This is a genomic window from Methylobacterium oryzae (assembly GCF_036441375.1).
Taxonomy (GTDB): Bacteria; Pseudomonadota; Alphaproteobacteria; order Rhizobiales; family Beijerinckiaceae; genus Methylobacterium; species Methylobacterium oryzae_A.
On sequence record NZ_MLCA01000001.1, the window covers coordinates 1,222,733 to 1,446,330 of the forward strand.

At 70.8% G+C, this 223,598-nt stretch carries 201 protein-coding genes, 2 tRNA genes and 1 pseudogene (1 of these 204 cut by a window edge); 94 read left to right on the forward strand and 110 right to left on the reverse strand.

Annotation, left to right across the window (positions count from 1 at the left end; all coding sequences use genetic code 11):
* Positions 1–48: 48 nt before the first annotated feature.
* The 3 genes from nagZ to argS all read right to left on the reverse strand — a co-directional run bounded on the left by nagZ (position 49) and on the right by argS (position 4,553).
* On the reverse strand, positions 49–1,053 hold the full coding sequence (nagZ, locus tag MOTC310_RS05880) for a beta-N-acetylhexosaminidase (RefSeq protein ID WP_331301113.1): 1,005 nt from the start codon (positions 1,051–1,053) through the stop codon (positions 49–51).
* 326 nt (positions 1,054–1,379) lie between these two features.
* Positions 1,380–2,753: an SPOR domain-containing protein gene (locus MOTC310_RS05885; RefSeq protein ID WP_331301114.1), complete on the reverse strand. Its 1,374-nt coding sequence runs from the start codon at positions 2,751–2,753 to the stop codon at positions 1,380–1,382.
* 48 nt (positions 2,754–2,801) lie between these two features.
* Entirely contained in the window at positions 2,802–4,553 is a 1,752-nt protein-coding gene (argS, locus tag MOTC310_RS05890; protein ID WP_331301115.1) for an arginine--tRNA ligase, read from the reverse strand.
* Positions 4,554–4,831: 278 nt separating this feature from the next.
* Here argS and MOTC310_RS05895 point away from each other — a divergent pair, with 278 nt between their 5' ends.
* Positions 4,832–5,272, forward strand: a complete 441-nt coding sequence (locus tag MOTC310_RS05895) for a hypothetical protein (protein ID WP_331301116.1) — start codon at positions 4,832–4,834, stop codon at positions 5,270–5,272.
* Positions 5,273–5,297: 25 nt separating this feature from the next.
* Here MOTC310_RS05895 and MOTC310_RS05900 read toward each other — a convergent pair whose 3' ends face one another.
* Positions 5,298–6,545, reverse strand: coding sequence for a deoxyguanosinetriphosphate triphosphohydrolase (locus tag MOTC310_RS05900; protein ID WP_331290538.1), 1,248 nt, complete (start codon positions 6,543–6,545; stop codon positions 5,298–5,300).
* Between the two features lie 154 nt (positions 6,546–6,699).
* Here MOTC310_RS05900 and MOTC310_RS05905 point away from each other — a divergent pair, with 154 nt between their 5' ends.
* From MOTC310_RS05905 to MOTC310_RS05930, 6 genes are all read left to right on the forward strand, one after another.
* Positions 6,700–7,026 carry a HesB/IscA family protein gene (locus MOTC310_RS05905; protein ID WP_020092036.1) on the forward strand — a complete coding sequence of 109 codons (327 nt, stop codon included), beginning with the start codon at positions 6,700–6,702 and terminating at the stop codon, positions 7,024–7,026.
* 145 nt (positions 7,027–7,171) lie between these two features.
* The gene (locus tag MOTC310_RS05910; RefSeq protein WP_331301117.1) at positions 7,172–9,088 is read left to right on the forward strand and encodes a hypothetical protein; all 1,917 of its coding nucleotides are present in this window, start codon (positions 7,172–7,174) and stop codon (positions 9,086–9,088) included.
* Positions 9,089–9,160: 72 nt separating this feature from the next.
* Entirely contained in the window at positions 9,161–9,676 is a 516-nt protein-coding gene (locus MOTC310_RS05915) for a DUF2165 family protein (RefSeq protein WP_331301118.1), read from the forward strand.
* 215 nt (positions 9,677–9,891) lie between these two features.
* Positions 9,892–10,965: a YeiH family protein gene (locus tag MOTC310_RS05920; protein WP_331301119.1), complete on the forward strand. Its 1,074-nt coding sequence runs from the start codon at positions 9,892–9,894 to the stop codon at positions 10,963–10,965.
* A 163-nt stretch (positions 10,966–11,128) separates the two neighbouring features.
* Positions 11,129–12,346: a molybdopterin-dependent oxidoreductase gene (locus tag MOTC310_RS05925; protein ID WP_331301120.1), complete on the forward strand. Its 1,218-nt coding sequence runs from the start codon at positions 11,129–11,131 to the stop codon at positions 12,344–12,346.
* 11 nt (positions 12,347–12,357) lie between these two features.
* The gene (locus MOTC310_RS05930; protein ID WP_331290544.1) at positions 12,358–12,696 is read left to right on the forward strand and encodes a c-type cytochrome; all 339 of its coding nucleotides are present in this window, start codon (positions 12,358–12,360) and stop codon (positions 12,694–12,696) included.
* 9 nt (positions 12,697–12,705) lie between these two features.
* On the opposite strand, the gene MOTC310_RS05935 is transcribed toward MOTC310_RS05930, so the two are convergent.
* Both MOTC310_RS05935 and MOTC310_RS05940 read right to left on the reverse strand, forming a co-directional pair.
* On the reverse strand, positions 12,706–13,593 hold the full coding sequence (locus MOTC310_RS05935) for a LysR family transcriptional regulator (RefSeq protein ID WP_331301121.1): 888 nt from the start codon (positions 13,591–13,593) through the stop codon (positions 12,706–12,708).
* Positions 13,594–13,663: 70 nt separating this feature from the next.
* The gene (locus tag MOTC310_RS05940) at positions 13,664–14,899 is read right to left on the reverse strand and encodes an MFS transporter (RefSeq protein WP_331301122.1); all 1,236 of its coding nucleotides are present in this window, start codon (positions 14,897–14,899) and stop codon (positions 13,664–13,666) included.
* Between the two features lie 178 nt (positions 14,900–15,077).
* Between MOTC310_RS05940 and MOTC310_RS05945 the strand changes: the two genes are divergently transcribed.
* The gene (locus tag MOTC310_RS05945; protein ID WP_331301123.1) at positions 15,078–15,860 is read left to right on the forward strand and encodes an AraC family transcriptional regulator; all 783 of its coding nucleotides are present in this window, start codon (positions 15,078–15,080) and stop codon (positions 15,858–15,860) included.
* A 391-nt stretch (positions 15,861–16,251) separates the two neighbouring features.
* On the opposite strand, the gene MOTC310_RS05950 is transcribed toward MOTC310_RS05945, so the two are convergent.
* From MOTC310_RS05950 to MOTC310_RS05960, 3 genes are read right to left on the reverse strand one after another with little or no spacing between them, the layout of a single operon-like run.
* On the reverse strand, positions 16,252–16,986 hold the full coding sequence (locus MOTC310_RS05950; RefSeq protein ID WP_331301124.1) for an ABC transporter ATP-binding protein: 735 nt from the start codon (positions 16,984–16,986) through the stop codon (positions 16,252–16,254).
* Complete coding sequence (locus MOTC310_RS05955; protein WP_331290549.1) at positions 16,967–17,704, reverse strand: ABC transporter permease; 738 nt, start codon at positions 17,702–17,704, stop codon at positions 16,967–16,969. The genes MOTC310_RS05950 and MOTC310_RS05955 overlap by 20 nt, the downstream gene beginning before the upstream one ends.
* A 51-nt stretch (positions 17,705–17,755) precedes the next feature.
* Positions 17,756–18,736 (reverse strand): ABC transporter substrate-binding protein, encoded by a 981-nt coding sequence (locus MOTC310_RS05960; RefSeq protein WP_331290550.1) that lies wholly within the window; start codon positions 18,734–18,736, stop codon positions 17,756–17,758.
* A gap of 185 nt (positions 18,737–18,921) precedes the next feature.
* On the opposite strand from MOTC310_RS05960, the gene MOTC310_RS05965 reads away from it, so the two are divergent.
* Positions 18,922–19,299 (forward strand): 4a-hydroxytetrahydrobiopterin dehydratase, encoded by a 378-nt coding sequence (locus tag MOTC310_RS05965; RefSeq protein WP_331301125.1) that lies wholly within the window; start codon positions 18,922–18,924, stop codon positions 19,297–19,299.
* A 16-nt stretch (positions 19,300–19,315) separates the two neighbouring features.
* Here the strand turns inward: MOTC310_RS05965 and MOTC310_RS05970 are convergent, their stop codons facing one another.
* The 4 genes from MOTC310_RS05970 to MOTC310_RS05985 form a co-directional block, all read right to left on the reverse strand.
* Entirely contained in the window at positions 19,316–19,537 is a 222-nt protein-coding gene (locus MOTC310_RS05970) for a hypothetical protein (RefSeq protein ID WP_331290552.1), read from the reverse strand.
* Between the two features lie 178 nt (positions 19,538–19,715).
* A complete protein-coding gene (locus MOTC310_RS05975; RefSeq protein ID WP_331301126.1) occupies positions 19,716–22,781 on the reverse strand; it encodes an efflux RND transporter permease subunit in 3,066 nt (1,021 codons plus the stop codon).
* A 22-nt stretch (positions 22,782–22,803) separates the two neighbouring features.
* Entirely contained in the window at positions 22,804–23,907 is a 1,104-nt protein-coding gene (locus MOTC310_RS05980) for an efflux RND transporter periplasmic adaptor subunit (protein WP_331301127.1), read from the reverse strand.
* Positions 23,904–25,007 (reverse strand): efflux RND transporter periplasmic adaptor subunit, encoded by a 1,104-nt coding sequence (locus tag MOTC310_RS05985; protein WP_419539861.1) that lies wholly within the window; start codon positions 25,005–25,007, stop codon positions 23,904–23,906. The genes MOTC310_RS05980 and MOTC310_RS05985 overlap by 4 nt, the downstream gene beginning before the upstream one ends.
* A gap of 97 nt (positions 25,008–25,104) precedes the next feature.
* On the opposite strand from MOTC310_RS05985, the gene MOTC310_RS05990 reads away from it, so the two are divergent.
* On the forward strand, positions 25,105–25,668 hold the full coding sequence (locus MOTC310_RS05990; protein WP_012319736.1) for a TetR/AcrR family transcriptional regulator: 564 nt from the start codon (positions 25,105–25,107) through the stop codon (positions 25,666–25,668).
* A 10-nt stretch (positions 25,669–25,678) separates the two neighbouring features.
* Here MOTC310_RS05990 and MOTC310_RS05995 read toward each other — a convergent pair whose 3' ends face one another.
* The 3 genes from MOTC310_RS05995 to MOTC310_RS06005 are packed head-to-tail and all read right to left on the reverse strand — an operon-like array spanning position 25,679 to position 29,072.
* Positions 25,679–26,743 (reverse strand): sensor histidine kinase, encoded by a 1,065-nt coding sequence (locus tag MOTC310_RS05995; RefSeq protein ID WP_331290558.1) that lies wholly within the window; start codon positions 26,741–26,743, stop codon positions 25,679–25,681.
* Complete coding sequence (locus MOTC310_RS06000) at positions 26,740–27,192, reverse strand: response regulator (protein ID WP_331301129.1); 453 nt, start codon at positions 27,190–27,192, stop codon at positions 26,740–26,742. The genes MOTC310_RS05995 and MOTC310_RS06000 overlap by 4 nt, the downstream gene beginning before the upstream one ends.
* On the reverse strand, positions 27,189–29,072 hold the full coding sequence (locus MOTC310_RS06005) for an MHYT domain-containing protein (RefSeq protein WP_331301130.1): 1,884 nt from the start codon (positions 29,070–29,072) through the stop codon (positions 27,189–27,191). The genes MOTC310_RS06000 and MOTC310_RS06005 overlap by 4 nt, the downstream gene beginning before the upstream one ends.
* 404 nt (positions 29,073–29,476) lie before the next feature.
* On the opposite strand from MOTC310_RS06005, the gene MOTC310_RS06010 reads away from it, so the two are divergent.
* Complete coding sequence (locus MOTC310_RS06010) at positions 29,477–30,169, forward strand: hypothetical protein (RefSeq protein ID WP_331301131.1); 693 nt, start codon at positions 29,477–29,479, stop codon at positions 30,167–30,169.
* A gap of 5 nt (positions 30,170–30,174) precedes the next feature.
* On the opposite strand, the gene MOTC310_RS06015 is transcribed toward MOTC310_RS06010, so the two are convergent.
* On the reverse strand, positions 30,175–30,453 hold the full coding sequence (locus MOTC310_RS06015) for a hypothetical protein (protein WP_331290562.1): 279 nt from the start codon (positions 30,451–30,453) through the stop codon (positions 30,175–30,177).
* Positions 30,454–30,924: 471 nt separating this feature from the next.
* On the opposite strand from MOTC310_RS06015, the gene frc reads away from it, so the two are divergent.
* Positions 30,925–32,202 (forward strand): formyl-CoA transferase, encoded by a 1,278-nt coding sequence (gene frc, locus MOTC310_RS06020; protein WP_331301132.1) that lies wholly within the window; start codon positions 30,925–30,927, stop codon positions 32,200–32,202.
* Positions 32,203–32,391: 189 nt separating this feature from the next.
* Positions 32,392–33,324 (forward strand): methionyl-tRNA formyltransferase, encoded by a 933-nt coding sequence (locus MOTC310_RS06025; protein WP_331301133.1) that lies wholly within the window; start codon positions 32,392–32,394, stop codon positions 33,322–33,324.
* Between the two features lie 11 nt (positions 33,325–33,335).
* On the opposite strand, the gene MOTC310_RS06030 is transcribed toward MOTC310_RS06025, so the two are convergent.
* Together MOTC310_RS06030 and oxlT are read right to left on the reverse strand one after the other, a co-directional pair.
* Complete coding sequence (locus MOTC310_RS06030) at positions 33,336–34,007, reverse strand: class II aldolase/adducin family protein (RefSeq protein ID WP_331301134.1); 672 nt, start codon at positions 34,005–34,007, stop codon at positions 33,336–33,338.
* 139 nt (positions 34,008–34,146) lie between these two features.
* Entirely contained in the window at positions 34,147–35,424 is a 1,278-nt protein-coding gene (oxlT, locus tag MOTC310_RS06035) for an oxalate/formate MFS antiporter (RefSeq protein ID WP_331301135.1), read from the reverse strand.
* A gap of 480 nt (positions 35,425–35,904) precedes the next feature.
* Here oxlT and MOTC310_RS06040 point away from each other — a divergent pair, with 480 nt between their 5' ends.
* From MOTC310_RS06040 to MOTC310_RS06055, 4 genes are all read left to right on the forward strand, one after another.
* Positions 35,905–36,597, forward strand: a complete 693-nt coding sequence (locus MOTC310_RS06040; RefSeq protein WP_331301136.1) for a GntR family transcriptional regulator — start codon at positions 35,905–35,907, stop codon at positions 36,595–36,597.
* Between the two features lie 397 nt (positions 36,598–36,994).
* A complete protein-coding gene (locus MOTC310_RS06045) occupies positions 36,995–37,144 on the forward strand; it encodes a hypothetical protein (protein ID WP_331290569.1) in 150 nt (49 codons plus the stop codon).
* A 108-nt stretch (positions 37,145–37,252) separates the two neighbouring features.
* Positions 37,253–38,326 carry an HD-GYP domain-containing protein gene (locus MOTC310_RS06050; protein WP_331290570.1) on the forward strand — a complete coding sequence of 358 codons (1,074 nt, stop codon included), beginning with the start codon at positions 37,253–37,255 and terminating at the stop codon, positions 38,324–38,326.
* Between the two features lie 126 nt (positions 38,327–38,452).
* On the forward strand, positions 38,453–38,947 hold the full coding sequence (locus MOTC310_RS06055) for a CAP domain-containing protein (protein WP_331301137.1): 495 nt from the start codon (positions 38,453–38,455) through the stop codon (positions 38,945–38,947).
* 12 nt (positions 38,948–38,959) lie between these two features.
* On the opposite strand, the gene recJ is transcribed toward MOTC310_RS06055, so the two are convergent.
* From recJ to MOTC310_RS06090, 7 genes are all read right to left on the reverse strand, one after another.
* Positions 38,960–40,786, reverse strand: coding sequence for a single-stranded-DNA-specific exonuclease RecJ (recJ, locus tag MOTC310_RS06060; protein WP_331301138.1), 1,827 nt, complete (start codon positions 40,784–40,786; stop codon positions 38,960–38,962).
* Between the two features lie 123 nt (positions 40,787–40,909).
* The gene (locus MOTC310_RS06065) at positions 40,910–42,307 is read right to left on the reverse strand and encodes an NAD(P)(+) transhydrogenase (Re/Si-specific) subunit beta (RefSeq protein WP_331301139.1); all 1,398 of its coding nucleotides are present in this window, start codon (positions 42,305–42,307) and stop codon (positions 40,910–40,912) included.
* A gap of 4 nt (positions 42,308–42,311) precedes the next feature.
* Positions 42,312–42,767, reverse strand: coding sequence for a proton-translocating transhydrogenase family protein (locus MOTC310_RS06070; protein ID WP_020092006.1), 456 nt, complete (start codon positions 42,765–42,767; stop codon positions 42,312–42,314).
* A gap of 24 nt (positions 42,768–42,791) precedes the next feature.
* Positions 42,792–44,021, reverse strand: a complete 1,230-nt coding sequence (locus tag MOTC310_RS06075; protein WP_331290574.1) for a Re/Si-specific NAD(P)(+) transhydrogenase subunit alpha — start codon at positions 44,019–44,021, stop codon at positions 42,792–42,794.
* Between the two features lie 207 nt (positions 44,022–44,228).
* Positions 44,229–44,522 (reverse strand): aa3-type cytochrome c oxidase subunit IV, encoded by a 294-nt coding sequence (locus MOTC310_RS06080; RefSeq protein ID WP_331290576.1) that lies wholly within the window; start codon positions 44,520–44,522, stop codon positions 44,229–44,231.
* Between the two features lie 122 nt (positions 44,523–44,644).
* On the reverse strand, positions 44,645–46,006 hold the full coding sequence (locus MOTC310_RS06085) for an ABC1 kinase family protein (protein ID WP_331301140.1): 1,362 nt from the start codon (positions 46,004–46,006) through the stop codon (positions 44,645–44,647).
* A gap of 109 nt (positions 46,007–46,115) precedes the next feature.
* Positions 46,116–47,987 (reverse strand): M3 family oligoendopeptidase, encoded by a 1,872-nt coding sequence (locus MOTC310_RS06090; protein ID WP_331301141.1) that lies wholly within the window; start codon positions 47,985–47,987, stop codon positions 46,116–46,118.
* A gap of 249 nt (positions 47,988–48,236) precedes the next feature.
* Between MOTC310_RS06090 and MOTC310_RS06095 the strand changes: the two genes are divergently transcribed.
* The 3 genes from MOTC310_RS06095 to MOTC310_RS06105 all read left to right on the forward strand — a co-directional run bounded on the left by MOTC310_RS06095 (position 48,237) and on the right by MOTC310_RS06105 (position 53,624).
* Entirely contained in the window at positions 48,237–49,721 is a 1,485-nt protein-coding gene (locus MOTC310_RS06095; RefSeq protein WP_091976530.1) for a sigma-54-dependent transcriptional regulator, read from the forward strand.
* A gap of 245 nt (positions 49,722–49,966) precedes the next feature.
* A complete protein-coding gene (locus MOTC310_RS06100; RefSeq protein ID WP_331301142.1) occupies positions 49,967–51,985 on the forward strand; it encodes a L,D-transpeptidase family protein in 2,019 nt (672 codons plus the stop codon).
* A gap of 142 nt (positions 51,986–52,127) precedes the next feature.
* On the forward strand, positions 52,128–53,624 hold the full coding sequence (locus MOTC310_RS06105; protein ID WP_331301143.1) for a peptidoglycan L,D-endopeptidase MepK: 1,497 nt from the start codon (positions 52,128–52,130) through the stop codon (positions 53,622–53,624).
* 81 nt (positions 53,625–53,705) lie between these two features.
* Here MOTC310_RS06105 and MOTC310_RS06110 read toward each other — a convergent pair whose 3' ends face one another.
* From MOTC310_RS06110 to MOTC310_RS06180, 15 genes are all read right to left on the reverse strand, one after another.
* A complete protein-coding gene (locus tag MOTC310_RS06110; protein ID WP_331301144.1) occupies positions 53,706–53,957 on the reverse strand; it encodes a hypothetical protein in 252 nt (83 codons plus the stop codon).
* Positions 53,958–54,151: 194 nt separating this feature from the next.
* On the reverse strand, positions 54,152–56,842 hold the full coding sequence (ppdK, locus tag MOTC310_RS06115) for a pyruvate, phosphate dikinase (protein WP_331301145.1): 2,691 nt from the start codon (positions 56,840–56,842) through the stop codon (positions 54,152–54,154).
* Between the two features lie 165 nt (positions 56,843–57,007).
* Complete coding sequence (locus MOTC310_RS06120) at positions 57,008–57,151, reverse strand: DUF3096 domain-containing protein (protein ID WP_012319762.1); 144 nt, start codon at positions 57,149–57,151, stop codon at positions 57,008–57,010.
* Between the two features lie 108 nt (positions 57,152–57,259).
* Positions 57,260–58,363 (reverse strand): photosynthetic reaction center cytochrome PufC, encoded by a 1,104-nt coding sequence (gene pufC, locus MOTC310_RS06125; protein ID WP_331301146.1) that lies wholly within the window; start codon positions 58,361–58,363, stop codon positions 57,260–57,262.
* A 10-nt stretch (positions 58,364–58,373) separates the two neighbouring features.
* Complete coding sequence (gene pufM, locus MOTC310_RS06130; protein WP_331290585.1) at positions 58,374–59,354, reverse strand: photosynthetic reaction center subunit M; 981 nt, start codon at positions 59,352–59,354, stop codon at positions 58,374–58,376.
* Between the two features lie 80 nt (positions 59,355–59,434).
* On the reverse strand, positions 59,435–60,259 hold the full coding sequence (pufL, locus tag MOTC310_RS06135) for a photosynthetic reaction center subunit L (protein WP_331290586.1): 825 nt from the start codon (positions 60,257–60,259) through the stop codon (positions 59,435–59,437).
* Positions 60,260–60,340: 81 nt separating this feature from the next.
* On the reverse strand, positions 60,341–60,532 hold the full coding sequence (gene pufA / locus MOTC310_RS06140; RefSeq protein ID WP_012319766.1) for a light-harvesting antenna LH1, alpha subunit: 192 nt from the start codon (positions 60,530–60,532) through the stop codon (positions 60,341–60,343).
* A gap of 10 nt (positions 60,533–60,542) precedes the next feature.
* Positions 60,543–60,779, reverse strand: a complete 237-nt coding sequence (pufB, locus tag MOTC310_RS06145) for a light-harvesting antenna LH1, beta subunit (protein WP_012319767.1) — start codon at positions 60,777–60,779, stop codon at positions 60,543–60,545.
* 127 nt (positions 60,780–60,906) lie between these two features.
* Complete coding sequence (locus tag MOTC310_RS06150) at positions 60,907–61,128, reverse strand: hypothetical protein (RefSeq protein ID WP_331290587.1); 222 nt, start codon at positions 61,126–61,128, stop codon at positions 60,907–60,909.
* 35 nt (positions 61,129–61,163) lie between these two features.
* Positions 61,164–62,630: a chlorophyllide a reductase subunit Z gene (gene bchZ, locus MOTC310_RS06155; protein WP_331301147.1), complete on the reverse strand. Its 1,467-nt coding sequence runs from the start codon at positions 62,628–62,630 to the stop codon at positions 61,164–61,166.
* Positions 62,630–64,159: a chlorophyllide a reductase subunit Y gene (bchY, locus tag MOTC310_RS06160; protein WP_331301148.1), complete on the reverse strand. Its 1,530-nt coding sequence runs from the start codon at positions 64,157–64,159 to the stop codon at positions 62,630–62,632. Before bchY ends, bchZ begins: the two co-directional genes overlap by 1 nt.
* 5 nt (positions 64,160–64,164) lie before the next feature.
* The gene (locus tag MOTC310_RS06165; protein ID WP_331301149.1) at positions 64,165–65,169 is read right to left on the reverse strand and encodes a chlorophyllide a reductase iron protein subunit X; all 1,005 of its coding nucleotides are present in this window, start codon (positions 65,167–65,169) and stop codon (positions 64,165–64,167) included.
* Positions 65,166–66,104 (reverse strand): chlorophyll synthesis pathway protein BchC, encoded by a 939-nt coding sequence (gene bchC / locus MOTC310_RS06170; protein WP_331301150.1) that lies wholly within the window; start codon positions 66,102–66,104, stop codon positions 65,166–65,168. The genes MOTC310_RS06165 and bchC overlap by 4 nt, the downstream gene beginning before the upstream one ends.
* A gap of 94 nt (positions 66,105–66,198) precedes the next feature.
* On the reverse strand, positions 66,199–67,326 hold the full coding sequence (locus tag MOTC310_RS06175; protein WP_331301151.1) for a methyltransferase: 1,128 nt from the start codon (positions 67,324–67,326) through the stop codon (positions 66,199–66,201).
* A gap of 29 nt (positions 67,327–67,355) precedes the next feature.
* Positions 67,356–68,225, reverse strand: coding sequence for a polyprenyl synthetase family protein (locus MOTC310_RS06180; protein ID WP_331301152.1), 870 nt, complete (start codon positions 68,223–68,225; stop codon positions 67,356–67,358).
* A gap of 82 nt (positions 68,226–68,307) precedes the next feature.
* Between MOTC310_RS06180 and crtD the strand changes: the two genes are divergently transcribed.
* Positions 68,308–69,867, forward strand: coding sequence for a 1-hydroxycarotenoid 3,4-desaturase CrtD (gene crtD, locus MOTC310_RS06185; protein ID WP_419539863.1), 1,560 nt, complete (start codon positions 68,308–68,310; stop codon positions 69,865–69,867).
* Positions 69,864–70,724, forward strand: a complete 861-nt coding sequence (locus MOTC310_RS06190; RefSeq protein ID WP_331301153.1) for a carotenoid 1,2-hydratase — start codon at positions 69,864–69,866, stop codon at positions 70,722–70,724. Before crtD ends, MOTC310_RS06190 begins: the two co-directional genes overlap by 4 nt.
* Here the strand turns inward: MOTC310_RS06190 and MOTC310_RS06195 are convergent.
* Positions 70,684–72,018, reverse strand: a complete 1,335-nt coding sequence (locus MOTC310_RS06195) for a glycosyltransferase family 87 protein (protein WP_331301154.1) — start codon at positions 72,016–72,018, stop codon at positions 70,684–70,686. The two genes, MOTC310_RS06190 and MOTC310_RS06195, sit on opposite strands and share 41 nt — an antisense overlap.
* Positions 72,019–72,166: 148 nt before the next feature.
* Between MOTC310_RS06195 and MOTC310_RS06200 the strand changes: the two genes are divergently transcribed.
* From MOTC310_RS06200 to MOTC310_RS06235, 8 genes are read left to right on the forward strand one after another with little or no spacing between them, the layout of a single operon-like run.
* The gene (locus tag MOTC310_RS06200) at positions 72,167–73,417 is read left to right on the forward strand and encodes a glycosyltransferase family protein (protein WP_331301155.1); all 1,251 of its coding nucleotides are present in this window, start codon (positions 72,167–72,169) and stop codon (positions 73,415–73,417) included.
* Positions 73,414–74,694 carry a glycosyltransferase family 4 protein gene (locus tag MOTC310_RS06205; RefSeq protein WP_331301156.1) on the forward strand — a complete coding sequence of 427 codons (1,281 nt, stop codon included), beginning with the start codon at positions 73,414–73,416 and terminating at the stop codon, positions 74,692–74,694. The genes MOTC310_RS06200 and MOTC310_RS06205 overlap by 4 nt, the downstream gene beginning before the upstream one ends.
* Positions 74,682–76,613 carry a glycosyltransferase gene (locus MOTC310_RS06210; protein ID WP_331301157.1) on the forward strand — a complete coding sequence of 644 codons (1,932 nt, stop codon included), beginning with the start codon at positions 74,682–74,684 and terminating at the stop codon, positions 76,611–76,613. The genes MOTC310_RS06205 and MOTC310_RS06210 overlap by 13 nt, the downstream gene beginning before the upstream one ends.
* Positions 76,610–78,451 carry an ABC transporter ATP-binding protein gene (locus MOTC310_RS06215; protein WP_331301158.1) on the forward strand — a complete coding sequence of 614 codons (1,842 nt, stop codon included), beginning with the start codon at positions 76,610–76,612 and terminating at the stop codon, positions 78,449–78,451. The genes MOTC310_RS06210 and MOTC310_RS06215 overlap by 4 nt, the downstream gene beginning before the upstream one ends.
* Positions 78,451–79,317 carry a hypothetical protein gene (locus tag MOTC310_RS06220; RefSeq protein ID WP_331290600.1) on the forward strand — a complete coding sequence of 289 codons (867 nt, stop codon included), beginning with the start codon at positions 78,451–78,453 and terminating at the stop codon, positions 79,315–79,317. The genes MOTC310_RS06215 and MOTC310_RS06220 overlap by 1 nt, the downstream gene beginning before the upstream one ends.
* Positions 79,314–81,281 (forward strand): ABC transporter substrate-binding protein, encoded by a 1,968-nt coding sequence (locus MOTC310_RS06225; protein ID WP_331301159.1) that lies wholly within the window; start codon positions 79,314–79,316, stop codon positions 81,279–81,281. Before MOTC310_RS06220 ends, MOTC310_RS06225 begins: the two co-directional genes overlap by 4 nt.
* The gene (locus tag MOTC310_RS06230; RefSeq protein WP_331301160.1) at positions 81,278–82,294 is read left to right on the forward strand and encodes an ABC transporter permease; all 1,017 of its coding nucleotides are present in this window, start codon (positions 81,278–81,280) and stop codon (positions 82,292–82,294) included. The genes MOTC310_RS06225 and MOTC310_RS06230 overlap by 4 nt, the downstream gene beginning before the upstream one ends.
* Positions 82,295–82,305: 11 nt before the next feature.
* Complete coding sequence (locus MOTC310_RS06235) at positions 82,306–83,454, forward strand: ABC transporter permease (protein WP_331301468.1); 1,149 nt, start codon at positions 82,306–82,308, stop codon at positions 83,452–83,454.
* 40 nt (positions 83,455–83,494) lie between these two features.
* Here the strand turns inward: MOTC310_RS06235 and MOTC310_RS06240 are convergent, their stop codons facing one another.
* Both MOTC310_RS06240 and MOTC310_RS06245 read right to left on the reverse strand, forming a co-directional pair.
* Positions 83,495–85,711 (reverse strand): sensor histidine kinase, encoded by a 2,217-nt coding sequence (locus MOTC310_RS06240; RefSeq protein WP_331290603.1) that lies wholly within the window; start codon positions 85,709–85,711, stop codon positions 83,495–83,497.
* A 55-nt stretch (positions 85,712–85,766) separates the two neighbouring features.
* Positions 85,767–86,108 (reverse strand): Rdx family protein, encoded by a 342-nt coding sequence (locus tag MOTC310_RS06245; RefSeq protein WP_331301161.1) that lies wholly within the window; start codon positions 86,106–86,108, stop codon positions 85,767–85,769.
* A gap of 255 nt (positions 86,109–86,363) precedes the next feature.
* On the opposite strand from MOTC310_RS06245, the gene MOTC310_RS06250 reads away from it, so the two are divergent.
* Positions 86,364–86,438: transfer RNA gene (locus MOTC310_RS06250), tRNA-Val, on the forward strand.
* 157 nt (positions 86,439–86,595) lie between these two features.
* On the forward strand, positions 86,596–88,128 hold the full coding sequence (locus MOTC310_RS06255) for an acyl-CoA carboxylase subunit beta (RefSeq protein ID WP_331290605.1): 1,533 nt from the start codon (positions 86,596–86,598) through the stop codon (positions 88,126–88,128).
* 36 nt (positions 88,129–88,164) lie between these two features.
* Here the strand turns inward: MOTC310_RS06255 and MOTC310_RS06260 are convergent, their stop codons facing one another.
* The 3 genes from MOTC310_RS06260 to MOTC310_RS06270 form a co-directional block, all read right to left on the reverse strand.
* A complete protein-coding gene (locus tag MOTC310_RS06260) occupies positions 88,165–88,626 on the reverse strand; it encodes an ABC transporter ATPase (RefSeq protein ID WP_331301162.1) in 462 nt (153 codons plus the stop codon).
* Positions 88,627–88,704: 78 nt separating this feature from the next.
* Positions 88,705–89,259 (reverse strand): TerB family tellurite resistance protein, encoded by a 555-nt coding sequence (locus MOTC310_RS06265; RefSeq protein WP_331301163.1) that lies wholly within the window; start codon positions 89,257–89,259, stop codon positions 88,705–88,707.
* A 179-nt stretch (positions 89,260–89,438) separates the two neighbouring features.
* On the reverse strand, positions 89,439–90,359 hold the full coding sequence (locus tag MOTC310_RS06270) for a metallophosphoesterase (protein WP_331301164.1): 921 nt from the start codon (positions 90,357–90,359) through the stop codon (positions 89,439–89,441).
* Positions 90,360–90,544: 185 nt separating this feature from the next.
* Between MOTC310_RS06270 and hemC the strand changes: the two genes are divergently transcribed.
* Together hemC and MOTC310_RS06280 are read left to right on the forward strand one after the other, a co-directional pair.
* A complete protein-coding gene (hemC, locus tag MOTC310_RS06275) occupies positions 90,545–91,468 on the forward strand; it encodes a hydroxymethylbilane synthase (RefSeq protein ID WP_331301165.1) in 924 nt (307 codons plus the stop codon).
* Positions 91,469–91,478: 10 nt separating this feature from the next.
* Positions 91,479–92,351, forward strand: a complete 873-nt coding sequence (locus tag MOTC310_RS06280) for a PhzF family phenazine biosynthesis protein (protein ID WP_331290610.1) — start codon at positions 91,479–91,481, stop codon at positions 92,349–92,351.
* A gap of 67 nt (positions 92,352–92,418) precedes the next feature.
* Here the strand turns inward: MOTC310_RS06280 and MOTC310_RS06285 are convergent, their stop codons facing one another.
* The 4 genes from MOTC310_RS06285 to MOTC310_RS06300 form a co-directional block, all read right to left on the reverse strand.
* Positions 92,419–92,547, reverse strand: a complete 129-nt coding sequence (locus tag MOTC310_RS06285) for a hypothetical protein (protein WP_331290612.1) — start codon at positions 92,545–92,547, stop codon at positions 92,419–92,421.
* Positions 92,548–92,569: 22 nt separating this feature from the next.
* On the reverse strand, positions 92,570–93,640 hold the full coding sequence (locus MOTC310_RS06290) for a phytoene/squalene synthase family protein (RefSeq protein WP_331290613.1): 1,071 nt from the start codon (positions 93,638–93,640) through the stop codon (positions 92,570–92,572).
* Positions 93,621–95,144, reverse strand: a complete 1,524-nt coding sequence (locus MOTC310_RS06295) for a phytoene desaturase (protein ID WP_331301166.1) — start codon at positions 95,142–95,144, stop codon at positions 93,621–93,623. Before MOTC310_RS06295 ends, MOTC310_RS06290 begins: the two co-directional genes overlap by 20 nt.
* Before the next feature lie 75 nt (positions 95,145–95,219).
* Entirely contained in the window at positions 95,220–96,797 is a 1,578-nt protein-coding gene (locus MOTC310_RS06300; RefSeq protein WP_331301167.1) for a hypothetical protein, read from the reverse strand.
* A gap of 278 nt (positions 96,798–97,075) precedes the next feature.
* On the opposite strand from MOTC310_RS06300, the gene fcl reads away from it, so the two are divergent.
* From fcl to MOTC310_RS06315, 3 genes are all read left to right on the forward strand, one after another.
* Positions 97,076–98,047, forward strand: a complete 972-nt coding sequence (gene fcl / locus MOTC310_RS06305; protein ID WP_331301469.1) for a GDP-L-fucose synthase — start codon at positions 97,076–97,078, stop codon at positions 98,045–98,047.
* A 77-nt stretch (positions 98,048–98,124) separates the two neighbouring features.
* A complete protein-coding gene (locus MOTC310_RS06310) occupies positions 98,125–99,147 on the forward strand; it encodes an SGNH/GDSL hydrolase family protein (protein WP_331301168.1) in 1,023 nt (340 codons plus the stop codon).
* Positions 99,148–99,150: 3 nt separating this feature from the next.
* Entirely contained in the window at positions 99,151–99,849 is a 699-nt protein-coding gene (locus MOTC310_RS06315) for a GDSL-type esterase/lipase family protein (RefSeq protein ID WP_331301169.1), read from the forward strand.
* Here the strand turns inward: MOTC310_RS06315 and ilvD (MOTC310_RS06320) are convergent, their stop codons facing one another.
* Positions 99,850–101,679, reverse strand: coding sequence for a dihydroxy-acid dehydratase (gene ilvD / locus MOTC310_RS06320; protein WP_331301170.1), 1,830 nt, complete (start codon positions 101,677–101,679; stop codon positions 99,850–99,852). It lies immediately after the preceding gene.
* Between the two features lie 127 nt (positions 101,680–101,806).
* On the opposite strand from ilvD (MOTC310_RS06320), the gene ade reads away from it, so the two are divergent.
* Both ade and MOTC310_RS06330 read left to right on the forward strand, forming a co-directional pair.
* A complete protein-coding gene (ade, locus tag MOTC310_RS06325; RefSeq protein ID WP_331301171.1) occupies positions 101,807–103,528 on the forward strand; it encodes an adenine deaminase in 1,722 nt (573 codons plus the stop codon).
* An 86-nt stretch (positions 103,529–103,614) separates the two neighbouring features.
* Entirely contained in the window at positions 103,615–104,040 is a 426-nt protein-coding gene (locus tag MOTC310_RS06330) for an organic hydroperoxide resistance protein (protein ID WP_331301172.1), read from the forward strand.
* A 156-nt stretch (positions 104,041–104,196) separates the two neighbouring features.
* Here the strand turns inward: MOTC310_RS06330 and MOTC310_RS06335 are convergent, their stop codons facing one another.
* The 6 genes from MOTC310_RS06335 to MOTC310_RS06360 all read right to left on the reverse strand — a co-directional run bounded on the left by MOTC310_RS06335 (position 104,197) and on the right by MOTC310_RS06360 (position 112,824).
* On the reverse strand, positions 104,197–105,030 hold the full coding sequence (locus MOTC310_RS06335) for an HTD2 family dehydratase (RefSeq protein WP_331301173.1): 834 nt from the start codon (positions 105,028–105,030) through the stop codon (positions 104,197–104,199).
* A 1-nt stretch (position 105,031) separates the two neighbouring features.
* Positions 105,032–106,180: an acyl-CoA dehydrogenase family protein gene (locus MOTC310_RS06340; protein WP_331301174.1), complete on the reverse strand. Its 1,149-nt coding sequence runs from the start codon at positions 106,178–106,180 to the stop codon at positions 105,032–105,034.
* 10 nt (positions 106,181–106,190) lie between these two features.
* Positions 106,191–106,940, reverse strand: coding sequence for an SDR family oxidoreductase (locus MOTC310_RS06345; RefSeq protein ID WP_331301175.1), 750 nt, complete (start codon positions 106,938–106,940; stop codon positions 106,191–106,193).
* A gap of 43 nt (positions 106,941–106,983) precedes the next feature.
* Positions 106,984–108,120 (reverse strand): CaiB/BaiF CoA transferase family protein, encoded by a 1,137-nt coding sequence (locus tag MOTC310_RS06350; RefSeq protein ID WP_331301176.1) that lies wholly within the window; start codon positions 108,118–108,120, stop codon positions 106,984–106,986.
* Positions 108,121–108,356: 236 nt separating this feature from the next.
* Positions 108,357–111,521, reverse strand: coding sequence for an efflux RND transporter permease subunit (locus MOTC310_RS06355; protein ID WP_331301177.1), 3,165 nt, complete (start codon positions 111,519–111,521; stop codon positions 108,357–108,359).
* A 49-nt stretch (positions 111,522–111,570) separates the two neighbouring features.
* The gene (locus MOTC310_RS06360; RefSeq protein ID WP_331301178.1) at positions 111,571–112,824 is read right to left on the reverse strand and encodes an efflux RND transporter periplasmic adaptor subunit; all 1,254 of its coding nucleotides are present in this window, start codon (positions 112,822–112,824) and stop codon (positions 111,571–111,573) included.
* A gap of 255 nt (positions 112,825–113,079) precedes the next feature.
* Here MOTC310_RS06360 and MOTC310_RS06365 point away from each other — a divergent pair, with 255 nt between their 5' ends.
* Positions 113,080–113,307, forward strand: a complete 228-nt coding sequence (locus MOTC310_RS06365) for an HOOK family protein (RefSeq protein WP_331301179.1) — start codon at positions 113,080–113,082, stop codon at positions 113,305–113,307.
* Positions 113,308–113,758: 451 nt separating this feature from the next.
* Positions 113,759–113,938 (forward strand): hypothetical protein, encoded by a 180-nt coding sequence (locus MOTC310_RS06370; RefSeq protein ID WP_331290628.1) that lies wholly within the window; start codon positions 113,759–113,761, stop codon positions 113,936–113,938.
* On the opposite strand, the gene MOTC310_RS06375 is transcribed toward MOTC310_RS06370, so the two are convergent.
* From MOTC310_RS06375 to MOTC310_RS06385, 3 genes are read right to left on the reverse strand one after another with little or no spacing between them, the layout of a single operon-like run.
* Complete coding sequence (locus MOTC310_RS06375) at positions 113,939–114,127, reverse strand: hypothetical protein (protein ID WP_331301180.1); 189 nt, start codon at positions 114,125–114,127, stop codon at positions 113,939–113,941. It abuts the gene before it with no gap.
* 19 nt (positions 114,128–114,146) lie between these two features.
* On the reverse strand, positions 114,147–114,761 hold the full coding sequence (locus tag MOTC310_RS06380) for a cysteine hydrolase family protein (protein ID WP_331301181.1): 615 nt from the start codon (positions 114,759–114,761) through the stop codon (positions 114,147–114,149).
* Positions 114,758–116,011, reverse strand: coding sequence for a GNAT family N-acetyltransferase (locus tag MOTC310_RS06385; RefSeq protein ID WP_331301182.1), 1,254 nt, complete (start codon positions 116,009–116,011; stop codon positions 114,758–114,760). Before MOTC310_RS06385 ends, MOTC310_RS06380 begins: the two co-directional genes overlap by 4 nt.
* Positions 116,012–116,108: 97 nt before the next feature.
* Here MOTC310_RS06385 and MOTC310_RS06390 point away from each other — a divergent pair, with 97 nt between their 5' ends.
* The 6 genes from MOTC310_RS06390 to ureG all read left to right on the forward strand — a co-directional run bounded on the left by MOTC310_RS06390 (position 116,109) and on the right by ureG (position 121,409).
* Complete coding sequence (locus tag MOTC310_RS06390) at positions 116,109–117,122, forward strand: LysR family transcriptional regulator (RefSeq protein WP_331290632.1); 1,014 nt, start codon at positions 116,109–116,111, stop codon at positions 117,120–117,122.
* Between the two features lie 126 nt (positions 117,123–117,248).
* On the forward strand, positions 117,249–117,869 hold the full coding sequence (locus tag MOTC310_RS06395) for an urease subunit gamma (RefSeq protein WP_331301183.1): 621 nt from the start codon (positions 117,249–117,251) through the stop codon (positions 117,867–117,869).
* Positions 117,870–117,871: 2 nt separating this feature from the next.
* Positions 117,872–119,599 carry an urease subunit alpha gene (gene ureC, locus MOTC310_RS06400; RefSeq protein WP_331301184.1) on the forward strand — a complete coding sequence of 576 codons (1,728 nt, stop codon included), beginning with the start codon at positions 117,872–117,874 and terminating at the stop codon, positions 119,597–119,599.
* 12 nt (positions 119,600–119,611) lie between these two features.
* A complete protein-coding gene (locus MOTC310_RS06405) occupies positions 119,612–120,106 on the forward strand; it encodes an urease accessory protein UreE (RefSeq protein ID WP_331301185.1) in 495 nt (164 codons plus the stop codon).
* The gene (locus MOTC310_RS06410; protein WP_331301186.1) at positions 120,072–120,782 is read left to right on the forward strand and encodes an urease accessory protein UreF; all 711 of its coding nucleotides are present in this window, start codon (positions 120,072–120,074) and stop codon (positions 120,780–120,782) included. Before MOTC310_RS06405 ends, MOTC310_RS06410 begins: the two co-directional genes overlap by 35 nt.
* Before the next feature lie 9 nt (positions 120,783–120,791).
* Positions 120,792–121,409 (forward strand): urease accessory protein UreG, encoded by a 618-nt coding sequence (ureG, locus tag MOTC310_RS06415; protein WP_273558523.1) that lies wholly within the window; start codon positions 120,792–120,794, stop codon positions 121,407–121,409.
* A 39-nt stretch (positions 121,410–121,448) separates the two neighbouring features.
* On the opposite strand, the gene MOTC310_RS06420 is transcribed toward ureG, so the two are convergent.
* The gene (locus MOTC310_RS06420) at positions 121,449–121,679 is read right to left on the reverse strand and encodes a hypothetical protein (protein WP_331301187.1); all 231 of its coding nucleotides are present in this window, start codon (positions 121,677–121,679) and stop codon (positions 121,449–121,451) included.
* Positions 121,680–121,879: 200 nt separating this feature from the next.
* Between MOTC310_RS06420 and MOTC310_RS06425 the strand changes: the two genes are divergently transcribed.
* Together MOTC310_RS06425 and MOTC310_RS06430 are read left to right on the forward strand one after the other, a co-directional pair.
* Entirely contained in the window at positions 121,880–122,083 is a 204-nt protein-coding gene (locus MOTC310_RS06425; protein WP_056528530.1) for a DUF3311 domain-containing protein, read from the forward strand.
* On the forward strand, positions 122,080–123,540 hold the full coding sequence (locus tag MOTC310_RS06430; protein ID WP_331301188.1) for a sodium:solute symporter family protein: 1,461 nt from the start codon (positions 122,080–122,082) through the stop codon (positions 123,538–123,540). Before MOTC310_RS06425 ends, MOTC310_RS06430 begins: the two co-directional genes overlap by 4 nt.
* Before the next feature lie 6 nt (positions 123,541–123,546).
* Here the strand turns inward: MOTC310_RS06430 and MOTC310_RS06435 are convergent, their stop codons facing one another.
* The 4 genes from MOTC310_RS06435 to MOTC310_RS06450 all read right to left on the reverse strand — a co-directional run bounded on the left by MOTC310_RS06435 (position 123,547) and on the right by MOTC310_RS06450 (position 127,051).
* Positions 123,547–124,320: an ABC transporter permease gene (locus MOTC310_RS06435; protein WP_331301189.1), complete on the reverse strand. Its 774-nt coding sequence runs from the start codon at positions 124,318–124,320 to the stop codon at positions 123,547–123,549.
* Positions 124,317–125,192 carry an ABC transporter permease gene (locus MOTC310_RS06440; protein ID WP_331301470.1) on the reverse strand — a complete coding sequence of 292 codons (876 nt, stop codon included), beginning with the start codon at positions 125,190–125,192 and terminating at the stop codon, positions 124,317–124,319. The genes MOTC310_RS06435 and MOTC310_RS06440 overlap by 4 nt, the downstream gene beginning before the upstream one ends.
* A 109-nt stretch (positions 125,193–125,301) precedes the next feature.
* Positions 125,302–126,360: an ABC transporter ATP-binding protein gene (locus MOTC310_RS06445; RefSeq protein WP_331301190.1), complete on the reverse strand. Its 1,059-nt coding sequence runs from the start codon at positions 126,358–126,360 to the stop codon at positions 125,302–125,304.
* 4 nt (positions 126,361–126,364) lie between these two features.
* Positions 126,365–127,051: a Crp/Fnr family transcriptional regulator gene (locus MOTC310_RS06450; RefSeq protein ID WP_331290648.1), complete on the reverse strand. Its 687-nt coding sequence runs from the start codon at positions 127,049–127,051 to the stop codon at positions 126,365–126,367.
* A gap of 244 nt (positions 127,052–127,295) precedes the next feature.
* Here MOTC310_RS06450 and MOTC310_RS06455 point away from each other — a divergent pair, with 244 nt between their 5' ends.
* Complete coding sequence (locus MOTC310_RS06455; protein ID WP_331301191.1) at positions 127,296–128,198, forward strand: UDP-3-O-acyl N-acetylglycosamine deacetylase; 903 nt, start codon at positions 127,296–127,298, stop codon at positions 128,196–128,198.
* Between the two features lie 27 nt (positions 128,199–128,225).
* Here MOTC310_RS06455 and MOTC310_RS06460 read toward each other — a convergent pair whose 3' ends face one another.
* The gene (locus MOTC310_RS06460) at positions 128,226–129,293 is read right to left on the reverse strand and encodes an HD-GYP domain-containing protein (protein ID WP_331290650.1); all 1,068 of its coding nucleotides are present in this window, start codon (positions 129,291–129,293) and stop codon (positions 128,226–128,228) included.
* Between the two features lie 264 nt (positions 129,294–129,557).
* Between MOTC310_RS06460 and MOTC310_RS06465 the strand changes: the two genes are divergently transcribed.
* Entirely contained in the window at positions 129,558–131,423 is a 1,866-nt protein-coding gene (locus MOTC310_RS06465; RefSeq protein ID WP_331301192.1) for an ABC-F family ATP-binding cassette domain-containing protein, read from the forward strand.
* A 69-nt stretch (positions 131,424–131,492) separates the two neighbouring features.
* Here MOTC310_RS06465 and MOTC310_RS06470 read toward each other — a convergent pair whose 3' ends face one another.
* Positions 131,493–132,797 carry an aspartate aminotransferase family protein gene (locus MOTC310_RS06470; protein WP_331301193.1) on the reverse strand — a complete coding sequence of 435 codons (1,305 nt, stop codon included), beginning with the start codon at positions 132,795–132,797 and terminating at the stop codon, positions 131,493–131,495.
* A gap of 92 nt (positions 132,798–132,889) precedes the next feature.
* On the opposite strand from MOTC310_RS06470, the gene MOTC310_RS06475 reads away from it, so the two are divergent.
* Positions 132,890–133,744 carry a LysR substrate-binding domain-containing protein gene (locus MOTC310_RS06475; protein WP_331301194.1) on the forward strand — a complete coding sequence of 285 codons (855 nt, stop codon included), beginning with the start codon at positions 132,890–132,892 and terminating at the stop codon, positions 133,742–133,744.
* Positions 133,745–133,812: 68 nt separating this feature from the next.
* On the opposite strand, the gene MOTC310_RS06480 is transcribed toward MOTC310_RS06475, so the two are convergent.
* The gene (locus MOTC310_RS06480; RefSeq protein ID WP_331301195.1) at positions 133,813–134,478 is read right to left on the reverse strand and encodes a hypothetical protein; all 666 of its coding nucleotides are present in this window, start codon (positions 134,476–134,478) and stop codon (positions 133,813–133,815) included.
* A 706-nt stretch (positions 134,479–135,184) separates the two neighbouring features.
* Between MOTC310_RS06480 and MOTC310_RS06485 the strand changes: the two genes are divergently transcribed.
* From MOTC310_RS06485 to MOTC310_RS06510, 6 genes are all read left to right on the forward strand, one after another.
* Positions 135,185–136,249 carry a WcbI family polysaccharide biosynthesis putative acetyltransferase gene (locus MOTC310_RS06485; RefSeq protein ID WP_331290658.1) on the forward strand — a complete coding sequence of 355 codons (1,065 nt, stop codon included), beginning with the start codon at positions 135,185–135,187 and terminating at the stop codon, positions 136,247–136,249.
* 80 nt (positions 136,250–136,329) lie between these two features.
* Complete coding sequence (locus MOTC310_RS06490) at positions 136,330–137,358, forward strand: alpha/beta fold hydrolase (RefSeq protein WP_331301196.1); 1,029 nt, start codon at positions 136,330–136,332, stop codon at positions 137,356–137,358.
* 117 nt (positions 137,359–137,475) lie between these two features.
* Positions 137,476–137,913 carry a GlcG/HbpS family heme-binding protein gene (locus MOTC310_RS06495; protein WP_331301197.1) on the forward strand — a complete coding sequence of 146 codons (438 nt, stop codon included), beginning with the start codon at positions 137,476–137,478 and terminating at the stop codon, positions 137,911–137,913.
* 2 nt (positions 137,914–137,915) lie between these two features.
* Positions 137,916–139,502, forward strand: a complete 1,587-nt coding sequence (locus tag MOTC310_RS06500; protein WP_331301198.1) for a peptide ABC transporter substrate-binding protein — start codon at positions 137,916–137,918, stop codon at positions 139,500–139,502.
* On the forward strand, positions 139,499–140,422 hold the full coding sequence (locus MOTC310_RS06505) for an ABC transporter permease (protein ID WP_331301199.1): 924 nt from the start codon (positions 139,499–139,501) through the stop codon (positions 140,420–140,422). Before MOTC310_RS06500 ends, MOTC310_RS06505 begins: the two co-directional genes overlap by 4 nt.
* A gap of 14 nt (positions 140,423–140,436) precedes the next feature.
* Positions 140,437–141,522 carry an ABC transporter permease gene (locus MOTC310_RS06510; RefSeq protein WP_331301471.1) on the forward strand — a complete coding sequence of 362 codons (1,086 nt, stop codon included), beginning with the start codon at positions 140,437–140,439 and terminating at the stop codon, positions 141,520–141,522.
* A gap of 24 nt (positions 141,523–141,546) precedes the next feature.
* Here MOTC310_RS06510 and MOTC310_RS06515 read toward each other — a convergent pair whose 3' ends face one another.
* The 6 genes and pseudogenes from MOTC310_RS06515 to MOTC310_RS06540 all read right to left on the reverse strand — a co-directional run bounded on the left by MOTC310_RS06515 (position 141,547) and on the right by MOTC310_RS06540 (position 148,743).
* Positions 141,547–142,503: a D-2-hydroxyacid dehydrogenase family protein gene (locus MOTC310_RS06515; protein ID WP_331301200.1), complete on the reverse strand. Its 957-nt coding sequence runs from the start codon at positions 142,501–142,503 to the stop codon at positions 141,547–141,549.
* A gap of 69 nt (positions 142,504–142,572) precedes the next feature.
* Positions 142,573–144,154: pseudogene (locus MOTC310_RS06520) on the reverse strand (dihydroxyacetone kinase subunit DhaK).
* Positions 144,155–144,383: 229 nt separating this feature from the next.
* Positions 144,384–145,229: a carbohydrate ABC transporter permease gene (locus tag MOTC310_RS06525; protein ID WP_234082978.1), complete on the reverse strand. Its 846-nt coding sequence runs from the start codon at positions 145,227–145,229 to the stop codon at positions 144,384–144,386.
* 89 nt (positions 145,230–145,318) lie between these two features.
* Positions 145,319–146,275, reverse strand: coding sequence for a carbohydrate ABC transporter permease (locus MOTC310_RS06530; protein WP_331301201.1), 957 nt, complete (start codon positions 146,273–146,275; stop codon positions 145,319–145,321).
* Between the two features lie 23 nt (positions 146,276–146,298).
* On the reverse strand, positions 146,299–147,609 hold the full coding sequence (locus MOTC310_RS06535; RefSeq protein WP_331301202.1) for an ABC transporter substrate-binding protein: 1,311 nt from the start codon (positions 147,607–147,609) through the stop codon (positions 146,299–146,301).
* A 72-nt stretch (positions 147,610–147,681) separates the two neighbouring features.
* Positions 147,682–148,743 (reverse strand): ABC transporter ATP-binding protein, encoded by a 1,062-nt coding sequence (locus MOTC310_RS06540; protein ID WP_331301203.1) that lies wholly within the window; start codon positions 148,741–148,743, stop codon positions 147,682–147,684.
* 277 nt (positions 148,744–149,020) lie between these two features.
* Between MOTC310_RS06540 and MOTC310_RS06545 the strand changes: the two genes are divergently transcribed.
* Genes MOTC310_RS06545 through MOTC310_RS06555 form a run of 3 tightly spaced genes read left to right on the forward strand, consistent with a single transcriptional unit; the run spans position 149,021 to position 151,932 of the window.
* Positions 149,021–150,214, forward strand: a complete 1,194-nt coding sequence (locus tag MOTC310_RS06545; RefSeq protein ID WP_331301204.1) for a fumarylacetoacetate hydrolase family protein — start codon at positions 149,021–149,023, stop codon at positions 150,212–150,214.
* A gap of 16 nt (positions 150,215–150,230) precedes the next feature.
* Positions 150,231–151,640: an FAD-binding oxidoreductase gene (locus tag MOTC310_RS06550; protein ID WP_331301205.1), complete on the forward strand. Its 1,410-nt coding sequence runs from the start codon at positions 150,231–150,233 to the stop codon at positions 151,638–151,640.
* 10 nt (positions 151,641–151,650) lie between these two features.
* Positions 151,651–151,932: a DUF167 family protein gene (locus MOTC310_RS06555; RefSeq protein WP_331290671.1), complete on the forward strand. Its 282-nt coding sequence runs from the start codon at positions 151,651–151,653 to the stop codon at positions 151,930–151,932.
* A gap of 121 nt (positions 151,933–152,053) precedes the next feature.
* Here the strand turns inward: MOTC310_RS06555 and kce are convergent, their stop codons facing one another.
* The 5 genes from kce to MOTC310_RS06580 all read right to left on the reverse strand — a co-directional run bounded on the left by kce (position 152,054) and on the right by MOTC310_RS06580 (position 158,818).
* Complete coding sequence (gene kce, locus MOTC310_RS06560) at positions 152,054–152,983, reverse strand: 3,5-dioxohexanoate:acetyl-CoA acetone transferase (protein WP_012319850.1); 930 nt, start codon at positions 152,981–152,983, stop codon at positions 152,054–152,056.
* Positions 152,984–152,985: 2 nt separating this feature from the next.
* Complete coding sequence (locus tag MOTC310_RS06565; RefSeq protein ID WP_331301206.1) at positions 152,986–153,909, reverse strand: 3-hydroxyacyl-CoA dehydrogenase; 924 nt, start codon at positions 153,907–153,909, stop codon at positions 152,986–152,988.
* A gap of 193 nt (positions 153,910–154,102) precedes the next feature.
* Complete coding sequence (locus tag MOTC310_RS06570; protein ID WP_331301207.1) at positions 154,103–156,661, reverse strand: branched-chain amino acid ABC transporter ATP-binding protein/permease; 2,559 nt, start codon at positions 156,659–156,661, stop codon at positions 154,103–154,105.
* A gap of 14 nt (positions 156,662–156,675) precedes the next feature.
* Complete coding sequence (locus MOTC310_RS06575; RefSeq protein ID WP_331301208.1) at positions 156,676–157,551, reverse strand: branched-chain amino acid ABC transporter permease; 876 nt, start codon at positions 157,549–157,551, stop codon at positions 156,676–156,678.
* Between the two features lie 7 nt (positions 157,552–157,558).
* Positions 157,559–158,818: an ABC transporter substrate-binding protein gene (locus MOTC310_RS06580; protein ID WP_331301209.1), complete on the reverse strand. Its 1,260-nt coding sequence runs from the start codon at positions 158,816–158,818 to the stop codon at positions 157,559–157,561.
* Between the two features lie 119 nt (positions 158,819–158,937).
* On the opposite strand from MOTC310_RS06580, the gene MOTC310_RS06585 reads away from it, so the two are divergent.
* The 5 genes from MOTC310_RS06585 (at position 158,938) to MOTC310_RS06605 (ending at position 166,324) form a co-directional block, all read left to right on the forward strand.
* Positions 158,938–159,651 (forward strand): GntR family transcriptional regulator, encoded by a 714-nt coding sequence (locus MOTC310_RS06585; RefSeq protein ID WP_331301210.1) that lies wholly within the window; start codon positions 158,938–158,940, stop codon positions 159,649–159,651.
* A gap of 2 nt (positions 159,652–159,653) precedes the next feature.
* Positions 159,654–160,421 (forward strand): SDR family oxidoreductase, encoded by a 768-nt coding sequence (locus MOTC310_RS06590; RefSeq protein ID WP_331301211.1) that lies wholly within the window; start codon positions 159,654–159,656, stop codon positions 160,419–160,421.
* A gap of 156 nt (positions 160,422–160,577) precedes the next feature.
* Positions 160,578–162,383: an IlvD/Edd family dehydratase gene (locus MOTC310_RS06595; protein WP_331301212.1), complete on the forward strand. Its 1,806-nt coding sequence runs from the start codon at positions 160,578–160,580 to the stop codon at positions 162,381–162,383.
* Between the two features lie 249 nt (positions 162,384–162,632).
* Positions 162,633–165,623, forward strand: a complete 2,991-nt coding sequence (locus MOTC310_RS06600; RefSeq protein ID WP_331301213.1) for an FAD-binding and (Fe-S)-binding domain-containing protein — start codon at positions 162,633–162,635, stop codon at positions 165,621–165,623.
* 20 nt (positions 165,624–165,643) lie between these two features.
* Positions 165,644–166,324, forward strand: coding sequence for a GntR family transcriptional regulator (locus MOTC310_RS06605; protein ID WP_331301214.1), 681 nt, complete (start codon positions 165,644–165,646; stop codon positions 166,322–166,324).
* A 60-nt stretch (positions 166,325–166,384) separates the two neighbouring features.
* Here MOTC310_RS06605 and MOTC310_RS06610 read toward each other — a convergent pair whose 3' ends face one another.
* Complete coding sequence (locus MOTC310_RS06610) at positions 166,385–167,314, reverse strand: class I SAM-dependent methyltransferase (protein WP_331301215.1); 930 nt, start codon at positions 167,312–167,314, stop codon at positions 166,385–166,387.
* Positions 167,315–167,464: 150 nt separating this feature from the next.
* On the reverse strand, positions 167,465–168,118 hold the full coding sequence (locus MOTC310_RS06615) for a GntR family transcriptional regulator (RefSeq protein ID WP_331290685.1): 654 nt from the start codon (positions 168,116–168,118) through the stop codon (positions 167,465–167,467).
* A gap of 194 nt (positions 168,119–168,312) precedes the next feature.
* Between MOTC310_RS06615 and dctP the strand changes: the two genes are divergently transcribed.
* The 4 genes from dctP to MOTC310_RS06635 all read left to right on the forward strand — a co-directional run bounded on the left by dctP (position 168,313) and on the right by MOTC310_RS06635 (position 172,028).
* On the forward strand, positions 168,313–169,335 hold the full coding sequence (gene dctP, locus MOTC310_RS06620) for a TRAP transporter substrate-binding protein DctP (RefSeq protein WP_331301216.1): 1,023 nt from the start codon (positions 168,313–168,315) through the stop codon (positions 169,333–169,335).
* Positions 169,332–170,024 carry a TRAP transporter small permease gene (locus MOTC310_RS06625; protein ID WP_331301217.1) on the forward strand — a complete coding sequence of 231 codons (693 nt, stop codon included), beginning with the start codon at positions 169,332–169,334 and terminating at the stop codon, positions 170,022–170,024. Before dctP ends, MOTC310_RS06625 begins: the two co-directional genes overlap by 4 nt.
* Complete coding sequence (locus MOTC310_RS06630; protein WP_331290688.1) at positions 170,021–171,373, forward strand: TRAP transporter large permease; 1,353 nt, start codon at positions 170,021–170,023, stop codon at positions 171,371–171,373. Before MOTC310_RS06625 ends, MOTC310_RS06630 begins: the two co-directional genes overlap by 4 nt.
* A gap of 187 nt (positions 171,374–171,560) precedes the next feature.
* Entirely contained in the window at positions 171,561–172,028 is a 468-nt protein-coding gene (locus tag MOTC310_RS06635; RefSeq protein ID WP_331301218.1) for a YbaK/EbsC family protein, read from the forward strand.
* Between the two features lie 263 nt (positions 172,029–172,291).
* Here the strand turns inward: MOTC310_RS06635 and MOTC310_RS06640 are convergent, their stop codons facing one another.
* The 4 genes from MOTC310_RS06640 to MOTC310_RS06655 form a co-directional block, all read right to left on the reverse strand.
* Positions 172,292–173,104 (reverse strand): enoyl-CoA hydratase/isomerase family protein, encoded by an 813-nt coding sequence (locus MOTC310_RS06640; RefSeq protein ID WP_331290690.1) that lies wholly within the window; start codon positions 173,102–173,104, stop codon positions 172,292–172,294.
* 23 nt (positions 173,105–173,127) lie between these two features.
* Positions 173,128–174,348 (reverse strand): CaiB/BaiF CoA transferase family protein, encoded by a 1,221-nt coding sequence (locus MOTC310_RS06645; RefSeq protein ID WP_331290691.1) that lies wholly within the window; start codon positions 174,346–174,348, stop codon positions 173,128–173,130.
* Between the two features lie 6 nt (positions 174,349–174,354).
* The gene (locus tag MOTC310_RS06650) at positions 174,355–175,647 is read right to left on the reverse strand and encodes an MFS transporter (protein ID WP_331301219.1); all 1,293 of its coding nucleotides are present in this window, start codon (positions 175,645–175,647) and stop codon (positions 174,355–174,357) included.
* A gap of 223 nt (positions 175,648–175,870) precedes the next feature.
* Positions 175,871–177,121, reverse strand: a complete 1,251-nt coding sequence (locus MOTC310_RS06655; protein WP_331290693.1) for a nitrate/nitrite transporter — start codon at positions 177,119–177,121, stop codon at positions 175,871–175,873.
* 499 nt (positions 177,122–177,620) lie between these two features.
* On the opposite strand from MOTC310_RS06655, the gene MOTC310_RS06660 reads away from it, so the two are divergent.
* Positions 177,621–178,568 (forward strand): L,D-transpeptidase, encoded by a 948-nt coding sequence (locus MOTC310_RS06660; RefSeq protein WP_331301220.1) that lies wholly within the window; start codon positions 177,621–177,623, stop codon positions 178,566–178,568.
* Positions 178,569–178,625: 57 nt separating this feature from the next.
* On the opposite strand, the gene glpX is transcribed toward MOTC310_RS06660, so the two are convergent.
* The 3 genes from glpX to MOTC310_RS06675 form a co-directional block, all read right to left on the reverse strand.
* Positions 178,626–179,609 (reverse strand): class II fructose-bisphosphatase, encoded by a 984-nt coding sequence (glpX, locus tag MOTC310_RS06665; protein ID WP_331290695.1) that lies wholly within the window; start codon positions 179,607–179,609, stop codon positions 178,626–178,628.
* A gap of 145 nt (positions 179,610–179,754) precedes the next feature.
* Positions 179,755–181,071 (reverse strand): homoserine dehydrogenase, encoded by a 1,317-nt coding sequence (locus MOTC310_RS06670; RefSeq protein ID WP_331301221.1) that lies wholly within the window; start codon positions 181,069–181,071, stop codon positions 179,755–179,757.
* Positions 181,072–181,180: 109 nt separating this feature from the next.
* Entirely contained in the window at positions 181,181–181,867 is a 687-nt protein-coding gene (locus MOTC310_RS06675) for a ceramidase domain-containing protein (RefSeq protein WP_331301222.1), read from the reverse strand.
* Between the two features lie 95 nt (positions 181,868–181,962).
* Here MOTC310_RS06675 and xth point away from each other — a divergent pair, with 95 nt between their 5' ends.
* Together xth and MOTC310_RS06685 are read left to right on the forward strand one after the other, a co-directional pair.
* Positions 181,963–182,757 carry an exodeoxyribonuclease III gene (gene xth, locus MOTC310_RS06680; RefSeq protein WP_331301223.1) on the forward strand — a complete coding sequence of 265 codons (795 nt, stop codon included), beginning with the start codon at positions 181,963–181,965 and terminating at the stop codon, positions 182,755–182,757.
* Positions 182,758–182,829: 72 nt separating this feature from the next.
* Entirely contained in the window at positions 182,830–183,453 is a 624-nt protein-coding gene (locus tag MOTC310_RS06685; protein WP_331301224.1) for a glutathione S-transferase family protein, read from the forward strand.
* A gap of 27 nt (positions 183,454–183,480) precedes the next feature.
* Here MOTC310_RS06685 and MOTC310_RS06690 read toward each other — a convergent pair whose 3' ends face one another.
* The 6 genes from MOTC310_RS06690 to MOTC310_RS06715 form a co-directional block, all read right to left on the reverse strand.
* Positions 183,481–184,383 (reverse strand): tetratricopeptide repeat protein, encoded by a 903-nt coding sequence (locus MOTC310_RS06690; protein WP_331301225.1) that lies wholly within the window; start codon positions 184,381–184,383, stop codon positions 183,481–183,483.
* Positions 184,370–186,100, reverse strand: coding sequence for a dihydroxy-acid dehydratase (gene ilvD, locus MOTC310_RS06695; protein WP_331301226.1), 1,731 nt, complete (start codon positions 186,098–186,100; stop codon positions 184,370–184,372). The genes MOTC310_RS06690 and ilvD (MOTC310_RS06695) overlap by 14 nt, the downstream gene beginning before the upstream one ends.
* A gap of 721 nt (positions 186,101–186,821) precedes the next feature.
* Positions 186,822–187,682: a transglutaminase-like domain-containing protein gene (locus tag MOTC310_RS06700; protein WP_331301227.1), complete on the reverse strand. Its 861-nt coding sequence runs from the start codon at positions 187,680–187,682 to the stop codon at positions 186,822–186,824.
* A 249-nt stretch (positions 187,683–187,931) separates the two neighbouring features.
* Entirely contained in the window at positions 187,932–188,537 is a 606-nt protein-coding gene (locus MOTC310_RS06705) for a LutC/YkgG family protein (RefSeq protein ID WP_331301228.1), read from the reverse strand.
* A complete protein-coding gene (locus tag MOTC310_RS06710) occupies positions 188,534–190,105 on the reverse strand; it encodes a lactate utilization protein B (RefSeq protein WP_331301229.1) in 1,572 nt (523 codons plus the stop codon). Before MOTC310_RS06710 ends, MOTC310_RS06705 begins: the two co-directional genes overlap by 4 nt.
* Positions 190,102–190,845, reverse strand: a complete 744-nt coding sequence (locus MOTC310_RS06715) for a (Fe-S)-binding protein (RefSeq protein ID WP_020091879.1) — start codon at positions 190,843–190,845, stop codon at positions 190,102–190,104. The genes MOTC310_RS06710 and MOTC310_RS06715 overlap by 4 nt, the downstream gene beginning before the upstream one ends.
* Positions 190,846–191,173: 328 nt before the next feature.
* Between MOTC310_RS06715 and MOTC310_RS06720 the strand changes: the two genes are divergently transcribed.
* Both MOTC310_RS06720 and MOTC310_RS06725 read left to right on the forward strand, forming a co-directional pair.
* Positions 191,174–191,566 carry a DUF2267 domain-containing protein gene (locus MOTC310_RS06720; protein WP_331290707.1) on the forward strand — a complete coding sequence of 131 codons (393 nt, stop codon included), beginning with the start codon at positions 191,174–191,176 and terminating at the stop codon, positions 191,564–191,566.
* A gap of 175 nt (positions 191,567–191,741) precedes the next feature.
* The gene (locus MOTC310_RS06725; protein ID WP_331290708.1) at positions 191,742–191,960 is read left to right on the forward strand and encodes a hypothetical protein; all 219 of its coding nucleotides are present in this window, start codon (positions 191,742–191,744) and stop codon (positions 191,958–191,960) included.
* A gap of 24 nt (positions 191,961–191,984) precedes the next feature.
* On the opposite strand, the gene MOTC310_RS06730 is transcribed toward MOTC310_RS06725, so the two are convergent.
* Together MOTC310_RS06730 and MOTC310_RS06735 are read right to left on the reverse strand one after the other, a co-directional pair.
* Entirely contained in the window at positions 191,985–192,869 is an 885-nt protein-coding gene (locus MOTC310_RS06730) for a hypothetical protein (protein WP_331301230.1), read from the reverse strand.
* An 84-nt stretch (positions 192,870–192,953) separates the two neighbouring features.
* A complete protein-coding gene (locus MOTC310_RS06735) occupies positions 192,954–195,023 on the reverse strand; it encodes a M3 family metallopeptidase (RefSeq protein WP_331301231.1) in 2,070 nt (689 codons plus the stop codon).
* Positions 195,024–195,206: 183 nt separating this feature from the next.
* Here MOTC310_RS06735 and MOTC310_RS06740 point away from each other — a divergent pair, with 183 nt between their 5' ends.
* The 3 genes from MOTC310_RS06740 to MOTC310_RS06750 all read left to right on the forward strand — a co-directional run bounded on the left by MOTC310_RS06740 (position 195,207) and on the right by MOTC310_RS06750 (position 198,011).
* Positions 195,207–196,166 carry an extensin-like domain-containing protein gene (locus MOTC310_RS06740; protein ID WP_331301232.1) on the forward strand — a complete coding sequence of 320 codons (960 nt, stop codon included), beginning with the start codon at positions 195,207–195,209 and terminating at the stop codon, positions 196,164–196,166.
* Between the two features lie 76 nt (positions 196,167–196,242).
* A complete protein-coding gene (locus MOTC310_RS06745; protein ID WP_331301233.1) occupies positions 196,243–197,355 on the forward strand; it encodes a L,D-transpeptidase in 1,113 nt (370 codons plus the stop codon).
* A gap of 266 nt (positions 197,356–197,621) precedes the next feature.
* Positions 197,622–198,011: a response regulator gene (locus MOTC310_RS06750; RefSeq protein WP_273558644.1), complete on the forward strand. Its 390-nt coding sequence runs from the start codon at positions 197,622–197,624 to the stop codon at positions 198,009–198,011.
* A 38-nt stretch (positions 198,012–198,049) separates the two neighbouring features.
* Here MOTC310_RS06750 and MOTC310_RS06755 read toward each other — a convergent pair whose 3' ends face one another.
* Together MOTC310_RS06755 and rsmI are read right to left on the reverse strand one after the other, a co-directional pair.
* Positions 198,050–198,439, reverse strand: coding sequence for a YraN family protein (locus tag MOTC310_RS06755; protein WP_331301234.1), 390 nt, complete (start codon positions 198,437–198,439; stop codon positions 198,050–198,052).
* Positions 198,436–199,407, reverse strand: a complete 972-nt coding sequence (rsmI, locus tag MOTC310_RS06760) for a 16S rRNA (cytidine(1402)-2'-O)-methyltransferase (RefSeq protein WP_331301235.1) — start codon at positions 199,405–199,407, stop codon at positions 198,436–198,438. Before rsmI ends, MOTC310_RS06755 begins: the two co-directional genes overlap by 4 nt.
* Before the next feature lie 134 nt (positions 199,408–199,541).
* Between rsmI and MOTC310_RS06765 the strand changes: the two genes are divergently transcribed.
* A complete protein-coding gene (locus tag MOTC310_RS06765) occupies positions 199,542–200,801 on the forward strand; it encodes a penicillin-binding protein activator (RefSeq protein WP_331301236.1) in 1,260 nt (419 codons plus the stop codon).
* Here the strand turns inward: MOTC310_RS06765 and hemW are convergent, their stop codons facing one another.
* Genes hemW through rph form a run of 3 tightly spaced genes read right to left on the reverse strand, consistent with a single transcriptional unit; the run spans position 200,802 to position 203,355 of the window.
* Positions 200,802–201,989, reverse strand: coding sequence for a radical SAM family heme chaperone HemW (gene hemW, locus MOTC310_RS06770; protein WP_331301237.1), 1,188 nt, complete (start codon positions 201,987–201,989; stop codon positions 200,802–200,804).
* Positions 201,990–202,015: 26 nt separating this feature from the next.
* The gene (gene rdgB, locus MOTC310_RS06775) at positions 202,016–202,645 is read right to left on the reverse strand and encodes an RdgB/HAM1 family non-canonical purine NTP pyrophosphatase (protein WP_331301238.1); all 630 of its coding nucleotides are present in this window, start codon (positions 202,643–202,645) and stop codon (positions 202,016–202,018) included.
* Complete coding sequence (gene rph, locus MOTC310_RS06780) at positions 202,642–203,355, reverse strand: ribonuclease PH (RefSeq protein ID WP_331301239.1); 714 nt, start codon at positions 203,353–203,355, stop codon at positions 202,642–202,644. The genes rdgB and rph overlap by 4 nt, the downstream gene beginning before the upstream one ends.
* 167 nt (positions 203,356–203,522) lie before the next feature.
* On the opposite strand from rph, the gene hrcA reads away from it, so the two are divergent.
* The gene (gene hrcA / locus MOTC310_RS06785) at positions 203,523–204,578 is read left to right on the forward strand and encodes a heat-inducible transcriptional repressor HrcA (RefSeq protein WP_331301472.1); all 1,056 of its coding nucleotides are present in this window, start codon (positions 203,523–203,525) and stop codon (positions 204,576–204,578) included.
* Positions 204,579–204,645: 67 nt separating this feature from the next.
* Here the strand turns inward: hrcA and MOTC310_RS06790 are convergent, their stop codons facing one another.
* A complete protein-coding gene (locus MOTC310_RS06790) occupies positions 204,646–205,230 on the reverse strand; it encodes a DUF1236 domain-containing protein (RefSeq protein WP_331301240.1) in 585 nt (194 codons plus the stop codon).
* Positions 205,231–205,484: 254 nt separating this feature from the next.
* Here MOTC310_RS06790 and MOTC310_RS06795 point away from each other — a divergent pair, with 254 nt between their 5' ends.
* From MOTC310_RS06795 to MOTC310_RS06805, 3 genes are all read left to right on the forward strand, one after another.
* Positions 205,485–206,849 carry an MFS family transporter gene (locus MOTC310_RS06795; RefSeq protein ID WP_331290719.1) on the forward strand — a complete coding sequence of 455 codons (1,365 nt, stop codon included), beginning with the start codon at positions 205,485–205,487 and terminating at the stop codon, positions 206,847–206,849.
* 86 nt (positions 206,850–206,935) lie between these two features.
* Complete coding sequence (locus MOTC310_RS06800; RefSeq protein WP_331301241.1) at positions 206,936–208,117, forward strand: alpha/beta hydrolase; 1,182 nt, start codon at positions 206,936–206,938, stop codon at positions 208,115–208,117.
* 55 nt (positions 208,118–208,172) lie between these two features.
* A complete protein-coding gene (locus MOTC310_RS06805) occupies positions 208,173–208,454 on the forward strand; it encodes a DUF2312 domain-containing protein (protein ID WP_020091862.1) in 282 nt (93 codons plus the stop codon).
* A gap of 52 nt (positions 208,455–208,506) precedes the next feature.
* Here the strand turns inward: MOTC310_RS06805 and MOTC310_RS06810 are convergent, their stop codons facing one another.
* Positions 208,507–209,484: a phosphoribosylaminoimidazolesuccinocarboxamide synthase gene (locus MOTC310_RS06810; protein WP_331301242.1), complete on the reverse strand. Its 978-nt coding sequence runs from the start codon at positions 209,482–209,484 to the stop codon at positions 208,507–208,509.
* Positions 209,485–209,708: 224 nt separating this feature from the next.
* Here MOTC310_RS06810 and MOTC310_RS06815 point away from each other — a divergent pair, with 224 nt between their 5' ends.
* On the forward strand, positions 209,709–210,461 hold the full coding sequence (locus MOTC310_RS06815) for a Crp/Fnr family transcriptional regulator (protein WP_331301243.1): 753 nt from the start codon (positions 209,709–209,711) through the stop codon (positions 210,459–210,461).
* A 132-nt stretch (positions 210,462–210,593) separates the two neighbouring features.
* On the opposite strand, the gene MOTC310_RS06820 is transcribed toward MOTC310_RS06815, so the two are convergent.
* From MOTC310_RS06820 to MOTC310_RS06830, 3 genes are all read right to left on the reverse strand, one after another.
* Positions 210,594–210,669, reverse strand: a tRNA-Phe gene (locus tag MOTC310_RS06820).
* A gap of 105 nt (positions 210,670–210,774) precedes the next feature.
* A complete protein-coding gene (locus tag MOTC310_RS06825) occupies positions 210,775–210,960 on the reverse strand; it encodes a DNA gyrase inhibitor YacG (protein WP_331290725.1) in 186 nt (61 codons plus the stop codon).
* On the reverse strand, positions 210,957–211,610 hold the full coding sequence (locus MOTC310_RS06830) for a Maf-like protein (RefSeq protein ID WP_331301244.1): 654 nt from the start codon (positions 211,608–211,610) through the stop codon (positions 210,957–210,959). The genes MOTC310_RS06825 and MOTC310_RS06830 overlap by 4 nt, the downstream gene beginning before the upstream one ends.
* 374 nt (positions 211,611–211,984) lie before the next feature.
* On the opposite strand from MOTC310_RS06830, the gene MOTC310_RS06835 reads away from it, so the two are divergent.
* From MOTC310_RS06835 to MOTC310_RS06880, 10 genes are all read left to right on the forward strand, one after another.
* A complete protein-coding gene (locus tag MOTC310_RS06835; protein ID WP_331290727.1) occupies positions 211,985–212,194 on the forward strand; it encodes a hypothetical protein in 210 nt (69 codons plus the stop codon).
* 233 nt (positions 212,195–212,427) lie between these two features.
* Positions 212,428–212,673 carry a hypothetical protein gene (locus MOTC310_RS06840; protein WP_331290728.1) on the forward strand — a complete coding sequence of 82 codons (246 nt, stop codon included), beginning with the start codon at positions 212,428–212,430 and terminating at the stop codon, positions 212,671–212,673.
* Between the two features lie 233 nt (positions 212,674–212,906).
* Entirely contained in the window at positions 212,907–214,115 is a 1,209-nt protein-coding gene (locus tag MOTC310_RS06845) for a polyhydroxyalkanoate depolymerase (protein WP_331301245.1), read from the forward strand.
* 130 nt (positions 214,116–214,245) lie between these two features.
* Positions 214,246–216,909 carry a TIGR02302 family protein gene (locus MOTC310_RS06850; protein ID WP_331301246.1) on the forward strand — a complete coding sequence of 888 codons (2,664 nt, stop codon included), beginning with the start codon at positions 214,246–214,248 and terminating at the stop codon, positions 216,907–216,909.
* A gap of 66 nt (positions 216,910–216,975) precedes the next feature.
* Complete coding sequence (locus tag MOTC310_RS06855) at positions 216,976–217,161, forward strand: twin transmembrane helix small protein (RefSeq protein ID WP_331290730.1); 186 nt, start codon at positions 216,976–216,978, stop codon at positions 217,159–217,161.
* Between the two features lie 138 nt (positions 217,162–217,299).
* Positions 217,300–217,929: an acyloxyacyl hydrolase gene (locus MOTC310_RS06860; protein ID WP_331301247.1), complete on the forward strand. Its 630-nt coding sequence runs from the start codon at positions 217,300–217,302 to the stop codon at positions 217,927–217,929.
* A gap of 13 nt (positions 217,930–217,942) precedes the next feature.
* On the forward strand, positions 217,943–218,515 hold the full coding sequence (locus MOTC310_RS06865; RefSeq protein ID WP_331301248.1) for a cob(I)yrinic acid a,c-diamide adenosyltransferase: 573 nt from the start codon (positions 217,943–217,945) through the stop codon (positions 218,513–218,515).
* Positions 218,516–218,683: 168 nt separating this feature from the next.
* A complete protein-coding gene (locus tag MOTC310_RS06870; RefSeq protein ID WP_331301473.1) occupies positions 218,684–219,433 on the forward strand; it encodes an electron transfer flavoprotein subunit beta/FixA family protein in 750 nt (249 codons plus the stop codon).
* A gap of 66 nt (positions 219,434–219,499) precedes the next feature.
* A complete protein-coding gene (locus MOTC310_RS06875; protein ID WP_331301249.1) occupies positions 219,500–220,453 on the forward strand; it encodes an electron transfer flavoprotein subunit alpha/FixB family protein in 954 nt (317 codons plus the stop codon).
* 183 nt (positions 220,454–220,636) lie between these two features.
* Positions 220,637–221,518: a 3-hydroxybutyryl-CoA dehydrogenase gene (locus tag MOTC310_RS06880; RefSeq protein ID WP_026604743.1), complete on the forward strand. Its 882-nt coding sequence runs from the start codon at positions 220,637–220,639 to the stop codon at positions 221,516–221,518.
* Between the two features lie 42 nt (positions 221,519–221,560).
* Here MOTC310_RS06880 and MOTC310_RS06885 read toward each other — a convergent pair whose 3' ends face one another.
* The 3 genes from MOTC310_RS06885 to MOTC310_RS06895 form a co-directional block, all read right to left on the reverse strand.
* Positions 221,561–221,866 carry a hypothetical protein gene (locus tag MOTC310_RS06885; RefSeq protein WP_331290734.1) on the reverse strand — a complete coding sequence of 102 codons (306 nt, stop codon included), beginning with the start codon at positions 221,864–221,866 and terminating at the stop codon, positions 221,561–221,563.
* Positions 221,867–221,981: 115 nt separating this feature from the next.
* Complete coding sequence (locus MOTC310_RS06890) at positions 221,982–222,995, reverse strand: NAD(P)H-quinone oxidoreductase (RefSeq protein WP_331290735.1); 1,014 nt, start codon at positions 222,993–222,995, stop codon at positions 221,982–221,984.
* A 144-nt stretch (positions 222,996–223,139) separates the two neighbouring features.
* A protein-coding gene (locus MOTC310_RS06895) for an ABC transporter substrate-binding protein (protein ID WP_331290736.1) crosses the window boundary here: on the reverse strand, positions 223,140–223,598 show its final stretch. The gene runs 783 nt beyond the window's last position; 459 of the gene's 1,242 nt are visible here — the last part of the coding sequence; its start codon lies beyond the right edge, outside the window; it ends in the stop codon at positions 223,140–223,142.

Genomic DNA, 223,598 nt, shown 5'->3' on the forward strand with positions numbered 1-223,598 from the left:
GCCACGGCCGGGGGAAGGCCGCGTTGGAAGGCCGCAAGGTGTTGCAGGTCAGGCGGCGGCGAGGGCCGCGGCGAAGCGGTCCCTGGCTTCCGCGACGTCGAGCCCGTCGCCAGCGGGGTCGAGCCGCGCCAGCGCGGCGGCGGCGCGGCGCGCGGCCGCGCCGGTGAGTTCGGGCGCCGCCGCGGCCACGGCCTGCATCTCGTCCATCGCGCCGTTGCAGTGGAGCCCGATATCGATCCCGGCCGCGAAGGCGCGCTCGGTCCGGTCGCGGAACGTGCCGGTGAGCGCGTGCATGGACAGGTCGTCCGTCATCAGCAGCCCGTCGAAGCCGATCGCGCCGCGGATGATGTCGCGGATGACGTTGGCGGACTGGGTGGCCGGCCGCTCGGGGTCGATCGCGGTGAAGACGACGTGCGCGCTCATCGCCATCGGCAGGTCGGCGAGTGCCCGGAAGGTCCGGAAATCCTGCCCCTCGAGATCCGCGCGGCTCGCGTCCACGACCGGCAGGCCGTGATGGCTGTCGCAGGTGGCGCGCCCGTGCCCGGGAATATGCTTCATCACCGGCAGGACGCCGCCGGCCATCAGCCCCTCGGCCACCGCGCGGCCGATCTCGGCGACCCGCTCCGGGCTGGTCCCGTAGGCCCGGTCGCCGATGATGTCGTGCGAGCCCGGCGCCGGCACGTCGAGGACGGGGGCGCAGTCGACGTTGATGCCGACCTCGGCGAGGTCGTGCGCCATCAGGCGCGCCCCGAGGCGGGCGACCGTCGCGGCGCTGCCGTTCAGGCGGCCGTAGCGGCCGCCGGCCGGGTAGGCCGGCCAGTGGGGCGGACCCATCCGCTGGACCCGGCCGCCCTCCTGATCGATCAGGATCGGCGCCCGGTCGGACCCGACGGAGTCCCGGAGCGCGCCGGTGAGGGCGCGGACCTCGTCGGGGGTCCCGATGTTGCGCTTGAACAGGATGAAGCCCCAGGGCTTCACGTCCCGGAAGAGAGCCCTCTCCTCCGCCGAGAGCGACTTACCGGAGCAGCCGAGGATCAGGGCGCGGGAGGTCATCAGGGACGGCTCGGAGACTGCTCGGTGGCGGCGCGACGACGGCGCGAGGACGGCGGGGGACCGCCGGGCGGTTCGTATCGATGGCGACAGAGTCGGGCGGGAACGGGGAGTCGGCAAGACCAAACCGCGGCCCGGGACCGGGGACGGCGCGATGGGGCCGCGCCTGTTGCCGCCGGGACTCGGTCGGAGGCCAGACGCGGAGGCCAGACGCGGAGGCCAGACGCGGAGGCCAGACGCGGAGGCCAGAAGCGGAGGCCAGAAGCGGAGGCCGGACGCGGAAGGCCGCGGACGGGGTGCTGTCCCGTGCGCGGCCTCCGGTCAGGGCCTCAGTTCTTGGCCACGAAGCACTGGCCGCCCTCGCCCTGCAGGGCGCTGCACAGGCTCGACGCCTGGGCCTTCTCGAGGGGTCCGACGCGGACGCGGTAGATCGTCTTGCCGTTGACCTCGGCCTGCCGGATCAGCTCGGGCTTTCCGGCGAGCTGCGCGTACTTGGCCTGCATCTGCCGGAACGCGGCCTTCGCCTCGGCGGCGGAGCTGCGCACCCCGAGCTGGACCGAGAAGCCGCCCACGGGACCGGACTTCACGGCGTCGTCGTCGGTCGTGGTGCTGGCGGTGGTGTCGGGCGCGGCCGCGCCGGCCGGGGCGACGGCGGCGATCCGCTGGGCGGCCTTCGGAGGCGGCTTCACGGCCACCGGCTTGGGCGCCGGCTGCTCGACCGCGGTCTCCGGCTGCGCGTCGACGGGTGTGGCCGTGGTCGCCGGCATGGCGGCGGCGGCCTGGCGGACGGGCTTGGACTTCGCGGGCGGCGACGCCGGCGGCTCGTCGCTGGGCAGGACCATGGTGGGGATCGGGGCCGGTCCGGCATCGGCGGCCTGCTGCTCGCGCGGCGGCGGCGCGGGCGGTGCCTCGGGCTTGACCGCGACGGTGCGGACGCGGCGGGGCTCCCCGAACGCCTCGAACGGGCCGTTGCCCGGCGTCGTGCCGCCCTGGGCACCGGTCGGCTGCGACGGGCCCTGAGCGGCCCGCGCGGCCTCGGCCACGTCGAGGGGCTGCTCCTCGCGGTTCACGATCTTGATCTGGCCGTCCTTCTTGCCCTTCGGGTCGTAGATCTGCCGGTTCTGATCCGGGATCTCGACGCCGTCGGCCACCTTCGGGGCGACCTTGAGGGGCGTGGAATCGGCCTGGACCACCGGCACGCCGCCGCCGTGGCCCGAATTGCTCAGGCCCTTGTAGGTGAGCGCGCCGGTGACGGCGATCGCCACCACGGCGACGCCGGCACCCACCGAGACGAGGCGCCGCCGCGGGTTGGCGCGGCGGAGCGCGCGGCTGTCCGCGAAGCTCTCCTCGTCGCCGGCCGGGGCCGCGCCGCTCTCCGGGGCGTAGCCGGCGCCCTCGCGGTGCGTGTCCTGCTCCACGGAGGCGAGATACTGGTCGAACGCGTCGGCCGGCGTGGCCTTGGCCGGCTCCGGGGCGAAGCTCGGCTCGACCCGGGCGTTCCAGCCGGCCTGCTGCGGGGCGGCCGGCGCCACGGCCCGCATCTCGTCCCGGGCGGCGAGGAGCGCCCGGAACGGATCGTCCTGCCCGACGATGCGGGCGAGCTCCGCCAGCGGATCGGCCTTGCTCGACGCCTGGCCCTTGTCCTGACGCAGATCGCGCGCGAGGGCGTCCAAATCGACCTGAGCGCGCGAAGCGTTCGTCATGGCAGCATCCTCACATCAACGCCGGTGACCGGCCCGATGCACTCGGGCCTATCGCATCTCGTCCGGCGCGGTCACACCGAGAATCGCAAGGCCGGCCGCCAGCGTGCTCCGCAGAGCTTCGACGAGCGCCAGCCGGGCCCACGTCGACTTTCGGTCGGTTGCATTAACAAACCGTAATTGCGGCAAGTCTTTGCCCTTGTTCCAGAAACTATGAAGCGCCGAGGCCAGTTCATAGAGGTGGAACGCGATTCTGTGCGGCTCGTGGGCCAGCGCGGCGGATTCGAGAACCCGTGGGTACTGGGCGATGAGACGCATCATCTCGATCTCGCCCGGATCGCTCAGCACGGCGAGGTCCGCCTCGCGCGCCAGCGCCGCGGCCGAGAGGTCGGCCTCCGGGAACGCCTCGCGCGCCTGCCGCTGCACCGAGCGGACGCGGGCATGCGCGTACTGGACGTAGAAGACGGGGTTGTCCTTCGACTGCTCCACCACCTTGGCGAGGTCGAAATCCAGGGTCGCATCGTTCTTCCGGTAGAGCATCATGAACCGGATCGCGTCGCGGCCGACCTCGTCGATCACGTCGCGCAGGGTCACGAACTCGCCGGCCCGCTTCGACATCTTGACGGGCTCGCCTGCGCGCAACAGCCGCACGAGCTGGCAGAGCTTGACGTCGAGCGTGGCCTTCCCGTCGCTCACCGCCTTCACGGCGGCCTGCATGCGCTTCACGTAGCCGCCGTGATCGGCGCCGAGGACGTCGATCAGCTCGGTCGCGCCCGCGAGGTACTTCGCCCGGTGGTAGGCGATGTCGGAGGCGAAATACGTGTACGAGCCGTCCGACTTGAGCAGCGGCCGGTCGCTGTCGTCGCCGAACTCCTTGGTGCGGAACAGCGTCTGCTCGCGGTCCTCCCAGTCCTCCGGCAGCTGGCCCTTGGGCGGCGGCAGGCGGCCCTCGTAGACGAGGCCCTTGGCGCGCAGCTCCGCCAGCAGCGTCTTCACGGCGCCGCTGTCCTGGAGCGTGCGCTCCGAGAAGAACACGTCGTGGCGGATGCCGATCGCCGCCAGGTCCGCCCGGATCATGGCCATCATCATGCCGAGCGCGGTCTCGCGCACCGTGGGCAGCCACGCCGACTCGGGCTGGTCGAGCAGCGCGCGGCCGTGGGTCTCGGCCAGCGCGGCGCCCACCGGCTTCAGGTAGTCGCCCGGATACAGGCCCTCCGCGATCGCGAAGGGCTCGCCGAGGGCCTCGCGGTAGCGCTGGAAGGCCGAGCGGGCCAGCACGTCGACCTGAACGCCGGCGTCGTTGATGTAGTATTCGCGCGTCACCTGCCGACCGGCCGCGACGAGCAGGTTGCACAGGGCGTCGCCGAAGACCGCGCCGCGGCCGTGGCCGACATGCATCGGCCCAGTCGGGTTCGCCGACACGTACTCCACGTTGATCGGCCCGCCGGGCAGCCGGGCGCGGCCGAACGCCTCCGGCGCGGTCAGCGCGTCGCGCAGGACCGCGTGGAAGATCGCGGGGTCGAGCCGCAGGTTGATGAAGCCGGGCCCGGCGACGCTCGCCTCGACGATCCGCGGATCCGCGCGGAGCTCCGCCGCCAGGGCCTCGCCGAGCGCCTTCGGGTTGGTCCGCGCCTCCTTGGCCAGGACCAGCGCGGCGTTCGTGGCGAGGTCGCCGTGCGACGCGTCGCGGGGCGGCTCGACCACGACGCGGCTCAGGTCGAGGCCCTCGGGCAGGTGGCCGGCGCGGGTCAGCGCCTCCACGGCCTCGCGCACGCGCGCCTCGAACAGGGCGAAGATGTTCATGGGTCTCGATCTCGCTCGCGCGGGGGTCTCGTCGCCCGGCCCGTCCGGCCTGCGCCCGCCGGGGCGGTCTAGCAAGGGGGCGGGAGGGTGTCACGGCGCCGACCGGCGCGCCGCCTGGCGGAATCCGCCCTCGCGGCACCGGTCCGGTAACCACGCGCGCGCAGCCGCCGGGTTATCCCGCGCGACGAGTACGGATCGCCCAGTGTCGGTCTTGTCTCGCCCGGGACGAAGCGGTGTCATCGCCGCCGATCGTGAGTGGGCCGATCGCGGAGTTACTGATGAAGACCTTGACGATTGCGGGCACGGCGCTCTGCGCCCTCATCCTGGCCGCGCCGAGTGCCGAGGCGGGCGGCTTCCGCGGCGGCGGATTCCACGGCGGCGGCTTCCACGGCGGCGGTTACCGCGGCGGTTTCCGGGGTGGCTACGGTTACCGCGGCGGCTTCTACGGGCGCGGCTACGGTTACGGATACCGCCGCGGCTACGGTCGGGCCCTCGGCTACGGGCTGGCCGGCGCGGGAATCGGCCTCGGGCTCGGGCTCGCTGCCGGGAGCGTCTACGGCGGTTACGGGTATGGCGGCTACGGCTACGGCTACCCGGCCGCCTACGGCGGCTACGGCTACGGCTATCCCGCCGGCTACGGTGGCTACGGGTACGGCGGGTACGGCGGCTACGGCTACGGCGGCTGCTACGGCAGCTTCACCTGCGGCTGCGGCTGCTGATCCGCGCCGGTCCCGCGCCGGGCCCTCAGGGCTCGGCGAGGGGCAGGCCCCGGCTCGGCAGCTCCCAGTGCAGGTCCGGCGTCGTCGCGTAGAGCTTGCGGTGCGCCAGGACCGCGTAGGTGTCGGTCATGCCGGCGATGTAGTCCGCGACCCGGCGGGCGATCCGGGCCTCGCCGGCATCGTCGAGGCCGGCGCTCCACTCCTCCGGCATCCGGGACGGGGCCGCGGTGAACGCCGCGAACAGGTCGTTGACGATGGCGTCGGCCTTCTTGCGCACGGCCACCACGCCCGGATGCCGGTACATCCGCTCCCACAGGAAGCGCATGATGTCGGCATCGGCCGCCGCGATCTCCGGCGAGAAGACGATGACCGGCCGATCCGCGTGCCGGATGTCCTCGACGCGGCGCGGATCCAGGGCGGCGATGCGGCGGCCGCCCTCGCGGATGACGTCCTCGACGAAGCGGGTGATCACCCGCCGGGCCAGCTCGTGGATCATCCGCGAGGGCTCCAGGCCGGGATGCAGCCGGTCGATCTCGTCGAGCAGCCCGGCCAGGAACGGGACCGCGCGCAGCTCCGGGATCTCGAACAGGCCGGCGCGCAGCCCGTCGTCGAGGTCGTGGGCCGCGTAGGCGATGTCGTCGGCGAGGGAGGCCGCCTGGGCCTCGGGCCCCGCCTGACTCCACAGGTCGAGCGGATTGAGCGCGTCGTATTCCAGGATCGCCGCCGGGATGCCGCGGGCCTCGTAGCGGGCCGTCGGCCGGCCGTCGGCGGTCAGCAGCGGGCCGTTGTGCTTGACGAGGCCCTCCAGCGTCTCCCAGGCGAGGTTCAGCCCGTCGAACCCGGCGTAGCGCCGCTCCAGCCGCGTCACGATCCGCAGCGCCTGGGCGTTGTGGTCGAACCCGCCGTAGCGCGCCATGCAGGCGTCGAGGGCGTCCTCGCCGGTATGGCCGAAGCAGGTGTGGCCGAGGTCGTGGCTGAGGGCCAGCGCCTCCGCCAGGTCCTCGTCGAGCCCGAGGGCGCGGGCCAGCGCCCTCCCGATCTGGCTCACCTCCAGGGTGTGGGTCAGTCGGGTGCGGTAGTGGTCGCCCTCGTGGTGCACGAAGACCTGCGTCTTGTGCTTCAGCCGCCGGAACGCGGTCGAGTGGATGATCCGGTCCCGGTCGCGCTGGAAATCGCTGCGGGTCGGCGAGCCCGATTCCGGGATCAGGCGGCCCCGGGTGCGGGCCGGGTCGGTGGCGTAGGCCGCGCGCCAGCGCTCACCGTTCGGTCGCACGGCATCCGCTCGCAAACTCACGCACCCTGCTCATGACGGCTCCCCGCCCGGCGCGTTGCGGCGCGGGCTTGCGGCTCATATCTTGTGGGTCAGGGCGCCCTCGGCAACGGGCCGGGGCGCGCCGTCCACCGAACGAATGCGTGGCCAGAGACCGATGGCTGAGATCACCCTGACCGCCCGCGCGGCGAAGCGCATCAACGAGATCATGGTGGCGGAGCCGGCCGGCTCGTCGCTGCGGATCAGCGTCAACGGCGGCGGCTGCTCGGGCTTCTCCTACGCGTTCGACATCACCCGCGCCCGGGAGGCGCAGGACGTCGCGATTGAGCGCGACGGCGCCACCGTGATCGTCGACCCGGTCTCCCTCGAGTACATGAGCGGCTCGACCATCGATTTCGTGAACGACCTGATCGGCCAGTCCTTCAAGATCGAGAACCCGCTCGCCACCGCCTCCTGCGGCTGCGGCACCTCCTTCTCGTTGTAGCGACCGGCTCGGCGCCGCCGCGCCGTTGCGTCCGTACGACACCGGTCCCGGCTCGGTCGCCCGGGCCGGCGTGCGCGATTGCCTCGCCCGGCAAAACGCGGCACGGCTAGGGCATCCCCGTGAGAGCCCTGGTCCGGACGCAGCCATGAACCACCCGAAGGCCCGTCTCCGCCTCCGGTCGGCCTGGGCGACGACCGCCCTCCTCGCGCTCCTCGGGCTCGCCCCGGCGCCGCTCGCCGCGCAGGAGGGGGCCGCCGCCGTCCAGGACGTGACGGTGAACGACGTGGTGATCCCGCTCGGCGGGACGCTGCTGAAGGCCCCGAAACTGACGGCGAGCGGCACGCGCCTCTCCAAGGAGGACCTCGCGGCGATCCTGCGGCCCGATTCCAGCGTGCCCTGGGAGCAGCGGCTCGCCCGGCTCGATGCCGGCAGCCTGACCGTCCCGGTCCTCACCTCCGAGAACGCGGGCCCCGGCGACAACCGGCAGACCGTCACCTACCGCGACGTGGTCGCCCGCGACATCCGCGCCGGCCGGGTCGGCGAGCTGACGGCGGCCGGCGCGACGGTCAGCTCCGTGGCGGGGCCGAATCGCGGGTCCGGGACCTACGGTCAGGTGCGCGCCACGGACCTGGATCTCGCGGCGCTCAGCCGGCTCTACACGGTTCCGGGTGACGGCAAGGGACCGGTCCAGCGCGTCTACGGGACCATCCAGGTCTCGGACGTCACCTACTCGGACGCGCGCGGCACCACGGTGAAGATCGCCCGCCTCGACGGCCGCGACCTCGGCGGCCGGCAGGTCCCGGACGGCTGGGCCGGCGCCTTCGCCATCGTGGCCAACGGCTTCGACGGGTCCGGCGACCGGCGCCCGCTCGCCGCGGCCGCCGCCGATCTCATCGACGCCACCTCGGTAGGCAGCCTGGAGATGCAGGGCCTGAGCGTCAGCGACACCGACCCGAAGGGACCGGTACTGTTCGAGATCGGCCGCGCCGCCTACACGTCGACCGGCGCCGAGGGCGGCACCACCCTGGACAACCTGTCGCTGACCCGCGGCCCGCTGCGGATCCGCGTCGGCCGCGTCGCCGCGCTGGGGACGTCCCTGGCGCCGACCGTCGCGACCCTTCAGGGCATCGCCGCAGAGCCGACGGGCGGGGCCGGCTTCTCCGACGTCGAGATGCGCCGCCTGACGCCGAAGCTCGGCACGCTCACCCTCACCGACCTGACGGTCGATCTGCCGCCCGAGGCCGAGCCCGAGCGGGTGCCGCCCCGCGACGTCCGTCCCCCGGCCCGCGGCGCCCTCCCCGAGCCGGGCCGGCCGGGCAAGGCGACCGAGCCGAAGGGGACCGAGAAGACCGCGGATCCCCTCGCGGTCACGGTCTCGCCGCGGCCGGCACCCCGCATCGCCCTGCGCGAGGCGGCGCTCGCCTTTGGGCCGCCGACCGAGGGCGTGCCCAGCGCGACCCGCATCAGCCTCACCGGCCTGAGCCTGCCCGCCGACCTGCTCGCCGGCGCGCCGATCGTCGGCCTGCTGCCGGCCTACGGCTACCGGGACCTCGACCTCAACCTCGTGGCCGACGCGAGCCTGGACGAGAAGGCCCGCGACCTCGCCCTGCGCGAGGTCACGGTGTCCGGCCGCGACATCGGCACCGTCCGCCTCTCCGGCACGCTGGGGGGCATCGGGCCCGAGCTGTTCTCCGGCACCCTGCCGGCGGCGACCATGGTGATGTTCTCGGGGAGCGCCAAGACCCTCGACCTGACGGTGGAGAATGCCGGCCTGTTCGAGCGCTTCCTGGCCGCGCAGTCGAAGGACCTCAGCCTCAAGCCGGACGAGTTGCGCAAGGAATACGTCACCGCCAGCCTGCTCGGCGTGCCGGTCATCCTCGGCAACAGCGCGGCCGCCAAGGGGATCGGCGCCGCCATGGGCCAGTTCGTGATGAAGCCCGGCAAGCTCGTGGTCCACGCGAAGTCCAGGGAGCCCGCGGGGATCGGCTTCATCGACCTCGGCGCGGCGCGGTCGCCGGCCGCGGTCCTCGACCGGCTCGAGGTCGAGGCGAAGGCGAACTAGGAGATCCGCGATCGGTTCGGGCCCCGTCCGGGGCCGGTCTCGACGCGGGAACCTGTGTCGGAGGGGCCGTCCATGCTCGCTATCCGCCTCTCGAAAGTCGCCCTCGTCGCCGCCCTGGCTCTGACCTGCACGCTGGTCGTGTACGGCAACATCGTCGAGCCGGCGGTGAACCTCGCCTTCGTGCAGCACGTCCTGTCGATGGACACGATCCTCCCAGATTCCGGGATCGCCAACCGGGCGATCACCGACCCGGCGCTCCAGCGCGCCGCCTTCACGCTGATTGTCGTCGCGGAGGCTGTGACGGCGCTCCTGCTCTGGACCGGGGCCGCGCTGATGATCGCGCGCGCGCGCGCCCCGCGCGGGGACTTCGCCCGGGCCAAGGCCTGGGCGATCGCCGGCCTGAGCGTCGGCTTCCTGGTCTGGCAGGGCGGCTTCCTGGGCGTCGGCGGCGAGTGGTTCGGCATGTGGATGTCGGCGACCTGGAACGGCCAGCAATCGGCCTTCCGCTTCGCCATGACGGTGCTCGGCGTCCTGATCTACGTCGCCCTGCCGGAGACTGAGGATCCGGACGGGATCCGCAGGGTCTGACTCCGCGCGGCCGACGCCGCGCCCGTCATGTCGGCTGGAACCGGCCGCGTCGCTTCCCGATCGCGCGGCCGCCGCCGTAGGCCGCGCTGCGGCCTGCCGTCCCGACCGGTCGCACCGTGACCGTTCTGAAAGTAAGATCGGTATCATCGAAAAGTTCTGTTGGATTGATTGCTGGCGCGGAGGGACGATGGGCCTCGACCCCGGAGCCCAGCGCCATGCCGATCCAGATCACGCCCGTTCCCATCGCCAGCCGCCTCCGCGGAATCGTGCCGGGGCTCGGCCTCTGCCTCTTGGTCACCCTCGTCGCCTACGGCCTGGAGGCCGCGGAGGTGGCGCTGCTCGGCCGCGCCTGGCTGGAGGCGCTCGTCCTCGCCATCGTGCTCGGCACGGCGCTGCGCACCGGCTGGAATCCCGGGCCGCGCTTCGCCGCCGGCATCGCCTTCGGCGCCAAGACGGTGCTCGAACTGGCCGTGGTCCTGCTCGGCGCTTCGCTCAGCCTGGCGACGCTGCTGTCGGGCGGTCCCGGTCTCCTCCTCGGCATCGCGGGCGTCGTGGCGGTCGCGATCGCCGCCAGCTACGGCATCGGCCGCGCCCTCGGCCTGCACCCGCGCCTGGCGATCCTCGTCGCCTGCGGGAACTCGATCTGCGGCAACTCGGCGATCGCCGCGACGGCGCCGGTCATCGGCGCGGACGGCGACGACGTCGCCGCGTCGATCGCGTTCACCGCCGTCCTCGGCGTCCTCGTCGTCCTCGGGCTCCCGCTCCTCGTGCCGCTGCTCGGCCTGTCGCCGACGCAGTACGGCGTCCTGGCGGGCCTCACCGTCTACGCCGTGCCGCAGGTGCTGGCCGCGACGGCGCCGGTGGAGGCCCTCAGCGTCCAAGTCGGCACGCTGGTCAAGCTCGTTCGCGTGCTGATGCTCGGCCCGGTCGTGCTGGCCCTCTCGGTCGGGGCGAGCCGGCTGCGACCGGAGATGGTCGGGCCCGTCGCCGCCGTCGGGCGCGCGGGCGCCGGTCGCGGCGCGCTCCGTCGGCTTGTGCCGTGGTTCATCCTGGCGTTCCTGGCCGTGGCCGGCCTGCGCTCGGTCGGGCTGATCCCGCGGACCGCCCTGCCGGCGATCGCCGCGACCGCCAACCTCCTCACCGTCGTCTCGATGGCCGCCCTCGGGCTCGGGGTCGACGTGCGCAGCGTGGTCGGGGCCGGGACGCGGGTGACGACGGCGGTGGTCGCCTCGCTCGCCGCCCTCACCGGCGTCAGCCTCGTCCTGATCCGACTGCTCGGCATCGCCTGATGCCCCGGTTCGGAGCACCCGCTCCCGCGTCGAGCGTGGGAACGATCAACCTGTCCGCGCCGCGCCGGACGATCTCCGGGAGCGGGCGGCCCGCGGCACGCGGATCCGCACATCGCGGAGCGGCGGGAGCCGACACATTCCGCACCAACGAGGAGACACAGCCGTGAGCCATACCTCCCTTCCTCGCCGCGCCGTGCTGGCCGGTCTCGGCCTCGGCGGCCTCGCCGCGGCCGCGCCGGCCTGGGCCGCCGGCACGGTCCGGCTTCCCCTGCCCGGCGGTCCCGGCCTGCGCGCCATCACGACGGACTTCCCCGGCAAGGGGCCGATGATCCTCCAGCGGACGCGGCCCCCGCTCCTCGAGACGCCCTTCGCGGTGTTCGACGCGGGCGTGTTCACCCCCAACGACCGCTTCTACGTGCGCTGGCACTGGGCCGAGATCCCGACCAGCGTCGACGCTGAGGCGTTCCGTCTGACCGTGCGCGGGCACGTCGAGACGGCGCTGTCCCTGTCCCTCGACGCTCTCGCCCGGATGCCGCGCTTCGAGATCGCGGCGGTCAACCAGTGCTCCGGCAACTCGCGGGGCCTGTTCGTGCCGCGGGTTCCCGGCGCGCAATGGGCCCACGGCGCGATGGGGAACGCGCTCTGGGCCGGCGTGCGTCTCAAGGATGTGCTCGACCGCGCCGGCGTGAGGGCCGGGGCCGTGCAGGTGCGCTTCGCCGGCCTCGACGAGCCGGTCGTGAGCGGCGCGCCGCACTTCCGGAAGTCCCTGGCCCTGGACCACGCCCGCGACGGCGAGGTGATGATCGCCTACGCGATGAACGGCGCGCAGCTTCCGCTGCTCAACGGCTTCCCGCTGCGCCTGATCGTTCCGGGCCGGTACTCGACCTACTGGGTCAAGATGCTGTCCGACATCGAGGTCCTGGACACGCCCGACGATCAGTACTGGATTAAGACCGCCTATCGCATCCCGGACGTGCCGGGCGCGGATGTCCGGCCCGGCCAGACCGGCTACGGGACGGTACCGATCGACCGGATGGTCCCGCGCGCCTTCGTGACGAACCTGCAGGACGGCGGCCGGGTGGCGGCCGGCGCGCCCTTGGCCGTGCGCGGCATCGCCTTCGGGGGCGATTGCGGGGTCAGGACCGTGGACGTCTCCGGCGATGGCGGCGCGTCGTGGATCCCGGCCCGGCTCGGGGCCGACGCGGGCGCCTACAGCTTCCGCCGCTTCGCGGTCACCCTGCCGGCCTCCGCGGCCGGCACCCGCGCCATCACGATCCGCTGCACGAACACGAACGGCCTCGCGCAGCCGCTGGACCCGATCTGGAACGGGGCCGGCTTCATGAAGAACGGCGTCGAGACCGTGACGGTCCAGGTCGCCTGAGGAGGAGCGCCATGTCCCTGACCCACATCGCCCGGTGCCTGTCCGCGCTCGCCCTGCTCCCTGCCCCAGCTCTCGCCGGTCCGCCGCCCGAGCCGATGCGCTTCACGTCGCAGCTGGTCGAACTGCCCGGCTCCGACCGGGTCTTCCCGCCCGGTCCGGGAGCCGAGGCGGTCAACAACACCTGCCTAGCCTGCCACTCGGCCGGGATGGTCCTGACCCAGCCCGCCCTGACGCGGGCGCAGTGGAGCGGGATCGTCGACAAGATGATCCACAGCTACAGGGCGCCGGTCGACCCGGCCGACCGGCAGGCGATCATCGACTACCTCGCCGCGCTCAGGCCGCAGCCCTGACGGCGCCGTTCACGGCGTACCCGCCCGGATCACACCGAGCAGGGCGTCGGCGGCGAGGCTCCGGTACCGTTCCCTGTGACGCAGCATCCGGAAGGTCCGCGTCGGCAGCGGGAACGGCGCCGCGACGACGGCACCGGCGGCGAGCGCGCCCGCCACGACGGCCTCCGACAGGACGCTCGCGCCGGCGCCGGCCTCGATCGCGGCGAGCACGGCCTCGTTCGAGGGAAGCTCGAGCGTCACCAGCAGATCCGCGAGCGAAACCCCCGCCGAAGCGAGCGCCGCCTCGAAGACGGCGCGCGTTCCGGACCCCGCCTCGCGCAGCACCCATGTCTGACCCGACAGATCAGCAGCCGTCAGCGCGGTTCGGGTCGCGAAGGGGTGGCCGGCCGGCACGACCAGAACGAGCCGATCCTGGGCGACCGTCGCACTCGTCAGTGCCGGATCCTCGACCTCGCCCTCGACGAAGCCGAGTTCCGCCGACCCATCCGCGACCGCCCGCGCCACCTCCGCGCTGTTGCCCACGGCGAGGCGTATCGTGATCTCCGGGTAGGCGGCCCGGAACGCGACGAGATGGCGGGGCAGCCAATGGCTGGCGATGGTCTGGCTCGCATGGAGGCGCAGGCTCCCCCGCCGCAAGCCGCTCAGGTCGGCCAACACCCGCTCGGCCGCCTCTGCGCGGGCGAGCACCGCGCGGGCCTCCTCCAGGAAGATGCGCCCGGCATCGGTCAGCTCGATGCCGCGGCCTACCCGGTGGAACAGCTTCACCGCGTGGCGCTCTTCCAGCCCGGACACCGCGGCGCTGACGGCGGACTGGACGATGTTCAGCGCCTCGGCCGCACGGGTCACGTGCTGGCGCTCGGCGACCGCCACGAAGATGCGCAACTGATCGAGGGTCATCGACGGGCTCGGCGACCTCCTCGCAGGCGTCGGGCGACCACCCTTCCGGTCCACCTCGTCCGGTGGACCGTCATCGGGCGCTTCCGCGAGGCCGATGCACGTCGCGGACCGTGGCGAGAACGAGCGCGCCCGCCGCCAGCGCCAGGGGTGCGAACGACACCCGGAGCACCGTGTCCCAGCCGTAGCTCGTCAGCAGGCCGCCGGACGAGAAGGAGCCCACGGCCACCATCCCGAACACGATGAAGTCGTTGATCGACTGCACCCGCGTCCGCTCCTCCGGCCGATGACAGTCCAGCACCATCGCGGAGGCGCCGACGAAGCCGAAATTCCAGCCGACGCCCAGGAGGATCAGGGACAGCCAGAAATGCGCGACATCCACGCCCGCGAGCCCGACGAGCGCGGCCACGCCCGTCAAGGTGAGACCGGTCGCCACCACGCGGGAGGCGCCGAAACGCGTGATCAGCCGCCCGGTGAAGAAGCTCGGGCCGTACATGGCGATGACGTGCCATTGCAGGCCGAGATTGGCATCCTCCTGCGCGTGGCCGCACAGGCGCATGGCCAGCGGGGCGGCCGTCATGACGAAGTTCATCAGCAGGTAGGACACGGCCCCGCAGATCACCGCGAGCACGAAGCGCGGCTGGGCCAGAATGACGGCCAGCGGTCTTCCACCGGAGACGGCCTCCGCAGCCGGTCGGGGCAGGCGGACGCCGAACAGGACGAGGGCAGCCGCAGCAGCGACGGCCGCCTGGGCCAGGAAGGTGGCCGCGAACAGGTAGGGCGGCCACAGGTTCATGGTGTGGGTGACGAGCTGCGGCCCGATCACGCCGCCGAAGACACCACCGGCCATCACCGCGGACAAGGCCCGCGGACGCCGTTCGGCCGGCACGCAATCCGCGGCGGCGAAACGGAACGAGAAGACCACGGCGGCATAGGCGCCGCCGAGGAACATCGCGGCGCAGAACAGCCAGAAGCTCGCCGCCGCGATGGCCCAGGCCGAGAGCAGGCCGACGAGCACACCGCACCCGGTTCCGAGCATGAAGACGGTGCGGCGCCCGTACCGTCTCGCGACGCTGCCGGTCGGGAGGGCGCAGGCAGCCATGCCCACAACGAAGATCGAGATCGGCAGCGTGGCCAGGACTTTGCTGGGCGCGAGCATATTGCCGACGACCGCGCCGGTCGCGAACACGACGGTCGAGTTCGCACCGGCGAGCGCCTGCGCCACGGCCAGTCTGATCACGTTGCCGGTCCCGGACCGGCTGGCCACCACGGGTCCGAGGTCGGTGGCCGAGTGGGACGTGCTGGACATCGGGACGCTCAGACCTCGACAGGCCGCCACCGGGATCGGGCCGGCAACGCGCCGTGCCCAGGACCTGCCGCGCGGGATCAGGTCCGATGAGCGGATCGCTATAACGCTGACCGGCTTGTCCGTATCTCGATGAGACGACAATGTGTGTCGAGCAGCGGACAACGTATCACGAGGAGCGATGTGGGAGCCCGTCGAGGCACCTCCCGGGTTGGCGCCGCCGCGGCCGATCACGGTGCGGGCGCAGCGCATACCGCCCCGGCGGTTCTTCGCCGAACACGCCCATGCCTGGCACCAGATCGTCTACGCGACCTCCGGCGTGCTGACGGTGGCGGTAGAGGGCCGCTCCTTCGTGATCTCTCCGGAACAGGCCGTGTGGCTGCCCACGGGCGTCCGGCACCGGGTCGGATCGCTCCTGGGTGCCGAGTTCCGCAGTCTGTGGATCTCCGACGACGCGGGCCGCGGGGTCGCGGAGCTTCCGACCGTGTTCGCCGTCCGGCCGCTCCTGCGGGCGCTGATCCTCGAGGCCGTGGCGATCGACGGGCAGGAAAGCCGCGACGGCTACGCCGACCGCGTCAGCGTCCTGATCATCGATCAGCTCCGTCGCGCACGGCCCCTCCCGGGCACGTTGCCCTGGCCGCGCGGAGGCCCGCTGGTCGGCCTCTGCGAAGCCCTCTACGCCGACCCGGCCGACCCGCGCGGGACGGATGACTGGGGTCGTGAACTCGGGATGTCGGCCCGAACTCTGGCGCGGCGTTTCGAGGGCGACGTGGGGATGAGCCTCCGCTCGTGGCGGCGACGGCTACGCCTCTTCAAGGCGGTCGAGCTGATGGGAGGCGGGATGACCGTGACGAAGACGGCGATGCAGCTGGGCTACGGCTCCACATCCGCGTTCGTGTTCGCGTTTCGCACCGGTATGGGCTGCAGCCCGCAGGCATACATGCGCGAGCAGGAGACGGAGTGATCCCTCCGTTGGGGTCCCGCCGTCCGATTGCGAAAGCGAGTCCCACATTCGCCGCCGCGGGTGCCTCGTAGCCGAGAGCGGCCGGGATCCGCGACGAGCCCGCATCCCGCGGGTCGGCCACGGCATGGCTCTCGGCCGCGCGTGAAGCGACCCAGAGGTCCGGAGTTCGGTGTCCATTTCGGCCAACCGCGCCCCCGTCGATGACACGACGCTTCCCGAGGTCGGGGTGGGAGCAGGATGACCCGCGCGCGGTGCTCGTGCGGGGCCGGCGGAGGCCCGGTATCGCGGAGGCGGGCGGGCATGATCCACCGCTTCTGAGTACTCGCCGGCCCGCGCTGATCGACGAGGTCGGAAAGGGGTGTCGAGGCGGGCGGTCGGTCGAACGCGCGCGTCAGTGCGCGATGATCTCAGGATGCCGGGCGGCGAGGCTCGCCCGGGTCGCCTCGGCCCACGCGCGGTCGCGGTCCCGGCGTGGCCGGTCGAGGCGCACGTCGGCGATCAGGCTCGCCGGGCGCCGCGAGACCAGTAGCAGACGGTCGGCGATCCCGATCGCCTCGGCGACGTTGTGCGTGACCATCAGGACGCTCATGCCGGCCCGGTCCACCGTGTCCACAACGAGGCCGCGCAGCTCGGCCGCGGCGGCGTCGTCGAGGGAGACGAACGGTTCGTCGAGGACGAGGACGCGCGGCCCGTCGGCGAGCGCGCGCGCGAGCGCCACGCGGCGCTGCATGCCCAGCGACAAGGCCTTCGGGTAGCGCGAGCGCCATGCCGAGAGGCCGAGGCGCGCGAACAGATCGTCCAGGTCGCGGCCGCGCCGCGCCCGGGGAAGGCCGAGGCGGACATTGTGCTCGACGCTGCGCCAGGGCAGCAGCCGCGGCTCCTGGAACACGATGCCCGCCTGGTCCGCGCCGGAGACGCGGCCCTCGAACGCGGTGTCGAGACCGAGCAGGATCCGCAGGGTGGTGGTCTTACCGGCGCCCGAGGGCCCGATCAGGCAGACGATCTCACCGGCGGCGATGCCGAAGGAGAGGTTCCGGACGGCCTCGACCGGCTCGGCCCCGGCGGGCCGATACCATTTCGACGCGATCGCGACCTGGAGGACGGGCTCAGCGCCAGCGACGGACATGGGCTTCGAGCCGCTGGAGCAGGAGGACGTCGATGCCGATCATCACGGCCATGAAGACGAGGCTGTAGCCGATGATGGCCGCCACGTCGGTGCTCTGAACGAAGTAGTAGTTGATCGCGAAGCCGACCCCGTCCGGGCGCCCGAGCAGCTCCACCACCAGCACGATCTTCCAGGCCAGCGAGAGGCCCGACCGCGCCGCCGTGACCATGTAGGGCTGGAGCTGCGGGATCAGGATGTCGCGCGCCCAGCTGCGGCGGTCGAGCCGGTAGGCGCGGGCCATCTCGTCGAGCCCGGGATCGAGGTTCCGCGCGCCTTCGCGCACGATCACCGCGACGTTCGGAAGCTTGTTGAGCACCACCGCCAGGATCGCGGCGGTCTCGGTGAGCCCCACCCAGACATAGGCCAGGACGGTGATCACCAGGGCCGGCGTGTTGAGGAGGACGAGCAGCGGCGTGTCGAGGGTGAGGTCGGCCGCCTTGGACCGTCCGAGCGCGACGCCGAGCAGGACGCCCAGGACCATCGCCACGGTGAAGGAGATCGCCACGCGCAGCAGCGTCATGCCCACATTGTGCGCGAGGTCGCCGCGCTGCGCTTCCTGAACGACGAAGCGCAGCACCGCCATGGGCGCCGGCAGCAGGCGTGATCCCGCCTCCAGCGCGGCGATCTGCCAGGCGGCGATGATCACGGCCAGGGACGCGATGCGGGTCAGCGCGCCCATGCGGACCCGGTGCTCGGGACGGCGGACACGCCTGCCCGCCGGGCGGGCGCCTCAACCATTGCGGCCGGTGTAGTAGAGGTCGGGCGGGAGAGCGTCGCCCTTGCCGACCAGACGCGACCCGCCGAGCCGCGCCATCACCGCGTAGAGCTTCTCGGCATCGGCGCGCTCCTCCGCGATGGAACGGCGCGGAATGCCGGCCAGGAAATCGTGCTTCAGGGCCTCGAAGGTCGCCTCGTCCTCCGCCGCCATCAGCGGGCGCACGATCTGCCACGTGCTCGGGTCCGAGGCGAGCATGTCCTTGGCGGCCCGCGAGGCGCGGGCGAAGGCCGCCACGGCCGCGGGCTTCTCCTTCACGGTGGCGTCCTGAAACAGGTAGCCGATCAGCGCCACGTCGCCGGGCACGCCGAGGGCGTGCATGATGTCCTCGGCGCCGACGAGCTGCCGATAGCCCTTGGCCTTGAGGCGCGCGCTGTAGGTCCAGTAGGTCAGCGCCGCGTCGAGGGCGCCCTGCTCCAGCTTCAGCGTGATGAGCGGCGGCGCGCCGTAGGCGATCTCGGCGGCCTGCTCGAGGTCGATGCCGGCCGCGTCCTTGGCCTGTGCGCGGAGGAGCAGCCAGTTCTTGTCCAGGGGGCCGCCGGCCACGCCGAGGCGCTTGCCCGCGAGATCCTTGAGGCTCTTCACCGGGCTGTCGCCCGGCACCATCACGCCGCCCTCGGTGGTCGAGTACGGGATGAAGCGCACCGCCTGACCGTCGTTTCCGAGGCGCGCGGCCCAGAGCAAATCGCCGATGATCGTGTCGACCTGGCCGCCGATGAAGCCGATCCGGGCCGCGTCGTTGCCGGCGAGCTTGACCGCGTCGAGCTCGAAACCGTTGGCGGTGTCGAGGCCGCGGGCCTTGATCACCGCCGCTTCCCAGGTGGACGTGCCGAAGGGCAGGCTCCCGAGGCGGATCGTCGGCACGTCGGCGCGCGCCGCTCGCAGCCCGAGGCCGCCGAGCAGGCCCCCGGCGAGCATCGCGCGCCGTGACAGCATCACGCCTTCTCCCATCGTATTGCGCAGTCTTCAGCGGCGGCAGACTGGAGTGCCGACCGAGCCGGACGCCATTGGCAAAAGGTCATAGGGCTCGCGCCCGTATCCGTCCACCGCGGCAAACACGCTTGCGCGCAACCGGCCGCGGCGGCACCCTCGGCCACGACGGTTTCATCGGAGGCGGGATCATGACCGAACGACGCGAAGGCGCACTGGACGCGGCGACCGTGGAGGCGCGGCTGAAGGCCGAGCTGCCCGCATGGCGCCTGGAAGACGGGTGGATCCGGCGCACGTACAAGACGTCCGGCTGGAAGAGCACCCTGATGGTGATCAACACCGTCGGGCACCTGGCCGAGGCGGCCTGGCACCATCCCGACATCACGGCGTCCTACGCCTGGGTCGAGGTCCGGCTGATGAATCACGCGGCCAAGGGCATCACCGACAAGGACTTCGCCCTCGCCCGGAAGATCGAGGAGGTGGTGTCCTGGCAGCCGGGCCTGGAGGGACAGGGGCTCGAAGGCACGCCGACCGATCCGCGCTTCGCCTACATCAAGTACGACAAGTAGCGGCACCCCGCGGACGTCACTGCGGCTCCTTCACCCGGCGGCACTCCGTCTTCAGGTAGGCGGTCTTGCCGATCTCCTCGCGCAGCTCGGTGCGGGCGATGATCTCCTGCCAGCCGGTGGCGCAGCCGAGCTCGTTGGCGACCCGGACCTTGCGCACTTCGAGCGCCTGGGCGTCCGTGCAGGAATCCTGGGCGATGCCGTTGGCGCAGACCAGGACGACGGCGATGAAGGCGTTCATGGGTGGGACGGTCCTCGTTTCCGTCGCACCCTACGCGCCGGACCGCGGCGGAGTTTCCGGCAATGGGGGCCCGTCCGCGTGAAAGATCGTCACGGTCGGCCCGGCCTGAGGGGGCGGAGGGCCGGGCCGACCGTTTCTCGCGGCGCCCGCGGGCGCCGCGATCGCGTGAACCGGCCGATCAGCCGGCTTGCGCCGCCGGCGTGCCGCGCGCGTCCGGGCGGATGCGGTAGCAGCCGATGTAGAGGGCCGGCAGGAACAGGAGCGTCAGGAAGGTCGCCGCCAGGATCCCGCCGATCATCGCGAAGGCCATCGGCCCCCAGAACACCTCGCGCGCGATGGGGATCAGACCCAGGCTCGCCGCCGCTGCGGTCAGGAGGATCGGCCGCATGCGGTGGTGCGTCGCCTCGAACACCGCCTCCCACGGCGCCATCCCCTCGGCCCGGAACTCCTCGATCTGGCTGACCAGGATCACCGCGTTGCGGATGATGATGCCGATGAGCGCCAGGATGCCCAGGATGGCGACGAAGCCCATCGGCTTGTCGAACAGGAGCAGCGCCGGCACGACGCCGATCAGGCCGAGCGGCGCGACCGTAAAGACGAGGAGCATGCGCCCGAAGCTCTGGAGCTGCATCATCAGCAGGAACGCCATGGCGAGCAGCATGACCGGGACCACGGCCGCGATCGGACCCTGGCCCTTGGCGGATTCCTCGACGGCGCCGCCGGTCTGGACGGTGTAGCCCTCCGGCAGCGCCTTGATGAAGGCGTCGAGTCCGGGCTGCAGGGCTGCCACGATCGTGGCCGGCTGGGTCGCGTCGTGGATGGTGGCGCGCACCGTCACGGTCGGCAGGCGGTCGCGGCGCCAGACGATCGGCTGCTCGAGATCGTAGCCGATCCGCGCGAAGGCCAGCACCGGCACCACGGTGCCGTTCGCAAGACCGACCTGCAGGGACTGCAGCGTGTCCAGAGAGGACCGCTCGGCCGCGCGGGCACGGCCGACGACGTTGACCAGGTAGATCGAGTCCCGGACCTGCGTGATCGCCTGCCCGCCCTCGATCCCGTTCAGGATGCCGGCGACGTCCTGGCTGGTGACGCCGAGCTGGCGCGCCTTGTCCTGGAGGATCTCGACCCGCAGGACCTTGCCGGGCTCGTTCCAGTCGAAGGTCGGCACGTCGAGGCGCTTGTCGGTGGCCACCACGTTGGCGAGGTCGAGCGACAGGCGGCGCACCGTCTCCATGTTCGGGCCGCTGAGGCGATACTGCACCGGCCGGCCCACGGGCGGCCCGAGGCTCAGGGGCTGCACCAGCACGTCGGTGCCGACGAAGTCGCGCAGGGCGATGGTTTGAAGGCGCGCCATCACGCGGTCGCGCACTTCCAGCGACTTCGTCACGATGACGATCTGACCGAAGAACGCGTTGGCGAGCTGCTGGTCGAGCGGGAGGTAGAAGCGCACCGCGCCCTCGCCGACGTAGGACGACCAGCTCGTCACGTCCGGATCGCCCTTCAGGTTCGCCTCGAATCGATCCATCTGCGCCCGGGTCTCGGCGATGGTGGCGTTCTGCGGCAGGGTCAGGTCGACCAGCACCTCGGACCGGTCCGAGGACGGGAAGAACTGCTGCTGCACGTGGCCCATACCGACGATGGCGGTGGCCATCAGCCCGAGGCAGACCACCACCGTCGTCCAGTGCCAGCGCATGGCGATCCGGAGCGCCCGGACGAACAGGCGCGTGAAGATGCCCTGCTTCTCCGTGTGGTGCTTCATGGTCTTCGGCAGGAGCGTGACGCCGACGAGCGGCGCGAACAGCACCGCCACAACCCAGGAGACCAGCAGCGCGGCCGCGATCACCACGAACAGCGAGTAGGTGTACTCGCCCGCGCCGGAGCCGTTGAAGCCGATCGGCAGGAAGCCCGCCACGGTGACGAGCGTCCCGGTGAGCATCGGGAAGGCCGTCGACGTGTACGCGAAGGTGGCGGCCTTCCGGAGCGTGTCGCCCCGCTCCAGGCGGGCCACCATCATCTCGACGGTGATCATGGCGTCATCGACCAGCAGGCCGAGTGCGATGATCAGCGCGCCGAGGGAGATGCGCTGCAGGGTGACGTCCATGATCTGCATGACGACGAAGACGATCGCCAGCACGAGGGGGATCGACACCGAGACGACGAGCCCGGCCCGGACGCCGAGGCTCACGAAGCTCACTGCGAGCACGATGATCACGGCCTCGACCAGCGCCTCGGTGAAGCCGCCGACCGCGTGCTCGACCTGCTTGGGCTGGTCCGACACGAGGTGGACACCGACGCCCACCGGCAGCGTCGCCTCGATCTGCCGCATCCGCTCCTTCAACGCCTCGCCGAAATGCAGCAGGTTGGCGCCGGGACGCATCGCGATGGCCAGCCCGATCGCGGGCTTGCCGTCCACGCGGAACAGCGGGGCGGGCGGATCCTCGTAGCCGCGGCTGATCTCGGCGATGTCGGCGAGGCGGAAGAAGCGGTCGTTCACCCGAAGGTTGAAGTCCTGGAGCGAGGCCTCCGAGGCGAAGGAGCCGCTGACCCGCAGCGAGATGCGCTCCGGTCCGGCCTGGACGACGCCGGAGGCCGAGACCGCGTTCTGCGCCTGCAGCGCCTTGATCAGGGCCTGGAAATCGATGCCGTAGCCGGCGAGCTTCCGCGTGGAGAAGTCGAGATAGATCGTCTCGTCCTGCGTGCCGATCAGCTGGGTCTTGCCGATATCGGGCACCCGCAGGACCTCGGTGCGGATGCCCTCGACGTAGTCGCGCAGCTGCCGGTGCGTCAGGCCGTCGGCCGTGAACGCGTAGATGTTGCCGTAGACGTCGCCGAACTCGTCGTTGAAGAACGGACCCTGCACGCCCTGCGGAAACTGGCCCTTGATGTCGCCGAGCCGCTTGCGGACCTGGTAGAAGGCCGGCTGGATCTCGTTCTTCTTGAGGGTGTCGCGGAACTGGACGAAGACCGTCGACGATCCGGGCGTCGTGTAGCTGCGGACGTAGTCGAGGCCGTTGAGCTGCTGAAGCTCCTTCTCGACCCGGTCGGTGACCTGATCGAGCGTGTCTTTGATGGTCGCCCCCGGCCACGTGGTCTGCACGACCATCGTCTTGATGGTGAAGGGCGGATCCTCCTCGCGGCCGAGGCGGGTATAGGCCATCAGCCCCGCGACCAGCGAGACCAGCATCAGGAACCAGACGAACGAGCGGTGCTCGAGCGCCCAGTCGGAAAGGTTGAAGTCCTTCACGCGAAAACCCCGTGCGGCCGGATCAGACGGCGCCGTCGGTCAGGCGCACGGCCTGGCCTTCCTTCAGGACATGGACGCCCGCGACCACGACGCGCTCGCCGGCCTTCAGTCCGTCGACGACCGCGACCCGGCCGTCCTCCGCGTTGTCCCGCGCCGCGGCCACGGTCACGTCGCGGCGCGACACCGACTTCCCGTCGGGCGACACGACCCAGACGGAGCGGCGACCTCCGTCCTCGAGCAGCGCCGACGCGGGCAGCCGCACGGTGGGCGGGACCTTGCGCATGAGCGACACGTTGATGGTCGCGCCGAGCCGGAAGGCCGGGCCGGGATCGTCTAGGGTGATCCGGATGCGCTTGGATCGGGTCCCGGACTCGGCGAGCGGCGCGATCTCGCGGACGCGCCCGCGCGCCGTCAGTTCCGGCGCGCTCTGGAGCGCGACAGTGAACACGCCGTCCGCGGGCAGAGCACCGGCATGGGCCTCGGGGATGTCGACCACTGCCTCGCGGACGTCCGGCCGCGCCACGGTCACGACGCCCTGGCCGGCGCTGAGCACCTGGCCGACCTCGGCGAGGCGCTGGGTCACGACGCCGTCGAACTCGGCCTTCAGCTCGGTGTAGCCCATCTGGTCGCGGGCCTTCTGGAGGCTCGCCATCGCCTGATCCACCCGGGCCCGCGCCGTCTCGCGCTTGGCGACCGCTTGGTCGAGCGTCGCCTGAGAGACGCTGTTGCCCGACATCAGGCGCCGGGTCCGCGATTCCGCGGCCTCGGCGTTCTCGGCCTGCGCCTTCGCGTCGGCGAGGTCGGCCTCGGCGCGGGTCAGGTCGAAGCGGGTCACGATGGTGTCGAGAGCCGCGAGGCGCTGACCCCGAGTGACGAGGTCACCGACCGTGACGTCCCGCGCCACCATGCGGCCGGGAATCTGGAAGCCGAGCTGCGCCTGGTAGCGCGGCTCGATCGTGCCGGCGAAGGGCCCGAACGTGATGGCGTCGCTCGGTACGACCACCTGCGTCAGCACCGGACGGACGTGAGCGGCTGCCGCGGCCTCGCCGCCCTCCTCGCCGTGCCCGTTGCATCCGGTCAGCGCCACCGTGACGAGTCCCAGGACGAGATACGCGCGCGCCGTCATGGGCGGTCTCCGATCTCGGCGGCCGCGACCGTCTGGCCGGGGCGGAGGAACTGGATGCCGGCGACGACCACGCGCTCGCCCGGCTCGACGCCGCGCTTCAGCGCGATGATGTCGGGGCCGAAGCGGTCGATCTCCACCGCGCGCACCGAGACAGTCCTGCGCTCCGGATCGTAGATCCATACGGAGGGCCGACCGTCGTAGCGGTATAGCGCCGACCAGGGCAGGATCACCGATTCGTGCGGCGCGAAGCGCCCGCGGCCGATCACGACGGCCCCGAGCCCCATGGCGGCGGGCGTCGCCTTGAGGCCGATCTTGACCCGCACCGTGCCGCTCGCGGCGTCCACGGTGGGCGAGATCTCCCGCACGGTCCCGATGGCGGTGACGGACGGGTCAGACTGGAGCGCCACCGCGATGGTGTCGCCGGCCGGCGGCTGCGCCAGCAGCGATTCGTAGACGTTGAAGACCGCGTCGCGGGGTCCGTCCTGCGCGACGACCAGCACGGTCTGGCCCGACTGGACCACTTGGCCGACCTCGAAGCTGCGGCTCGTCACCACGCCGGCCACACCCGCGCGCAGCTCCGTGTACGAGAACTGCTCCTGCGCGGTCCCCAGAGCGGCCTTGGCCGAGTCGACCGCCGCCTGGGTCGTGCGCAGCTCCTGCTCGGCGTTGTCGTAAGTCGAGCGGGTCGTGAAGCCACCGGCGAGGAGCTGCTTCTGACGCTCGTAGGACATCTTCGCCTGTGTCAGCAGAGCCTCGGCGGAAGCGAGGGCCGCCTTGGCGTTGTCGAGATTCGCCTGTTGCGTCAGGGGTTCGAGGACGGCGAGGACCTGATTGGCGGTGACGTGGTCGCCGATCTCGACACGCCGTTCGGCGACCTTGCCGTTCGTCCGGAACGAGACGTTCACCTGCGCCTGGGCCTGAATGTCGCCGGTCACGACCACATCGAGGGACAGCGGTGTCCGGCGTGCCTGCACCACCCGCACGCGTGCCACGGCGGAGTCGAGCGCCGTTTCCGGCGCGGCTCGGGCGCACCCGATCGACGCCAGCGCGGTTAACATCAGCAGAACGGATGTCGATGGAAGGAAGGCGATGCGGTTCATGCGATCGACTGCGTCGGCGCGATTCGTGCGAATTGCGTGGCGCGTTCCTACGCCATCCGTTACATACCGTCCAGACGGTTTTTAGTGCAGGTCCGTGATGCAGGTGAAGCGACAGCGACTGGCGGCGCGGCCCGAGATCATCCTGGAAGCGGCTGCGGCCGTTCTCCTGAAGGGGGGCGTCCGCGGGCTGACCATCGACGCGGTCGCGGTCGAGGCCGGGCTGAGCAAAGGCGGGGTTCTGCACCATTACGCGTCGAAGGACGCCCTGGTGGCGGCGCTGGTCGCCCGCAAGCTCGCGGACGTGCGCGCGGAGATCGACGCCTGCGCGCGGGAGATACCGGCCGGCCCGTCGCAGCTTCCCAGGGCGATGGTGGCCCATATCCGCGGGCATTATTGCGAGGACAACGAAGCCGCGCGCGCGCTCCTCCTGGCCTCGATGGAATCGCCGGAAGCGCAGAAGGACTTCCAGGCGTTCGTCGCGGATCAGCTGGACCAGCTCGGGCGGATCGAGGGCGCGCCCCCGGGTGAGGGGTCGGTCCTGTACTTCGCCATCCTGGGCCTGTTCATGAGCCGGGCGCTGGGCTTCCAGCAGCTCGACGAGGACACCCTGGCGCCGATGCTCGACGCCCTCGACCGCATCGCCGGGCGAGCCGGCGGCTAGATCCCGACGCTCAGGCCTGGAACGCGAGGACCGCCCGCGTGCCGGGGGAGCCGGGGGCGTACGACAGGGCCGAGCGCAGGTTCGACGCCATGGCGCGCACGATGCGCGACCCGAGCCCGGTGCCTCGGATCTCGCCCTCACCGGTCCAGCCGACGCCGTCGTCCTCGACGGCGAGCAGCACGGTGTCGGCGGCGTCCCGCTCGACCGCGACGCGAATCTCGCCCGACGTGCCGGCCGGATAGGCGTACTTGTAGGCGTTGGTCACGAGTTCGGTCACGACCACGCCGACCGACACGGCCTTGTCGGTCGAGAGCCGCACCGGCGCGGCCCGCAAGCGGATCGCGTGGTCCCGCCCGCTCGCCCGCATGGCGGCCTGCAACTCCTCGACGAGGCTCTGCAGGTAGGCGTCGAGCTCGACGGATTCGACATCGTCCGAGGTGTAGAGGCGGCGGTGGATGCCGGCGATCGCGGAGATTCGGGCCTGCATTTCGTCCAGCGCCGCCTTCGCGGCCGGATCCGTGACGGCGTTTCGCTGCATGTGCGCCAGGGCGGCGACGAGGGCCAGGGAGTTGGCCACGCGATGGTTGACCTCGCGCAGCAGCAGCTCGGCGCGGTCGCGCGCCTCGCGCATCTCGGCCTCGGCCCGCTCCTTGTCGCGCCGCAGACTCTCCTGGCGGAGCGCGGTGGCGACGGCCTCGCCGAGCAATTCGCGGAACTGGCCCTGGACGTCCTTCCAGACGTAGTCCACCGCCCCCGCCTTCAGGGCCGCCACGGCGACGCGACTGTCCTCGGAGCCGGTCACGTAGATGACCGGCGGCGCGTCGGGAAGCGCGCGGATTTCCGGCAGGAGGTCAAGGCCCGTCTGTCCGGGCATGTGGTGGTCGAGGGCGACGGCGTCGATCCCGCCCTGGGCGAGCCGCGCCAATCCCGTGGCGCCGTCGGGGCAGAGCTCGACCGTGTAGCCGCGGGCCTCCAGGGCGCGCCGGACCAACCGACCCAGGCCGGGATCGTCGTCGATGTAGAGGATGCGTGCCGCCGCGGCGGTGCCGTCCCCGCTGGCACACCCGGCACTCATGGGTTCTGCGGAACCTGCATGACCGAGAAGAACAGTCCGAGCTGGCGGATCGCGTTCGCGAAACCGTCGTAGCTCACCGGCTTGGTGATGTAGACGTTGGCCCCGAGATCGTAGCAGCGCTGGATCTCGCGGCTGTCGTCCGTCGTCGTCAGCACAACCACCGGGGAGCGCCGCGTGTGCGGATTCGCCTTGACCTTCTCGAGGATGTCGAGGCCGGTCATGTCGGGCAGGTTGAGATCCAGCAGGATCAGCAGGTGCCGCCGGGCGCTCGCTTCGCCGGAGCCATCCGCCCCGAACAGGTACTCCAGCGCCGAAGTGCCGTTCCGGAACGGCACGATCTCGTTGTTGACGCCGGCGCGGCGAATGTTGCGCTCGATCAGACGCGCGTGGCCCTCGTCATCCTCGATCATCACGATGCTGACGGGGTGCACGGTCGGCTCCACGCTCATTCGGCGGCGATGGGCGCCGGTTCAGGGTCTATCCGGTTTGCTGTAGCGGCCCCGCGCGGCAAGGTCACGTCGAACGTCGTGCCGACACCGAGTTCCGAGTGGATCTCGATTCGCCCGCCGAATGAACGGACTAGGGCCTTCACGTGGGCCAGGCCGATCCCCTCGCCCGGGCGGTCCTGGGCGCCGGATCGGCGGAAGAGCTCGAAGACGCGGGCATGGTCCCGCGCCGCGATCCCGCGGCCGTTATCGGCGACGGAGAAGCAGACGTCCCGGTCGCTCACGGCCTTCGCCGTGACGGTGATGCGTCCCGGCCGCTGCGGGTCGAGATACTTCACGGCGTTGTCCAGCAGGTTGCCGAAGACCTGCTCGACCGCGAGCCGGTCGGCGACGATCTCCGGCAGGTCGCGGGCGATCGTCACCCTGGCGCCGACCGCCTCCGCCTGATGCCTCTGGGCGTCCGCGACGCGTTGCAGGAGATCCGTCATATCCAGCGGCTCGTGGGAGAATTGCCGCCGCCCCTCCCGGGAGAGCTTCAGGATGGCGGCGATCAGGCCCTCCATCCGGTTCACCGCCGCTTTGATGAAGCCGAGCGCCTCGCCGAGATCCGCGTCGAGCCGCTCCGCCTCCGGATGCCCGCGGAGGGCCGCGGCGATCTCGGTCCGGGTCTCCTCCAGCTCGCTCGTGAAGCCCATCACGTTGACCAGCGGCGCGCGCAGATCGTGGCTGACGATGTAGGCGTAGCGCTGGATCTCCTCGTTGGATTCGCGCAGGTCGGCTTCGGCCTGCCGCTGCTCGGTGATGTCCGTGTGGACGCCGACCCACTCGCGGATCTCGCCCCGTGCGTCGAGCACCGGAATGGCGCGGATCGCGAAGTGCCGCCACGTCCCGTCGCGGGAGCGGACCCGGTGCTCGTGGATGTAGGTGCGCCGCGCCCGGACAGTCGCGTTCCAACTCTCGACGGAGGCCGCCATGTCGTCGGGATGCACCGCGTCGGCCCAGCCGTACCCCTGATACTCCTCGCGCGACTGACCGGTGATCGCGCTCCAGCCCGGCTGCTCGCCGATCATCCGGCCCTCGGCATCGTTGGTCCAGAGCACGCCGCGCACGGCCTGCACCGCGGCCCGGAACCGGGCCTCGCTCGCCTGGAGCTCGCGCTGCACGCGCTGCTGGTCCAGCGAGGAAGCGAGCATCGCCAGGAATAGGATGAGGAATGTCGCGCCGGCGATGTAGAGAGCGAGGTTCAGCTGGCCCGGCGCGCCGGTCGCCGGGTGGGCGCCGTGGGCTCCGGCCGCCTCCGCGGTGATCGTCGCCGCGGCCATGCCGGTGTAGTGCATCCCCGCCACCGCGAGGCCCATGACGCAGGCCGCGACGAGCTTCTGCCAGACTCCGTGCTGGCGGAACGAGAGCCACAGGGCGGCGGTCGCCGCGGTCACGGCGATCGCCACCGAGAGCGCGACCACGGCCGGGCTGTAGGCGAGGTCGCCCGGGATCCGGAGCGCCGCCATGCCGGTGTAGTGCATGCCCGCGACGCCCAGGCCCATCAGCGGGCCGGCCACGAGGAGGCCGCCGGACCCGTTGCCGACGCGCGCCACCCACAGGAAGGCGGCCCCAGTCACCGCGACCGCGATCGCGAAGGACAGGAGCGTCAGACCGATATCGTAGGCGGCCGGCAGGCCCATCTCGAAGGCCAGCATGCCGACGAAGTGCATCGACCAGATGCCGCCGCCCATGGCGAGGGCGGCGCCGGCGATCCAGGGCCAGCGCGGTCCCGCGACGGGCCCTCGGATCCGCGCCCCGAGGTCCAGCGCGGTGTAGGACGCGAAGACCGCGAGGCCGATCGACAGGGCGACGAGGGCCGGATTGTAGCCAGTATGGACCATCGACTGCGATCGACGCGAGAAGGGCGCTCATCGCGATGTATCGTGGGCGGATGTCGGGCGCTATCGCGATTCCGCGCCGGCCACGTCTCCGCAAGACCGGGGGCCGCCCGCGATGTCCGGGGCCGCCTGCCCGCGACAGGTACCGGCAAGCAGGATCGGCGATGAACCATCGCGGAAGCCACCCGGGTGATGACCGGGAACGGGATCGGCGCGAGCGGCCGGGTGAAGGCGAAGCTGGACCTCCGTTCGAAGCCCTCGGTGGACGAGCGACAAGCGCCGGCCGCTGCCGCCGTCGCGCGGCCGGGCCGCGACGAAAAAAATCGCGTGCGTCACACGGTGACGGTCTCTCCCGACGTCCGCGCGCGTTCTAGGTTCTGTCGATCGCTCAAAGCGAATGCAGGTTCATGAACGGACACGCCGCGGCACGACTTCCGGACGACCTGCGCGAAGCGCTGGCGCGGGCTCTGTTCGATTGTGAGCAGACCGAGCGGGAGGATCGCTCCGCCTGGACCGACTCGGACCTGGAGGCTCGCCACCCCGGTCTCCGCGCGCGCTACCTCCGATCCGCCGACGCCCTCGCGGCCGGTCCGCTGGCGGACATGCTGGCGTCCCGCCGCGCCGACGAGGAGGAACTGCGCGTGCTGCGTCGGCAGCGGATGTCGCCCGAGCGCGAGCGGGAGTTGCTGGAAGCCAACAACCGCCTCCTCGCCCGCGCCGAAGCTGCCGAGACGGCTCGAGACGCGGCGGAGCAGGCGCTCACCACGCTGCGCCGCGAGCGGGATGTGGCCCGGGAGGCCGAGGCGTTCTGGCAGCAATTCGCCTTCGACGCCGACGATCTCGCGACGCGCCGCCTCATCGAGCAGACCGATGCCCGCGCCGAGGCGGAGCGGCGGGCGATCGAGGAGCGGTGCCGACGGGAGCGTGCGGAGGCGGCGCTGCGCCTGTTCGCCGACCGCGCCGACGTCATGCCGAAGGAAGGCTGGGCGTCGGAACTCGCGAAGGCCAATCGCGACATCCCGCTCTGGTGGTTCCACGCGGCGCGCGTCGCCCTCGAGCCGCCGGATCTGTCCAGACCCACCGGCAGCGAGGAGGCCTGAAGGCCTCAGGCGGCCGCGGGCTGCTTCGCCGGCGGCTCCCGGAACAGCGCCGTGCAGCCGGAGCCGCGATGCATGCTGAGAATCGACGCGCGGTCGATTTCCGGATGCGTCTTCAGCACCTTCTGAACGCAGGCAAGCACGCGCTCATATTGCGCGGCGTCGTAGTTCGGTTCCAGCGGGCTGACAGCAATGTACGTCTCGACCACGAGCACGCGCTCGGCGCGGTCGTGGGCGACATCGACGGCGATCCAGGACGACTTGATCAGGCTGGTGCTGGCGAGCATGGGCGTTCCTCGTACAGCGTTACATCGTTCAACCCACGTCGGCAGGACCTTTTCCATCCCGCGGCGGAGGCAATTTTGGCGAAATCATGGACCGCCCGGCGCCGAATGCCAAGTGGGCGCCGACATCGTCCCCCATGCCCTCTGTGCGGCGTGTTGAGCGCGGGCGCGCACCGGCTTACGGTCGGGCCTCGGCCTCGCCGGGGACCTCCACAATAGGCACTCGCGTCCCGCAGATGGCATGTGGTATACAAATCGGCGGACTCGTCACCCCGAGTCCGCGTGACGGTGTCGCGATACGACGAGACCGCGCGCTGGGAGGGAGAACAGACATGATCCGTTCGAGGATGGAAGGCCCCTGCCCCGGCCTCGCGCCACGCGCGTCACGGGCCCGTGCAGGCATCGAACCGGTATCCCGCGCGGCCTGAGCCGCCCTCCGACATCCCCAAACCGACTCCAGCTCCGAGACCGATCATGACCAAGGCCCTCGAAGGCGTCCGCATCCTGGACTTCACCCACGTTCAATCCGGCCCGACCTGTACGCAGCTCTTGGCCTGGTTCGGCGCTGACGTCATCAAGGTCGAGCGGCCGGGCGTCGGCGACGCCACGCGCCAGCAGCTGCAGGACATACCGGACGTGGACAGCCTCTATTTCACGATGCTGAACCACAACAAGCGGTCGATCACGCTCGATTCGAAGAACCCGAAGGGCAAGGAGGTTCTCTGGCGCCTGATCAAGGAATGCGATGTTCTCGTCGAGAATTTCGCGCCCGGCGCCCTCGCCCGCATGGGTCTGACCTGGGAGAAGATCCACGAGGTCAACCCGCGCATGATCCTGGCCTCCGTGAAGGGCTTCGGCCCGGGCCGCTACGAGGATTGCAAGGTCTACGAGAACGTCGCGCAATGCGCCGGCGGATCGGCCTCGACCACGGGCTTCCGCGACGGCATCCCGATGGTGACGGGTGCGCAGATCGGCGATTCCGGCACGGGTCTGCACCTCGCCCTCGGCATCGTCACGGCGCTGTATCACCGGACCCAGAGCGGTCTCGGCCAGAAGGTCGACTGCGCCATGCAGGACGGCGTGCTGAACCTGTGCCGGGTGAAGCTGCGCGATCAGCAGCGGCTCGCGCACGGCCCGCTCAAGGAGTACAGCCAGTTCGGCGAGGGCATCCCGTTCGGCGAGGCGACCCCGCGCGCGGGCAACGATTCTGGTGGCGGACAGCCGGGCCGCATCCTGCGCTGCAAGGGCTGGGAGCAGGATCCGAACGCCTACATCTACGTCATCACCCAGGCCGTCGTCTGGGAGCCGATCTGCGACATCATCGGCGAGCCGGATTGGAAGACCGATCCGAACTACGCCACCCCGAAGGCCCGCCTGCCGCACCTCAACGAGATCTTCACGCGGATCGAGGCCTGGACGATGAAGGTGTCCAAGTTCGAGGTGATGGACACGCTGAACAAGTACGACATCCCCTGCGGCCCGATCCTGTCGATGAAGGAGATCGCCGAGGACGAGTCGCTGCGGAAGACCGGCACCATCGTTGAGGTCGATCACCCGACGCGGGGCAAGTACCTGACCGTGGGTAACCCCATCAAGCTGTCGGCGAGCCCGAGCGAGGTGAAGCGCTCCCCGCTGCTCGGCGAGCACACCGAGGAGATCCTGCGCTCCGTGCTCGGCTACTCCGAGGCCGAGGTCGGTGAGATCTCCGAGTCCGGCGCCATCGGCGCGGTTCAGAAGATCGCCGCGGAGTGATCGGTATTCGGCGACCCGCGGCCGAGGCTCCGGATCGCCGATGTTACAATCCGGGGGCGTGCGTGCCGCGCGGCCCCGGATTACGGGTGACGCCGTTCGACAGCCAGGGCACGGTCGCGCCGCCGAGCCCGCGTTCGGTCCGTTTCCCCCCGGTCCCGCTCAGGGCCCGGACGACACCCAGGAGCCTGCATGCGCATCGCCTTCATCGGTCAACAGGATTTCGGGAAAGCGGTCCTGGAGGCGTTCCTCAAACGAGGCGATGAGGTTGCGGCGGTGTTCTGCGCACCCGAGAAGCCCGGTGCCAAGCCGGATGTCCTGAAGACGGCCGCCGTCGAGAAGGGTCTGACGGTCTTCCAGTTCCCCAGCCTGAAGAGTCCCGAGGCCGAGGCCGCGATGCGCGGCCTGAACGCCGATATCGGCATCATGGCCTACGTGCTCCAGTTCGCGCCGCAGAGCTTCGTCAACATTCCGAAGCACGGCACCATCCAGTATCATCCGAGCCTGCTGCCGCGTTACCGCGGCCCGTCGTCGATCAACTGGCCGATCGCGCGAGGCGAGTTGCAGACCGGACTGACGATTTTCCGGCCCACAGACGGGCTCGATGAGGGGCCGGTGATCCTGCAGAAGACCTGCCCCATCGGTGCCGACGCGACGCTCGGCGAGGTGTACTTCGACAGCCTGTTCCCGATGGGCGTCGACGCGATGCTTGAGGCGGCCGATCTCGTCGTCGCCGGGCAGCATGTCGAGATCGATCAGGACGAGGACGCCGCCAGCTACGAGGGCTGGTTCCGCGGCGCGGAGGCCGAGATCCACTGGTCGGCCCACGCCGAGCAGATCTACAACCTGATCCGCGCCGCCAACCCGGCGCCCGGCGCGTGGACGACGCTCGACGGCAAGAAGCTTCAGATCTTCGATTGCAGCCTGCATCGGATCCGCAAGATCGCCGACGTCGTCGGCAAGCCGGGCGAGGTGATCGGGGTCGACGACGAGGGCTTCAGCGTCTGCGCGCAGGGCGGTCGGATCGAGATCCGCAAGGTCAAGGCGGAGGGCGGCAAGAAGGTCGCGGCCGCCGAGTTCGCCCGGGAGGCCGGTCTGACCGTCGGGCAGGTTCTCGGGCGCTAGCCGACCGTTCCCTAGGCCGTCTCCGGCGCGGTCGGTTGCACCGCGTTCAGACCGTAGCCGCGGAAGCGCTCGACCGTGGTGCCGATCTCGTCGTCGGACAGGATGATCGGCGTCCCGATCTGCCGTGCGACGGCGTATTGCTGACAGAGCGTCTCCAGTTCGATGGCGAGCCACAGGGCCTTCTCCAGGCTCGCGCCGGCCGCGATCATCCCGTGGTTGGCGAGGAGGCAGACGTTGCGGTCGATCAGGGCCGCGAGGGCGAGGTCCGAGAGTTCCGCGGTGCCGTAGGGCGCGTAGGGCGCGCAGCGCACCGACGACCCGCCGAACGCCGCGATCATGTAGTGGACCGCCGGGATGGCCTGCCCGCAGATCGCGAAGGCGGTGCAGTAGACCGGATGCGCGTGGACCACCGCGCCGAATTCCGGGCGCGACGCCAGGATGTCCCGGTGGAATCGCCATTCCGATGAGGGCTTCTGATCCGGTGGGTGCGTGCCGTCGAGCCCCATCCGGACCACGTCGTCCGGTCCGGTCCGGTCGGTCGGCAGGCCGGAGGGGGTGATCAGCAGCCCGTCGCGGAAGCGCACCGAGACGTTGCCCGACGTGCCGCGGTTGAGCCCCTGGGCGTCGAGGGCCCGCGCCGCCGCCACGACGCTCTCCCGCGCGATCCGCTCATCCCTGTCCATGTCCGATCTCCGGAAAGCCCGGTTCCCGGTATGCAGGAAGCCCGGCGCCGTAAAGACGGCGCCGGGCCCATTCGCGTCGGTTCGACCTCGCCGACTCGGCGCGCCAGCGCCGAGCAGTCGAGTCCTGTGACCGCGCCCGCTACTGTGCCAGCACCGGCGCGAGGCTCGCCTCGGGCTTCTTGGTGTAGGCGGCGCGCATCGGCTTGAGGACGAACAGCGCCAGCAGGGCCGCGATGATGTTGAGGGCCGCCGCCGCCAGGAACACCGCGTGCCAGCTCCCGGTCATGGTCGTGAGCACGCTGGTGTAGGGGACGATCAGCGCCGCCGTACCCTTGGCCGTGTAGAGCAGGCCGGCATTGGTCGCGGCGTATTTCGAGCCGAACGTGTCGCCGCAGGTCGCCGGGAACAGCGAGTAGATCTCGCCCCAGGCGAAGAACACGAGGCCGGTCAGCAGCACGAAGGCGATCGGGTTATGGCCGAACTGGCTCAGCGCGTAGATGCCCAGGCCTTCGATCGCGAAGGACAGGAACATCGTGTTCTCGCGGCCGATATGGTCGGAGACCCAGCCGAAGAACGGACGCGTCACGCCGTTGAGCACCCGGTCGAGCGTGGCCGCGAAGGTCAGCGCCGGCAGCGTGATCCCGAGGAGCGAGACCGGGACGTCAGCGATCTTGAAGTCCTTCGCGATCGGACCGAGCTGCGCGGTGGCCATCAGGCCGCCGGCGGCCATCATGACGAACATCGCGTACATGACCCAGAAGATCGGCGTGCGGACCATCTCGGAGGGCTTGTAGTCGCGCTTCGACTGGCTGACCCGGGCGATCACCGGAACCTGGCCCTTGGCCGGCGCGCGCAGGAACAGGGCGATCAGCATGACGATCACGCCCTGCCCGATGCCGAAGTAGAAGAAGGCCGCTTCGTAACCCTGCGACTTGATCATCGCCTGGATCGGCACGACCGTGAGGGCCGAGCCTGCGCCGAAGCCCATGGCGGTGATGCCGGCGGCGAGGCCGCGGCGATCGGGGAACCACTTCAGCGAGTTGCCGACGCAGGTTCCGTAAACCGCGCCCGCGCCGGTGCCGCCGATCGCGGCCGCGATGTAGAGCACCGTGAGCGAATCCGCGTAGGAATTGATCACCCAGGCGACGGCGCAGAGCAGCCCGCCGAACAGCGTGACGATGCGCGGGCCGTACTTATCGACGAACCAGCCCTCGATCGGGACCAGCCACGTCTCGGTGACGACGAACAGCGTGAACGCCACCTGGATCGCCGCGCGATCCCAGCCGTGCCGCTCCTGCATCGGGTTCACGAAGAAGGTCCAGCCGTACTGCATGTTGGCAATCATGCACATGCAGACGACGCCGAAGGCGAGTTGCAGCCAGCGGCCGCGCCCCACCGGTTTGACGATCTCGGACATACCGTTCCCTCCTTGGCAGTATTATTGTTGGCGTCCGCGCCCTGACCCGATTTATGCCCTGCCGCGGCGCAGCTTGGCAGAACAAGTTGACCGGGATTCTTCGAAAAATTCTTGGCCCGCAGGCAAATAAAGTCTCAACTACTCCGGCATCCGCGTCGGAATCAGACTCGCATCTCTGATGGTCGACGGTATGCCAGCAGGATGGTGCTGATATCGCCCTGAGCTGTCAATCGAACCTGCAGAAAAATACAGGTTTCCGGGATTGGATTAAATCCGATCGGTGGAACGTGCGCCTGAGGCGGCCAGACGGCTGTCGCTCCGGCACGCCTTCCGAGGGGCGGAAAGCCGGCACAGGTCACAGGTCTGTGGGACCGCTCCGCGATCGACTAGGATCTCGCCAAGGTTTGGGGTAGGTCGTTTCAGAGCGCACGACAGAGAATGCGTGCGAGACATCATGCGTGTGAGCTGACTGGACGAGGGATGTCGAATTCCGAACCGCTGAGCGTGAAGCCCATTGTCGCCAGCTCCAGTCTCCGGACATTGGCCTACGAGGCGCTCAAGACGGCCATCACGAACATGGACATCTACGGGCGTCCGGACGAGGTGCGGCTCGACGAGCGGAAGCTGTCGCAGGATCTCGGTGTCAGCCGCACGCCGGTGCGCGAGGCCCTGACGGTCCTGGAGCAGGAAGGCTTCGTCCGCTCGGAGGCGCGGCGCGGCGTCTTCGTGATCAAGAAGAACAAGCGCGAGATCGTCAGCATGATCCATGCGTGGACGGCGCTGGAGAGCATGGCGGCCCGCCTGGCCTGCGCGCGCGCCACCGACGCGCAGTTGCGCTCGCTGCGGGAATCCTTCCCGGAATTCTTCGAAGGGCAGCCGTCAGAGCACATCGACGAGTACTCGGACGCGAATATCCGATTCCATCAGCGCATCATCGCGCTGGGTCACTGCGAAGCAATTGCCGATCTGACCAGCAATCTGCTGATGCACGTACGCGGCATCCGCAGCACGGCGCTCCGGCAGGGCGACCGGGCGGAGCGCTCGATCCGGGAGCACGTCGCCATCATTTCGGCGCTGGAGGCCCGCGACGCCGACTTGGCCGAACGCCTCGTGCGCGAGCACGGATTGGGGCTTGCCCGGCACGTCGATACGTACGGCGATTACCTGGACTGATCGGCGCCCGAGATCCGGCCCTACGTTAGGTGGAGCCCGGATGACGTCCACGCACCTCGTGCAGAACTTGAGCGTCCTCGACGGGCGCGATCGACGTTCCGGGACGCAGCACCGCCGGCGCGATGCTGGCGCGCGACGGCACGCGTCTCAAATTTAATAGCCCGCAATCGTTGCCGCATTGCAAAAATTTTACGGCTCCTCGACAGGACTAATCCTCCGGGAGCTACCCGTCCGTGTGCATGCAACCGCCTGATTGTTGGCCAAACACGATCGATCTCCGCATTCTATGCATGCACGGCATGAACGGTATTCGTTATCTGGCATACCAAGTTGCGGAGCGGCATGTCATCTACCGCATCGCAACATGCAGCGGTGACAGACCGCACCGGAGAATCCGATGATCGCCAGCTTCCTCGCCATCTTTGTCGCCTTCGCTGCCTGCCAGGCGCTGCTGACCGTGAAGTACGCGGATTTCCTGTCCGCCGCCGAGGGTGGCCGCAAGATCGTCGAGCCGACCGCCGACGTCGCGACCGCGAAGCTCGCCTGAGGACAGGTCGGGTCCGCAGCCCCCCAGACTGCGTAGGGTTAACGCTTTCCTCAAATTTTACGCGTAAGGTGAACCGATCGTTGACCGTGCGGCCGAGGAGCAACCGCGTTGGCCCTCGACGCCGCATCGCGTTTCTCGGACGGCCCCTACGTCCTGCTGATCTCGGATCGCCCGTCCGAACGGTCTGCCCTTGAGCGTGCCATCGCGCTCGTGATGAACTGCCGGGCGATCCCGCCCGGTGTGCCGCTGCCGTCGGGGCGGCCGCATCTCGTCATCCTGGACCTGCCGCCGGCGCACATTGCCAAGCTGCAGTCCACCCTCGCCCAGCACGGGCCGCCGGTCCCGCGTCTCGTCCTCGCGCGCGGCGAACCGATGCCGGCCGCCCGCTATCTGCGCCAAGTCCCGGCCGCATCGCCCCGGCAGCTCGTCCTGGCGAATGTCTTCGCCATGATCGAGGAGGCGACGCGCTCGGCCGCGTTACGGCAGCGCCGACTTCTGGAGCGTGTCTCGGGCGCCACCGCCATCGTCGCAGAGATCTTCGACAGCGCCGCCCTCGGTGCCCGGTTGCAGCGTGCCGACGCGGATCGTGGAACGGAGTTGGTCCTGGCGGCCGTCTCCGAGGTCGGGATCGCGGACTGGCTCGCCGCGGTGTGGCGCCACGAGATCGGCGTCTATCAGCACACCCTCGGCGTCGCGGGCCATGCCGCGACCTTCGGCTCGCAGATCGGGCTGAATCAGGCCGACCTCAAATTGCTGGTCCGTGCGGCACTGCTGCACGATATCGGCAAGGCCCGGATCCCGGTCGAGATCCTCAACAAGCCGGCACCGCTCAATGCCGAGGAGTTGCGGCTGATGCAGCGCCATCCCGATATCGGCGCCGATCTGCTTCGGGCGCACGGCGATTTCGAGGACACGGTGATCGACGTCGTCCGCCATCACCACGAGCGCCTGGACGGGAGGGGATATCCCGACCGGCTGTCCGGTCCGGCGATCTCGGATCTCGTGCGGATCGTGGCGATCTGCGACGTGTTCTCCGCCCTGACCGAGCGGCGCACCTATCGGCAGCCCGCCACCCCCGCGGAGGCGCTGTCGATCATGGCCGACAGCACCGGACACCTGGACCCGGATCTCCTGCGCGCCTTCGCGCCCTCCATGCTCAAGGGCAGCGCTCTCGCGGCCTGATCCCGGCCGGGCGTGACGTCGGCGCCACGCTGCTCGGCGGGATCGTCCAGACCCACCGCGTGCCGCGCTTTCGCCGCAACCGCGCCGGAGGGAGGCGGTCCCGTCTCACGCAACGCCGTCCGGACCGTGTCGAAGCCCAGTCTCGCCCTCGCTGCCGCCCTCCTGCTGGTCCTAACCGGATGCGGGGGTCTCTCGGTCGTGCCCGACACCGCCGTCGAGAACGCTACGCACACCGCCGTGCTCGACGAGGTCGCGGCCGCCGCGGCGATCTCGGCCTACCGGGTCCAGCACGGCCTGAGCCCGGTCGTGGTCGACCCTACTCTCGTGAAGGCGGCGGCCTTCCAGGCCGGCAACAACGCCCGCCACGGCCAGCTCAGCCACGAGATCGGCGGCAGCTTCACCTCCCGCATGGCGTCGGCCGGTCTCGCGAAATCCTGGGCGGCCGAGAATCTCAGCGCCGGGTCCGAGACCCTGGAGCAGGTGCTCGCCCGCTGGAAGGCGAGCCCCGAGCACAACAAGAACATGCTGCTGCCGCAGATCCGCAGGATCGGGATCGCCCGGGTCGACGCGCCCACCACGCGGTACAAGCGCTTCTGGGCGCTCGTGATGGCCGGCGGCTGACGTCCGGGCGCCTCAGGATTCGGATGGCGCGAGATCGACGATCCGGAGTTGGGCGCGCTCGGCGCCGCGCCAGCGGTCGCAGGACAGCGTTCCGGCCACGTGCATCTCCCGGCCGATCCCGTTCAGCAGGGCCAGGCCGAGCGGCCGTTCGGCCGCGCGGAAGCAGATCCCGCCCACCACCTGCCCGTCGCGGCTGCGCAGTCGCGCCCTGACATGGTTTGAACCGACCACGCCCGCATCGACGAGGCGATGCCGGCCCAGCGCGAAGATGGGCTCGGGGGCGCCCTGCCCGAACGGTCCGGCTCGCTGCAGCAACCGCACCGTCTCCGCGGTGGCGCCGCCGGCGCTGAGGCCACCGTCGATCAGCAAGGCGTCGGCCGCCCGGGCCACCGCGACGCTCGCGCCGAGCAGCATCGCGAGATGCGCCTCGAAGCGCGAAATGTCGTCCGTCCGCACGGTCACGCCGGCCGCCATGGCATGGCCGCCGCCCTTGCTGGCGAGCCGGGCCTCGACACAGGCGCGAACCGCGAGCCCCAGATCCGCTCCCGGGATGGAGCGTCCCGAGCCCGTGGCGGTCCCGTCCGAACGGATCGCGAAGGCGAAGGCCGGGCGGTTGAAGCGCTCCTTGAGGCGCGACGCGATCAGGCCGACGATGCCGGGGTGCCACTCCGCGCTCGCGGTCACCAGCACGGTGCGGGCCGGATCCTCCGTCACGGCACGGTCCATCTCGGCCTCGGCCTCCAGGACGGCCTGCGCCTCGATCGCCTGACGCTCGCGGTTGAGACGATCGAGGTCGGCGGCGATCCGGGCCGCCTCGCCCGGGTCCGCCGTGGTCAGCAGCCGGGCGCCCAGACCCGAATCGCCGATGCGCCCGCCGGCATTGATGCGGGGTCCGAGGACGAAGCCGAGATGCCACGCTTCCGGCGGCTCGGCGAGAGAAGCCGCGTCCAGCAGGGCGGCGAGTCCGGTGCGGCCGCGATGCCGCATCACCGTGAGACCCTGGGTCACGAAGGCCCGGTTGAGTCCCGTGAGGGGCACGACGTCGGCGACGGTCGCCAGGGCGACCAGGTCGAGGGAGTCGGTCAGCTGCGGTTCGGGGCGCTGGGCCCCGAAGAAGCCCTCCTGGCGCAGGGCGCGGTTCAGCGCGACCAGGGTCAGGAACACGATTCCGGCGGCGCAGAGATGGCCGAGGCCCGAGAGGTCGTCGAGGCGATTCGGGTTGACGACGGCGCGGGCCGGCGGGAGCACCTCGGAGGCCGCGTGGTGATCGAGCACGATCACATCGAGGCCGGATTTCTCCGCCTCCTCCAGGGGCGCGTGGCCGCTCGTCCCGCAATCGACGCAGACCAGGAGCGTCGCGCCTTCCGCGGCCAGCGCGGTGATGGCGGCGACGTTGGGGCCGTAGCCCTCGGTGATCCGATCAGGGATGTGGATCGGTGCGCGCAGACCGAGCTTGCGGAGGTAGCCGGCGAGCAGGGCCGCGCTCGCGGCGCCGTCGACATCGTAGTCGCCGAAGACCGCCACGGTCTCCCCGCGTTTCACGGCCCGGACGAGGCGGCGAACGGCCGCCTCCATGTCGAGCAGCGTGTCCGGATCCGGCATGAGGTCTCGCAGCCGCGGCGCGAGGTGGCGGGGCACCGCCTCCGGCACGATCCCTCGCCCCGCCAGCACGCGGGCAAGCAATTCCGGCAGGCCGTGGGCCTGGACCATCTTGGCGATATGATTTTGGACCGCCGCGCCCCCGCAGCGCTCCTGCCAGCGCCGACCGGTCACGGAGGCGGCAACGCCCAGGAAAGGCGGCGGATCGGTGAGGAGCGGAGCGGATGACACGGGCGGCATCCTACACCGGCCGCCGCGGGGAATCTTTCGCCGTTCCGCAACAGCGTCGGCGAACGCGCTTCGCCGCGACGAAAAAGGGCGGGCATCGCTGCCCGCCCCACGAGACTGCCAGAGCGCTGGACCTCAGAGCGATTTGAGGATGTTGTCGACGACCTTCTTGGCGTCGCCGAACAGCATCATGGTATTGTCGCGGAAGAACACCTCGTTCTCGACGCCCGCGTAGCCGGAGCCCATGCCGCGCTTGATGAACAGCACGGTCTTGGCCTTCTCGACGTCGAGGATCGGCATGCCGTAGATCGGCGAGGCTTTGTCGGTCTTGGCGGCCGGGTTGGTGACGTCGTTGGCACCGATCACGAAGGCGACGTCGGCCTGCGGGAACTCGCCGTTGATGTCCTCCAGCTCGAACACCTCGTCGTAGGGCACGTTTGCCTCGGCCAGCAGCACGTTCATGTGGCCCGGCATGCGACCCGCCACCGGGTGGATGGCGTACTTCACGTCGACGCCCTCCTTCTTCAGCATGTCGGCCATCTCGCGCAGCGAGTGCTGCGCCTGGGCGACCGCCATGCCGTAGCCGGGGACGATGATGACCCGCTCGGCGTTCTTCATGATGTAGGCCGCGTCGTCGGCCGAGCCCTGCTTCACCGGCCGGGTCTCGACCTGGCCGGTGCCGGCCACGGCGGTGTCGCCGCCGAAGCCGCCGAGGATGACCGAGATGAACGACCGGTTCATCGCGTGGCACATGATGTAGGACAGGATCGCGCCCGACGAGCCGACCAGCGAGCCGGTGATGATCAGCGCGAGATTGCCGAGCGTGAAGCCGATGCCGGCCGCCGCCCAGCCCGAGTAGGAATTGAGCATCGACACGACCACCGGCATGTCGGCGCCGCCGATCGGGATGATGATCAGGCCGCCCAGAACCAGCGAGGCGATGACGATGAGCCAGAACAGGGCCTTGGACTCGGTGCCGATGAACAGCGCGATCAGCAGGACCAGGCCGGCGGCCAGCAGCGCGTTGATGAGGTGCCGCTGCGGCAGCATGATCGGCTTGCCGGACATCCGGCCGTCGAGCTTGGCGAAAGCAATCACCGAGCCCGTGAAGGTGATGGCACCGATGGCGACGCCGAGACCCATCTCGAACAGCGACTGCTTGTGGAAGTGGCCGTTCTCGATGATGCCGAAGGCCTGCGGCGCGTAGAGCGCGCCGGCCGCCACGAAGACGGCCGCGAGGCCGACCAGCGAGTGGAAGGCTGCCACGAGCTGCGGCATCGCGGTCATCGGCACGCGCTTGGCGATCACCGCGCCGGCACCGCCGCCGATGCCGAGGCCGAGCAGAACCAGGATCCACGCGCCCGCTCCGGCCGGCGGGTGGCCGACCAGCGTGGTCAGGATCGCGAGACCCATGCCGATCATGCCGTACAGATTGCCCTGCCGGGAGGTCGTGGGGTGCGAGAGCCCCCGCAGCGCCATGATGAACAGGACGCCGGCGACGATATAGAGAAGGGAGGAGACGTTCTCTGACACCGGCTCAGCCCTTCTTCTTGTACATGCCGAGCATGCGCTGCGTGACGAGGAAGCCGCCGAAGATGTTTACGCTGGCGAGCACGATGCCGATGAAGCCGAAGAACCGGGCCAGTCCGGTGCCCTTCTCGATCAGCGGAACGCCGACCGCCAGGATCGCGCCGACGATGATCACCGACGAGATCGCGTTGGTGACCGACATGAGGGGCGTGTGCAGCGCCGGGGTGACCGACCAGACGACGTAGTAGCCGACGAAGATCGCCAGCACGAAGATCGCGAGCCGGAACACGGTGGGATCCACGGCGCCGCCGGTGGCGGCACTGAGGCCGTGGCCCATGCCGTCGGCGATGACCTGCGCCTGGTCGGCGGCGTTGCGCGCCACAGCGGCCGCCGCGCGCGCGGCGTCGGCCAGCACGCGGGCCTGATCGGCCGCCTGATCGGGAGGGACGATGACGTTTGCCATTCTGCTACTCCTCTCGGCCGGGCTTTACTGTGCGCCCGCCGGAGTGGCCGTGCCGGACGCCTTGTTGGCCTCCGACTTGGCCAGCCCCACGGAGGCGGCTTCCGAGGCTGCGCCATCGGTCTTGGGCTGGAAGGATGCGTGCACGACCGAGCCGTCACGGGTGAGGTTCGTGGCCTTCACCAGCTCGTCGTCCCAGTTGATGGCCAGCGCCTTCGACTCCTTGTCGATCAGGGTCTCGACGAAGGCGTAGAGGTTGCGCGCGTAGAGGCTCGACGACGTGGCGGCGAGCCGCCCCGGCACGTTGACGTGCCCGACGATCTTCACGCCGCGATCGTTCGTGACCACCTCTCCGACCTTGGCGCCGGCGACGTTGCCGCCGCGCTCCACAGCGAGGTCGACCAGCACCGAGCCCGGCTTCATCGACGCTACCATCTCCTCGGAGACGAGCTTCGGCGCCGGCCGGCCGGGGATCAGCGCGGTGGTGATGACGATGTCCTGCTTGGCGATGTGGCCCTTGACCAGCTCCGCCTGCTTCTTCTGGTACTCGGCCGACATCTCCTTGGCGTAGCCGCCGGCGGTCTCGGCCTGCTTGAACTCGTCGTCCTCGACGGCGACGAACTTGGCGCCGAGCGATTCGACCTGTTCCTTGGTGGCGGGTCGGACGTCGGTGGCCGTGACGACCGCGCCGAGGCGGCGGGCGGTCGCGATGGCCTGGAGGCCGGCGACGCCGACGCCCATGACGAAGACACGGGCGGCCGGCACCGTGCCGGCCGCCGTCATCATCATCGGCATCGCCCGGCCGTACTCGGCGGCGCCGTCGACGACCGCGCGGTAGCCGGCGAGGTTCGCCTGAGAGGACAGGACGTCCATGACCTGCGCGCGGGTGATGCGGGGCATCAGCTCCATGGCGAAGCCGTCGACTCCGGCCTCGGCCATCGCCTTGAGGGCCGCCTCGTTGCCGTAGGGATCCATGATCGCGATCACGGTGGCGCCGCGCTTCAGCTGCGGCAGCTCCTCGGCGCTCGGTCGGCGGACCTTGAGCACGAGATCGGCGTCACCGGCGGCGTCGGCCGCGCTCCCCGCGATGGTGGCACCGGCCGCCTCGTACTCGCTGTCGAGGATGCCGGCTTTCTTGCCCGCACCCGACTGCACCACGACGTCGGCACCGAGAGACATGAACTTCTTGACGGTCTCAGGAACCGCGGCGACGCGCGGCTCCGCGGAGTCCGTCTCGGACAGCACAGCAATGCGCATGCGAGGGTTCCCCTGGAAAAGCTCGGCCTTCGAATGCGCGAACCGGCGACGCTTTTCGAGAGGCGGATCTACGATACCGCGTTGGAAGCGGCCGGAATGTAACTTGTGCTCAATTTAATTGCCAACAATACGTCAGCGGCCCGCTCGGCGACGGCGAGCGGGCTCATCATCCGAGGCGGCCATCGAACCGGCCGCTCGGGCCTCGCCTCAGGCGAAGAACAGGTAGAGGACGAGGAGGATGCCGACGACCAGCGGGGCCTTCCACCCGACGGCCGGTGCCAGGGCGCCCACTGCGCCGGCTGCACCGGACACGATCACGCCGACGATGGCCAGAAGCCAGGCCTCGCGGATCCCGCCGATGGCGAGGGCCAGGACCCAGCAGATCACGACGCCGGTGGCGATTTCGACGAACCGGACGAATCCGCGATAGGTCTGCTCGTGAGTCCTCGCGTCCATCGCCGGGCTGTAGGTGTGCCCGGCCACCGTGTCACTCTCGGCCATCGTGCGCTCGTTTCCCTAAGACGCGACTTCTTGCGGTCGCGGTCGGATGTAGCTCAAGCGTTTACCTGCCGCAATCGGACGCACGCAAGTTGATCGCTCTCTCGGTGGATCTTCGCGTCGAGTCAGGCCGGTTTCGGCAGGCCGGCCTCGGCGAGCGCCCGCCCCTGCCGCGCCGAGAGCTCGTCGAGTGAGAAATGCTCGATCTCGGCCTCAAACAACCGGTGGTAGTTCAGCTCCGATCTGAGGTGGAGGAATACCGCGCCGAGGCCGACGGCAGCGCGGTCCATGAAAACGAATTCCTGCGGGACGGTCACAGGCCCCCGCTCCTTCAGGGCCTGATGGACCTGGAAGGCCTGCCGTCGACCGTACTCTCCCGGCTTCACGCCGTCCGCGACGGTGCGGGTTCGATCCTCCAGAAGCGGCCCGTAGATGAAGCGGGCCCAGATGTTCAGGATCTCGATCTTCTCCTTGTCGAGGTCCTTGAAGCCCCACACTTCGTAGGCGTGGACGATGCGGGCATCGTCGTTCTCCAAGAGGCCGCGGTAGAGGTCCACGACGCCGCCGACGAATCGCGGGTGGAAGATGCGGACGCAGCCGTAGTCGAGCAGGTTGATTCCCGCGGCCTCGCCGGCATCCGAGAACACGGTGTAGTTGCCAAGATGCGGGTCGCCGTGGATCACGGCCGCCCGGCTGAACGGGTGCCACCACGCCTTGAACATCGCCTGAGCGATCCGGTTGCGCACCTCGACGGGCTCTTCGGCGAAGCCCAGGATCTTGTCCCCGTCGAGCCAGCCCAGCGTCAGGAGGCGCTTGGTGGAAAGCTCCGGGTAGACGCGCGGCACGCGCACCGCCGCGATGTCCTTCAGCACGGCGCCGTAGAGCGCCGCGTGCTTGGCCTCGCGCTCGTAGTCGAGTTCCTCGCGCACCCGCGCGCCGATCTCCTTCGCGATCTCGCGCGTGTCGAGCCACGAGTTCATCCGGCGGTGGAGCGCGAACGCGACCTCCAGCTGCTTCAGGTCGGCCTCGACGGCCGATTGCATGTCCGGGTACTGCAGCTTGCAGGCGAGGCGTTCACCGTCCTGGGTGGTGGCTCGATGGACCTGACCCAGCGAGGCGGCCGCCGCGGGCTTGAGGTCGAAGCTGCCGAAGCGCTCCTGCCAGCTCGCGCCGAGCTCCGATTGCATCCGGCGCCGGACGAAGGCCGCGCCCATCGGTGGGGCGTCGGCCTGGAGCTTCTGCAATTCGGCCGCGTATTCCGGCGGGAGAAGGTCGGGAACGGTGGCCAGCAACTGGGCCACCTTCATGATCGGGCCCTTGAGGCCACCCAGCGCCTGCGCCAGCGCGGCGGCGTTGGTGGTGCCCTCCTTCCCGAACAGCCGTGCCATGGCCATCCGGGCGGCGACGCCGCCGACATTGGCGCCCACGCTGGCGTAGCGCCCGGCGCGGGCGGAGAAGCGGTTGGCTTCGCGGTCGGTCTCGGCCATCTCTCGATCTGCTTGCCTGCTGTTGATCCGCAGATAAGCCGCCCCCGGCCGCGAACCAGGGGCGTGGGTCCCTGCGCCGCGGGGGCCGGCCCGGTCCGCGGCGCTCCTCTCAGGCCCGGCCTTCCATACTCTCCAGTTCGGCGATCATGCTCTCGATCATGCCGAGCCCGATCTGCCAGAAGCCCGGATCCTTGGCGTCGAGGCCGAAGGGCGCGAGCAGCTCGCCGTAGGGCTTGGACCCGCCGGCCGACAGCAGCGCGAAGTAGCGGTCCACGAAGCCCTCCTCCGCCTGGGCATAGACGCCGTAGAGCGAGTTCACGAGGCAATCGCCGAACGCGTAGGCGTAGACGTAGAAGGGCGAGTGGATGAAGTGGGGGATGTAGGCCCAGAACGGCTCGTAGCCGGAATCCAGCGTGATGGCCGGACCGAGCGACTCCGCCTGGACGGACAGCCACAGGGCGTTGATCTGGTCGGTGGTCAGCTCACCCTTGGCGCGGGCGAGATGGACCTTCCGCTCGAACGAGTAGAAAGCGATCTGGCGCACCACCGTGTTGATCATGTCCTCGACCTTGGCGGCGAGCATGGCCCGACGTTGGGTCGTGTCGGTGGTGGCGGCCAGCAGCCGACGGAAGGTCAGCATCTCGCCGAACACGCTCGCCGTCTCGGCGAGGGTCAGGGGCGTCGGCGCCATCAGGGCGCCGTTCGGCCCGGCCAGCACCTGGTGGACGCCGTGGCCGAGTTCGTGCGCCAGCGTCATCACGTCCCGCGGCTTGCCCTGGTAGTTGACCAGCACGTAGGGGTGGACCGAGGGCACGGTCGGATGCGCGAAGGCGCCCGGTGCCTTGCCGGGGCGGGTCGGCGCGTCGATCCAGCGCTCGTCGAAGAAGCGCCGCGCGATCCCCGCCATCTTCGGCGAGAACGCGTCGTAGGCCGAGAGCACCGTGTCGCGGGCCTCCGTCCAGGGGATCGTGCGCTGCTCCACGCGGGGCAGCGGGGCGTTGCGGTCCCAGTAGGGCAGCGCCTCCTGCCCGAACCACTTCGCCTTGAGCGTGTAGTAGCGGTGGGACAGGCGCGGATAGGCCGCCCGCACCGCGTCGACGAGGGCTTCCACCACCTCGGGCTCGACCCGGTTCGACAGGTGCCGCGCGTCGGCAACGTCCTTGAACCCGCGCCAGCGGTCGGAGATCTCCTTGTCCTTGGCCAGCGTGTTGGTGATGAGCGTGAACACGCGCGATTGCCCGCGCAGCACTGCGCTGATCGCGCCGGCCGCCTCCTTGCGGACGGCCCCGTCCGGATCCTGAAGCTTGTTCAGGGTCGGCTCCAGCGGCATCTCCTCGCCCTGCACGGTGAAGCGCAGCGAGGCGATCGTCTCGTTGAACAGCCGATCCCAGGCGGCGTTCGACGTGACCGACTTCTCGAGGAACAGCTTCTCGATCCGGTCGTCGAGCTGGTGCGGCTTCTCCCGCCGCAGGTCCTCGATCCACGGCGCGTAGTGCGCGAGCGGCCCTTCGGCCATCGCGGTGTTCATCGCGGCGTCGTCGACGCGGTTCAGCTCCAGAGCGAAGAACAGGAGATCCGCCGAGGCGCCGGTCAGGCGCTCCCGGGTGTCGCCGTAGAACTTGGCCCGCGCCTCGTCGGTCGTGTCGCCGGAATAGACGAGGCCCGCGAACGACATGAGCTTGCCCAGCAGGTCCTCGATGCCCTCGTAGGCCCGCACCGCCTCGGCCAGCCGCGCGGACGCGTCCGGGCCCGCGGCGAGCTCGGCGATCCGGCCGGCATAGGCCTCGGAGAAGCGGCGGCACTCCTCCTCGGCGCGGGTCATGTCGGCGGAGAAGTTCGGATCATCGAGGCCGGAATAGAGGTCCGTGAGGTCCCATTCCGGTAGATGGCCGAGGTCGGCAGCCTTCGCGGCGGCGCGCGCGGCACTCACGCCCTCCGGCAGGCGGACAGTCACCGGCGAGGCGGTGTGGCTCGGCGTCATGTCGTGCAATCCTCTCCAAGGGCTCCGGCCCCGTACCCTGATATCGAGCGTGCCGCCACGCGTTCAACGCGGACGGTTGGTCGGACCGGTGCGCGATCGGTGACGACGCGGTGCGAACGTCGTTAAGCGCCACTTTACGACTGTGGGTCACGCTACGGCTCGAAACGAAACAGTCGCCGAATCGGAGGCCGCGACCGGGTGGACCCCGCGTCGGGCGTCCGGCCTTCGTGCGCCGTTCAGGGAGCCGCTATGTCCGCCACCGTGCTCATCGTGGATGACGATCCGGTCCAGCGGCGCCTGGCCGAGGCGGCCGTGCGCCGTTTCGGCTTCGAGGCGCGGATCGCCGAGACGGGCGCGGACGCGCTGACCCTGCTGAGATCCGAGGGGGCCGACGTCGTGCTCCTGGACCTCGTCATGCCGGGGCTCGACGGGCTCGGCGTCCTGGCCGAGATGCGCAAGAGCGGCCTCGCCACACCGGTCATCGTCCAGACCTCCAACGGGTCCATCGACACGGTGGTCAACGCGATGCGGGCCGGCGCCGTCGACTTCGTGGTCAAGCCGGCGGGCGCGGAGCGGCTGCAGGTCTCGATCAAGAACGCCCTCCGGGTCGATACGCTGGAGGAGGAGGTGCGCCGCATGCGCCGCCGGGCTTCCGGCGCCCTGACCTTCAAGGACCTGACCTCCAAGAGCCCCGACATGGAGCGGGTGATCCGCCTCGCCGAGCGGGCCGCCAAGTCGAACATCCCGGTCCTGATCGAGGGCGAGTCCGGCGTCGGCAAGGAGGTCCTGGCCCGGGCGATCCAGGGGTCCGGCGACCGCCGCGGCAAGCCGTTCGTGACGGTCAATTGCGGCGCGATCCCGGAGAACTTGGTGGAATCCACCCTGTTCGGCCACGAGAAGGGAGCCTTCACGGGCGCCACCGAGAAGCATGCCGGCAAGTTCGTCGAGGCTTCGGGCGGTACGCTGTTCCTCGACGAGATCGGCGAACTCCCCCTGGACGCTCAGGTGAAGCTGCTCCGCGCCCTCCAGGAGGGCGAGGTCGATCCGGTCGGCGGCAAGCGCTCGGTGCGGGTCGACATCCGGCTCGTCTCGGCCACCAACCGGTCGCTGCTCGACCTCGTGAAGCAGGGCAAGTTCCGCGAGGATCTCTACTACCGCCTGAACGTCTTCCCGATGACGCTGCCGCCGCTGCGGGCCCGCCGCGAGGACATTCCGGATCTCGTCCGCTCGTTCTGCGCGCGGTTCTCGGCCGAGGAAGGCAAGCGCGTTCGGGCGATCAGCCCGGAGGCGATGGCCCTGCTCACGCGCTATCCGTGGCCGGGCAACGTCAGGCAGCTGGAGAACGCCCTGTTCCGCGCCGTCGTCCTGGCGGACGGCGACGAGCTGACCGTCTCCGAGTTCCCGCAGATCGCCGCTCAGGTCGAGGGTTTCGACGTGCGGATCCCGGCGGCGCCGGTCCAGCCGCAGATGCCCGCCTACGCGCCCGAGCCGGTACGGGAGATCGTGCGCGTCGAGGTGCGCGACCCGCACGCCATGTCGCTCGTCGCCGAGGAAACCGGGGAGATGAAGCCGATGGATATGCTGGAGGCGGAAATCATCCGTTTCGCGCTCCAGTTCTACCGGCAGCGGATGTCGGAGGTCTCGCGCCGCCTCGGCATCGGCCGCTCCACCCTCTATCGCAAGCTCAAGGATCTGGGGCTGGAGGACGACGCTAAAACCGAGGACGCGGCCTGATCGTGCGCCACGTGCGCTAGCGCACCGAGCGCATTCGTTTCGGCCACACAGGAGAAAATTTCGGCCCTGCTGGTCGCTGATGGCAGATGATTTAGCCAATCATAATCTCAGCAGCATTAGAAATGACACATTCACCTGCAGGACCAACCTTCTATTCGCGACAACTGCGGTTGCTGAAAGCCACGCTTGCGCGGATAATCACAATCTGAGCGTGCGGTCCCGCCGCCGCACCCCGGGAGATCACGATGCGCGTCCCGCGCTCCAGCCTCATCGCGCTGGCCGCCCTCCTCGGCGGCACACTGGCCCCGGCCGGCTCCCTCCGTGCCGAGACGGTCTCGCTGGACCAGCCGGCCGCCGTTATTCCCGCATCGCCGCCCGCCGCGCCGCCTGCCCCACCGGCGCAGGCAGGTCCGTCGGCTCCGGCCACACCCGCCCTTCCCGATTACAAGCCGGAGGCGCCGGCGGCCGAGCCGGCACCGGCCCCCGCGGCCGCTGCCCCGGTCGCCCCGACGGATCCGCTCGGCGCAGCGGTCTTCGCCCGGTTCTCCGATGCCGCGCCCCTCCTGCTGCGCCTGACCGGCAAGGATCGCGACGCGATCCGGAGCTTCTACGAGGCCCGCACTTTCCGGCCGCTGTGGATTTCCGGCGGCGCGTGGACCGACGCCGCGAAGGCGGTCTCGGCACGGCTGTCGGCCGCCGCCGAGGACGGTCTCGACCCGCGCGCCTACACGGTGCCGGCGCTCGCCGATAAGCCGGACGAGAAGGCGGTCGCCGATGCCGATCTGCGCCTGTCCGCTGCGGCGGTGCTCTACGCCCGAGACGCTCGCGGCGGCCGGATCAATCTCGCCTCGATCTCGCGGCTGATCACCCCGCATCTCGATCTTCCGGCCGGGAACGACGTGCTGGCGAAGCTCGACGAGGCCGGCGCGAAGGCCGGCGAGGCGCTTCAGGCCTACAATCCGGCGACGCCGGGCTATCTCGCGCTGAAGAATCGGCTCGCCGCCCTGCGCGGTACCGCGCCGACGGCCGTGAAGCCGCTGCGCCTCCCGGCCGGACCGGCCCTTCGCGTCGGTATGCGCGACGCCCGCGTCCCGCTGCTGCGGGCGCATTTCAACCTCGAGAGCCGTCCGGCCGCCACGATGGACAAAGGCGCCGGTGAGCCGGAGGAGTACGATTCGGTCGTCGCGGACGCGGTGGCGAAGTTCCAGCGCGGCCGCGGGCTGCCGGGCAACGGCGTCCTGAACGTCCAGACGGTGCTGGCCCTGGCGGATGCCGGCCGCGCGGCGCGCCCGACCGGCGGGGAGGCCGAACTCATCGTCAACATGGAGCGGTGGCGCTGGCTGCCGGGCGACCTGGGCTCGGATTACATCCTGGTCAACGTGCCGGAATACCGCCTCCGCGCCTATCGGGGCGGCGTCATGCGCGACGAGGCGCGGGTCATCGTCGGCAAGCCGGAATCGCGCACGCCCCTGTTCTCGGGCTCGATGGAATACGCGGTCGTCAACCCGTCCTGGTACGTCCCGCCCTCGATCCTGAAGACGATGGCGCCGAAGCTCGCCGGCTACGGCGGCAAGACCTGGGGCGGCTACGAGGTGGTCCGCCGCGGCGGCCACATCTCGCTGCGTCAGCCCCCGGGGGAGCGCAACGCCCTCGGCTTCATCAAGTTCATGTTCCCGAACCAGCACGCGGTCTACCTGCACGACACGCCGAACCGCTCGCTGTTCTCCGCCTCGAAGCGCGATTTCAGCCACGGCTGCGTGCGCGTCGACGATCCGTTCCGCCTCGCCGACGTGGTGCTGCCGAACTGGTCCGAGGATCGGCTGAAGAAGTTGATCGGCAAGGGCGAGCGCACGATTCGGCTGCCGGAGAAGCTGCCGGTCCACCTCGCCTACTTCACGGCCTTCGTGGACGATGGCGGCACCTACCGCACCCTGCCGGACCTCTACGGCTACGACGCGCCGATGCGCGCGGCCCTCGGGCTGCCCGGCGGCGGCGGGCCGGCGATTGTGAGGCTTCCCGACGAGGCGCCGCGGCGCAAGGCCGAGCGCGCGCCGAAGCCGCCCGCGACTCGGACGGCCCATCGCCGCGCGCCCGAACGTCCGGTCGCGGATGCCGACGCGTGGCCGACCGGGCGCTACGATCAGGCGGACGCGCCGCGCCGTCCCCTGCGCCGCGCCGCCCGGGCCGACAGCGCGCCGGAATACGGCGAGCCGGGTCTCTGGACGCCCGCACCGCAGCAACCGGCGCCGCGCGGGTGGTGGTAGTCCACCCGCGCAACTCTCAACTTTCGCGTGCGCGGCCGCACAGCCGGGCACGATTTCGCCACGGTCGAGCCTTAGCCGTTTCGGTCGCGAACCCGGTTCAACAGGCGTCGGGTCAGGCTGTCGGGAGAGGATCAGGACCGTCGTGCCCAGTCTCCCGCGCGCCCTTCGCCGTCTGACCCTCGCCCTGTCCGGCCTCGCGCTCGGACTGCTCGCCGGGACGGCCGAGACCGAGGACGCGGTCGCCAACGGCGACACCCGCTCGCTGACGATCTACCACACGCACACGCAGGAGAGCGCGACCATCACGTTCAAGCGCGATGGCCGCTACGACCGCGCGGCCCTCGAGCAGCTGAACTGGCTCCTGCGCGACTGGCGCGTGAACGAGCCCACCAAGATGGACCCGCGCCTGTTCGACACGGTCTGGGAGGCCTACCGGCAGGTCGGTGCGAGCCAGCCGATCCACGTCGTCTCCGCCTACCGCTCGCCGGGCACCAACGCGATGCTGCGCCGCCGCTCCAAGATGGTGGCCGAGTACAGCCAGCACATGCTCGGCAAGGCGATGGATTTCTTCCTGCCGGACGTCTCGATCGACCGCATCCGCGAGGTCGGCCTCCAGATGCAGCGCGGCGGCGTCGGCTGGTACCCGCATGCCGGCACGCCGTTCGTTCACCTCGACGTCGGCTCGGTGCGGATGTGGCCGCGCATGACGCACGATCAGCTCGCCCGCCTCTTTCCCGACGGCAAGACCGTGCTGCTGCCGAGCGACAACCGGCCCTTCCCCCGCTACGAGGAGGCCAAGGCCGAGATCCTGGCCCGCGGCGGAACCGTGGCGGGTATCACCACTCAGATGGCCAGCGGCGAAGAGGAGGACGGGCCCGGACTGTTCGGCTTCCTGGCGAGCCTGTTCGGCGGCGGCCGGTCCGCACCCGAGCCCGCGCCGGTCCAGACCCCCGTCGAGACGGCGAAGAAGGCGCGGCGTGCGCCCGTCGTCGCTGTGGCGAGCGCCGACCCGCAGGATCCGGTGGGTGCGCGCGCGGCCCTCGCCTACGCGGCGCCCGCTGCCGACGACGCCCTGCGCGGCTCGCAGGCGGATCGGGCGCAGGCGAAGGGCGCCGAGGCCAAGCCCGCCGATGCCAAGTCGCTCCTGACCGCGGGTCAGCCGGCCGCCGACGAGGCGGTGGCCGCCGTCGCGGCGCCGCTCCCGCCGCGGCGCCCGTCGGATATGGCGGCCGTCGTTGCGAGCCTGAACATGCCCCTGCCGCCGCCGCGCCCGGTGCAGTTCGCGGCGCTTCAGCGGGGAATGGCCAATCTCGCGTCCGCGGGCGAGATCCGGGCCCTCGACAAGCCCGCGGCGCCGAGCCCGGTTCGCGCCCGCTCCCTCGTGGCTCCGGACGCGGATGCCAAGGCGCAGTTGCAGGCACTGTTCGATTCCGCGTCGGCCGGTCCGGTCGCGGCCCCGGCGAGCCGAACTGTTCCCGTGCGCGTGGCCACCACGCGTCTGCGCGGTGCCGCGCCCGACGCGGTGGTCGGCGCCGCGCCCGACCGGGTCACCACGCGGTTCACTGCCCGCAGCCCCGGCGACGACCTGACGACCCGCTTCACCGGCTCGGCCGCGCGCGCCCTGGCCGGGGCGCGGTGAGCGGCGCGGGGCGGTCAGCCCGCCATCGTCCTGTACGCGAGGCGGAGCCAGTCGAGCGGAGCGATCGGCGCCGGATCCGGCTCAGCGCAGAGGTTTGGACAGATTGACCGCGAGCGCGCCGACGAGCGTGGTGGCGTAGCTGTCGTCCTGCGTCGCCGAGATGCGTTCCGCCTCGTTGCCGCTGTTGGCCGCGACGGACATCATCAGCATCGCTGCCGTGACGAGACCCCCGAGACCGGCGACGAGGGCGAGATAGGCGCGGACGGCGGCGCGCGGGACGGCCTCGGCGGCTTCGGTCTCGGCGAGGCACAGCGGCGATGGGCTGTGTGACATGGTGGCGGCCGATTCTGACGGGCGATGCAGTACCTGACGCGAGTTGATTAGGCCCACGCGGAACGTACCCGTTCAATCGAAGAACGCCTCACGGCGCGCCGAGTTCGACCGAAAGGCGCGTTTTTCCACTGATCCTCGTACGGATGGTTGATATCCGAATGGGGGACGCCGTTCGGCGCCCCCCCCATCCGACCTTAGCCTTCCTTGCCGGCGACCTTGCCCAGTGCCGCCTGGGCCGCGGCGAGCCGGGCGATCGGCACCCGGTAGGGCGAGCACGACACGTAATCCAGGCCGACCTCCTGGCAGAAGCCCACCGAGGCGGGATCGCCGCCGTGCTCGCCGCAGATGCCGAGCTTGATGTTCGGCCGCGTCTTGCGGCCGCGCTCGACGCCGATGCGCACCAACTCGCCGACGCCGTCCTGGTCGATCGTGATGAACGGATCGGCCGGCAGGATGCCCTTCTGGGTGTAGGGACCCAGGAAGGTGGCGGCATCGTCGCGGGAGATCCCGAGCGCCGTCTGCGTCAGGTCATTCGTGCCGAAGGAGAAGAACTCCGCGGTCTCGGCGATCTCGCCCGCCTTGAGGGCGGCCCGCGGGAGCTCGATCATCGTGCCGACCTGGTAGTCGAGGGTCGCGCCCTTCTCCTCGGCCACGGCCTTTGCCATGGCATCGATGCTGGCCTTCACGATGTCGAACTCGGCGCGGGTGAAGACCAGCGGCACCATCACCTCGGGCGTCACCGCCTTGCCGGTATCCGCGGCCGCCTGGACGGCGGCCTCGAAGATCGCCCGGGCCTGCATCTCGGCGATCTCCGGAAAGGCGATCGCGAGCCGACAGCCGCGGAAGCCGAGCATCGGGTTGTGCTCGGACAACTCCCGCATCCGGTGCCGGATCTTCTCCTCGGCGACGCCCGTCGCCTTCACGACCTCGGCGACCTCGGCGTCGGTGTGCGGCAGGAACTCGTGGAGCGGCGGGTCGAGCAGGCGGATCGTGACCGGCAGGCCCGACATGATCGTGAACAGCTCGAGGAAGTCCTGACGCTGGTACGGCAGGATCTTCGCCAGGGCCGCGCGGCGGCCCTCGGCGTCGTCCGCCAGGATCATCTCGCGGACCGCGATGATGCGGTCACCCTCGAAGAACATGTGCTCGGTGCGGCAGAGGCCGATGCCCTCGGCGCCGAAGTTGCGCGCCGTGCGGGCGTCGGTCGGCGTGTCGGCGTTCGCACGCACCTTCATGCCGCGGATCGCGTCGGCCCATTCCATCAGCGTGGCGAAGTCGCCCGACAGCTCGGGCTCCAGCATCTTCACCTCGCCCTGGATCACCTGCCCGGTGGACCCGTCGATGGTGATTTTGTCGCCCGCCTTCAGCGTGACGCCGCCGACCGTCAGGGTCTGCGCCTTGTAGTCGATGCGGATGGATCCGACGCCGGAGACGCAGGGCTTACCCATGCCACGGGCGACCACCGCCGCGTGGCTGGTCATGCCGCCGCGGGTGGTGAGGATGCCCTCGGCGGCGTGCATGCCGTGGATGTCCTCGGGCGAGGTCTCGATCCGCACCAGGATGCACTTGCGCTCCGCCTTGCGGTGCGCCTCCGCGTCCTCGGAGTTGAACACGATCTCGCCGGTCGCCGCGCCGGGCGAGGCCGGCAGGCCCGAGGCGATGACCTTGCGGTCGGCCTTCGGGTCGATGGTCGGGTGCAGGAGCTGGTCGAGGGCGCCGGGCTCGACCCGGCCGATCGCCTCCTCGCGGGAGATCAGCCCCTCGCCCGCCAGATCCACGGCGATGCGCAGGGCGGCCTTCGCCGTGCGCTTGCCGTTGCGGGTCTGGAGCATCCAGAGCTTCCCCTTCTCGATGGTGAACTCCATGTCCTGCATGTCGCGGTAATGCGATTCCAGGATCCCGTAGATCCGGGTCAGCTCCGCGAAGCTCTCGGGCATGGCCTTCTCCATGGAAGGCTTGTCGCTCTCGGCCTCTTTCCTCGCCTTCTCGGTGATGTTCTGCGGCGTGCGGATGCCCGCCACCACGTCCTCACCCTGCGCGTTGATCAGGAACTCGCCGTAGAGCGCCTTCTCGCCGGTGGACGGGTTGCGGGTGAACGCCACGCCGGTGGCCGACGTGTCGCCCATGTTGCCGAATACCATGGCCTGCACGTTGACGGCCGTGCCCCAGCTCTCCGGGATGTTGTTCAGCTCCCGGTACTTCTTGGCACGCGGAATCATCCACGAGTTGAAGACGGCGCCGATCGCGCCCCAGAGCTGGTCGTCGGCGCCCTGCGGGAAGTCGGAGCCGTGCTCGTCGCGCACGATCTTCTTGTAGGTCTGGATCAGCGTCTTCCAGTCGCCGGCGCCGAGCTCGGTATCGAGGTCGAAGCCCTTGCTCTCCTTGTACTGCTCCAGCGCCTCCTCGAAGGCGTGGTGCTCAACGCCGAGGACGACGTTCGAGTACATGGTGATGAAGCGACGGTAGGAATCGTAGGCGAAACGCTCGTCGTCGGCCTCCTTGGCGAGCGCCAGGACGGTCTCGTCGTTGAGTCCGAGATTGAGCACAGTGTCCATCATGCCGGGCATCGAGGCGCGGGCGCCCGAGCGGACCGAGACGAGGAGCGGATTCGTCGCGTCGCCGAACTTGCGGCCGGTGAGCTTGCCGACCTGCGCGAGCGCCGCGCCGACCTGATCCTTCAGCTCCGGCGGGTAGGACTTGCCGTGATCGTAGAAGTAGGTGCAGACCTCGGTGGTGATGGTGAAGCCCGGCGGGACCGGCAGACCGAGGTTCGACATCTCGGCCAGATTGGCGCCCTTCCCGCCGAGCAGGTCGCGCATCTGCGACTTGCCCTCCGCCTTGCCGTCGCCGAAGGCATAGACCCACTTCGCGCTGCCGGTCGCCATGTCGATCCCGTCCGTCTCTGGTGCCCGGCGCCGGCCGAGCTGATGGGCGGGGTTGGACCATCCCGCACCGCAACGCAAGATGAACGCGCGATGGCCCTGTGCGTGCGTCGCTGACGGGTTGGGCGGTCTGTCAGGTCCGCCCCGCCGCGCTGCGGGTGCTGACCCTCAATGCAGGATTCCGAGCCCGATCACGCCGACGACGATCAGGTAGATCGCGACGATGTAGTTGAGCAGCCGCGGCATCACCAGGATCAGGATCCCGGCGAGGATCGCGATCAGCGGCTGGAGGTTGGAGATGGTGATGGTCACGGGCGCCTCCTGAGGCCGAGCTTGGCCGCCGGTACCGACGTCCCTACCCCGCGGAGGTTCCCCGTAGCTTGAGCGGAGCGGCCGGCGTTCCGGCCGCCCCAGAGCCGATCAGGGCTTCGGCGTCGGCTTCTCGGTGCCGGGGATCGGGTCCTTGGCCTCGCCGGTCGGCAGGCTCACCGAGATCGTCGGGTGCGAAAGCTCCGGATAGGGCTCGATCACGTTGGCGCCGTTCAGCGGTTTGTTGGCGCCGTTGTGACAGGTGGCGCAGTTGATCTTCGGCGCGTCGCCGAGGATCCCGAGGCGGTTCCGCGGGAAGGTCGAGGTCAGCGGCGTCAGATAATCCTGGTTCAGGTCGCGCACCATGCGGATGCCGTACCAGGCATGGACCCGGTTGGGCGTGCTGGTGTCCCACTGCGCCACCGAGCGCGTGTTGTGGCAGAAGGTGCAGTTCACGCCGAGAGACTGCGACATGCTGATCATGATCGCGAAGGTCTTCTCGGCGTCCTGGATCGGCTTGCCCTTGGTCTCCGGTAGCGCCGTGGTGGCGTTGACCCGTATGGCGTCCTCCGACGTCTCCTTGTGCTGGTAGAAGGCCTGATAGACGTCGTAGGGCAGCGAGGTGTTGCCGACCTCCGGCGAGGCCAGGTTCTGGCTGTTGTTGCGCGGCCTGAACCGTCCCGCGCCCTGGATCGGATGATCGAACCAGATATTGGCCGGCACCGGATTGCCTCGGTGGCAGGTGTAGCAGGTCACGCCGGCCTGATGGACGTGGTTCTCTTTCCAAGACGCGTTGATGTACTGCGTCATCTGGATCATGCGCCGTGCGACGCGCTTCTGGTAGAGCTCGTCGGAGGCCATGTTCTCGGTGCTGTGGCAGTAGGTGCAGCCCTGCTGCGGCGCGACCCACTCGGTGATCGAGACCATCAGCCGGTTGAACTGCTCGGCCGAGAGGTCGCCCAGGACCTGCACGTTCTGGTAGACCGCCGAGGCCTTGTCGCCGCCGGCATCGGCCGGGTCGGCCGGCGCCGGCGCCCGGTTGGCTTCCGACAGCGCCTCGTTTCCGGCCCGGGTGCGGATCAGGTCCATCCCGGTCCCCCGGAAGCCGGTCTGCTTGTTGGCCATCGGCGGGTGGGTCCACCCCGCGCCGCCGAACATCGCAATGGTGAGGAACAGGGCGAGCGCCCCGCCGACAACCGCCAGAATCGTCTTCATGACGGCCTCCTCACGGCCTCGGGCCGGGTGCGAGATGGGCGGGATCCACGATCGGGCCGTAGACCTGCGGATACGAGGGCGCCACGTGGTGCTTGACCGCCCAGAGATACCAGTTGTCCACGACGGTGCCGGTGAGCAGGATGCCGATGCCGCCCGTCAGCGTGGTCAGGACCGCGAACCACCACGCCCAGCGATGGACCGATTCCATCGTGGCGTTGAAGCCCATGGTCCAGCGCCAGAACAGGGCGGCGCGCTCGGTGGCCGTGCCGCGGTCGACGATCTGGTCGATCTCGCGCTCCGCGCCGTAGCGCGAGCAGGCCAGGATCGTCCCCCCGTGCATCGCGAACAGCAGCGTCGACCCGTAGAGGAACGTGATCGAGAGCATGTGGAACGGGTTGTAGAAGAGGTTGCCGTAGCGGAGCGAGAAGGCCGCGGTCCAATCGAGGTGCGGGAAGATGCCGAACGGCACGGCTTCCGACCACGAACCCATCAGGAGCGGCCGGATAAAGCCGAGGACGAGGTAGAGCCAGATGGCCGACGCGAAGGCCCACGGCACGTGGGTGCCCAACCCGAGCGCCCGCGCCCGCCGGTAGAGGTGGACCCACCAGAGCAGGATCGAGGCCGTCAGGAAGAAGCCGGCGATGAGCCACCAGCCGCCCTCGTTGAGGGGCGGGAGCACCTTGAGCCCGTATTTCGGCAGGGGCGGCTCCAGGGCGAGCCACGGCAGTTGCCGGACGAACTGGACCGGATCCCAGTTCACCGACGCCCACATGTTGAGCCCGATGATCTCGAAGGCGATCAGGCCGCAGGTGATCGACAGCGCCGCGATGTAGCCGATGTAGATCGGCCCGACCTGGCTGTTGCCGATGAGCCCGAACAGGTAGCTGTTGAACGGCTTGCCGACCCGGTCGTCGACCGCCACCGGCACACCGTGCTCCGGTACCAGCGGGCGCACCTGAACCTGCGTGAAGATGTTCTGGTAATAGGCCATGGCCTGCCCTCCCCCGGAGTGCCGCGCGCCGAGCGGCGGCGACCCGCGTTAGTCCCCTCGTTCCGATCCCGTGCGATCCGTCATCGCCACACCGGCAGGTTGAGCCACCAGCCCCACCATTGCGGCCAGCCCTGCGTCCAGAACGGTCCGCTGATGACGATGCAGACCGCGCTCCAGAACCCCGCCGAGAGGGCCAGGAACAGGCCGAGGCGGTGAACGCCGAGCGTGCCGATCGAGTAGCCGATCGTGTCGCGGAAGAAGGTGTCCTCGTGCTCGGGCGTCTTGACGGTCTCGCCCTTCTTCGGGTTGGTCGCCGACAGGATCAGGCCGCCGTGCATCGCCAGGGCCAAAGTCGTCGTGAAGAAGAACGTCACGGCCAGCATGTGGGCCGGGTTATAATGGAAGTGGAGGTACTGGTAACCGGTATTGGACACCCAATCGAGGTGACTGAGAATGCCGTAGGGAAAGCCGTAACCCCAGGCGCCCATCAGCAGCGGCCGGATCACCACGAGGGTGAAGTAGGCGAAGATCGCCATCCCGAAGGCCACGGGCACGTGGTAGCCGATGCCGAGCTTGCGGCAGATCTCGACCTCGCGCAGCGCCCAGCACACGAACGAGCCCAGCGCGCACATGGTGATGATCTGCCAGAGACCGCCCTCCTTGAGCGGCGCCAGCCGCAGGCCGTAGCTGATGTCGGGCGGCGCGATGTTGATCTGCCAGATGTTCCAGGTCGGCCCGATCGCCGCCCCGTAGATGACGAGCGCGGTGCCCAGCACCGTGAAGAACATCCCGACCACGCCGAAGAAGCCGACGAAGAACGGCCCGACCCAGAAGTCGAACAGGTCGCCGCCGAGCAGGGTGCCGCCGCGGACCCTGTATTTGCGCTCGAAGCTCAGCATCGCCATGGCGGCTGCTCCTCAGTCAGGCCGGAGAAGAGGAAGAACGGGGTGACCGCGGCCCTCGCGCGCCGCGGTCCGGACCGGCGGTCAGGCCGGCATCTGCGGCAGCGCGAGCGTGATGGTGTTCTCGGCGGCCTTGTTGTTTCTCGGACCGTCGAGCCAGTTGAACCGGTCGGTCGAGAGCAGGATGAAGTGGATCAGCAGCGCCAGGATGAAGAGGAAGGTGAACAGGGCCACCAGCGTGCGCCGCGGATCGAAGAGCAACCAAACCTTGTGCATCCGATCCTCCTCAGCCGATCATCGTGACGAGGGCGTGGGCCGCATCGCGGACGCCCTCGAGGGAGGCGTAGCCCTGCGGTCCGGGCAGCCACGGGCGCCACAACCAGACGAGGATGTGCGCGACCACGGCAATCGCCGTGAAAATGAGGAAGCTCGTCAGGAAGATCGCGTGGAACTCCTTGGCTTCCGGTTCCGTCAGCCCGGACAGGCTGCTCGGTCTTTCTGTTGTGACGGGTCCACTCGCCATCGTTCAGACCTCCGTGTGTTGGCCGCGCCTCTCGCGAAGCGCGACGGGTTCAGCCGCGATGCCTTGCGACGCTCGCGGCCCGACTTCCCCCGCGTGACCGGACGGAAGCGTCTCGCTCAGGGGCGTGTCAGCCCATGAAGGCGAAGGGGATCGCCTGAACCGCCATGGCGCGGGCCTCGCCGAAGACCGAGCGGCGCGCCGGCAGCAGGCCCGGCCGGGCCGTCTCGCGGCTCGGCCGGAACCGGTTCAGCGCCGCGGCGGCGAGGAAGAACGGGTAGGTCGCCGCCAGGATCAGCCGGAACTGATACGCTTCCTGGTGCTGGCGGCCGGTCGGGACCATCGTGCGCATCGTCAGGTCTCCTCTGGGTGAAACGGAAAGGGAGCTCACGCGGGGACTCCCCCCGCGAGGGCGGCCCGGGCGCGCGCCACGTGGGCGGGCGCCACGGCGGCGGCCTCATGGTCCCGGGCAGCCCGCTCGGCGGCGTCGCGCAGGCGCTTGGCGGCGGAGATGCGGGCCAGAACCGGCTGGGCCTCGACGAGGGCGTCGAGGGCCTCCCGGGCGGCCTCGTCCCACGGCAGCTCGGCGTGGCGCCGGGCCGGGGTCGCCTCGACCTTGTCCATGTCGCGGGCGAGCGGCAGGATGTGGAAGAGGGTGTCGAACAGGGCGTTGCAGACCTCCTGAACCAGGTAGGTCGCCCCCGCGTAGCCCATGAACGGCGTGCCGGTGTGCCGTCGGATGATCGCCCCGGGGAACGAGGCCGGCACGTAGGTCGCCCGGGCGCCGGACTCGGCGAGATACATCCGCTCGTTGAACGACCCGAACAGCACCAGCGGCGGCTTGGCCGCGACGGCGGCGCGGACCGCCGCGTTGTCGGGCTTGACCCCGGCCGAGCGCCCGAAAGCGAAGTGGCAGGGCAGGCCCATCTCGTCTTCGAGGAAGTGGCGCACGCCGCGCGCGTAGGTCTCGGTGGCGACGATGCCGAAGCTCGCGGTGCCGAAGAAGTCCTGGGTCACGGAGCGCCAGAGATCCCAGACCGGCTTGATGGTCGTGTGCCGCTCCCGCTCGATGAACGGCTCGGGATCGAGGCCCAGGATCGCGCCGAGCGAGCGCAGGAACTTGGTCGTCGACAGGATGCCGATCGGGGCCTGCAGGTAGGGCCGCTCGAGATCCTCGCAGAGCAGGCGGCCGAACTCCCGGTAGAGGCAGATATTGGCGTCGGCGTTGACGAGCTTGGGCACGTCGGCGAGGTGGGCGCCCAGCGGGAAGGTGAGGTTCACCTCGGCGCCGATCCCCTCGACCAGCCGGCGGATCTCCGCGAGGTCGGAGGGCATGTTGAAGGTGCCGTAGGCCGGGCCGATCAGGTTCACCCGGGGCTTCTCGCCGGGCTTCTTCTCCGGCCGGGTCGGGATGCCCTTCTTGGCGAATTTCCTGGCGCCGTATTCCTGCCAGAGCCAGCGCATCGCCCGGTCGGCGGCCTGCCACTGGTCCTCGTCGATGGTGCGCGGCAGGAAGCGCTGAAGGCCCGTGCCCTCGGGCGTCACGCCGCCGCCGATCATCTCGGCGATGGAGCCGGTGACCACGACGCTGGGCTGGCCCGGATCCAAGGTCGCGTGGGCGCGCTTCATCGCGCCCTCGGTGCCGTGGCGGCCGAGTTCCTCCTCGGCGAGCCCGGTCACCACGATCGGCAGCTCGTGCGGCGGCAGCGCGTCGGTGTAGTGCAGCACCGAGGTCACCGGCAGGTTCTCGCAGCCGACGGGGCCGTCGATGACGACCTGCAGGCCCTTGATCGCCGTGAAGACGTAGACCGCGCCCCAGTATCCGCCGGCCCTGTCGTGATCGAGGATCAGCATCAGGCCATCTCCCCGATCGGCTTCTTCGGACCCTCGATCTTCGGGCCCTGGCGGCGCTGGGGCACCTCCTGCCAGACGCCCGCGGCGTGGCCGGTACCGACCCCCTCGAAGAAGTCCCGCATGGCGTCGAATCGCGCCTTGTTGCCCAGCGCCGCGTTGATCACCGTGGCGAGCGACCCGGCACCGGCCGCGCCCATGAGCGGGCGCGCCGAGATCAGGTTGGTGAAGTAGAGCGCCGGGGTGCCGCGCTCCTTGGCCCGCTGCACCACGGGCGTCGTCCCGATGGCGAGGTCCGGCTTCAGTGCCTCGAAGGCGAACAGGTCGTCCTCGAGCGAGGCCCGGTAGCGCACTTCCGTGCCGCGGGATTCGAGCCAGTCGCGGTCGGCCTCCGACCAGGGCGTGCGCGGGCAAGCAGTGCCGACATACGGGACCTCGGCGCCGCTCTCCACGAGGAGGCGCGCCACGAGCAGCTCCGACCCCTCGTAGCCCGAGAGCGTGATCCGGCCCTTGATCGGGCGCGCGCCGAGCGCCCCGCGGATGCCGGGCAGGATCCGGTTCTTGGCCGCCTCGACGGTGGCGCGCGCCACGCCGCAGGCCTCGCCGATCCGGTCGAGCCAGTCGGCGGTCCCGTCGACGCCCACCGGGGCCGAGCCGACGATCGGCCGGCCGGCCGCCTCGAACTCGCGGATCGAGGCCGTGTAGAACGGGTGGATCGCCGCCACCGCGGCGCAGTCGAGGGCGGCGTAGAGCTCGCGCCATTCCCGCGTCGGCACGACCGGGCCCGCCGCGAGGCCGAGGGGCTCCAGGAGCGCGCCGATCACCACCGGGTCCGCCGGAAACACCTCGCCGAGGAGCGCGACGCTCGGGCGCTCCGAGCGGCCGCCGCGGGGCGCCGCCACCGGGCCCTGCTCGGCCTCGGCGCGGGCGACCTTCAGCATGGCGCTGGCCAGGACGTCCTTGGCCTCGGCGTGGGTCGGGACGCCGAAGCCCGGCACGTCGATGCCGATCACTCGGACGCCGTCGATCTCCTTGGGCAGCAGGCGCAGCGGCACGCCGGACGCCGTCGGGACGCAGAGGTTGATGACGACGACGGCGTCGTAGTCCTCCGGCTTCGCAGTGGCGTGGACCGCCTCGCGGATGTCCTCGAATAGCTTGCCGGTGACGAGCGTCTCGGAGTTGAACGGCACGTAACCGACGCTGCGCCGCGCGCCGTAGAAATGCGACGTGAAGGTCAGGCCGTAGACGCAGCAGGCCGATCCGGACAGGATCGTCGCCGTCCGCCGCATGCGCAGGCCGACGCGGAGCGAGCCGAAGGCCGGGCACATGCTCTGCGGCTGGTCGTGCGGCCCCTGCGGATAGTCGCTGCGGAGCTGCGCCAGGGTCTCCGACATGCCGGCGGCTTCCGCCGCCGCGACCATCGCGTCCTTGCCGGCGTGGCAGCCCAGGCCGTCGCTCTGCGCGGCGGCGAGGTCGACGTTGGCCGGAGCCTTGCGGGCCCGCAGATCGGCGATGTCGAGGGAGACGGCCATGCGCGTCAGACCTCGTCGTAGACGACTTCGAGGGACGGCTTCGTCACGTGGGCGACGCCGCACATGTCCTCGTGGGTCGCGGGGACCAGGACCACGTCGCGGCCGGTGGTCTCGCTGGAGAACAGGCCGAGGAGGCCGTCCTGCGACAGCGGCGTCGGGCGGTGCGGCGCGGCCTCGGCGACGTTGGCGGCGAGCTCCGCGAACAGCCCGCCCCAGCGCCCGTCCGGCTTGCCGATGATCTCGTAATTGGCGCTCTTGCGCCGGATGTCCTCGTCGGCCGGGATCGAGGCCAGAACCGGGATGCCGGCGGCCTCCGCGAAGGCCTGGGCCTCGCCGGTGCCGTCATCCTTGTTGATCACGAGGCCACCGACGCCGACATTGCCGCCGAGCTTGCGGAAATACTCCACCGCCGAGCAGACGTTGTTGGCGACGTAGAGCGACTGGAGGTCGTTCGAGCCGACGACGATGACCTTCTGGCACATGTCCCGGGCGATCGGCAGGCCGAAGCCGCCGCAGACCACGTCGCCGAGGAAGTCGAGGAGGACGAAGTCGAAGCCCCACTCGTGGAAGCCGAGCTTCTCCAGCAGCTCGAAGCCGTGGATGATGCCCCGGCCGCCGCAGCCGCGCCCGACCTCGGGGCCGCCGAGTTCCATGGCGTAGACGCCGTCGCGCTTGAAGCAGACGTCGCCGATCGCGACCGCCTCGCCGGCGAGCTTCTTCTTGGTCGAGGTCTCGATGATGGTCGGGCAGGCCTTGCCGCCGAAGAGGAGCGAGGTCGTGTCGCTCTTCGGGTCGCAGCCGATCAGCAGGACCTTCTTGCCCTGCTGGGCCATCATGTAGCTGAGATTGGCGAGGGTGAACGACTTGCCGATGCCGCCCTTCCCGTAGATCGCGATGATCTGCGTCTCTTTCTTCGCCGGCGCGGTGGCGACCGCGTCGGGCTCGATCGCGGCTTCGGCGCGGAGCTGGGTCGCTTGGGACAGGGCGGCCTTGTTGAGCTGAACGTTCACGCGGCGTCCCTCCAGTCGAGGATCATCTTCAGGCAGCCCGGATCCGCGAAGGCGGTGCGGTAGGCGTCCTGGGCCTGTGCCGCCGGGGCACGGTGGGTAATCAGCCCGTCGAGGGAGAGCCGGCCGCTCTCGATCAGCCGCGTCACCGCCGCCGTGTCCTCGGGCCGGAACTCGGCGGAGATCCGGATCCGGGCCTCGCGCATGAAGGCGGGCGGGAAGGCGAAGCTGAGGGGCGCCTCGTAGAACCCGGCGAGGACGATCTCGCCCCCGGGTGCCAGGCGGGCGATCAGGGCGTCGAGGCCGGCGGCATTCCCGCTGACATCCGTGATCGTCGCGTAGTCCCGGCGCGGATCCTCCTCGGGCGCGACGACCGTGTAGCCGTGCTCGCCCGCGGCGCGGACCGGATCCGTCTCCCAGACGGTCGGCGCGGCGCCCGCCGCCACGGTCAGGCGGGCGAGCAGCCGGCCGAGCACGCCGTGCCCGACGATGAGCGGCGTGGCGCCGGGCGTGGGCCGACCGAGGGCGCGATGGGCCGTCGCGGCCAGGGCCAGGAGACAGGCCTGCTCGCCCAGTGCCGCATCCGCCGGAACGAGGCGAGCGGCCGGCGCGACCAGATGGGACGCCGCGCCTCCGAACAGGCCGCGGACCGAGCCGAAACAGCGGGCGCCCGGGACGTAGACGGTCTGGCCGACCCGGACCGTGGCGGCGGCATCCGCCTCCACGACGGTCCCGACGGATTCGTAGCCCGGCACCAGTGGGTAGCCCATGCCCGGGAAGGGCGGCATCCGCCCCGACCAGAGCAGGCGCTCGGTGCCGGTGCTGATCCCGCTCCAAGACACCGCCACGACCGCGTCCGCGTCGCCGGGCGGCGTCAGGGCCAGGCGCTGAACCGAGAGGTGCTCCGGGTTTTCCAGAATGACGGCTAGAGCGTCCATGGCTGGAAGTCTCCACCCTCTGCCTCGCGACTCTCTCTGGTGCGAAGCCGCTATGTGTCATCCTAGATAGACACAACGCAGCGTCAAGCCACACTTACTTTGCTGAGCCTGTTTTTTGAGCTTCCAGCACCCGTGCGAGCAGCGGGCGCCGTGTCGGGTGCTCCCGGATGGCGATGAAACCTGCTGCCGCGAGCATGGCCCGCAGTTCCTCGGCGCGGCGCGGCCGGCCGGATCCCATCGCCAGGAGGTAGAAGCCGAAATAGGCGTCCCCGACCGGCTCCGCGCCGGGCGTTCCGGCCATGGGCTCGGCGATCAGCAGCGTGCCGCCCGGTGGCAGCGTCGCGTGGGCCGCCCTGAGAAGCGCCTGGGCCGGCGCGTCATCGTGGTCGTGGACGATCCGCACCAGGGAGATGGTGTCGGCGCCCGCGGGAAGGCCGCCGTGGAAGTCGCCGCCGCGGCAGGTGATCCGCTCGCCGAGGCCGGATCGTCCGAGGCGCCCGGCGGCGCGCTCGGCCACGGCGGGTAGGTCGAACAGGGTCAGGCGGGGCGCCGCGTGCCGCGCCGCCACCGCCTGCAAAAAGGCGCCCTCGCCGCCGCCGACATCCATGAGATGCCGGACGCGCGACAGGTCGCAGGCGTCGAGCACGTCCTCGGCGATCAGCGCCTGCGAGGCACCCATCAGGCCGCTGTAGGGAGCCACCGTGCGCGCGTCGCCCGTCGCCCCGGCCGCGTAGGGCCAGTAGCCCGCGAGGCGGGTCGGCTGGGCCTGTCCGCGCAGCAGGGCGACCGGATCCGCGAGGTCGGCGTAGAGCAGCGCGTGATGCTCGATCATGGCGGCGATGCCGGGATTGCCGACGAGCGCGGCGCCCAGGTCGGCGAGCCCGAACCGGTCACCCGACAGGGCGCGCAGCAGCCCGAGAGACTCGGCAGCGCGCAGCAGACGTCGAGCCGCGTCCGGCGGAAGGTCGAGCCGCCGTGCCAGCGCGTCGACCGCCAGGGGTCCCTCGGCCAGGATCACGAAGAGATCGAGGCGGATGCAGGCGGTCAGGACCTGCGCGTAGACGAAGCCGGCGCAGAGGTCGAACAGCGCGCGCGTGTTGCGCTGGGCGACGCGGCGGGTCAGCGGGAAACCCGCAGCCCAGCGCTGGAAGCGGGGGCTCGCGACGAGGCGGTTGCGCCACGCGAGCCACCTGTCCGCCCAGGTGGCTGGGACCGGCGGCACCGCGCCGGCTCCGCGGAGCGATCCGGCGCTCAGGCCACCACCGCCCGCAGGCTCGCGGGCAGGAACAGCCGCGCCTGCGCCTCGATCTCGGCGGTGAGCGCGACCGCGCCCGGGCAGGCCGGAACCGCCGCGATCGCCTCGCGGGTCAGCCGCGAGAGACGCTCCATCGCCCCGCCCGTCCCCAGGAGCGCGGCGGCGTTGGGGCGTCCCAGCGTGGCGTCGCGGCCGGCGGGTTTGCCGATCTCCTCCTGTCGGCAGGCAACGTCGCGCAGGTCGTCGGCCACCTGATAAGCCTCGCCCAGGCACTCGCCGAGGCGGCGCCAGGCCTCCGGCTCGGCGCCCGCGGCGGCGGCACCGGCGACGGTGGCGGCGGCGAACAGGGCGCCCGTCTTCGCCTGCTGATAGTCGCTGAGGCTGATATGAACCTCCGATTCCCAGGCCTGCCCCGCCGCGATGCCGGACGGGGACCCGGCGGCGCGGCCGAGGAGCCCGACGAGGCGGCCGAGACGCGCCGGGTGATGCCCGGCGGACCGCGCGAGGGTCTCGAAAGCGAGGACGATCAGGGCGTCGCCGGTCAGGACGGCGATCGGCTCACCGAATGCGACGTGGACGGAGGGTTTCTGCCGCCGCATCGGCGCGTCGTCGAAGCACGGCAGGTCGTCGTGGACCAGCGAGGCGCAGTGCAGGAGCTCGATGGCGGCGGCGGCCGCGACGGATCCCGCCGGGTCGTCGTCCCCGCAGGCCCGGGCCACCGAGAGGCAGAGGCGGGGCCGGATCCGGTGGCCGCCGGGAAACACCGCGTAGCGGAGGGCCTCCGCCAGAAGGGGCGGCGCGCCCGGCGCCTCCGCGTGCGCGACGGCGCGATCCAGCGCCATCTCGATCCGCCGACCGGACTCCATCGCGTTGCCTCCCGTGTTGTATGCGGTTGTCAGCAACAAGTGTCATTTCTTATTGACACTTTGCGGAGGGGAGATCAATCCCGTGTTGGGGGAGTTCGGAGCGGCCGTGGCGCAGGAGCGCGTCGTCGTGATCGGAGCCGGGATCGGTGGCCTCGCCGCCGCCCTGCGGCTCGCCCATGCCGGCCTCGACACCACCGTCCTCGAGCGAGCGCCGCATCCCGGTGGGAAGATGCGCGCTGTTCCGGTCGGCGACCGCGCCGTCGAGGCCGGACCGACGGTCTTCACGATGCGCTGGGTCTTCGAGGAGCTGTTCGCCGAGTGCGGCGCCGAGCTCGGCGACCGGGTCGCCCTGGCACCGGCGCGGCTCCTCGCCCGCCACGCCTGGAGCCGGGACGAGCGTCTCGACCTTTTCGCCGATATCGACGCCTCGGCGGACGCGATCGCGGCCTTCGCGGGACCGCGCGAGGCGGACGGCTACCGCCGCTTCTGCGCCCGGTCGGCCGAGGTGTACCGCACCCTAGAAGGACCCTTCATCCGCGAGGGCCGGACGGGTCCCGCCGGCCTCGCGCAGCGGGTCGGGCTTTCGGGCCTCGGCGACCTGTGGCGGATCCAGCCCTTCACGACGCTGTGGTCGGCGCTGGGCGCGTATTTCCGCGACCCGCGGCTGCTCCAGCTGTTCGGCCGCTACGCCACCTATTGCGGCGCCTCGCCCTTCACCGCGCCGGCGACGCTGATGCTCGTCGCCCACGTGGAGCAGGCCGGCGTCTGGACCGTCGCCGGCGGGCTCAGCGGTCTCGCGCGGGCGGTGGCCGACCTGGCCGCCGAGCGGGGCGCGACCTTCCGGTACGACGCCGAGGTCGCGCGGATCCTCGTCGAAGGCGGACGCGTCGTCGGCGTGCGCCTCGCCGATGGCACGAGCGTGCCCGCCGACCGCGTCGTCTGCAACGCGGATTGCGCCGCCCTGGGCGCGGGTCTGCTCGGGCCAGAGGCCGGCGCCGCCGGCGAGCGGCTCGCGCCCGGCGAGCGCTCGCTCTCCGCCGTCACGGTCTGCGCGGAGGCGGTACCCGCGGGTTTCCCGCTGGCGCACCACACGGTCTTCTTCTCGCGGGATTACCGCGCCGAGTTCGACGCGCTCCTGCGCGCCCGTCGCCTGCCCGACGACCCGACGGTCTACGTCTGTGCCCAGGACCGGGACGCGGCGGGTGCCGCGCCGCGGGGGCCGGAACGTCTGCTCCTGCTCGTCAACGCTCCGGCCGATGGCCGGGACCGACCGCTCACCCCGCCGGAGACCGAGAGATGCGAGAGGAACTTGATCCGTCGGCTGGAGGCCTGCGGGCTCACCCTGGACTTCGCGTCGTCGGCGGTGACGACGACGCCGCGGGATTTCGACGGACTCTTCCCCGGGACGGGCGGGGCCCTCTACGGGCGGGCGGCGCAGGGCTGGGCGACGACCTTCAAGCGCGCGGGCGCGCGGACGGCGCTGCCGGGTCTCTACCTGGCGGGAGGCTCGATCCATCCCGGCCCGGGCGTGCCGATGGCGGCGCAGTCGGGACGGCTGGCAGCGGCAGCGATCCTGGACGACCGCGCTTCGACGGCGCGGTCGCGCGGGGCGGCTACGCGTGGTGGTACGTCGATGCGGTGAGCGACGACGGCCGCCAGGGCCTCACGATCATCGCCTTCATCGGCAGCGTTTTCTCGCCCTACTACGCCTGGAGCGCCGAGAAGGACCCCTTCGCCCACTGCGCCATGAACGTGGTGCTCTACGGCGACCGCGGCCGCTTCGCCATGACCGAGCGCCGCGCCGCCAGCCTGTCGCGGAGCGCCGACCACATCGCCGTGGGGCCCAGCGCCATGCACTGGGACGGCACGGCGCTGACGGTGCGGATCGACGAGCGCGGCGCCCCCCTGCCCCGCCGGATCCGCGGCACGGTGCGCCTCGAGCCGCGCGGGTTCACGGCGGGTCCGTTCCATCTCGACCGGGCCGGCCGCCATCGCTGGTGGCCGATGTCGCCGTCCTCGCGGGTCGAGGTGGACTTCGACCAGCCGGACCTCCGCTGGCGCGGCAGCGGCTACTTCGACACCAACGACGGCGACGAACCTCTGGAGGCCGCCTTCTCGCGCTGGACGTGGTGCCGGGCCGATCTGCCGGACGGCGCGGCGATCCTGTACGACGTCCATCACCGCGACGGCGGCGGCCAGAACCTGTCGCTCCGGTTCTCCGCCGACGGCAGCCGCCGCGAGATCCGGCCGCCGCCCGGCGCGGCGCTTCCGGCGACGCGCTTCTGGCGGATGCCGCGCGAGACACGCAGCGACGGCGGCCGGTCGCGGGTGCTGGCGACCTACGAGGACACGCCGTTCTACGCCCGCTCGCTGCTCGCCTCCACGCTGGGCGGCGAGCCGGTGCGGGCCATGCACGAGAGCCTGTCGCTCGACCGGTTCCGCAACCCGATGGTGCGGCTCATGCTGCCCTTCCGGATCCCGCGGCCGCTGGCCCAATGAGGACGGGCGTGTTGAGGGAGCCCGTCTCGGATCGGTGCCCGTCTGAGGCGACGCGCCACGGCCGGACGCGCCAGGCGATGCAGGCGAAGGTCGCGAGGCTCAGCACGAGGCCGAGGGGGAAGCCGGTCAGCCCCGCCGCCTCCCGGACGACCGCGAAGAGCGGCACGCTGCAGAGCAGGGCCCGCTCGTGCGGCCGCAAGCCGCCCGCCCGGTGCGCGGCGAGCGCCAGCAGGAGCGCCGCCGGTACGAGCGGCGCCAGATCGTAGACCGGGAGGTACGGCGACAGGAGCGGCGCTGAGACGAGGAGCGCGGCCGCGCGGAGCGCCGGGTCGGTGGGCCGGCACCAGGCGCGGCAGGCGAGGCCGAGCGCCAGCGTGGCAACGAGTCCCTGCGCCGTCCAGGCGGCGGCCATCGGGCCGCCGAGCAGGCGCACCGCGCCGAACGCGCTGGCGTTGAGGTCGAGGCCCGCCGCCGCGTTCCGGAGGATGATCCGGTTCGTGTCCCCGAGCGTGCCGAAGAAGCCGGTCCAGGGCGCCGACCCGAACAGCGCGAGCGACGCGAGACAGAGGGCCAGCACCGTCGACGCACAGGCGGCCAGGCATTCGCGCCGTCCCGTCACCAGGAGGAGCAGAGGGGCCAGGGCCGCGAAGTGCGGCTTGTAGGCGAGCAGGCCGAAACAGAGCCCGGCCAGCCACGGACGGCGATCGACGAGCACCGCGCCGAGGGTCAGCAGCGACGCGGTGAACAGGCCGTTCTGGCCGTAGGCGAGGTTGCAGAGCACCAGCGGGTGCGCGAGCGCGACGAAAGCCACATCCGCCCGGCCGGCCGCCAGCCGCATCGCGAGCCCGACCAGGGCGAGGGAGAGCGCGGTCCAGAGCAGGAAGGCCGGCTGCAAGTCCAGCAGCGCCGTGGCGGCTGCCGGCAGTAGGATCACCGGCGGATAGTGCCAAGCGAATCGGCACTCCTGCCCGCAGGCCGCCTTCAGGTTCGCCAAGTGCGCCGGTAGGTTGTAGGGCTCCGCTCCGCGCCCCTCCAGCGCCGAACGGCCCGCCACCCAGATCTGGACGAAGTCGTTCCCGAGGGGGTCGCCGTACCAGTTACGCCGCGGCTCCGGGCCGGTCCCGTAGACCAGAAGAACCATCGCCAGCCCGAACGGGACCAGCGCCCGGGCGGCCCGCTTGGCGAACGCGAACAGGCGGGCATCGCTGCTCAGGAGATTCGTGAGATCTGCCCAGGGCGCGGCGGCGCGTGCTGTCGGTGAGCCGGGCGCGCGGGTCGCGAGGGGCGCAGGCATGACGAGAGATTTCCGCGTCCGGATTCCGCGACAGCCTAGGCGCGCGCGGTTCCGGGCCCGTTAACAGCGGTGTTTGCGACCCGGCCCCGCTTGTGCAAGAGGGCGGCGGCTGCGATCCTCGCGCCGTCAAACCGGGGCGATCACATCGATGCGACTGGACGAGGCGTCATCGGCCCCGCGCGTCCTGATCTACAGCCACGATACCTTCGGGCTCGGGCATCTGCGCCGCTCGCGGGCGATCGCCAACGCGATCGTGGCGTGCAACAGGGGCGCCCGGGCGATGATCGTCTCGGGCTCGCCGGTGGTCGACCGCTTCGCCTTCGCGCCGGGCGTCCGGACGGTCCGGCTGCCGCCGGTGACCAAGTTCGCCGACGGCGGCTATGCGAGCCTGGACGGCGCGACTCCGCTGGCGCGCACCGTCGAGCAGCGCTCGGCGATCATCGCCCAGGCGTGCATCGCCTTTCGCCCCGACCTGCTCATCGTCGACAAGGAGCCGGCCGGGTTCCACGGCGAGCTGCTGCCGGTTCTGGAGCACGCCGCCGAACGCGACATCCGCCTCGTCCTCGGCCTGCGCGACGTCCTCGACGACGCCGACCGCCTCGTTCCCGAATGGGAACGCAAGGGCGCGGCCGAGACGATGGCGCGGTTCTACGACGAGATCTGGGTCTACGGGCTGAGCCGCATCCACGAGCCCCTCGCGGCGCTGCCGATGGAGCCCGAGATGGCCGCCCGCATCGACGCGCGCCTGATCTACACCGGCTATCTCCGCCGGGACCTCCCGCGGCCCCGCGCCGGCCGCGAGGAGCCGGCCATCGCCGGCGGCCCCTTCATCCTGGTGACGCCGGGCGGCGGCGGCGACGGGGCCGCCCTGATCGACTGGGTCATCGCCGCCTACGAGACCGATCCGGCGATCCCCCTGCCGGCGCTCATCGCCTTCGGTCCCTTCCTCGATGCCGGGACCCGCGACGGGTTCGCGGCGCGCATCCGCCGACTCGCCGACCGAATCGCGGCCATCACCTTCGACAGCGAGATCGAGTTCCTGATGCACAAGGCCGCCGGCGTCGTCGCCATGGGGGGCTACAACACCTTCTGCGAGATCCTGTCCTTCGACCGCCGGGCGATCCTCGTGCCGCGGACCGAGCCGCGGCGGGAGCAGGCGATCCGGGCGCTCGCGGCCGAGCGGCTCGGCCTCGCGCGGGTGTTGATGGAGGCGGAGGGCCGGGCGCCCGAGCGGATGGCGGCGGCGCTCCGCGGCCTGCCGGAGCAGGACCCGCCGTCGCGGGTGCTGGTTCCGGGCCTGCTCGACGGGCTCGACGCGGTGGCGCGCCGCGTCCGGGCGCTGACCGTCCGCGGCGGCGCGGACGTCGCGGCACGCCCGTACCTGCAGGCCTATTCGTGAGCGCCAAGCGGGTCGCCGTGGTGCTGAAGGGCTACCCGCGGCTCTCCGAGACCTTCATCGCGCAGGAATTGCTGGCGCTGGAACGGCGGGGCCTCGCCCTGGAGATCTGGTCGCTGCGGCGCCCGACCGACCGGGCGCGCCATCCGATGCACGCGCAGATCCGCGCGGACGCCGCCTACCTGCCCGAATACCTGCGCGACGCGCCGCTGCGCGTGCTCCGCGGCATCGGCGCGGCGCTCCGGCGGCCGAACCTGCCCGCGCTCCTGGCGCTGTTCGCCCGCGACCTCCGGCGCGACCCGACGGCGTCGCGGCTGCGGCGCCTCGGGCAGGCGCTGGTCCTTGCCCGGGAATTGCCGTCCGAGGTCGTCCATCTCCACGTGCATTTCCTGCACACGCCCGCCAGCGTCGCCCGCTACGCCGCGCTCCTGACCGGGCGCCGGTGGAGCTTCTCGGCGCACGCCAAGGACATCTGGACCACGCCCGACTGGGAGCTGACCGAGAAGCTGCGGGACGCCGAGTGGGGCGTGACCTGCACCCGCGACGGGCTCGCCCGCCTGAACGCCCTCGCCCCGGGCCGGACGCTGCTCGCCTATCACGGGCTCGACCGCGCGCGCTTTCCCGCTCCGCCGCCGCCGCGCGAGCCGCGCGACGGGACGGATCCGGGCCGCCCCCTCCGGCTCCTCTGCGTCGGCCGGCTCGTCGCCAAGAAGGGGCACGACGACCTGATCGACGCCCTCGCCGCCCTGCCCCCGGACCTGCATTGGCAGCTCGACCTGATCGGCGGCGGCGAGCTGCGCGCCGCCCTGGAGGCCCGGGCCGCTGCCAGCGGCCTCGCGGCGCGGGTCCGTTTCCGCGGCGCCCTCGCGCAGCCCGCGGTGGTCGAGGCCATGCGCGCGGCCGACCTCTTCGTCCTGCCGACGAAGCCCGCCCCCGGCGGCGACCGCGACGGGCTTCCGAACGTGCTGATGGAGGCCGCGAGTCAGGCACTCCCGATCCTGGCGACGGCGTTCGCCGGCACCCCGGAATTCATCACCGACGGTGTCCACGGCGTCCTGGTCCCGCCCGGCGAGTCGGCGGCGCTGGCCGCGGCTCTCACCCGTCTCGCGGGCGATCCGAGCTGCCGTCAGCGGCTCGGCGCGGCGGCTCTGGCCCGGCTCGTGCAGGACTTCTCCGAGGAAGCGGCGATCACGCTGATCGCCGGCCGGCTGCGCGCCTCCGCGGGTCTTCCGCAGGGCGCGGCCGCCCACGAACCGGGGCTGTCCGCGTGCGCGTCCTGATCGCGGTCACACATCTGCTCGGCGCGGGACATCTCACGCGTGCGGCCGCCATTGCCCGCGCCTTCGCGGCGGCGGGCCACGAGACGGTGCTGGTTTCGGGCGGCGTCCCGGCGCCGATGGTCCGCCAGGACGGCCTGCGCCTCGCGCAGCTGCCGCCGCTGCGGATCGCCGGTACGGATTTCTCGACGCTGCTGGATCCCGATGGCCGCCCGGCCGGACCGGCGCTGCTCGAAAGCCGCAGCGCGCGCATGGTCGAGGCTGTCACGGCCCTCGAGCCGGACGCCGTCGTCACCGAGCTGTTCCCGTTCGGTCGGCGCGCCCTGGCACCTGAGTTCCTCGCCCTGGTGGGCGCGGCCCGCGCACGGCGGCCGCGGCCGCTCGTCCTCGCCTCGGTCCGCGACGTCCTCGTGGCCTCGACGAAGCCGGAGCGCATCGCCGAGGCGCACGCGCGGGTCGCGGACCTCTACGACGCCGTGCTGGTGCACGGCGATCCGGCCGTCATCCCCCTCGACGCCTCGTGGCCCCTCGACGCGGCGACCGCCGCGAAGGTCCGCTACACCGGCTACGTGGACGAGGGCAGCGCGCCCGCGCCGGCTTCGCACCGCGCCGGCGTGGTGGTCGCCGCCGGCTCCGGGCCGGCGGGGCTGGTCCTGCTGCGCCAGCGGCCGGATCTCGGCTGGCGGATCCTGGCCGGCCACGGCGTGCCCGAGGCCGCGCTGTCCGAGATCGGTGTCGGTCTGGCCCCCGGCATCCTCGGTCGCGCCCGGCCCGACTATCGCGCCCTGCTGGCCGGCGCCGCCCTCTCGGTCAGCCAGTGCGGCTACAACACGGCCGTCGATCTCCTCGCCACCGGGACGCGCGCCGTGCTGGTGCCCTTCGAGGCCGGCGGCGAGACCGAGCAGCGCCTGCGCGCCGAGCGCTTGGCCGCCCGCGGCCTCGCCCGCGTGCTGCCGGAAGCGGCGCTGACCCCTGAGACCCTGGTGTGGGCTATCGAGGCCCAGTGCGCCCTCCCGGCGCCCGGCATCCACAGGATCGATCTCGACGGTGCCGCGCGCACGGTCGCGCTGGTCGAGGCTCTGCACGAGGGCGAGCGAGGGCGGCGCGCCGCGGTCCCGCCGCCAAATCCGGGCCTCGACGCGGTTCACCGCGCCCTCGATTCCGTCGCGTCGCGCGGCCTGCGCGTTCCGCTGTTCTGGCGCGACGACGACGCGGTCGCGGGCGATCCGGACCTCGACCGCCTCATCGGTCTCGCCGAGCACCACGGCGTCCCGCTGCTCCTCGCCGCGATCCCGGCCGGCATCGACGCCTCGCTGCCGCGGCGGCTCGAAGCGGCTGCCGGTGTATTCGTCGCCGTCCACGGCCTCGCCCACCACAACCACGCCCCGCCGGGCGAGAAGCGGGCCGAGTTCGGCGCGCACCGCCCTCTCGACACCCTGGTCGCCGACGCCGCTGCCGGCCTCCGGATCGCCCGGCAGCGTCTGCCGGAAGGCTCGCTGCTGCCTGTCTTCGTTCCGCCGTGGAACCGCGTCGCGCCGGAACTCGCCGCCGCCCTGTCGGATCTCGGCTATCGCGGCCTCTCGGCCGTGCCCGGCCCGTCGATCCCGGTTTTGCGCCGGCTCGATGCCACCCTCGATCCGATCGATTGGCGGGGCAGCCGGTCCCTGCGCGATCCGGAAGCCCTGCTGCGCGGCCTCGCCGCCGACATCGCGGGCGCGCCGGAGCGGCCGCTCGGCCTGCTGACGCACCACCGCGTCCACGACGGGGCCGTCTGGGACTTCGTCGGCGCGCTGGTGGCCAACCTCCTGCGGCATCCGGCGATACAGGTCCTGGATCTTCGGGAGCACTTCGGCGCGCCCGCGATGGACATGGCGCCGACGGCATCTAAGTCTCAGGTCTCACAGATCGCGAGGACGGGTTGAGCCCGCTATTGTCCATTCGCGACCTCGCGGTCGCGTTCCGCACCGAGAGCGGTCCGTTCGAGGCGCTGCACGGCCTGTCCCTCGACGTTCACCGCGGCCGAACCCTCGCCCTCGTCGGCGAGTCCGGTTCGGGCAAGTCGGTGACCGCCCAGGCAATCCTGCGGATCCTGCCCCCCGCCGCCGCCATCAGCCGCGGCCAGATCCTGTTCCGGGAGGGCGAAGTCGAGGTCGACATCGCGCGGCTGGCCGTCGAGGGCGAGGCGATGCGGGCGATCCGCGGCCAGCGCATCGCCATGATCTTCCAGGAGCCGATGACCTGCCTGTCGCCCCTCCACACGGTGGGCGACCAGATCGGAGAGGCGCTTCGGATCCATACCGGGGCGGACCGCAAGGAGGCGAATGACCGGACCGAGGCGGCGCTGGCGCGGGTCGGCTTCCCCGACCCGCACCGCGCCCTGCGGACCTACCCGTTCGAGCTGTCCGGAGGCCTGCGCCAGCGCGCCATGATCGCCATGGCGCTGATCTTGAAACCGGCACTTCTGGTCGCCGACGAGCCGACCACCGCCCTCGACGTCACGACGCAGGCCCAGATCCTCGCCCTGCTGGCCCGGCTCCAGGAGGAGACCGGGATGGCGATCCTGCTGATCACGCACGATCTGGGCGTGGTCGCCAACATCGCCCACGACGTCGCCGTGCTCTACCGCGGCCGCCTCGTCGAGGCGGGGCCGCGCGACACGGTGATGCGCGCCCCGGGCCATGCCTATCTCCGCGCACTCCTCCACGCGGTGCCGCGCTTCGACATGGCGCCCGGCGAGCGGCTGACGCCGATCCGCCCGGCCAAGGCCGAGATCCCGCCCGGCCAGCGTCCCGCGCCGTTGGCGGGGCCGCTCCTGCAGGTGGAGGGGGTGAGCAAGAGCTTCACCCTGCGCGCCGGTCGGATGTGGCAGAAGCCGCGGATCGTCCGCGCCGTGTCCGACGTCTCCCTGAGCCTCGCGGCGGGACAGACGCTGGGTCTCGTCGGCGAGTCCGGGTCGGGCAAGACCACCGTCTCGAAGATGATCATGCGGGCGCTCAAGCCGGATTCCGGGCGGATCCTGTTCGACGACGGCAGCGGGCCGCGGGACGTCCACACCCTGGGCGGCGACGCCCTCTTCGCCTATCGCCGCACGGTCCAGTTCGTGTTCCAGGATCCCTACGCGTCCCTCGATCCGCGCATGACGGTTCGGCAGATCCTGTCGGAGCCGATGGAGATCCACGGTGTTCCCGCGGCCGAGCGCCGGGAGCGCTGCCGCGCCCTGATGGCGATGGTCGGCCTGGAGCCCAGCGGTCTCGGCCGTTACCCGCACGCCTTCTCGGGCGGCCAGCGGCAGCGCATCGGTATCGCCCGGGCCCTCGCCCCGAGGCCGCGGCTGCTGGTGCTCGACGAGCCCGTCTCGGCCCTCGACGTCTCGGTCCAGGCGCAGATCCTGAACCTGCTCAAGGATCTGCAGGCCGCCCTGGGCCTCTCCTACCTCATCGTTTCCCACAATCTGGCAGTGATCGACTACATGGCGGACACGATCAGCGTGATGTGCCGGGGCCGCATCGTAGAGGAGGCGCCGCGCGCGGCCCTGTTCCGTCGCCCGGTCCATCCCTACACGCGGGCGCTCCTCGCCGCCGTGCCGGATCCCAGCCTCGACCATCCCCTGGATTTCGCCGCGGTGGCAGGGGACCGGAACGACCCGACGCGCTGGGAGGAGCCCTTCCGCTTGGCTCCCGACGAGGCGGGCGCGATGCGCGCGGTCGAGACCGGGCACCGGGTGCGCTTCGGCGCCACTTACCGGGCGGAGGCCGCGTGATGCAGGCCCGGCCGCCCGTGATGCTGGAGCGCCTGCGCCGCAAGGTGCTGTCGCCGCTCTTCGACCGCCTGGGTTACGACCTCGTCCCGGCCGCGCCCGACTGGAGCCACAGGCCGACCTCGCCGCGCGAAGTGGCGACCCTGCTCGAATCCGCCGCCGCCATCCTGGAACGCGATCTCGCCGCCGCCGGTCTCGACCCCGACGGCGACGTGCTCGAGCAGGTCCGCGAATTCTGGGCGCTGATTCCCACCGCACCCGTCCGGCAGCGGCGCGGCGGCAGCGGCTTCAACGGCGCGTTGCAGCTCTACGTCGCGATGCGGGCGCTGAGGCCCGACTTCGTGATCGAGTCGGGCGTGTTCCGCGGGCTCACGACCTGGGTGATCCGGCAGGCCCGCCCGCAGGCGCAGATCTTCTGCCACGATCCGGACCTGTCGGGCCTCCAGTACCGCGACCGGCAGGCGCGCTACAGCACCGCCGACTGGTCAGGGGCCGACTGGTCCATGCTCGATCCGGCGCGGACCGTGGCGTTCTTCGACGACCACGTCGCCCAGGGCCGGCGGGTCGTGGAGGCGCGGGCCCGCGGGCTGACCCGGCTGCTCTTCGACGACGACGCGGCCGGGCACCGGATCCACGCCCATGGCGGACCCGCGCACCCGACCATCGCGATGATCACCGGCCCCGAGCGCAGCCCGGAACCGATCCGGTGGACCCGCAACGGCCGCCACTTCGAGCAGCCGGCCGACGACGCCCTGATGCGGCAGGCCGCCGGGCTCATCGCGCGGTCCCACGCGTTCGACGACCTGCACCGGGCGACCGGATACTCGCCGGCGCGGCTCACCTCCGTGACATTGCGGGGCGGTTCATGAGCGCCTGGGACACCGGCGACGACGGTCCGACCACGCCCCGGCCGAGGGTCGGACGAGACGGCGTCGTCTCCCGCCGCGCCCTCCTCGCCGGGCTCGGCGCCTCCCTGATCTGGTCGCGCGCGCCGTCGCAGGCCCTCGCCGAAACGCCGCCGACAGACGCGCCCGGACCGCCGACCGTTCCGTACCTCGCCGATCTCGCCGCCCAAGGACGGCGCCTCGGCAGCGCTGGCGGCACGATCCGGACCCTGATCGCCAAGGCGCGGGACGTCCGCTACCTGTCGGTCTACGGCTACACCCGCCTCGTCGGCTACGACGCCGACCTTAACCTGCGGCCCGACGTGCTGGAGCGCGTGGACGTCGAGGGCGGGCGCTTCACCTTCACGCTCCGCCAGGGCCACCGCTGGTCGGACGGGCACCCGTTCACCGCGGAGGATTTCCGCTACTACTGGGAGGATGTCGCCAACGAGAAGGCGCTGAGCCCAGACGGGCCGCCGGCCTTCTTCCGGGTCGACGGCAAGCTGCCGAAGGTGGAATTCCTGGATCCGGTCACCGTCCGTTACAGCTGGGACCGGCCGAACCCGATGTTCCTGCCGGCCCTGGCCGCGCCGCGCGACCCGCTGATCTACCGCCCATCGCACTATCTGAAGCCGTATCACGCCCGCTACATCGGGAAGGACGCGGCCGACGCGAAGGCCAAGGCCCTCAAGCTCCGCAGCTGGGCGGCCCTGCACAACCGTCTCGACGACAATTACGAGCTCAACAACCCGGATTGTCCGACCCTGCAGGGCTGGGTGCCGCGGACCCGCTCGCCGGCGACCCGGTTCCGATTCGAGCGCAACCGCAGCTATCACCGGGTCGACACGGCCGGCACGCAGCTGCCCTACGTCGACGCCATCGTGATGGACGTGGCCTCGCAGGGCCTCCTGGTCGCCAAGACCAACGCCGGCGAGGCGGACCTGATGTTCCGCGGCCTGATGATGCCCGACATCCCGAGCCTCAAGGAGGGTGAGGCCGCGCATCGCTACCGGACCAACCTGTGGCCCGTGGCCCGCGGCTCCGAGATCGCGCTCTACCCCAATCTCACCACGACGGATCCGGCGTGGCGGCAGCTCAACCGCGACGCGCGCTACCGGCACGCCCTGTCCCTCGCCATCGATCGGCGGACCCTGAACAACACGCTCCTGTTCGGCCTGGGCACGGAGGGTAACGACACGATCGTCTCGGAGAGCGCGCTGTTCGAGCCGGAGATGCGGACCCTGAACGCCGCCTACGACCCGGCCCAGGCCTCCAGGCTGCTGGACGAGGTCGGACTCACGGCCCGCGACGGGTCCGGCACCCGGCTGCTGCCCGGCGGCCGCGCGCTGGAGTTGGTGGTGGAGAGCGACGGCGAGGCCGAGATGGTCCTCGACGCGCTGCTGCTCATCACGGAGTTCTGGCGCGAGGTCGGGATCCGCCTGATCACCAAGCCGCAGGAGCGCACCAACCTGCACCGCCGGTCCATCGCGGGCGTGACGGTCATGGTCGCCGCACAGGGCCTCGACCTCGCCGTCCCGACCGCCATCATGCCGCCGACGGAGCTGAGCCCGGCCCAGCCCGAGCACTATTCCTGGCCGCTGTGGAGCATGAACGTCGAGAGCCGCGGCAAGAGCGGCGAGCCCTGCGACATCCCGGAAGTCCAGCGCCTCCTCGACCTCGACCGGCAGTGGCGCGACACCGGCGATGCCGGCAGGCAGGCCGCGATCTGGCGCGAGATGCTGATGAACCACGCGCGCAACACCTGGGTGATCGGCACGGTGGCGGGCGCGCTCCAGCCGGTGGTCGGCGCGGATCGCCTGGTCAATCTGCCGAAGCGTGCCCTGTACTCCTGGGAGCCAACCGCGATGATCGGCGTGCAGCGCCTCGACGAGCTGTTCTGGGACAAGGGTGCCGATGTCGGCACCGACAAGCGCGCGGAGGCCCGGTGATCGCCCAGATCCTCCGCCGCGTCGTCACCATGGCGGTGACGCTGCTGGTCATCTCGGCGCTCGTCTTCGTGATCATCAAGCTGCCGCCGGGCGACTACCTCACCAACCGGATCATGGAGCTGCGGGCCCCCGGCGACGCGAGTTCCGTGGCGAAGGCCGAGCTGCTCATCCAGCAATACGGGCTCGACCGGCCGATCTGGCAGCAATACCTGATGTGGATCGGCGTCTTGCCCGGGACGGTCGGGTTCTCCGGCCTGCTCCAGGGCGATTGGGGCTGGTCGTTCGAGTACGACAAGCCGGTGGCGGACGTCGTCGGCGACGCCCTGTGGCTCACCTTGCTGATCAACCTGACGGCGGTCGTGTTCGTCCATCTCGTCGCGATTCCGGCGGCGATCTACTCCGCGACGCACCGGAACACGTTCGGCGACGCCGTCGTCACCCTGCTGGGCTATGTCGGTCTCGCGGTGCCGGGCTTCCTGCTGGCCCTGATCCTGCTGTTCTATGCCAACCGGTGGTTCGGGCTGTCGATCGGCGGCCTCTACGATTCGGCCCTGACCAACCAGCCCTGGACATGGGAGAAGGTCCGCTCGCTCCTGGCGCACCTGATCGTGCCGACTCTGGTGATCGGGCTCGGCGGGACCGCCGCCATGATCCGGCGCATGCGCGCCAACCTGCTGGACGAGCTGGCCAAGCCCTACACCGTCACCGCCCGCGCCAAGGGCCTGCCGCCCCTGCAGGCGCTGCTGAAATACCCGTTCCGGATGTCGCTGAACCCGTTCGTGGCGGATATCGGCAACCTGCTGCCGCACCTCGTCTCGGGGTCGGTACTGGTCTCCCTGGTGCTCAGCCTGCCGACCGTCGGGCCGCTGCTCCTCGAAGCGCTGCGCAGCCAGGATCAGTTCATGGCCGGTTTCATCCTGATGTTCGTCGCGGCCTTGACCCTCGTCGGCATGCTGATCTCGGACCTGATCCTGGTCTGGCTCGATCCGCGCATCCGCATGGGCCTGCGATGACCCAGCCCGCGATGAACGACTCGTTCCCCGCATCCGGACATTTCGTCGATCCGGCGCCCTTCGAGCCGGAGGCCCGACCCGAGAGCCCGGTCGCCACGGCTTCCGCGTGGCGGCTGATCCTGCGCAAGTTCCTGCGCCACCGCCTGGCCGTGGCCTCGGCCCTGATCCTGCTCGCGCTCTACGCGACGGTGCCGTTCGTCGAGCAGCTCGCGCCCTACGGGCAGGCGCGCCGGAACGGCGATTTCCTCTACGCGCCGCCGCAGGGCGTCCACCTGTTCCACGAGGGCCGCTTCGTCGGGCCGTTCGTCTATCCCTACCGCGCCCATCTCGACCTCGACACGTTCCGCCGGGACTACAAGGTGGACGCGTCGGCCCCGCAGCCGCTGCGCTTCCTCTGCCGGGGCGACGGCTACGACTGGCTGGGGCTGATCCACACCGACCTGCACATCCTCTGCCCGCCGGAGAACGGCACGCTGTTCCTCCTCGGAACCGACAAGCTCGGACGCGACCTCTTCTCGCGCATGATCTACGGCGCGCGGATCTCCCTCACCATCGGCCTCGTCGGCGTGGCCATCTCGTTCGCGCTCGGGCTCTTCTTCGGCGGCATCGCGGGCTATTTCGGCGGCATCGTCGATGCCGGCGTGCAGCGCCTCATCGAGGTGGTCCGCTCGCTACCGGAGCTGCCGCTCTGGCTGGCCCTGTCGGCGGCGCTGCCGCCGAACTGGAGCCCGCTGCTGATCTTCTTCGGCATCACGGTGATCCTCGGGCTGCTCGACTGGCCGGGACTCGCGCGGGCGGTGCGCGGCAAGCTCCTGGCGCTGCGCGAGGAGGATTTCGTCCAGGCCGCCGAGCTGATGGGCGCCTCGCCCACCCGGGTGATCGGCCGCCACCTGATCCCGAACTTCATGAGCCACCTGATCGCCTCGGCGACCCTGTCGATCCCGACCATGATCCTCGGCGAGACCGCCCTGTCCTTCCTCGGCCTCGGCCTGCGACCGCCGGTGACCAGCTGGGGCGTGCTGCTCAACGAGGCGCAGAATCTCGCGGCGGTGCAGCTCTACCCTTGGCTGCTCCTCCCCGTCCTGCCCGTGCTGGTGACCGTGCTCGCCTTCAACTTCATGGGCGACGGTCTGCGCGACGCGGCCGATCCGTACCACTGATTGAGTTCGCCGCGCCGGGCAGGTCGCGCGACGGGCCGGCCTAGCCCGCGAGCGGCAGCGGCGCGATCCGCGTCGGGGCGGCGACGCCCTTGCGCTCGAGGAGGCCCGGCGGCGGGACCGGGGCATCGATGGTGCACACGACGCCGGTCGGCTCGTAGCTCAGCACGACCTCGCCGGCGAGCTCCCGGGCGAGGCTGCGCTCGATCAGGCGCGAGCCGAACCCAGTCCGCGTCGGCTTCTTCACCGGCGGGCCGCCGCGCTCGGACCAGCGGAGCGAGAGCAGCATCTCCTCCGCGCGCCGCACGGTCCACGAGATCTCGACCACGCCGCCCTCGGTCGAGAGCGCCCCGTACTTCACGGCGTTGGTGCCGAGCTCGTGCAGGGCCATGGCGATGGACAGCGCGAGCCGCGGCGGCAGGCGCAGGGCCGGTCCCGTAACCCGGAACCGCGAGGCCCGGCCGTCGCCGGCTTCCAGCGGCCGGATCGCGTCCGCCACGACGGCGGAGAGTTCGGCGCCCTCCCAGCTCTCCCGGGTGAGGACGTCGTGCACCCGCGCCAGGGCCAGGAGGCGCGCCTCGAAGGCGGCGCGCGCCGCGTCGGCCTCGGCGCCCTCCAACCCGCGCAGGGACTGGGCCGCGATCGACTGGACCGTCGCCAGGGTGTTCTTCACCCGGTGATTCAGTTCGTGGATCAGGAGCAGCAGGTGCTCCTCGGCGTTCTTCGTGTCGGTGATGTCGATGTTGCAGCCGGTGTAGCCCAGGAAGTTCTGGGCGTCGTCGAGCCGCGGCACGCCCTCGCACTGGAGCCAGCGCACCGCGCCCGTCCGGTCGATCACCCGCGCCTCGGTGCGGAACGGGATCCGGGCCTCGAACGCCTCGGTGAAGGCGGTCCGGAAGTTCCCCAGATCGTCGGGATGCACGATCTGGTGCCAGCCGTCGTCGTTGAACCGCGCGGCCGGCAGCCCGAACAGGTGCTCGAAATGGAGGTTGGCGAAGCTGACCGCGCCGGTCTCGTCGGTCATCCAGATCAGGGCCGGCGCCGAATCGGCCATGTGCCGGAAGCGCGCCTCGCTCTCGCTCAGGGCGCTCAGGCCGCGCTTGGTCTCGGCCAGAGCCCGGTCGCGCTCCTCCTCACGGGTGCGCAGCCGCAGCGAGGCCTCCGACAGCACGACGCCCAGCCGTTGGATCTCGTGCACCGGCGAGGAGACCCGCGGGATCGCCTCACCCCGGGCCAGGGCCGGCCCGGACGCGGCCAGCAACCGGAGGGGGCGCGAGACCCGCGACCAGAGGTTCACCGCCAACAGCGACGAGGTGGCGAGCACCAGCAGCCCGAAGCCGGCGAAGGCCCAGATCCAGCGCCGCACCCGCGCGTCGACCAGGGCCTGGGGGATGCTGGTCGCGACCATCCAGCCCGTGAGGCGCGAGCGCGCCTCGATCACCACCACCGGTTTGTGCTGGCGGTCCTGACCCTCCCAGACGCCGGGTGTCGCCGACTGCACCTGGCGGAGGCTGGCGAGGCGCTGCTTGCCGACCACCGCCTCGGGGTCCGGCAGCCGCGCCAGGACGATGCCGGACCGGTCGCTGATCCCGGTCGTCCAGCCGGGGACGACCTCCCGGGACAGGATACCCTGGAGGCGGGACAGGGGTACGGTGAAGCTCAGGATGTAGCCGACCTCGCCGTCGACCATCACCGGCACGCCGACCGCGTAGGTGGCCTCGCCGGGCATCGGGCCTGGCACGTAGCCGCTCACCATCGCGCGCTGGGTGCCGCGGGCCAGATCCTGATCGAAGGGCAGCGTCACGATCGGCATCGGCGCGCCGCGCGGCACGCCGGTATTCACCACCTCCTGGCCGTTGGGCCGGCGCAGGAGCACGTCCAGATCGATCGATTCGCGGACGAGGCGCGCCTGGGCGTCGAACGCCTCGAACTCGCCCTGCCGGATCCGCGGCGAGGTCGCCAGCGTCTGCAGCACCGACACGAGGCCGGCGGTGTCGCGGTCAAGGGAGAGCCCGATGCCGCGCACGTTCTCGCGGGCGTCCTGCTCGAACCGCGCCCGCTCGGCCGACGCGTAGCGCATCAGCAGGATGCTGGTGAACAGCAGGCCTGGACCGATCAGCGCGATCACCAGCGCGATCAGGTAGACCTGGGTCGAGAAGCCGTTGCGCCCGAAACGGTGGAGCCGCCGCGACAGCCAGGACCGGCGCGCGGGAATCACCGCGGGGACGCCCGCGCCCTCGGCTTGATGGTCCGGACTCAAGCGGGGTCCGTCCCCGGCCCGCGGCGCCCCGCGGGCTCGTCGCCGTTCCCTCGCCTCATGACCGGTCGATATGACCGAGATCGCGCGTCGGGTCGAGGTGGTCGCGCACCCGCTGCTTCAGCGCCTTCACGTCCGGGAAGCCGCCGTCGCGCACCCGCTCCCACAGGAGCGCCGCGCCCAGCTCGATCCGGAAGGTGCCGCCGGAAGCCGGCACCAGGGCGACCTCGCCGAGATCGTCCCGGAAGGTGGAGAGGAGCTCCTGCGCCATCCAGGCCGCGCGCAGCAGCCAGTTGCACTGCGTGCAGTAGGTGATCGCGACGCGCGGCCGCCCCGGCCCCGCCGCGCCCTCCGCCGTCACGTCGCTGCTGGGCTTCGCGCCCGCTGGCCCCTCGTGCATGCAAGCACAGCGCACCGGGCCGGCGGCCTTGTCAACCTCACGCGCGCACACGATGGCGGGCGCGGCGCCGGCGGCGGCGGCCCAGCGCTTCGGAGCAGGGCGGCGACCGGTCCGGATGGCCATCCGCTCGCCGTCAAACATCAGCGGTCGCGCTTGACGACGCGGCCCACCGCGCTCTAGAAGGCCCGCCACCGGGTCGCGGCGCCCTCGAGGGCGAGCGACGAGATCGCGTGCGCTCAGGCAGCACGTCGGTACGGACGGTTAGCACAGCGGTAGTGCGTTCCCTTCACACGGGAAAGGTCGCAGGTTCGATCCCTGCACCGTCCACCATTTTCCTCCATCCCCCGAAGGTCCGATCCCGCGGCTCCCCGCGTCGGTTTGCCACCCGAAAAGCGCGTGCTAAGGGCGCTCGATCGGTGAACGCATAAGCTTGGACCCGGCCCGATCCGGGTCGCAGGTCACGGGCACGGGAAGGGCGGGAACAGCCATGAAGGATATCCTCGACAAGCTCGAAGAGCGGCGGGCGCAGGCCCGGCTCGGCGGGGGTGAGAAGCGCGTCGAGGCGCAGCACAAGCGCGGCAAGCTGACGGCACGCGAGCGGATCGAACTCCTTCTCGACCACGGGTCGTTCGAGGAGTTCGACATGTTCGTGCAGCATCGCTCCACCGATTTCGGCATGGAGAAGCAGAAGATCCCGGGCGACGGCGTCGTCACCGGCTGGGGCACGATCAACGGCCGCACGGTCTTCCTCTTCTCGAAGGACTTCACGGTGTTCGGCGGCTCCCTCTCGGAGGCGCACGCCCAGAAGATCGTGAAAGTGCAGGACATGGCGCTGAAGATGCGCGCCCCGATCATCGGCATCTTCGATGCCGGCGGCGCCCGCATTCAGGAGGGCGTCGCGGCGCTCGGCGGCTACGGCGAGGTGTTCCGCCGCAACGTCATGGCCTCGGGCGTCATCCCGCAGATCTCGGTGATCATGGGCCCCTGCGCGGGCGGCGACGTCTACTCGCCGGCCATGACCGATTTCATCTTCATGGTCCGCGACACGAGCTACATGTTCGTGACCGGTCCCGATGTGGTGAAGACCGTCACCAACGAGGTCGTGACCGCCGAGGAACTCGGCGGCGCCAAGGTCCACACGACCAAGTCGTCCATCGCGGACGGGTCCTTCGAGAACGACGTCGAGGCGATCCTGCAGATCCGCCGCCTCCTCGACTTCCTGCCGGCCAACAACATCGACGGCGTGCCGGAGCTGGAGAGCTTCGACGACGTCAACCGCATCGACGCGTCGCTCGACACGCTGATTCCGGACAACCCGAACAAGCCCTACGACATGGGCGAGCTGATCCGCCGCGTCGTCGACGAGGGGGACTTCTTCGAGATCCAGTCCGCCTACGCGCGCAACATCATCACCGGCTTCGGCCGGATCGAGGGCCGCACCGTCGGCTTCGTGGCCAACCAGCCGCTGGTGCTCGCGGGCGTGCTCGATTCGGACGCCTCGCGGAAGGCCGCGCGCTTCGTGCGCTACTGCGACGCCTTCGGCATCCCGATCGTCACCTTCGTGGACGTGCCGGGCTTCCTGCCGGGCACGGCGCAGGAATACGGCGGCCTGATCAAGCACGGCGCCAAGCTGCTCTTCGCCTACTCGCAGGCGACGGTGCCGCTGGTGACGATCATCACCCGCAAGGCCTTCGGCGGCGCCTACGACGTCATGGCGTCGAAGCATGTCGGGGCGGACCTGAACTACGCGTGGCCGACGGCGCAGATCGCCGTGATGGGAGCCAAAGGCGCGGTGGAGATCATCTTCCGCAGCGAGCTGGGCGATCCCGAGAAGATCGCGGCGCGCACGGGCGAGTACGAAGACCGGTTCCTCTCGCCGTTCGTGGCGGCCGAGCGCGGCTACATCGACGAGGTGATCATGCCGCACTCGACCCGCCGCCGGATCGCCAAGGCTCTCGGCATGCTCCGCACCAAGAAGATGGAGCAGCCCTGGAAGAAGCACGACAACATCCCGCTCTGAGGCGGATTCGCAGGTCGGCGGCTGTCGTCGCCGACCTCAGCCGCGGTTGCTGTTCTCGATCACCGCGCACAGCGTCAGGGGGCCCTTGTCGGGCGAGACCATCGCCGAGCAGGTGATCCGGGCACCGCCGAGGTCGATGTTGCTGTGCCGGAGCTTCGTGGCCGTCGCCTGAGCGCGATGCGCGGCCTCGGTGATCACCGCGGCGTCGATGCCGGTCACCGCGTGCCCGGCGTGTCCGAACAGGTCGTAGTAGCGGTCCGGCGGGTTCGCGCCGCGGAACTGCGCGCCCACGGAGGAGAGGTCCGGCCCGCCGCAGGCCAGCGTCAGGGTCATGTCCGCACCGGCCGTGAAGCTGGCGTAATCGCTCCGGCGCTCGGCCGTCTTGGCCGCCGTCTCGGCCGTGACCTTGTCGACCAGCGCGTCGCAGGATTGTGCCCGGGCACTTCCGGCGCCGGCCGAGAGGGCGGTGAGGACGAGGAGGGGCAGGAGTGCGCGCATCGTCGCGAGTTAGCGCGGCGACTCCCTAAAGGCGAGCGGCGCGGCGTTCCGGCGCGCCCGGATCTACCCCGATCCAAATCAGGCGGTTTCGCCCCGCTCCCGCGCCGGGGCGCGTCCCTCGCCGGCGAGGAGCTGCCGCTTCAGGCGGGCGATGCCCTCGCGCTGCAACTCGCTGGGCGGCGAGTGCGCGCCGGCCACCTGGGTCAGCATCACGATCAGCTCCCCCCGCTCGGCGGGTGTCAGGGCGTCCCGCAGCAACGGCGCCAAGGCGTCGGCGACCTGGGAGAACGGGAGCCGCGCCTGCGTGTAGCCCCAGGCCCGCTCGAAGGTGGCCGAGATCCGATCGACCTCCAGGGGCTTCTCCATGTAGTCGAGGATCTGCGACTTCTCGCTGGCGGTCAGGGGGCTGCCCGTCCGGACCAGCTGGATCATCAGGATGACCGCTGCCAGCCGTGGGTCGCGCACCCGCTGCAGCGGCGTCCCCACGAGGCTCTCGAAGGTCGAGACGGCGCGGCGCTGAAGCCCCTTCGTGTCCCGGTTGACCGCCTGCAGGCCCTTCACGGTCCCGTGCGTCCGCAAGATCCAGAACAGTCCCGCGACGATGATCCCGATGAGACCGAGCAGGATCGGCATGGGCGTCCCCCTATCGAATCGACGCGGGACGGTCCCACGCACATCTCGGTGTGTCAAACCGGGGCCACTTCCTCCCGATTACCCGAGGAACGTGCAGGATCGGCAGCGGGTAATGGTTTTTTATTGCGCGCGACTGGTCAGTACTTCGTCGATGCCGCGCTGTCAGGCGCGCGCGACGTTCAGCTCGCGGTCGTGGATGTGGCTGGCTGTCCGAGTTCGAGGAGGACGATCTCCGGGGGGACGCCCACCCGCACGGGGATGCGGCTCATCCCGAAGCCGCCCGAGACGATCATGTGGCGGCCGTCCTGGATGACGTGGCCGTACGAGTAATCGTGTCCCCGCACCTTGCGGATGGCGGGCGCGTGGCCGAACAGCCGGACCTGGCCGCCATGGGTGTGACCGGCGAGGGTCAGCGAGACGCGGTCGGGCACGGAGACGAAGATGTCCGGCTCGTGCGCCATCAGGATCACGGGTGCCGTATCCGTGACCGCCTGCAGCGTCCGCGGCAGGTCGGCGAGGCTGAACGTGCTCCACGTGTTGAGGAACGGCTGCTGGTCGCCGAGGCCGGCGAGCCAGAACGGCCGTCCGTCCTTCACGAGGCGCACGGCTCGATTCTCCAGGACCGGGATGCCCTGCGCCTCCAGCAGGCGCCGGACCGCCGGGACACCGCGGCCGGCCCGCTGGACGGCGTGATCGTCCCACCAATCGTGGTTGCCGAGGATCGCGTGCCTGCCGAGCGGCGCTCGAAGCTCGGTCATCATCCGGGCGAACTGGTCCAGCGGCAGCTTGCGCCACGCGATGCGCCCGGCCGGGTAGTCGCCGAGCAGCAGGACGAGGTCGGGCTCCAAGGCATTGGTGGCCGCGACGATCTCCGCCACCCGGTCGAACGGCATGTACGGCTCGCAGATGTGGAAATCCGCCAGCACCGCCACCCGCAGACGCAGCGCCGGATCCCAGTTCGGCAAAGCCGGCGCGTAGGACGTGACCACCAGCCGGTGCAGCGGCTCGACGTCGAAGGCGTAGACGCCCGTCGCGGCGGTCAGGCCGGCACCCACGCCGAGCCCGGTCAGAATTTGCCGTCGGCTCGGCATGATCAGCATCGCGACACGACCTGTTGGCTCCGGAACACGCCGGTGTCCCGCTAGGGGCGCAGTCCGGCGAAACCGGGGCGGGACCGAATTCACGCCCGCGCGACACTGGCCCGAAACCGGTTGACGGAATGTGGCCTGCCGCCGCGCTCGGTCTATAAGGCGTTGTCCCGTCCAGCGAAGTGATCCGGAACCAGATGTTGAACCGCCCCCTGCGCATCGGCACCCGCGGCTCTCCGATGGCGCTCGCGCAGACCGGGATGGTGCGTGACCGGATCGTCGCGGCCAATCCGGGCCTGGAGACCGAGCTGGTCGTCGTCACCACCGTGGCCGACAAGATCCTGGACCGGCCTCTCTCCGAGATCGGCGGCAAAGGGCTGTTCACCAAGGAACTGGAGCAGGCCCTGTTCGCCGGCGAGGTCGACGTGGCCGTCCATTCCATGAAGGACGTGGAGACCTGGCTGCCCGACGGGCTCACCATCGCCTGCATCCTCGAGCGCGACGATCCGCGGGACGCGTTCCTGTCGCCACACGCGGACGGGCTGGCGGGTCTGCCGGCGGGGGCGCGGGTCGGGACCTCGTCGCTCCGCCGCGGCGCGCAGGTCCTGATGCGCCGGCCCGATCTCCGGGTGGTCCCGCTGCGGGGGAACGCCAATACCCGGATGCGCAAGCTCGAGGCCGGCGAGTGCGACGCGACGCTCCTCGCCCTCGCGGGCCTGCAGCGTCTCGGCCTGGAGAGCATGGCGCGCAGCGTGCTCTCGGTCGATGAGATGCTGCCGGCCGTGGCGCAGGGCGCGCTCGGCATCGAGTGCCGCTCGGACGACGCGGTGATCCGCGACCTCCTGGCGCCCATCGCCTGCGCGCGGACCACCGTCGCGGTCTCGGCCGAGCGGTCGCTCCTCGCGGAACTCGACGGGTCCTGCCGCACGCCCATCGCCGCCCTGGCGCAGATCGAGGGGGATCGGTTGCGGATCGACGGGCTGCTGTTCCTGCCCGACGGCAGCCGCCACTGGGCCGCGTCCCGGCAGGGGCCCGCCGCGGAGGCGGAGCGGATCGGCCGCGACGCTGGCGCGGCGCTCAAGGCGGCGGCCGGCGACACCTACACCCGCCACCTCCAGTGAGGCCCGTCCGATGCCGTCCGTGACCCTGGTCGACGTCTTCACGCACGCGGGCGCGGGCGGCAATCCCTGCCCCGTCGTCTCCGACGCGCGGGACCTCGACGCGGAGGCCATGCGGGACGTCGCGCGGCGCTACGGCCACGAATCGGGCTTCGCGCTGCCGAGCGAGGACCCGGCCCACGACCTGCGCCTGCGCTTCTTCGTGCCGAACCACGAGATGGAGATGTGCGCCCACGCCACGCTCGGCGTCCTGTGGGTGCTGGCCCGCGAGGGACGGCTCCCGGATGCCCCGGTCCGGGTCGCGACCGGCAGCGGCTCCGTGACGGGGTTCGTGAGCCGGCGCGGCGCGGATGCGTGGGGCGTGGCGATCACGCAACCGGTCGGCCGTGTGCGGTCCCTGGCGGACGCGCAGAGCGTCGACATCCGCGCCGCGCTGGGGCTCGGACGCGACGCGCTCGCCGCGCGGCCGATCCACAACGCCGTGACGTCGCGGATCAAGACCCTCGTGCCGATGCGTGATGCGGCCGCGCTCAACGCGCTCGCGCCGGCGGGTGGCGCCGTCGAGGCCGCCTGCACGCGGGTCGGCTCGACCGGGCTCTACCCCTACGCCGTCCTCGACGGGCCGGCCCGGCTGTTCGAGGCGCGCCAGTTTCCCCGCGCCTCCGGCTATCCCGAGGATGCCGCCACGGGGATCGCCGCGGCGGCCCTGGCCTTCGGGCTGCTGCAGGACGGGCTCATCGAGCCGGACGACCGTCCGATCCGGATCCTGCAGGGTCGGGCCATGGGCCGCCTGTCCGAGATCCGGGTGCGGCTCGGCTTCGCGGGCGGGCGCCCGGTCGGGTGCCTGCTGGAGGGCGACGTCGCGCCGGCTACGCCCGCGCACTAGGGCACAGGCCTTCCCCGCCTGTCTCGCCTCGATCGGAGAGGCGACGTCGGACGCGATCCGCGTCGGTTCAATCCGCCTCGCCGTCCCGGGCGCGGCGGATGCTGCGTCGGACCGCGATGGGCTGCCGGACCCCGACCCCCGGGGCCAGGGCGAAGACGAGGCCGATATCGAGGGCGGCGAACAGCCCGTGGCTCACCGATGCGCCTCCGCCCGACCGATCAGGACGGCGCGGAGCGGCCGAACGCCTCGCGTTCGCGCATCCGCTCGATCAGGTCGAGAACGTGCACGACGCGACCGCTCACGTCCCACCAGGGTCGCAGAGCCGGGCGCTGGCGCATCGGCGCGTGGGGCTCGCCCGCCACGGCCTCGATCAGGAACGCTGTCTCGGGGAGCGGCGCCGCGCCCAGGCCGGTCGCGTCGGCGGGCGCGCGGATCGCGCGGGCGATCAGGGCGAGCTTCCGCGCTGTCGTGACCCGGGCGCGGCTGTTGACGGAATCGTAGCCGCCCGCGGCCACCACCCGGCCGATCTCGGCATAGATCAGCCCCGCCGCCCGGATCGAGGCTCGGCAGCGGCGGGGCAGGACCGCGATGCCGGCCTCCGCGCGGGCGTAGAGGCGGTCCGCCTCGGCGAGCAGACGGGCCACCACGCCGGCCAGCGCCGGGCCCGGCCGGGGCTCGGCGAGGAACGCGTCCGGATCGAGCCCCGCCTCCCGCATCCAGTCCAGCGGCAGGTAGAGGCGGCCCATCCGCGCGTCCTCGCCGACGTCGCGCGCGATGTTGGTGAGCTGCATCGCGGCGCCGAGATCGCAGGCGCGAGCCAGCGCGTCGGGGTCGCGGGTGCCCATGATCAGGGCCATCATCGCCCCGACCGACCCCGCCACTCGGGCGGCGTAGGCGTGGAGCGCCCCGAGATCGGCGTAGCGCCGGCCCTCGGCATCCCACGCGAAGCCCTCGATCAGCGCGCGCGGCAACGCCTCCGGTATCGCGTGGGCCGCGACGATCTCGGCGAAAGCCCGGTCCGCTGGGGCGTCGGCGGGAAAGCCGGCATAGGCTTGGCCAATTCGGGCCTCGAGACGCCTCACCGCGCTGCGCCGGTCGGCGGGGTCCGCCGCATCGTCGACGAGGTCGTCCGACAGCCGGCAGAAGGCGTAGAGGCCGTAGGCCGCCTCGCGCATATCGCCCGGCAGCAGCTGGCCGGCCGCGAAGAAGCTCTTCGAGCCGGCCCGGATCGCCACCCGGCAAGCGGTCCGGTCGGCCGCGGCGGCGAATTCAGGCGGTAACGCGGGCATCGGGGACCACGCTGTCGAGGATGCGGGCGGAGGAGAGCACGCCCGGGAGGCCTGCGCCCGGATGCGTGCCGGCCCCGACGAGGTAGAGATTGCGAATCGCGCTCGACCGGTTGTGCGGGCGGAACCAGGCCGATTGCGTCAGCACCGGCTCCAGGCCGAACCCGGATCCCCGGTAGCTCAGGAAATCGTCCTGGAAGTCCAGCGGCGTCGTCACCTTCGAGGTCACGACGGCCTCGGACAGGCCGGGCATCACGCTCGCCTCCAGCATGGCGGCGATCCGGCGCCGGTACGGCTCGGCGAGGGCCCGCCAATCCTGGCCTCCGGCGAGGTTGGGCACCGGGGCCAGCACGTAGAAGGCGTCGCATCCCGGCGGGGCGAGGCTCGGATCGGTGGCGGTCGGCCGATGCAGGTACAGGCTCGCATCCTCGGCCAGCACCTTGCGATCGAAGATGTCGGCGAGCAGGCCACGGTATCGCGGCCCGAGCAGGATCGTGTGGTGATCTACCGCCGGGTAGCGCCGCTTGGTGCCGAAGTACCAGACGAACAGGCCCATCGACGAGCGGGCGCGCCGGAACCGTCCCGGGCTCCAGCGCTGCGCCTCCGGCAGCAGACGCGCGTGGGTCACGGCCGAATCGGCGTTGGACACCACGAGGTCGGCCGCGATCGTCTCGCCGCTCGTCAGGTCAACCCCGGTGGCCGCCCCCTCCTCCACGCGGATACGCGCGACCTCCGCGCCGAGGCGCAGGCGGCCGCCCTGGGACCGGATCAACCGCACCAGCCCGTCGACCAGCTCACCCGTTCCGCCCATCGCGAAGTGGACGCCCCAGCGCCGCTCGAGGTCGGCGATCAGGCAGTAGATGGCGCTGGCCCGGAACGGGTTTCCGCCGATCAGCAGCGGATGGAAGCTGAAGACCGTGCGCAGCCGCTCGTCGCGGATGAACCGCGCCACCACGTCGTGCACCGAGCGGTGTCCCGAGAGGCGCAGAAGGTCGGGCGCGATTCGCAGCATCGCACCGACACTGCCGAAGGGCACGTGACCGAGTTGCTCGAATCCGATCCGGCACACGGCGCGGCTGTGCGCCATGAAGCGCTCGTAGCCCGCGACCTCGTCCGGCGCGAAGCGCGCCACCTCGGCGCGCATGCGGTCGAGGTCGCCGCTGTAGGCGAAGGACGTGCCGTCGGCGAAGCGGATCCGGTAGAACGGATCCATCGGCACCAGCGTCACGTCGTCAGAGAGCCTGCGACCGGCCAGCTGCCAGAGCTCCTCGAAGAGCTGAGGGGCGGTCACGATCGTCGGACCGGCATCGAAGGTGAAGCCGTCCTGCCGGTGGACCCGGGCCCGACCCCCCGGCTGCGCGAGGCGTTCGACGACGGTCACGCGGTAGCCGCGCGCGCCCAGCCGAACTGCCGCGGCGAGCCCGCCGAAGCCCGAGCCGACCACGAGGGCGTGCGGGCGCCGATCGATCTCCTGCGCAACCTGGTGGTCGACCGCGAGTGTCAGCATTGCTTGACACTATCGCGGTCCTTTCCCGGCACGCAAGATCGAAATCGCGCGCGCCCGGAGACGGTCCTTCGCCGTTCAGAACTCGCCCGCCAGACCGGCGCGGACGCCGACCGCGTTATCGCCGCCATAGGCGACGCCGGCGGTCACCGCGATCGGGACGCAGCAGGTCGGCAACCGGTGCGCCACGGCGAGGCCGCCGGCCCACTCGCCCCGGTAAGTCGCCCCGTTGGTTGCCCAGGTCGTCTTGCCGGGCGCCGACGGCATCGGCGCGGTCGCCATCGCGATGGCCATGGCGACGCCCTGCCGGGCCTCCTTGCGGGTCTGGATCGCGTAGCGCTGGACCGAGTCGGTCTTGGCTTCCAAATTGTTGACCTGCGCCTGCACCGAATCGATCCGGTTGCCGAGGCCGGCGATCGTCGAAGGTCCGTAGGCCGAGGCCGCGAGGTTGCCGCTCGCGTCCGTGGTCACGAAGGCGGTCGCTCCGCTCTGGGCGGCGGCGCTCGCCTGGGAGGCGATGCCGGCCAAACTGTAGGTGTTGGCGGAATTGCCGATCGCCACTTGGTTGGCCTGGGTCGTCTTCACGTTGGCGCCGATGGCGATCGCGTTGGCCTGGTTCGCGGCCGCCCCGTTGCCGAGCGCGACGCTGTTGTTGCCGGCCGCCGAGGCGGCCGCGCCGACGGCGGTCGAGCCGGTTCCGGTCGCGCCGGCGACGAAGCCCAGCGCAGTGCTCCCGGCTCCGGAGGCCGCGGAGGCCGTGCCGATCGCCGTGCCGCCGAGGCCCTGGGCGCTCGCCGCGTAGCCGAGGGCGACGCTGCCGGTGTTGGCAGCGCTGGCGCCCGTGCCGAGCGCCGTCGAGGCCGTCCCGGCCGCGCTCGAACCGTAGCCCACCGCCAGCGCGTCGCTGCCGACGGCGATCGGCGCGGCCTGGTTGCTGGTGTTGTTGGCGGCGACACCGGTGACGGCGGTGAGCTGCGACAGCCTCAGCTCGTTGACGACCGTCTGGCCCTGGGATTGGGTGAGGTTGCCGGTCAGGATGTAGATGCCCTGATTGGATCCGCCTCCGGCCCCGCCACCACCGGTACCGGTGCCGCCGCAGGTGCCGCAGCCGCCAGTTCCGGTGCCGCCCGCGGTCCCGAGCGTCAGGCCGGTGCCGAGCAACCCGTCTCCCGGACCGGTCGTGCCGACGAGCACGCCTGTCCCGAGCACGCCTCCGCCCGTGGTCCCAACGTTCAGGCCGGTTCCGAGGACACCCGTCCCGGGGGCGGTGGTCCCGACGGTGACACCGGTGCCGAGAACGCTGCCGCCGGCCGTGGTCCCGACATTGAGGCCGGTCCCGAGGATGCCGGTACCGGGATCGGTGGTGCCGACTGTGACGCCCGTGCCGAGCAGCCCGCCACTCGTCGTCCCGACATTGAGGCCCGTCCCGAGGAGGCCGCCGCCAGGGCTGCTCGTGCCCACAGTCGCCCCGGTGCCGAGGATACCATTCGTGGTTGTATCGAGCGCCCCGCGGAGAAGCTGTGCCTCGGCCGGCGACGCTAGGGCCGTGCAGAGCAGCAGGGCCGCCGCGACCGGGAACGCGCGCGCGGCGCCCGGACGAGGAGCGGCGAGCATCGCAGTCCGCGGCACGGCCGGGACGACGGTCAAGGGACGCATCTGGAACTCCATCGCTGCGCGGCCGGGGGCGGTTCCGAACCGGCCCTGCAACCCACCGGCCGGTGATTAGGAACGGAATGCAGCTTCTAGTAGAATTCTTAACGCTAACTTTCGGTTGTATTTTGAGCGGCGATTTCCCGCACAGTGACGCGCTCGGCGGGGGCCTGTGCGGGCGCGGCCGGCCGCCTCAGAAAACGCGTGTTTGCGCGGCGATATCGCGCCGCAAAGGGGCTATAGGGGCTTGGAAATCCGAGCTTTCGGCAGGGAACGGACGCGTGATGGACGGTCGAGGTCAGACCATTTTCGTGGCGGGCCATCGCGGCATGGTGGGCTCGGCGATCGTGCGTCGCCTGCGTGAGCTCGGTCACGAGCGGATCCTCACGGCCGACCGCCGGACCCTCGACCTCCTGGATCAGGCCGCGGTCCGGCGCTTCTTCGCCGAGAACCGCATCGACCAGGTCTACCTCGCCGCCGCGCGCGTCGGCGGAATCCACGCCAACAACACCTACCCGGCCGAGTTCATCCACGAGAACCTGCTGATCCAGTCGAACCTGATCGACGCCGCGCACACGCACGGCGTCGACCGGCTGCTGTTCCTGGGCTCGTCCTGCATCTACCCGAAGCTCGCGCCCCAGCCGATGCGCGAGGACGCCCTGCTGACCGGGCTGCTCGAGCCGACCAACGAGCCCTACGCGATCGCCAAGATCGCGGGGATCAAGATGTGCGAGAGCTACAACCGGCAGTACGGGCGCCGCTATCGCAGCGTGATGCCGACGAACCTCTACGGCCCGAACGACAACTTCCATCCCGAGAACGCCCACGTGCTGCCGGCGCTGATGCGCCGCTTCCACGAGGCGAAGCGGGAGGGTCTGGCGAAGGTCACGGTCTGGGGCACCGGCCGGGCGATGCGCGAGTTCCTGCACGTCGACGACATGGCGCGGGCCAGCGTCTACGTGATGGAGATGGACGACGCGGTCTACGCGGCCAACACGCGCCCCGACCTGTCGCACATCAATGTCGGCACCGGCGAGGATTGCACCATCCGTCAGCTCGCTGAGGCGCTCGCGCGGGTGATCGGTTACGCGGGCGAGCTCGACTTCGACGCCACCAAGCCCGACGGCACGCCGCGCAAGCTGATGGACGTGTCGCGGCTGAGAGCCATGGGATGGCGGCCCGAGATCGCGCTCGAGGACGGACTGCGCCAGACCTACGGCTGGTTCCTGGAGAACCACGCCACGCTGCGGAGCTGAACGGGCCCGCCGTCGCGCCGCCCGGCTCACCGACCATCGCACAGCCACCTGGCATCCGCCCGGCGAGGAGACGGACCATGGCCCACCGGCCGCCCGACGACAGCGCCGATGCGCGACGGCGCAAGTTCCTGCAGAGCTTCCAGAACTTCGACGCGAACAGCCGGTTTCCCGCGCCCTACGCGCATTTCGCCGGCAAGCCGCTGACGGAGGCGTCTGGCCAGGGCTGGCGCTACGACGCCCTCGGGTACCGCAACGACGCGCACGCGGACGCGCGGCCGCCCTCCGAGACGCTGCGGGTCTTCGTCGTCGGCGACAGCACCCTGATCGACGGTCAGGTCTTCGCCGACACCGTGCCCGGCCGGCTGGAGACGGGGCTGAAGAAGGCGCACGGGCCGGGCGCGCGCGTGTACAATTTCGGCGCGGTCTCGGCCTGCCTGAACCAGATGATCGCCCTGATCACGACGCGGCTGATGGACCTGCAGCCCGACGTCATCCTGGTCGTCGGCGGCGCGACCGACATTTTTCAGCCCTGGAGCTTCGATCCGCGGGCCGGCGTCCCGTACAATCACTTCGCCAACGAGAGCCTCTACGACTACTTCTTCGATCCGCGGAAATCCGCCGGGGACGCGGAGGCCCTGTCGTATGACGGCCTGCAGGCGATGATCTTCAACCGCCTCGAGAACCTGCGCGCGCTGACGCACTGGCAGTCCGACATCTGGGAGTGGGAGGTGGTGCGGCAGTTCGAACTGGCGCTGAAGCGCCTCGCGCGGCTCGCGCCCGGGATCGGCGCGCCGGTGCGGTTTCTCCTGCAGCCGACGGTCGTCCGCAAGGCGACCCTCGCGGGCGCGGAGGCCGGCGTCGCGTCCGGCGCGTTCCTCGCCTATCTCGACCGCCAGTACGAGCGGTTCGAGAGCGTTCTCGGGCGGCTGGACGCGGCGGGGTCCGCCTTCGCGGTGCGGGACCTGAGCCGCCTGTTCGAGGCCGAGACCCGCGCCCTGTTCACCGACATCGTCCACGTGACTTCGGAAGGGCGCCAGATGGTGGCGGACCGCCTCCAGTCAGAGGTCCTCGCGACGATCGGGGCGGCGACGCCCGCCTGAGCCATGGCCGAACCGATCGTCTTCATCGGTGATTCGATCACGGAGCTCTGGGGCTTTCACCGGGCCGGCACTTTCGAGGCGTACGATCTCGTCCCCCGCGGCGGCTCCGGCCAGACGGCGCGCTGGATCACGATGCGGTTCACCCGCGACATCGCGGAGACGGGCGCGCGGGGCGTGCATCTCCTGTGCGGCGTCAACGATATCGGCCGGAACGAGGGTGTCTTCGTCCCGGTCGAGGAGATCTGCCGGACGCTCGCCGGCATGCTCGACGCGGCGCGCGGCCTGGGTGTGAAGGCCTGGATCGGCTCGCTCACGCCGGTGGACGGAATCCCGTGGAACCCGGAGGTGCGGGACGCGCCCGCGATGATCGCCGCGGTCAACGCGTGGCTCAGGGACCACGCGCACGAGCACGGCGCGACGTTCATCGACTATCACGCCGTGCTGGCGACGGAGACCGGAGGCCTCCGGCCGGAATACGGGACGGACGGGCTGCACCTGAGCCCGGCCGGCTACGCGGCGATCGAGCCGCTGATGCTCCGGGCTCTGGGACGCATCCCGGAAGGCCCATCCGCCCCTTCCCTGTCTGTGAAGGGTGCGCCCGCGAACACGACCCGGTCCGTCCGCGCGCGCCTCATCGGCGTCGCGGCGGCGGCGGCGGCCCTGCTGGCCGCCATCGCCGCCCTGGTCCTCGAGCTCCGCTGATCAGACCCGGCGCACCGCGCCGTGCGCCGCGCTCGTCGTGAGCATCGCGTAGGCGCGCAGGGCCGCGCTGACCTTCCGCTTGCGCGGCTTCGCCGGCTGCCAGCCCGCCGCCTCCTGGGCGCAGCGCCGCCGATCCAGTTCCGCTTGGTCGACGTCGAGGTGGATGCGCCGATTCGGGATGTCGATGGCGATCCGGTCGCCGTCGCGCACGAGGCCGATGAGGCCGCCCTCGGCCGCCTCCGGCGAGACGTGCCCGATCGACAGGCCCGAGGAACCGCCGGAGAACCGCCCGTCGGTGACGAGGGCGCAGGCCTTCCCGAGCCCCTTCGATTTCAGGTAGCTCGTCGGGTAGAGCATCTCCTGCATGCCGGGGCCGCCGCGCGGACCCTCGTAGCGGATCAGCACCACCTCGCCGGCCGTGACCTTGCCGTTGAGGATGCCGTCGACCGCCGCATCCTGGCTCTCGAACACGCGGGCGGTGCCGGTGAAGGTCAGGATCGAGGCGTCGACGCCCGCGGTCTTCACGATGCAGCCCTGCTCGGCGAGGTTCCCGAACAGGACAGCGAGCCCGCCATCCTGCGAGTAGGCGTGCGCCGCGTCGCGGATGACGCCGCCCTCCCGGTCGAGGTCGAGCGCGTCGAAGCGCGATTCCTGGCTGAACGCCACCTGGGTCGGCACGCCGCCCGGGGCCGCGCGGTAGAAGGTCTGGACCGAGGCGGCCGGTTCGCCGCGCACGTCCCAGCGGGCGAGCGCCCCGCCGAGCGTTCCGGCCGAGACGTTGCCGACGCCGGTGTCGATCAGGCCGGCCCGGTCGAGCTCGCCCAGGATCCCCATGATGCCGCCCGCCCGGTGGACGTCCTCCATATGGACGTTGGCCACCGCCGGGGCGACCTTGCACAGCACCGGCACCCGCCGGGACAACCGGTCGATATCGGCCATGGTGAAGGGCACCTCGCCCTCGTGGGCGGCGGCGAGCAGGTGCAGCACCGTGTTGGTCGAGCCCCCCATGGCGATGTCGAGGGTCATGGCGTTCTCGAACGCCCGGAAGCTCGCGACCGCGCGCGGCAGCACGCTGGCGTCGTCCTGCTCGTAGTGGCGGCGGGCCAGATCGACGATCAGGTGGCCGGCCTCGACGAAGAGGCGCTTGCGGTCGGCGTGGGTGGCGAGCACCGAGCCATTGCCCGGCAGGGCGAGGCCGAGGGCTTCGGTGAGGCAGTTCATGGAATTCGCCGTGAACATGCCCGAGCAGGAGCCGCAGGTCGGGCAGGCCGAGCGCTCGATGACGGCGACGTCCTCGTCGGAGATCCGGTCGTCGGCGGCCGCGATCATCGCGTCGACGAGGTCGACCTTCTTGGCGATGCCGGGCAGCTGGACCTTGCCGGCCTCCATCGGGCCACCCGAGACGAACACGGTCGGGATGTTGAGGCGCAAGCTGGCCATCAGCATGCCGGGGGTGATCTTGTCGCAATTGGAGATGCAGACCATCGCGTCGGCGCAGTGCGCGTTGACCATGTACTCGACGGAATCGGCGATCAGCTCCCGCGACGGCAGCGAGTAGAGCATCCCGTCGTGGCCCATGGCGATGCCGTCATCGACCGCGATGGTGTTGAACTCCTTGGCGACGCCGCCGGCCGCCTCGATCTCCCGCGCGACGAGCTGGCCGAGATCCTTGAGGTGGACGTGGCCCGGCACGAACTGCGTGAAGGAGTTCACCACCGCGATGATCGGCTTGCCGAAATCCGAATCCTTCATGCCGGTGGCGCGCCACAGGCCGCGGGCGCCGGCCATGTTGCGGCCGTGGGTGGTGGTGCGTGAGCGATAGGCAGGCATCGAGAGCTTCGACTGGTTCAAAGGTGACGGGCTTCTGCGCCCGCTCAGGCCCCGCTGCAAGCGTCGCCGAACGACCCGCACCCGTGGCATGCTCCTGGCGGATGGCAGCACGGTGAGGAGTAGAGCAATGACAGAGGTGGAGTTCCTCCGGCAGGCCATCGCGCAGGGTCAGGGCTCGGCCGAGGCCGACCTCGTCCTGAAGGGCGGCCGCTTCCTCGATCTCGTCACCGGCGATCTCGTGGCCTCCGACATCGCGATCTGCGGCGACCGGATCGTCGGGACCTTCGGCCAGTACCGCGGCGTCCGCGAGATCGACGTGACCGGCAAGGTGGTGGTGCCGGGCTTCATCGACACGCATTTCCACGTCGAATCCTCGCTGATGCCGCCGCAGGAATTCGAGCGCTGCGTCCTGCCGCACGGCGTCACCACCGGGATCTGCGATCCGCACGAGATGGCCAACGTGCTCGGCACCGACGCCTTCACGTGGTTCCTGGGCGCCTCCGAAACCCTGGCCATGGACCTTCGGGTGCAGCTCTCCTCCTGCGTGCCCGCCACCGACCACCTGGAGACCTCGGGCGCCCGGATTGCGGCGCAGGATCTCCTGCCCTACGCGGCCCACCCGAAGGTGATCGGCCTCGCCGAGTTCATGAACTTCCCCGGCGTGCTGGCGGCGGATCCGAGCGTGCTGGACAAGCTCGCGGCCTTCCGGGGACGGCACATCGACGGCCACGCGCCGCTCCTGCGCGGTCTCGGGCTCAACGGCTACATCGCGGCCGGCATCCGCACCGAGCACGAGGCGACCTCGCCCGAGGAGGCGCTCGAGAAGCTCTCCAAGGGCATGACCGTGCTGATCCGCGAGGGCTCGGTCTGCAAGGACCTGCACGCCCTCGCGCCGATCCTGACCGAGCGGACGGCGCCGTTCCTGGCCTTCTGCACCGACGACCGGAACCCCCTCGACATCGCCGAGGAGGGCCACCTCGACTTCGTGATCCGCACGGCCATCGCCCTCGGCGTGACGCCCCTGGCCGCCTACCGGGCGGCGTCCTGGTCGGCGGCCCGGGCCTTCGGGCTGCACGATCGCGGCCTGGTGGCGCCCGGGCAGCGCGCCGATCTGGTGGTGCTCGACGACCTCGCCGGCTGCGCGGTCGCGCAGGTGTTCAGCGCCGGGCGCCCGGTTGATGCGGCACTGTTCGACGCGCGGCCCACCATCGAGCCCATCGGCCGCGGCAGCGTGCGGGCACGGCGCGTCACGGCAGCGGATTTCGCTGCCCCGGGCTCCGGTCCGTCGACGCCGGTGATCGGCGTCGTGCCGGGCAAGATCATCACCCTGCGCCACGACCTCACCCTGCCCTATTCCGGCGGCGAGCGCCGGATCGACCTCGACCAGGACGTCATCAAGGTCGCCGTGGTCGAGCGCCACGGCCGGACATTGCCGGGCGCGCGCGGCATCGGCGTCGCGTTCGTGAAGGGGTTCGGCCTGACGCGCGGCGCCATCGCCTCGTCGGTCGGGCACGACAGCCACAACATCACGGTCGTCGGGGCGGACGATTCCGACATGGCGGCGGCGGTGAACCGCCTGGGCGAGATCGAGGGCGGCTTCGTGGTGGTCGAGGGCGGCCGAGTCCTCGCCGAGATCGCGCTGCCGGTGGCCGGCCTGATGAGCCTGATGCCGTTCGACGCCATCCGCCAGTCGCTCGTAACCCTGCGCGAGGCGGCGCGAAGCCTGGACGTCGTTCTCCCGGAGCCCTTCCTGCAGGTGGCCTTCCTGCCGCTGCCAGTCATCCCCCACCTGAAGATCACCGACCGGGGGCTCGTGGATGTCGACCGCTTCGCGCTGATCGACCCTTGAAATTAGATTGTGCGCAATCTAAATGGGCTGTGCGGAAGCGCGTCGGCGCCTACATGCCGACGGCATTCCTCGAACCGGAGTTCCCCATGCCCGTAGACGTGAAGTACCGCACCTCCGCCACTGCCACCGGCGGCCGCGACGGCGCCGCCCGGACGGCCGACGGCAGCTTCGAGGTCAAGCTCTCGACCCCGAAGGAGCTCGGCGGGGCGGGCGGCCCGGGCGCGAATCCGGAGCAGCTCTTCGCGTCCGGCTACTCGGCCTGCTTCCTCGGCGCCATGAAGGCGGTCGCGCCGTCGCTGCAGCTGAAGGTTCCGGCCGACACCACCGTCACCGCCGACGTCGGCATCGGCCCGCGCTCCGAGGGCGGGTTCGGCATCACCGCCGACCTGACGATCAGCCTGCCGGGCCTCGACCGCGCCGACGCGCAGAAGCTCGTCGACGCCGCGCATCAGGTCTGCCCGTACTCCAACGCGACCCGCGGCAACGTCAATGTCGGTCTGAAGCTGGCCTGATCCGGCCCCGGACGGGCTGCGCAGGCGCGCAGCCCGCCTCCGCCGGGCCTGCGGCCGCGTCCGCGGGTCGACGCGAGGCCGTCCGTCGCCGCGAGGCGCGGTGACGGCGCTGGTCCTCCCGCGGATGTCAGACGCGGGCGAACCCCATGCGGACCCTCACGCGTCGGCCCTCGCCCGCATGCAGACATGGCCCGCCGCGTCGAGGGTCACACCCTCGAACGCCGCCCCGCTGACCCGCCCGCAGACCCGGAAGATCTGGTTGGCCGTCATCGGCGAGACCCCGCGATACGCGAACCGCCGCGGCACGTGTCCCAGCAGCGTCGCGGCGAGGTTCATCAGCAGCGTGGCCTGCACCGGGCCGTGGACGACGAGGTCGGCGTAGCCCTCGACCCGCGTCGCGTAGGGCTGATCGTAGTGGAAACGGTGGCCGTTGAAGGTCATCGCCGAGTAGCGGAACAGCAGTGTCGGCGTCGCCGGCACGTCCCAGACCGTCGCGTAGGCGGCGGGATCGACGCGCTCGGGCGCCGCGTTCGTTCCGGTCTGGGCACCGGCGGCCTCGCGATAGACGATGTCCTGCCGCTCGCGGATCGCGACGCCCCGCCCGGTCGCGACCGCGTGCTCGACGGTGACGAAGCACAGGCTCCCGCTCCGCCCCTCCTTGAAGGCGACGTCGCGGACCGTCTCGGTGCGCGTCACCGCGTCTCCCGCGCGCAGGTCCGAGAGCGTCTCGATCTCTCCGCCCGCCCACATCCGCCGGGGCAGCGGCACCGGGGGCAGGAAGCCGCCCTTGGCGGCGTGGCCGTCGGGACCGAGGGCATCGGCCGCGGGTGTCTCCGGCGCGAGGCACCAGTGCAGGGCCGGCGGCGCGATCCCGTCGACCACCGGTGCCAGATGCGGCGCGAAGGTCGCGCGGAACTCGGCGAGGAGGCGCGGCGTGACGAGGTCGGACGCGTCCCGCGCGCGGCCGATCCAGGCGGCGAGATCGGCCATGTCAGTACGAGCGCGGCAGGCCGAGCACGTGCTCGGACAGGTAGGCGAGGATCAGGTTCGTGGAGATCGGCGCGACCTGATAGAGGCGCGTCTCGCGGAACTTGCGCTCCACGTCGTACTCCTCGGCGAAACCGAAGCCGCCATGGGTCTGGATGCAGGCGTTGGCCGCCTCGAACGAGGCGTCGGCGGCGAGCATCTTGGCCATGTTGGCCTCGGCCCCGGGATTGGCGCCGCCCTCGTAGAGGGTCAGCGCCTCGCGGACCATCAGCTCGGCCGCGCGCATGTTGGCGTAGGCTTTGGCGATGGGGAACTGTACGCCCTGGTTGGCGCCGATCGGCCGGCCGAAGACGGAGCGCTCGACGGCATAGGCCTTGGCCCTGTCGATGAACCACTTGGCGTCGCCGACGCACTCGGCGGCGATCAGGATCCGCTCGGCGTTCATGCCGGACAGGATGTAGCGGAAGCCCTTGCCCTCCTCGCCGATGAGATTCTGTGCCGGCACCCGGAGATTGTCGAAGAACACCTCCGTGGTGGCGTGGTTCATCATCGTGCGGATCGGTCGGATCGTCAGGCCGTTGCCGTTCGCCGCGCGCATGTCGACGAGGAGCACCGACAAACCGTCCGTGCGCTTCGTGCCCTCGGCCTTCGGCGTTGTCCGGGCGAGGAGCAGCATCAGGTCCGAATGCTCGGCGCGGCTGGTCCAGATCTTCTGGCCGTTGACGACGTAGTGGTCGCCCTCCAGGCGCGCCGTCGTCTTCAGGCTGCCCGTGTCGGTGCCGGAGGTCGGCTCGGTCACGCCGAAGGCCTGGAGCCGCAGGCGGCCCTCCGCGATCGCCGGCAGGTACTCGGCCTTCTGGGCCGCGGAGCCGTGCCGGAGCAGCGTGCCCATCGTGTACATCTGTGCGTGGCAGGCGCCACCGTTGCAGCCCGCCCGCTGCACCTCCTCGAGGATCGCGGCCGCGGCCGAGAGCGGGAGGCCGGAGCCGCCGTATTCCTCGGGGATCAGCACCGACAGGTAGCCGCTCTCGGTCAGCGCGTTCACGAACGCCGTCGGGTAGGCCATCTCCCGGTCGAGGGCCCGCCAGTACGGTCCCGGGAAGCCGGCGCAGAGCTTGGCGACCGCCTCGCGGATCTCGGTATAGGCTTCCATCGGGGGCTCCTCAGGCCGTGCGGCCGCCGTCGACGGGGAGATCGACGCCGGTGATGAACGCCGCCTCGTCGGAGGCGAGGAACAGGGCGGCGGCGGCGATGTCGCTCGCCTCCGACAGGCGCCCGAGCGGGATCGTGGCGATGAAGCGGTCGCGGTTCTCGGGCGTGTCGAGGACGCCCATGAAGTGCTCCAGGAGCCCGGTGGCGCCCATGACCGGGCAGAGGGCGTTCACCCGGATCTTCCAGGGCGCCAGCTCCAGGGCGAGGGATTTCGAGGCGAGGCTCGCGGCGCCCTTGGAGGCGTTGTACCACGTCAGCCCCGGGCGCGGCCGCAACGCCGCCGTCGAGCTGACGTTCAGGATCGCGCCGCCGCCCGCGTCGCGCATCAGCGGGGCGATTTCCCGGACGTAGTGGAAGATCGATTTCACGTTGACCCGGAAGACCCGGTCGAAATCCTCCTCCGTCACCTCCATCAGGGGCTTGTTGCGGTGGGTGGTGCCGGCGTTGTTGACGAGGATATCGGGCACCCCGAAGCGCTGCCGCGTCTCGGCGACGCTCGTGGCGACGTCGGCGGCCAGCCCGACATCGGCGGCGATCGCGATGGCGTCGCCGCCCAGAGCCGCCGCGACACGCTCGGCCGCCGCGCCGTCGATGTCGACGCAGGCCACCTTGGCGCCCTCGGCGGCGAAGCGCTGGGCGATCCCGGCTCCGAAGCCGCTGCCGGCCCCCGTCACGAGCGCGATCTTGCCGTCCAGTCTCATCGTCTCCTCCCGCCCTTGATCATGTGCCTTCGTATCCCGGCGGTCAGCCCGGGCGCGCGAATTCCGCCCGGATCCGCGCGCCGTGCTCGTCGATGGCCGGTACGGGCCCGAGGGCGCGGACCTCGCCGTCGATCAGCACCGGCGGCGCCACGATGCGGGCGGGGCCGGCCGGCGTCCGGACCTCGGCGCGGACCAGGGCCGGATGCGCTGCGAGGTCCGCCAGAGTGTTGACGAAACCGTAGGCGGTGCCCGCCGCCTTCAGCCGGGCCGCGGCCGCGTCGCGGGTCAGCCGCACCAGCGCGGCACCGATGCGCAGATCGACCGCGGCGCGGTTGGCCACCCGGGCGTTGTTGGACCCGAAGCCCTCGGCCCGCGCGAGATCCGGCTCTTCCAGGACACCCGCGCAGAAGCTGGCCCATTCGCGCTCGTTCTGGATCGAGATCAGCACGAGGCTGCCATCGGCCGTGGGGAAGGCCCCGTAGGGGCAGATCGACGGGTGCGCGAGGCCGAGACGCTGCGGGGCCTTGCCGGTCCCCTCGAAGTAGAGCAGCGGCACGTTCATCCAGTCGGCGGCGCCACTGAACAGGCTGACCTCCAGGGCGCAGCCCTGCCCGGTGATCCCGCGGGCGATCAGCGCCTCGAGCACCGCGGCATGGGCGTCCATCCCGCAGGCGACGTCGCAGACGGAGACGCCGACGCGCCCGGGCCCGGCCGGGTGTCCGGTGATCCCGGCGAGCCCGCTCTCGGCCTGGACCAGCAGGTCGTAGGCCTTCATGTCGCTGTAGGCGTTGCCGGCGCCGTAGCCCGAGATGTCGACCGTGATCAGCCGCGGATAGCGCGCGCGCAGCTCCGCCGACCCGAACCCGGCCCGGGCGGCCGCGCCGGGAGCGAGGTTCTGCACGAACACGTCGGCCTGGGCGAGGATCGCGTGGAGGAGGCGGGCATCGGCCGGATCCTTGATGTCGGCGACGAGGCTCTCCTTGCCGCGGTTGAGCCAGACGAAGTAGCTCGCCAGCCCGTTGACCACCGCGTCGTAGCCGCGGGCGAAATCCCCCTCTGGCCGCTCGATCTTGATGACCCGGGCCCCGGCATCGGCCAGCCGCGAGGTGCAGTACGGCGCGGCGACGGCCTGCTCCAGGGCGAGCACGGTCAGCCCTCGCAGCGGCAGGTTCTGGCTCATCCGCATCCTTCGGCTTCCCGCGGTCTCAGAGGGCCGGTGCCGCATGAACTGGAACGGCGAGAAGCCCCGCCAAGCGGGCCGCGGTGACAGGGCTGCCCGGCCATTGGCTTCGGGACGCCTCTTCCGCGACGCTCAGCGTCTCTGCGCGCGGAGCGAAGCGATCCAGATGCGCCACGCTCGCCGACGGCGCGCTGCCCTGGATCGCTTCGCTCCGCTCGCGAAGACGGCGGTCGGCCTCACTCCGCCGCGCGCAACGCCGGCGGGCCGCGGACCTCCTCCACCGGCTCGGGGTCATCGAGCGCCGCGTCCACCGCCCGCGGCTTGTCGCGGAACGAGAAGCGGTGCGCCAGCCGGTCGAGGTAGATGTAGATCACCGGCGTGGTGAACAGCGTCAGCACCTGGCTGACCGCGAGGCCGCCCACCATGGCGTAGCCCAGCGGCTGCCGGATCTCCGAGCCGGTCCCGGTGGCAACCATCAGCGGGATGCCGCCGAGCAGGGCCGCCATCGTGGTCATGAGGATCGGCCGGAAGCGCAGCAGCGCGGCCTTCCGGATCGCGACCTCGGGCGAGAGGCCCTCCTCCCGCTCGGCGACGATGGCGAAGTCGACCAGCATGATGCCGTTCTTCTTCACGATGCCGATGAGGAGGATGATGCCGATCAGCGCGATCAGGCTGAAGTCGAACCCCGCCCACATCAGCACCGCCAGGGCGCCGACGCCGGCCGAGGGCAGCGTCGACAGGATGGTGATCGGGTGGATGAAGCTCTCGTAGAGGATGCCGAGGATCAGGTAGACCACGAACAGGGCCGCCAGGATCAGCAGCGGCACCGTCGAGAGCGATTGCTGGAAGGCCTGGGCGGTGCCCTGGAAGCCGCTCACCACGGTCGGCGGGACCTGCAGCTCCCGCATCGCCCGGCCGATCGCCTCCGTGGCCTGCCCGAGGGCGACGTCGGGGGCGAGGTTGAAGCTGATCGTCACCGCCGGGAACTGCCCCTGGTGGTTCACGGCCAGCGGCGCCACCGGAACCGTCGTCCAGCGGGCGAAGGCCGCGAGCGGCACCTGCCCGCCGCCGATCGGCGCCTTGATGTAGATCCTGTCGAGGCTCTCGACGCTGCCCTGCAGCGCCGGCAGAACCTCCAGGACGACGTGGTAGCTGTTGAGCTGCGTGAAGTACTGCGCGATCTGGCGCTGGCCGAACGCGTCGTAGAGCGTGTCGTCGATGAGCTGGGGCGTGATGCCGTAGCGCGAGGCGGCGTCGCGGTCGATCGACAGCGTCAGCGTCGTGCCGCGGGTCTGCTGGTCGGTGGCGACGTCGCGCAGCTCCGGCAGCGTCTTCATCTTGTCGAGGATGCGCGGCGCCCAGGTGTTCAGCTCGGCGAGGTCCGGGTCCTGGAGGGTGTACTCGAACTGCGTCCGCGAGGTGCGGCCGCCGGTGCGCACGTCCTGGGTCGCCTGGATGAAGGTCCGGATGCCCTCGACGCGCTCCAGCTTGGGGCGCAGCCGGCCGATCACCTGGAAGGCGTTGACGTCGCGCTCGTCGCGGGGCTTGAGCGTGATGTACATGCGTCCGGAATTGAGCGCCTGGCCGTTGCCGCCGAGCGACATGCCGACGGTGGCGACCGCGGGATCGGCCTGGACGATCGCGCCGACCTTCTCCTGCAGCGCCTTCATCGCCGAGAAGGAGATGTCCTGCGACGCCTCGGTGACCCCGATCATGAAACCGGTGTCCTGCTGCGGGAAGAAGCCCTTCGGGATGGCGACGAACAGGTAGCCAGTCAGCGCCAGCGTGGCGAAGAAGACCAGCAGCGTGACGCGGCGGAAGCGCAGCGCGACGTCGAGGGCGTCGGCGTAGACCGCGAGCAGCCAGTCGAAGGCGGCCTCGCTCATGCGGTAGAGGCGGCCGTGGCGCTCGGCGTCGTGGGACTTCAGCAGCCGCGAGGCCATCATCGGGGTCAGCGTCAGCGAGACGAAGGCCGAGACCGCGATGGTCATCGACAGCACCACGGCGAATTCCCGGAACAGCCGGCCGATGATGCCGCCCATCAGCAGGAGCGGGATCAGCACGGCGATCAGCGAGACCGAGATCGACACGATGGTGAAGCCGATCTCGCCGGCGCCCTTGAACGCGGCCTCCATGGGCCGCATTCCCTCCTCGACGTAGCGGCTGATGTTCTCGAGCACGACGATGGCGTCGTCGACCACGAAGCCCACCGAGATGGTCAGGGCCATCAGCGAGAGGTTGTCGAGGGTGTAGCCCGCCATCCACATCAGCGCGCAGGCGCCGAGCAGCGCGAGCGGTACGGTCACGCTCGGGATCACGGTCGCCCAGAAGCTGCGCAGGAAGACGAAGATCACCCCGACGACCAGGGCGATCGTCAGCAGCAGGGTGAACTGCACGTCCTCGACCGAGGCGCGGATGGTCTGGGTGCGGTCGCTCAGGATGCCGACCTTGATGGCGGCCGGCAGCGTGGCGGTCAGGCGCGGCAGCTGGGCCTTGATGCTGTCCACCGTGTCGATCACGTTGGCGCCGGGCTGCTTGAACACGACCAGGAAGATGCCGCGCTTGCCGTTGGTCCAGCCGGCCTGCTTGGTGTCCTCCGGACCGGCGACGGCCTGGCCGATGTCGCGCACCCGCAGCGGCGCGCCGTCACGATAGGCGATGATGACGTCGTTCCAGTTCTGCGCCGCGGTGAGCTGGTCGTTGGCGTAGATCGTGTAGCTGTGGCTGCCGCCGTCGATGCTGCCCTTCGGATTGTTGACGGTGGTGAGGGTGAGCTGCGCGCGCACGTCTTCCAGCGACAATCCCTTGGCCACGAGCTTGGCCGGATCGATCTGGATTCGCACCGCGGGCTTCTGCTGGCCGCCGATGAAGACCTGGGCGACGCCGGAGATCTGGCTGATCCGCTGGGCGAGCTGCACGTCGACCGCGTCGTCGACGTCGATCAGCGGCATGCTGTCGGACGTGGCCGAGAGCAGCAGGATCGGCGAGTCGGCCGGGTTGACCTTGCGATAGGTCGGCGGGGTCGGGAGATTCTTCGGAAGCTGGCCGCTGGCGGCGTTGATCGCTGCCTGGATGTCGCTCGCCGCGCCGTCGATGTTGCGGTTGAGGTCGAACTGGACCGTGACCGTCGAGATCCCGAGGGAGCTCGTCGAGGTCATCTGCGACACGCCGGGAATCTGCGAGAACTGCCGCTCCAGGGGCTGCGCCACCGACGAGGCCATCGTCTCCGGGCTGGCCCCGGGGAGCTGCGCGGTCACCTGGATGGTCGGGAAATCCACCTGCGGCAGCGGCGCGACGCCGAGCAGCGGGTAGGCCACGATCCCGAGGAACAGGATGCCGACCATGATCAGCGTGGTCGCCACCGGAAACCGGATGAACGGCGCCGAGATGCCGCCCTTCATGGCCGGTCCCCGCGCGGGGACGCGCCCGCCGTGAGGCGTGTCGCGCGCGTCACTGGACCGCCTCCGCCTGCGCGGTGTGGGCCGCGTGCGGATCGGCCACGAGGCTGCCGTCCTGCACCTTGTACTGCCCGGCGACGATTACCCGCTCGCCGGGCCGGAGGTCGCCGCTGAGGATCCGGGTCCGTCCCAGATCCGAGCGTCCCGCCTTCAGCGCGCGCTGACGCGCCCGGTTGGCATCGTCCACCACGAAGGCGAACAGCCCGTCCGGCCCGTGCTGGATCGCGTCGTCCGGCACCGTCGTGGCGACCGCCACCGTCCCGACCCGCATCTTGGTGGAGACCGACAGGCCCGGCCACAGCGCGTGATTCCTGTTCTCGAAGACCGCCTTGAGGCGGATCGTGCCCGTCGCCGTGTCGACCTGGTTGTTGAACAGGGCGAGCTTGCCGTCCGCGAGCTTGGTCAGCCCGTCCGACGTCCAGGCCTCCACCGGCACGTCGCCGGCCTTGAGGGCCGCGGTGATCGCGGGCAGCTGGTCCTCCGGCGCCGTGAACACCACGAAGATCGGCTCGACCTGCGTGATCGTCACGATCGGGGTCTGCCCGGCCGCGTTGACGATGTTGCCGATATCGACCTGCCGGAAGCCCGTGACGCCGTCGATGGGCGCCCGGATCGTGGCGTAGCCGAGCTGCGTCGTGGCGTTGTCGATGGCGGCCTGATCGGACGCCACCTGCGCGGTGAGCTGGGCGACCAGGGCCGTCTGGGTCTCGGTCTGCTGCCGGGAGGCGTAGGCGCCGAGCCCGGTGTAGCGGACGAGGTCCGCCTTCGCGTTGCCGAGATTGGCCGTATCCTGCTCCTTCTTGGCCTTCGCCTGATCGAGCGCCGCCTGGTAGGGCCGCGGGTCGATCTGCACGAGCACGTCGCCCTTGTGGACGGTCTGGCCCTCGCGGAACGCGACGTGGTGGATCTCGCCGTCGACGCGCGTGCGCACCTGGACGGTGTTGTACGCCTGGACGGTGCCGAGGCCGTTCGACACGAGGGCGAACGGCCCCTGCTCGACGGTTCCCAGGGTGACCGGCACGGGAAGGGGTGCCGCCGCCTTGGACTTCACGACAGGTTGGTTCAGGCGCGTGTAGCCGTAGGCGCCGCCGCCCGCGACGGCGAGCAGCAGCAGGATCAGGCCGGCCGCGCCGGAGCGTCTGGGTGCCGGCCCGGCGGCGTGTCGACGCTCGTCACCCTCGCTCCGGAACGCGACGGTCTCGTCCGATCGCGCCGCGTCGCGGTCGTGCACATCCCCACTCAGCATGCGCCGGTATCCGCCCGTTGATCCCGCCGCTTCGCGGTCCAGGATAATTTTGCATTCAATAGCATACAATGCGTCCGCCGGACATCGCGGCGATCCACGGATCGCGGCAATGTTCCGCAGGTCGAAAGCGTGCTACCGCCGCGAATAGAGGGTCGCGTCGCGCCGCCGGACGCCCCGTTCGGACAATCCGTGCCCGGTGCGGCCTCGCGAGGTGTCCGCCGATGCCGCGCCGAGGATGTGAGACCGGGACGCCGCATGGCCGCGACTCTGGAACTGGATGGCCTGAACGAACTGCGCGACGCGCTGATCGAGGAGCGGCAGATCATCGTCGCGTCGGTGCGCAAGCTGCGCGACGCGCGGCGACAGAAGGGCACCTTCGTGCTGGGCGACGGCGCGGAAGCCGGGCCGCGGCTCGTCGCCGTGCAGGAGCAGATCGAGGTGGTCGAATCCATCATCGTCGCGCTGACGCAATCCCCGGCCTGACGCGACCGGGCTCGGATCTCGGAAGAGCCGACCCGGCGCCCGCGCACAGGCCGCTGCCGATCGGGATTGGCACAGTTCGGTGTCCGAGATGTTTCTGAGGCTTTCGCCAACCCGGCCCGCGGGGTCGACAGTTTCCGCGGGGCAGGTGTCGGGAAATGGCTCGATCATATCGGTCTAAACTGCGATATTTACTGCCATGATGTTATGGTGATTTGATCTAGCGCAGAGACCGATTGTAGTTCACGGTGCGCGAAGCGTCGCCGCAGCGCCGCGCGTGCAGCGTTTCCGGCGCGAGGCGCCTCGCGCCGGCTCACGGAACAGTTTGCCGGCATTGGATTGAGCTGCGCGTGACGATCGCGCCGGCTTGTACAAGATCTGCCCATCTTTCGGGCTGGACGATCGCGCCGCTGACCTGTTAGCGCACCGCAACTCAAGGCGCGGAACTTCGAACATGGACGCCTTCGATCACGCCGAACTGGCGCGCAACGCCGACGAAACCATCGATACGCCTCACGAGAGCGAGCGTCTCGCGCTCTGGCGTGCCCTCGACGCCGACAGGAGCGCGCGGGACGAGCGGACCGCGCGTCTGCGCGCCATGCGCCTCATCGGTGGCGAGGACGGGACCGACTGATCACTCGGTCTTCGTACCACCGTCCGTCAGCCGGCCCGCGAGCACGAACCCGACCGCCATCGCCATGGCCTCGGCCTGCGCGATCAGCGTCGGTTCGCCGGCGTCGCGCGCCGCCTGCAGAAGCTGGATCGCGTGCTGGCCGAGGCGCAGGTCCACATCCTCGTCACCGGCCGGGACCACGCCCGACATTCCCGGATTCTGGCCTCGGTCAGTCATTGGCGTGCGTGGGTCTCGAAGCGGTGGGCAGGGGCTTGAACGGCGCGGAGGCCGCGACCCAGGATTGCGTGTCCGTGACGTCGCCGAACACGCGCATCACCGCGCTCACCGACCGGTGGATCTCGTCGGCAGAGATGCCGTCGAGGTCGTGGCTCGCGGAGGCGTCGGACAGGAAGGTGACCTCCTGGCCCCGGTGGAACCCGTCGACCGCCGTCGCGAGGCAGGACGACTCGCCGGCGAAGCCCGCGATGACGAGCGGCGGCGACCCGCGCTCCATCGCGTCCGCGAAGGCGGGGCTGGCGTAGCAGGAGGGGCGATCCCGATCGAAGATCATGTCGCAGCCGTGCGGCTCGAAACCCTCGATCCAGCGAACGAAGCGGCTGCCCGCCTGGAACAGCGGGGCGCCGACCCAGCGGACATAGATGACCTGCATGCCGCTCGCGCGGGCATGCGCGAGCGCGCGGCGGCAGTTCAGGAGCGCGGGTGCGATCTTCGGGAGGGCGAGCGGACGCCCGGCGATCTCGTATTCCTGCTGCATGTCCACCAGCACCAGCACCGGGACGCTGCGCGGCCGGCGATAGAGCGCCGGGTTGATCGGCCGGTTCATCGCGCCGCGACCTTCCGGTCGACGGAGGGCCGTGTGACGGCGCGGCTGCGCGAATGGTCGAGGGCACCGGCCCGGTGCCAGCGGCCCTCCGGCCGGATGATGACGTAGGGGTCCGCGCCGAGGCCGATCGCCTGCGGGTGCGGCTCCGCCTCGAGCAGCATCTCGACATAGTCGAAATCCGAGAAGACTAGCTCCTGCGCGCCCTCGAAGACCCGGAAGCCGAAGCGGCTCCAGAAACCGACCAGGCGCTTCTGGGCGTGCCCGTAGAGTCTTCGGTAGCCCTTCACCCGGGCCAGCTCGATCCCGGCGCGGACCAGCGCGAAGGACAGGCGCGTGTTGCGGAACTCGGCCCGGACGGCCAGGCGCTCGATCTTGGCGAAATCCGCGAAGAACCGGATGCGCAGGCAGCCCGCCGGCTCGTCCCCGACGTAGCCGATCAGGTGCGTCGCCGAGAGATCGTTGCCGTCGAACTCCTCCTCGTACGGGCAGGCCTGCTCCGCCATGTACACGGCGGCGCGCAGGGCGATCACGCGGGCCAGATCCTCCATGTTGCGCGCGACCGCGACGCTGACACCGGTCCCGCCCGGCCGGTGGCTGTCGTACGGCGGCGCCGGCTCCGCCTTCGGCCCGCGCGCGAAGTGGTACAGGGTCCCGCGGGCCGAGGTCTGCGCCGTGAAGCCCAGCGCCGTCAGGAGATCGGCCCCCTCCGGGGTCGCCGCGCGGGCGTAGAAATCGACGCCCCGGTAGGTCGGGCTTGACAGTCGATCGAAGACGAGGCCGACGCCGCCGGAGAGCCGCCGCCGCGCGTGGACGGCCCAGACGTAGATTCCGGCCGGGCGCTCGTGCTGGCCCGCCAGCATCGCGGCGGGCGGATCGGACGCGTCGAGCGTCCCGTTCTTGAGAGCGGTCACGCCGGCGGCGTTCAGCGTCAGGCAGGCGACGAAGCCTTCACCCTGCGGATCGGCGGCATTGAACTTGTGTCTCTGAGCAATAGCCAGGACGCTGTCAGGATTGATCGACATCACCCGCTGGACGGTGTGCAGGGGCGCGAGGTCGGGCAGGTCGGCGCGCGCGGCCGCGATCAGCCGTGCCAGATCGTCCGGTGTCGGCGTGAAGATCACGAGATGACGGGCAATCCGGCCGACCTGAAGCGCGTTCAGCGCGTGCCGCGGCTCCGGAGAGACTAGCGCTGTACCGAATTGATCCGGGTCCTTCGCGACGAACTCCGCGCGAGCAACGTGCACCGTCATCGGATGACCTGTCATTCGGGTACGGATTGACGGTCCAGCACTTCGCATCTAGCGCTCTGGCTGTATGTGCAAACTTTGGAACAGGGGTGTTCCGTCCATGGAACAGGCGGAGGCGAGCCGGGATCCGATGCCCGACTGGCAGAGCATCCGGGTCTTCCTGGCGCTCCAGCGGTCCGGCAGCTTCCGCTCGGCGGCGGCGAAGCTCGGCCTCTCGGTGAACTCGGTACGGCGCCGGATCGACGATCTCGAAACGCTGATCGGCGCGCCGCTGATGACCCGCCACGTCGACGGTATCCGCCTCACCGCCGAGGGCCACGCGATCCTCGCGGCCGCGGGCCGGATGGAGGCCGCGGCCTTCAGCCTGGTGCGCACCGGCGAGGGAGCCCCCTTCGCCGAGACCGGCGAGGTGCGGATCGCCGTCACGGAGGGGCTGGGGGCCTTCTGGCTCGCGCCGCGGCTCGTCGAGTTCCAGCGCGCCAACCCGCGCCTGACCGTCGACCTGCGCTGCGCGATGGAATCCGCCGACGTCCTGCGGCTCGAGGCCGACGTGGCCATCCAACTGACGCGACCGACCAGCCCGGACCTGCGCATCGTCAAGCTCGGCCGGATCCACATGATGCCGTACGCCGCGCGGAGCTACGAGGAGACCTACGGCCTTCCCCTCCGCCCCGAGGATCTCGAGCGCCACCGGATCGTGGTCCAGGACGGCGGCCAGACCGTCGCCCTGGAGGACTACGTGCGGACGGTTCCCGGCTTCCCCGCGAAGGTCCCCGTCACCCTGAAGGTGAATGTCAGCAGCGCGTATTACTGGGCCATCGCCAAGGGGGCCGGGATCGGCCTTCTGCCGACCTACGCCAGCGCGATCGGCGCGCAGGTGATTCCGGTGGACAATCTCGGCCGCTTCAGCGTCGACATCTGGCTGACCTACCACCCGGATGCCGAGCGGATCACCCGGGTGCGGCGGACGATCGACTGGCTGCGGGCCTCCTTCGACCCGAAGCGCTATCCCTGGTTCCGGGACGAGTTCATCCACCCCCGCGACTTGCCGGGCGCCGTGAAGGGCGCGCCCCTGCCCGACCTGTTCGCGGGCTTCGTCGCCATGACGCCGTGAGGTCGCCGCAGCTCCGCTCGTGCGCCGCGACGACCGGTGGTCCGGGTCCTGCGACGGCCGCCGCACGCCCTTGACCGGGCCGCGCGCATGATCCTTGCTCCGGCCGCCGCGACGACGAGGTTGCCCGTGCTGCTGACGCCCCGAGAGAAGGACAAGTTGCTCATCGCCATGGCGGCGCAGGTGGCGCGGAACCGCCTCGCCCGCGGCGTGAAGCTCAACCATCCGGAATCGGTGGCGCTGATCACCGATTTCGTGGTCGAGGGCGCGCGGGACGGCCGCACCGTGGCCGATCTCATGCAGGCCGGCGCCGCCGTGCTGGCCGCCGACCAGGTCATGGAGGGCGTCGCCGAGATGATCCACGACATTCAGGTGGAGGCGACCTTCCCGGACGGCACGAAGCTCGTCACCGTGCACCACCCGATCCGCGGCGCGGCCTCGGCCGATATCCCCGGCACGGTGACGACCTTGCCGGGCGAGATCGTGTTCAACCCCGGCGCCGAGCGGACCGTGATCGAGGTCGCCAATGTCGGGGACCGTCCGATCCAGGTCGGCTCGCACTACCATTTCTTCGAGGTCAATCCGGGCCTCGTGTTCCCGCGCGAGCAGGCCCGCGGCAAGCGCCTCGACATCGCGCCGGGCACCGCCGTGCGCTTCGAGCCGGGATCGACGCGGGAAGTCGCGCTGGTGCCGCTGTCAGGCGGGCGCACCGTCTACGGGTTCCGCGGCGACGTGATGGGCAAGCTCTGACCATGGCCAACACGCCCAAGCCCGCCAGCCTGCCGCGGTCGGCCTACGCCGACATGTTCGGCCCCACCGTCGGCGACCGCATCCGCCTCGCCGATACCGGCCTGGCGATCACGGTCGAGCGCGACTTCACCACCTACGGCGAGGAGGTGAAATTCGGCGGCGGCAAGGTCATCCGCGACGGAATGGGCCAGAGCCAGGCCACGAACGCCGACGGCGCCGTCGACACGGTGATCACCAACGCCGTGGTTCTCGACCATTGGGGCGTCGTGAAATGCGATGTCGGGATCGTGCGGGGCCGGATCTTCCGGCTCGGCAAGGCCGGCAACCCGGACGTGCAGCCCGGGGTCGACATCGTGGTCGGGCCTGGGACTGAGGTGATCGCCGGCGAGGGCAAGATCCTGACGGCGGGCGGCTTCGACAGCCACATCCACTTCATCTGCCCGCAGCAGATCGAGGAGGCGCTCTGCTCGGGCATCACCACGATGCTCGGCGGCGGCACCGGACCGGCGCACGGCACCTTCGCCACCACCTGCACGCCGGGCCCCTGGCACATCGCCCGGATGATCGAGGCGGCGGATTCCTTCCCGATGAACCTCGCCTTCGCCGGCAAGGGCAACGCGTCCCGGCCGGAGAGCCTCGTCGAGATGGTGCGCGCGGGCGCCTGCGCGCTCAAGCTGCACGAGGATTGGGGCACCACGCCCGCGGCGATCGACACCTGCCTGTCGGTGGCGGACGCCCACGACATCCAGGTCATGATCCACACCGACACGCTCAACGAATCGGGCTTCGTCGAGGACACGATCGCGGCCTTCAAGGGCCGGACCATCCACGCCTTCCACACCGAGGGCGCGGGCGGCGGCCACGCACCGGACATCATCAAGGTGGCCGGGTTGCCGAACGTGCTCCCGTCCTCGACCAACCCGACGCGGCCCTACACGTGGAACACGATCGACGAGCACCTCGACATGCTCATGGTCTGCCACCACCTCGACCCGTCGATCCCCGAGGATCTCGCCTTCGCGGAGAGCCGGATCCGGCGCGAGACGATCGCGGCCGAGGACATCCTGCACGATATCGGCGCGCTCTCGATGATGTCGTCCGACAGCCAGGCCATGGGCCGCGTCGGCGAGGTCATCATCCGGACGTGGCAGACCGCCGACAAGATGAAGCGCCAGCGCGGCGCGCTGGCGGGCGACACCTCCGGCACCGACAACCTGCGGGCGCGTCGCTACGTCGCCAAGTACACGATCAACCCGGCCATCGCGCACGGCATCTCCCGGCACATCGGCTCGGTGGAGCCCGGCAAGCTCGCCGACCTCGTGCTATGGAATCCGGCCTTCTTCGGCGTGAAGCCCGACCTCGTGCTGAAGGGCGGCAGCATCGCGGCCGCGCCCATGGGCGACCCCAACGCCTCGATCCCGACGCCGCAGCCGGTGCATTACCGGCCGATGTTCGGCGCCTACGGCCGGGCGCCCTTCGCCACCGCCCTCACCTTCGTCTCCAGGGCGGCGGTCGAGGACGGACTGCGGGAGCGGCTGGGGGTCCAGAAGGAGCTGGTCGCGGTGGAGAACGTCCGCGGCGGCATCTCGAAGAAGAGCATGATCCTCAACGACGCCACCCCGGTCATCGAGGTCGATCCGGAGACCTACGACGTGCGCGCCGACGGCGAGCTGCTGGTCTGCGAGCCGGCCGAGGTCCTGCCGATGGCGCAGCGCTACTTCCTGTTCTGAGCGCGGCTATCCATGATCCGCGCCACCCGCATCCTCCGCCGCGACGCCCTGTCGGGCGGCGAGATCGTCGACCGCGTCGTCCTCGATCACGGCGACCGCCACCGCCGCCGCGTCGCGATGCGCGGCGCCGGGGGGCTGGGCTTCCTGCTGGACCTCCCGGAGCCGGCCGTGCTGGAGGACGGCGACGCCCTGGTCCTGCAGGACGGTCGCCTCGTCTGGGTCGAGGCGGCGCCGGAGCGCCTGCTCGAGATCCGGGCCTCCAGCGATCACGCCCTCAAGCGCCTGATCTGGCACATCGGCAACCGGCACATCCCCGCCGAGATCGGCCCGGACGCGGTCTGGATCGCGCACGACCACGTTCTCGCCGAGATGGTCCGGGGCCTCGGCGGCACGGCCGAGCCGGTGGAGCGCCCGTTCCGGCCGGAGGGCGGCGCCTATTCCGGCGGCCACGGGCACGACCACGACCACGCGCATGACGGCCACCATCACCACCATGCCGCAGATTGAGGCCCTGGAGGCGCTCCGCCTGATGGCGTGGCTGTCGCCCGGCTATCCGGTCGGTGCCTACGCCTACTCGCACGGGCTGGAATGGGCGGTCGAGGCGGGCGACGTCCGCGACGAGGCCAGCCTGACGGCGTGGCTCCGGGACGTCTGCGAGCGCGGCGCCCTGCGCAACGACCTGATCCTGGCCGCGCACGCCCACGCGGCGGCGCTGTCATCGGACGGCGCCGCGCTGATCGCCGTCAACGACCTCGCGCTGGCCCTGGCGCCGTCGCGCGAGCTGCACCTGGAGACGAGCCAGCAGGGCCGGAGCTTCCTCGACGCGACGCGGGGCGCCTGGCCGTGCGACGCCCTCGCCGCCCTGGCCGAGCCCCTGACGGGTCCGGTCGCTTACCCGGTCGCGGTCGGCCTCGCGGCGGGCGCGCACCGCATGGCGGTCGGGCCGGTGCTCGCCGCCTACGGCCTCGCCTTCCTCCAGAATCTCGTCTCCGCGGCGCTCCGGGCGGCGCCCGTGGGTCAGGCCGCCGGCACGCGGGTCGTCGCCGCCCTCGCGCCGCGCATCGCCGGGCTCGCCGACTCCGCCGCCGAGGCGGGTCTCGATTCCCTCGGGACCGCCACCCTCCGCCTGGATCTCGGCTCCTTCCGCCACGAGACCCAGTATTCCCGCATCTTCCGATCCTGAGCCCGCAGCATGACCTCCACGAACGGCCCCCTCCGCGTCGGCATCGGCGGACCTGTCGGCTCCGGCAAGACCGCCCTGATGGAGCAGCTGTGCAAGCGATTCCGCGATCGCTACGAGATCTGCGCCATCACCAATGACATCTACACGAAGGAGGACGCGCGGATCCTCACGGTCGCGGGCGCCCTTCCGGAGGAGCGCATCCTCGGCGTCGAGACCGGCGGTTGCCCGCACACCGCGATCCGCGAGGATGCCTCGATCAATCTCGCCGCCGTCGCCGAGATGAACCGGCGTTTCCCGAAGCTCGACCTCGTTCTGATCGAATCCGGCGGTGACAACCTCGCGGCGACGTTCTCGCCGGAACTCGCCGACATCACGCTCTACGTCATCGATGTGGCCGGGGGCGAGAAGATCCCGCGCAAGGGCGGTCCGGGCATCACCCGATCCGACCTGCTGATCGTCAACAAGACCGACCTCGCGCCGCTCGTCGGCGCGGACCTGTCGGTGATGGAATCCGATACGCAGCGGATGCGCGGCACCCGCCCCTACGTCTTCGCGTCGCTGCGCGAAGGGGCGGGCGCGGACGCGGTGGCGCGCTTCGTCGAGGAAGCGGGCGGCCTGGGCCGCTGAGCCGACGAGCCGGTCCGCTCCACCGGCGCGTGGACGAGACTAGCGCCCGGCCTCGGCCGAGCGCGCGCGGATCGACGACGCGCTCGGGCCGCCCATGAGCGCGTCGAGGCGACTCATCCGGGCGTCGAAACCGGTCATGACGGTCCGGCGTGCCTTGATCGCGGCATTGGGCTGCGCTTTGGCGGACGTGTGACGCGCGCGGGCCTCGGCTCCGACCGCCGGAAGGGCGAGGAGCGCGGCCAGCGCCGCGATGGTCAGAGTGCGGATCATGTCGTGAAATCCCTCGGGCGTCCGCCGTGTCGGACAGCGCGACGGTTCACGAAACTATGCGCGCCCGAGGTGCGGCCGCGTGCGCGAGCGCACAGCACGAAGAAGTGATGTCGATCCGCGTCGGCGCGCCCTCGCGGCGTTGACAGCGGCCGATCAGTGATTCAACCCGCGTTATCGGGGCCTTCTGAACGGTATCGCGCATGCGAAATCTGCGGTGGCTGGCCGCCCTGCCCTTCCTCGGCATCCTGGTCGGACCCTTCTTCCTGAACCGGGTCGAGCCCTTCGTGTTCGGCCTGCCGCTGCTCCTCGCCTGGCTGGTGTTCTGCGTGATCGGAACCTCGGCCGTGATGGGGGTGATCTACCTGACCGACCCACAGAACCGCGCGCCGGAGGATCCGCGATGAGCATCGCGCTCGTCATCGTGGCGGCCGGCTTCGCGCTGGCGATCGGGCTCGGCCTCTACGCGCGGGTCGGCCGCGAGATGGGGCTGGAGCAGTGGACCGTCGGCGGCCGCGGCTTCGGCACCGCCCTGGTCTTCCTGCTGATGGCCGGAGAGATCTACACGACCTTCACGTTCCTCGGCGGCTCCGGCATCGCCTACGGCAAGGGCGGACCGGCCTACTACATCCTCTGCTACCTGACGCTCGCCTACGTCACCTCGTACTGGCTGCTGCCGCCGGTCTGGCGCTACGCCAAGCAGAACAACCTCTACACGCAGCCCGATTTCTTCGCGCGCAAGTACGGCAGCCGCGCGCTGGGCATGCTGGTGGCGCTCGTGGGGATCGTCGCACTCGTTCCCTACCTCGTGCTGCAGTTCAAGGGGCTCGGGATCATCGTCTCGACGGCGTCCTACGGGGCGATCTCGTCGACCGCCGCGGTCTGGATCGGCGCGGCCGCGCTCACCGCCTACGTGGTGGTGTCGGGCGTGCACGGCTCCGCCTGGACGGCGGTGATCAAGGACACGAGCATCCTGTTCGTGGTGGTCTTCCTCGGGATCTACCTGCCGGTCCACTATTACGGCGGCTACGAGGGCCTGTTCACGGCGATCGAGGCCGCGAAGCCCGGCTTCCTGGCCCTGCCCGACCGCGGCCAGAGCCCGACCTGGTTCACCACCACGGTCCTGCTCACAGCGCTCGGCGGCTACATGTGGCCCCACACCTTCGCGTCGCTCTACACGGCGCGCGAGCCGGGCGCCTTCCGCCGCAACGCCGTGATCCTGCCGATCTACCAGCTGATCAACCTGTTCGTGTTCGTGATCGGCTTCACCGCCGTGATGCAGGTGCCGGGCCTGACGGGGCCCGACGTCGACCTGTCGCTGTTCAAGCTGTCCCTCGCGACCTTCCCGCCTTGGGTCATCGGGCTGATCGGCGCCACGGGTGTGCTCACCGCCCTCGTCCCGGGCTCCATGATCCTGATCGCCGGGGTCACGCTGGTGGCCAACAACCTCGTTCGCCCCTTGCGCCCGGGCATGGACGATGCCGCCACCGCGCGGCTGTGCAAGATCCTCGTTCCGGTTCTGGCGCTGGTCTGCGTCGGCTTCACCCTGTCGGGCGGCGACACGATCGTGCAGCTCCTGCTCATGGGCTACAACTTCGTGACCCAGCTCTTTCCCTGCTTCATCACCAGCCTGATGCGCCGCAATCCCCTCGACCGCCGCGCCGCGATCGCCGGCATCGTCGCGGGCGTGACCACCGTCGCGGCGACCGTCCTGAGCGGGTTCAGCCTGGCGAAGCTGCCTATCCTCGGTCCGCTTCAGGACGTGAATGTCGGCATCGTGGCGCTGGTCGTGAACGTCATCGTGACGATCGTCGTGGCGCAGACGGTGCGCGCGGGCGCGGCCGCCGCGCAGGCCGCGGAGTGACGCCGCTCAGGCCTGCCCGCGGCGAGCGGTGAGCCAGGACGCCAGCAGCACCGCGGCGCTCACTAGCCCGACGAGGAGGGTCGAGGCCGCGTTGATCTCCGGATTCACGCCGAGCCGGACCTGGCTGTAGAGCCGCATCGGCAGAGTGGTCGAGCCCGGGCCGGAGACGAAGCTCGCGATCACCAGGTCGTCGAGCGACAGGGTGAAGGCGAGGAGCGCGCCAGTCGCGAGGGCGGGCGCCAGCAGCGGCAGCGTCACGGTCACCAGCACGCGCGCCGGCGCCGCGCCGAGATCGGCCGCGGCCTCCTCCAGGGACCGGTCGAGGCCGCGCAGGCGCGCGCCGACCACCACCGCCACGAACCCGGTGCAGAAGGTCGTGTGCGCGATGACGATCGTGACGAGGCCGCGGTCCAGCCCGATCCCGATGAACATCAGCAGGAGGGACAGGCCGATCATCACCTCCGGCATCACGATCGGCCCGAAGACGAGGCCGGTGAACAGGGCGCGCCCGCGGAAGCGGCCCTGCCGCTTCAGCGCCAGGGCCGCGAGGGTGCCGAGGATCGTGGCGAGCAGGCTCGCGAGGATCGCGACCTTCAGGGAGACCCAGGCGGCCGACAGGAGCGGCGCGTCGGCGAGCAGCGCGCCGTACCAGCGCGTCGAGAACCCGCCCCAGACCGTGACCAGGGGCGAGGCGTTGAACGAGTAGACGATAAGCACGACGATCGGCCCGTAGAGGAAGCCGAGGCCGGCCGCCAGGGCGGTTCGGGTCACCCAGGTCACGGCGCCTCGCCCTCGCCCGCGCGCAGGCTGTCCCGGAACAGCACCACCGGTCCGAGGACGATGGCCAGGATCAGCACGGCGACCGCCGAGGCCAGGGGCCAGTCGCGGTTGGAGAAGAACTCAGTCCAGAGCACCCGGCCGAGCATCAGCGTCTCCGAACCGCCAAGCAGGTCCGGGATGACGAACTCGCCGACCATCGGGATGAAGCAGAGCCCCGCGCCGGCCGCGATCCCCGGAAGGCTGAGCGGCACGGTCACGGTCCAGAACACCCGGCTCGGCGCGGCGCCGAGATCCGCCGCGGCCTCGCGCAGGGCCGGGTCGAGGCGATTCATCACCGCGTAGAGCGGCAGCACCATGAAGGGCAGGTAGGCGTAGACGAGGCCGACGATCACCGCCGCTTCGGTGTTGAGGATGGTGAGCGGCGCGTCGATCAGCCCGAGCCGGCGCAGGGCGAGATTGAGCAGACCCTCGGGCTTCAGGATCGCGATCCAGGCGTAGACGCGGATCAGGAAGCTCGTCCAGAACGGCACGATCACCAGCGCCACGAGGAGCGGCTGCCAGCGGGCCGGCGCCCGCGCCAGGGCGTAGGCGAGCGGCGTGCCCAGCGCGACGAGGATCAGGCTGGCGACGCCCGCGTAGGTCAGGGAGCCGAGGGCCGCGTCGCGGTAGAGGGGGTCGGCGTAGAGGGTCCGGTAATTGTCGAAGTTCAGGGCCTCGAGGAAGGTCGACCAGCCGTCGAGCCCGCCGCGCCAGTCGAGCAGCGGCAGGTAGGGCGGGATCGCCGTCGCCGGCTCCGACAGGCTGATCTTGAGCGTGATGGCGAAGGGCAGCAGGAAGAACGCCGCCAGCCACAGAAAGGCCGGCAGGCGCATCAGCCGGTCGAACAGCCCGACGGGCTTCCGGCCGCTCACGGATCGCGTCCCCGGTCGCCCCGCCGGGCGGGCAAGCGGCGATCGCGACCGGCCCTCGCCGTAGCGGGCGTCATGCCGGCAGGATCATCGCGGCGTCGGCCGCGAAACCGGCGCGCGCTTCCGAGCCCGGCATCTCGCCAGCCTCGGCGGGCCGCCCGCTCGCCCGCAGGGTCGCGCCGTCGGGCAGGCGCAGCGTCCGGCGCAGCCGGTCGCCGAGGAAGACGGCGTCGGTGACGACGACCGGCAGGCCCTCCGCCCCCAGGACCACGTCCTCCGGCCGCACCGCCACCACCACGGAGGCCCCCTGCGCGAGCGCGGCCTCCGCGACGCCCCGCACCGGGCCGTGCGCGGTCTCCACCGTGCGAATCGTGCCGGGGCCGCCGGCGCCGAGCCGGCCGGGGATGAGGTTCACGTCGCCGAGCAGACCGGCCACGAAGCGGCTCGCCGGGCGCCGGTAGAGATCCGCCGGCGGGCCGACCTGGACCAGGCGGCCCGCCTCCATGACGCCGATCCGGTCGGCGAGCATCATCGCCTCCTCGGGATCGTGCGTGACGACGACGAAGGCGGTGCCGAGGCGGCGCTGGACCGCGCGCAGCTCGCCCTGCGTCTCCTCGCGCAGGCCGCGATCGAGCGCGCCGAGCGGCTCGTCGAGCAGCAGCAGCTTCGGCTCCCGGGCCAGCGCCCGCGCCAGGGCGACCCGCTGCCGCTGGCCGCCCGAGAGCGTCCCCGGCCGACGGTCGCCGAACCCCTCCAGCCGCACGAGCTTGAGCAGGTCCGCGACCCGTTCCGCCAGGGCCGCGCGGGCGAGCCCCTTCAGGCCGTAGCCGATATTGCCGGCCACGCTCATGTGCGGGAACAGGGCGTAGGACTGGAACATCATGTTCACCGGCCGCCGATGGGGCGGCAGCGCCGTCAGGTCCTGCTCGCCCAGCAGGATCCGCCCCGCGGTCGGGCTCTCGAAGCCCGCGATCATGCGCAGGAGGGTGCTCTTGCCGCAGCCGGACGGGCCCAGCAGGCAGAAGAACTCCCCCGACTCCAGATCGAGGGAGACGGCGTTCACGGCCCGGTGGGTGCCGAAGCGTTTGGTCAGCTCCTCGAGCCGCAGGCGCGACGCCGGCAGGGCGGACAACGGATCAGGAATCCTCGCGCAGCGCCTCGGCCACGCGCGCTTCCAGGAGGTCCGGCCGGCGCAGGACCAGGGCGCCGCGGGTGCGGTCGACCAAGCCCTCCGCCGCCATCGCGGTGAACTCGCGAGTCACCTGCTCGCGGCGGCATCCGATCCGCGCGGCGAGGACGTGGTGGTAGGGCGGCGGCGAGACCACCCGCTCGCCCGTCGTCCCGGTCCGGGGCACGGAGAGGCGCAGGAGCTCGGCGTAGAGCCGGTGCTTGAGGTCGAGCAGGGCGTGCTCCATGAGCCGCGTGTTCAGCTCGCGCACGCGCTTGGCCAGGAGCCGGAACAGCCGGTCGGCGATCGCCTCGGAGGCGAACACGATCTGCCGGAAGACCGGCGCCGGCACGACGCAGACCTCGCCGCGCGTCAGCGCCGTGACGTTGGCCGAGCGGCCGATTCCGTCGATCGCGGCGAGTTCGCCGAAGAACGCCCCGCCGCGCATCTCGCCGAGGATGACCTCCTTGCCGGACTGGGTCCGGTTCAGGATGCGGACCTCGCCGGAGGCGATGAAGTACACGTCTGTGGAGATGTCGTCGAAGTCGACGAGGACCTCGTTCTCGTCGAAGCGGCGCCAGTGGCAGCGGGGCTCGTAGGGGCTCAGCTCGATGCCGGGATCCTTGAAGAAAGGTATCGTCCCCAACCGCGCCATCGATCGTGTCCCCTCAACTCCGGCCTCCGTCCCTGCCCTGACAGGGGCCGACCAGCAGATCTGGGGACGGGAGCAGCCCGCACAGTGAAGCCGCGCCCCGCCGGGGCGGTGCTGGATCGATCGGGCAGCGCAATCGTGACGGTCGCGGGCTGGGCGGTCAAGCCGCGCGCCGATGAACAGGAGTTTATTAGCGTGGATCCGGTACGAGGGCTAAATTCCTGGCCCGCCGAGGCGGGCAGTATCGATGCACCAAGACGTTCCCTTCCCGCACGCGACATCCTCCCCGGGGCCCCGGCAGCAGGCGACGCTCGCGCGCTCCTTCGAGCGGTCGGGGCGCAGTCTCCATTCCGGGCGGCACGCCACGGTCCGCGTCAGTCCTGCCCCGGCCGGGCACGGCATCGTCTTCCGCCGTCACCTGAAGGACGGGCGCGCCATCGACGTGCCCGCACACTGGCACTACCGGGAATCGCAGCCGCTCTCCTCGGCGCTGCGGCGCGACGGTGTCCTCGTGCGCACGATCGAGCACCTCATGGCCTCGCTCAGCGCGCTTCGGGTCGACAACGTGCTGGCCGAGATCGACGCGGACGAGCTGCCGATCTTCGACGGGAGCGCGACGCCCTGGTGCGAGGCGATCCGGGCCGTGGGTCGGCGCGAGCAGGGCCTGCCCTGCCGGATGATCCGGGTGCTGCGCACGGTGGCGGTCGAGAACGGGCGGCGCCGCCTCCAGATCGAGCCGGGCCGCGGCCTGCACATCACCGGTCACGTCGCGCTGGCGCATTTCGGATCGATCGACTGGTCGGGCGCGATCACGCCGGACGCCTTCGAGCGGGAGATCGCGCCGGCGCGCAGCTTCGGCCGCTACATGCGCGCGATGGCCGGCCGCGCCTACGGCTACATGATGCGCACTGACTTCCTGCAGGGCGTCTCGCCCCGCTCGGCGGCGCTCCTCGTGCGCGGGCACGTGCTCGGCGGCATGCGGGTCCCCGGCGAGCCGGTCCGCCACCGCATCCTCGACTTGGTCGGCGACCTCGCGCTGGCCGGCCACCCGGTCGAGGGGCGGATCGCGGCCTTCCACACGGGCCACGAGCTCAACCACGCTCTCGTCTCCGCCCTGATGCGCGACAGCAAGGCCTGGGAGCTCGTCTGAGCGACGGGCCGCCGACCGGGCGCCGTCTCAGGCCGAGGCGCGGCGCGGGGCCTCGCAGGCGACCGCGACCGCACCGAAGGCGCGGACCAGGTCCGCGTCCAGCTTCGCCGTCATCGACCCGAGGATCGCGTAAGCCTCCCGCGGGCTTTTCGGCGCCTTGTAGGGGCGCGCCTCGATGAGCGCGGCGAAGATGTCGCAAATGGTGATCAGCCGGACGAAGTCGGGGATCTGCTGCCCGCGCAGCCCGTCCGGATAGCCCGACCCGTCGAGATACTCGTGGTGGGACCGGACCACCGACAGGGTCAGCGCGTCGTAATCGCCCGTGAGCAGCATCGCGTGTCCGAGGGCCGGGTGACGATCCATCTCGGCGCGCTCCGTCGGCGTCAGCGGCGCGGGCTTGTTCAGGATCGCGAGGGGGATCTTGGCCTTGCCGATGTCGTGGAGCAGCGCGCCTTTCACGAGATATCGGGAATCGGCCTCGTTGAGCCCCAGGACGCGGGCGAACTCGGCCGCGATGCCGGCCACGCTCAGGCAGTGGCGGTGCGTGACGTCGTCGAAGCTCGCGACGACCTTGAGCCAGTCGCGCACCTTGGCCTCGCGGATCGCCTGGTTGACCAGGTCGGCGCCGTTCTCGACCATCGCGGCCGGCGGCACCTGATCGGGCCGGAACAGGCTGACGAAGGCCGAGCGGGCTTCGTCCACGTGCTGCCGCCAGGTGCCGGTCGGCGGCGGGCTCGGCGCGGCGTTGGTCAGGGCCGCGACCGCGTTCAGCAGCATGGCGCTCGCCGCGGAGGCCGGCATCGCGCGGGTCGCGCCGAGGGCCGTCGCCTGGATCTCGCCGCGACCGAGGTTGCCGTGAATCAGGGCGAGGAACGGTGTGCCGGGGCCGCGCGCGGTGGACAGCGCCTGTCGCAGGCGCCGCACGGATTCGGATGTCAGCGCGCTGACGTCGCTGATGATCAGCGCGGCCCCCCGCGGCGGGACGGCATCGCCGTAGAGGTCGTGCAGCACCACGGACGTGCCGCCGCCGAGACCGCGCGCGAGCCGCTCGCCGCGCTCGATATCGTCGGTCAAGATCAGGGTCTGGCCCAACATCCCCCTCCCGCGGCTCGCCCCCGTTCGGGCGCCTGACCCACCGGCCTGCTTACGGTGTCAGGCCGGATTCAGAATATATTCAGCTAAATGCACAGCACTCACAGCAGCTTTGACGGCATACCGTTAAAATTCCGACTGTCGGATAGGGTCTTCATCGCTTCTAATAGACGTTGAATTCCCGCACCGGATCGCCGCGGGGGTTGGCGCCCGGTCCGCGCGGAGGCGGCGCTTGCCTCGCCGCGTCCGGACCGCCAGAACGCCGTCATGCTGCGCGTCAACGACCTTACCTATCGCATCGGCGACCGTCTGATTCTCGATTCCGCGAGCTTCACGATCCCGGAAGGTGCCCGCGTCGGCCTCGTCGGGCGCAACGGGGCCGGCAAGACCACGCTGTTCAAGGCCATTCTCGGCGACCTGCCGGTCGACGCGAAGTCCGTGTCTCTGCCCAAGGGCATGCGGATCGGCGCCGTCGCCCAGGAGGCGCCAGCCGGACCGGAGACGCTGCACGCCGTCGTGCTCGCCGCCGACACGGAGCGCGCCCGCCTGATGGCGGAGGCCGAACACGCGGACGGGCTGCGCCGGGCCGAGATCGAGACCCGGCTCGTGGATATCGGCGCCCACTCGGCGCCGGCCCGGGCCGCCGCGATCCTGCACGGGCTGGGCTTCGACGCCGCCGCCCAGTCTCGGCCCTGCTCGGACTTCTCCGGCGGCTGGCGGATGCGCGTGGCGCTCGCCGCCGTGCTGTTCTCGGAGCCGGACCTGCTGCTCCTCGACGAGCCGACCAACTACCTCGACATCGAGGGCACGCTCTGGCTGTACGATTACCTGGAGCGCTACCCGCGCACCGCGGTCATCATCAGCCACGACCGCGACCTGCTCGACACCAGCGTCGACCACATCCTGCATCTCGACCGCGGCAAGCTGACGATCTACCGCGGCGGCTACACGAGCTTCGCCAAGCAGCTCTCGGAGAAGCGCGTTCTCCAGGCCAAGGCGAAGGTCAAGCAGGATGCCGAGCGCGCGCATCTCCAGAGCTTCATCGACCGGTTCAAGGCCAAGGCCACCAAGGCGCGGCAGGCCCAGTCGCGGATGAAGCGGCTCGCCAAGATGGAGCCCATCGCGGCGCTGCTGGAGGACGACGTGCCGGTGATCCATCTGCCGAGCCCGGAGAAGCCCCTGTCGCCGCCGATCGTCGCCATGGAGCGGGTCAAGGCCGGGTACGGGGACCGGATCGTCCTCACCGGACTCGACCTCAGCCTCGCCCCGGACGACCGGGTGGCGCTGCTCGGCGCCAACGGCAACGGAAAGTCGACCTTCTGCAAGCTGATCGGCGGCCGGCTCGGACCCGTCGCCGGCGAGGTGAAACGCTCCTCCAAGATGGAGGTCGCCTACTTCGCCCAGCACCAGCTCGACGAGCTGCGTCCCGCCGAGAGCGCCTACGCGCATGTCCGGACCCTGATGCCGGACGTACCGGAGGCCAGGGCGCGCGCCGCCACGGCGCGGCTCGGATTCGGGGCCAACAAGGCCGACACGCCGGTCGAGAAGCTGTCCGGCGGCGAGAAGGCGCGGTTGCTGATGGGGCTCGCGGCCTTTCACGGCCCGCACCTCCTGATCCTCGACGAGCCGACCAACCACCTCGACATCGAGAGCCGGCAGGCCCTCGTGGAGGCGATCAACGACTACGAGGGCGCCGTGATCCTCGTCTCGCACGATCGCTTCCTGGTCGAGGCCTGCGCCGACCGGCTCTGGCTGGTCGCGGACGGCACGGTGAAGACCTTCGACGGCGACATGGACGATTACCGGCGCTTCGTCCTGTCGGGGCCGGATCGCGAGGCCGAGCGCGACACCGAGCCGTCGGGCGGCCAGAAGGCCGAGGCGCGCCGGGCCGGCGTCGAGCGCCGCGCGGCTCTCGCGCCGCTGCGCAAGCGGCTGGAGGCCATCGAGGCCCGCATGGCCAAGCTGACCGCGGCGATCCAGAAGATCGACGCGGCCCTGGAGGACGGGTCCGCCTTCCGGGAGAACGCCGCCAAGGCCGGCGAGATCGCCAAGATGCGCTCGGACGCCGCGACCGCGCTGGCCTCTGCCGAGGAGGAGTGGCTGACCGTCAGCGCCGAGATCGAGGCGGCCTGACGCGCTCGCCCGCGCGTCTCGGTCGAGCGCGCGGGCCGGCCGGCGCGGGCGACCGGCGCGTCGGCCACCTCACGCCGAGCCTTCGATCGCCCGCTCGAGAATGTCGACGCCGAGGTCAATCTCCGCGTCCGTGGCAGTCAGCGGCGGGGCGATGCGGAACACGCCGCCCATGCCGGGCAGCTGCACGATGTTCATGCTCAGCCCGAGTTCGAGGCACCGCCGCGTGATCGCGTCGCCGAGCTCCGGCGCCGGCACCTTCGTGTCCCGGTCGGCCACGATCTCCAACCCCTGCAGCAGCCCGCGCCCGCGCACGTCGCCGATGCAGGCGAAGCGCTGCTGCAGCGCCCGCAGCCGCGCCGCCAGCCGCGCGCCGGCCGCCTCGGCCCGGCCGACCAGGCCGTCGCGCCGGACGATCTCGAGCACCTTCAGCCCGACCGCGGCGGGCAGCGGGTCGGAGACGTGCGTCGTGTAGAACAGGAAGCCGCGGGCGTGGCTGAGGTCCTCGATCTCCGGCGTGGTCAGGACCGCCGCGAGGGGCAGGCCGGCGCCCAGGGTCTTCGACAGGGTGAGGATGTCGGGCACCACCCGGTCGCGCTCGCAGGCGAACATCAGGCCCGTGCGACCGATGCCCGTCTGGGCCTCGTCGAGGATCAGCAGCATGCCCCGCTCGGCGCACTTGCGCTTGAGCGCCGCGAGGTAGCCGGGCGGGAGTTCGAGGATGCCGCCGGAGCTGAGGATCGGCTCCGCCAGGAAGGCGGCGAGGTTGCCGGTCGACTGCCGGTCAACCAGGGCGAAGGCGTAGTCGAGCTCGGTCTGCCAGTCCGGGGCCCCGTCGCGCTCGAAGACGGGCCGGTAGGCGTTCGGGGCGGGGATCGCGAAGGACCCGACGGGCGCCGGGCCGTAGCCCTTGCGGCCGGCGCTGTAGGTCGCCGAAGCCGCGCCCGCCGTCATGCCGTGCCAGGATTGCGCGAAGCTCACGATCTCCCAGCCGCCGGTGGCGAGCTTGGCCATGCGCAGGGCGGCCTCGTTGGCCTCGGCGCCGGTGGTCAGGAGGAGCGTCCGCTCGAGGCCGCCCGGGGCGAGGCTGGCCAGTTCCGTCGCGAGATCGACCACCGGCCGGCTCAGCATGCCGCTGAACAGGTGATCCAGGTGGCCGACGTGATCCGACACGACGGCGGCGATCTCGGGGTGCCCGTGACCCAGGATCGCGCTCATCTGGCCGGAGGTGAAGTCGAGGATCTTCCGGCCGTCGGCGTCGTAGACGAAGCTGCCCTCCGCCCGCTCGATGATGACCGGCGCGAAGGAGCCGCCGTAGCGCACCAGGTGCCGGCGCGCGCGCGTCCAGAAATCGGGGTCGTCGTTCCGCGTCGTCATCGATCCGGGTCCCGTGCAGAGCCCCGCCATGCTAGGGCCGCCGCCGACCCCGGAGAAGCTTATAGTTCTGAACCGAGGGTTCAGGGATCCTGATGGCTCAGAGCCTCGACATCGACCTCTTGCGCAGCTTCGCGACGGTTGCGGAGACGGGCGCGCTCAGCCGGGCCGCGGAGCGGGTCGGGCGCAGCCAGGCCGCCCTGAGCATGCAGATGAAGCGGCTGGAGGATCTCGTCGGTCAGCCGATGCTGCGACGGACCGGGCGCGGCGTGGTGCTGACGGTCCAGGGCGAGCGTCTCCTCATCCACGCGCGCCGGATCCTGGCCGCGCACGACGACGCGGTGGCGGAGCTGTCCGGCGGACGCCTCAACGGCACATTGCGGTTCGGCTGCCCGGACGATTACGCGCAGGCCTTCCTCCCGGCGCTGCTGCGCGGCTTCGCGCGCCTTCATCCCGACGCCGCGATCGAGGTGGTCTGCGCCGCGACCCCCCGTCTGGAGGACCGGCTCGGCCGCGGCGGGCTCGATCTGGCGCTCGTCTCGGTCCCGCTGGCGGCCGGGCGCGAGATCCTGCGACGGGAGGATCTCGTCTGGGTCGCGACGCGGGGCGCCGCGGCGCCGTGGCCAGACCCGCTGCCGCTGGCCCTGGGCGACCCCGACACGCTCGACCACCGGGCGGCGCGGGCCGCGCTCGACGAGGCCGGGTGGACCTACCGGATCGCCTTCGCGAGCGGCAGCCTGTCCGGGCTGCTGGCCGTGGCGCGCTCCGCGCAGGCCGTCGCGGTCCTCACCCGCGCCGCGGTTCCGTCCGACCTGCGCATCCTGACGCGCGGTAGCGGCCTGCCCACGCTGCCGCGGATCGGTCTGACGATCCGCCTGGACGAGGTGCACGCCGCGCCGCTGACGCGCGCCTTCGCCGCCCACCTCCGCGCGACATTGCCGACGCTCTGACCGGGCGGTCGCGTCCGGAATCCCCCTGCTCCGAGCCGGGCAGGCCGGGGCCGGCCGCGAGCGCGGCCCTAGCCCGCCTCGGACGATTTCCGCCAGACGACGACGATCTCGTCGTTGTCGACGTTGATCCAGTTGATGTGCGTCCGCGGATGCGCTTGGCGGATCGTCTCGAAATGCGCGCTGTTGCAGAGGAGGTAGATGTCGTTCCCGGTGTCGTCCAATCCGGCCTCGGCCTCGTGCAGGACGGAGCGCAGGCTCGGGCTCGGCAGTTGCACGGCGCGCAACTTCCTGCCGGCGACCTCCGGAAAGGCTAGGCTCCAGGCCGCCGTTACCCGCGGCGTGTCGTACGTCACGACCGTGTCGGTGCCGACGCTCCGGGATGAAGAATGATCCAGCCGGACATCCTCGCTCCAGTTGCGGTTGGCGGCGCCGACCGTCTTCGTCGTCTCGGGTGAGACGACCGGCGCGGTCGCCACCGCCGTCGCCATCGCCGCGGCGGCGACCTGTGTGCCCCGCCGGTCGGCCACGTCGCGCGCCGCGTCGATCATCTGAATGCGGCTCTCGACCAGGGCGAAGACGGCGCCGGCGGCCTCCGGCGTGAGCGTGTATATCGACCGCGGATCGGGCGCCGCGACGGGCTTCACGTCGTGCGCCGTCGCGAGCGCGGACGCCTCCACAGGGGGCGCTTTCTGTGCGGCCGCCGCGATCGCGGCCATGGGAGGTACGTAATCCATCGCGCAGTCTCCAGCATTCGATCCGATGCGAGCCCTGGCCTCCGTCCCGCGCGGCGCCATCACCCGGGCATCGTCCGGCTGCCGGTCGCCGGCCGCGACGCGGAGCGACGACGGGCACGCGGCGGGGCGATACGGAGCGTCGCGGCCACGCTTGTCCGGCGACCGCGACCTTCGATCGCTCGGGATCGAGCCCGGGCGTGCAGGATGATCGGTTCGGAGCCCGCCGCGTCCGCCCGACTGGCCGGTTACGCGGGACGACGGCGCGAGAGGGAGACCACCTCGATCATTGGGGCCCCGCCGGTCCTCATGACCGCGAGCGCCCCATCCGCGAGCTTCATGCCTCGTTGAATCGGATTTGAAGCCAAAGACTTGATGCTGTCAACGGCATGCAAGTTGCTCTGGCGAAATCTTCGGACTTTCCGCTGACTTGAATTGGCCAAGGTCTTCGCGATGCTGCCGCGGCAATCCGCACGATGATCCGTTCCATTTCTGAAATCGGTCGGTTTGGCTTGGCCGATCGAAACTATCTGGCCGCGGCGCCGCGAGGCCGGGCGATCCACAGAAGACTGCGATTGCCCGAGCCTCGGACACGCCGTGCGGGTCTCGTGGACGGCCCCAGGCCGGGTCGGGATCGGCGGTCCCGACCCGCGATTTCCGCAGGGATGCGGTGTTTGCCCGCGGCCCGCGGACATGCGAGAGAGGCCGGATGTTGACCGTCGATAGCCTCTGGCGCGCGCGGCACCGGCTCGCGCAGTTCGGGAAGAAGCGGACAGGTTCGCCGCGCATCCTCGTGATCGGCGTCTGTCAGGCCGGATCGATCGCCAAGACGATGCGCTACCTGCTGCCCCACGCGCAGGTGGATTTCGTCTCGGCGTTCACCGCGGCTCGCCGGTTCCCGCGGCTCGCCGACCTGATGGCGCACGCGGACGGGTACGACCACGTCTTCACCAGCATCTACCTGCCCAAGTTCAAGGGCGGCGGCACGATCGACACGCTGCGGACGCATCCGAAGGTGCGCCTGATCCCGACCATCGTGTTCAGCGCCTACCATCCCGACCTCGTCCACGTGGGCGTGCAGGATTCCGTGACGCTCAACGGCCTGATCTCGGGGCCGATGGGGCACTCGCACTCGGCGATCACGCTGTTCGCCTACCTGTCCGGCTTCTCGCAGGCGCAGGCGCTGCGGCTGTTCTCCGAGCCGGTCTTCGAGCGCCTCGGATATTTCAACCTCTGGGACGAGTCGGTCGCGTATCTGCGCGGGCTCGGCGTCCAGGCCGGGTACGATCTCGACACACACCTCACGCGCTGGGCGCGCCGGGGCTGCTTCATGCACTCGATCAACCACACGAAGCTGTACGTGGTGGCCGACCTCGCCCGGGGGCTGCTGACCCGGGCCGGCGTGCCCTTCGAGGAATGCGACCTCGACGCGTTCCTCCCGGACGATCTCGGCGGCCAGGGCAGCTGGCCGGTCTATCCGGAGATCGCCCAGCATTACGGCGTGCCCGGCAGCGCCCTGTTCTTCAAGGCGGAGACGCGCCGGTCCGGTCCTGCGCGCACGATGAGCCGCGCCGAGTTCGTCGCCGCCTCCTACGCGAATTACGACCGGCGCGAGCGGAAGCTCCTGATCTCGCAGCGCGTCCAGGGCTGGCTCAACGATCCGCCCACGGTGGACTTCCTGCGCGAGGCCGCGGGTCGGGCCGAGGCGCCGGCGCGGCCGGTGAGCCGAACCCCGGCGGTGAATGCCGGCAGCCTCGCCGGCCACGCCTCGTAGGGGCCGGCTTGGCACTTCCCCTCGGTCCCGGCGTTGTCGCGCACGGCCCGCTGCGGCGGGATGGACGCCGAGGTGTTCCGATGGATTCTCTGTCCCGCCATCGCACCGGCCGCAGCGCGGCCGCGGCGGCCCTGACGCTCGTCGGCTCGGCCGCGGCTCTCGTCGGCTGGAGCTCGCTCGCGGTGAACCGGCGGATGACCCTGCCGCCCGCCCTGCCGGGCCGGCACGAGCGGCTCCGGACCCGGCGCGCCGGCGCGCTCTCGCTCTACGGGTCCGCCGAGGCAGAGGGCGTGCCGCTCCTGCTGATCCATTCCATCAACGCGGCGGCCAACGCCTACGAGGTCCGGCCGCTGTATCTCCGCTACCGCGGCACGCGGCCGGTCTACGCGCTGGACCTGCCGGGTTTCGGCTTCTCGGAGCGCTCGCGCCGCCGCTACACGCCGCGCCTGATGGTGGAGGCGATCCACGCGGCGGTCGACGAGATCCGGAGCCGCCACGGCGGCTGGGCGATCGACGCGCTGGCCCTGTCGTTGTCGTGCTCGTTCCTCGCCCGGGCGAGCCTGGAACGGTCCGACGCCTATCGCAGCCTCGCGCTGATCAGCCCGACCGGGTTCGACGAGCGGCTCTCCGGGGAAGGGCCGCCGGACGGCCATCGCGGCCGCGAGTGGCTGCGCCGCGTCCTCGACCGCCCTCCCCTGGGGCGGCCGCTCTTCGACGCCCTGGTGACGCGGCCGAGCATGCGCTTCTTCCTGGAGAAGACCTTCGGCTCGTCCGACATCGACGAGGGGCTGCTCGCCTACGATTACGCCTCCGCCCATCAGCCGGGCGCCGAGCACGCCCCCTTCTGCTTCATCGCGGGCCACCTGTTCCCCACCGACGCGACGCGCCTCTACGAGCGCCTGCGCCTCCCGGTCTGGATGGTGCACGGCGTGCGCGGCGACTTCGTCGACTACAGGCTGGTGCCGCGGGTCGCCGACCGGCCCAACTGGCGCGTCGAGACACTCCCGACCGGCGCGTTCCCGCATTTCGAGCAGCCGGAGGCGGTCGCGTCCGGATACGAGGCGTTCCTGGCGAGCATCATTCGCCTGCCGGCGGCGCGACCGGCGTGACCCGGTAGCGCGGCCACACGGGGTCGTGGGGCGGGCCAACGCGCGTCGGTGGACCCGGCGCGCCCCGGTCCGTAAGGATAAGGCCGCCGTCCGGAGCGGCGTCCGTGTTGGAATCCGATGATCGACCTGACCCTCGAGGCCGCCCGCACCATCGTCGACACCGCCCTGCGGGAGGCGCGGACCCGCACGCTCAAGCCCCTGGCCGTCGTCGTCTACGATGCCCGCGGCGCGCTCAAGGCGGTCGCGGTCGAGGACGGCACGTCCCTGCGCCGGGCCGAGATCGCGAGCGGCAAGGCGAACGGCGCTCTGGCGCTCGGCCTCGGCTCCCGGGCGATCCACGCGCGGGCGGAGCAGCAGCCCTATTTCGTCGCCGCCGTCACCCATCTCGCCGGTCCCGCCGCCCTCGTGCCGGTGCCCGGCGGCGTGCTGATCCGCTCCGCCGAGGGGCGCCTCCTCGGCGCGGTCGGCATCTCCGGCGACACCTCCGACAACGACGAGATCTGCGCGGTCGCCGGGATCCAGGCGGCCGGCCTGAAGCCGGACACCGGCGCCTGACCGTGCACCCGCGCCGGCGCGACTGGCTGGCCGGCGCGATCGCCCTCGCGGCCGTGCGGCCCGCCCGCGCGGCCGACGCGCTCTACCGCCGCGGCAACGACGCCGATCCCGAGACCCTGGACCCGCACCGCTCGTCCACGGTCGCGGAGGCGCACATCCTGCGCGACCTCTGCGACGGGCTTCTCACCTACGACAACCGGGGCGCGATCATCCCGGGCGCGGCGCGCGCCTGGTCGGTCTCCGAGGACGGGATCAGCCTGCATTTTGACCTGCGCCCCGACGGCCGCTGGTCGAACGGCGAGCCGGTCACCGCGGAGGATTTCGTCTACGCGTTCCGCCGGATGCTCGACCCGGCCACGGCCGCGAAATATGCCGAGATTCTGTTCCCGATCCGCGACGCCGCCGCGGTGAATCGCGGCGAGAAGCCGGCCGATGCCCTCGGCGTCGCCGCGGAGTCGCCGCTCCGGCTCGCGATCAGCCTCGCGCAGCCGACGCCCTACATCCTGGAACTCCTGACCCATCAGACCGCCCTGCCGGTCCACCGGGCCTCGGTCGAGCGCTACGGCGACAGCTTCACCCGTCCCGGCAACCTCGTGAGCAACGGGCCCTACCGGCTCGCCGACCGCGTGCCGGGCGGCGCCATCACGCTGGAGGTCAACCCGCACCATCCCGATGCGGCGAGCTTCGCGATCCGGCGCGTCGCCTTCCTGCCGACGCCCGACATCGCCGCATCGGTGCGCCGCTACGCCGCCGGCGAGATCGACTCGCTGTCCGACCTGCCCGTCGACCAGATCGCCGACCTGCGCCGCCGCTTCGGGCCGCAGGTGGTGCTCGGCCCGGCGCTGGGGCTCGCGGCGCTGGTGGTGAACACCCGCAAGGCGCCGTTCTCGGACCGGCGCGTCCGCCAGGCCCTGTCGCTCGTCATCGACCGGGAATACCTCGCCGACGGCCTCAACGGCGGCACCATGAGCCCGGCCTACTCCCTGTGCCCGCAGGGGCTCGACCATTACCGGACGCCCCCGGAGACCGAGGGTCGCCTCGGCCTGCCGATCGACCACGAGGCGGAGGCGCGCCGGCTGCTCGCGGAGGCGGGCTTCGGCCCGGACCGGCCGCTGACCGTGGAGTACCGGTTCAACATCAGCGACAACAACCGCACGGTCGCGGTGGCGATCGGCGAGATGTGGCGTGACCTCGGGATCGTGACCCGCTTCGTCTACACGGACGCGAAGACGCATTTCGCTTACCTGCGCGACGGCGGCGACTTCGACGTCGCCCGCTACAGCTGGATCGCCGACTACTCCGATCCGCAGAACTTCCTGTTCCTGCTCCAGAGCGGGAACGACGGCATGAATGCCGGCCGCTGGTCGGACGCCGCCTACGATTCCCTGATGGCGCGGGCCGCCACCGAGCGCGACCTCAGCCGCCGCGCCGGCCTGCTCTACGACGCGGAGGCGATCGCCCTGCGCGAGCTGCCCTGGATCCCGCTGATGCACTACCGCTCCAAGGCGCTGATCGCGCCGCGGCTGCACGGCTACCATCCGAACCTGCGCAACGCCGCGCCGACGCGCTTCATGAGGCTCGACGCGTGATCCGCTTCATCCTGCGCCGCCTCCTCCAGGCGGTGCCGACGCTGCTCGCGGTGGTGACGGTCAGCTTCTTCCTGATGCGGCTCGCCCCGGGCGGGCCCTTCGACCTGGAGCGGCCGCTCGCGCCCGCCGCCATGGAGAATCTGCGCCGGGTCTACGGCCTCGACCGGCCGCTGCTCGCGCAGTTCGGGAGCTACCTCGCGGCGCTGGCGCGGGGCGACCTGGGGCCGTCCTTCTCGTTCCGGGACCAGAGCGTCCTCGACCTGATCGCCCGGGGCCTGCCGGTCTCCGCGACGTTGGGCGCCCTCGCCCTCGCTCTGGCGACGGTGCTCGGGGTCGGGCTCGGGATTGCGGCGGCGCTCCGGCGCGGCGGATTCGTGGACCGGCTGCTGGGCGTCGGCGCCGCCCTGACCCTCTCGCTGCCGAGCTTCGTTGTCGCGCCCCTGCTCCAGATCGCCTTCGGGCTGACCCTGCGCTGGCTGCCGCTCGGCGGCTGGGGCGACGGCGCCCCGAGCCACCTCGTCCTGCCCGTCGTAACCCTGGCCCTGCCGCAGGTCGGCGCGCTCGCCCGGCTCACCCGCGCCTCGCTGGCCGAGGCGCTGCGGACGCAGCCGATCCGCACCATGCGCAGCCTCGGCCTGCCGCCGGCCCGCGTCACCCGACACGCCCTGCGCGGGGCGCTGCTGCCGGTCGTGGCCTATCTCGGGCCGCTCGCGGCGGCTTTGCTCACCGGCTCGGTGGTGGTGGAGACCATCTTCGGATTGCCGGGAATCGGCCGCTACTTCGTCGAGGGTGCGCTCAACCGCGACTACACGCTGGTGATGGGCACGGTGCTGCTGGTCGCCGGGCTGGTGATCCTGCTCAACCTCGCCGCCGACCTCGCCTGCGCGTGGCTCGACCCGCGCCTCCGGGTGTCGGCGTGACGCCGACCGGATCGGTGCCGCGGCCGGCCCGGCGCGCGGTCCTCCGATTTGCCCGGGAACGCACCGCCGTGGCGGCGCTCGCCGCGCTGGTCCTGGTCGCCCTCGCCTGCCTGGTCGGCCCGGGCCTCACCGGCCACGATCCCGAGCGCGCCTATCCGGACCTGCGCCAGCTCCCGGCCGGCCTCACCGCGCAGCCCGACGCCGAGCGTCTCGGGCCGGCGCTCGAGCGCTTGGCCTTCCGGATGCGCGCGCGGCTCGACGCGGTCGAGCGCGCCGGCGACACGATGCGGCTCACCCTGGCGTCCGACGCGGGTGTCGATCGGCGCAGCCTGATTTACCTGCCGCGCTCGGCCCTGTTCGGAGCGCCCGTCATCCTGGACGAGCGGGACGGCGGCCGCGGCCTCGTCGTCGCGGTGCCGATCCGGCGCCTCCACTTCCCCCTCGGCACCGACATCCAGGGCCGTGACCTGCTGACCCGCTGCCTCGTCGCCGGCCGGATCTCGCTGGCGATCGGGCTCGCGGCCAGCCTCGTCGCCCTGCTCATCGGCGTCGCCTACGGCGCCACGGCGGGCTTCGTCGGGGGCGCCGTCGACGCCGCGATGATGCGCGGCGTCGACGTGCTCTACGCCCTGCCCTTCGTGTTCTTCGTGATCCTGCTGCTGGTGTTCTTCCGCCCGAGCCTGCCGCTCATGCTGGTGGCGATCGCCGCGGTGGAGTGGCTCGACATGGCCCGGGTGGTGCGCGCCGTGACCCTGTCGCTGCGCGAGCGCGACTTCGTCCGCGCCGCGCGGGCGCTCGGCCTCGGGACGCCGCGCATCCTCCTTCACCACATCGTGCCGAACACCCTCGGCCCGGTGGCGGTGACGGCGACGCTGCTGGTGCCGCAGGTGATCCTGCTGGAGAGCTTCCTGTCGTTCCTCGGGCTCGGCGTGCAGGAGCCGCAGACCAGCTGGGGCGTCCTGATCGCCGAGGGCGCCCGCTCCATCGAGGCGGCGCCCCACCTGCTCGCGGCCCCGGCCGCCTTCCTGATCGCGACCCTGGTGGCGCTCAACCTGATCGGCGACGGCCTCGCCGACGCGCTGGATCCGCGCGGGGACTGAGCCCGCGGTCGGGCCCCCGCGACGTCAGCCCAGGCGCCGGATCGGGGCGCCGGCGAGCCAGGCTTCGATGTCCTCCACTGCCTGGGTGAAGAAGGTCCGGTAGTTGTTGCGTGACACGTAGCCGAGATGCGGCAGCGCCAGCACGTTCGGCAGTCGGCGGAACGGGCTGTCGGCCGGCAGCGGCTCGGTCTCGAAGACGTCGAGGCCCGCGCCGGCGATCCATCCCTCTTCCAGCGCCCGCACCAGCGCGGCCTGATCGACGATCGGCGCGCGAGAGGTGTTCACCAGGAAGGCGTCGCGGCGCATGCGGCGCAGCTCGGCCGAACCGAGGAGGCCGCGCGTCCGGTCCCCCAGCACGAGGTGGATCGTGACAACATCGCTGGCCTCCAGCAGCGCCTCCTTCGTGGCCGCCCGCTCGACACCGGCGGCGGCGGCGCGGGCCTCGTCGAGGTTCGGGCTCCAGGCCATCACCCGCATGCCGAAGGCGCGCCCGATCTCGGCCACCCGAGTCCCGATCTTGCCGAGGCCGAGAACGCCGAGGGTCGCGCCCGCGAGGTCGGTGCCGATCGTGCTCTGCCAGGGACCGCCAGCGCGCAGGGTCCCGCTCTCCGGCGCCACGTGGCGGGCGAGGCCGAGGATCAGCGCCCAGGTCAGCTCCGTCGGCGGCGTCGGGCTCGACTCGGTGCCGCAGACGACGACGTTGCGCGCCTTGGCCGCCGCCAGGTCGATGGCGAGGTTGCGCATGCCGCTGGTGACGAGCAGTTCGAGCCGCGGCAGCCGCTCGAGCAGCGCCGCCGGGAACGGTGTCCGCTCGCGCATGATCACGAGGATCTCGGCCTGCGCGATCCGCGCCACGAGGTCGTCACGGTCCGGGATGTGCTGGGCGATCGCGGAGACGGCGACGCGGTCGGAGAGGCGCGCCCAGTCGGCCAGGGCGAGGGCCGCCTGCTGGTAATCGTCGAGGATCAGGCAGGTGCGCATGGGCGTGGGGTAGGCCTCGGTGAGCGGAGCGTCAACGGAGGCCGGGCGACGACGCGCGGCGCCCGGCTCCTAGGCCCCGGCCAGAGCCGCGAACGCCGCCGCGACGCCGGCGGCCCCGGGATCCTGGACGCCGGCGAGGTCCCCGGCCGCCAGGTAGCTGGAGCCGGGCAGCCGCCGCGGCGGCCGCGAGGTCGCCGCTCCTCAGAGCCGCGACGGCGGGGATCAGGGCGTCGAGGAGGGTGCGGTCGCCGGCCTGAGCGCCGCCGTAGCCCTGCACGCGCGCCACGCCCTGCCCGAGCGCCTCGGGCCAGGCGGCGCCGTCCGCGAGGGCCGAGGCCGTCGCGGCGAAGAAGATCGAGCCGAGCACGCCGCTCGATCCGCCCACGGCGCGCCCGATCCGCTCGGCCAGCGCCCGGCACAGGGCGGCCGGGTCGGCCTGCGGCAACCGGTCGAGATCGGCCTGAACGGCGCGGGCGGCCCCGGCGAAGGTGGTGCCGGCGTCGCCGTCGCCGACCTTGGCATCGAGGCCGTTGAGGGCATCCTCGGCCCCGATCAGGGTCTCGGCGACGGCCCGGATCCGGGCCGCGGTGACGGCGTCGTGCGACGGCGTGAAGGCCTCGCCCGCGAGCCCCTCGGGCAGCGGTCGCAGGATCGGCGGCTGGATCCGGACGGCCATGGGCCAGGCCGGGACCGGGATGGGTTCCGACAGGGCGCGCTCCAGCGCGTCGTCGAGCGGCAGGACCGACAGCGAGGCGCCGTGCATGTCCAGCGCCGTCATCAGCGGGGCAGGCCCGAGCAGCAGGCGGACGCGCCGGCCCAGGTCGGTCGCGAGCACCGCCCGGGTGAGGACCTGCATCTCCAGGGCGGTAGCGGAGCCGAGATTGTTCACGAGCAGCGCCAGCCGGTCGGCACCCGTCACGGCCTGCGCGAGACGCGCGGCCATCATGCGGGCGAGGTCGGTGGCCTTCGGCAGGGTGATGCGCTCCGCGCCAGGCTCGCCGTGGATGCCGAGGCCGAGCTCGGCCTGCCCCTCCGCCAGCCGCTCACTGCGCGGCGAGCCGGGGATCGTGCAGGTGGAGACGGCGATGCCGAGCGACTTCGCCGCCCCGGCCGCCCGGCGGGCGAGGGCCGCGACGGTCTCCAGCGGTTCTCCGGCCGCCGCGGCGTGACCCGCCACCTTGTGCACGAACAGCGTTCCGGCGACGCCGCGGGGCTGCTTGGCGTCCGGAAGGGCGATGTCGTCGGAGACGATGACTGTCTCGATCCTGTGGCCCAGCGCCCGGGCGCGCTCGGCGGCGAGGCCGAAATTCAGCCGGTCGCCCGCGTAGTTCTTGATGACGAGCAGGCACCCGGCCGGTCCGGTCACCGCCAGGATTCCGGCCAGCACCGCGTCGACGCTCGGCGAGGCGAAGACGTCGCCGCAGACGGCGGCGCTCAGCAGACCCGGCCCGACGAAGCCGGCATGGGCCGGCTCGTGACCGGAGCCGCCGCCGGAGACGATTGCGACCTTCCCGGAATCCAACGCGGCGCGGAGGACGACGCGGATGCCCGGGTCGCCGTCGAGCCGTGCCAAGCGGCCGCCGCTCGCGGCGACGAGGCCGTCGAGGGCATCGTTGACCAGGGTGGAGCGGGCGTCGATGAAATGGGCCATGGCGTGACCTTACGATGGGCGGGTCCGCGATGCTGCGCTGGCGGATCCGCGCGTATTCTCCGCCTCGTCGAGCCCTGCTGGCAACGGTCCCCGTCCCTGCGAGCAGAGCGAAGCAATGCGGGCAGCGCCACGCCGACAAACGTGCCGCCGACAAACGTGCCGCCGACAAACCTGCCGCCGCCCTGGCTCGCTTGGCTGCGCGGGCGATGACGAAGGTCTGACCCGCCCCCTACTCCTTCACGGCGCCGGTGAGCGCGGACACGTAGTACTCGACGAAGAACGAGTAGAGGATCACCAGCGGCAGCGAGCCGAGAAGCGCGCCCGCCATCAGCGAGCCCCACTTGTAGACGTCGCCGTCCACGAACTCGCTCACCACCGCGATCGGCACCGTCTTGTTCTGCGTCGAGGACAGGAAGGTCAGCGCGTAGATGAACTCGTTCCAGCACAGCGTCAGCGAGAAGATCCCGGCCGAGATCAGCCCCGGGAAGGCGAGCGGCAGGATGATCTTGGTGAGGATCTGCCACCGGCTGGCGCCATCCATCAGCGCGCATTCCTCCAGCTCATAGGGAATGGTCTTGAAGTAGCCCATCAGGAGCCAGGTCGAGAACGGGATCAGGATCGTCGGGTAGGCCAGGATCAGGGCGATCGGCGAGTCGAACAGGCCGTAGGCCTGGATGATCGTGGCGAGCGGGATGAACAGGATCGAGGGCGGCACGAGGTAGGCGAGGAAGATCGCCGCTCCGACCCAGCCGGCGCCCCGGTAGCGCACGCGGACGCAGGCGTAGGCGGCGAGCACGCTCGCGAACAGCGACAGCACGGTCGCCGCCACCGACACGTACATCGTGTTCCAGAGCCAGCGCGGATACTGCGTCTCGAAGAGGAGCTTGTTGATGTGCTTGAGCGTCGGATCCACGACCCAGAACGGGTTGAACCGCTCCATGTCGATCAGCTGCTCGTCCGGTTTGATGGCCGTCAGCGCCATCCAGTAGAACGGGAACAGCAGCACGGCGAGGATGAGGAGGAGCGGCAGGTAGGTCGTCACGAGCCGCCGGGGCAGCCGCTCGAGATAGGCCATCCCCTCCGAATTGTCGGTGAGCCCGGCGGGCCGCGCCTCCAGCACGGAGTTGAGATGCGGATCGGCGTGGGCGGGCGGTGCGGGCGCGCTCATCGGTCGTTCCCCCCGGATTGCCAGGCCCTGCGCTGCAGGCCGAACCACGAGATGCCGATGGCCGCGAGCAGGAACGGCACCATGGCGGTGGCGATGGCCGCGCCCTCGCCGAGCGTCCCCGAGAGGATGCCGCGCTGGTACGACAGGGTCGCCATCAGGTGGGTGGCGTTCACCGGACCGCCGCGCGTCATCGCCCAGATCAGCTGGAAGTCGGTGAAGGTGAACAGCACCGAGAAGGTCATCACGACCGCGATGATCGGGGTCAGGAGCGGCAGGGTGATCCGCGAGAAGATCTGCCAGTTGGAGGCGCCGTCCAGCGTCGCGGCCTCGTAGAGCGAGGGCGAGACCGTCTGGAGGCCGGCGAGCAGCGTGATCGCGATGAACGGCACGCCCCGCCAGATGTTGGCGAAGATCACGCAGGCGCGCGCCATGGCCGGCTCGCCGAGGAAGTCGATGTTGCCGTCGATCACCCCGAGATGGCGCAGCGACCAGGAGATGATCGAGAACTGGCTGTCGAAGATCCACCAGAACGCGATGGCCGACAGCACCGTCGGCACCACGAACGGGATCAGCACGATCGACCGGATGATCGACTTGAACGGCATGTTCTTGTTGAGCAGCAGCGCGAGGTAGAGGCCAACCCCGAACTTCACCACGGACGCCACCGCCGTGTAGAGGCAGGTGTTGAACACCGAGAGCCAGAAGACGTCGTCGTCCCAGAGCCACTCGTAGTTCTCCAGACCGACGAAGACGCCCTCGCGGCCGATCCGCGCGTTGGTGAAGGACAGCCAGATGCCCTTCAGGAGCGGGTAGGCCAGGAACAGGCCGAGGATCAGCGCCGTCGGCAGCATGAACCAGAACCCCGCCCAGCCGCGGCTCGCGCGCACGCGCTGCCAGGCCGAGCGGGTCGGGATTGCGGCCGGGGCGGGCTGCGTCAGGGCCGTGTTCGCCATGGTCTCGCCTCCGGCGCGTGCGGTCAGGTGTTCCGGAAGATGCGGGTGGCGGCGCGCTCGGCGTTCTTGATGGCGCCCTTCACGTCCTCGCGGCCGGTGCAGTGGCTGGCGAACATGTCGACAATCACGAAGTCGGCCAGCACCGCGGCGATCCGCTCGCTCACCGGCGCGAGGCCGCCCGCCGCCAGGGAGCGCCGTCCCGCCTCGGCGAAGACCGCGTTCTTCGGGTCGCTCGTCCAGATCGGATTCTTGGGATAATTCGATAGGGGCTCGCAGAGGTAGCCCTGCGCCGCCTCCAGCCAGGGATTGTAGTTCGCCGCCTCCATCATGAAGGCGATGAAGGCCTTACAGGCGTTCGGCGCCTTCGAGTACTTGAAGGCGAGGATCGGGAAGGCGAGCTGGAACTCGGTGGGCTTGCCGACCGGGCCGATCGGCCAGACGGCGTGATCCATGTCCTCGGCGAGCTTCGGGTTGTCCTTTTTGGCCGCCGCGTAGATCGAGATCCCGTTGTTGGTCAGGTACAGGTCGCCGGCCAGGAACGCCTTGTTGTTGGACGAGTCGTTCCACGACACCGTGCCGGGCACGAAGGTCTCGTACAGGGACTTGACGTATTCGAGCGCCTTGGCGGTCTCGGGCGAGTTGATGACGATCTTCTCGTTGGCGTCGACGAGGTTGCCGCCGTGGGACCACAGCGCCCAGTGGCACCACGTGTTGCCGTCGCCGGTCGCGTGGCCGAGGGCGAAGCCGGCCGGGGTGTTGTTCTTCTTCAGGCCGCGGCAGAGTTCGAGGAAGCCCGCGGTGTCAGTCGGGAACTTGTCGAACCCGGCCTTCTTCATCGCCGAGATGCGGTAGTTCGGATAGCCGCCGTTGAACGCGACGGGGATCGCGATCCACTTGCCCTTGACCTTGCCGTAGGCCTCCGCGGACGGGAACCAGGGGCCGTACTTCTTGCCGAGGGATTCCGCCACGTCCTCGAGCGGCAGGCACTTGTCGGGGAAGAGCGCCGGGAACGAGAAGAGCCCCCAGACCATGTCGGGCCCTTGGCCCGTATTGGCGGCGACCGACGCCTTGGGCTGGATGTCGTCGAAGGATTCGTTGGTCACCGTCACCTTGACGCCCGTCGCCTTGGTGAAGGCGTCGACCAGCCTCATGAAGGCCTCGTCCTCGGCCGGCACGAAGCGCTTCCAGCGCAGGAGCGACAGGCTCGCCCCCGGCTCGGGCTTCCATTCCGCGCTCTGCGCCCAGGCTCTGGCGAAGCCGAGAAGGTCGCTGCCGGCGGCGAGGCCGGTGGCGGCGGCGCCCGCGAGGAGGGACCGGCGATCGAGAACGGACATCGTTTCTTCTCCCTCGGTGATCCTGAATCTGCGGGCGCCGCGCGCCCCACCCCGCGCCGGATCCGAAGCGGGTCAGCTCGGCAGGCGACGGCCGGTCTCGGCGTCGAAGAAGTGCACGCGGTTCGGCCGCAGGAAGACGGTCTCGCCCGGCCGCTCGCGCACGCGCTCCCGCAGCACGCAGGTGAGATCCTGGCCTCCGGCCCGCACCGCCAGCATGGTCTCGGAGCCGGTCGGCTCCACCACGGCGACCTCGGCGGGGATCCCGTCGGGCGCGAGGTCGAAATGCTCCGGCCGGACGCCCAGGATGAGCGGCCGACCCTGGACGGCGGAGGGCGCGTCGGCGAGCGGGATCGTCAGGCCGGTCTCGGTGATGAAGCTGAGGCGCCCGTTCGCCCGCACTTGTCCGGGCACGAAGTTCATGGCCGGGGAGCCGATGAAGCCCGCGACGAACAGGTTGTCGGGCCGGTCGTAGAGTTCGAGGGGCGGCCCGATCTGCTCGACCACCCCGTCATGCATCACCACGATCCGGTCGGCCATGGTCATGGCCTCGATCTGGTCGTGCGTGACGTAGATGGTCGTCGTCTTCAGGCGCTGGTGCAGCTCCTTGATCTCGGTGCGCATCGCCACGCGCAGCTTGGCGTCGAGGTTGGAGAGCGGCTCGTCGAACAGGAACACCTGCGGGTCGCGCACGATCGCCCGGCCCATGGCGACGCGCTGGCGCTGACCGCCCGAGAGCTGGCGCGGGTAGCGGTCCAGCAGGTGGGTGAGACCGAGGATCTGCGCGGCCTTGTTGACGCGGAGGTCGATCTCGGAGGCGGGCGCCTTCCGGATCCGCATCGAGAACGCCATGTTCTCGCGGACCGTGAGATGTGGATAGAGGGCGTAGTTCTGGAACACCATGGCGATGTCCCGCTCCTTGGGCGGCACATCGTTCACCACGCGCTCGCCGATGCGGATCTCGCCGCCGGAGATATTTTCGAGCCCGGCGATCATCCGCAGGAGGGTTGATTTCCCGCAGCCCGACGGGCCGACCAGGATCACGAATTCGCCGTCCCGGATATCCACGGACACGCCGTGCAGGACATTCGTCGATCCGAAAGCCTTGCGAACCTCGCGGATTCCCACCGAGGCCATGCTTCCTCCCGATCACGGCCGCTCTATCGGCGGCTCTAGGACGGCAGTACAAATGAGGGGCCGGGGGAAAGCAAGCGGGGGTCTCGGCAAAGCTACAGATAATCTTGGATCTGTCAGGCGGGCCCGCTCGGCGCCCGTGACGAGCGCGGCTCGGTGAAACACACGGCGGGATGACGGGCCGCCCGGAATGCTATGGGATCGCGCGCCGGCCACAGTGCCGGGGCCGGGCCCTTCGCGCGCGGACATCCAGGGGCAGACATCCAGGGGACGTGAGCACATGTCGTTAACGGGCCTGACCGCGCGGGAGATCCTGCCCGCCGATGGATGCCGGGGTGCCCTCGCGGGCCGGGTCTGGCGACCGGACGTCGCCGGCCCGAGCGTCGTGGCGATTCGCGCGGAGGCCGACGGTTCGGCCCGGGTCATCGATGTCACGGCCGCCTTCGCGACAATCAGCGACCTGTGCGAGACCCCGGATCCCGGCGCCGCCCTGCGGGCGGCCGAAGGCGCGGATCTCGGCAGCCTCGACGCGATCCTCGGCAACACCCCGCCCGATGAGCGCGACCCCGCCCGGCCGTGGCTTCTCGCGCCGGTGGACCTGCAGGCCCTCAAGGCCGCGGGCGTGACCTTCGCCACATCCATGCTGGAGCGGGTGATCGAGGAGCGCGCCCGCGGTGACCTCGCCGCCGCCTCCGCGATCCGCGCCGAGGTCGAGCGCCTGGTCGGCCGCGACCTGCGACGGCTGAAGCCCGGCTCGCCCGAGGCCATGGCTCTGAAGGAGGTGCTCGTCGCGCAGGGCGCCTGGAGCCAGTACCTGGAGGTCGGCATCGGCTCGGACGCCGAGATCTTCACCAAGGCGCAGCCGCTCTCGGCCGTGGGCTGCGGCGCGGATGCGGGCCTCCATCCGGACTCGCATTGGAACAACCCGGAGCCCGAGGTGGCGCTGGCGGTCACCTCCGACCAGCGGATCGTCGGCGCGACGCTCGCCAACGACGTGAATCTCCGCGACTTCGAGGGCCGGTCGGCGCTGCTCCTCGGCAAGGCCAAGGACAACAACGCCTCCTGCGCCCTCGGGCCGTTCCTGCGCCTGTTCGACGACACGTTCGGTCTCGACGATGTGCGCCGCACCACCGTGACCCTCGAGGTCACCGGCACGGACGGTTTCCGGCTGGAGGGCACATCGCCCCTCGCCGAGATCAGCCGCGACCCGGAGGAGCTGGCGGAGGCGCTCATGGGCCGCACGCACAACTATCCGGACGGCGCCCTCCTCCTCCTCGGCACGATGTTCGCGCCGATCCAGGACCGGCACGGGCCGGGCCTCGGCTTCACCCACGCCGACGGCGACCGGGTCGTGGTGGCGAGCCCGGAACTCGGCAGCCTCGTCAACCGGATGCGCCCCTGCGACGCCTGCGAGCCCTGGACGTTCGGCGCCCGCGCGCTGATGCGCAACCTCGCGGCGCGTGGGATTCTGTGACAGAGCGTCGGCCGCCATGCCGCCCACGATCGAGCCCGATCCCGCCGAGATGATGCCGATGACCGACGCTCCCCTCCTCGACCGCCTCGCCGCGATCGTCGGATCGTCCGGCCTCGTCACCGGCGACGAGCTGCGCGGACGCTCGGCCAACTGGACACGGCCGACGGAGCCCTGCGCGGCCCGCGCGCTGGTTCGGCCGCGCGACACTGCCGAGACCAGCGCCGTCCTGGCGGCCTGCCGCGCGGCGGGCGTTTCCGTCGTGCCGCGGGGCGGCGCCACCGGCCTCGTCGACGGCACGCTGTGCCAGCCCGACGAGATCACCCTCTCGACCGAGCGCATGACCGGCATCGAGCCCGTGGATCCGCTCGGCATGACGGTGGTGGTTGGCACCGGCGCCACTCTCGAGAGCGTGCAGGACGCGGCGTCCGCCGCGGGCCTGTTCTTCCCCCTCGATCTCGGTGCCCGCGGCTCGGCGACGATCGGCGGCGCGATCTCCACCAACGCGGGCGGCCTGCGGGTGCTGCGCTACGGCATGATGCGCGAGATGGTGCTCGGCCTGGAAGCCGTGCTCGCCGACGGCACGGTGGTGTCGTCGATGCGCCCGCTGATTAAGAACAACACCGGGCTCGACCTAAAGCAGCTCTTCGTCGGCACCGAGGGGACGCTGGGCATCGTCACGCGGGCGGTGCTGCGGTTGCGTCCGGAGCCCGCGGGCTACGCCACCGCGCTGATCGCCTGCCCGGGGGTGGACGACGGGGCGCGGGTGCTGCGGGCGGCCCAGAGCGCCTTCCAGGGGCGCGTCTCCTCCTTCGAGGGGCTGTGGCCGGACTTCTACCAGCTGATGACGGCGCCCGGGCGCGCGACGCCGCCGCTCGGCCACGACTACCCGTTCTACGCGATCATCGAGGTCGAGTGCGTATCCGAGGAGGCCGACCGTTTTCTCGGGTTGCTCGAAGGTCTGATGGGCGAGGGTACGATCCTCGACGCCGCCATCGCCTCTTCGGAGGAGCAGCGCCGGAGCATGTGGCGCATCCGCGACCGCGTGGAGCACCTTAACGCCGACGGGATCGAGCGCGCCTTCGACGTCAGCGTGCCCCTGTCGAAGATGGACGGCTACGTCCGCGGCGCCCTCGACCGGCTCGCCGCGATCCCGGGCTGCCGCGCCGTCGTCTATGGGCATATCGGCGACAACAACCTGCACTGGAACACGACTCGGCTCGACGCCGCCGGCAACGCGGCGATCGACGCGGCGATCTACGAGCCGCTCGCGGCGCTGAACGGCTCCGTCTCGGCGGAGCACGGGATCGGGCTCGAGAAGCGCGCCAAGCTGAAGCTGTCGCGCTCGCCCGAGGAGATCGCCGTCATGCGGCTCGTGAAGCGGGCGCTCGACCCGGACAACCGGCTGAACCCGGGCAAGATCTTCTGAGGGAATCGCCGTGCCGATCCGCCTGGCGGTGCGCCTCACGCCGCGCGGGGGCCGCGACGTCGCGGAGGGCTGGGCCCGCGACGAGAAGGGGCAGCCCTACCTGAAGGCCCGCGTTGCCGCCCCTCCGGTGGAGGGCGCGGCCAACGGGGCGCTCGTGGCGCTGATCGCCAAGGCGCTGAAGATCAGCCGGGGCTCGGTGCGCATCGTGAGCGGCGATCAGGGCCGTCTGAAGATCCTGGAGATCGACGGCGTCGCGCAGGCGGATCTGGACCGGGTGTTCGGCCAGCCCTGATCAACTGCCGACGTCTCTGCGAGCGCGGCGAAGCGAGCCAGCCGCGCCACGCTCACCATCGTCCCGCCGCCCTGGATTGCTTCGCTGCGCTCGTAAAGACGGAACGGTCACACCGACGCTCTCAGAACGCGACCTTGTCGCCGCCCTTCAGCGCCAGGATCTCGCGCGCCTCGTCGGGCGAGGCGACGGCAAGGCCCAGCCCCTCGATAATCGCGCGCACGCGGCGGACCTGCGCGGCGTTGGTCTCGGCGAGCTTGCCCGGCCCGTCCCAGAGGCTGTCCTCCAGGCCGACCCGGACGTTGCCGCCCATCGCGGCCGCCATGGCGGCGATGTTCATCTGGTTGCGGCCCGCCCCCAGCACCGACCAGCGGTACTGGTCGCCGAACAGCCGGTCGGCGGTGCGCTTCATGTGCATCACGTCGTCCGGATGCGCGCCGATCCCGCCCTGAAGGCCGAACACCGTCTGGATGAACAGCGGCGCCTGAACGAGACCGCGGTCGAAAAAGTACTTCAGGTTGTAGAGATGCGCGGTGTCGTAGCACTCGAACTCGAACTTCGTGCCGTTCGGTCCGCAGGTCGTCAGGATGTGCTCGATCTGGCCGAACGTGTTGCGGAAGATGATGTCCTTGTTGCCGAGGTAATCCCGCTCCCACTGGTGCTTCAGATCCTTGAAGCGGTCGAGCATGCCGAACAGGCCGAAATTCATGGAGCCGAGATTCAGCGAGGCGACCTCCGGCTGGAAGGTCGCGGCCGGGCGCACGCGCTCCTCGATCGACATGGTCGGCGCACCGCCGGTGGTGATGTTCACCACGCAGTTCGAGCGCTGCTTGATCACCGGCAGGAACTTGGCGAAGGCCTCGGGTGTCTGGTCGGGCTGGCCGTTCTCCGGATTGCGGGCGTGCAGGTGCACGATGGCCGCGCCCGCCTCGGCGGCGCCGATGGCGGCGTCCGCGATCTCCTCGGGCGTCACCGGCAGGTGCGGCGACATGCTGGGCGTGTGGATCGCGCCCGTCACCGCGCAGGTGATGATGACTTTCCGCTGTGAGGCCATGCTCAGTCCTTCTGTGAAGCCTTGTGGGCGCGGAGCGCCGCCAGCCGCGCATCGCGGCGGTTCATGCGGGCCGGCAGGTCCGCGGGCGCCTGCCAGTTCGCGAGGATCGCCTCGGTGGCGGGCGCCTCGTAAACACGCGGCGGTGCCGGGTCGGCGGCGAGGTTCTTGTAGAAGCCGGTGTAGCGCGCGCAATAATCCGCGATGCCGCCGGGCGCGTTCAGCTCGATGGTCTCGAACGGCCCCATGAAGCTCCAGCGCAGGCCGAGCCCGTCCGAGACGGTCTTGTCGAGATCCTGCGGGGTGACGTAGCCCTCCGACGCGAGGCGGAACGCCTCCGCCAGGAGAGCACCCTGGAGGCGATTGAGAATGAAGCCCTCGATCTCCTTCAGCACGGTGATCGGCACCTGCCCGATGGCTTCGTAGGTGGCCCGGGCGCGGTCCAGCACCGCCGCATCCGTCCAGGGTGCCCCGGAAATCTCGACCAGCGGGATCAGGTGCGGCGGGTTCACCGGGTGGCCGATCAGGCATCGGGACCGGCCGGGCAGGCCCTCGGTGAACAGCGAGCAGCGGATCGCCGACGACGAGGAGGCGATGACGGCCTCCGCCGGCGCCAGGGCGTCGAGTTCGGCGAACAGGCTCCGCTTCACGTCGAGCCGCTCCGGGCCGTTCTCCTGCACGAACGCGGCCCCGTCGAGGGCGTCGGCCAGGGTCGCGGCGGCGCAGATGCGCCCCGCGGCTCCCTCCGGATCGGGGCAGAGATCGTTGGCCGCGAGCGTCCGCAATCCCTCGGCGCAGAGCGGCACCGCGGCCTCGGCGACGCCGGCGGCGGCATCGAACAGCCGCACGTCCCACCCGGCTCGGGCGAAGATCATCGCCCAGGCCCGGCCGATCAGGCCGGCGCCGACGATCGCGACGCGCTCGGTCATGGAGTCACTCCCGTGTGCTGCGCACAAGATCCAACGCGCGCCCGCATCCCGAGGTGCCGGAGCGCGGCGGAGACCTCGAAGGAGCCCTCCGGCCGGCGGCGCGATCCCTGGAGACCTCCTGCGAGGCCGCTCCGCGGCAGCCCGGGATCACTTGGGATGCGGGGGGAAGCCCCATGACGGGCACGACCGACCCTCACAGCCACAGCACCTTGCGCCGCAACTCCTGATCTTCGCGCAGGAGGCGCGATTCGCCGGTCCATTGGACGCTGCCCCGCTCCAGCGCGACCGTGCGGTCGGACAGCGCCAGGGCGAGATCGAGGTGGTGGTCCACCAGGATGATCGCGATCTCGCGGCGCAGGCGGTCGAAGGCCTCGAACAGCTCCTCGGTCACGGCCGGCGACAGGCCCTCGAAGGGCTCGTCGAGGAGGAGGAGCCGCGTATCGCCCGAGAGCGCTCGGGCCACGGCCACCATCTGCTGCTCGCCCCCCGAGAGGCGCGCGGCGTCGACGTTCCAGCGCTGCTTCAGCCGGGGGAAGAACTCCAGCACCTTGTCCTCGTCCCAGTGAATTCCGGCGCCGGTGAGCCGCCGCAGCCGGCCGAGCCCGAGATTCTCCGCGACGCTCATCCCGGCGAACAGCGCCCGGCCCTGCGGGACGTAGCCGATGCCGAGCCGGGCGATCCGGTCGGGCGACAGGCGGGCGATATCCTTGCCGCCGAGCACGATCCGGCCGGCGGCCGGCGGGGCGGTGCCGATCAGGGTCTTGAGCAGCGTCGACTTGCCGGCGCCGTTGCGCCCGAGGAGCGCCACGACCTCGCCCCGGTGCACCGCCAGGTTCACCCCATTGAGGATGTGCGACTTGCCGTAGAAGGTATCGACGCCCTCCATGGCCAGCAGCGTCTCGGCCTCCGCCGCGCTGGCGCGCGGCTTGGCGGCGATCGCCGCGGTCCCCGAGCCGAGATAGACGGCCTGGACGCGGGCATCGTCCCGGGCATCCGCCACCGAGCCGTCGACCAGCACGGCGCCGTCGGCCATGACGGTGACGCGGTCGGCGAGGCGGAACACGCGGTCGATGTCGTGCTCCACCAGCAGCACCGGGATGTCGGCCGAGAGCGTCTTGATCAGGTCGCCGACCCGCTCGCGCTCGGCCGCCGCGAGCCCGGCGAGCGGCTCGTCGAGGAGCAGCACGCGCGGCCGCGTGGCCAGCGCCAGACCCATGTCGAGGAGACGCTGGCCGCCGTAGGACAGGCTGCCGGCCTCCGCCCGCTCGATGCCGGAGAGGCCGGTCCAGCGCAGCAGCTCGGAAGTGTCGTCGGCGATCTCGCGGATCGCCAGCGCATCCCGCCAGGGGCTGAAATGCGCCGTGTGCCGCGCCTGGACGGCGAGGCGGACGTTCTCCTCCACCGACAGGCCCGGGAACAGGTTGGTGATCTGGAAGGAGCGCCCGAGGCCCGCCCGGGTGATCGCGTGCGGCTCCAGCCCGGCGATCTCGCGGCCGTCGAGGCGGATGCTGCCCGCGCTCGGCCGGAACATCCCGGACAGCAGGTTGAAGGCCGTGGTCTTGCCGGCGCCGTTCGGGCCGATCAGGGCGTGGAGCGTCCGGTCGGCCACCGCAAAGGACACGCCGCGCACCGCCGCGACGGGGCCGAAATTCTTCTTGATTTCGTCGGCGACCAGCACCGGCCCGTCGCTGCGGCCCTCCGCGATGAACCGGGCCGGGACGCGGCCCGAGGCGCCGGCGCGTCGGGCCGACATGGCGGCGCCCTCGGCGGCCACGCGCCGGAACGGCTTCAGCAGCCGCGCCGCGATGCCGACGAGCCCGTCGGGTGAGAACACGATGAAGGCGACGAACAGCAGGCCAAAATACAGGAGCCAGTCGGCGGTGTAGATCGACAGGAACTCGCGAAACAGGATGTAGAACAGCGCGCCCAGCGCCGGCCCGAGGAACGAGCGCATCCCGCCGATCACCACCATGGCGAGCAGCTCGCCCGAGAAGGCGATGGAGATCGGGTCGGCCGAGGTGAAGCGGTGGCTGTAGGCCGAGAGTGCCCCGGCCAGCCCGGTGATCGTTGCCGAGATCACGAAGGCGGCGAGCTTGTAACGGTTGGTGGCGTAGCCGAGGAAGCCGGCCCGCTGCTCGTTCTCGCGGATCGCCACCAGCACGGAGCCCATCGGCGAGCGGCGGAAGCGCCAGAGCGCGATGAGCACCACGAAGGCGACGCCCGACACCGCGGCGTAGTAGGCGCCGGGCTCCTGCAGCGCCGCCCAGCGGTGCAGGTTGCCGATGCCGTTCTCGCCGCCGGTGAGGTCGGTCCAGCGGAACGCGATGGCGTAGAGCATCGCCGTGAAGGCGAGGGTCAGGAGCGAGAAGTAGACGCCCCGCCGCCGCAGGATCAGGCCTCCGGCCACCAGGGCCGCCAGCCCGGTGATCGCCAGCGCGCCCAGCAGCGGCAGTGCCATATCGCCGGGGAACAGCTGGGTCTGGAGGATCGCCACCGCGTAGGCGCCGATCCCGAACCAGGCCCCGTGGCCGAACGAGGTCAGCCCGGTCCAGCCGACCAGGATGTTGAGGCCCAGCACCGCGAGGGCGAAGATCACCACGTCGGTGGCGGTGATCAGGGTCAGGCCGATCGCGTCGAGGGCGAAGGGCAGGACGATCAGGGCGGCGAGCGCCGCCCAGAGCTGGCGGCTCTCGCGCAGGATCAGGCCGCGCTGCGGCGGGGCGAGCGGCAGCGGCTCGGCGGTTCCGGACATGGGACGCTCTCCGCTCACTCGAACCGGGCGATGTGCTCGCCGAACAGGCCGCGCGGGCGCAGCAGCAGGACGAGCACCATGAGGGCGTAGACGGCGGCCTCGGTGGCCGGCGGGTAGGCGTAGGCGGTGAGGCCCCGGACCACGCCGACGATCAGCGCGGCGAGCACCACGCCCCAGAACGAGCCGAGCCCGCCGATCACCACGACCACGAAGGCGAAGGTCAGGATCTCGGCGCCCATGGCGGGCTGCACGCCCGTGACCGGCGCCATCATGGTCCCGGCCAGCGCCGCGAGCCCGACCGCGATCGTCACCACCGCGGTCATGTAGGGCCGGAGCGAGATGCCCAGCGCCGCGACCATGTCGGGGTTCTGCACGCCGGCCCGGACCACGCGTCCGAAGCTCGTCCGCGTCAGGAGCAGCCACAGGCCGGCGACGCAGGCGAGGGCCACCACGAGGATCGAGAGCCGGTAGCGCGAGTAGATGAGGTCGCCGATGAAGACCTGCCCGCGTAGACACAGCGGGATCCCGAACGGCACCGGCGCCGCCCCGAAGGCCATGCGCAGGGCCTGCTCGGCCACCATGGCGAGCCCGAAGGTGAGGAGCAGCCCGAGGGTCGGGTCGCCGCGGTAGAAGCGCCGCAGCAGGAAGCGCTCGATCAGGAGGCCGAGCACGCCGACCAACAGCGGCGAGGCGACGAGGGCGCCGCCGAAGCCGATCGTCGGCGTCAGGAGCACCGTCAGGTACGCGCCGATGGCGTAGAAGGCGCCGTGGGCGAGGTTCACGATCCCGCCGAGGCTGAAGATCAGCGACAGGCCGAGCGCGATCAGCAGGTACTGCACGCCGATCAGCAGGCCGTTGAGGACCTGCTCCAGGATGAAGACGAGCTGCATGGACGCCTCACGCCGGGAAGGTGCAGGCGTTCTCGTCGCGAGTGGTGGCGAGTATCTCCAGGTTCTCGCCCGGACCGGGCAGAGGCCCGGTCGAGGAGAAGATGTCGTAGGGATTCTTGACCTGATCGGCCGGCAGGGCGGTGATCGCGAACATCTCCTGCATCAGCTCGTGGTCCCAGGGGCGGAAATAGCCCTCGCGGACCTTGGCGATGTCGAACTTGGCGCCCGATTCGAGGTGCTCGACGACCTTGATCGACTCGGTCGACTTCAGCTCGTTCATCGACTGGGCGACGACCTTCATCGCCGTGTAGTCGCCCCAGCCCTGGTTCTCCGGCGGCTTCTTGTACTTGGCCTTGAAGGCGGCGACGAACTTCTTGGCCGAGGGCGAGTCGATCTGGTGGTGCCAGATCACCGGCCACGTGCCGAGGAAGTTGCCAGGCCCCGCGCCCCAGGCCAGCGCCGTGTCGAAGCCGAACCCGGCGACCGGGAAAGGCAGGCCGAACTCGCTGTACTGCTTGAGAAAGTTGGTGATCTGCGCGCCCGCGAGGTTGCAGATCACGAGGTCCGGCTTGGCCTGACGGAGCTTCAGCAGGAAGGGTGAGAAGTCGGTCAGCTCGGTGGGGATCAGGTCCTCGCCGACGAGGGTGGCGTCGTTGGCCGCGAAGTACTTCTTCGCCTGCTTCAGGAGATCGTGCCCGAAGGCGTAGTCGGCGGTGAGCGCGTAGACCTTCCGGCCCTTGATCAATCCCCGGTCGAGCAACGCGCGGCCGCAGGCCCGCACCATCATGGTGTTCTGCGACTCGACGTGGAACATGAAGCGCTTGCAGTCGGAGCCGCGCAGGGCGTCCGAGTTCGCGCCGGTGTTTATGAACAGGATCTTCTCCCGCTGCGCCACCTGGCTGATCGCCAGCGCCGAGGCCGAGTTGATCTCGCCGACGAGGCAGGCGACGCGGTCGCGCTGGACCATGCGCTCGGCCTTGGCCGAGGCCGTCTGCGGGTTGACGCTGTCCTCCGAGAGCAGCTCGACCTTCCGCCCCGCGATGCCGCCGGCCGCGTTGATCTCCTCGACCGCGAGCTGCGCCGCCTGCACGGCGAACTCGCCGAGCGGTCCGAGGAAGCCGGTCCGCGGGGTGAGATGACCGATCCGGATCACCTCCGACTGTCCCTGGGAGAGCGCCGGGCTCGCGAGCGCCGGCGCGAGGAGCGCCGCGCCGCCGGCGCGCAGGAGGCTGCGGCGAGAAAGGGAATCCCCGTACCGGTCCGTCATCGTTCCGCTCCCGTGCGTGTCCTCCAGCCGGGTTGTTGCGGCGGGCTCTGACGGCCCTCACCCGAACTGTGATCACAGATCACTAGCGCGATAGTGCCAGATCCGTCTAGTGTCGGCACATGAATTCCGCACTGGCCCTCGCTGAACTGCCCCTGCTCGAGCGGCGGACCCTGTCCGACACGGTCTACGAGGCCCTGTCGGACCTTCTCGCCTCGGGGCGGCTGGCGCCGGGCGACCGGCTGTCCCTGCGCCAGAGCGCGGCGGCCCTCGGCGTCTCGGTCATGCCGGTGCGCGAGGCGGTGAGCCGGCTCGCGGCGGACGGCGTGCTCGAGGTGGCGCCGAATCGGGTGATCCGGGTGCCGGTCATGGGCGCCGCCGCGTTCCGGGCCCTGGTCGAGACCCGCATCGCGGTCGAGGGCGTCGCCGTGGCGCGGGCGGCCGAGCGGCGGACGACCGGAGAACTCGCGGCGATCCGGAGCGCCGAGGCGGCCTTCCGGGCCGAGGCCGAGGCGGCGGAGCCCGACAGGGCGCGCGCGGTCCAGCTCAACCGCGACCTGCATTTCGCGATCTACGGCGCCTGCGGGCTCGGACCGCTTCAGGAGATCATTGCCCGGCTGTGGTTGAAGGCGGGGCCGGTGATCAATCTGGACCTGCGCGCCCATCCCGAGCGCCTGCTCCAGGGCTTCGCGCTCCGGCGGCATGCCGAGGCGGTGACGGCCATCGAGGCCCGGGACGGCGCGGCGGCCGCGGCCGCGATCGCGGCCGACATCCGGGAAGCCGCGGAGTTCATCTTGACCCGCGGCGGGTTGCGGGACGTTGAGAGAGAGGACTGATCATGGATCTGGGGATTGCCGGCCTGCGCGTCCTGGTGACGGCGGGCGCTGCCGGGATCGGCCGCGGGATCGTCGACGCCTTTCTGGAGGAGGGCGCGCGCGTCTTCGCCTGCGACATCGACGCGGAGGCGTTGGCCGGGCTGCCGGACACCGTCGGGCGCAGCCTGACCGACGTCGCCGACCGCGACGCGGTCGCCGCGATGATGGATCAGGCGGTCGAGTTCCTCGGCGGCCTCGACGTCCTCGTCAACAATGCCGGGATCGCCGGCCCGACCGGCCGTGTCGAGGAGATCGCTCCCGAGGAATGGGATCGCTGCCTCACCGTCTGCCTGACCAGCCAGTTCAACTGCGCGCGCCTGGCGGTGCCGCACCTGCGCCAGAGCGCCAATGCCTCGATCGTCAATCTGTCCTCGGCCGCGGGCAAGTTCGGCTTCGCCCTGCGCAGCCCCTACGCGGCCGCCAAGTGGGGGGTGATCGGCTTCACCAAGTCGCTGGCGATCGAGCTCGGCGGCGCGGGGATCCGGGTGAACGCGATCCTGCCCGGCCTCGTCGCCGGGGATCGCCAGCGCCGGGTGCTCGAATCGAAGGCCCAGCAGCAGGGCACGAGCTTCGCCGACATGGAGGCGCGGGCGTTCTCGTTCGTGTCCGTGAAGGAATACGTCACGGCGCGGCAGCTCGCCGACCAGACCCTGCTGCTCTGCTCGCCGCGCGGCCGGACGATCTCGGGTCAGCCCATTTCCATCGACGGTGACACCCGGATGCTGTCCTGAAATCAATCCAGAGCCGGAGATGCTGCGGGCCATGACCCGCCGGAGTATTGCGTTCTCGAGCCCAGGGCACCGCCACCGATGTCGCGGTGCCCGCGGCGACAGCGGTAGACAGAAGCCGGACCGCCAGCGCCGGCCACAGGATGCGAGGAAGCGACCATGAGCGACAAACGCCGGATCTCGCCCGCCGACCTGCGCTCGAAGGCCTGGTTCGACAACCCGCACAATCCGGGCATGACCGCCCTCTACCTGGAGCGCTACCTCAATTACGGGCTGACGCCGGAGGAATTGCGGTCGGGCAGGCCCCTGATCGGCATCGCCCAGACGGGTTCCGACCTGTCGCCCTGCAACCGCCACCACATCGAACTCGCCAAGCGCGTGCGGGAGGGGATCACGGCGGCCGGCGGCGTCGCCTTCGAGTTCCCCTGCCACCCGATCCAGGAAACCGGGAAGCGCCCGACCGCCTCACTCGACCGGAACCTCGCCTACCTGTCCCTGGTGGAGGTGCTGTACGGCTACCCGCTCGACGGCGTCGTGCTGCTCACCGGCTGCGACAAGACCATGCCGGCCTGCCTGATGGCCGCCGCTACCGTCAACATCCCGGCGATCTCGCTGAATGTCGGGCCGATGCTCAACGGCTACTTCCACAAGGAGCTGACCGGCTCGGGCACGATCGTCTGGAAGGCGCGCGAGCGGCACGCGGCGGGCGACATCGACTTCCAGCAGTTCATGGACATCGTCGGGTCGTCGGCGCCCTCGACCGGCCACTGCAACACGATGGGCACCGCCTCGACGATGAACGCGCTCGCCGAGGCGCTCGGCCTCGCGCTGCCGGGCTCGGCGGCGATCCCGGCCCCGTACCGGGAGCGCGGTCAGGCCGCTTACGCCACCGGGCAGCGGATCGTCGAGATGGTCTGGGAGGACCTGAAGCCGTCCGACATCCTCACGCGCGAGGCCTTCGAGAACGCCATCGTGGCCAACGCCGCAATCGGTGGCTCGACCAACGCGCCGATCCACATCAACGCCATCGCCAAGCATATCGGCGTGCCGCTGACCTGCGACGACTGGGAGCGCGTCGGGTTCGAGATCCCGCTCCTGGTCGACATGCAGCCCGCCGGCCGCTGGCTCGGGGAGGAATATTTCCGCGCGGGCGGGCTCCCGGCGGTCTTCGCCGAGCTGATCGAGGCCGGAAAGGTCCACGAGGACGCCCTGACCTGCAACGGCCGGACCGTCGGCGAGAACTACCGTGGGCGGCACAGCTGGAACCGCGACGTGATCCGCGCCTACGGCGCGCCGCTGATGGAGCGCGCGGGCTTCCTGAACCTCAAGGGCAGCCTGTTCGACTCGGCGATCATGAAGACCTGCGTGATCTCCGAGGAGTTCGCCGCCCGCTACCTGCGCAATCCGAACGACCCGATGGCCTTCGAGGGGCGCGTCGTCGTGTTCGACGGGCCGGAAGATTACCACACGCGGATCGACGACCCGGCCCTCGACATCGACGAGACCACCATCCTGATCATGCGGGGGGCCGGTCCGATCGGCTATCCCGGCGCCGCCGAGGTGGTGAACATGCAGCCGCCCGGCACGCTGATCCGGCGCGGCGTCACCTCCCTCCCCTGCATCGGCGACGGCCGGCAATCCGGCACCTCCGGGACCCCCGCCATCCTGAACGCCTCGCCGGAGGCGGCGGCCGGAGGCGGCCTCGCCCTTCTGCAGACCGGCGACCGGATCCGCGTCGATCTCAACCGCCGGAGCGCCGACATCCTGCTCCCGGCCGAGGAACTCGCCCGCAGGCGCGCCGATCTCGCGGCGCGGGGCGGCTACCCCTACCCGGCGACGCAGACGCCCTGGCAGGAGATCTACCGCGATCAGGTCGACCAACTCGACCAGGGCATGGTGCTCAAGGGCGCGGTGAAGTTCCAGAAGGTCGCGCAGGCGTCCGGCGTGCCGCGGGACAACCATTGAGGCCCGGCACCGGGCCCCGCCAGGAACGCCCGCCCTGCGCGGTGGAGGCGGTGCGGACGCGTGCCGGTCCTGCCGCAGGGTTGAATCGCGCCGCGCGCTGCGCGAGGATCGCGAGGGCCCCGCGGGCCGAGCCGCTGCGCAGGACATTGCGGGACCGTTCCCCGGCGTGACATCGCGGCCGGTTTGCTCCGCAGTGAATTTTGAATACATTTCCCGGCGGGTGGGTGCGTCCCATCCCGGGAGGGATCGATGGTGACGGAAGCGAGGGCGGACGCCCCGGCGCCGCGTGCTGCGGCGCGCCTCGACGCCGGATTGCCGCGCAGGCTGGCGGAGCAGCTCCAGGGTGAGGCGCGCTTCGACGCGTTCACGCGCGGACGCTACAGCACGGACGCTTCGATCTACCAGATCATGCCGGCCGGCGTCGTGCTGCCGCGCTCCGCCGCCGACATCGCCGCGACCCTGCGCGTCGCCGCCGAGCACGGCGCGCCGGTCATCCTGCGCGGAGGCGGGACCTCGCAGAACGGCCAGCCGATCGGGTCGGGCCTCGTGGTCGACTGCTCCCGGTACTTCAACGGCGTCCTGGCCTACGACGCGGAGGCCGGCACGATCACGGTCGAGCCCGGCTTGGTGCTGGAGCGGCTGAACGCGCGGGTGAAGGCCGACGGCTGGTTCTTCCCGGTCGAACCCTCGACCGCGACCCGCTGCACCATCGGCGGCATGGCGGGCAACAATTCCTGCGGGGCCCGCTCCCTGCGCTACGGCAAGATGAGCGACAACGTCCTCGCGATCGAGGCGCTGTTCCACGACGGCGAGGCCTTCGGCTTCGGCCTGACCGGCAACGCCCATACGGGCGTGAACGGGTCGGAACGGGCGTCGGCGCTGGCGGCGCGCATGCGCGGCCTCGCCGAGGACCATCGCGCCGAGATCGAGGCGCGCTACCCGAAGGTTCAGCGTCGCGTCGGCGGCTACAATCTCGACGCCCTGATCGAGGTCCAGCCGAACCTCGCGCACCTGCTCGTCGGGTCCGAGGGCACGCTCGCCGCGACCACCGCGGTGACGCTGAAGCTCTCGCGCCTGCCGACGCACCGGGTGATGGGCGTGTGCCATTTCCCGTCGTTCCGGGCCGCCATGGAGACGACGCGGCACATCGTCGGCCTGGACCCGGTGGCGGTCGAACTGGTCGACAACAACGTCCTCGTGCTCGGGGCCGACATCCCGCTGTTCCGCACGACGCTCGCCGACATCACGAAGGGCAAGCCGAACTGCCTGCTGCTGACCGAGTTCGCCGGCGACGATCTCGCGGCCCTCAGGCGCGACCTGAAGCGCCTCGAGGCCTGCATGGCCGATCACGGCTTCCCGGACGCCGTCGTGGAGGTGGTCGAGCCTGCCCGCCAGAAATCGGTCTGGGAGGTCCGCGAGGCCTGCCTCAACATCATGATGTCGATGAAGGGCGACGCCAAGCCGGTCTCCTTCATCGAGGATTGCGCCGTCCCGCTGGAGCATCTCGCCGACTACACGGACGCGGTGACGGAGGTCTTCACCAAGCACGGCACCCGCGGCACGTGGTACGCCCACGCCTCGGTCGGCTGCCTGCATGTCCGCCCGATCCTCGACATGAAGGAGGCCGGCGATGTCCGCCGGATGCGGGCGATCGCGGAGGAGACCTCCGAGCTCGTGCGCCGCTACAAGGGCTCGTATTCCGGGGAGCACGGCGACGGCATCTCCCGCTCGGAATTCGTGGAGCCGCTCTTCGGCGCCACCCTCACGCGCGCCTTCGAGACGGTGAAGGACGCGTTCGACCCGGACAACCGGCTCAATCCCGGCAAGATCGTGCGGGCGCCGAGATTCGACGACCGCAGCCTGTTCCGGTTCAAGCCGGACTACGGCGTGTCGGCGCCGATGAAGACCGCCCTCGACTGGTCGGACTGGGGCGGTTTCGGCCCCGCCGTCGAGATGTGCAACAACAACGGCACCTGCCGGAAGCTCGTCGGCGGCGCCATGTGCCCCTCCTACCGGGCGACGAGGGAGGAGCAGCACCTGACCCGCGGCCGCGCCAATTCCCTGCGGCTCGCCATCTCGGGTCAGCTCGGCAAGGACGCCTTCACCAGCCCGGAGATGAAGCGCACCCTCGATCTCTGCGTCTCCTGCAAGGCCTGCCGCCGGGAATGCCCGACCGGCGTCGACATGGCCAAGATGAAGATCGAGTTCCTGCACCACTACCACGCCCGTCACGGGCTGCCCTTGCGGGAGCGCCTCATCGCCACGATGCCGCTCTATGCCGGGGCCGCCGCGAAGCTGGCGCCGCTCCTCAATTTGCGGGACCGGTACCCGGCCCTCGCCGCCCTGTCCGAGCGCCTCGCCGGTCTCTCGGCCAAGCGCTCGCTGCCGCGCTGGCGCCGACCCTGGAGCGAGCAGGGCGAGCCCGCCCACGCGCAGGACGTCGCCGGTGATTTCCGCGACGTGATCCTGTTCGGCGACACCTTCAACCGCGCCTTCGAGCGTGAGAATCTCGAGGCGGCCGAGCGCGTGCTGGCGGCCGCCGGCTACCGGCTGCACCGGGTCTACCCGTCCCGCGGCCGGCGCCCCCTCTGCTGCGGCCGGACCTGGCTCTCCGCCGGCCAGACCGACCGGGCGCGTCAGGAGGCGCGCCGCACCCTGGACGCGCTGCTGCCCTTCCTCCGCGCCGGCGCCCGCGTGGTCGGCCTGGAGCCGTCCTGCCTGCTCACCTTCCGGGACGAGTTCTCGGCGCTGCTGCCTGGCGACGAGGCCGCGCTGCTGGCCAAGCAGTCGTTCCTGTTCGAGGAGCTGCTGGCCTCCGACCTGACGACGGGCCGGATCACGCTGCCCTTCGCCGACCAGGGCGGCCGCGTCGCGCACCTGCACGGCCACTGTCACCAGAAATCCTTCGGCGTGATGGGTTCGGTCGAGACGGTGCTCCGGGCGGTGCCGGGGCTGGACCTTCGGGTCATCGAGTCGAGCTGCTGCGGGATGGCGGGCGCCTTCGGCTACCGGCCGGAGTCGGTCGAGACGTCCTTCGCGATGGCGGAGCTGTCGCTGTTCCCGGCCCTGCGCGCCGCCGGACCCGACGATCTCGTCGTGGCCGACGGGACGAGCTGCCGCCACCAGATCCACGACGGACTGGGCCTCCGGGCGGAACATGTGGCTCGCGTGCTGGATCGAGCCCTCGTACCTCGACACTCCATTGCCGGGCACCTACACATACACGACAGGTCGCACTGATCTGCGTGTGTCGGGGGACCATGAATAAAATCGAGCCCGGGATCGGCATCAGCCGCCGCTACCTCCACGACGAGGTCGCCGACCGGATGCGCGAGCTGATCCGGACCGGCGAGATGGAGCCGAAGGCCCGGATCAACGAGGGCGAGCTGACCGAGCGCTTCGGGATCTCGCGGACGCCGCTGCGCGAGGCGATCAAGATCTTGGCGACGGAAGGTCTGCTGGAGCTGCTCCCGAACCGTGGGGCGCGCGTCGCCAGCATCTCGGACGCCGAACTCGAGGAGATGATGGAGGTGATCGCCGGCCTCGAAGCCACGGCCGGGGATCTGGCCTGCCGGACGATCACCGACGCCGATATCGACGCCCTGGTGGTCGATCACGAGGCGATGGTCGAGGCTTGGAAGACGGGGGACGAGGCCGGCTATTTCAGCCACAACCGGCGGATCCACGAGGGGATCATGGCGGCGAGCCGCAACACGATCCTGGCGAATATCTACGAGAGCCTGTCCGGCCGGATCCAGCGGTCGCGCTACTCCGCCCACCAGACGCCCGAACAATGGGCCCGCGCCGTATCCGAGCACGAGCGGATGATCGAATTGCTGCGCGCGCGCGACGGCGCGGCCCTGGCCGTGCTGATGCGCGAGCACATCCGCGGGAAGAAATCGGTGATCGCCGCCAATTACGGTGCGGCCGAGACCGCCTGAACGCCGCGCCCGGACTCGCTCCGGGCGCGATGACGGCTGAGCCTCCGACCGAACCCAGGATCAGCCCGGCTTCCCCGTCATCTCGAACCAGAACGACGCGCCCGGCGTGCGGGAATCGTTCGCGTACAGGAACGGAATGTCGGGGCCGATCCCGCGGGCGGCGAAAACCTTCCTGACCCGCGCGCCCATGGCGGGGTCCTGGCAGATATACATCACCGGGACGGTCACCCGGAACGGCGGCGCGCCGCACAGCAGCATCGCCGCGAGCAGATACTGTTCATTGTACAGCCGGCAGTTCCACGCGGACGGGTAGTCGTCCGGGATGAAGATGTCGTGGATCTGCACGATGACGCCCGGCGCGAGGCGCGGCATGACCTCGAAGAAGAACACGGTCACGTCGGAATTGGCGAAGGAGCGGTGAGACCCGTCGAAGAACAGGATGTCGCCGGCCTTCAGCTCCTCGAACAGTGTCAGATCGCAGGATTCCAGCGGGCTGCGCACGGTCCAGTCGCACAGGGCGTCGATCTCGCGGCGCGGCATCGGATCGATGGAGGTGATCCGGGTCGGCAGATTCAGGGCGTCGATCGCGTGCCGCGCGAAGCAGGTGGAGCAGCCGGAGCCGATCTCGACGAACCGCTCGGGGCGCTTCCAGGCCAGCATCGTCATCAGCGCGGCGCCGTCGAGGGCGGTGAACCACGTGTTGTTCCAGCAGGGCGTCGCGGCGTCGGGCGCCGCTGCAGCGTGCGGGACGCTGTGCAGCAGGTCCGCCTGCGCCTCAAGCGCGGTGAGGAACGCGTCGTAGGTGTCGTGGGACCGGGCCAGCACCGCCTTGAGCTGCCCGTGCGGCGCCCGGCCCGGCGACCATCGCGCCGAGGGCACGACGGGGTAGTAGTCGTGGACCGTGTGGCTCCACCGGAAAGCCTCCCGGGTCGCGCGGAAGATATCCACCCCGGCGCGGCGGCCCGCGCTCCTGACGACGTCCTTCAGCATGATCGCTCCCCAGCTTCGGGCGAACAATGCCGATATTACAACTTACAGTCGAGTCGGGTGGAACACCTACGCAGTCCGACGCGCCCGGGGTCGGCGGGCGACGCGAGCGTGATCCGGAGTCAGGTCCGGTATCGGCGGATCGCCGCCAGCTCAGGCGGCGCTCGGCGACCGCAATCCCGCGACGAGATCCGTGAAGCGGTCGCCCTGAACGATGACGTGGCTCCGGAGGGCTTCCGCGGCCCCGGTCTCGTCGCCCGCGACGATCGCGGCGACGATTCTTTCGTGCTCGGCCAGCGATTGCGGCAGGCGCTGGCGCACGCGAAGCTGCAGCCGGCGATACGGCGCGAGGCGGCGATGGAGCGAGAGGGCCTGTTCCGCCAGGAAGGCGTTGCGGCTCGCCCGGTAGACCACCGTGTGGAACACGTAGTTCTCGGCGTAGTAGGCCTCGGTGTCCTCGGTCGTCAGCGCCGCGCGGCAGCCCTCCAGCGCGGCCCGCAGGGCTGCGGCATCCTCGGCCACCAGACGGCGCGCCGCGAGGCGGCCGCACGCCGCCTCGATCTCCGCCATCGTCTCGAACATGGCCAGCAGCAGATGCGGCTCGGGCGCGCTGACGATCGCGCCGCGCCGCGGCTTCGTCTGCACGAGTCCGGTGACGGCGAGCTGCAGCAGCGCCTCGCGGATCGGGGTGCGCGAGACCCCGAAGCGGGCCGCGAGCTGGTTCTCGTCGAGCCGCGATCCCAGCGCGAGCTCGCCCGCGACGATCTCATCCTCGATCCGCTGCCTCAGCCGCTGCGCGTGGCTCATGCTCCCGTTTCCTCCCCCGATTTTCGGGCCGTGCGCCGCCCCGCCCGTTCAGGCCGGCGGATGTTCGACGCACGCGAACATTATGCTGGAGCATTGACAAAATATACAAGCCGGTTTTCCATGCATACAACGAAGCGCCGCACTATTGCGGCGCACAAAACTACGCCGCGTTGTTTGCGGTGCGGGAGAGCTTCATGACGCCAACTCGTCGCTCGCTGATCGCGGCCACGCTCGCGGCACCGGCAGTCCTGCGCTTCGGCCTGGGCAGTGCCCAGGCGGCCACGACGCTGAAGCTGTCCCACCAGTTCCCGGGCGGCACCATCGACGAGGGCGATTTCCGCGACCGCATGTGCCGGAAGTTCGCCAAGATGGTCGGCGAGCGCTCGAAGGGCGCCCTGGATGTTCAGGTCTATCCCGGCTCCTCGCTGATGAAGACGAACGCCCAGTTCGGCGCCATGCGCAAGGGCGCGCTCGATATGTCGCTCTACCCGAGCCCCTACGCGGGCGGCGAGGTCCCGGAGCTCAATATCGGCCTGATGCCCGCCCTGGTGACGTCCTACGCCCAGGCCGTGGCGTGGAAGTCGGCCCCGGTCGGCCGCAAGCTCTCCGAGATCCTCGACGCGAAGGGGATCATCCTGGTCTCGTGGGTCTGGCAGGCCGGCGGCGTCGCGAGCCGCGAGCGCCCCCTCGTCTCGCCGGCCGACGCCAAGGGCATGAAGGTCCGCGGCGGCTCGCGCGAGATGGACATGATGATGAAGGAAGCCGGCGCGGCAACCCTCTCGATCCCGTCGAACGAATCCTACGCGGCGATGCAGACCGGCGCCTGCGACGCGGTGATCACCTCGTCGACCAGCCTGATCTCCTTCCGCCTGGAGGAGCTGTCCAAGGCCCTGACCTCGGGACGCGAGCGGTCGTACTGGTTCATGCTCGAGCCGATCATGATGTCGAAGATCGTGTTCTCGGGTCTGCCGAAGGAGCAGCAGGACCTGATCATGGCGGTGGGCACGGAGCTCGAAGCCTTCGGCCAGGCCGGCGCCAAGGAGGATGATACCCGCGTCGAGGAGATCTTCGCCAAGGCCGGTGCCAAGGTCGTTCAGGTCGACGAGAAGTCCCTCGGCCAGTGGCGGGACCTCGCCAGGAACACGGCCTGGAAGGATTACGCCGCCAAGAACGCCAACTGCGCGGAGCTGCTGAAGCTCGCGGAGCAGGTCGCGTGAGCCACGGCTTCGACGCGGCCACGGCCGCTCCGGAGGCGCGCGGGGCCGAGGAGCCGCGCCTGCCGGGCCTCCTCGGCGCCTTCGACCGGGGCATGCGCCTCCTGAACAGGGTGATCCTGGCTGCCGGCGGCCTCTGCCTGGTGGCGGCTTGCCTCGTGCTCACCCACAGCGTCGTCGTCCGCTACCTGCTGAAGGAGCCGACGGAGTGGCAGGACGAGATGGCGGTGTTCCTGATCATCGGGGCCACCTTCCTGTCGGCGGCCGGTGTGCAGGCCAAGCGCGGGCACGTGGCGATCGAGGCCCTGACCGGTCTCCTCCCGCCGGCCGCGAACCGGGTCCGGCTCCTGCTGGCCGACACCATCAGCCTCGCCTTCTGCCTGTTCTTCGCGTGGAAGAGCTGGTCCCTCGATCACGAGGCCTGGGTCGACGGTCAGGTCTCGCAGTCGACCTGGGGGCCGCCCCTCTGGATCCCCTACACATTGATGTCGGTCGGCATGAGCCTGTTGTGCCTCCAGTTCGTCCTGCAGATCGCGGAGGCCCTCGCGTACGGGCCGCGGGCGGCCGGCTGGGCGCAGCCCAAGATCGGGCTCGGGGCGGACATCAACCGGGACATGCACGGTGCGGCCGCGGTCGCGCCCCGAGGACCGGATCCGCTGGGTCAGACCGTTTCCGCGAAGGTTGAACGATGAGCACGGCCGCGATCGGCTTCCTGTACGCGGGCGCGACCCTCGGGGCGATGCTCTCGGGCATCCCCATTGCCTTCGCGCTGGGCTTCGTGGCGCTCGCCTTCATGGTGGCGTTCATGCCCGGCGCCTCCCTCGATACGGTCGCGCAGAACGTCTACGAGGAGATGGCCTCGATCACGCTGCTGTCGATCCCGCTCTTCATCCTCAAGGGCGCCGCCATCGGACGGTCCAAGGCCGGCCAGGATCTCTACACGGCCATGCACGCCTGGATGCACCGCATCCCGGGCGGGCTGGGCATCGCCAACGTCTTCGCCTGCGCGCTGTTCGCCGCCATGGCGGGCTCGAGCCCGGCCACCTGCTCGGCGATCGGCTCGGCCGGCATCCCGGAGATGCGCAAGCGCGGCTACTCGCCGGGCTTCGCGGCCGGGATCATCGCGGCGGGCGGCACGCTCGGCATCCTGCTGCCGCCCTCGATCACCATGATCCTGTACGCGGTGGCGGCCGAGCAGTCGCTCGGGCGGCTGTTCCTCGCGGGCATCGGGCCGGGGCTCCTGCTCGTGAGCCTGTTCGCCGCGTGGTCGATGGTGCGCTTCCGCTCGGAATACGCCGCCGCGAAGGAGGCCCTGGAGCGCGGCGGGCCGGCCTCGCCGATCCTGGCGGACGAGCAGTACAGCATGGCGCAGCGCTTCTCGACGCTGCCGCGCGTCCTGCCCTTCGTGGTCCTGCTCACCGGCGTAATGGTGGCCCTCTACGGCGGCTACGCGACGCCCTCGGAGACCGCGGGCCTGGGCGGGCTGATGGCCCTGGCGCTGATCGCCGCGATCTACGGCGTCTGGCGCTTCCGCGACGTCACGCCGATCCTGACGGCGACACTGCGCGAATCGACCATGCTGATGCTGATCATCGGCATGTCGCTGCTCTACGCCTACGTGATGAGCTACCTGCACATCTCGCAATCGGCCGCCGCGGCGATCGTCGCCATGCAGCTCTCGCCGTGGGTGCTGCTGGTGACCATCCTGGCGCTCGTGATCGCGCTGGGCTTCTTCCTGCCGCCGGTCTCGATCATCCTGATGACGGCGCCGATCATCCTGCCGCCGCTCAAGGCCGCCGGGTTCGACCTCGTCTGGTTCGGCGTCGTGATGACCATCACCATGGAGATGGGCCTGATCCACCCGCCGGTGGGCCTCAACATCTTCGTCATCAAGAACATCGCCCCGGACATCCCGCTCTCGGACATCATCTGGGGCACCCTGCCCTTCGTGATCCTGATGGCCGTGGCGATCCTGATCCTGTGCCTCGTGCCGGGCATCGCGATGTGGCTGCCGGACCAGCTGCTCACGACGACGCGGTAGGCGGATCCACGCATCAACTCTGCGCGGCGGGCCCCTCTCCTCCCGGAGTGGGGCCTATCGCGTAGCGGGACGCCGTCGCGAGCCGCGTTCCGTGCAGCTGAGGGCCGCGTCGAGGCGCTGGTCGGCGCAGGAGGAGCCGCCTATGGCAGCGCGCTACGCTGCCCTGATCTGAGCTCCGGACCGAACCATGAGCCTCGCCTCCGTGCGCGCCTTCTTCGCCGACAAGGCACCCGACATCGCCGTCATCGTGACTGAGACCAGCACCGCGACCGTCGCCGAGGCGGCGGAGGCCCACGGCGTCGCCCCGGCGCAGATTGCCAAGACGCTCTCGATCCGCGTCGGCGATCAGGTCGCGCTGGTGGTGACCCGCGGCGACGCGCGGCTGGACAACCGGAAGGCCAAGGCCGCCTTCGGCGGGAAGGTCCGGATGCTGGACCTCGGCGAGGTTGAGGCGCTGACCGGCCACCCGGTCGGCGGCGTCTGCCCCTTCGGCCTCCTGACGCCGCTGTCCGTCTACTGCGACGTCTCGCTGAGGGCGTTCGACGAGGTGGTGCCGGCGGCCGGCAGCACCCACAGCTCGGTGCGGATCGCGCCGGCGCGGATGGCCGAGCTGACCGGCAGCGCCTGGGTCGATGTCTGCGCGCTGCCGGGCTGAGCGGCGCGGCCAGCGCCATTCCTGCTCGCGCTGCGTCGGGGTCGTCGCCGAGCCCGCGTCGCACGAGGCGCGGGCCCCCTCCCCGTGCGGGAGTGGCCTGCTTTCGCAGAGAGCTGCGTGAGAGATGCGACTCGTCCGGAACGACCGGGTTTCTTTCGCCCCAAACCTCTCCCGCACGGGAGAGGGGGCATGGCAGCGGCGGCCTGTCGCGGCTGTCTCGACCGAAGACGCCTTCCGGACCGTTACACCACGTTCGGGCGCGGCTAGCGCCCGGTCCAGTTGGGCGGGCGCTTGCCGAGGAACGCCTCCATGCCCTCGCGGAAATCCTGGCTCATGTAGCACATGAGGATCAGGTCATCGCCGGGATGCGGCGCGCCCTCGGCGCCGGCCTCCTCCTCGGCGAGGCGCCGCAGCCCCTCCTTGGTCGCCTGCATGGTCAGCGGCGCGTGGTTTGCCAGCAGCTGCGCAAGGGTGTCCACCCGCTCGGTGAGCGCGGCGCGATCGTCCACCATCTCGCCGATCAGCCCGATGCCGAGGGCCTCCTCGGCGCCGACGAGGCGGGCGGTGAAGATGATGTCCTTGACCCGCGCCGGGCCGATCAGGCCGGAGAGCCGCTTGAGGTTGCCCTGGCTCAGGCAATTGCCGAGGGTGCGGGCGATCGGGAAGCCGAAGCGGGCATCGCGCGTGGCGATGCGCAGGTCGCAGGCGGCCGCGATGGCCGCGCCGCCGCCCGTACAAGCCCCGGCGATCGCCGCAATGGTCGGCACCCGGAGCCGCTCCAGGGAGCCCAGCACCCTGTCCATGAACCGCTCGTAGCCCAGCGCGTCCTCGGCGGTGCTGAAGTCGCGGAACTGAGCGATGTCGGTCCCGGCCGCGAAGGCCTTGTCGCCCGCGCCGGTGATGATCAGCGCCTTGACCGCCGGGTTCCCGGCGATCGCCTCGCAGCAGGTGATCAGGCCCTGGTACATCGCGAAGGTGAGCGCGTTGCGGGCCTGCGGGCGATTCAGGACGATGCGGGCAATGCCGGCCTCGTCGATGGTGAACAGCAGCTCGTCGGTCGCGGGCGTGGCAATCATCGCAGCGTCTCCGGAAGGCGGCGTCAGGCCGCGGTCTCGCGGACCACGCCCCGCGCGATCAGGGCGTCGATCTCGGCCGGCGCGTAGCCGGCCTCCGCCAGGATCGCCCGGGAATGCTCGCCGAGCAACGGGGCCGGCCCGTGGACGCGCCCCGGCGTCTCCGAGAACTTCACCGGCAGGCCGAGGGTCTTCATGCGGCCGACCCGCGGATGATCGACCTCGACCACCATCTCGCGGGCGAGCGCCTGCGGGTCCCGGTGCATGGCGTTCACGTCGAGGACCGGTCCGGCCGGGACGCCGCCGGCCTCGAGCCGGGCGAGCCACTCGGCCGAGCTGTGGGTCCGGAAGATCGGCGCGAGGGTCGCGGCGAGCTCGTGCCGGTTGGCCATCCGGTCGCGATTGGCCGCGAAGCGCGGGTCCTCGGCGAGGCCGTCGGCGCCGATCGTCTTGAGCAGGCGCAGCCAGTTGGTTTGGTTGGCCGCGCCGATGGTGATCCAGCCGTCGGCGGTCTCGAAGGCCTCGTAGGGGGCGTTCAGCGGATGGGCCGAACCCATCGGGCCGGGCGCGATCCCGGTCGCCATGGCGATGGCCGACTGCCAGTAGGTGTGGGTGATGCCGGCCTCGAACAGCGACGTGTCGACCGCCTGACCCTTGCCGGTCCGGAGCCGGTTCGCGTAGGCCGCCAGCACGCCCATGGCGGCCAGGATGCCGGCGGTGATGTCGGTCACCGGCGGCCCGCACTTCATCGGCGGTCGCCCGGGCCCCTCCCCGGTCACCGACATGAGGCCGCTCATGCCCTGCGCCACGAGGTCGAACCCGGCCCGGTCGGCGTAGGGACCGGTGCGGCCGAAGCCGGACAGCGAGCAGTAGACCAGTTCGGGGTACTCGACCTTCAGGGTCTCGTAGCCGATCCCGAGGCGCTCCATCGTGCCGCCGCGGTAATTCTCGATCAGCGCGTCCGCGCCCTTGAGCAGGCGGCGCAGGACCGCGACGCCGTCCGGGTCCTTCAGGTCGAGGCTGATGCCGCGCTTGCCGCGGTTCATCATCATGTAGGCGGCGCTCTCGCCCTCGAGGGCGGGCGGGACGGTGCGACGGGTATCGTCGCCCTCCATCTTCTCGACCTTGATCACCTCCGCGCCCATGTCGGCGAGCATCAGCCCGCAGACCGGCCCGGCCATGATGTGGGCGAGCTCGATCACCCGCATTCCCGCGAGGGGACCGGACCGCTTCATCGCTTCCGCCATCGCGCGCTACTCTCCGGCCGGCACGGTGGCCACGGGACCGACTGACGGGGTCACCGGATCCACGAATTCCCGCTCGGGGTGCATCGTGAAGGCCAGCCCGGCGCCGAGCAGGCACAGGCCGATCGAGCCCACGAACGGCAGCGTCCAGCTCCCGGTCAGGTCGACGATGACGCCGAAGACGATCGGCGAGACGATCGCCGCCACGGCCGAGCCGGTATTCATCAACCCGCTGGCGGTGCCGGCATATTTGGGCGCGATGTCCATCGGCACGGACCAGATCGGCCCGATGACCAGCTCGGCGAAGAAGAAGCCGGAGGACAGGAGCAGCGCCACGAGCGTCAGATCCCGCGTCATGAACACGCCCGCGAGGCTCGCGGCGGCGCCGAGAAAGCCGATCACGATCACCGAGAGCCGCGCGAGCTTCACCTTGCCGGTGCGGTGCAGGATGGAGTCGCTCAGCATGCCGCCGACGGTGTCGCCGATCACGCCCGCGAAGAACACGCCCGAGGCAAACAGCGCCGAGTTCTTCAGGTCGAGGCTGTAGTTCTCCTTGAAGAAGCTCGGGAGCCAGCCGAGGAACAGCCACAGGGTCCAGCCGTAGCAGAAATACGTGACGGTGACCGGAAGCATGCGGCGCGTCAGGGGGCCCCACGGCACGCTCTGCTTCGCGCCGACCTTGCGGGGCGGCGGAAGCGTCTCGAGCTCCGCCGTCGTGATCGCCGGGTGCTCGGACGGATCGTCACGGAAATACAGCCACCAGATCGCCACCCAGACGAAGCTCACGGCGCCGAGAATGACGAAGCTGGTCCGCCAGCCGAAATGGTAGATCAGGAAGGCGACGATCGGCGGCGCGACCGCGTTGCCGAGCCGCGCGAAGGCGTGGGTGATGCCCTGGGCGAAGCCGCGCTTCCCGGGAGCGGTCCAGTTCTGCATGGCGCGGGTGGCGGTCGGGAAGGTCGCACCCTCGCCGAAGCCGAGCAGCACCCGGGCAAGGAACAGGCTGACGAGGCCGCCGACCATGCCGGTCAGGATCGTCGCCATCGCCCAGATCACGCCGCAGGCCAGCAGCGTGCGCCGGGCGCCGAACTTGTCGCCGACCGATCCGCCGATCACCTGGAAGATCGCGTAGGGGTAAGCGAAGGCCGACAGGATGAGACCGAAATCGGTCTTCGACATGCCGAAATCGCGCATGATCTCCGCGCCGGCCGTGGCGATATTCACCCGGTCCAGATAGGTGATGAAATACATCACACAGAGCAGGCCGAGCACGCCGTTCGTGGCGCTGATGCGCTTCGCCATCGCCCATTCCTCCCTCAAGGGCGCCGCCTCGCGCGGTCGCCGGGCGCCTCGGCCTCCCGGCCGGGCGCTCTCTCGTAATGCATTATTCAAACGCTTCGCGAGACAGAAGGCAACCGCCGACCTGCATCCGGCGCGCGAAAGAATCCTTGTCGCTACAACTAAAAAAACGGGGACCGCGGGGTCCCCGTTTCCGGAACGGTCGCCGCTTCGACGCGGCAAGCCGTCAGGCTGTAGCGGGGCGCAGCCGGCCCTGCTCGGTCTCGACCGCGGTGCCGAGCGCCTTGCCGCGCGGCCCGACCCAGCTCCCGACCCACTTGCGCTGCCAGAGGGCGAGGCAGCCGAGCACCACCGCCGTGAAGGCGGCGTAGCCGACGAAGCCCGACGAGAACGAGCCGGTATACTGCTTGGACAGGCCCATGACGTTCGGCAGGATCGCGCCGCCGAGCGCCCCGATCTCGCCGATCATCGAGCCGGCGACGGCGGTGTTGCTGGGCCAGCGCAGCGGGACGAGCTGGAACAGCGCGCCGTTGCCGGCGCCGAGCGCGGCGAAGCAGAGCATGAACAGGATCGTCGTCAGCGCCAGGGACGGTGTCGCGGTCAGCGACAGCAAGGTCGCGATCGCCGCGAGCAGCACGACCGACAGGACCGCGATCCCGCCCATCCGGTCGGCGAAGTAGCCGCCGACGATCCGGATGCCCGAGCCCATGAAGGCCGCCAGCATGGTCAGGCGCCCGGCCTCGACCTTCGTCACCGCGAACTGCTCGTAGAAGAAGGTCGGCAGGAAGTTCGACAGGCCGATGAAGCCGCCGAAGGTGATGACGTAGATCAGCGAGAACGCCCAGCCGTCCTTGGTGAACAGGCAGGAAACGTGCTCCTTGAAGGTCTGGTGCTCGCAATCCGGCGGCTCCTTGGCGAGCACGATCATGATGGCGAGGGGCAGCAGCATGACGACGCCCGCGAAGGCGTAGGTTGTCTGCCAGCCGTAGGCCTGGGCCAGCGGCGGGGCGAACAGCACGGCCAGCACGGTGCCGGAATTGCCGGCGCCCGCGATGCCCATCGCCAGCCCCTTGTGCTCCGGCGGGAACCAGCCCGAGCCGAGGGACAGGGCGACGCCGAAGGACGCGCCGGCGATACCGAGCAGGACGCCCATGGCGAGCACGTCGTTGTAGGAGGAGACGAAGAGATAACCGTAGGCCATCGCCAGCATGATCACGCTCATCTCGGTGATCGCGGCGTTCTTGCGGCCGATATACTGGGCGAGGACGCCGAGCGGGAAGCGCATCAGCGCTCCGGCAAGGATCGGCAGCGAGATCATGAAGCCGGTCTGGGCCGGCGAGAGCTTGAAGGTCTCTGTGATGAACGGGCCCATGGCGCCGTTCAGGACCCAGATGGCGAAGCAGAAATCGAAGTAGAGGAATGCCGCGAACAGCGTCGGGGGGTGACCCGACTTCATCACCGTTTTGAAGCTGGCCATAGCTGGTGCTCGTCGTAAGTGGGCGAACCGCCACGCGGTCGCTCATGCCGGGGAGCCGGACTCACACCGTCCGCTGTTTGGAGCGCCGTTGCTCCGCGGCCGCAGCAGGCGCGGCTGGAATGGGAATGCAGCAAGCGTGCCATGCGAGGAGGTGACACCTGCGCGCGGGTCGCCGGGCTTCCGGGATGTTCGGGCGGGGTCGTGCTCCGGCGAGTCGCTGCCGCTCGTCGAGGCATGGCTGCCGAGTAAACGGGCGGGCAGCCGGCGCCCTCACGGATCGGTGAGCGACGCGACCGAAATCATTGCTGCACGCGGGCAACACACGCGCCGAGAAACGGACCTGAAGACCCTGTAAGTTGCCCTCGATCATCGCCAGCAACTTGGCGGTAAAGCGCGACCTTTGCTAAGCCCCGGGATGAGCTGTGCCGCGACTTCGTGCGGGCCCGCTCGCTTGCGCGTCGCGGCAAGCCCCGGCGATGCCTCCCGAGGAATTCGAACCATGTCCGCCCCGATCCGTCGCCTTCTCCTGGCCGGCCTCACCGTCCTCGCCCTCGCCTCCACCGCTCACGCCCAGGGCCGCGGGCCGGTGGGCGATGCCGGGATCGACGGGTTCGGCGATGACGGTCAGCTCTATCAGGATCAGAACGGTGCGCTCTACGTGCGCCGCGGCGGCCGCTACCTGCCCTATACCGGCCGGACCGACTTCGTGCGCCCGGCGCCTCCCCCGGCCGCCCAGGCGCCGGTCGCGCCGCCACCGCCGGCCGCCACCCTGGAGACGGACCCGACGGTTCAGCCACGCCCGGGCAGCACGCCGCCGGCCGAGGGCCTGTCGCCGCTGGAGGCCGCCAAGGCGCGGGCGGTGCTCCGCGCGCCCGACAACGAGCCGATCGATTACGCGAAGGTCTACGGCCCGATCACGGACGACGTGTTCCCGGTTCAGGCGTTCAATTACAAGAAGATGAACCCCGCCTTCCTGCGCCAGGAGATCGCCTATCACGGTCCCTACGAGCCGGGGACGATCATCGTCGATCCGCGAGCCCATCAGCTCACCCTGGTGGAGGCCAACGGCCGGGCCCGCCGCTACGGCGTCGGCGTCGGCAAGCAAGGCTTCTCGTGGTCGGGCACCGCGACGGTCAACTCCAAGCAGGCTTGGCCGGACTGGTACCCGCCGAAGGAGATGATCGCCCGCAGCCCGAAGCTCGCCAGCGAGGTCGACAAGCTGCAGAGCGGACTCGGCGTCGCCGGCGGCCTGCGCAACCCGCTCGGGGCCCGCGCCATGTACCTCTGGCAAGGCAACAAGGACACGCTGTTCCGCATCCACGGGACCCTGGAGCCCTTCTCGATCGGCAAGAGCGTGTCGTCGGGCTGCATCCGGATGATTAATCAGGACGCGATCGACCTGTTCAGCCGCGTCAATGTCGGCACCAAGGTCGTGGTGCTGAACTGAAGACGGGCTGAGCCCACGGTCTGGGCGCCGCCGGTTCGGGACCGGCGGCGCGCGGGTTCAGGTCAGCCCGCGGCGGTGCTCGCCGAGGATCCGTCGGACCGTCCCGGCCTCGGACCTGTAGACCAGCGTCTCGGTCTGGATCCGGTCCGGACGGAAGCGCACGCCGCGCAGGAGTGAGCCGTCGGTGATGCCCGTGGCGGCCACGATGACGTCGCCGCTCACGAGGTCGGTTAGGTCGTATTTCCGGTCGAGATTCTCGATGCCCATCTCCGCGGCCCGGCGCCGCCGGTCCGGGGTGTCGAGGATCAGGCGTCCCTGCATCTGGCCCCCGATGCAGCGCATCGCGGCGGCCGCCAGCACGCCCTCAGGCGCCGCGCCGGTCCCGAGATACAGGTCGATGCCGGTCTCCTCGGGGCTCGCCGTGAAGATGATCCCGGCGATGTCGCCGTCCGAAATGAGGCGCACCGCCGCGCCGGCCGCCCGCACCTCGGCCACGAGGGCCGCGTGGCGCGGCCGGTCGAGGATCAGCGCGGTGATCTGCTTCGGGTCGACCCCCTTCGCCCGGGCCAGCGCCACGATGTTGTCGGTCGGGCTGGCATCGAGGTCGACGAGACCGGGCGGGTAGCCGGGCCCGATGGCGATCTTCTGCATGTAGACGTCGGGCGCGGCGAGGAGCGAGCCGCGCTCGGCCATCGCCATGACGGCGATGGCACCGGGCATGTCCTTGGCGCAGAGGGTCGTCCCCTCCAGCGGGTCGACGGCGATATCGACCTCGGGGCCTTCCCCGAGACCGAGCTGCTCGCCGATGAACAGCATCGGCGCCTGATCGCGCTCACCCTCCCCGATCACCACGGTCCCGCGGATCGGCAGGCCGTTGAGCTCGTCGCGCATGGCGTCGACCGCCGCCTGGTCGGCCGCCTTCTCGTCGCCCTTGCCGCGCAATCGGGCGGCGGCGATGGCGGCGCGCTCCGTCACGCGGGCGAGTTCGAGCGCGAGCGTGCGCGGGACGCCGCGCGATGCCGACTTGGGGGCCTCAGCCATGGTTTCCTACCTCTGGCCGGGTCCGATCTTGGGGTCGGTTCCCGGTTGGATACCGTCGGATGACGGCCGCCCAGCCTATACGCCCGATCGTTGACGCCCACTATCCTGCATCAAGCCGTGGCGGGTCGCCGGACGCCAGGAATCGTTATTCACGCTCGATCCGGATCACCTGCGGCGGCTCTGCCAGCAAGCCGTCGGCGCCGATGGCGTCGAGAGCGTCGCGGATGTTGCCCTCGGTCGCCGCGTAGGTGATCAGAACCAGCGGCACGGGCCGGCCGGAGCGGCCGCGCGGATCGGCTTCCGGCCCCTCGACGCGGCGCTGCAGGATGCTCTCCAGGGAGATCGCCCGCTCGGCCATCCGCTGGGCGACGCCGGCCGCGACGCCGGGGCGGTCGTGCACGGTCAGGCGGATGTAGTAGCCGCCCTCGTGCCGCTGCATCTCCACGCGCTCGCTGGTGCGCATCGCCGCGGCGGGGATGCCGAAGGTCGGACGGATCACGCCGCGCGCCACGTCGGCGATGTCGGCCACCACCGCGGAAGCCGTGGCCTCGCCGCCGGCACCGGGCCCGATCAGCGTCAGTTCGCCCACCGCGTCCGCGTCGATCGTCACGGCGTTGGTCACGCCCATGACCTGCGCGATCGCGGAGGATTTCGGCACCATCGTCGGGTGGACCCGCTGCTCGATGCCGGCCTCCGTCGCCTGGGCCACGCCGAGCAGCTTGATCCGGTAGCCGAGCTCGTCCGCCATGCGCAGGTCGAGGGGCTGCACCCGGGAGATGCCCTCCACCGACACGCCGTCCGCGTCGACCGCCGTCCCGAAGGCGAGGCTCGTCAGGATCGCGAGCTTGTGGGCGGTGTCGAATCCCTCGACGTCGAAGGTCGGATCCGCCTCGGCGTAGCCCAGAGCCTGCGCGTCCTTGAGGCAGGCCTCGAAGGTCAGCCCCTCGCGCTCCATGCGGCTGAGGATGTAGTTGCAGGTGCCGTTGAGGATCCCGTAGACGCGGGAGATCGCGTTGCCCGGCAGGCCTTCGCGGAGGGTTTTGATCACCGGAATGCCGCCGGCCACCGCCGCCTCGAAGGCGAGGGCCACGCCCTTGGCTTCGGCCTGCGCGGCCAGGGCGGCCCCGTGGCGGGCCAGCAGCGCCTTGTTGGCGGTCACGACCGGCTTGCCCGCCTCGAGCGCCGCCTCGACCACCGCCTTGGCGGGCCCCTCGGCGCCGCCGATCAGCTCGACCACGCAGTCCACGGATTCCGACCGGGCGAGCGCCACCGGATCGTCGAACCACGCGATGCCCGACAGGTCGAGGCCGCGGTCCCGGCCGCGGTCGCGCGAGGAAACCGCGGTGACGCGGATATCGAGGCCCGCCGCCGCGAAGGCGGCGCGGCGGCGCTCGACCATCCGGACCACGGAGGCACCGACGGTCCCGAGTCCGGCGATCCCGAGGCGAAAGCTCACTGTCATGACCCCTTCCGTGCCCGGGCGACCGCGATGAATCGGGCGCCCGATGCGGCGCACTTCTGCAAGAATTCCTCCCCGCCCGCAAGGAATTGGCCCGGCACCGCGGGGCGCCTCACCCGGCCGTCTCCCGGTGACGGATCGCCGTCGCCACGAGGGCGTACAGGACGACGGCGTTCAGCACGTGCCAGAGGGGGTGCGTGCCGGTCGACAGCACCGCGCAGGCGACTCGGTCGGCGGTCCGCGCGGCGAGGGAGATCAGGAAGAGCAGGCCGATGCCGGCGAGGCGCCGCCCGGTCCCGACGAAGCGCTCCTCCGGCCGCCGCGCGGCCGCCCAGGCGACGCCGAACAGCGCCAGGAGGGCGGGCAGGTAGTCGACCGAGCCGTTGGTGAGGCCCGCCACGTCGAGGCCGGTCAGCCCGTCGAGCAGGGGGGTGAGCGCGAAGCCGAGGAGGGCGAAGCCCCCGGTCGCCGCCGCGACCCGGACCGGCGCCAACCGCAGGAAACGGGAGAGGGCCAGCGCGAGATAGGCGTAGATGAACAGCGCGATCGGGACGACGTCCGCGAGCATCGCCCAGTAGAGTGCCAGCGTGTGGAACAGGAACGAGCCGAGGCCCACCACCGCGATCAGGGCCGCCAGCCCGAGGCAGGTCCGGTCCGGCGGATCGGACAGGGAGGCGCGGCGCGCCGCGGCGGCGGCAGCCAGCAGGAAAGCCGGGTTCGACAGCGCGTTCGCGGGCTCGGCCCAGAAGTGCGGGCCGCCCCGCTCGCAGTAGGCCGATACCGGCTCGAACCAGTTCATCCGCCGACCCTACTTCCCCGTCCTTGCGCCGGGATGGCCTTGTCAGCGCGACGCGAAGCGCGGATGACGGCCGGGCGGCGACCGGAAGCGAGGCGATGCGGATCACCACCTGGAACGTCAACTCGATCAAGCAGCGGCTCCCGCACCTTCTCGGCTTCCTGGAGGAGGCGCGGCCCGACGTGGTCTGCCTGCAAGAACTCAAATGCCAGGACGAGTCCTTCCCGCGGGCCGACATCGAGGCGGCGGGCTACGCGGTCGAGACGCTCGGTCAGAAGGCCTATAACGGCGTGGCGCTGCTGGTCCGGGCGCCGCTCGCGATGTCGGAGATCCGGCGCGGGCTGCCCGGCGACCCGGCGGACGAGCAGGCGCGCTACATCGAGGCGCTGATCTCCGGCGCGGACACCCGCCCGGTGCGCGTGGCGTCGATCTACCTGCCGAACGGCAACCCAGTGGACAGCCCGAAATACCCGTACAAGCTCGCCTTCATGGAGCGGCTGCGGCTCCACGCCCGGGCGCTGCTGGAGGACGAGGTCGCGGTGGTCCTGGCGGGCGACTACAACGTCATCCCGGAGACCGCCGACGCCGCCGATCCGGAGGCGTGGCGCTCGGACGCCCTGTTCCTCGGGACGACCCGCGCGGCGTTCCGGGCGATCCTCGCCGAGGGCTACACCGACGCCCTGCGCGCCTGCGACCCGCGCGACGGGCTCTACACCTTCTGGGATTATCAGGCCGGGTGCTGGCAGCGGAATGCCGGCATTCGGATCGACCACCTGCTGCTCTCGCCCCAGGCCGGCGACCGTCTCGTCTCAGCCTCGGTCCAGAAGCACTTGCGCGGCCTCGACAAGCCGTCGGACCACGTGCCGGTGACGGCGGAGCTGTCGGCAGACTGAAAACCTGCCCTAAGTTAGGGGTTCCGAGGGGCGGATCGGCTGAGGTCGCCCCAGACAGGTATGGAGCTCCGCTTGATCGTCTACGGTACCGGCTACTCGCCCTACGTCCGCAAGGTCCTGGTCTCCCTCGCCGAGAAGGGCGTCGCGTACGAGCACAGGCCGGTGATGTTCCACGCGCCCGACGCCGATTTCCAGGCGGCGAGCCCGCTCGGGAAGATCCCGGCTCTCGAGGATGAAGGGTTCCGCCTCGCCGATTCGTCGGCGATCTTCTGGTATCTCGAGCGCAAGCACCCGACGCCGGCCCTCGTTCCGGCCGATGCGAGAGGTCTCGGCCGCGCCGTCTGGTTCGACAAGTTCGGGGACACCGAGCTCTTCGCCAAGCTGATCGTGCCCTTCGTCGAGCGGGTGTTGAAGCCCAACATGATGAAGACGCCGACCGACGAGGCCGCGGTCACCAGGGCGCTCGACAAGGACCTGCCGCCGCTCTTCGACTATCTGGAGGGCGAAATCTCCGGCCCCTACTTGGTCGGCGAGGCTTTCAGCATCGCCGACATCGCCATCGCGACCGGCTTCTACAATTTCCACTTGGCGAAGGCGCGGATCGACGCAGATCGCTGGCCGAAACTCGCCGCCTATGTCGACGCCACGCTGGCGCGGCCGTCCTTCAAGGCCGCCATGGATGCCAAGAAGGGCTGATGCGGCGCGTCGATCCGCAGGCGGCGCTCAGCGCCGCTTGCGGATCGAGCCCACGGTCTGGAGCTGCGTCTGGGCCTCGGCGCGGTCGTCCTCGCTGGCGGCCGCCCAGTTCTTGTCGTAGAGCGCGACGATCCAGTCGTCCTTGCGGCCTTCGGCGCCTTCCCGCGCGAGGGAGAGCCACATCAGGCCCCGTACGCGCTGGATCGGGATGCCGCCGAGGCCGTTGACCAGCATGTCGCCGAGCAGCGCCTGGGCCGGATGGTGGCCCTTCTCGGCGGCGAGGTTGAACCAGCGCGCCGCCTGTCGCGAATCGGCCTCGACGCCGGTGCCGTCGAGGTAGAGCCGGGCGAGATTGTACTGCGCGTTGGGATCCCCGTAGTAGGACGCCGCGTAGTTGAACATGTCGTAGGCGCGCTCGGGATTCGGGCGCACGTAGGTGCCCTTGATCCCCTCCAGGAAGTAGGTGCCCAGAGCCGTGAAGGCGCTGCCCAGCACCGCGGAGTTCTGCGGATCGGGTCCGTCATCGGTGCTGGCGTCGGCGATCCGGGAGAAGAACTCGAACGCCTTCAGGTCGTCGTGCGGGACGCCGTCGCCGTCGGCGTACATCCGGCCGAGCTTCCACAGGGCCAGGGCGTGGCCCTGGCCGGCCGCGTATTCGAGGGCGCGCGCCGCGCCCTGCTTGTCGCCGGCATTGTACTCCCGCATGCCGGCGCGGAGCGCGTCCTTGGCCGAGCGGTAGCTCCTGTCCGCGACCGGGACCTGCACGGGCGTGCGGACATTGGCGTCGAGGGCGCGCGACGGCTCGACCGGCAGCGCGAGCAGGGCGAGCACCCAGGCCGCGACCGTGATCGCGCCGACGGACCGGAGCCGACCGGGATCGGCCCCGGCCGGCGCCTTGTGCCGGCTGAGGTCAGTCCTAGACGTCCGCATAGCTCTGCGTCTCCTTGGCACCTCCCGGATGGGTGACGGCGCCGTACAGCGCCGGCCCGACGCCCTGCGCGTATTTCCAGAGGTAGCCGGAGGTCGCGGTGTTAGAGCGCGGCGTCCAGGCCTTCCGACGCTCGGCCAGTTCCTCGTCCGACAGGGCGACGCTCAGCGTTCCCTGGATCGCGTCGAGGGTGATCATGTCGCCGTCGCGGATCAGGCCGATCGGGCCGCCCACCGCCGCCTCGGGCCCGACATGGCCCACGCAGAAGCCGCGCGTCGCGCCGGAGAAGCGCCCGTCCGTGATCAGCGCGACCTTGTCGCCCATGCCCTGGCCGTAGAGGGCTGCGGTGGTGGACAGCATCTCGCGCATCCCGGGGCCGCCGCGCGGGCCCTCGTAGCGGATGACCAGAACCTCGCCTTCCTTGTAGGTGCGCGACTGCACGGCCTCGAAGCAGGCCTCCTCGCCGTCGAAGACGCGGGCCGGCCCGGTGAAGACCTGCTTCTCGGCGGGGATGCCGGCGACCTTCACGATCGCACCCTCGGGGGCGAGGTTGCCCTTGAGGCCGACGACGCCGCCGGTGGGGGTGATGGGCTTGTTGGCCGGGTAGACCACGTCCTGGTCCGGGTTCCAGGTCACCCGGTCCATGTTCTCCGCGATGGTCCGGCCGGTGACCGTCATGCAGTCGCCGTGCATGAAGCCGTGGTCGAGCAGCGTCTTCATCAGCAGCGGGATGCCGCCGACCTCGAACATGTCCTTGGCGACGTAGCGTCCGCCCGGCTTCAGGTCGGCGATGTAGGGCGTGCGCCGGAAGATCTCGGCGACGTCGAACAGCGTGAACTCGATGCCGCACTCGTGGGCGATCGCGGGCAGGTGCAGGGCCGCGTTGGTCGAGCCGCCCGAGGCCGCCACCACGGTGGCGGCATTCTCCAGGGCTTTGCGGGTGACGATGTCGCGCGGGCGGATCCGCTTGGCCAGCAGCTCCATCACCTTCTCGCCCGCGGTCGCGCAGAACTTGTCGCGGATCTCGTAGGGGGCCGGGGCGCCGGCCGAGTACGGCAGCGCGAGGCCGATCGCCTCGGAGACGGTCGCCATGGTGTTGGCGGTGAACTGCGCGCCGCAGGCGCCGGCCGAGGGGCAGGCGACCTGCTCCAGCTCGTCGAGATCCTCGAGGCTCATGTCGCCGACCGCCACCTTGCCGACCGCCTCGAACAGGTCTTGAACGGTCACGGGCTTGCCGCGGAACGAGCCCGGCAGGATCGAGCCGCCGTAGATGAAGATCGACGGGACGTTCAGGCGGACCATCGCCATCATCATGCCGGGCAGCGACTTGTCGCAGCCGGCGAGGCCCACGAGCGCGTCGTAGGCGTGGCCGCGCATGGTCAGCTCGACCGAGTCGGCGATGACCTCGCGCGACGGCAGCGACGCGCGCATGCCGCCATGCCCCATGGCGATACCGTCCGTGACCGTGATCGTGCAGAACTCGCGCGGGGTCCCGTTGGCGGCGGCGACACCTTTCTTCACCGCCTGCGCCTGGCGCATCAGCGAGATGTTGCAGGGCGCGGCCTCGTTCCAGCACGAAGCGACACCCACCAGCGGCTGGTGAATCTGCTCACGGGTTAGGCCCATGGCGTAGAGATAGGAGCGGTGCGGGGCGCGGTCCGGCCCCTCCGTGACGTGGCGGCTCGGCAGCTTCGACTTGTCGTTCAAACGCGTCACCATGACTTCAGACCAAGCCTTCACAGCCGCTCCCGAGGGTGCGTCGAACCGCGGCGCGTCGCCGTTCGCGAGGCGCCGGGAGATCGGTCCGCGTGCTCGGGAAGTCCTCGTTTCCGAACGGTAAACCGTTGTCGAATTTGCCGTTTACCGCTGATGTTGAGGTGGGCCCGGACTATGGCGGGATCGCGGCGTTTACGGGCAGGTCTCGGGGCGGAGCAGGGATCGTTTTACGGTGTTGCGACCCCGCCACAGCCACGCTTCAGGCCATTTCGCTGCCGGCGACAAGATGAAGGACAATGGCGCGACGCTAATGGGGCGTCCTGTCCTGGCGCAACTTGTCTTCGGGCAACCCGAGGATCTCCGGGTCGGAATCCTGCGGAGACGCGGCACATCCGCGCCCGGGAAGTCGGGCAACTACTATTCTTCGGCGGTCGCGGCGTCACCAATACACCGGCGGACGGGTCGGGCGACCTGCCTCGGCGCGGATCACCGGTGCGGGCGCTCGACGAAGCTTGTCCGGTCGAAGGTCGCCCGCCAGCCGCTACAGGGGTGCTCGGCCTGCTCATGACGGCTCTGCGGCGCCGTCCGGACCGGGCTCGCGCGCAGATCCGTCCGGCTCCCAAGGCGAGCGTCCCGATTGCGGCGACCGGGACCGGCATCCCCTCCGCCGTCATGCGGCCGGGATCACGCGATCACAGGACGCCGTGATCCTGGCCGAAGGCGCTCAGGCCGCCCCGGCATGCGGCGCTGGGATCTCGGTCGAGATGGCGTCCACGGTGCGCGGCATCGGGCTGCCCTGCCCGTCCGTACGCTGAATCCGCACCTGCTGATTGACCGGCTGCATGTTGCCGAACGGCGTCGAGAAGGCGATCTCCGCGGCGTCGCGCCCGACGCCGATCCGCACCAGGCCGTCGAGGTCGGCCTGCCGGGTGGCGTCGAACAGCCACCAGCGCCCGTCGAGATAAGCCTCGAACACGGCGTGGAAGTCGCTCGGGACGAGGCCGTGGGCGTAGCAGCTCACGAACCGCGCCGGGATGCCGAGCGCCCGGCAGAAGGCGGCGCCGATATGCGCGAAGTCGCGGCAGACGCCGGCGCGCTTCAGCAGCGATTCGTCGGCGGTCGTCTCGCCGTCGCTCGAGCCGGGCTGGTAGGCGATGTGGTCGTGGATCCAGTTGCAGATCTGGTTCACGCGGGCGTGGCCCTTGGGCAGCGCCCCGAACTCGGCCAGCGCGAACGGCGTCAGCCGGTCCGAGGAGACGAACCGGCTCGGCAGCAGGAACGGCAGGATGTCGAGGGGCAGTTGCCCGATCGGCGTCTCGTTGATGGTCGCCGGGTCGGCCCGGTGCACCGTCAGGTCGACTTCGGCAGTATACTCCAGCGCGAACTGGCCGGTCGGCACGTTCACGGCGAGATAGCGGTTCTGGAGGTCAGGCGTCGTGTAGAGATCGCGCTTGAGGTTCGGCGTCAGGACCAGGCTCTCGCTCAGGATCTCGACGCTCTTCAGCTTCGCCACCTCGAGATTGAAGATGAAGGTGGTATCCGAGAGGATGTTGTAGGACAGGCTGCAACCGAGGGTGTAGCGCATCGGATCTCCTTGCCGGATGACGGCCCGTCCGTCGTCCAAGCAAGGGACGCGCCCGATCGTCGGTTCCGGCTCGATCGCCGTTCGATCAGGGAGATGCGGGCAAGACACAGGTGCCGCGTCGAGCGGGCGGCCCCGCCGTCATCGCGAGCGCAGCGAAGCGATTCAGGGCGGCGCGACATCGCCGGCCGTGGCGCATCCCTGGATCGCTTCGCTCGGCTCGCAAAGACGGCCGCGGCGACGGAGCCGGTCTCAGCTGCGCTCTGCGCCATCCCTCGGGAGCATCAGGACCGTCAGCGAGCGCACGCCCTGTGCGCCGTGGATCAGGACGCCCTCGATGTCGGCGGTGGCCGACGGGCCGGTATGCAGCACCGCGTAGGCCGAGCGGCCGAATTCCGGTCGGCGATAGGCCGCCTGCACGTTCGGCACGATGTCGGCCGGATCGAGCAGGACGACGAGGTGCTGCGCGAGGTAGCCGACCGCGTTGACGATCAGCTGGTCCTGGGTGAACAGCACCGAGCCCGTCTCGGCGATGCCGAACACCGCCCGGACCACCGCCACGTCGACGTCCTCGACCTCCTGGGGCGCGCGGACGCTCCGCAGGTCGCGGTTCCCGGTCAGTTCGGGAACCGCCGAGGCGATCACCTTGGCGGCGTCGAGGCGCTCGCGGACGCCCGCGAAGACGTCGCCGGCCCCGGGCTCTGCGACCCGACCGCCCATGCGCTTCAGCCGCTCGCCGAACTCGGCGACCAAGTCCTCGCCGACCAGCGGCGCGAACAGCGGCACCTCCGGCAGCGGGAAGTCGCCGGCCGGCCGGTTCCTGCGGATGCCGTCGAGGATCGCGTCGCGGGCGCTCATCGACCGGTGTCCTTCATGCGGTTCTGCTTGTACCAGGCGTGGAAGGTCTGGCGCGGCGCGTCGGGCATCTCGCGCTTCTTCCCCCACGTGTTGAGCGGGTTGTAGACCGCGAAGCGCGGCAGGACCTTCAGGGCCGAATCCGCCGCGCCGATCGCCGCCCGGTAGGCGGCCGGGCGCGAGAGCACGGCGCCGGCGGCCTTCATCATGCCTTGCTTGAGCGCCGGGATCTGGTGCTCCTCGACCAGAACCTTGCGCCACGCGAAGATCTGCTCGTGGATGTTGATCTTCACCGGGCAGACGTTGGTGCACGAGCCGTTCATCGTCGAGGAGAACGGCAGGGTCGAGTATTTCCGCTTGTTGAAGGTCGGATCGATGATCAGCCCGATCGGCCCCGAATAGGTCGCCCCGTAGGAGAGTCCGCCGGACCGCCTGTAGACCGGGCAGGTGTTCATGCAGGCGCCGCAGCGGATGCATTTCAAGGAGGTCCAGAACTCCTCCATGCCGAGGCGCTCGGAGCGGCCGTTATCGACCAGCACCATGTGCATCTCGGTGCCCGCGCGGGGTCCGCGGAAGTGCGAGGTGTACTGGGTGATCGGCGAGCCCAGGGCCGAGCGCGACAGCAGGCGGATGAACACCCCGAGATGCTCGACCTTCGGGATGATCTTCTCGATGCCGATGGAGTGGATCTGCAGCGGCGGCACGTTGCCGGACAGGTCGGCGTTGCCCTCGTTGGTGCAGGTCACGACCGTGCCGGTCTCGGCGATCGCGAAGTTGCATCCGGTCATGCCGGCATCGGCCTTGAGGATGTACGGCCGGGTGGTCTCGCGCTGGCTCTCGGCGAGGTAGTGCGCGTCGTCGTTGTCCGGGTCGGTGCCGAGCGTTTTGGCGAAGACCTCGGCGACGTCCATCCGGGTCTTGTGGACCGCCGGCGCCACGACGTGGCTCGGCTCCTCGTTGTCGAGCTGCTGGATCCGCTCGCCGAGATCCGTCTCGATGACCTCGATGCCGTTGGCGGCCATGTGGTGCCGGAAGCCGCACTCCTCGGTGAGCATCGACTTCGACTTCACCAGCGTCTTCGCGCCGTGGCTCCGCAGGATCTCCAGGACGATCCGGTTGTGGTCGGCGCCGTCCTTCGCCCAGTGGACGTGGACGCCGTTGGCCTTCGCGGCCGCCTCGAACTGCTCGAGATACTGGTCGAGATGGCTCAACGTGTGGGTCTTGATCTGCGAGGCGAGCTCGCGCAGTTCCTCCCATTCGGGGATGCCGTGCGCGGAGGCGTCGCGCTTCTTGCGCAGGTCCCACAGGCGCTCGTCGTGGGCCGCCTGGTGCAGCGGCGCCGCGAGGAAGCGCTCGGCAGCCTCGGACTGATTGATCGGGCGGTCCCCGCGGATCTTCGCGCCGCGCGGCTGCGGCTCGCGGGTCTGAGGGGCGCGGATCGGCTTCGTGGCGGCCTCCGCGTGCTGGAGGCGACGGCCATCCTGCGAGCGCTCGCTCTCGTCGTGACCGGCCCGCACCTCCGGGTGGATGACGCCCTCGCGTTCGCGGGGATTCAGGTCCTCGGCGCTCATGCGGCGGCTCCGTTCAGCACCTGCGCGATGTGGATGTACTTGAGCGGCAGCCCCAGACGTTCGGCGCAGCCCTTCTGGTGCATCAGGCAGGAGGAATCCGCCGAGACGACGTACGCGGCCCCAGCCCGGTTCTGATCGGCAACCTTATCGTAGCCCATCTTGGCCGAGACTGCCGGCTCGAACACCGAGAAGGTGCCGCCGAAGCCGCAGCACTCGTCCGGCCGGGCCAGATCCACGAGCTCGACCCCCTTCACGAGGCGCAGCAGGTCGAGGGGCTTCGAGTAGTAGGGCTTCACCAGCTCGGTCGGCCGGGCGTGATGGATGCCGCGCAGGGCGTTGCAGTTGGTGTGATAGGCGACCTTGTGGGGGAAATTCGCCCAGGGCAAGTCCTCGACCTTCAGCACGTCGTGCAGGAACTCCACCAGCTCGTAGGTGCTGGCGCGGACGTGGCGGACCTCGTCAGTCTGAGGGATCGCCGTCAGGTGCTCGCGCACCTGATGCACGCAGGATCCCGACGGGGCGACGACGTAGTCGAACCCGGAGAAATTCTTGACGAACAGCGCCTCGGTGGCGGCCGCCTCGGCGTGGCAGCCGGTATTGGTCATCGGCTGGCCGCAGCAGGTCTGGTCAAACGGATACTCGACCGTGCAGCCCAGGCGCTCGAGGAGCTCCAGGGTGGCGATCCCGACCTCGGGCTCGAAAGCGTCGACGTAGCACGGCACGAACAGGCCGACCCGCATTGTCCGGCAACTCCCTCGATCACCCGGCCTGACGGCCTGGAACGGTTCAAGACTGCTCGGGGGTCTACCGGATGGGGCACGCCTTGGCGAGGTCGCGCGCTGCGGCACCGTGCCCGCTGTAACCGGACGCGCCGGCCTCCGGCTCCGGCTCTCAGACCGCGCCCGGCCATGGTCGCGGGTCACCCGCACGGTCAGCGCGCCCGTCACAGCGCGGCCGCGCTCCTCGGCGCGGAGCCGGGGAGTTTCCCTGTGAGGCGATGCCGCACGCTTGATTTCCGCCGCCTCAGAGTCGAAGGACGTCTGGAAGCGTTCCGAAGAGATCATCACCATGGAAGAACTGCTCGCCCGCGTCACCACTCGCACCGGGCTCGACGCCGCGACCGCTCAGACCGCGATCGGGCACATCCTGGCCTTCCTGCAGAAGGAAGGACCGGCGTCCGAGGTCGGCCAGTTGCTGGCGGCCCTGCCGGGCTCCGAGACGTTGATCGCCGAGTCGAATGCCGGCGAGAGCGGCGGCGGCGGCCTGATGGGGATGCTCGGCGGCATGATGGGCGGCGGCGGCGTCATGGCGCTCGGCCAGAAGCTGATGGCGGCCGGCGTGCCGATGGGTCAGATGCAGCCCCTCGGCCAGGAGCTGTTCGCCTTCGGCCGCGAGAAGGTCGGCGAGGACGCGATGGGCCCGATCATCGGCTCGATCCCGGGACTGAACCAGTTCGTCTGACCGCCGATCGGTGTGCGCGGCCGCACTGCATTCGGGTGACGCCTGGACGAAGAGTAAAAAAGAGGTTTCGAGGCGAAAGCTTGACGGAACCTGTCCACGCGATCCCCGTTATTGGGGATGTGGTTCGGATCGACGCCGTTGGCAGTGTCCGGTACCGCACTCAAGCAGGCCGGCCATGCCCGTCTTCGAAGCCAAGAATCTGGACAGCGAGTTCGAAGGGCAGTCCCTGCTCGCTGCGATCCTGCACCCGACCCGCGCGGCCCAGACCCGGGCCCTTCGGCACGGCCGCAGGCGGGCGGAGCGCGCGGCGGCTCTGGCCGATCCGATGACGATCGAGCCCCGCTTCCCCACAGCGCCCGGCGAGCTGGCGCCGACAGGTTTCACGAGCCGCTGAGGCGATCCTCGAGCGGGCCGCCGCCTACCAGGGCTGCGGCGTGACGAGGCCCTGGCGGGTCACCACCACCCATTCCCGTCCGTGGCGCTCGACGCCTTCCACGCGTCCGACGCCGGGGAGGATGTCGCCGGGCGCGACCTCGACGAGGCGGCGGCGGCGGTTCTCCAGGATGGCGGTGCCCTCGTAGACGTCGCGCAGGGCCCAGCCGTCGATCACCGGCGGCTTGTCCGGAGCGGCCGGCTTCGGCTTGGGCTCGCTCACCTTGGCATCCGCGACCTTCACGTCGGTCTTCGCCTCGACGGCGCGGGCGGGCTCCCCGATGCTGCCGGTCTGGGTCGGCTCCGCCTTTGGGACGGCCGGGGTCGCGGCCGCCCGGCGGTCGAGCTGCGCGGCGAGGCCGCTGAGCCGCGCGTTGTGGTCCCGCTCGACCTGCTCGAGGCGCTCGCCGAGGGCGGCGACCTTGGCGTTCAGATTCTTGTCGGCCTGCGCGAGGCGCTCGCCCAGGGCGGTGCCGCGGCTGGCCGCCTCCTTGCGCGCGACATCGGTCGAGGCGCGCAGGTCGGCCAGCACGGTGTGGAGCTGCGCGATGTCGGCGGCGAGGCGCGCGGTCTCGGTCCGGCCGGCATCGAGCGTCGTCTCGAGGGCGGCGATCGCGTCGGGCCGGACGGAGGCCGGGCGGGAGAGCGCCATCACGCCACCGCCCAGGATGACGCCGATAGCCAGGGTCGCGCCCGGGATCGCGAGCCGCTTCGGGTCGAGGCGCGGCAGCGACGCGAGCGTGAAGCCCCTGCCGGCGGCCGACGCCGCGGTCTCGGTCGCGGCGTCCGCCTTGCCGGTCACGGCGGCCTTGAGCAGGTCGGCCGGCGAGATGCCCTGAGAAACGGCCTGCTTGGCTTCGATCTTCGTCATCGCCCCGAACTCCGCACGCGGCCTCGCGCTGCAAGCGTTCGTTAAGGACGTTTGTTTACGAAACCCTTACCGCGGCCTCTCCGGTCAAGCCGCGAGCCCGCGCTTCTTCAGCAGCGGCTCGATGCTCGGCATCCGCCCGCGGAAGGCGGTGTAGGCCTCGCGCGGGTCGCGCAGGTTGCCGGCGCCGTACACGAAGGTCCGCAGCCGCTTGGCCGTCTCCGGATCGAAGATGTCGCCCGCCTCGCGGAACGCGTCGAAGGCGTCCGCGTCGAGAACTTCCGACCAGAGATAGCTGTAGTACCCGGCCGCGTAGCCGTCCCCCGAGAAGATGTGCGCGAAGTGGGGCGTCCGGTGCCGCATGCTGATCTCGGCCGGCATGCCGATCCGTCGCAGGGCCTCGGCCTCGAAGGCGGGCACGTCGAGGCCGCCCTCGCCCTCCGCCGAGAGGTGCAGCGTCATGTCGACGATCGCCGAGGACGTATACTCCACGGTGGCGAAACCCTGGTTGAAGGTCCGCGCGGCGAGCAGCTTCTTCAGCAGGGCGTCGGGCATGGGCTCGCCGGTCCGATGATGGCGCGCGTGGGCGCGCAGGACCTCCGGCTGCTCCAGCCAGTGCTCGTAGAGCTGTGAGGGCAATTCGACGAAGTCCCGCGACACCGCGGTCCCGGACAAGAGCGGGTAGGTCACGTCCGAGAGCAGCCCGTGCAGGGCGTGGCCGAACTCGTGGAACAGGGTGCGCGCGTCGTCGAAGGACAGGAGCGTGCTCTCGCCGTCGGGCGCCTTGGCGAAGTTCATGACGTTGACGATGACCGGCGTCACCGTCCCATTCAGGCGCTCCTGCGAGCGGAAGGCGCTCATCCAGGCGCCGGACCGCTTCGACGCGCGAGCGAAGTAGTCCCCCAGGAACAGGCCGACCTCGGTGCCGTCGGGATTGCCGACCCGCCAGACCCGGACGTCGGGATGGTAGCGCGGCACGTCGGAAAGTTCCGTGAAGGTCAGGCCGAACAGCCGGGAGGCCGTGTCGAACGCCGCCTGGATCATCCGCTCGAGGGGCAGGTACGCCTTGATCTCGCTCTCGTCGAGGTCGTGCTCGGCGCGCCGCACCTTCTCGGCGTAGTGCCACCAATCGTGCGCCTGGAGGGCGAAGTTGTGCCCTTCCGCCTGAACCGTGGCCTGAAGGCGATCGCGTTCCTCGGCCGCCCGCGCCCGGGCCGGGGTCCAGACGTCGCGCAGCAGCCCGGTGGCCGCGTCCGGGCTCGCCGCCATCGTGTCGTCGAGGGCGAAATGGGCGAAGCTCTCGAAGCCGAGGAGCCGTGCCCGCTCGGCGCGCAGTCGGATGATCTCCGCGATGATGGCGCGGTTGTCGGTCTCGCCGCCGTTCTCGCCGCGCCGGGTCCAGGCCGCGTAGGCGCGCTCGCGCAGGTCGCGCCGGGTCGAGCAGACCAGGAACGGCTCGATCAGCGAGCGGGACAGGGTGATGACGTGCCCGTCGAGGCCGCGCTCCTTCGCGGCGCTCTCGGCGGCGGCCCGTAGGAAAGGCGGTAGGCCGGCCAAATCCTCCTCGCCCTGCAGCGGCAGGGTGAAGCTGCTCTCGTCCGCGAGGAGATTCTGGCCGAACTTGGTCCCGAGTTCCGACATGCGCGCCGCGATCTCGGCGATGCGGGCCTTGTCGTCGGATCCGAGATCCGCCCCCGAACGCCGGAAGCGGATCCGGTACCGGTCGAGCACCCGGCGTTCCTCCGGACCTAGTCCTTCGGCGTCGATCGCCGAGATCCGGGCCCAGAGCTCGGGGTTGAGGTAGATGGCGCTGCCGTGCCGCGCGAGCTTCGGCCCGATCTCACGCTCGATGGCCTGGAGCTCCGGATTCGTGTGGCTGCCGGTCAGATTGTAGAAGACGCCGGCGACGCGCTCGAGGGCAAGGCCGGCCCGCTCCATCGCCTCCACCGTGTTGGCGAAGGTGGCGGGAGCGTCCTGCCTCGCGATGGCCCGGATCTCGGATTCGTGGGCCGCGAGCGTGGCATCGAAAGCGGGCCTGTAGTGTTCCGGTCGGATCCGGTCGAAGGGCGGGAGGCCGTGCGGGGTGCTCCACTCCGCCTCGCGGAAGGGGTTGTCCTGCGGCAGGCTCGGGAGCCCGGCATCAGCTGCGTCCGACATGCAGTCCTCAACGATACGTCCACGCGACCGCGCGCTCGTTTCGCGCCGCCGGTGCGCCGACATGGGGTGTGCCGGCGCGATCCGGAAGACAGTGGCCCGATCGGCGCGGCCGTCAACCGGACGCGGGCGATCCGAATGACGTCTCGCTCGTTGTAAGGGCCAACGCCCACGCTTCGAGGCCCTATGCCGGGACGCAGCCTGTCGACCTTCCGCCCCGCGATGATGCTCGTGGGCGGCGCCCTCGCCGCGGGACTCGCGTTCCCGGCGCGGCCGGTTCGCGCCGTCGAAGCGACGGCCGCTACGGTGCCGACGCCCCCGCCCCTGCCGCCCGAGCGTCCCGAGGCGCTGAAACAGCCCGTCGCCGAGCCGGCGCCGCCGACGCCGCCCGCGCGGCCGCAGGAACTCAAACCGGCCGTCACCGAGCCCAGCAAGGATCCGGGCCGGGAGCCGCCCGGGGAGTCCGGCCGGGAGAAGCCGTCGAGCGCCGCGCAGGATTCCGGGAAGGAGGCCGCCAAGCCCGAGATTCCGTCGCCGCCGCCGGCACCTCCGGAGCGGCCTCCCGAGCTGTCCGGCGCCGCGGCCCTGGCCCTCAAGGTGACGCCGCCGGACGACACCGCCTGCCGGACGCGTCTCAAGCGCCTCGGCGTCGACTTCGAGCCGCTGCCGCCGATCGCCGAGGGGCAGTGCACGGCGCCGTTGCCGCTCAAGGTGACCAAGTTCGCCGACGGCGTCGTGCTGCCGCAGGGCGCGACGCTGACGTGTCAGGCCGCGGAAGCCCTGGCGCGCTGGGTCACGGAGGTTCAGGTCGAGGCCGAGCGCGCGCTGAAGCATCCGCTGACCGGCCTGGAACTCGGCGGCTCCTATGTCTGCCGCGGGCAGAACCACGACGTCGACGCCAAGCTCAGCGAGCACGCCTTCGCCAACGCCGCCGATATCATGGGCTTCGCCTTCGCGGGCCGCGCGAGCATCCCCGTGAAGGCGATGCCCGACGGGTCCGAGGAGGCGCAGTTCCTCGGAGCCGTGCGCGCCAAGGCCTGCGGGTTCTTCCGCACCGTCCTCGGCCCGGGCTCCAACGCCGCCCACGCCAACCATTTCCACCTCGACCAGCGCGAGCGCAACGCCGGACACCGCCTGTGCCAGTAGAACCGCGTGGAACGTTCCCGCCGGTGCGGCATTTCTCGGCTCGTGAGCGCCTCCGCTCAATGGAACGACGACGTCCATGATCCCGACATCCTGGCGGCCGGTCTGTGTGGCTCTCCTCGCGACTTGTCTTGCCGCGCAGGGCGCGTCGGCGCGGGCCGGGAAGAGTCAGAAGGCCGACAAGGCCCAGCCTCCGGCGCTGACCGCCGAGGCGGTGAACGCCGCGGCGCTCGCGCAACCGGGAACCGGAAAGACCGACGGGACGAGGCCGGATGCGAAGGCGCGCCGGGACAAGGCGTCGGACGAGAAGCCCGATCCGCTGATCGTCAAAGCTCAGGTTCTGCTCGACCGCGCGCATTTCTATCCCGGCGCGATCGACGGCCGAAGAGGAGATAATTACCGGCACGCTCTCTCGGCCTTCGCGGTCGCCCAGGGGCTCTCCGCCACCGAGGCGCTGACGCCCGAGCTCTGGGACAAGCTCCTGGCGACCAGCGATAAGCTCGCCGTGACGGACTACACGCTGACCGAGGCTGACACCGCGGGTCCCTATGTCCAGCGGATCCCGCCCAAGATGGAGGAGCAGGCCGAGCTCAAGAATCTGGGTTACACCAATCCTCGCGAGATGCTGGCCGAACGATTCCACATGAGCCGCGACCTCGTCAGCGCGCTCAATCCCGGCAAGCCGCTCGACAAGGCCGGCACGACCATCGCGGTCGCGGCCGTCGACCCGATGGGCCTGGACAAGCCGAAGGCCAAGGATCTGCCCCAGGAGCCGAAGGTCGATCGCGTCGAGGTCGACAAGTCGAGCCGCGACGTTCGCGCCTACGGTGCCGACGGCAAGCTGCTGGCCTATTATCCGGCCTCGATCGGCAGTGCCGAGAAGCCGGCTCCGAGCGGCGAGACCAAGGTGAAGGGCGTCGCCTTCGACCCCGACTACACCTACAACCCGAAATACGCATTCAAGGGCGTGAAGGCCCAGCAGAAATTCACGATCCAATCCGGTCCGAACAATCCGGTCGGTCTCGTCTGGATCGATCTGGCGATCCCGAGTTACGGCATCCACGGAACGCCGGAGCCCGAGAAGGTCGGGAAGACCGAGTCCCACGGCTGCATCCGCCTGACGAACTGGAACGCCCGTGACCTCGCAGCGCACGTGACACGGGGCGCCAAGGTCAGCTTCAAGGACGACTGAGCGTCCGTCGGGAGGACGCTGCCCTCGAAACACCCTCCGCACAAAAATGTATCATCGGTTAACATAGCGCCCGGTCTGGGTGTCGGAACGGGTCGGGAACGCTTGACACATTGCGCATTACGGGCGACGCCTCAGGTTGTCTCGCGGGCTGAGCCTCGGGCCGCGTTCACCCTTTCGGACGCTGCTCACGCGGTGCGCAGGGCTCGACCAACCGCGTGGCAAGATCCCCCGGCAACCGGGGACATTCGAAGGGAAGACGGCCCGGCGTGATTGCTGACCCCAACGACGACGTCCTCAACGGCGTCCGTGTTCTCGTCGTGGAGGACGAGGCCGCGATCTCGATGCTGCTGGAGGACATGCTCCTCGATTTCGGCTGTGCCGTGGTCGGGCCGGCGGCGCGGCTCTCCTCGGCGCTCGAGATGGCGTCGCAGGAGGCGTTCGAGGTCGCCATCCTCGACGTGAACGTGGCGGGTGAGCCGATCTACCCGGTGGCCGAGGCCATCGCCAAGCGCGACCTGCCGCTGGTCTTCTCGACCGGCTACGGCGGCGCCGGCATCCGCGAACCGTTCCGGGACAGGCCCGTCGTCCAGAAGCCGTTCAGCCAAGCCGACCTGAAGCGCACGCTGATCGGGGCGATCCGCGCGGCCCGCGCCTGAGGTCGGGAAAGTTCGCGCTCACGAGATCCAGCCGCTCGTCAGAGCCCCTCGATCGTGAAGGCCTGCTCGACGTGGGCGGGCCAGCCGCGGGATCCGACGAACACGGCGTCGGCCCGGAAGGTCGACCCGGCGCACCAGGTATTGCGTCCGATCCAGGCGCGGACCGCGCGGGAGAACCGTCGCCTCTTGGCGGCATCGATCGCCTCACGCGCGTCGTCGCGCCTGGCCCGTGCCTTCACCTCGACGAAGACGACGGTGTTCCAGCGCTGAACGACGAGATCGATCTCGCCGCCGGCGATGCTGACGCGTCGGCCGATCGGCCTGTAGCCCTTGAGCATCAGCGCGGCGAGCGCCAGCCACTCGGCGCGGTGGCCGAGCCGATAGGCGGCCCGGCGCCGGTCGCCCCGATCCGGCTGAGACCCGCTCATCCCTGATCCCGCGCCAGCGCCAGCGCCCGCGCGTAGACGAGGCGCCGCGGCTGCCCGGTCTCGTCGGAGACGAGGCTGGCGGCATCCTTGATCGAGTGCCGCTCCAGCGCCGCCAGGATCAGCGCGTCGAGGGCGCCATCCGAATCCGCCGTCCGCTCCGGCGTCGTCGCCGCACCGATGATCACCACGATCTCGCCCTTCGGCGGTCCCTCCTGGGCGAAGCGCTCGCTCAGGCTGCCCAGGGTATCGCGCCGGATGGTTTCGTAGAGCTTGGTGAGTTCGCGGGTCACGGCGGCCGGGCGCGTCGGACCCAGCACCGCGGCGGCGTCCGCGAGCATGTCGGGCAGGCGGTGCGGCGACTCGAACAGGACCAGGGTGCCGGGGACCTGGACCAGCGCCTCCAGGCGGTTGCGCCGCGCCCCGGCCTTCTGCGGCAGGAAGCCCTCGAAGAAGAAGCGGTCGGTCGGCAGTCCGGCCGCGACCAGCGCCGTCATCACCGCCGAGGGCCCCGGCACCGGGGTGATGGCGATCCCGGCCTCGATGGCGGCCTGGACCAGCTTGTAGCCGGGATCCGAGACGAGCGGCGTCCCGGCATCAGAGACCAGCGCCAGCGCCTCGCCGGCGCGCAGCCGCGCCACCATCCGCTCGCGCACCGCGTCGTTCGAGTGCTCGTGATAGGCGAGGAGTGGCGTCGTGATCCCGTAATGCGCCAGCAGGTTGCGGGTGACGCGGGTGTCTTCGGCCAGGACCGCATCGGCGGCTGCCAGGGTGGCGAGGGCCCGGATGGTGATGTCGCGCAGGTTTCCGATCGGGGTGGCGACGATGTGCAGGCCCGGCGAGAGCGGCTCGGCCTCGCTCGCCAGGCCGAAGGCCGTGAAGGTCGTTCGCCTCGGCCGGTCGGGAGCGAGCTTCTGCGACGGAGCTCGGGTCGGGGCGTCGGGCCCCGGGGCATCGAATCGGCGGGTCATCACCGGCGATCTTGCCACACCGGCCGCCTCCCGTCCCGGCGCGGCGGCGTGATCGTGGGCAACTCCGCGCCGCCGCGTTTACATTTCGGATTCCGCCGGTCAGGCTGCGGAGCCTGCCCGAAGGAGTCCGCGCCATGGCGCGCCCGAAAAGCGCGCGGGACCGTCTCGTGCGTGTCACCGCCCCGATCGCCGCGCTGTGCGCCGCCCTGCTATCCCTCGGCGGTTGCATCGGCGGCGACTTCGCCCGGCGCGCCGCAGGGCCGCAGGCCGATCTGACACCGCCGGCAGCCGTGCCGGGCGCGTCGGCGCCCGCGGCACCGGCGATGCCGGCCGCGGGCGGCGGCGAGCGCATCGGCGCGGGATCGGTGAAGGTCGCCCTGGTGCTGCCGCTCTCCGGCCAGGGATCGACCGTGGGTGCCGCCCTGCGGAACGCGGCGCAGCTCGCCTACGACGAGGCCCAGCAGCCGGACCTGACGCTTCTGGTGGAGGATGACCGGGGCAGCCCCGACGGCGCCCGGGACGCGACGCAGGAGGCGCTGCGCCAGGGCGCCGAGATCGTTCTCGGCCCGCTCTTCGCCGGCAGCGTCCAGGCTGCCGCGGCCGTCGCGAGGACCGCCGGCAAGCCGGTGATCGGCTTCTCCACGGACGCGACCGTGGCCAACCAGGGCGTCTACCTGCTGAGCTTCCTGCCGCAACCGGAGGTGGACCGCGTGGTCGAGGACGCGGTCGCCGGCGGCAAGCGGTCCTTCGCGGCGCTGATCCCCGAGACGGCCTACGGCAACGCAGTCGAGGCGGAGTTCCGGGAGGCCGTCGCCCGCAAGGGCGCGCGGGTTGCCGCCGTCGAGCGCTATCCGGCGGGCGCGCCGGGCCCGGCGGTGGAACGGCTGGCGCGGGTGATCGCCGGCCCCGGCGCCACCGCCGACGCGCTGTTCCTCCCCGAGACCGCCGACGCGATGCCGGCCGTGGCGGCGGCGCTGACGAAGGCGGGTTTCTCGCCCGCCCGGGTGCGCCCCCTCGGCACAGCCCTCTGGAACGAGCCGGCGCTCTACGCGCTGCCCGCCCTCCAGGGCGGCCGCTTCGCCGCGCCGGACCGCGTCGGCTTCTCGAATTTCAGCGGACGCTACCAAGCCCGGTTCGGCTCCGTGCCCCCCCGCGTCGCCTCGCTCGCCTACGACGCGGTGCTGCTCACCGCGGCCCTGTCCCGGCGGTACGGCTCGCAGCGCTTCGCGGCGGCCACCCTGACCAACGGCTCGGGCTTCGCCGGCGTCGACGGGACGTTCCGGTTCCGGCCGGACGGGCAGAGCGAGCGGTCACTCGCGGTCTACGAGATTCGCAACAACGCCGCGACGCCGGTCAGCCCGGCCCCCCGGGTCCTCGCCAAACCCGCGATCTGATCAGGCGGCGAGTTCCGCGACCACGGCGTTCAGGACCGGCGCTCCCCGCGCCGTGGCGGCGATGCGGCCGCCGGGCAGGCGCTCCAGCAGGCCGTCCCCGATCAGCATGCCGATCCGGTTGCCGTTCAGCGGCCGCCCCTTGAGGGCGGCGTAGCGATCGGGATCGATCCCCTCGCGGAGGCGCAGGCCCATCACCAGGAACTCGTCGGCCTGATCGGCGGCCGAGAGGGTCTCGGTCTCGACGATCCCGTGCCCCTCGGCCTCGACGCGGGCGAGCCACGCCTCGGGCGACCGCTCCGTCACGGTCCCGATCCGGCCCCCGGGCGTCACGAGCCGCCCGTGGGCGCCCGGACCGATGCCGGCATACTCGCCGTAGCGCCAGTAGAGCAGGTTGTGCCGCGATTCCGCGCCGGGCCGGGCATGGTTCGAGATCTCGTAGGCGGGAAGACCGGCTTTCGCGCAGAGTTCCTGGGTGACGTCGTAGAGGGCGCGGCCGACCTCGTCGTCCGGCGTCACCAGCTTGCCGGCGGCGGCGAGCCCGTGGAACGGCGTCCCGGGCTCGATGGTGAGTTGGTAGAGCGAGAGGTGCTCGGCGGCCCGCGCGAGCGCGTCGCTAAGCTCCGCCCGCCACAGGTCCGGCGTCTGTCCGGGCCGCGCGTAGATCAGGTCGAAGGAGGTCCGCGCGAAGGCCGACTGCGCCAGGGCGATCGCGCCGAGCGCCTGCGCGGTGTCGTGCAGGCGCCCGAGGGTCCGCAGCGAGGCGTCGTCGAGGGCCTGGATCCCGAGCGACACCCGGTTGACCCCGGCGGCGCGGTAGCCCTGGAAGCGGCCAGCCTCCACGCTCGACGGGTTGGCCTCGAGGGTCACTTCCGCGTCCGGCGCGACCGCCCAATGCTCCGCCACCGCGTCGAGCAGGCCGGCCACGGTCGCGGGCTGCATCAGCGAGGGCGTGCCGCCGCCGAGGAAGATGCTGGTGACCGTCCGGCCCGGCGTGCGGGCGGCGGTGTGGGCGATCTCGGCGCGGAAGGCCGCCAGGAAGCGCGGCTCGTCCACGCCCGCGTGGCGGACGTGGCTGTTGAAGTCGCAGTACGGGCACTTCGCGGCGCAGAAGGGCCAGTGCAGGTAGATCCCGAAGCCCGCGTCGCGGGTCGGATGGTCCGGGCCGGTCGATGACATGATGGCGGGCATGTGAGCGCCCGCGCGCCGTTTGGCAATCAGGCTTCGGGCGCGAGGCAGGCGCGGCTCAGCTCGACGAAGGCGCGGGCCCGGTGCGACAGGCCCCGCCCCTTCTGCCAGTCGACGCCGTGCTTCTCCTCGGCGCTCATCTCGCCGAAGGTGCGGGCGTGGCCGGCCGGCCGGAAGATCGGGTCGTAGCCGAAGCCCGCGGAGCCCTTCGCGGCGACGAGCTCGCCGAAGACCCGTCCCTCGAACAGCTCGGTGTGCCCGTCCGGCCAAGCCAGAACCAGGGCGGACACGAAGTGCGCCCGGCGCTCGGCGGCCCCGCGACGGTCAAGTTCGGCGAAGATCCGCGCCATCGCGCCGGTGAAGTCCTTGTTCGGGCCGGCCCAGCGGGCCGAGAAGATGCCCGGCGCCCCGTCGAGGGCGTCGACGCACAGGCCGGAATCGTCCGCGAAGGCCGGCAGCCCGGTGGCGTCGGCCGCGGCCCGCGCCTTGATCGCCGCGTTCTCGGCGAACATCGTGCCGGTCTCCTCGGGCTCGGGCAGGCCGAGCTCGCCCGCCGACACCGCCTCGATCCCGAACGGCGCGAGCAGGTCGCGCATCTCGGCGAGCTTGCCGGCATTGTGCGTGGCGATCACCACCTTCCCGGTCAGACGGCGGCTCACGCGATGGCCTCCTTCTGCAGGGCGACCAGCCGCTCGGTGCCGGCGCGGGCCAGGCCAAGCAGCTCGATGAGCTGCTCCTGGGTGAAGGGCTCCATCTCGGCGGTGCCCTGCACCTCGACGATCCCGCCGCGGCCGGTGAGCACGAAGTTCGCGTCGGTCTCTGCTGCCGAATCCTCGGCGTAGTCGAGATCGAGGACCGGCGTGCCCTTGTAGAGCCCGCACGAGATCGCGGCGACGTGGTCGCGCAGCGGATCGACGGAGATGATCGAGCGGGTCCGCATCCAGGCGAAGCAGTCGTGCAGCGCCACCCAGGCGCCGGTGATGGCGGCGGTTCGCGTGCCGCCGTCGGCCTGGATCACGTCGCAGTCGATCGTGACCTGCCGCTCGCCCATGGCTGGCAGGTTGGTGACCGCACGGAGCGACCGGCCGATCAGCCGCTGGATCTCCTGTGTCCGACCAGACGGCTTCCCGGAACCGACCTCGCGGCGGGTGCGTTCGTGCGTCGCACGCGGGAGCATGGCGTACTCGGCCGTGACCCAGCCCTTGCCGGAACCGCGCAGCCACGGGGGCGCACGCTCCTCGAGCGAGGCGGTGCAGAGCACCCGGGTGTTGCCGAAGCTGACAAGGCACGAGCCCTCGGCGTAGCGCGAGACCGCACGCTCCAGGGTCACGGGCCGCAACTCGTCGGCGGCACGCTTGGAAGGCCGCATCGCGGGCCCCTTCTGTCGAGAGTGTCGAGGGCCGGGCTCTTAGGCCGCCGCGCCACCGCGGGCAAGCATCGCCGTACGGATTGATCCGCGCGGGACGGTTGGACATGATCGGACCACAGGATGACCCCGTGACACACCCCAGTCCCAATCTCTCGAACGGCCAAACCATGCAGGCGCTCGCCGCCCTCAACGAGCGTGCCCGGGAGATCTTCCGGCAAATCGTCGAGAGCTACCTGACGACCGGCGAGCCGGTCGGATCACGGAATCTGGCGCGCATCCTCCCGATGGCGCTGTCGCCGGCCTCGATCCGCAACGTCATGGCGGATCTGGAGCATTCCGGCCTGATCTTCGCGCCGCACACGTCGGCCGGACGCCTGCCCACGGAGCTCGGCCTGCGCTTCTTCGTCGACGCGATGCTCGAGCTCGGCGATGTCAGCCAGGACGAGCAGGCGCGCATCGAGGCGCAGATGCGCGCCGCCGCCTCGGGACACACGTTCGACTCGGCCCTGGCCGAGGCCTCGACCATGCTGTCCGGCGTCTCTCGGGGCGCGGGGGTCGTCCTGACAACGAAGGCGAACGTCAACCTGAAGCATATCGAGTTCGTGCGCCTCGACTCGGCCCGCGCCCTCGTCATCCTCGTCTCGGACGACGGCTCCGTCGAGAATCGTCTCGTGGACCTGCCGCCGGGCCTTCCGGCGGGCGCGCTCCAGGAGGCGACGAACTTCCTGAACGCGCGCCTGCAGGGCCGCACCCTGGGCACGCTGCGTTCCGAGATCGAGGCCGGCCGCAAGGCGATGAAGCGAGAGCTCGACGCGATCACCGAGCGTCTCGTGGATGCCGGGCTCGCGACGCCGGTCGGTCCGACGGAGGCGCGCCAGCTGATCGTGCGGGGCCAGGCCAACCTGCTCGACGACCTGCGCGCTGTTGAGGATCTCGAGCGCATCCGCCTGCTCTTCAACGACCTGGAGACTCAGAAGGACGTCATCGACCTGCTGGCCCGGGCCGAGGGCGGCGATGGGGTGCGAATCTTCATCGGTTCGGAGAACAAGCTGTTCTCGCTGTCGGGATCGTCGCTGATCGCGGCACCGTTCCGCGACGGATCGCAGAAGATCGTCGGCGTCGTGGGGGTGATCGGCCCGACCCGGCTCAACTACGCCCGGATCGTGCCGATGGTCGACTACACGGCGCGGGTGGTGTCGAAGCTGCTGGATGGCGGGCGATAGACGCGGGCAGTGGACGACGCCGGGCAGACCACCCGCCCGGCGCGCCGACCTGATGGAGACCGCCCGCTCAGGCGGGGATCACGTCCACGATCTCGTACGTGTCCGGGTCGATGATGACGATGTCGTCCCGAACCAGGATGAAGTTGTAACCCTCGTATTGCGGCACCAGCTCGATGATCGCCGGCGGCAGCCGGTGGAGGCTGACCGAGCGCGGGATGGCGGTCCCGACAGTGAGGCCGAAGGCTACGTCCCGGAGCGGCGAGACGCCAAGGCGGGTGATGGAGCTGCGGAACTCGGTCCGCTGACGGGTGTCGAGGCGGCCGACCGCGCCGCGGACGGAGCCGTGGTCTCGGGCGCCGGCACGGCCACCCCTTTCGCCGGCCGGACCGCGACCGCCGCGCTCGGGGCCGGCCGCATCGCGATTGCCGCGCTCGGGGCCTGCACCCGGCTCGCGCGGATTTCGGTCGCCCCGGTCACCGCGGTCGCCCGCTCCGGGATTCGCCGCCGGCCCGGATCGGTCGGCCGGTCCGTTCCGCTCNCGGGCCGGCGCCCGCGCCGGCAGCGCCACCGGCACCGCCAGCCCCGCCGCCGGGACCGCCCTGGGCGAATGCCGTCGCCGCTCCGGCGACCACGATGGCGGCCGCAACCGCATCTCTCAGAATCCGCTTCATGGCTTCTCCTCCTGTGGTGGGAGCGCCATCGACGCCCACGCCGGCCCGCAACGGGTCTTCGGGGCGAACCGTTCCGTCCCGCGGCGTTGTGAACGCGCGGCCGGTGACACAGGCCCGCGCTGTCCTCGGCTATGTCGGATCACGGTCTTGCGATCAGGCGCGTCACCTGTAACGTCGCGCCGCACGAAGAAGAGACCGGCCCCGGCCGGCATCAAGATTGATCCACGGAGACGCCATGTCCGCCTCGCGAGACGATACGATCGGTATCGCGCCGAGCGCCCTCGATGATGCTGCGGACCGGAAGCGCCGGATCTGGGCGATCGTCGGCTCGTCTTCGGGCAATCTCGTCGAGTGGTACGATTTCTACTGCTACGCGTTCTTCGCGCTCTACTTCGCGCCGGCCTTCTTCCCGAAAGGCGATTCCACCACTCAGCTCCTGCAGACGGCGGGCATCTTCGCCGTCGGCTTCTTCATGCGGCCGATCGGAGGCTGGCTGTTCGGGCGTATCGCCGACCGGGTCGGGCGCCGGACCTCCATGGTCATCTCGGTGCTGATGATGTGCTTCGGCTCGCTGCTGATCGGCATCCTGCCGACCTACGAGCATGTCGGCACGCTGGCGCCGGTGCTACTGCTCCTCGCCCGCATGCTCCAGGGCCTATCGGTCGGCGGCGAGTACGGCACCTCGGCGACCTACATGAGCGAGGTGGCGATCAAGGGGAAGCGCGGTTTCTTCGCCTCGTTCCAGTACGTCACGCTGATCGGCGGCCAGCTCCTGGCCTCGCTGGTCCTGGTGTTTCTGCAGACGGTGATGACCGGCCCGGAACTCACCGCCTGGGGCTGGCGCATCCCGTTCTTCATCGGTGCCGCGCTGGCGGTCGTCGCGCTGTATCTCCGGCGCTCGCTGGCCGAGACGAAGGATAGCAGCGACAAGGAGACGGCCGGCACCTTCGCCGAGCTGTCGAAGCACTGGCGGGCGTTCCTGGTCGTCGTGGCCTACACGGCCGGCGGTTCCCTGAGCTTCTACACCTTCACGACCTACATGCAGAAGTATCTCGTCAACACGGCCGGCATGCCGAAAACGTCGGCATCGCAGACGATGACGGTGGTCCTGTTCGTCTACATGATCATCCAGCCGATCTTCGGCGCGCTCTCCGACAAGATCGGGCGCAAGGCGAACATGCTGCTCTACAGCGGGCTCGGCACGCTCATGGTGGTGCCGCTGATGACGGCGCTCGGCACCAATAAGGACCCGTACCTCGCCTTCGCGCTGATCACCCTCGGACTCGCGGTGGTGTCGTTCTACACGGGCATCAGCGGCATCGTGAAAGCGGAGCTGTTCCCCACCAACGTCCGCGCCCTCGGCGTGGGCCTGTCCTACGCGGTCGCGAACGCCACCTTCGGCGGCACCGCCGAGTTCGTGGCCCTGTGGTTCAAGGACAACGGCATGGAGAGCACGTTCTTCTGGTACGTGACCGTCCTGATGGCGATCGCCTTCGTGGCCTCGCTGATCATGCCGAACCCCAAGGTTCACGGCTATCTCGACGGCGCTGGCACCGTCGAGGAGGCGCTTGGGAAGAAGCCGCGTCTCGCCCACGCCTGATCGGCGGATCGTCCGGCTGGACCGGGCCCGGCTTTCACGCTGATATGCCTCCCGCCGGGCGCGCCAGACGCCCGCGGGAGGACGCCATGCTCAGAAACGCCGCCGCCGGGGCGCTGACCCTGCTCTGCCTCGCGACCGCATCGATGTCCGAGGCGGCCGAGCCGAACCTCGGCGACGCGCCGTTCAGGCCGACGCAGCCCACGGGCTACGTGTTCGTTGGCGGCCGCTACGCCACGGCGGCGGGCAAGACCACGGCCTCGGGGCAGATGTTCGTGGAGTACCGCGCCCCGGAGCGGGTGACGCAGCCCTACCCGATCGTCCTGGTGCACGGGACCGCGCAGACCGGGACCAACTTCCTCGGCACGCCCGACGGGCGACCGGGCTGGGCCGACCGCTTCGCCGCGAAGGGCTTCGCGGTCTACGTCGTCGATCAGGTCGGTCGCGGCCGCTCGGGCGGCGATCCGGACACCTACGGTCCCTATGCCCGCCTGCCCGTCGAGGATCTGGAGACCGTGTTCACCGGGCAGGAGCGCTTCGCGCTCTACCCGCAGGCCAAGCTCCACACGCAGTGGCCGGGCGGCGCCGGTGTCCGCGGCAACGCCGCCTTCGATCAGTTCTACCTCTCGCAGGTCCCCTACATCGCCAGCGCGCTGAAGAGCGAGGAACTGGTCGATCCGGCCTTGATCGCCCTCTTGGAGAAGATCGGTCCCGCGATCCTGCTGACGCATTCGCAGGCCGGCGTCTTCGGCTGGGCTGTCTCGGATCAGCGCCCCGACCTAGTGAAGGCGCATGTGGCCGTCGAACCCAACGGACCGACCTTCTACGACATCCGCTTCAAGGGCGGCGCCGAGTGGTACGAGCGCGTCGGGGAGGCGCGGGCAAGGCCCTACGGCATCACCCGGGTGCCGCTGCATTTCGAGCCGCCGGTGAGCGGCCCGGCCGATCTGTCGGTCGTCCAGGCCGAGACCGCGGCAGCACCCGACAAGATCCGCTGCTGGCTTCAGGCCGAGCCCGCCCGCACACTGCCGAACCTGGCCCGGGTCCCCGCCGTCATCGTGACCGCCGAGGCCTCGTTCCGCGCCAGCATGGACGATTGCACGGCGGCTTTCCTGACCCAGGCGGGCGCGAGACCGGATCGGCTGGCGCTCGCCGAGCACGGCATCCACGGCAACGGTCACATGATGATGCTGGAATCGAACAGCGACGCGGTGGCGGACGCGATCGTCGGCTGGATTCAGGCCCGGGTCCCGGCGCCGCCCCGTCCTTAACCCGCCGCTTACCCTGTCCCGGCGAGGGTGCGCCCGTCATCCGACGAGGGACTGCATGACCGACATGACCGACACCGTGGGCGTCGCTGGCGACCGCATCCGCTCGATCATCGAGCGCGTGGAACGGCTGGAGGAGGAGATCAAGGACCTGATGGAGGCCAAGAAGGAGGTCTTCGCCGAGGCCAAGGGCGAGGGTCTCGACGTCAAGGTGCTCAAGGAGATCCTGAAGATTCGCAAGCAGGACAAGGACGAGCGCGACGAGCAGGAGACGCTGCTCGACGTCTACCTGCGCGCCATGGACGCGCCCTCGCCGGCCCCGATCGCGGCGGCGGCCTGATCCGATCGACCGGGTGCGGCGCAGCGCGCCGCCCCACCCTCTCTGACGCTGCCTAGGCGGCGAGATAGGCGGCGATGTTGCGCCGGATCCGCTCCAGGGGCTCTTCTGCCGGGTCCGGCAGCACGAAGCGCGCGCCCGTGATCGTCTCGTAGGCGCGAATGTAGACCGCGGCGGTTTCCAGAACGACCTCGGCGGGGATCTCCGGGATCGGGTCCTTGTAGGGGTCGCAGCGGGCGACGACCCAGTTGCGCACGAAGTCCTTGTCGAAGCTCTCCGGTGCCGCACCCGCGGCGACGCGCTCGGGGTAGCTCTGCGCGAACCAGTACCGGCTGCTGTCCGGCGTGTGGATCTCGTCGGCGAGGACGATCCGGCCCTCGGGATCCGTGCCGAACTCGTATTTCGTGTCGGCCAGGATAAGGCCGCGCTCGGCAGCGAGAGCCGCGCCGCGCGCGAACAGCGCCAGGGCCGCCTCGGAGACGGTCCGCCACTGCTCGCGCGTCAGCAATCCGCGCTCGAGGATCTCGGTCTCGGTCAGCGGCTCGTCGTGGCCGCCGTCGAACGCCTTGGTGGTCGGCGTGATGATCGCCTCCGGCAGGCGCTCGTTCGCCCGCATCCCGTCGGGGAAGTGGTGGCCGTACATGTCGCGCTCGCCCGCGCGGTAACGCGTCAGAATCGAGGTCGAGGTGGTGCCCGCGAGGTAGCCGCGCACCACCACCTCCACGGGCAGAATCTCCAGGCGGCGGCCGACGACCACGTTGGGATCGGGATAGGCGATGACGTGGTTCGGACAGAGGTCGGCGGTCTGCTCGAACCAGTAGCGGGCGGTCTGGGTGAGGACCTGCCCCTTGAACGGGATCGCCGCGAGCGCCCGGTCGAAGGCGCTGATCCGGTCGGAGGTGATGAGGATGCGGCGGCCGTCGGGAAGGTCGTAATTGTCCCGGACCTTGCCGCGGTAGTGCTGGGGCAGCTCGGGCAGGGTCGCGTCGCGCAGGACCTGGTGCGCGTGCGGGGCGAGATCTGCCGTGTTCATCGGGCTTTCCGTCAGGCTGAACGGCGACCGCGCCGCCGGACTTCTGTGCGCGGCCGAGACGAAGAATTCCAGTCCCGGCCGCCAGGAAGGCGCGGGGCAGCCGCGATCCGACCGCTCCCGCCCTGGTCGAGCCCGACCGGGACCCTACACTTGGACGGGGACCGAAGACGGTGGACGAACCGGCCGCGCGACGCCGAACGCTTCTGCCGGATGGCCGAGGCGCGATGTTCGAGACACCCCACCCGTCGAGCAGGGAACCGTTCCTGCACCGGATCGAGACGGTCGCCCTGTTCCGGCTGACCGACGAGGAGCGCGCCGCGCTCGTCGCGTTGCCCATGCAGGTCACGCAGTTCGAGCCCAACCAGGACATCATCCGGGAGGGCGACCGGCCGTCGCGGAGCTTCGCGGTGCTCAGCGGGATCGCCTGCACCTACAAATCGACCCGTGCGGGCAAGCGTCAGGTGATGGGCTACCACGTCCCCGGGGACGTGCCGGATTTCCAGAGCCTGTTCCTGGAGGTGCTCGACATCAACATCGCCACGGTGAGCGCCTGCCGGCTCGGCTTCGTCCAGCACGAGGCCGTCCGGGCGCTGCTGCGGGCGCATCCGCGCCTCAACGAGGTGTTCTGGCGCGCGACGCTGATCGACGCCGCCATGGTCCGGGAGTGGATGCTCAACACCGGGCGCCGCGAAGCCTATGCCCGGATGGCCCACCTGTTCTGCGAGCTGGTGACACGGCTGGGCGCGGTCGGGCTGGCACCCGACCTGGCCTGTGACCTGCCGATGACGCAGCCGGAACTCGCGGACGCGCTCGGGATCACCTCGGTCCACGTCAACCGCACGATGCGCGAACTCAAAGCCGCCGACCTCATCGCGCTGCGGGGTCGCCGCCTGGTCGTCAATGACTGGGCCGGGCTGCAGGAGGCGGCGGAGTTCGACCCGACCTACCTGCACCTGCGCGATCCGGACACGCGGTGATCCGCGCTCGGCGCGGTCCCCGGCACGCGCGGGCGCGCAACGGTGGCCGAGCCGCGGCCGCTTATCTTACGATGATCGAGAATTTCGGTCGCCGGCCCTGCCCACTCTAACGGCGGAGGCTCAGCGGGAAGATGGTGCCCAGGGGCGGAATCGAACCACCGACACTGCGATTTTCAGTCGCATGCTCTACCAACTGAGCTACCTGGGCGTCGTCCGCGCCGGTGTCGGCCTCGGACGTCGCGGGGTATAGTCAGTGCTTCGCGGCCTGTCCAGCCTTGCCGTGACGTCGACGTGACCGGAATCCGGAAAAAATCTAGCGCTCCGGATCCGGCGGCGGCGGCGGCTCGTCGGAATCGAGCTCCTCGGGGATCGCGTAGCGCTCGTTGAGCCAGCGTCCGAGGTCGACGTCGGCGCAGCGCTGGGAGCAGAACGGCCGGAAGTCCGGCGCGGACGGCTTTCGGCAGATCGGACAGGGCGGCGGACGCCGTTCGCGGCTCATGCGAGGGCGCCCCACCCGTCCCGCACCGGATACCCCTCGCCGTCGAGGAGGCTCAGGGTCTCGTAGAGCGGCAGGCCGACCACGCCGCTGTACGAGCCGACCAGCTTCACCACGAAGGCCCCCGCGAGACCCTGGATCGCGTAGCCGCCGGCTTTGCCGCGCCACTCGCCCGAAGCCACGTAGCCCTGGATGTCGCGGCCCGAGAGGCGCTTGAACCGGACGCGGCTCTCGACGACCCGCTCCCGGCGCCCGCGGGGCGAGAGGACGCAGACCGCCGTGTAGACCCGGTGCTGCCGTCCCGAGAGCAGGCGCAGGCAGTCCGCGGCCTCGTCGGGGATCTCCGCCTTCGGCAGGACCCGCCGCCCGACCGCCACCACCGTGTCGGCCGACAGGAGCCAAGTGGGGGTCGCGGTGTCCTCCAGGTGGAGCGCCGCCTCGGCGGTGGCGAGCTTCGTCCGCGCGAGGCGGCGCGCCAGCTCGCGCGGCGGCTCGGCCTTGCGGGGCGTCTCGTCGATCTCGGCCGGCAGGAGGGCCGCCGGCTCGATCCCGATCTGCTGGAGTAGCGCGAGACGTCGGGGCGACGCGGAGGCGAGCACGAGTCGCGCCGTCCGCCCCTGCGTCGCGCCGATCGCTTCAGGTTTGACGTCCATGGTGTCCCGTTCGCACAATCGACCGGAGCCGCGCGACCGGAGCCGTGCGCGCCCTGCGCGGCGGCACTTCGTCGGCCGGGACAGGCTCGATGTGCCTGCCTGATAAGGGAAGGGGTCCGGCTTGTGAACTCGAGCGGGACCGGCCGGCCGCAAGCCTGCGCGCCGTCTCGAGCGCCCGATCCCGCATCGCCCGGCGCGCCGGCGAGACCGGCCAGGTTCTGAGCCCCGCCGGCACCGCCGATCCGGCGGCAAAACCAGCTTTGATCCCCGCCCCGGCGCGCGCGCAAGAACAGCCCAAGTCCTCGGCGGCAGCCGTAACCGGGCGTTAACCACGATCGACCGAGGATGGCGGCGTCCGAATGGGATCGTCATCGATGCTGAACGCTGATCCGCTCGTGCAGCGCCCGAAGCTCGTCAACGCCGCCCTGCTCGCCCGCGCCCTCGACGGGCTCCGGCCGCAGGTCGCCTCCCCGGTCGAGATGTGGACGCGGCTCACCGAACAGTACGTCGTCGATCTCGACGCCGTCGCGGCGCTCCTGCCCGCCGACGAGCCGGAGACGCACTGGCTGGCCGCCCGCGACTGAGGTTGCCCGGCACTTTGCGGGTGCTCGGCACTTTGCGGGTGCTCGGCCAGCCCGCAGGCGCGACGGGGCCGGCGCCGCGAACGCCCGCGCCGAGCGGGCATGGGCGCGCTCCTGGCATGTGACGTGCTTGAAGTCTTCAGCAACCGGAGGAAGCACCCAGGCAACGACAACGCGGTGGCTCACACGCCGGAGCACCCCGCGGACCTTTCGATCACTCGAAACCGAGGTCCGTCATGTCGGAACTGCTCTCCGTCGCCCTTGTCTGTGCCGGCACGCTGCTGGCTCAGGACTGCTCGCGCGATACCGCCCTCGACGTCATCATCGCGCCGGCGCACACGCCGATCGAGTGCCTGATGCACGCCCAGACGATGGCGGCTCAGGCCGGCCTGCCGGGGGGCAGCGACCGGTATCTCAAGATCGCCTGCGAGCATCGCAGGAGCGAGGCCGAGCCGGGTCCCGTGACCCGCCGCGCCTCGTGAGGCCGCGGGTGCGCCGGGTGAGCCGGCGCTCCCGACCGGGACCGGCGCGGTCTGGTGCAACAAAGTCACGTCACGATGATTCTTGTTCGCGTTCGCGTTTCGGACAGTTGCCGCCTCCCGGAACGGGACCCATCCTGCACGGCCACGCTGATGCAACCGTGCTTCCGGCATCCGCCAACTTTGCCGCCCCGATGGCCCGCATGCCGGGCAGGGCTCCAGCGAGTGCCTGCCCGATGCTGTACGACGCGTTCGACCTGCAGACCGACTTAGCCGCCCAGACCCGGGCGTGGGGCCGGCTGCTGAACGACATCTGGTCGCCCTGGGTCGGGTGGGGCGAGCCGGCGACCTGGATGTCCGCCGGCGCCCGGATGATGATGCGCGCCGGCCTGACCTTCGCGCGGCCGCCCTACGGCATCGAGGCGGTGAATGTCGGGAACCGGAGCGTGACGGTGACCGAGGAGGCGGTCGAGGTCACGCCCTTCGCCACGCTGCTCCACTTCAAGAAGGACATCCACACCGAGCAGCCCAAGGTGCTGATGGTCGCGCCGATGTCGGGCCACTTCGCCACGCTGCTCCGCGCCACCGTGCGCACGATGCTGCCCGACCACGACGTCTACATCACCGATTGGCACAACGCCCGGGACGTGCCGCTGGCCGACGGGAGGTTCGGCTTCGACGACTACGTGAGCCACCTGATCCAGTTCCTGCGGACGATGGGCGAAGGCGCCCACATGGTGGCTGTGTGCCAGCCCGCCGTGCAGGCCCTCGTGGCCGCCGCCGCGATGGCGCAGGCGAAGGATCCCGCCACCCCGCGCAGCATGACCCTGATGGCCGGGCCGGTCGATTGCCGGATCAACCCGACGGGCGTGAACGAGCTCGCGACCTCCAAGCCGATCGAGTGGTTCGAGAAGAACCTGATCGCGACGGTGCCGACGCGCCACAGGGGCGCCGGCCGCAAGGTCTATCCGGGCTTCGTGCAGGTCTCGGCCTTCATGGCGATGAACGCCAAGCGCCACATCCAGGGCCACGCGGACCTGTTCTGGCACATGGCCAACGGCGAGCGCGAGAAGGCCGAAGCGATCGAGACCTTCTACGATGAGTATTTCGCCGTGCTCGACCTCGCGGCCGATTTCTATCTGGAGACGGTCAAGACCGTGTTCCAGGACCACGCCCTGGCCCGGAACGCGGTGTCGTACCGGGGCGAGCCGATCGACCTGCGCGCGATCCGCCGCACGGCGCTGATGACGGTCGAGGGCGAGCGGGACGACATCTGCGCGGTCGGGCAGACCATGGCGGCCCACGACCTGTGCTCGGACCTCGCCCCCTCCATGCGGACCCATCACCTCCAGGCCGGCGTCGGCCATTACGGCGTCTTCGCCGGGCGGCGCTGGGAGACGCAGATCTACCCGCAGGTGCGCAACTTCATCCAGGCGCACAACTGACGCGCGCGGGCGAGCGTCGCGCCGATTTGACCCGCCGACCCGCGCGGCCCACCATGCTAGGCACGTGTGACGGGGTCCGGCGAGCGCGGCTCCGTGGGCCACTCCTTCGGCGTGAGGCGGAACGTTCGGCGTGATCGGCAGGAACGGCACCGAGAGCAAGACTGGCGCGGGTGGAGCGAACGCGGCGTCCACGCGGCTTGACCGGCTCGTGGCGCAGGCGCGCGCGGCCGGCCTGTGGGAGCAGGCGTGGCCCATCCTCTGGCGCGGGATCGGCGTCTTGCTGCTCTTCCTGGTCGTCTCTTGGTCGGGCCTGTGGCTCGACCTCGCGCCGCTCTGGCGCCAGATCGGCCTCGGCGCCCTGGCCGTCCTCCTCGTCGCCGCGCTTCTGCCGCTGATCCACGTGGGCCGGCCGGACCGGCGCCTGGCCCTGGCGCGGCTCGACCGCGAGGCCGCGTCCCGCGATCCGAAGCTGCGCCACGGGCCGGCCTCGGCGGTCGAGGACAGCCTCGCCGTCGGCGCCGCCGATCCGGGGAGCCGGCTGCTCTGGGACCTGCACCAGCGCCGCGCCGCGCAGGCGGTCTCGGCCCTGCGCGTCGGCCTGCCGCGGCCGGGCATGACCCGGCACGATCCCTTCGCCCTGCGCGCCGGTCTGGTAGTCGCCGCGGTCGCGAGCCTGTTCGCGGCCGGCCCCGAGTGGCGCCAGCGGATCGGCGCCGCCTTCGACTGGCAGGAGCCGGCGGCACCCGGCCCGAATTTCCGCGTGGATGGCTGGATCGACCCGCCGCTCTACACGCGGCTCCCGCCGCTGCTGATCGCCATGGACGGGAGCGACCAGCACCTGCGCGCGCCGATCAACGCGCAGCTGATCGTGCGGGTCGCCGGCCAGGGCAAGGCCGCGTCCGAGACGACGCTCACGCCGAACGCGGGACTCGTCCCGGTCCCCGGGCAGGAGGCGCGTCCCGACCTGCGCGAGGAGCGCTATCGCGTCGTCGGCGGCGCCGAGCTGACGATCGTGACCCCGGCGGGCAGGCAGCGCCTGACCGTCGACGCGATCCCCGACCGGCCGCCGGAGGTGACCGCCGTGGGCGGCCCCGAGGTGAACGGGCGCGGCACCTTCAACCTGACCTACCGGGCGAAGGACGATTACGGGATCAGCTCGGCCGAGGCTGTGATCGAGCCGCTGAAATCCGCCCGCGCCCTGGTCCCGGTGCCGCAGATCAACCTGGCGCTGCCCGGCGACGCCAGCGGCGAGACCGACACCAAGACCCTCGTGGATCTGACGGACAGCCCCTGGTCCGGCGCGAAGGTCCGCTACCACATCGTCGTCAAGGACGAGGCCGGCCAGGAGGGGCGCACGCCCGATGCCGAGATCGTCCTGCCGGCCCGGCCGTTCCGCGAGCCGCTGGCGCGGGCCCTCGCCGAGGAGCGCCGCCGCCTCGTCACCGCGCCCGACACGGATCGCCGCTGGGTCCAGGGGGCGCTGGACGCCCTGCTGGTCGCGCCCGACACCTTCACGCCGCAGCCCGCGATCTTCCTCGGCCTGCGGACGGCGACCGAGCGGCTGCGCCGCGCCCGGACGGATTCCGACCTCGTCGCGGTGGCCGACCTCCTGTGGGAGATGGCCCTCAAGATCGAGGACGGCGATCTGTCGGACGCCGAGAAGCAGCTCCGCCAGGCCCAGGACCGGCTGAAGGAGGCGATCGAGCGCAACGCGCCCGACGACGAGATCAAGCGCCTGACGCAGGACCTGAAGCAGGCGCTCGACAAGTTCCTGTCCGAGATGGCGCAGAAGCAGGGCCGCGAGCCCCGCGAGCAGAGCGAGCGCGGCCAGAACAACGGGCAGAGCAAGACCGTCACGCCCGGGGATCTCGACAAGATGATCCAGGACATGGCGGAGGCGATGAAGCGCGGCGACACCGCCGAGGCGCAGCGCCTGATGGAGCAGCTGCGCAACATCCTGGAGAATCTCCAGACCGCCGAGCGCGGCAGCCAGTCGGACCAGGCGTCCCGCGAGATGCAGAAGCAGATGCGCGACCTCGACGCCATGTCCCGCGAGCAGCAGGGCCTGCGCGACGAGACCTTCAAGGACGGCGAGGACCAGCGCGGCGGCCAGCAGCGCCAGCAGAATCGCGGCCAGCCGCAGCACGGGCAGCGCAGCCAGCAGGGCCAGGGGCAGCAGGGCCAGCGCCAGCAGGGTCAGCACGGGCAAGGGCAGCAAGGACAAGGGCAGCAAGGACAAGGGCAGCAGGGGCAAGGGCAGCAGCGGCAAGGGCAGCAGGGCGAGGGCCAGCAGGGCGGCGTCGGCGAGCGTCAGCAGGCTCTTCGGCAGCGGCTGGAAGACCTTCAGAAGCGCATGAAGGAGAACGGCATGCGCGGCGAGCAGGGTCTCTCCGACGCCGAGGAGGCCATGCGCGAGGCCGAGAACGCCCTCAAGGATGGCGATTCGGACGGGGCGGTCGACGCGCAGGGGCGCGCCCTCGACGGACTCAAGCGCGGCGCCGACGGCATGGCCCAGCAGATGCAGGAGATGGCCGAGGGCCAGGGCGAGGGCCAGCAGGAGGGCGGCCAGCAGCCTGGGCAGCAGGGTCAGGCCGGCGCGCGCGACGACGACCCCCTCGGGCGCCCGACCCGCGGCCGCGACATGAGCGACGGGCGGGTTCGCGTTCCCACGGCCGACGAATCCGCGGTCCAGCGCGCCCGGCGCATCATGGAGGAGCTGCGGCGCAAGCTCGGCGACCCGAGCCGCCCCCGCGAGGAACTCGACTATTTCGAGCGCCTGCTCCGCCGCAACTGAGCGACCGCCACCTCACGCCGCGCGGGGCCGGATCACGGCCCCCGCCCCACCCGGATCCCCGACCGCATGTCGTCCAACACCCTCGTCCTGATCGCCTGCCTGGCCGTCGCCGCGGTCCTGCTCCTGGGCCTGGCCAACATGATGCGGGGCGGCAGCGCCAACCTCTCGCAGAAGCTGATGCGCCTGCGCGTGCTCCTGCAGTTCGTGGCGATCGTGATCATCATGGGCGTCGTCTGGTGGCGCTCGGCCTGAGGGCGTCGGACCGGGTGTGACCGCGCCGCCGCACCGGACACCTTTCGATTGGGTAAAGGATGAATTGCCCGCCGCACCCCGTGAGCCTCTGCTACGCTCGGTAGAAGCAAATCGCTGCGCCCGATCGGCCGAGCCCGCATGACTGCCCCTTCTCGCCTCTGTCTGTTCGGCATTCTGACCGGGGCGGCGATCCTGCCGGCCGCGGCCGCGGATCTCGCGCCGCCGCCGCCCGCCGCCTACGCGGCCCCCGTGCAGCCGCTCAGCATCGTGTCCGAGATCCGCATCGGCGGCGCTGTGCAGGATCCCGGCAGCGCCGAGGGCAAGCTCCCCGGCTTCAGCAAGGCGAACGTCAACGGCGAAGTCCTGTTCGCCAAGCCGCGCATCAGCGCCGACCCGTTCTGGCAGGCCTTCGTGCCGCGCCCGACCGTCGGGGGCAGCTACAACACCGGCGGCCGGACCAGCTACGCCTATCTCGGAGCCACCTGGACGCTCGAGGTCTTCCCGGAGACCTTCAACCGCCGCGTCTTCCTCGACGGGTTCTTCGGCGGCGTGGCCCATAACGGCTGGACCGGCCCGAAGGCCGAGACGCCCTACGGCTTCAACACGCTCGGCTGCTCGCCGATGTTCCGCGAGGCGGCCGCCCTCGGCTTCCGCCTGACCGAGCACTGGAGCATCATGGCGACGATCGAGCACATGTCGAATGCCGGGCTCTGCGCCAACAATCGCGGCCTGACCAATTACGGCGGCAAGATCGGCTACACGTTCTGAGGCGCAAAACCCCTTGGTCAAGCTCAACCGCATCTACACGAGGACCGGCGACAAGGGGACGACCGCTCTGGCGGACGGGCAGCGCCGCTCGAAGGCGGACCTGCGGGTCGAGACCTACGGCACCGTCGACGAGACCAATGCCTGCATCGGGATGGCCCGCCTGCACACGCAGGGGGCCCTCGACGGGATGCTGGGGGCGATCCAGAACGACCTGTTCGACCTCGGCGCCGACCTCGCGACGCCGCCGACGCCGGAACCCCTCCCCTACGAGCCGCTGCGGATCGTCGCGAGCCAGGTCGAGCGGCTGGAACGCGACATCGACGCGCTGAACGCGGCGATCCCGCCGCTGAAATCCTTCGTCCTGCCCGGCGGCTCGCCCGCCGCGGCGGCCCTGCACCTCGCCCGGACCGTCTGCCGGCGCGCCGAGCGGCTCGCGGTCAGCCTCGCGGCGCGGGAGGACGAGACGGTCTCGCCGGAGGCGCTGCGCTACCTCAACCGCCTGTCGGATTTCCTGTTCGTGGCGAGCCGCGCGGCGAACGGCGACGGCGCCGACGACGTGCTCTGGGTGCCCGGCGCCAATCGCTGAGCCGGCGGAGCGGGTTTTCGCGGGGCCGCCGCGGCGCCGCGTTGACAAGGCGGAAATGTGGCCGTTACGGTCCGCCGCCTTGCGTGCCCCGGCCACGCTGCGCCTCGCGCGCCCGTGGAAGTGGCCTGCACGACGACAAGAATCCTCCGGGGAAGGATCGTGACCGCCATGAAGGTGCTGGTGCCCGTCAAGCGGGTGGTGGACTACAACGTCAAGATTCGCGTGAAGGCCGACGGCTCCGGCGTCGAGCTCGCCAACGTCAAGATGTCCATGAACCCCTTCGACGAGATCGCCGTCGAGGAGGCGATCCGCCTGAAGGAGAAGGACAAGGTCACCGAGATCGTGGCCGTGTCGATCGGCCCGCAGCAGGCGCAGGAAACGCTGCGCACCGCGCTCGCGATGGGCGCCGACCGCGCGATCCTGGTCAAGACCGACGTCAATTGCGAGCCGCTCGCGGTCGCGAAGCTCCTGAAGGCCGTGGTCGAGAAGGAGAGCCCGGAGCTCGTCATCCTCGGCAAGCAGGCGATCGACGACGACTCCAACCAGACCGGCCAGATGCTCGCGGCTCTTCTCGGCTGGCCGCAGGGCACCTTCGCGTACAAGATCGAGCCGGGCGAGGGCAGCCTCGACGTCACCCGCGAGGTCGACGGCGGCCTGCAGACGGTGAGCCTGAAGCTGCCCGCGATCGTCACGACGGATCTCCGCCTCAACGAGCCGCGCTACGCCTCGCTGCCGAACATCATGAAGGCCAAGAAGAAGCCGCTGGAGGAGCTCGCGCCCGAGGCGCTGGGCGTCGACGTGACGCCGCGGCTCACGGTGCTGAAGACCGCCGAACCGCCGGGCCGCTCGGCCGGCGTGAAGGTCGCCTCCGCGGCCGAGCTCGTCCAGAAGCTCAAGGTCGAAGCCGGCGTCATCTGATCCGCAGGCGGGGCTCCCGATGATGGTCGAGCCCCGCGCCACCACCCTCGAGGGCACCCCCAGACCATGACGACACTCCTCTTCGTCGAGCACGGCAACGGCCAGATCAAGGACGGCACGCTGAAGGCGCTCGCCGCCGCCAAGGAGATCGGCGGCCCGATCCACGCCCTGGTCCTGGGCACGGGCTCGAAGGCCGTCGCCGAGGCCGCCGGCAAGCTTGACGGCGTCGAGAAGGTCCTGAACGCCGAGGACGGCGTCTACGACCACGACCTCGCCGAGCCCGTCTCGGCCCTGATCGCCGCCATCGCCGAACCCTACGACACGATCATCGCCTCGGCCTCGACCACGGGCAAGAACGTGCTGCCGCGCGTGGCCGCCCTGCTCGACGTCGCGCAGGTCTCCGACATCATCAAGGTCGTCGCGCCGGACACGTTCGAGCGGCCGATCTACGCCGGCAACGCGATCCAGACCGTGCAGGCGCCCGCCGGCAAGAAGGTGATCACCGTGCGCACGGCCGCCTTCAAGGCTGCCGAAGAGGGCGGCGCCGCCGCGCCGGTGGAGGCCGTGTCGGCGGTCGCGGCCGCGGCGGGCGGCTCGAGCTTCAAGGGTGAGGAGATCGCCAAGTCCGATCGGCCGGAGCTGGCCTCGGCGCGGATCATCGTGTCGGGTGGCCGCTCGCTCGGCTCGTCGGACAAGTTCCACGAGCTGATCGAGCCGCTGGCCGATTCGCTCGGCGCGGCCGTCGGCGCCTCGCGCGCCGCCGTCGATGCCGGCTACGCGCCGAACGACTGGCAGGTGGGGCAGACCGGCAAGGTCGTGGCGCCGGACCTCTACGTCGCTGTGGGCATCTCGGGCGCGATCCAGCACCTCGCCGGCATGAAGGATTCGAAGGTCATCGTCGCCATCAACAAGGACGAGGACGCGCCGATCTTCCAGGTGGCCGATTACGGGCTCGTCGGTGACCTTTTCCAGATCGTGCCTGAGCTGCAATCCGAGATCGGCAAGGCCAGGGGCCAGTAACGCAACCCGGTCTGGCAACCCGCGAGCATTGTCGCAGAACGCGGCTTCACGGGTTCCTTCCGGATCGAGGATTGGTCTAGAAGGCTGCAACGGCGAGACTTCGCGCGGTGCCGTCGCGTTCGTGCCGTCCGGTGGGCGGCGCGGCCGCGCTGCGGCATCCGCCTTGGGGGCACAGGTCGGCACATGCATATGGAGATCAAGCGGGTCGGCATCGTCGGCGCGGGCCAGATGGGCAGCGGCATCGCGCAGGTCTGCGCCACCGCCGGCTTCGAGGTCCTGCTGAACGACCGCGATCCCGCCCGGCTCGAGAACGGGCTGTCGGTAATCGAGGGCAGCCTCGCGCGCCTCGTGTCGAAGGGCACGCTGACGGAGGGCGACAGCGGCGAGGCCCGCTCCCGCATCGTTCCCGCCCGCGATTTCGCCGCCCTGGGCCCGTGCGATCTGGTCATCGAGGCGGCGACCGAGAACGAAGCGACCAAGCGCGAGATCTTCACCACGCTGTGCGGGTCTCTGCGACCGGAGACCTTGGTGGCGACCAACACGTCATCGATCTCCATCACCCGGCTCGCCGCCGCGACGGACCGGCCGGAAAAATTCATCGGCATCCACTTCATGAACCCGGTGCCGGTGATGCAGCTCGTCGAGCTGATCCGCGGCATCGCCACCGAGGACACGACCTACGAGTCGGCCAAGGCGTTCATCGCCAAGCTCGGCAAGACGTCGACGATGTCGGAGGATTTTCCGGCCTTCATCGTCAACCGCATCCTGCTGCCGATGATCAACGAGGCGATCTACACGCTCTACGAGGGCGTCGGGTCGGTCGAGTCGATCGACACCGCCATGAAGCTCGGCGCGAACCACCCGATGGGCCCGCTGCAGCTGGCCGATTTCATCGGCCTCGACACCTGCCTGTCGGTCATGCAGGTGCTCTACGAGGGGCTCGCCGATTCGAAGTACCGGCCCTGCCCGCTTCTCGTGAAATATGTCGAGGCCGGCTGGCTCGGCCGGAAGGCCAAGCGGGGCTTCTACGATTACCGCGGCCCGACGCCGATCCCGACGCGCTGAGCGCGCGGGAGGCGGGACGGCCCGGGGCCGCCCCGCGACACCTTACTTCGCCGCGCCGCCATTCGCGCCCGGCTGGGCCGGCTGCGGGTAGGACGGGTTGCCGCCCGGAACGCCGGTGCTGTTCGTCGGCGACGACCCGCCGGACTGGCCGGTCACCGAGCCCGTCACCTCCTTGCGCGACGCGTCCTGGCTCTGGCTGGCATAGTCCTTCGGCGAATTGGCGCCGTTCCACGTGAGCAGGCCCACGGTGGCGATCGCCAGCAGGACGAGGCTCGCCACCAGGACCCAGAGCACGGGCTTCCCGCGCTCGCCCTGACGGCTCTCGTTCGGGTTCAGTCTCTCGGCCATGTGCAAAACCTTCCTCGGCGGGACGCCACACGCCGAAACGGGCGCTGTGCGACACGATCTCGTTACCGGCCGCCAACGCGGGGCCGCCGAGGCAGGTTCCTGCCGGAAGCGGTCGTCACCGTCCGGTGGTCAGAAGGATCTTGCCGAGATGGGCGCTCGACTCCATCAGCTCATGCGCCTCCCGCGCCCGCTCCAGCGGGAAGGTCGCGTGGGTGACGGTGCGGATCCGTCCGGCGTCGAGCTCGGGCCAGATGTCCCGGCGCAGGCCGTCGGCGATCGCCGCCTTGTCGGCCTTGCCGCGCGGCCGCAGCGTCGAGCCCGTGAAGGTCAGGCGGTTGCGCATGATCGGCGTGATGTTCAGCCCGTCGACCTTGTAGCCGCCCATCAGGGCGATCATCACCAGCCGGCCGTCCGGTGCCAGCGACTTGAGGTTCCGGGCAAGATAGCTCGCGCCGATCATGTCGAGGATGACGTCGACGCCGCGCCCGTCGGTGAGGCGCTTCACCTCCTCGGCGAAGTCGGCCTGCTTGTAGTCGATCGCGGCCTCGGCCCCGAGACCCTCGCAGAACCGGCACTTCTCGGCCGAGCCGGCCGTCGCGAAGACCCGGGCGCCGACATGCTTGGCGATCTGGATCGCCGTGGCGCCGATACCGCTCGACCCGCCATGCACGAGGAAGCTCTCCCCGCGCGCGAGGCGGCCGCGCTGGACCACGTTGGAGTAGACCGTGAAGAAGGTCTCCGGCAGGCCGCCGGCATCGACCAGCGAGACGGCCCGCGGGCGCGGCAGGCAGTGGGCCGCCTCGGCCACGGCGTACTCGGCGTAGCCGCCGCTGATCACCAGGGCGCAGACCTCGTCCCCGGGCGACAACCCGTCGACCCCGCTTCCGAGCGCGACCACGCGGCCCGCGACCTCGAGGCCCGGAATCTCGGTGGCGCCGGGCGGCGGCGGGTACACACCGGAACGCTGCGCCACGTCGGGCCGGTTCACCCCGGCCGCCACCACTTCGATCAGAACCTGGCCGGGACCCGGGCTCGGCACCGGGGCCGTCTCCAGGCTGATCACCTCCGGTCCGCCGGAGCCCGCGTAGCGGATCTGGCGCATGGTCCCGGGCAGGTCGGTGGTGGCCATCAACGATTATCCTCCGCGCGCGTCGTCTCGGCCGCGCTCACGGGGTCGCGGTCCGGCTCTACTTGCGGGAACGGGCGCGGTTGGCAAGGTGCGGGCACGCCCGGCACGCCGCGGGCACGCCCGTTCCCGGTCGCGCGCGCCGCCTTAGCGGGCCGCCGCCTTCACGGCGGCCGGGAGCACGATCGCACCCTGCGCGAGGCTCTTTGGCCAGACCGCGACCTGCTTGCCGTCCTGCCACTGCGCCATCAGGCCGGTGACGAAGCCGGAACCGTACTTGATCGAGTGGGTGAATTGGTCGTCCTTGCCGTAGAACTGCGTGCGCCCGACCGTGCCGACCCAGTCGGTCTTCTCCAGGGCGTCCACGAGCTTGTCGGCCTCCGTGGTGCCGGCGCGCTTCACCGCGTCGGCCGCGTAGTAGACCTGATCGTAGGCCATGTACCCGGCGTAGGACGGGTCGCTTCCGAAGCGCTTCTTGAACGCGGCGCTGAAGGCGAGCGACTTGTCGGTGATCGCCGCGCCCGGCACCGCGATGCTCTGGAAGATGACGCCCTGCGTGGCGCCGTTCGTGTTCGACCAGAAGGTCGAGGAGGTCGCCTGCGAGTT

What these genes read in the sequence shown, in the direction of transcription:
- nagZ (WP_331301113.1), bottom strand. Translation starts at nt 1,053, where the DNA reads ATGACCTCCCGCGCCCTGATCCTCGGCTGCTCCGGTAAGTCGCTCTCG.
- MOTC310_RS05885 (WP_331301114.1), bottom strand. Translation starts at nt 2,753, where the DNA reads ATGACGAACGCTTCGCGCGCTCAGGTCGATTTGGACGCCCTCGCGCGC.
- argS (WP_331301115.1), bottom strand. Translation starts at nt 4,553, where the DNA reads ATGAACATCTTCGCCCTGTTCGAGGCGCGCGTGCGCGAGGCCGTGGAG.
- MOTC310_RS05895 (WP_331301116.1), top strand. Translation starts at nt 4,832, where the DNA reads ATGAAGACCTTGACGATTGCGGGCACGGCGCTCTGCGCCCTCATCCTG.
- MOTC310_RS05905 (WP_020092036.1), top strand. Translation starts at nt 6,700, where the DNA reads ATGGCTGAGATCACCCTGACCGCCCGCGCGGCGAAGCGCATCAACGAG.
- MOTC310_RS05910 (WP_331301117.1), top strand. Translation starts at nt 7,172, where the DNA reads ATGAACCACCCGAAGGCCCGTCTCCGCCTCCGGTCGGCCTGGGCGACG.
- MOTC310_RS05915 (WP_331301118.1), top strand. Translation starts at nt 9,161, where the DNA reads ATGCTCGCTATCCGCCTCTCGAAAGTCGCCCTCGTCGCCGCCCTGGCT.
- MOTC310_RS05920 (WP_331301119.1), top strand. Translation starts at nt 9,892, where the DNA reads ATGCCGATCCAGATCACGCCCGTTCCCATCGCCAGCCGCCTCCGCGGA.
- MOTC310_RS05930 (WP_331290544.1), top strand. Translation starts at nt 12,358, where the DNA reads ATGTCCCTGACCCACATCGCCCGGTGCCTGTCCGCGCTCGCCCTGCTC.
- MOTC310_RS05935 (WP_331301121.1), bottom strand. Translation starts at nt 13,593, where the DNA reads ATGACCCTCGATCAGTTGCGCATCTTCGTGGCGGTCGCCGAGCGCCAG.
- MOTC310_RS05940 (WP_331301122.1), bottom strand. Translation starts at nt 14,899, where the DNA reads ATGTCCAGCACGTCCCACTCGGCCACCGACCTCGGACCCGTGGTGGCC.
- MOTC310_RS05945 (WP_331301123.1), top strand. Translation starts at nt 15,078, where the DNA reads ATGTGGGAGCCCGTCGAGGCACCTCCCGGGTTGGCGCCGCCGCGGCCG.
- MOTC310_RS05950 (WP_331301124.1), bottom strand. Translation starts at nt 16,986, where the DNA reads ATGTCCGTCGCTGGCGCTGAGCCCGTCCTCCAGGTCGCGATCGCGTCG.
- MOTC310_RS05955 (WP_331290549.1), bottom strand. Translation starts at nt 17,704, where the DNA reads ATGGGCGCGCTGACCCGCATCGCGTCCCTGGCCGTGATCATCGCCGCC.
- MOTC310_RS05960 (WP_331290550.1), bottom strand. Translation starts at nt 18,736, where the DNA reads ATGCTGTCACGGCGCGCGATGCTCGCCGGGGGCCTGCTCGGCGGCCTC.
- MOTC310_RS05965 (WP_331301125.1), top strand. Translation starts at nt 18,922, where the DNA reads ATGACCGAACGACGCGAAGGCGCACTGGACGCGGCGACCGTGGAGGCG.
- MOTC310_RS05970 (WP_331290552.1), bottom strand. Translation starts at nt 19,537, where the DNA reads ATGAACGCCTTCATCGCCGTCGTCCTGGTCTGCGCCAACGGCATCGCC.
- MOTC310_RS05980 (WP_331301127.1), bottom strand. Translation starts at nt 23,907, where the DNA reads ATGACGGCGCGCGCGTATCTCGTCCTGGGACTCGTCACGGTGGCGCTG.
- MOTC310_RS05985 (WP_419539861.1), bottom strand. Translation starts at nt 25,007, where the DNA reads ATGAACCGCATCGCCTTCCTTCCATCGACATCCGTTCTGCTGATGTTA.
- MOTC310_RS05990 (WP_012319736.1), top strand. Translation starts at nt 25,105, where the DNA reads ATGCAGGTGAAGCGACAGCGACTGGCGGCGCGGCCCGAGATCATCCTG.
- MOTC310_RS05995 (WP_331290558.1), bottom strand. Translation starts at nt 26,743, where the DNA reads ATGAGTGCCGGGTGTGCCAGCGGGGACGGCACCGCCGCGGCGGCACGC.
- MOTC310_RS06000 (WP_331301129.1), bottom strand. Translation starts at nt 27,192, where the DNA reads ATGAGCGTGGAGCCGACCGTGCACCCCGTCAGCATCGTGATGATCGAG.
- MOTC310_RS06005 (WP_331301130.1), bottom strand. Translation starts at nt 29,072, where the DNA reads ATGGTCCATACTGGCTACAATCCGGCCCTCGTCGCCCTGTCGATCGGC.
- MOTC310_RS06010 (WP_331301131.1), top strand. Translation starts at nt 29,477, where the DNA reads ATGAACGGACACGCCGCGGCACGACTTCCGGACGACCTGCGCGAAGCG.
- MOTC310_RS06015 (WP_331290562.1), bottom strand. Translation starts at nt 30,453, where the DNA reads ATGCTCGCCAGCACCAGCCTGATCAAGTCGTCCTGGATCGCCGTCGAT.
- frc (WP_331301132.1), top strand. Translation starts at nt 30,925, where the DNA reads ATGACCAAGGCCCTCGAAGGCGTCCGCATCCTGGACTTCACCCACGTT.
- MOTC310_RS06025 (WP_331301133.1), top strand. Translation starts at nt 32,392, where the DNA reads ATGCGCATCGCCTTCATCGGTCAACAGGATTTCGGGAAAGCGGTCCTG.
- MOTC310_RS06030 (WP_331301134.1), bottom strand. Translation starts at nt 34,007, where the DNA reads ATGGACAGGGATGAGCGGATCGCGCGGGAGAGCGTCGTGGCGGCGGCG.
- oxlT (WP_331301135.1), bottom strand. Translation starts at nt 35,424, where the DNA reads ATGTCCGAGATCGTCAAACCGGTGGGGCGCGGCCGCTGGCTGCAACTC.
- MOTC310_RS06040 (WP_331301136.1), top strand. Translation starts at nt 35,905, where the DNA reads ATGTCGAATTCCGAACCGCTGAGCGTGAAGCCCATTGTCGCCAGCTCC.
- MOTC310_RS06045 (WP_331290569.1), top strand. Translation starts at nt 36,995, where the DNA reads ATGATCGCCAGCTTCCTCGCCATCTTTGTCGCCTTCGCTGCCTGCCAG.
- recJ (WP_331301138.1), bottom strand. Translation starts at nt 40,786, where the DNA reads ATGCCGCCCGTGTCATCCGCTCCGCTCCTCACCGATCCGCCGCCTTTC.
- MOTC310_RS06070 (WP_020092006.1), bottom strand. Translation starts at nt 42,767, where the DNA reads ATGGCAAACGTCATCGTCCCTCCCGATCAGGCGGCCGATCAGGCCCGC.
- MOTC310_RS06075 (WP_331290574.1), bottom strand. Translation starts at nt 44,021, where the DNA reads ATGCGCATTGCTGTGCTGTCCGAGACGGACTCCGCGGAGCCGCGCGTC.
- MOTC310_RS06080 (WP_331290576.1), bottom strand. Translation starts at nt 44,522, where the DNA reads ATGGCCGAGAGTGACACGGTGGCCGGGCACACCTACAGCCCGGCGATG.
- MOTC310_RS06085 (WP_331301140.1), bottom strand. Translation starts at nt 46,006, where the DNA reads ATGGCCGAGACCGACCGCGAAGCCAACCGCTTCTCCGCCCGCGCCGGG.
- MOTC310_RS06090 (WP_331301141.1), bottom strand. Translation starts at nt 47,987, where the DNA reads ATGACGCCGAGCCACACCGCCTCGCCGGTGACTGTCCGCCTGCCGGAG.
- MOTC310_RS06095 (WP_091976530.1), top strand. Translation starts at nt 48,237, where the DNA reads ATGTCCGCCACCGTGCTCATCGTGGATGACGATCCGGTCCAGCGGCGC.
- MOTC310_RS06100 (WP_331301142.1), top strand. Translation starts at nt 49,967, where the DNA reads ATGCGCGTCCCGCGCTCCAGCCTCATCGCGCTGGCCGCCCTCCTCGGC.
- MOTC310_RS06110 (WP_331301144.1), bottom strand. Translation starts at nt 53,957, where the DNA reads ATGTCACACAGCCCATCGCCGCTGTGCCTCGCCGAGACCGAAGCCGCC.
- ppdK (WP_331301145.1), bottom strand. Translation starts at nt 56,842, where the DNA reads ATGGCGACCGGCAGCGCGAAGTGGGTCTATGCCTTCGGCGACGGCAAG.
- pufC (WP_331301146.1), bottom strand. Translation starts at nt 58,363, where the DNA reads ATGAAGACGATTCTGGCGGTTGTCGGCGGGGCGCTCGCCCTGTTCCTC.
- pufM (WP_331290585.1), bottom strand. Translation starts at nt 59,354, where the DNA reads ATGGCCTATTACCAGAACATCTTCACGCAGGTTCAGGTGCGCCCGCTG.
- pufL (WP_331290586.1), bottom strand. Translation starts at nt 60,259, where the DNA reads ATGGCGATGCTGAGCTTCGAGCGCAAATACAGGGTCCGCGGCGGCACC.
- pufA (WP_012319766.1), bottom strand. Translation starts at nt 60,532, where the DNA reads ATGCACAAGGTTTGGTTGCTCTTCGATCCGCGGCGCACGCTGGTGGCC.
- pufB (WP_012319767.1), bottom strand. Translation starts at nt 60,779, where the DNA reads ATGGCGAGTGGACCCGTCACAACAGAAAGACCGAGCAGCCTGTCCGGG.
- MOTC310_RS06150 (WP_331290587.1), bottom strand. Translation starts at nt 61,128, where the DNA reads ATGCGCACGATGGTCCCGACCGGCCGCCAGCACCAGGAAGCGTATCAG.
- bchZ (WP_331301147.1), bottom strand. Translation starts at nt 62,630, where the DNA reads ATGCTGATCCTCGATCACGACAGGGCCGGCGGATACTGGGGCGCGGTC.
- bchY (WP_331301148.1), bottom strand. Translation starts at nt 64,159, where the DNA reads ATGGCCGTCTCCCTCGACATCGCCGATCTGCGGGCCCGCAAGGCTCCG.
- bchC (WP_331301150.1), bottom strand. Translation starts at nt 66,104, where the DNA reads ATGGACGCTCTAGCCGTCATTCTGGAAAACCCGGAGCACCTCTCGGTT.
- MOTC310_RS06180 (WP_331301152.1), bottom strand. Translation starts at nt 68,225, where the DNA reads ATGGAGTCCGGTCGGCGGATCGAGATGGCGCTGGATCGCGCCGTCGCG.
- MOTC310_RS06195 (WP_331301154.1), bottom strand. Translation starts at nt 72,018, where the DNA reads ATGCCTGCGCCCCTCGCGACCCGCGCGCCCGGCTCACCGACAGCACGC.
- MOTC310_RS06200 (WP_331301155.1), top strand. Translation starts at nt 72,167, where the DNA reads ATGCGACTGGACGAGGCGTCATCGGCCCCGCGCGTCCTGATCTACAGC.
- MOTC310_RS06220 (WP_331290600.1), top strand. Translation starts at nt 78,451, where the DNA reads ATGCAGGCCCGGCCGCCCGTGATGCTGGAGCGCCTGCGCCGCAAGGTG.
- MOTC310_RS06225 (WP_331301159.1), top strand. Translation starts at nt 79,314, where the DNA reads ATGAGCGCCTGGGACACCGGCGACGACGGTCCGACCACGCCCCGGCCG.
- MOTC310_RS06235 (WP_331301468.1), top strand. Translation starts at nt 82,306, where the DNA reads ATGAACGACTCGTTCCCCGCATCCGGACATTTCGTCGATCCGGCGCCC.
- MOTC310_RS06245 (WP_331301161.1), bottom strand. Translation starts at nt 86,108, where the DNA reads ATGCACGAGGGGCCAGCGGGCGCGAAGCCCAGCAGCGACGTGACGGCG.
- MOTC310_RS06255 (WP_331290605.1), top strand. Translation starts at nt 86,596, where the DNA reads ATGAAGGATATCCTCGACAAGCTCGAAGAGCGGCGGGCGCAGGCCCGG.
- MOTC310_RS06260 (WP_331301162.1), bottom strand. Translation starts at nt 88,626, where the DNA reads ATGCGCGCACTCCTGCCCCTCCTCGTCCTCACCGCCCTCTCGGCCGGC.
- MOTC310_RS06265 (WP_331301163.1), bottom strand. Translation starts at nt 89,259, where the DNA reads ATGCCGATCCTGCTCGGTCTCATCGGGATCATCGTCGCGGGACTGTTC.
- MOTC310_RS06270 (WP_331301164.1), bottom strand. Translation starts at nt 90,359, where the DNA reads ATGCTGATCATGCCGAGCCGACGGCAAATTCTGACCGGGCTCGGCGTG.
- hemC (WP_331301165.1), top strand. Translation starts at nt 90,545, where the DNA reads ATGTTGAACCGCCCCCTGCGCATCGGCACCCGCGGCTCTCCGATGGCG.
- MOTC310_RS06280 (WP_331290610.1), top strand. Translation starts at nt 91,479, where the DNA reads ATGCCGTCCGTGACCCTGGTCGACGTCTTCACGCACGCGGGCGCGGGC.
- MOTC310_RS06290 (WP_331290613.1), bottom strand. Translation starts at nt 93,640, where the DNA reads ATGCCCGCGTTACCGCCTGAATTCGCCGCCGCGGCCGACCGGACCGCT.
- MOTC310_RS06295 (WP_331301166.1), bottom strand. Translation starts at nt 95,144, where the DNA reads ATGCTGACACTCGCGGTCGACCACCAGGTTGCGCAGGAGATCGATCGG.
- MOTC310_RS06300 (WP_331301167.1), bottom strand. Translation starts at nt 96,797, where the DNA reads ATGCGTCCCTTGACCGTCGTCCCGGCCGTGCCGCGGACTGCGATGCTC.
- fcl (WP_331301469.1), top strand. Translation starts at nt 97,076, where the DNA reads ATGGACGGTCGAGGTCAGACCATTTTCGTGGCGGGCCATCGCGGCATG.
- MOTC310_RS06310 (WP_331301168.1), top strand. Translation starts at nt 98,125, where the DNA reads ATGGCCCACCGGCCGCCCGACGACAGCGCCGATGCGCGACGGCGCAAG.
- MOTC310_RS06315 (WP_331301169.1), top strand. Translation starts at nt 99,151, where the DNA reads ATGGCCGAACCGATCGTCTTCATCGGTGATTCGATCACGGAGCTCTGG.
- ilvD (WP_331301170.1), bottom strand. Translation starts at nt 101,679, where the DNA reads ATGCCTGCCTATCGCTCACGCACCACCACCCACGGCCGCAACATGGCC.
- ade (WP_331301171.1), top strand. Translation starts at nt 101,807, where the DNA reads ATGACAGAGGTGGAGTTCCTCCGGCAGGCCATCGCGCAGGGTCAGGGC.
- MOTC310_RS06330 (WP_331301172.1), top strand. Translation starts at nt 103,615, where the DNA reads ATGCCCGTAGACGTGAAGTACCGCACCTCCGCCACTGCCACCGGCGGC.
- MOTC310_RS06335 (WP_331301173.1), bottom strand. Translation starts at nt 105,030, where the DNA reads ATGGCCGATCTCGCCGCCTGGATCGGCCGCGCGCGGGACGCGTCCGAC.
- MOTC310_RS06340 (WP_331301174.1), bottom strand. Translation starts at nt 106,180, where the DNA reads ATGGAAGCCTATACCGAGATCCGCGAGGCGGTCGCCAAGCTCTGCGCC.
- MOTC310_RS06345 (WP_331301175.1), bottom strand. Translation starts at nt 106,940, where the DNA reads ATGAGACTGGACGGCAAGATCGCGCTCGTGACGGGGGCCGGCAGCGGC.
- MOTC310_RS06350 (WP_331301176.1), bottom strand. Translation starts at nt 108,120, where the DNA reads ATGAGCCAGAACCTGCCGCTGCGAGGGCTGACCGTGCTCGCCCTGGAG.
- MOTC310_RS06355 (WP_331301177.1), bottom strand. Translation starts at nt 111,521, where the DNA reads ATGAAGGGCGGCATCTCGGCGCCGTTCATCCGGTTTCCGGTGGCGACC.
- MOTC310_RS06360 (WP_331301178.1), bottom strand. Translation starts at nt 112,824, where the DNA reads ATGCTGAGTGGGGATGTGCACGACCGCGACGCGGCGCGATCGGACGAG.
- MOTC310_RS06365 (WP_331301179.1), top strand. Translation starts at nt 113,080, where the DNA reads ATGGCCGCGACTCTGGAACTGGATGGCCTGAACGAACTGCGCGACGCG.
- MOTC310_RS06370 (WP_331290628.1), top strand. Translation starts at nt 113,759, where the DNA reads ATGGACGCCTTCGATCACGCCGAACTGGCGCGCAACGCCGACGAAACC.
- MOTC310_RS06375 (WP_331301180.1), bottom strand. Translation starts at nt 114,127, where the DNA reads ATGTCGGGCGTGGTCCCGGCCGGTGACGAGGATGTGGACCTGCGCCTC.
- MOTC310_RS06380 (WP_331301181.1), bottom strand. Translation starts at nt 114,761, where the DNA reads ATGAACCGGCCGATCAACCCGGCGCTCTATCGCCGGCCGCGCAGCGTC.
- MOTC310_RS06385 (WP_331301182.1), bottom strand. Translation starts at nt 116,011, where the DNA reads ATGACGGTGCACGTTGCTCGCGCGGAGTTCGTCGCGAAGGACCCGGAT.
- MOTC310_RS06390 (WP_331290632.1), top strand. Translation starts at nt 116,109, where the DNA reads ATGGAACAGGCGGAGGCGAGCCGGGATCCGATGCCCGACTGGCAGAGC.
- ureC (WP_331301184.1), top strand. Translation starts at nt 117,872, where the DNA reads ATGGCCAACACGCCCAAGCCCGCCAGCCTGCCGCGGTCGGCCTACGCC.
- MOTC310_RS06405 (WP_331301185.1), top strand. Translation starts at nt 119,612, where the DNA reads ATGATCCGCGCCACCCGCATCCTCCGCCGCGACGCCCTGTCGGGCGGC.
- MOTC310_RS06410 (WP_331301186.1), top strand. Translation starts at nt 120,072, where the DNA reads ATGACGGCCACCATCACCACCATGCCGCAGATTGAGGCCCTGGAGGCG.
- ureG (WP_273558523.1), top strand. Translation starts at nt 120,792, where the DNA reads ATGACCTCCACGAACGGCCCCCTCCGCGTCGGCATCGGCGGACCTGTC.
- MOTC310_RS06420 (WP_331301187.1), bottom strand. Translation starts at nt 121,679, where the DNA reads ATGATCCGCACTCTGACCATCGCGGCGCTGGCCGCGCTCCTCGCCCTT.
- MOTC310_RS06425 (WP_056528530.1), top strand. Translation starts at nt 121,880, where the DNA reads ATGCGAAATCTGCGGTGGCTGGCCGCCCTGCCCTTCCTCGGCATCCTG.
- MOTC310_RS06430 (WP_331301188.1), top strand. Translation starts at nt 122,080, where the DNA reads ATGAGCATCGCGCTCGTCATCGTGGCGGCCGGCTTCGCGCTGGCGATC.
- MOTC310_RS06440 (WP_331301470.1), bottom strand. Translation starts at nt 125,192, where the DNA reads ATGCGCCTGCCGGCCTTTCTGTGGCTGGCGGCGTTCTTCCTGCTGCCC.
- MOTC310_RS06450 (WP_331290648.1), bottom strand. Translation starts at nt 127,051, where the DNA reads ATGGCGCGGTTGGGGACGATACCTTTCTTCAAGGATCCCGGCATCGAG.
- MOTC310_RS06455 (WP_331301191.1), top strand. Translation starts at nt 127,296, where the DNA reads ATGCACCAAGACGTTCCCTTCCCGCACGCGACATCCTCCCCGGGGCCC.
- MOTC310_RS06460 (WP_331290650.1), bottom strand. Translation starts at nt 129,293, where the DNA reads ATGTTGGGCCAGACCCTGATCTTGACCGACGATATCGAGCGCGGCGAG.
- MOTC310_RS06465 (WP_331301192.1), top strand. Translation starts at nt 129,558, where the DNA reads ATGCTGCGCGTCAACGACCTTACCTATCGCATCGGCGACCGTCTGATT.
- MOTC310_RS06470 (WP_331301193.1), bottom strand. Translation starts at nt 132,797, where the DNA reads ATGACGACGCGGAACGACGACCCCGATTTCTGGACGCGCGCGCGCCGG.
- MOTC310_RS06475 (WP_331301194.1), top strand. Translation starts at nt 132,890, where the DNA reads ATGGCTCAGAGCCTCGACATCGACCTCTTGCGCAGCTTCGCGACGGTT.
- MOTC310_RS06480 (WP_331301195.1), bottom strand. Translation starts at nt 134,478, where the DNA reads ATGGATTACGTACCTCCCATGGCCGCGATCGCGGCGGCCGCACAGAAA.
- MOTC310_RS06485 (WP_331290658.1), top strand. Translation starts at nt 135,185, where the DNA reads ATGTTGACCGTCGATAGCCTCTGGCGCGCGCGGCACCGGCTCGCGCAG.
- MOTC310_RS06490 (WP_331301196.1), top strand. Translation starts at nt 136,330, where the DNA reads ATGGATTCTCTGTCCCGCCATCGCACCGGCCGCAGCGCGGCCGCGGCG.
- MOTC310_RS06495 (WP_331301197.1), top strand. Translation starts at nt 137,476, where the DNA reads ATGATCGACCTGACCCTCGAGGCCGCCCGCACCATCGTCGACACCGCC.
- MOTC310_RS06515 (WP_331301200.1), bottom strand. Translation starts at nt 142,503, where the DNA reads ATGCGCACCTGCCTGATCCTCGACGATTACCAGCAGGCGGCCCTCGCC.
- MOTC310_RS06525 (WP_234082978.1), bottom strand. Translation starts at nt 145,229, where the DNA reads ATGGCCTATCTCGAGCGGCTGCCCCGGCGGCTCGTGACGACCTACCTG.
- MOTC310_RS06530 (WP_331301201.1), bottom strand. Translation starts at nt 146,275, where the DNA reads ATGGCGAACACGGCCCTGACGCAGCCCGCCCCGGCCGCAATCCCGACC.
- MOTC310_RS06535 (WP_331301202.1), bottom strand. Translation starts at nt 147,609, where the DNA reads ATGTCCGTTCTCGATCGCCGGTCCCTCCTCGCGGGCGCCGCCGCCACC.
- MOTC310_RS06540 (WP_331301203.1), bottom strand. Translation starts at nt 148,743, where the DNA reads ATGGCCTCGGTGGGAATCCGCGAGGTTCGCAAGGCTTTCGGATCGACG.
- MOTC310_RS06545 (WP_331301204.1), top strand. Translation starts at nt 149,021, where the DNA reads ATGTCGTTAACGGGCCTGACCGCGCGGGAGATCCTGCCCGCCGATGGA.
- MOTC310_RS06550 (WP_331301205.1), top strand. Translation starts at nt 150,231, where the DNA reads ATGCCGCCCACGATCGAGCCCGATCCCGCCGAGATGATGCCGATGACC.
- kce (WP_012319850.1), bottom strand. Translation starts at nt 152,983, where the DNA reads ATGGCCTCACAGCGGAAAGTCATCATCACCTGCGCGGTGACGGGCGCG.
- MOTC310_RS06565 (WP_331301206.1), bottom strand. Translation starts at nt 153,909, where the DNA reads ATGACCGAGCGCGTCGCGATCGTCGGCGCCGGCCTGATCGGCCGGGCC.
- MOTC310_RS06570 (WP_331301207.1), bottom strand. Translation starts at nt 156,661, where the DNA reads ATGTCCGGAACCGCCGAGCCGCTGCCGCTCGCCCCGCCGCAGCGCGGC.
- MOTC310_RS06575 (WP_331301208.1), bottom strand. Translation starts at nt 157,551, where the DNA reads ATGCAGCTCGTCTTCATCCTGGAGCAGGTCCTCAACGGCCTGCTGATC.
- MOTC310_RS06580 (WP_331301209.1), bottom strand. Translation starts at nt 158,818, where the DNA reads ATGACGGACCGGTACGGGGATTCCCTTTCTCGCCGCAGCCTCCTGCGC.
- MOTC310_RS06585 (WP_331301210.1), top strand. Translation starts at nt 158,938, where the DNA reads ATGAATTCCGCACTGGCCCTCGCTGAACTGCCCCTGCTCGAGCGGCGG.
- MOTC310_RS06590 (WP_331301211.1), top strand. Translation starts at nt 159,654, where the DNA reads ATGGATCTGGGGATTGCCGGCCTGCGCGTCCTGGTGACGGCGGGCGCT.
- MOTC310_RS06595 (WP_331301212.1), top strand. Translation starts at nt 160,578, where the DNA reads ATGAGCGACAAACGCCGGATCTCGCCCGCCGACCTGCGCTCGAAGGCC.
- MOTC310_RS06600 (WP_331301213.1), top strand. Translation starts at nt 162,633, where the DNA reads ATGGTGACGGAAGCGAGGGCGGACGCCCCGGCGCCGCGTGCTGCGGCG.
- MOTC310_RS06605 (WP_331301214.1), top strand. Translation starts at nt 165,644, where the DNA reads ATGAATAAAATCGAGCCCGGGATCGGCATCAGCCGCCGCTACCTCCAC.
- MOTC310_RS06610 (WP_331301215.1), bottom strand. Translation starts at nt 167,314, where the DNA reads ATGCTGAAGGACGTCGTCAGGAGCGCGGGCCGCCGCGCCGGGGTGGAT.
- MOTC310_RS06615 (WP_331290685.1), bottom strand. Translation starts at nt 168,118, where the DNA reads ATGAGCCACGCGCAGCGGCTGAGGCAGCGGATCGAGGATGAGATCGTC.
- dctP (WP_331301216.1), top strand. Translation starts at nt 168,313, where the DNA reads ATGACGCCAACTCGTCGCTCGCTGATCGCGGCCACGCTCGCGGCACCG.
- MOTC310_RS06630 (WP_331290688.1), top strand. Translation starts at nt 170,021, where the DNA reads ATGAGCACGGCCGCGATCGGCTTCCTGTACGCGGGCGCGACCCTCGGG.
- MOTC310_RS06635 (WP_331301218.1), top strand. Translation starts at nt 171,561, where the DNA reads ATGAGCCTCGCCTCCGTGCGCGCCTTCTTCGCCGACAAGGCACCCGAC.
- MOTC310_RS06640 (WP_331290690.1), bottom strand. Translation starts at nt 173,104, where the DNA reads ATGATTGCCACGCCCGCGACCGACGAGCTGCTGTTCACCATCGACGAG.
- MOTC310_RS06645 (WP_331290691.1), bottom strand. Translation starts at nt 174,348, where the DNA reads ATGGCGGAAGCGATGAAGCGGTCCGGTCCCCTCGCGGGAATGCGGGTG.
- MOTC310_RS06650 (WP_331301219.1), bottom strand. Translation starts at nt 175,647, where the DNA reads ATGGCGAAGCGCATCAGCGCCACGAACGGCGTGCTCGGCCTGCTCTGT.
- MOTC310_RS06655 (WP_331290693.1), bottom strand. Translation starts at nt 177,121, where the DNA reads ATGGCCAGCTTCAAAACGGTGATGAAGTCGGGTCACCCCCCGACGCTG.
- MOTC310_RS06660 (WP_331301220.1), top strand. Translation starts at nt 177,621, where the DNA reads ATGTCCGCCCCGATCCGTCGCCTTCTCCTGGCCGGCCTCACCGTCCTC.
- glpX (WP_331290695.1), bottom strand. Translation starts at nt 179,609, where the DNA reads ATGGCTGAGGCCCCCAAGTCGGCATCGCGCGGCGTCCCGCGCACGCTC.
- MOTC310_RS06670 (WP_331301221.1), bottom strand. Translation starts at nt 181,071, where the DNA reads ATGACAGTGAGCTTTCGCCTCGGGATCGCCGGACTCGGGACCGTCGGT.
- MOTC310_RS06675 (WP_331301222.1), bottom strand. Translation starts at nt 181,867, where the DNA reads ATGAACTGGTTCGAGCCGGTATCGGCCTACTGCGAGCGGGGCGGCCCG.
- xth (WP_331301223.1), top strand. Translation starts at nt 181,963, where the DNA reads ATGCGGATCACCACCTGGAACGTCAACTCGATCAAGCAGCGGCTCCCG.
- MOTC310_RS06690 (WP_331301225.1), bottom strand. Translation starts at nt 184,383, where the DNA reads ATGCGGACGTCTAGGACTGACCTCAGCCGGCACAAGGCGCCGGCCGGG.
- ilvD (WP_331301226.1), bottom strand. Translation starts at nt 186,100, where the DNA reads ATGGTGACGCGTTTGAACGACAAGTCGAAGCTGCCGAGCCGCCACGTC.
- MOTC310_RS06700 (WP_331301227.1), bottom strand. Translation starts at nt 187,682, where the DNA reads ATGCGCTACACCCTCGGTTGCAGCCTGTCCTACAACATCCTCTCGGAT.
- MOTC310_RS06705 (WP_331301228.1), bottom strand. Translation starts at nt 188,537, where the DNA reads ATGAGCGCCCGCGACGCGATCCTCGACGGCATCCGCAGGAACCGGCCG.
- MOTC310_RS06710 (WP_331301229.1), bottom strand. Translation starts at nt 190,105, where the DNA reads ATGAGCGCCGAGGACCTGAATCCCCGCGAACGCGAGGGCGTCATCCAC.
- MOTC310_RS06715 (WP_020091879.1), bottom strand. Translation starts at nt 190,845, where the DNA reads ATGCGGGTCGGCCTGTTCGTGCCGTGCTACGTCGACGCTTTCGAGCCC.
- MOTC310_RS06720 (WP_331290707.1), top strand. Translation starts at nt 191,174, where the DNA reads ATGGAAGAACTGCTCGCCCGCGTCACCACTCGCACCGGGCTCGACGCC.
- MOTC310_RS06725 (WP_331290708.1), top strand. Translation starts at nt 191,742, where the DNA reads ATGCCCGTCTTCGAAGCCAAGAATCTGGACAGCGAGTTCGAAGGGCAG.
- MOTC310_RS06730 (WP_331301230.1), bottom strand. Translation starts at nt 192,869, where the DNA reads ATGACGAAGATCGAAGCCAAGCAGGCCGTTTCTCAGGGCATCTCGCCG.
- MOTC310_RS06735 (WP_331301231.1), bottom strand. Translation starts at nt 195,023, where the DNA reads ATGTCGGACGCAGCTGATGCCGGGCTCCCGAGCCTGCCGCAGGACAAC.
- MOTC310_RS06740 (WP_331301232.1), top strand. Translation starts at nt 195,207, where the DNA reads ATGCCGGGACGCAGCCTGTCGACCTTCCGCCCCGCGATGATGCTCGTG.
- MOTC310_RS06745 (WP_331301233.1), top strand. Translation starts at nt 196,243, where the DNA reads ATGATCCCGACATCCTGGCGGCCGGTCTGTGTGGCTCTCCTCGCGACT.
- MOTC310_RS06755 (WP_331301234.1), bottom strand. Translation starts at nt 198,439, where the DNA reads ATGAGCGGGTCTCAGCCGGATCGGGGCGACCGGCGCCGGGCCGCCTAT.
- rsmI (WP_331301235.1), bottom strand. Translation starts at nt 199,407, where the DNA reads ATGACCCGCCGATTCGATGCCCCGGGGCCCGACGCCCCGACCCGAGCT.
- MOTC310_RS06765 (WP_331301236.1), top strand. Translation starts at nt 199,542, where the DNA reads ATGGCGCGCCCGAAAAGCGCGCGGGACCGTCTCGTGCGTGTCACCGCC.
- hemW (WP_331301237.1), bottom strand. Translation starts at nt 201,989, where the DNA reads ATGCCCGCCATCATGTCATCGACCGGCCCGGACCATCCGACCCGCGAC.
- rph (WP_331301239.1), bottom strand. Translation starts at nt 203,355, where the DNA reads ATGCGGCCTTCCAAGCGTGCCGCCGACGAGTTGCGGCCCGTGACCCTG.
- hrcA (WP_331301472.1), top strand. Translation starts at nt 203,523, where the DNA reads ATGCAGGCGCTCGCCGCCCTCAACGAGCGTGCCCGGGAGATCTTCCGG.
- MOTC310_RS06795 (WP_331290719.1), top strand. Translation starts at nt 205,485, where the DNA reads ATGTCCGCCTCGCGAGACGATACGATCGGTATCGCGCCGAGCGCCCTC.
- MOTC310_RS06800 (WP_331301241.1), top strand. Translation starts at nt 206,936, where the DNA reads ATGCTCAGAAACGCCGCCGCCGGGGCGCTGACCCTGCTCTGCCTCGCG.
- MOTC310_RS06805 (WP_020091862.1), top strand. Translation starts at nt 208,173, where the DNA reads ATGACCGACATGACCGACACCGTGGGCGTCGCTGGCGACCGCATCCGC.
- MOTC310_RS06810 (WP_331301242.1), bottom strand. Translation starts at nt 209,484, where the DNA reads ATGAACACGGCAGATCTCGCCCCGCACGCGCACCAGGTCCTGCGCGAC.
- MOTC310_RS06815 (WP_331301243.1), top strand. Translation starts at nt 209,709, where the DNA reads ATGTTCGAGACACCCCACCCGTCGAGCAGGGAACCGTTCCTGCACCGG.
- MOTC310_RS06825 (WP_331290725.1), bottom strand. Translation starts at nt 210,960, where the DNA reads ATGAGCCGCGAACGGCGTCCGCCGCCCTGTCCGATCTGCCGAAAGCCG.
- MOTC310_RS06830 (WP_331301244.1), bottom strand. Translation starts at nt 211,610, where the DNA reads ATGGACGTCAAACCTGAAGCGATCGGCGCGACGCAGGGGCGGACGGCG.
- MOTC310_RS06835 (WP_331290727.1), top strand. Translation starts at nt 211,985, where the DNA reads ATGCTGAACGCTGATCCGCTCGTGCAGCGCCCGAAGCTCGTCAACGCC.
- MOTC310_RS06840 (WP_331290728.1), top strand. Translation starts at nt 212,428, where the DNA reads ATGTCGGAACTGCTCTCCGTCGCCCTTGTCTGTGCCGGCACGCTGCTG.
- MOTC310_RS06845 (WP_331301245.1), top strand. Translation starts at nt 212,907, where the DNA reads ATGCTGTACGACGCGTTCGACCTGCAGACCGACTTAGCCGCCCAGACC.
- MOTC310_RS06855 (WP_331290730.1), top strand. Translation starts at nt 216,976, where the DNA reads ATGTCGTCCAACACCCTCGTCCTGATCGCCTGCCTGGCCGTCGCCGCG.
- MOTC310_RS06860 (WP_331301247.1), top strand. Translation starts at nt 217,300, where the DNA reads ATGACTGCCCCTTCTCGCCTCTGTCTGTTCGGCATTCTGACCGGGGCG.
- MOTC310_RS06870 (WP_331301473.1), top strand. Translation starts at nt 218,684, where the DNA reads ATGAAGGTGCTGGTGCCCGTCAAGCGGGTGGTGGACTACAACGTCAAG.
- MOTC310_RS06875 (WP_331301249.1), top strand. Translation starts at nt 219,500, where the DNA reads ATGACGACACTCCTCTTCGTCGAGCACGGCAACGGCCAGATCAAGGAC.
- MOTC310_RS06880 (WP_026604743.1), top strand. Translation starts at nt 220,637, where the DNA reads ATGCATATGGAGATCAAGCGGGTCGGCATCGTCGGCGCGGGCCAGATG.
- MOTC310_RS06885 (WP_331290734.1), bottom strand. Translation starts at nt 221,866, where the DNA reads ATGGCCGAGAGACTGAACCCGAACGAGAGCCGTCAGGGCGAGCGCGGG.
- MOTC310_RS06890 (WP_331290735.1), bottom strand. Translation starts at nt 222,995, where the DNA reads ATGGCCACCACCGACCTGCCCGGGACCATGCGCCAGATCCGCTACGCG.